Origin of the sequence: Polynucleobacter sphagniphilus, from assembly GCF_001953355.1 — a bacterium.
GTDB lineage: Bacteria > Pseudomonadota > Gammaproteobacteria > Burkholderiales > Burkholderiaceae > Polynucleobacter > Polynucleobacter sphagniphilus.
On record NZ_MPIY01000001.1, the window covers coordinates 114533 to 341934 of the forward strand.

At 46.3% G+C, this 227402-nt stretch carries 234 protein-coding genes and 3 tRNA genes (2 of these 237 running past the window's edge); 147 read left to right on the top strand and 90 right to left on the bottom strand.

Annotation, left to right across the window (positions count from 1 at the left end; translation table 11 throughout):
* The 17 genes from BOQ04_RS00575 to nagZ form a co-directional block, all read left to right on the top strand.
* Positions 1-20, top strand: partial view of a YceD family protein gene (locus BOQ04_RS00575; protein ID WP_076022837.1) — the 3' portion only. 562 nt of this gene lie to the left of the window's left edge; 20 of the gene's 582 nt are visible here — the last part of the coding sequence; its start codon lies off the left edge, out of view; the stop codon is at positions 18-20.
* 102 nt (positions 21-122) lie between these two features.
* Positions 123-302 (top strand): 50S ribosomal protein L32, encoded by a 180-nt coding sequence (rpmF, locus tag BOQ04_RS00580; protein ID WP_076022838.1) that lies wholly within the window; start codon positions 123-125, stop codon positions 300-302.
* An 83-nt stretch (positions 303-385) separates the two neighbouring features.
* Positions 386-1399, top strand: a complete 1014-nt coding sequence (plsX, locus tag BOQ04_RS00585) for a phosphate acyltransferase PlsX (RefSeq protein ID WP_076023149.1) — start codon at positions 386-388, stop codon at positions 1397-1399.
* Entirely contained in the window at positions 1396-2382 is a 987-nt protein-coding gene (locus BOQ04_RS00590) for a beta-ketoacyl-ACP synthase III (protein ID WP_076022839.1), read from the top strand. Before plsX ends, BOQ04_RS00590 begins: the two co-directional genes overlap by 4 nt.
* A gap of 52 nt (positions 2383-2434) precedes the next feature.
* The gene (gene fabD, locus BOQ04_RS00595) at positions 2435-3370 is read left to right on the top strand and encodes an ACP S-malonyltransferase (RefSeq protein ID WP_076022840.1); all 936 of its coding nucleotides are present in this window, start codon (positions 2435-2437) and stop codon (positions 3368-3370) included.
* 10 nt (positions 3371-3380) lie between these two features.
* The gene (gene fabG, locus BOQ04_RS00600) at positions 3381-4124 is read left to right on the top strand and encodes a 3-oxoacyl-ACP reductase FabG (protein ID WP_076022841.1); all 744 of its coding nucleotides are present in this window, start codon (positions 3381-3383) and stop codon (positions 4122-4124) included.
* A gap of 101 nt (positions 4125-4225) precedes the next feature.
* Positions 4226-4465, top strand: a complete 240-nt coding sequence (gene acpP / locus BOQ04_RS00605) for an acyl carrier protein (protein ID WP_011902246.1) — start codon at positions 4226-4228, stop codon at positions 4463-4465.
* Positions 4466-4499: 34 nt separating this feature from the next.
* Positions 4500-5747 carry a beta-ketoacyl-ACP synthase II gene (gene fabF / locus BOQ04_RS00610; protein WP_076022842.1) on the top strand — a complete coding sequence of 416 codons (1248 nt, stop codon included), beginning with the start codon at positions 4500-4502 and terminating at the stop codon, positions 5745-5747.
* A gap of 50 nt (positions 5748-5797) precedes the next feature.
* Entirely contained in the window at positions 5798-7252 is a 1455-nt protein-coding gene (locus tag BOQ04_RS00615) for a DegQ family serine endoprotease (protein ID WP_076022843.1), read from the top strand.
* 145 nt (positions 7253-7397) lie between these two features.
* Positions 7398-9203 (top strand): translation elongation factor 4, encoded by a 1806-nt coding sequence (lepA, locus tag BOQ04_RS00620; protein ID WP_076022844.1) that lies wholly within the window; start codon positions 7398-7400, stop codon positions 9201-9203.
* Complete coding sequence (gene lepB / locus BOQ04_RS00625) at positions 9203-10009, top strand: signal peptidase I (protein WP_076022845.1); 807 nt, start codon at positions 9203-9205, stop codon at positions 10007-10009. Before lepA ends, lepB begins: the two co-directional genes overlap by 1 nt.
* A gap of 4 nt (positions 10010-10013) precedes the next feature.
* Positions 10014-10805 carry a ribonuclease III gene (rnc, locus tag BOQ04_RS00630; protein WP_076022846.1) on the top strand — a complete coding sequence of 264 codons (792 nt, stop codon included), beginning with the start codon at positions 10014-10016 and terminating at the stop codon, positions 10803-10805.
* 44 nt (positions 10806-10849) lie between these two features.
* A complete protein-coding gene (gene era / locus BOQ04_RS00635) occupies positions 10850-11746 on the top strand; it encodes a GTPase Era (RefSeq protein WP_233126606.1) in 897 nt (298 codons plus the stop codon).
* 3 nt (positions 11747-11749) lie between these two features.
* Complete coding sequence (recO, locus tag BOQ04_RS00640) at positions 11750-12484, top strand: DNA repair protein RecO (RefSeq protein WP_076022848.1); 735 nt, start codon at positions 11750-11752, stop codon at positions 12482-12484.
* Positions 12485-12496: 12 nt separating this feature from the next.
* Positions 12497-13237 carry a pyridoxine 5'-phosphate synthase gene (pdxJ, locus tag BOQ04_RS00645; protein WP_076022849.1) on the top strand — a complete coding sequence of 247 codons (741 nt, stop codon included), beginning with the start codon at positions 12497-12499 and terminating at the stop codon, positions 13235-13237.
* Between the two features lie 4 nt (positions 13238-13241).
* Positions 13242-13634 (top strand): holo-ACP synthase, encoded by a 393-nt coding sequence (gene acpS, locus BOQ04_RS00650; protein WP_076022850.1) that lies wholly within the window; start codon positions 13242-13244, stop codon positions 13632-13634.
* Positions 13635-13674: 40 nt separating this feature from the next.
* Positions 13675-14751, top strand: a complete 1077-nt coding sequence (gene nagZ, locus BOQ04_RS00655) for a beta-N-acetylhexosaminidase (RefSeq protein WP_076022851.1) — start codon at positions 13675-13677, stop codon at positions 14749-14751.
* A gap of 76 nt (positions 14752-14827) precedes the next feature.
* Here nagZ and efp read toward each other — a convergent pair whose 3' ends face one another.
* Positions 14828-15388: an elongation factor P gene (gene efp, locus BOQ04_RS00660; RefSeq protein WP_076022852.1), complete on the bottom strand. Its 561-nt coding sequence runs from the start codon at positions 15386-15388 to the stop codon at positions 14828-14830.
* A gap of 87 nt (positions 15389-15475) precedes the next feature.
* Positions 15476-16546: an elongation factor P maturation arginine rhamnosyltransferase EarP gene (gene earP, locus BOQ04_RS00665; protein WP_076022853.1), complete on the bottom strand. Its 1071-nt coding sequence runs from the start codon at positions 16544-16546 to the stop codon at positions 15476-15478.
* Between earP and uvrC the strand changes: the two genes are divergently transcribed.
* From uvrC to BOQ04_RS00690, 5 genes are all read left to right on the top strand, one after another.
* Complete coding sequence (gene uvrC, locus BOQ04_RS00670) at positions 16545-18461, top strand: excinuclease ABC subunit UvrC (protein ID WP_076022854.1); 1917 nt, start codon at positions 16545-16547, stop codon at positions 18459-18461. The genes earP and uvrC overlap by 2 nt on opposite strands.
* A gap of 47 nt (positions 18462-18508) precedes the next feature.
* Positions 18509-19084, top strand: coding sequence for a CDP-diacylglycerol--glycerol-3-phosphate 3-phosphatidyltransferase (gene pgsA, locus BOQ04_RS00675; RefSeq protein ID WP_076022855.1), 576 nt, complete (start codon positions 18509-18511; stop codon positions 19082-19084).
* A gap of 92 nt (positions 19085-19176) precedes the next feature.
* Positions 19177-19252: transfer RNA gene (locus BOQ04_RS00680), tRNA-Gly, on the top strand.
* 51 nt (positions 19253-19303) lie between these two features.
* Positions 19304-19377: transfer RNA gene (locus tag BOQ04_RS00685), tRNA-Cys, on the top strand.
* A gap of 80 nt (positions 19378-19457) precedes the next feature.
* The gene (locus tag BOQ04_RS00690; protein WP_076022856.1) at positions 19458-19919 is read left to right on the top strand and encodes a hypothetical protein; all 462 of its coding nucleotides are present in this window, start codon (positions 19458-19460) and stop codon (positions 19917-19919) included.
* Positions 19920-19987: 68 nt separating this feature from the next.
* Here BOQ04_RS00690 and lexA read toward each other — a convergent pair whose 3' ends face one another.
* Positions 19988-20707 (bottom strand): transcriptional repressor LexA, encoded by a 720-nt coding sequence (gene lexA / locus BOQ04_RS00695; protein WP_076022857.1) that lies wholly within the window; start codon positions 20705-20707, stop codon positions 19988-19990.
* Between the two features lie 60 nt (positions 20708-20767).
* Between lexA and BOQ04_RS00700 the strand changes: the two genes are divergently transcribed.
* The 6 genes from BOQ04_RS00700 to dnaB all read left to right on the top strand — a co-directional run bounded on the left by BOQ04_RS00700 (position 20768) and on the right by dnaB (position 24918).
* A complete protein-coding gene (locus BOQ04_RS00700; RefSeq protein ID WP_076022858.1) occupies positions 20768-21850 on the top strand; it encodes an asparaginase in 1083 nt (360 codons plus the stop codon).
* A 124-nt stretch (positions 21851-21974) separates the two neighbouring features.
* Entirely contained in the window at positions 21975-22349 is a 375-nt protein-coding gene (rpsF, locus tag BOQ04_RS00705) for a 30S ribosomal protein S6 (RefSeq protein WP_076022859.1), read from the top strand.
* Positions 22350-22408: 59 nt separating this feature from the next.
* Positions 22409-22702, top strand: a complete 294-nt coding sequence (gene priB / locus BOQ04_RS00710; RefSeq protein ID WP_076022860.1) for a primosomal replication protein N — start codon at positions 22409-22411, stop codon at positions 22700-22702.
* Positions 22703-22715: 13 nt separating this feature from the next.
* Positions 22716-22988, top strand: coding sequence for a 30S ribosomal protein S18 (gene rpsR / locus BOQ04_RS00715; protein ID WP_076022861.1), 273 nt, complete (start codon positions 22716-22718; stop codon positions 22986-22988).
* Positions 22989-23001: 13 nt separating this feature from the next.
* On the top strand, positions 23002-23454 hold the full coding sequence (gene rplI / locus BOQ04_RS00720) for a 50S ribosomal protein L9 (protein WP_076022862.1): 453 nt from the start codon (positions 23002-23004) through the stop codon (positions 23452-23454).
* 24 nt (positions 23455-23478) lie between these two features.
* Entirely contained in the window at positions 23479-24918 is a 1440-nt protein-coding gene (gene dnaB / locus BOQ04_RS00725) for a replicative DNA helicase (protein WP_233126593.1), read from the top strand.
* Positions 24919-24983: 65 nt separating this feature from the next.
* Here dnaB and BOQ04_RS00730 read toward each other — a convergent pair whose 3' ends face one another.
* From BOQ04_RS00730 to BOQ04_RS00780, 11 genes are all read right to left on the bottom strand, one after another.
* Positions 24984-25814 carry a mechanosensitive ion channel family protein gene (locus tag BOQ04_RS00730; RefSeq protein WP_076022863.1) on the bottom strand — a complete coding sequence of 277 codons (831 nt, stop codon included), beginning with the start codon at positions 25812-25814 and terminating at the stop codon, positions 24984-24986.
* 21 nt (positions 25815-25835) lie between these two features.
* Positions 25836-26366 carry a C40 family peptidase gene (locus BOQ04_RS00735; protein ID WP_076022864.1) on the bottom strand — a complete coding sequence of 177 codons (531 nt, stop codon included), beginning with the start codon at positions 26364-26366 and terminating at the stop codon, positions 25836-25838.
* Positions 26347-28014, bottom strand: a complete 1668-nt coding sequence (locus BOQ04_RS00740; RefSeq protein WP_076022865.1) for a PhoH family protein — start codon at positions 28012-28014, stop codon at positions 26347-26349. The genes BOQ04_RS00735 and BOQ04_RS00740 overlap by 20 nt, the downstream gene beginning before the upstream one ends.
* A 235-nt stretch (positions 28015-28249) precedes the next feature.
* Positions 28250-28717 (bottom strand): peroxiredoxin, encoded by a 468-nt coding sequence (locus tag BOQ04_RS00745; RefSeq protein WP_076023151.1) that lies wholly within the window; start codon positions 28715-28717, stop codon positions 28250-28252.
* A 59-nt stretch (positions 28718-28776) separates the two neighbouring features.
* Positions 28777-29694 carry a polysaccharide deacetylase family protein gene (locus BOQ04_RS00750; protein ID WP_076022866.1) on the bottom strand — a complete coding sequence of 306 codons (918 nt, stop codon included), beginning with the start codon at positions 29692-29694 and terminating at the stop codon, positions 28777-28779.
* Between the two features lie 12 nt (positions 29695-29706).
* Positions 29707-30753, bottom strand: coding sequence for a bifunctional UDP-4-keto-pentose/UDP-xylose synthase (locus BOQ04_RS00755; protein ID WP_076022867.1), 1047 nt, complete (start codon positions 30751-30753; stop codon positions 29707-29709).
* Positions 30754-30792: 39 nt separating this feature from the next.
* A complete protein-coding gene (locus tag BOQ04_RS00760; protein WP_076022868.1) occupies positions 30793-31668 on the bottom strand; it encodes a formyltransferase in 876 nt (291 codons plus the stop codon).
* Positions 31669-32640, bottom strand: a complete 972-nt coding sequence (locus BOQ04_RS00765; protein ID WP_076022869.1) for a glycosyltransferase — start codon at positions 32638-32640, stop codon at positions 31669-31671.
* Between the two features lie 72 nt (positions 32641-32712).
* A complete protein-coding gene (locus tag BOQ04_RS00770; protein ID WP_076022870.1) occupies positions 32713-33873 on the bottom strand; it encodes a DegT/DnrJ/EryC1/StrS family aminotransferase in 1161 nt (386 codons plus the stop codon).
* A gap of 26 nt (positions 33874-33899) precedes the next feature.
* On the bottom strand, positions 33900-35591 hold the full coding sequence (locus tag BOQ04_RS00775) for an ArnT family glycosyltransferase (protein ID WP_076022871.1): 1692 nt from the start codon (positions 35589-35591) through the stop codon (positions 33900-33902).
* Positions 35591-35968: an Mth938-like domain-containing protein gene (locus BOQ04_RS00780; protein ID WP_076022872.1), complete on the bottom strand. Its 378-nt coding sequence runs from the start codon at positions 35966-35968 to the stop codon at positions 35591-35593. Before BOQ04_RS00780 ends, BOQ04_RS00775 begins: the two co-directional genes overlap by 1 nt.
* 79 nt (positions 35969-36047) lie before the next feature.
* Here BOQ04_RS00780 and BOQ04_RS00785 point away from each other — a divergent pair, with 79 nt between their 5' ends.
* From BOQ04_RS00785 to BOQ04_RS00825, 9 genes are all read left to right on the top strand, one after another.
* Complete coding sequence (locus BOQ04_RS00785; RefSeq protein WP_076022873.1) at positions 36048-37304, top strand: pyridoxal phosphate-dependent aminotransferase; 1257 nt, start codon at positions 36048-36050, stop codon at positions 37302-37304.
* Complete coding sequence (locus tag BOQ04_RS00790) at positions 37301-38611, top strand: homoserine dehydrogenase (protein WP_076022874.1); 1311 nt, start codon at positions 37301-37303, stop codon at positions 38609-38611. The genes BOQ04_RS00785 and BOQ04_RS00790 overlap by 4 nt, the downstream gene beginning before the upstream one ends.
* A 32-nt stretch (positions 38612-38643) precedes the next feature.
* Positions 38644-40086, top strand: a complete 1443-nt coding sequence (gene thrC, locus BOQ04_RS00795) for a threonine synthase (RefSeq protein ID WP_076022875.1) — start codon at positions 38644-38646, stop codon at positions 40084-40086.
* A 31-nt stretch (positions 40087-40117) separates the two neighbouring features.
* Entirely contained in the window at positions 40118-41359 is a 1242-nt protein-coding gene (locus tag BOQ04_RS00800; RefSeq protein WP_076022876.1) for a molybdopterin molybdotransferase MoeA, read from the top strand.
* Between the two features lie 35 nt (positions 41360-41394).
* Positions 41395-41652, top strand: a complete 258-nt coding sequence (gene moaD / locus BOQ04_RS00805; protein ID WP_076022877.1) for a molybdopterin converting factor subunit 1 — start codon at positions 41395-41397, stop codon at positions 41650-41652.
* A gap of 1 nt (position 41653) precedes the next feature.
* Positions 41654-42121, top strand: a complete 468-nt coding sequence (moaE, locus tag BOQ04_RS00810) for a molybdopterin synthase catalytic subunit MoaE (RefSeq protein ID WP_076022878.1) — start codon at positions 41654-41656, stop codon at positions 42119-42121.
* A 46-nt stretch (positions 42122-42167) separates the two neighbouring features.
* Positions 42168-42527 (top strand): hypothetical protein, encoded by a 360-nt coding sequence (locus BOQ04_RS00815; RefSeq protein WP_076022879.1) that lies wholly within the window; start codon positions 42168-42170, stop codon positions 42525-42527.
* Positions 42528-42601: 74 nt separating this feature from the next.
* A complete protein-coding gene (gene pal, locus BOQ04_RS00820) occupies positions 42602-43096 on the top strand; it encodes a peptidoglycan-associated lipoprotein Pal (protein WP_076023152.1) in 495 nt (164 codons plus the stop codon).
* 41 nt (positions 43097-43137) lie between these two features.
* Entirely contained in the window at positions 43138-43653 is a 516-nt protein-coding gene (locus tag BOQ04_RS00825; RefSeq protein WP_076022880.1) for a hypothetical protein, read from the top strand.
* Positions 43654-43729: 76 nt separating this feature from the next.
* Here BOQ04_RS00825 and mgtA read toward each other — a convergent pair whose 3' ends face one another.
* Positions 43730-46495: a magnesium-translocating P-type ATPase gene (gene mgtA / locus BOQ04_RS00830; protein WP_076022881.1), complete on the bottom strand. Its 2766-nt coding sequence runs from the start codon at positions 46493-46495 to the stop codon at positions 43730-43732.
* A gap of 87 nt (positions 46496-46582) precedes the next feature.
* Positions 46583-46825, bottom strand: coding sequence for a GIY-YIG nuclease family protein (locus tag BOQ04_RS00835; RefSeq protein WP_076022882.1), 243 nt, complete (start codon positions 46823-46825; stop codon positions 46583-46585).
* Between the two features lie 137 nt (positions 46826-46962).
* Here BOQ04_RS00835 and clpB point away from each other — a divergent pair, with 137 nt between their 5' ends.
* The 5 genes from clpB (at position 46963) to BOQ04_RS00860 (ending at position 52800) form a co-directional block, all read left to right on the top strand.
* Positions 46963-49566, top strand: coding sequence for an ATP-dependent chaperone ClpB (gene clpB / locus BOQ04_RS00840; protein ID WP_076022883.1), 2604 nt, complete (start codon positions 46963-46965; stop codon positions 49564-49566).
* Positions 49567-49906: 340 nt separating this feature from the next.
* Positions 49907-51205 carry an isocitrate lyase gene (gene aceA, locus BOQ04_RS00845; RefSeq protein ID WP_076022884.1) on the top strand — a complete coding sequence of 433 codons (1299 nt, stop codon included), beginning with the start codon at positions 49907-49909 and terminating at the stop codon, positions 51203-51205.
* 88 nt (positions 51206-51293) lie between these two features.
* Complete coding sequence (locus BOQ04_RS00850; RefSeq protein WP_076022885.1) at positions 51294-51734, top strand: HIT family protein; 441 nt, start codon at positions 51294-51296, stop codon at positions 51732-51734.
* A 76-nt stretch (positions 51735-51810) separates the two neighbouring features.
* Positions 51811-52392 (top strand): hypothetical protein, encoded by a 582-nt coding sequence (locus BOQ04_RS00855; protein ID WP_076022886.1) that lies wholly within the window; start codon positions 51811-51813, stop codon positions 52390-52392.
* A 57-nt stretch (positions 52393-52449) separates the two neighbouring features.
* Positions 52450-52800: a hypothetical protein gene (locus tag BOQ04_RS00860; RefSeq protein WP_076022887.1), complete on the top strand. Its 351-nt coding sequence runs from the start codon at positions 52450-52452 to the stop codon at positions 52798-52800.
* A gap of 4 nt (positions 52801-52804) precedes the next feature.
* Here the strand turns inward: BOQ04_RS00860 and BOQ04_RS00865 are convergent, their stop codons facing one another.
* Genes BOQ04_RS00865 through BOQ04_RS00885 form a run of 5 tightly spaced genes read right to left on the bottom strand, consistent with a single transcriptional unit; the run spans position 52805 to position 57147 of the window.
* Complete coding sequence (locus tag BOQ04_RS00865; protein WP_076023153.1) at positions 52805-53230, bottom strand: DUF1841 family protein; 426 nt, start codon at positions 53228-53230, stop codon at positions 52805-52807.
* Positions 53223-53879, bottom strand: coding sequence for an endonuclease III (gene nth, locus BOQ04_RS00870; RefSeq protein ID WP_076022888.1), 657 nt, complete (start codon positions 53877-53879; stop codon positions 53223-53225). Before nth ends, BOQ04_RS00865 begins: the two co-directional genes overlap by 8 nt.
* The gene (gene rsxB, locus BOQ04_RS00875; RefSeq protein ID WP_076022889.1) at positions 53879-54571 is read right to left on the bottom strand and encodes an electron transport complex subunit RsxB; all 693 of its coding nucleotides are present in this window, start codon (positions 54569-54571) and stop codon (positions 53879-53881) included. Before rsxB ends, nth begins: the two co-directional genes overlap by 1 nt.
* Before the next feature lie 56 nt (positions 54572-54627).
* Positions 54628-55917 carry a polyhydroxyalkanoate depolymerase gene (locus BOQ04_RS00880; protein WP_076022890.1) on the bottom strand — a complete coding sequence of 430 codons (1290 nt, stop codon included), beginning with the start codon at positions 55915-55917 and terminating at the stop codon, positions 54628-54630.
* Between the two features lie 30 nt (positions 55918-55947).
* A complete protein-coding gene (locus tag BOQ04_RS00885; RefSeq protein ID WP_076022891.1) occupies positions 55948-57147 on the bottom strand; it encodes an amino acid aminotransferase in 1200 nt (399 codons plus the stop codon).
* 247 nt (positions 57148-57394) lie between these two features.
* Here BOQ04_RS00885 and uvrB point away from each other — a divergent pair, with 247 nt between their 5' ends.
* The 8 genes from uvrB to fdx all read left to right on the top strand — a co-directional run bounded on the left by uvrB (position 57395) and on the right by fdx (position 64965).
* Positions 57395-59461 (top strand): excinuclease ABC subunit UvrB, encoded by a 2067-nt coding sequence (gene uvrB / locus BOQ04_RS00890; RefSeq protein WP_076022892.1) that lies wholly within the window; start codon positions 57395-57397, stop codon positions 59459-59461.
* Positions 59462-59602: 141 nt separating this feature from the next.
* Positions 59603-60172, top strand: coding sequence for a Fe-S cluster assembly transcription factor (locus BOQ04_RS00895; RefSeq protein ID WP_076022893.1), 570 nt, complete (start codon positions 59603-59605; stop codon positions 60170-60172).
* Between the two features lie 15 nt (positions 60173-60187).
* Positions 60188-61447: an IscS subfamily cysteine desulfurase gene (locus tag BOQ04_RS00900; protein WP_076022894.1), complete on the top strand. Its 1260-nt coding sequence runs from the start codon at positions 60188-60190 to the stop codon at positions 61445-61447.
* 29 nt (positions 61448-61476) lie between these two features.
* Positions 61477-61863: a Fe-S cluster assembly scaffold IscU gene (iscU, locus tag BOQ04_RS00905; protein WP_076022895.1), complete on the top strand. Its 387-nt coding sequence runs from the start codon at positions 61477-61479 to the stop codon at positions 61861-61863.
* A gap of 21 nt (positions 61864-61884) precedes the next feature.
* Positions 61885-62208 (top strand): iron-sulfur cluster assembly protein IscA, encoded by a 324-nt coding sequence (gene iscA / locus BOQ04_RS00910; RefSeq protein WP_076022896.1) that lies wholly within the window; start codon positions 61885-61887, stop codon positions 62206-62208.
* Positions 62174-62713: a Fe-S protein assembly co-chaperone HscB gene (gene hscB / locus BOQ04_RS00915; protein ID WP_076022897.1), complete on the top strand. Its 540-nt coding sequence runs from the start codon at positions 62174-62176 to the stop codon at positions 62711-62713. The genes iscA and hscB overlap by 35 nt, the downstream gene beginning before the upstream one ends.
* 17 nt (positions 62714-62730) lie before the next feature.
* Positions 62731-64596 (top strand): Fe-S protein assembly chaperone HscA, encoded by a 1866-nt coding sequence (hscA, locus tag BOQ04_RS00920; RefSeq protein ID WP_076022898.1) that lies wholly within the window; start codon positions 62731-62733, stop codon positions 64594-64596.
* Between the two features lie 30 nt (positions 64597-64626).
* On the top strand, positions 64627-64965 hold the full coding sequence (fdx, locus tag BOQ04_RS00925; protein WP_076022899.1) for an ISC system 2Fe-2S type ferredoxin: 339 nt from the start codon (positions 64627-64629) through the stop codon (positions 64963-64965).
* Between the two features lies 1 nt (position 64966).
* Here the strand turns inward: fdx and BOQ04_RS00930 are convergent, their stop codons facing one another.
* From BOQ04_RS00930 to BOQ04_RS00950, 6 genes are all read right to left on the bottom strand, one after another.
* Positions 64967-66322, bottom strand: a complete 1356-nt coding sequence (locus BOQ04_RS00930) for a sulfate adenylyltransferase subunit 1 (RefSeq protein ID WP_076022900.1) — start codon at positions 66320-66322, stop codon at positions 64967-64969.
* Positions 66322-67245, bottom strand: a complete 924-nt coding sequence (gene cysD, locus BOQ04_RS00935) for a sulfate adenylyltransferase subunit CysD (protein WP_076022901.1) — start codon at positions 67243-67245, stop codon at positions 66322-66324. Before cysD ends, BOQ04_RS00930 begins: the two co-directional genes overlap by 1 nt.
* 46 nt (positions 67246-67291) lie before the next feature.
* On the bottom strand, positions 67292-68020 hold the full coding sequence (locus BOQ04_RS00940; RefSeq protein ID WP_076022902.1) for a phosphoadenylyl-sulfate reductase: 729 nt from the start codon (positions 68018-68020) through the stop codon (positions 67292-67294).
* Positions 68017-68811 (bottom strand): sulfite exporter TauE/SafE family protein, encoded by a 795-nt coding sequence (locus tag BOQ04_RS00945; RefSeq protein WP_076022903.1) that lies wholly within the window; start codon positions 68809-68811, stop codon positions 68017-68019. Before BOQ04_RS00945 ends, BOQ04_RS00940 begins: the two co-directional genes overlap by 4 nt.
* A 17-nt stretch (positions 68812-68828) precedes the next feature.
* Positions 68829-68993, bottom strand: a complete 165-nt coding sequence (locus tag BOQ04_RS10770; RefSeq protein ID WP_198929275.1) for a hypothetical protein — start codon at positions 68991-68993, stop codon at positions 68829-68831.
* Between the two features lie 102 nt (positions 68994-69095).
* The gene (locus BOQ04_RS00950) at positions 69096-69872 is read right to left on the bottom strand and encodes a ferredoxin--NADP reductase (RefSeq protein ID WP_076022904.1); all 777 of its coding nucleotides are present in this window, start codon (positions 69870-69872) and stop codon (positions 69096-69098) included.
* Between the two features lie 142 nt (positions 69873-70014).
* Here BOQ04_RS00950 and BOQ04_RS00955 point away from each other — a divergent pair, with 142 nt between their 5' ends.
* Positions 70015-70512 carry a disulfide bond formation protein B gene (locus BOQ04_RS00955; RefSeq protein ID WP_076022905.1) on the top strand — a complete coding sequence of 166 codons (498 nt, stop codon included), beginning with the start codon at positions 70015-70017 and terminating at the stop codon, positions 70510-70512.
* Between the two features lie 91 nt (positions 70513-70603).
* Positions 70604-71578: a cysteine synthase A gene (gene cysK, locus BOQ04_RS00960; protein ID WP_076022906.1), complete on the top strand. Its 975-nt coding sequence runs from the start codon at positions 70604-70606 to the stop codon at positions 71576-71578.
* A gap of 86 nt (positions 71579-71664) precedes the next feature.
* On the opposite strand, the gene lysS is transcribed toward cysK, so the two are convergent.
* The 4 genes from lysS to BOQ04_RS00980 form a co-directional block, all read right to left on the bottom strand.
* On the bottom strand, positions 71665-73209 hold the full coding sequence (gene lysS, locus BOQ04_RS00965; protein WP_076022907.1) for a lysine--tRNA ligase: 1545 nt from the start codon (positions 73207-73209) through the stop codon (positions 71665-71667).
* A gap of 33 nt (positions 73210-73242) precedes the next feature.
* Positions 73243-74347, bottom strand: a protein-coding gene (gene prfB / locus BOQ04_RS00970; RefSeq protein WP_198929260.1) for a peptide chain release factor 2 whose coding sequence is annotated in 2 segments (ribosomal slippage) — positions 73243-74274 and positions 74276-74347 — 1104 coding nt in all. Because the reading frame shifts where the segments join, the coding sequence is not laid out codon by codon here.
* Between the two features lie 46 nt (positions 74348-74393).
* Positions 74394-76145 carry a single-stranded-DNA-specific exonuclease RecJ gene (gene recJ / locus BOQ04_RS00975; protein ID WP_076022908.1) on the bottom strand — a complete coding sequence of 584 codons (1752 nt, stop codon included), beginning with the start codon at positions 76143-76145 and terminating at the stop codon, positions 74394-74396.
* Between the two features lie 10 nt (positions 76146-76155).
* Complete coding sequence (locus BOQ04_RS00980) at positions 76156-77127, bottom strand: hypothetical protein (protein ID WP_076022909.1); 972 nt, start codon at positions 77125-77127, stop codon at positions 76156-76158.
* A gap of 45 nt (positions 77128-77172) precedes the next feature.
* Here BOQ04_RS00980 and BOQ04_RS00985 point away from each other — a divergent pair, with 45 nt between their 5' ends.
* From BOQ04_RS00985 to BOQ04_RS01000, 4 genes are read left to right on the top strand one after another with little or no spacing between them, the layout of a single operon-like run.
* Entirely contained in the window at positions 77173-78435 is a 1263-nt protein-coding gene (locus BOQ04_RS00985) for a lipoprotein-releasing ABC transporter permease subunit (RefSeq protein ID WP_076022910.1), read from the top strand.
* Entirely contained in the window at positions 78428-79123 is a 696-nt protein-coding gene (locus BOQ04_RS00990; RefSeq protein WP_076022911.1) for an ABC transporter ATP-binding protein, read from the top strand. Before BOQ04_RS00985 ends, BOQ04_RS00990 begins: the two co-directional genes overlap by 8 nt.
* Positions 79120-79968 (top strand): TatD family hydrolase, encoded by an 849-nt coding sequence (locus tag BOQ04_RS00995; protein ID WP_076022912.1) that lies wholly within the window; start codon positions 79120-79122, stop codon positions 79966-79968. The genes BOQ04_RS00990 and BOQ04_RS00995 overlap by 4 nt, the downstream gene beginning before the upstream one ends.
* 55 nt (positions 79969-80023) lie before the next feature.
* On the top strand, positions 80024-82468 hold the full coding sequence (locus tag BOQ04_RS01000) for a DNA internalization-related competence protein ComEC/Rec2 (protein ID WP_483414143.1): 2445 nt from the start codon (positions 80024-80026) through the stop codon (positions 82466-82468).
* 2 nt (positions 82469-82470) lie between these two features.
* On the opposite strand, the gene BOQ04_RS01005 is transcribed toward BOQ04_RS01000, so the two are convergent.
* From BOQ04_RS01005 to BOQ04_RS01025, 5 genes are all read right to left on the bottom strand, one after another.
* Positions 82471-83982 carry an efflux transporter outer membrane subunit gene (locus BOQ04_RS01005; RefSeq protein WP_198929261.1) on the bottom strand — a complete coding sequence of 504 codons (1512 nt, stop codon included), beginning with the start codon at positions 83980-83982 and terminating at the stop codon, positions 82471-82473.
* Positions 83979-87137 (bottom strand): efflux RND transporter permease subunit, encoded by a 3159-nt coding sequence (locus BOQ04_RS01010; RefSeq protein ID WP_076022914.1) that lies wholly within the window; start codon positions 87135-87137, stop codon positions 83979-83981. Before BOQ04_RS01010 ends, BOQ04_RS01005 begins: the two co-directional genes overlap by 4 nt.
* A gap of 23 nt (positions 87138-87160) precedes the next feature.
* The gene (locus BOQ04_RS01015) at positions 87161-90247 is read right to left on the bottom strand and encodes an MdtB/MuxB family multidrug efflux RND transporter permease subunit (protein ID WP_076022915.1); all 3087 of its coding nucleotides are present in this window, start codon (positions 90245-90247) and stop codon (positions 87161-87163) included.
* A gap of 39 nt (positions 90248-90286) precedes the next feature.
* Positions 90287-91819 (bottom strand): efflux RND transporter periplasmic adaptor subunit, encoded by a 1533-nt coding sequence (locus tag BOQ04_RS01020; protein WP_076022916.1) that lies wholly within the window; start codon positions 91817-91819, stop codon positions 90287-90289.
* Between the two features lie 129 nt (positions 91820-91948).
* Complete coding sequence (locus BOQ04_RS01025) at positions 91949-92578, bottom strand: Spy/CpxP family protein refolding chaperone (protein WP_083657457.1); 630 nt, start codon at positions 92576-92578, stop codon at positions 91949-91951.
* A 147-nt stretch (positions 92579-92725) separates the two neighbouring features.
* On the opposite strand from BOQ04_RS01025, the gene BOQ04_RS01030 reads away from it, so the two are divergent.
* Genes BOQ04_RS01030 through BOQ04_RS01040 form a run of 3 tightly spaced genes read left to right on the top strand, consistent with a single transcriptional unit; the run spans position 92726 to position 94039 of the window.
* Positions 92726-93166 carry a DUF3106 domain-containing protein gene (locus BOQ04_RS01030; RefSeq protein WP_076022918.1) on the top strand — a complete coding sequence of 147 codons (441 nt, stop codon included), beginning with the start codon at positions 92726-92728 and terminating at the stop codon, positions 93164-93166.
* Positions 93167-93174: 8 nt separating this feature from the next.
* Positions 93175-93747, top strand: coding sequence for an RNA polymerase sigma factor (locus tag BOQ04_RS01035; protein ID WP_158025466.1), 573 nt, complete (start codon positions 93175-93177; stop codon positions 93745-93747).
* Positions 93734-94039, top strand: a complete 306-nt coding sequence (locus BOQ04_RS01040) for a hypothetical protein (RefSeq protein WP_076022920.1) — start codon at positions 93734-93736, stop codon at positions 94037-94039. The genes BOQ04_RS01035 and BOQ04_RS01040 overlap by 14 nt, the downstream gene beginning before the upstream one ends.
* Positions 94040-94078: 39 nt before the next feature.
* Here BOQ04_RS01040 and BOQ04_RS01045 read toward each other — a convergent pair whose 3' ends face one another.
* A complete protein-coding gene (locus BOQ04_RS01045) occupies positions 94079-95311 on the bottom strand; it encodes a voltage-gated chloride channel family protein (RefSeq protein ID WP_076022921.1) in 1233 nt (410 codons plus the stop codon).
* Between the two features lie 181 nt (positions 95312-95492).
* Between BOQ04_RS01045 and BOQ04_RS01050 the strand changes: the two genes are divergently transcribed.
* A complete protein-coding gene (locus BOQ04_RS01050) occupies positions 95493-96032 on the top strand; it encodes a hypothetical protein (RefSeq protein ID WP_076022922.1) in 540 nt (179 codons plus the stop codon).
* 153 nt (positions 96033-96185) lie between these two features.
* Positions 96186-96488: a hypothetical protein gene (locus tag BOQ04_RS01055; protein ID WP_233126594.1), complete on the top strand. Its 303-nt coding sequence runs from the start codon at positions 96186-96188 to the stop codon at positions 96486-96488.
* A gap of 55 nt (positions 96489-96543) precedes the next feature.
* Here the strand turns inward: BOQ04_RS01055 and BOQ04_RS01060 are convergent.
* Positions 96544-96620: transfer RNA gene (locus BOQ04_RS01060), tRNA-Met, on the bottom strand.
* A gap of 258 nt (positions 96621-96878) precedes the next feature.
* On the opposite strand from BOQ04_RS01060, the gene BOQ04_RS01065 reads away from it, so the two are divergent.
* From BOQ04_RS01065 to radA, 3 genes are read left to right on the top strand one after another with little or no spacing between them, the layout of a single operon-like run.
* Positions 96879-98720 carry a potassium transporter Kup gene (locus BOQ04_RS01065; protein WP_076023156.1) on the top strand — a complete coding sequence of 614 codons (1842 nt, stop codon included), beginning with the start codon at positions 96879-96881 and terminating at the stop codon, positions 98718-98720.
* On the top strand, positions 98717-99226 hold the full coding sequence (locus tag BOQ04_RS01070) for a hypothetical protein (RefSeq protein WP_076022923.1): 510 nt from the start codon (positions 98717-98719) through the stop codon (positions 99224-99226). Before BOQ04_RS01065 ends, BOQ04_RS01070 begins: the two co-directional genes overlap by 4 nt.
* A gap of 37 nt (positions 99227-99263) precedes the next feature.
* The gene (radA, locus tag BOQ04_RS01075; protein WP_076022924.1) at positions 99264-100628 is read left to right on the top strand and encodes a DNA repair protein RadA; all 1365 of its coding nucleotides are present in this window, start codon (positions 99264-99266) and stop codon (positions 100626-100628) included.
* A 3-nt stretch (positions 100629-100631) separates the two neighbouring features.
* On the opposite strand, the gene prmB is transcribed toward radA, so the two are convergent.
* Genes prmB through dapD form a run of 3 tightly spaced genes read right to left on the bottom strand, consistent with a single transcriptional unit; the run spans position 100632 to position 103541 of the window.
* Positions 100632-101528, bottom strand: coding sequence for a 50S ribosomal protein L3 N(5)-glutamine methyltransferase (gene prmB, locus BOQ04_RS01080; RefSeq protein WP_076022925.1), 897 nt, complete (start codon positions 101526-101528; stop codon positions 100632-100634).
* Positions 101529-101553: 25 nt separating this feature from the next.
* Complete coding sequence (gene dapE, locus BOQ04_RS01085) at positions 101554-102705, bottom strand: succinyl-diaminopimelate desuccinylase (protein ID WP_076022926.1); 1152 nt, start codon at positions 102703-102705, stop codon at positions 101554-101556.
* A gap of 8 nt (positions 102706-102713) precedes the next feature.
* Positions 102714-103541, bottom strand: coding sequence for a 2,3,4,5-tetrahydropyridine-2,6-dicarboxylate N-succinyltransferase (gene dapD, locus BOQ04_RS01090; RefSeq protein WP_076022927.1), 828 nt, complete (start codon positions 103539-103541; stop codon positions 102714-102716).
* A 172-nt stretch (positions 103542-103713) separates the two neighbouring features.
* Between dapD and smc the strand changes: the two genes are divergently transcribed.
* From smc to ligA, 3 genes are read left to right on the top strand one after another with little or no spacing between them, the layout of a single operon-like run.
* Positions 103714-107235 (top strand): chromosome segregation protein SMC, encoded by a 3522-nt coding sequence (gene smc, locus BOQ04_RS01095; RefSeq protein ID WP_076022928.1) that lies wholly within the window; start codon positions 103714-103716, stop codon positions 107233-107235.
* An 18-nt stretch (positions 107236-107253) separates the two neighbouring features.
* Positions 107254-108312 (top strand): cell division protein ZipA C-terminal FtsZ-binding domain-containing protein, encoded by a 1059-nt coding sequence (locus BOQ04_RS01100; protein WP_076023157.1) that lies wholly within the window; start codon positions 107254-107256, stop codon positions 108310-108312.
* Between the two features lie 11 nt (positions 108313-108323).
* Positions 108324-110336, top strand: coding sequence for an NAD-dependent DNA ligase LigA (ligA, locus tag BOQ04_RS01105; protein WP_076022929.1), 2013 nt, complete (start codon positions 108324-108326; stop codon positions 110334-110336).
* Between the two features lie 16 nt (positions 110337-110352).
* Here ligA and BOQ04_RS01110 read toward each other — a convergent pair whose 3' ends face one another.
* Both BOQ04_RS01110 and map read right to left on the bottom strand, forming a co-directional pair.
* Entirely contained in the window at positions 110353-112953 is a 2601-nt protein-coding gene (locus tag BOQ04_RS01110; RefSeq protein ID WP_076022930.1) for a [protein-PII] uridylyltransferase, read from the bottom strand.
* Positions 112954-112956: 3 nt separating this feature from the next.
* Entirely contained in the window at positions 112957-113793 is an 837-nt protein-coding gene (gene map, locus BOQ04_RS01115) for a type I methionyl aminopeptidase (protein WP_076022931.1), read from the bottom strand.
* A gap of 258 nt (positions 113794-114051) precedes the next feature.
* On the opposite strand from map, the gene rpsB reads away from it, so the two are divergent.
* The 16 genes from rpsB to BOQ04_RS01195 all read left to right on the top strand — a co-directional run bounded on the left by rpsB (position 114052) and on the right by BOQ04_RS01195 (position 129037).
* Positions 114052-114801 (top strand): 30S ribosomal protein S2, encoded by a 750-nt coding sequence (gene rpsB / locus BOQ04_RS01120; protein ID WP_076022932.1) that lies wholly within the window; start codon positions 114052-114054, stop codon positions 114799-114801.
* Positions 114801-115685, top strand: coding sequence for a translation elongation factor Ts (tsf, locus tag BOQ04_RS01125; RefSeq protein WP_076022933.1), 885 nt, complete (start codon positions 114801-114803; stop codon positions 115683-115685). Before rpsB ends, tsf begins: the two co-directional genes overlap by 1 nt.
* 175 nt (positions 115686-115860) lie before the next feature.
* The gene (pyrH, locus tag BOQ04_RS01130; protein ID WP_076022934.1) at positions 115861-116571 is read left to right on the top strand and encodes a UMP kinase; all 711 of its coding nucleotides are present in this window, start codon (positions 115861-115863) and stop codon (positions 116569-116571) included.
* A gap of 11 nt (positions 116572-116582) precedes the next feature.
* The gene (gene frr, locus BOQ04_RS01135; protein ID WP_076022935.1) at positions 116583-117143 is read left to right on the top strand and encodes a ribosome recycling factor; all 561 of its coding nucleotides are present in this window, start codon (positions 116583-116585) and stop codon (positions 117141-117143) included.
* A 31-nt stretch (positions 117144-117174) separates the two neighbouring features.
* On the top strand, positions 117175-117948 hold the full coding sequence (gene uppS / locus BOQ04_RS01140; protein ID WP_076022936.1) for a polyprenyl diphosphate synthase: 774 nt from the start codon (positions 117175-117177) through the stop codon (positions 117946-117948).
* Positions 117949-117971: 23 nt separating this feature from the next.
* Positions 117972-118799, top strand: a complete 828-nt coding sequence (locus BOQ04_RS01145) for a phosphatidate cytidylyltransferase (protein WP_076022937.1) — start codon at positions 117972-117974, stop codon at positions 118797-118799.
* A 5-nt stretch (positions 118800-118804) separates the two neighbouring features.
* Positions 118805-119992: a 1-deoxy-D-xylulose-5-phosphate reductoisomerase gene (gene ispC / locus BOQ04_RS01150; protein ID WP_198929269.1), complete on the top strand. Its 1188-nt coding sequence runs from the start codon at positions 118805-118807 to the stop codon at positions 119990-119992.
* A gap of 25 nt (positions 119993-120017) precedes the next feature.
* Positions 120018-121160, top strand: a complete 1143-nt coding sequence (locus BOQ04_RS01155; RefSeq protein ID WP_076022939.1) for a M50 family metallopeptidase — start codon at positions 120018-120020, stop codon at positions 121158-121160.
* Positions 121157-123505, top strand: coding sequence for an outer membrane protein assembly factor BamA (bamA, locus tag BOQ04_RS01160; RefSeq protein WP_076022940.1), 2349 nt, complete (start codon positions 121157-121159; stop codon positions 123503-123505). The genes BOQ04_RS01155 and bamA overlap by 4 nt, the downstream gene beginning before the upstream one ends.
* Positions 123506-123523: 18 nt before the next feature.
* On the top strand, positions 123524-124051 hold the full coding sequence (locus BOQ04_RS01165; protein ID WP_076022941.1) for an OmpH/Skp family outer membrane protein: 528 nt from the start codon (positions 123524-123526) through the stop codon (positions 124049-124051).
* Between the two features lie 5 nt (positions 124052-124056).
* Complete coding sequence (gene lpxD, locus BOQ04_RS01170; protein WP_076022942.1) at positions 124057-125124, top strand: UDP-3-O-(3-hydroxymyristoyl)glucosamine N-acyltransferase; 1068 nt, start codon at positions 124057-124059, stop codon at positions 125122-125124.
* Positions 125125-125171: 47 nt separating this feature from the next.
* Complete coding sequence (gene fabZ, locus BOQ04_RS01175; RefSeq protein WP_076022943.1) at positions 125172-125621, top strand: 3-hydroxyacyl-ACP dehydratase FabZ; 450 nt, start codon at positions 125172-125174, stop codon at positions 125619-125621.
* Entirely contained in the window at positions 125621-126418 is a 798-nt protein-coding gene (gene lpxA / locus BOQ04_RS01180; RefSeq protein WP_076022944.1) for an acyl-ACP--UDP-N-acetylglucosamine O-acyltransferase, read from the top strand. Before fabZ ends, lpxA begins: the two co-directional genes overlap by 1 nt.
* Positions 126419-126432: 14 nt before the next feature.
* Positions 126433-127626 carry a lipid-A-disaccharide synthase gene (gene lpxB / locus BOQ04_RS01185; RefSeq protein WP_083657459.1) on the top strand — a complete coding sequence of 398 codons (1194 nt, stop codon included), beginning with the start codon at positions 126433-126435 and terminating at the stop codon, positions 127624-127626.
* Complete coding sequence (gene rnhB / locus BOQ04_RS01190; RefSeq protein ID WP_083657460.1) at positions 127623-128213, top strand: ribonuclease HII; 591 nt, start codon at positions 127623-127625, stop codon at positions 128211-128213. The genes lpxB and rnhB overlap by 4 nt, the downstream gene beginning before the upstream one ends.
* Entirely contained in the window at positions 128213-129037 is an 825-nt protein-coding gene (locus BOQ04_RS01195; protein WP_076022946.1) for a TrmH family RNA methyltransferase, read from the top strand. The genes rnhB and BOQ04_RS01195 overlap by 1 nt, the downstream gene beginning before the upstream one ends.
* 7 nt (positions 129038-129044) lie before the next feature.
* Here the strand turns inward: BOQ04_RS01195 and ppsR are convergent, their stop codons facing one another.
* Positions 129045-129872 (bottom strand): posphoenolpyruvate synthetase regulatory kinase/phosphorylase PpsR, encoded by an 828-nt coding sequence (gene ppsR / locus BOQ04_RS01200; RefSeq protein WP_076022947.1) that lies wholly within the window; start codon positions 129870-129872, stop codon positions 129045-129047.
* A 107-nt stretch (positions 129873-129979) separates the two neighbouring features.
* On the opposite strand from ppsR, the gene ppsA reads away from it, so the two are divergent.
* Positions 129980-132376 (top strand): phosphoenolpyruvate synthase, encoded by a 2397-nt coding sequence (gene ppsA / locus BOQ04_RS01205; protein ID WP_076022948.1) that lies wholly within the window; start codon positions 129980-129982, stop codon positions 132374-132376.
* A gap of 59 nt (positions 132377-132435) precedes the next feature.
* On the opposite strand, the gene BOQ04_RS01210 is transcribed toward ppsA, so the two are convergent.
* From BOQ04_RS01210 to smpB, 5 genes are all read right to left on the bottom strand, one after another.
* Positions 132436-133311, bottom strand: a complete 876-nt coding sequence (locus tag BOQ04_RS01210) for a proteasome-type protease (protein ID WP_076022949.1) — start codon at positions 133309-133311, stop codon at positions 132436-132438.
* A gap of 52 nt (positions 133312-133363) precedes the next feature.
* Entirely contained in the window at positions 133364-134161 is a 798-nt protein-coding gene (locus tag BOQ04_RS01215; RefSeq protein ID WP_076022950.1) for a transglutaminase family protein, read from the bottom strand.
* A gap of 6 nt (positions 134162-134167) precedes the next feature.
* Positions 134168-135145: an alpha-E domain-containing protein gene (locus tag BOQ04_RS01220; RefSeq protein ID WP_076022951.1), complete on the bottom strand. Its 978-nt coding sequence runs from the start codon at positions 135143-135145 to the stop codon at positions 134168-134170.
* 20 nt (positions 135146-135165) lie between these two features.
* A complete protein-coding gene (locus tag BOQ04_RS01225) occupies positions 135166-136578 on the bottom strand; it encodes a circularly permuted type 2 ATP-grasp protein (RefSeq protein WP_076022952.1) in 1413 nt (470 codons plus the stop codon).
* A gap of 122 nt (positions 136579-136700) precedes the next feature.
* Positions 136701-137153 carry an SsrA-binding protein SmpB gene (gene smpB / locus BOQ04_RS01230; protein ID WP_076022953.1) on the bottom strand — a complete coding sequence of 151 codons (453 nt, stop codon included), beginning with the start codon at positions 137151-137153 and terminating at the stop codon, positions 136701-136703.
* Between the two features lie 26 nt (positions 137154-137179).
* On the opposite strand from smpB, the gene BOQ04_RS01235 reads away from it, so the two are divergent.
* From BOQ04_RS01235 to BOQ04_RS01290, 12 genes are read left to right on the top strand one after another with little or no spacing between them, the layout of a single operon-like run.
* Entirely contained in the window at positions 137180-137611 is a 432-nt protein-coding gene (locus BOQ04_RS01235) for a type II toxin-antitoxin system RatA family toxin (RefSeq protein WP_076022954.1), read from the top strand.
* A complete protein-coding gene (locus tag BOQ04_RS01240) occupies positions 137604-137954 on the top strand; it encodes an RnfH family protein (RefSeq protein WP_083657461.1) in 351 nt (116 codons plus the stop codon). Before BOQ04_RS01235 ends, BOQ04_RS01240 begins: the two co-directional genes overlap by 8 nt.
* 26 nt (positions 137955-137980) lie before the next feature.
* Positions 137981-139444, top strand: coding sequence for an IMP dehydrogenase (gene guaB, locus BOQ04_RS01245; protein WP_076022955.1), 1464 nt, complete (start codon positions 137981-137983; stop codon positions 139442-139444).
* A 25-nt stretch (positions 139445-139469) separates the two neighbouring features.
* Positions 139470-141077 (top strand): glutamine-hydrolyzing GMP synthase, encoded by a 1608-nt coding sequence (gene guaA, locus BOQ04_RS01250; protein WP_076022956.1) that lies wholly within the window; start codon positions 139470-139472, stop codon positions 141075-141077.
* A gap of 23 nt (positions 141078-141100) precedes the next feature.
* A complete protein-coding gene (locus tag BOQ04_RS01255; RefSeq protein ID WP_076022957.1) occupies positions 141101-141901 on the top strand; it encodes a ferritin-like domain-containing protein in 801 nt (266 codons plus the stop codon).
* Positions 141898-143784 (top strand): B12-binding domain-containing radical SAM protein, encoded by a 1887-nt coding sequence (locus tag BOQ04_RS01260; protein ID WP_076022958.1) that lies wholly within the window; start codon positions 141898-141900, stop codon positions 143782-143784. Before BOQ04_RS01255 ends, BOQ04_RS01260 begins: the two co-directional genes overlap by 4 nt.
* A 47-nt stretch (positions 143785-143831) precedes the next feature.
* Entirely contained in the window at positions 143832-144533 is a 702-nt protein-coding gene (locus BOQ04_RS01265; protein ID WP_076022959.1) for a hypothetical protein, read from the top strand.
* A 5-nt stretch (positions 144534-144538) separates the two neighbouring features.
* Entirely contained in the window at positions 144539-145246 is a 708-nt protein-coding gene (locus BOQ04_RS01270; RefSeq protein WP_233126595.1) for a hypothetical protein, read from the top strand.
* Between the two features lie 48 nt (positions 145247-145294).
* Complete coding sequence (gene queE, locus BOQ04_RS01275; protein ID WP_076022961.1) at positions 145295-145948, top strand: 7-carboxy-7-deazaguanine synthase; 654 nt, start codon at positions 145295-145297, stop codon at positions 145946-145948.
* Positions 145949-145983: 35 nt separating this feature from the next.
* Complete coding sequence (queD, locus tag BOQ04_RS01280; protein ID WP_076023160.1) at positions 145984-146442, top strand: 6-carboxytetrahydropterin synthase QueD; 459 nt, start codon at positions 145984-145986, stop codon at positions 146440-146442.
* A 3-nt stretch (positions 146443-146445) separates the two neighbouring features.
* Positions 146446-146901, top strand: a complete 456-nt coding sequence (gene tadA / locus BOQ04_RS01285) for a tRNA adenosine(34) deaminase TadA (protein ID WP_076022962.1) — start codon at positions 146446-146448, stop codon at positions 146899-146901.
* Positions 146898-147842: an LD-carboxypeptidase gene (locus BOQ04_RS01290; protein ID WP_076022963.1), complete on the top strand. Its 945-nt coding sequence runs from the start codon at positions 146898-146900 to the stop codon at positions 147840-147842. Before tadA ends, BOQ04_RS01290 begins: the two co-directional genes overlap by 4 nt.
* Before the next feature lie 12 nt (positions 147843-147854).
* On the opposite strand, the gene BOQ04_RS01295 is transcribed toward BOQ04_RS01290, so the two are convergent.
* Genes BOQ04_RS01295 through BOQ04_RS01315 form a run of 5 tightly spaced genes read right to left on the bottom strand, consistent with a single transcriptional unit; the run spans position 147855 to position 153389 of the window.
* Positions 147855-148739, bottom strand: a complete 885-nt coding sequence (locus BOQ04_RS01295) for a 23S rRNA (adenine(2030)-N(6))-methyltransferase RlmJ (protein WP_076022964.1) — start codon at positions 148737-148739, stop codon at positions 147855-147857.
* Entirely contained in the window at positions 148732-149520 is a 789-nt protein-coding gene (locus tag BOQ04_RS01300) for a phosphatase PAP2 family protein (protein ID WP_076022965.1), read from the bottom strand. The genes BOQ04_RS01295 and BOQ04_RS01300 overlap by 8 nt, the downstream gene beginning before the upstream one ends.
* Before the next feature lie 5 nt (positions 149521-149525).
* Positions 149526-150785, bottom strand: coding sequence for a glycosyltransferase family 9 protein (locus BOQ04_RS01305; protein WP_083657462.1), 1260 nt, complete (start codon positions 150783-150785; stop codon positions 149526-149528).
* 18 nt (positions 150786-150803) lie between these two features.
* Positions 150804-151847 (bottom strand): lysylphosphatidylglycerol synthase transmembrane domain-containing protein, encoded by a 1044-nt coding sequence (locus BOQ04_RS01310; RefSeq protein WP_076022966.1) that lies wholly within the window; start codon positions 151845-151847, stop codon positions 150804-150806.
* Positions 151848-151895: 48 nt separating this feature from the next.
* Positions 151896-153389 (bottom strand): glycosyltransferase family 39 protein, encoded by a 1494-nt coding sequence (locus BOQ04_RS01315; protein WP_076022967.1) that lies wholly within the window; start codon positions 153387-153389, stop codon positions 151896-151898.
* A 36-nt stretch (positions 153390-153425) separates the two neighbouring features.
* On the opposite strand from BOQ04_RS01315, the gene BOQ04_RS01320 reads away from it, so the two are divergent.
* Positions 153426-154265, top strand: a complete 840-nt coding sequence (locus BOQ04_RS01320) for a DUF3047 domain-containing protein (RefSeq protein WP_233126596.1) — start codon at positions 153426-153428, stop codon at positions 154263-154265.
* A gap of 9 nt (positions 154266-154274) precedes the next feature.
* On the opposite strand, the gene BOQ04_RS01325 is transcribed toward BOQ04_RS01320, so the two are convergent.
* On the bottom strand, positions 154275-156548 hold the full coding sequence (locus tag BOQ04_RS01325; protein ID WP_076022968.1) for a heavy metal translocating P-type ATPase: 2274 nt from the start codon (positions 156546-156548) through the stop codon (positions 154275-154277).
* 70 nt (positions 156549-156618) lie between these two features.
* Between BOQ04_RS01325 and BOQ04_RS01330 the strand changes: the two genes are divergently transcribed.
* From BOQ04_RS01330 to BOQ04_RS01385, 12 genes are all read left to right on the top strand, one after another.
* The gene (locus tag BOQ04_RS01330; RefSeq protein WP_076022969.1) at positions 156619-156813 is read left to right on the top strand and encodes a heavy-metal-associated domain-containing protein; all 195 of its coding nucleotides are present in this window, start codon (positions 156619-156621) and stop codon (positions 156811-156813) included.
* A 95-nt stretch (positions 156814-156908) separates the two neighbouring features.
* Complete coding sequence (gene apbC, locus BOQ04_RS01335) at positions 156909-157997, top strand: iron-sulfur cluster carrier protein ApbC (RefSeq protein WP_076022970.1); 1089 nt, start codon at positions 156909-156911, stop codon at positions 157995-157997.
* Between the two features lie 6 nt (positions 157998-158003).
* Positions 158004-158543, top strand: coding sequence for a DUF3305 domain-containing protein (locus tag BOQ04_RS01340; RefSeq protein ID WP_076022971.1), 540 nt, complete (start codon positions 158004-158006; stop codon positions 158541-158543).
* Complete coding sequence (locus tag BOQ04_RS01345) at positions 158543-159061, top strand: DUF3306 domain-containing protein (protein ID WP_076022972.1); 519 nt, start codon at positions 158543-158545, stop codon at positions 159059-159061. Before BOQ04_RS01340 ends, BOQ04_RS01345 begins: the two co-directional genes overlap by 1 nt.
* A complete protein-coding gene (locus tag BOQ04_RS01350) occupies positions 159061-161151 on the top strand; it encodes a 4Fe-4S binding protein (RefSeq protein ID WP_076022973.1) in 2091 nt (696 codons plus the stop codon). The genes BOQ04_RS01345 and BOQ04_RS01350 overlap by 1 nt, the downstream gene beginning before the upstream one ends.
* The gene (locus BOQ04_RS01355) at positions 161148-161795 is read left to right on the top strand and encodes a TorD/DmsD family molecular chaperone (protein WP_076022974.1); all 648 of its coding nucleotides are present in this window, start codon (positions 161148-161150) and stop codon (positions 161793-161795) included. The genes BOQ04_RS01350 and BOQ04_RS01355 overlap by 4 nt, the downstream gene beginning before the upstream one ends.
* A gap of 107 nt (positions 161796-161902) precedes the next feature.
* The gene (locus BOQ04_RS01360) at positions 161903-162124 is read left to right on the top strand and encodes a hypothetical protein (RefSeq protein ID WP_076022975.1); all 222 of its coding nucleotides are present in this window, start codon (positions 161903-161905) and stop codon (positions 162122-162124) included.
* A gap of 57 nt (positions 162125-162181) precedes the next feature.
* Positions 162182-165169, top strand: a complete 2988-nt coding sequence (locus tag BOQ04_RS01365; protein ID WP_076022976.1) for a formate dehydrogenase subunit alpha — start codon at positions 162182-162184, stop codon at positions 165167-165169.
* Between the two features lie 26 nt (positions 165170-165195).
* Positions 165196-165852 carry a formate dehydrogenase FDH3 subunit beta gene (gene fdh3B, locus BOQ04_RS01370; protein WP_076022977.1) on the top strand — a complete coding sequence of 219 codons (657 nt, stop codon included), beginning with the start codon at positions 165196-165198 and terminating at the stop codon, positions 165850-165852.
* Complete coding sequence (locus tag BOQ04_RS01375) at positions 165852-166088, top strand: hypothetical protein (protein WP_076022978.1); 237 nt, start codon at positions 165852-165854, stop codon at positions 166086-166088. Before fdh3B ends, BOQ04_RS01375 begins: the two co-directional genes overlap by 1 nt.
* Before the next feature lie 47 nt (positions 166089-166135).
* Complete coding sequence (locus BOQ04_RS01380) at positions 166136-167188, top strand: formate dehydrogenase subunit gamma (RefSeq protein WP_076022979.1); 1053 nt, start codon at positions 166136-166138, stop codon at positions 167186-167188.
* Complete coding sequence (locus tag BOQ04_RS01385) at positions 167160-167477, top strand: hypothetical protein (RefSeq protein ID WP_233126597.1); 318 nt, start codon at positions 167160-167162, stop codon at positions 167475-167477. Before BOQ04_RS01380 ends, BOQ04_RS01385 begins: the two co-directional genes overlap by 29 nt.
* On the opposite strand, the gene BOQ04_RS01390 is transcribed toward BOQ04_RS01385, so the two are convergent.
* Positions 167478-168167 (bottom strand): ATP-binding cassette domain-containing protein, encoded by a 690-nt coding sequence (locus BOQ04_RS01390; RefSeq protein ID WP_076022981.1) that lies wholly within the window; start codon positions 168165-168167, stop codon positions 167478-167480.
* A complete protein-coding gene (locus tag BOQ04_RS01395; RefSeq protein WP_076023163.1) occupies positions 168160-168855 on the bottom strand; it encodes an ABC transporter permease in 696 nt (231 codons plus the stop codon). The genes BOQ04_RS01390 and BOQ04_RS01395 overlap by 8 nt, the downstream gene beginning before the upstream one ends.
* Before the next feature lie 66 nt (positions 168856-168921).
* Between BOQ04_RS01395 and BOQ04_RS01400 the strand changes: the two genes are divergently transcribed.
* From BOQ04_RS01400 to BOQ04_RS01415, 4 genes are read left to right on the top strand one after another with little or no spacing between them, the layout of a single operon-like run.
* Positions 168922-169116, top strand: a complete 195-nt coding sequence (locus tag BOQ04_RS01400; protein WP_076022982.1) for a (2Fe-2S)-binding protein — start codon at positions 168922-168924, stop codon at positions 169114-169116.
* Positions 169117-169160: 44 nt separating this feature from the next.
* Complete coding sequence (locus BOQ04_RS01405) at positions 169161-169874, top strand: endonuclease/exonuclease/phosphatase family protein (RefSeq protein WP_233126598.1); 714 nt, start codon at positions 169161-169163, stop codon at positions 169872-169874.
* Complete coding sequence (cls, locus tag BOQ04_RS01410) at positions 169871-171349, top strand: cardiolipin synthase (protein ID WP_076022984.1); 1479 nt, start codon at positions 169871-169873, stop codon at positions 171347-171349. Before BOQ04_RS01405 ends, cls begins: the two co-directional genes overlap by 4 nt.
* Positions 171350-171361: 12 nt before the next feature.
* On the top strand, positions 171362-171853 hold the full coding sequence (locus tag BOQ04_RS01415) for a YqaA family protein (protein WP_076022985.1): 492 nt from the start codon (positions 171362-171364) through the stop codon (positions 171851-171853).
* Positions 171854-171859: 6 nt separating this feature from the next.
* Here the strand turns inward: BOQ04_RS01415 and BOQ04_RS01420 are convergent, their stop codons facing one another.
* The 8 genes from BOQ04_RS01420 to BOQ04_RS01455 form a co-directional block, all read right to left on the bottom strand.
* A complete protein-coding gene (locus BOQ04_RS01420; RefSeq protein WP_076022986.1) occupies positions 171860-172564 on the bottom strand; it encodes an ABC transporter ATP-binding protein in 705 nt (234 codons plus the stop codon).
* Positions 172565-172568: 4 nt separating this feature from the next.
* Positions 172569-173324, bottom strand: coding sequence for an ABC transporter ATP-binding protein (locus tag BOQ04_RS01425; RefSeq protein WP_076022987.1), 756 nt, complete (start codon positions 173322-173324; stop codon positions 172569-172571).
* Positions 173321-174283, bottom strand: a complete 963-nt coding sequence (locus tag BOQ04_RS01430) for a branched-chain amino acid ABC transporter permease (protein ID WP_076023164.1) — start codon at positions 174281-174283, stop codon at positions 173321-173323. The genes BOQ04_RS01425 and BOQ04_RS01430 overlap by 4 nt, the downstream gene beginning before the upstream one ends.
* A 14-nt stretch (positions 174284-174297) precedes the next feature.
* A complete protein-coding gene (locus BOQ04_RS01435) occupies positions 174298-175152 on the bottom strand; it encodes a branched-chain amino acid ABC transporter permease (RefSeq protein WP_233126599.1) in 855 nt (284 codons plus the stop codon).
* A 113-nt stretch (positions 175153-175265) separates the two neighbouring features.
* Complete coding sequence (locus tag BOQ04_RS01440) at positions 175266-176501, bottom strand: ABC transporter substrate-binding protein (protein ID WP_076022989.1); 1236 nt, start codon at positions 176499-176501, stop codon at positions 175266-175268.
* Positions 176502-176581: 80 nt separating this feature from the next.
* Positions 176582-177829, bottom strand: a complete 1248-nt coding sequence (locus BOQ04_RS01445; protein WP_076022990.1) for an FAD binding domain-containing protein — start codon at positions 177827-177829, stop codon at positions 176582-176584.
* A gap of 3 nt (positions 177830-177832) precedes the next feature.
* Entirely contained in the window at positions 177833-178297 is a 465-nt protein-coding gene (locus BOQ04_RS01450; RefSeq protein WP_076022991.1) for a VOC family protein, read from the bottom strand.
* A gap of 7 nt (positions 178298-178304) precedes the next feature.
* A complete protein-coding gene (locus tag BOQ04_RS01455; RefSeq protein WP_083657463.1) occupies positions 178305-179003 on the bottom strand; it encodes a TetR/AcrR family transcriptional regulator in 699 nt (232 codons plus the stop codon).
* 112 nt (positions 179004-179115) lie between these two features.
* Here BOQ04_RS01455 and BOQ04_RS01460 point away from each other — a divergent pair, with 112 nt between their 5' ends.
* The 7 genes from BOQ04_RS01460 to BOQ04_RS01490 all read left to right on the top strand — a co-directional run bounded on the left by BOQ04_RS01460 (position 179116) and on the right by BOQ04_RS01490 (position 185696).
* Positions 179116-179589, top strand: coding sequence for an SRPBCC family protein (locus BOQ04_RS01460; protein WP_076022992.1), 474 nt, complete (start codon positions 179116-179118; stop codon positions 179587-179589).
* A gap of 72 nt (positions 179590-179661) precedes the next feature.
* Entirely contained in the window at positions 179662-180522 is an 861-nt protein-coding gene (locus tag BOQ04_RS01465; RefSeq protein WP_076022993.1) for an FAD binding domain-containing protein, read from the top strand.
* A gap of 20 nt (positions 180523-180542) precedes the next feature.
* Complete coding sequence (locus tag BOQ04_RS01470; RefSeq protein WP_076022994.1) at positions 180543-181022, top strand: (2Fe-2S)-binding protein; 480 nt, start codon at positions 180543-180545, stop codon at positions 181020-181022.
* 11 nt (positions 181023-181033) lie between these two features.
* Entirely contained in the window at positions 181034-183433 is a 2400-nt protein-coding gene (locus BOQ04_RS01475) for a xanthine dehydrogenase family protein molybdopterin-binding subunit (protein WP_143742130.1), read from the top strand.
* A 118-nt stretch (positions 183434-183551) separates the two neighbouring features.
* Complete coding sequence (locus tag BOQ04_RS01480; RefSeq protein WP_076022995.1) at positions 183552-184328, top strand: 3-hydroxybutyrate dehydrogenase; 777 nt, start codon at positions 183552-183554, stop codon at positions 184326-184328.
* 143 nt (positions 184329-184471) lie between these two features.
* Positions 184472-185050 carry a superoxide dismutase gene (locus BOQ04_RS01485; protein WP_076022996.1) on the top strand — a complete coding sequence of 193 codons (579 nt, stop codon included), beginning with the start codon at positions 184472-184474 and terminating at the stop codon, positions 185048-185050.
* Positions 185051-185084: 34 nt separating this feature from the next.
* The gene (locus BOQ04_RS01490) at positions 185085-185696 is read left to right on the top strand and encodes a urate hydroxylase PuuD (RefSeq protein ID WP_076022997.1); all 612 of its coding nucleotides are present in this window, start codon (positions 185085-185087) and stop codon (positions 185694-185696) included.
* Between the two features lie 74 nt (positions 185697-185770).
* Here BOQ04_RS01490 and BOQ04_RS01495 read toward each other — a convergent pair whose 3' ends face one another.
* The 3 genes from BOQ04_RS01495 to BOQ04_RS01505 are packed head-to-tail and all read right to left on the bottom strand — an operon-like array spanning position 185771 to position 187645.
* Positions 185771-186940 (bottom strand): NAD(P)/FAD-dependent oxidoreductase, encoded by a 1170-nt coding sequence (locus BOQ04_RS01495; RefSeq protein ID WP_076022998.1) that lies wholly within the window; start codon positions 186938-186940, stop codon positions 185771-185773.
* Positions 186937-187101: a rubredoxin gene (locus BOQ04_RS01500; RefSeq protein ID WP_076022999.1), complete on the bottom strand. Its 165-nt coding sequence runs from the start codon at positions 187099-187101 to the stop codon at positions 186937-186939. Before BOQ04_RS01500 ends, BOQ04_RS01495 begins: the two co-directional genes overlap by 4 nt.
* Before the next feature lie 58 nt (positions 187102-187159).
* On the bottom strand, positions 187160-187645 hold the full coding sequence (locus BOQ04_RS01505; protein WP_076023000.1) for a rubrerythrin family protein: 486 nt from the start codon (positions 187643-187645) through the stop codon (positions 187160-187162).
* Between the two features lie 129 nt (positions 187646-187774).
* On the opposite strand from BOQ04_RS01505, the gene BOQ04_RS01510 reads away from it, so the two are divergent.
* Both BOQ04_RS01510 and BOQ04_RS01515 read left to right on the top strand, forming a co-directional pair.
* On the top strand, positions 187775-188680 hold the full coding sequence (locus tag BOQ04_RS01510; protein WP_076023001.1) for a hydrogen peroxide-inducible genes activator: 906 nt from the start codon (positions 187775-187777) through the stop codon (positions 188678-188680).
* A gap of 76 nt (positions 188681-188756) precedes the next feature.
* Positions 188757-189857, top strand: coding sequence for an alkene reductase (locus BOQ04_RS01515; protein ID WP_076023002.1), 1101 nt, complete (start codon positions 188757-188759; stop codon positions 189855-189857).
* Between the two features lie 43 nt (positions 189858-189900).
* Here BOQ04_RS01515 and BOQ04_RS01520 read toward each other — a convergent pair whose 3' ends face one another.
* From BOQ04_RS01520 to BOQ04_RS01535, 4 genes are all read right to left on the bottom strand, one after another.
* Positions 189901-190464, bottom strand: a complete 564-nt coding sequence (locus tag BOQ04_RS01520; protein ID WP_076023167.1) for a cytochrome b — start codon at positions 190462-190464, stop codon at positions 189901-189903.
* A 63-nt stretch (positions 190465-190527) separates the two neighbouring features.
* On the bottom strand, positions 190528-190716 hold the full coding sequence (locus BOQ04_RS01525) for a hypothetical protein (protein ID WP_076023003.1): 189 nt from the start codon (positions 190714-190716) through the stop codon (positions 190528-190530).
* 9 nt (positions 190717-190725) lie between these two features.
* Positions 190726-191406, bottom strand: coding sequence for a bestrophin-like domain (locus tag BOQ04_RS01530; protein WP_143742131.1), 681 nt, complete (start codon positions 191404-191406; stop codon positions 190726-190728).
* A gap of 131 nt (positions 191407-191537) precedes the next feature.
* Positions 191538-192683, bottom strand: coding sequence for an alpha-hydroxy acid oxidase (locus tag BOQ04_RS01535; protein WP_076023168.1), 1146 nt, complete (start codon positions 192681-192683; stop codon positions 191538-191540).
* Positions 192684-192809: 126 nt separating this feature from the next.
* Between BOQ04_RS01535 and BOQ04_RS01540 the strand changes: the two genes are divergently transcribed.
* Positions 192810-193733: a DMT family transporter gene (locus BOQ04_RS01540; protein ID WP_076023005.1), complete on the top strand. Its 924-nt coding sequence runs from the start codon at positions 192810-192812 to the stop codon at positions 193731-193733.
* A 104-nt stretch (positions 193734-193837) separates the two neighbouring features.
* Complete coding sequence (locus tag BOQ04_RS01545) at positions 193838-194986, top strand: aminotransferase class V-fold PLP-dependent enzyme (protein ID WP_076023006.1); 1149 nt, start codon at positions 193838-193840, stop codon at positions 194984-194986.
* Between the two features lie 32 nt (positions 194987-195018).
* Here BOQ04_RS01545 and BOQ04_RS01550 read toward each other — a convergent pair whose 3' ends face one another.
* The gene (locus BOQ04_RS01550) at positions 195019-195669 is read right to left on the bottom strand and encodes an FABP family protein (protein WP_076023007.1); all 651 of its coding nucleotides are present in this window, start codon (positions 195667-195669) and stop codon (positions 195019-195021) included.
* Between the two features lie 90 nt (positions 195670-195759).
* Here BOQ04_RS01550 and BOQ04_RS01555 point away from each other — a divergent pair, with 90 nt between their 5' ends.
* On the top strand, positions 195760-196038 hold the full coding sequence (locus BOQ04_RS01555; RefSeq protein ID WP_076023008.1) for a protein tyrosine phosphatase: 279 nt from the start codon (positions 195760-195762) through the stop codon (positions 196036-196038).
* Positions 196039-196077: 39 nt separating this feature from the next.
* Here the strand turns inward: BOQ04_RS01555 and BOQ04_RS01560 are convergent, their stop codons facing one another.
* The 3 genes from BOQ04_RS01560 to BOQ04_RS01570 are packed head-to-tail and all read right to left on the bottom strand — an operon-like array spanning position 196078 to position 198721.
* Positions 196078-197061 carry a DMT family transporter gene (locus BOQ04_RS01560; RefSeq protein ID WP_076023009.1) on the bottom strand — a complete coding sequence of 328 codons (984 nt, stop codon included), beginning with the start codon at positions 197059-197061 and terminating at the stop codon, positions 196078-196080.
* Positions 197062-197066: 5 nt separating this feature from the next.
* Positions 197067-197948, bottom strand: a complete 882-nt coding sequence (locus BOQ04_RS01565; protein WP_076023010.1) for an NAD(P)H-hydrate dehydratase — start codon at positions 197946-197948, stop codon at positions 197067-197069.
* A complete protein-coding gene (locus BOQ04_RS01570; protein ID WP_233126600.1) occupies positions 197945-198721 on the bottom strand; it encodes an ABC transporter substrate-binding protein in 777 nt (258 codons plus the stop codon). The genes BOQ04_RS01565 and BOQ04_RS01570 overlap by 4 nt, the downstream gene beginning before the upstream one ends.
* A 177-nt stretch (positions 198722-198898) precedes the next feature.
* On the opposite strand from BOQ04_RS01570, the gene BOQ04_RS01575 reads away from it, so the two are divergent.
* Genes BOQ04_RS01575 through BOQ04_RS01585 form a run of 3 tightly spaced genes read left to right on the top strand, consistent with a single transcriptional unit; the run spans position 198899 to position 201535 of the window.
* Positions 198899-199756 (top strand): LOG family protein, encoded by an 858-nt coding sequence (locus BOQ04_RS01575; protein ID WP_076023012.1) that lies wholly within the window; start codon positions 198899-198901, stop codon positions 199754-199756.
* Between the two features lie 45 nt (positions 199757-199801).
* Entirely contained in the window at positions 199802-200314 is a 513-nt protein-coding gene (locus tag BOQ04_RS01580; RefSeq protein WP_076023013.1) for a hypothetical protein, read from the top strand.
* A 3-nt stretch (positions 200315-200317) separates the two neighbouring features.
* Positions 200318-201535, top strand: a complete 1218-nt coding sequence (locus BOQ04_RS01585; RefSeq protein WP_076023014.1) for a BaiN/RdsA family NAD(P)/FAD-dependent oxidoreductase — start codon at positions 200318-200320, stop codon at positions 201533-201535.
* Between the two features lie 14 nt (positions 201536-201549).
* On the opposite strand, the gene BOQ04_RS01590 is transcribed toward BOQ04_RS01585, so the two are convergent.
* Together BOQ04_RS01590 and BOQ04_RS01595 are read right to left on the bottom strand one after the other, a co-directional pair.
* A complete protein-coding gene (locus BOQ04_RS01590; protein WP_076023015.1) occupies positions 201550-202308 on the bottom strand; it encodes a TerC family protein in 759 nt (252 codons plus the stop codon).
* Between the two features lie 79 nt (positions 202309-202387).
* Positions 202388-202777 (bottom strand): group II truncated hemoglobin, encoded by a 390-nt coding sequence (locus tag BOQ04_RS01595; RefSeq protein ID WP_076023016.1) that lies wholly within the window; start codon positions 202775-202777, stop codon positions 202388-202390.
* 103 nt (positions 202778-202880) lie between these two features.
* Between BOQ04_RS01595 and BOQ04_RS01600 the strand changes: the two genes are divergently transcribed.
* Complete coding sequence (locus BOQ04_RS01600) at positions 202881-203417, top strand: hypothetical protein (RefSeq protein WP_076023017.1); 537 nt, start codon at positions 202881-202883, stop codon at positions 203415-203417.
* A gap of 43 nt (positions 203418-203460) precedes the next feature.
* Here the strand turns inward: BOQ04_RS01600 and BOQ04_RS01605 are convergent, their stop codons facing one another.
* Both BOQ04_RS01605 and BOQ04_RS10660 read right to left on the bottom strand, forming a co-directional pair.
* Positions 203461-203700 carry a TIGR02450 family Trp-rich protein gene (locus tag BOQ04_RS01605; RefSeq protein WP_076023018.1) on the bottom strand — a complete coding sequence of 80 codons (240 nt, stop codon included), beginning with the start codon at positions 203698-203700 and terminating at the stop codon, positions 203461-203463.
* A complete protein-coding gene (locus tag BOQ04_RS10660) occupies positions 203687-203998 on the bottom strand; it encodes a hypothetical protein (protein WP_143742132.1) in 312 nt (103 codons plus the stop codon). Before BOQ04_RS10660 ends, BOQ04_RS01605 begins: the two co-directional genes overlap by 14 nt.
* A 113-nt stretch (positions 203999-204111) precedes the next feature.
* On the opposite strand from BOQ04_RS10660, the gene BOQ04_RS01615 reads away from it, so the two are divergent.
* Together BOQ04_RS01615 and BOQ04_RS01620 are read left to right on the top strand one after the other, a co-directional pair.
* Positions 204112-205185, top strand: coding sequence for a fumarylacetoacetate hydrolase family protein (locus BOQ04_RS01615; RefSeq protein WP_076023020.1), 1074 nt, complete (start codon positions 204112-204114; stop codon positions 205183-205185).
* 135 nt (positions 205186-205320) lie between these two features.
* On the top strand, positions 205321-205509 hold the full coding sequence (locus BOQ04_RS01620) for a hypothetical protein (RefSeq protein WP_011903187.1): 189 nt from the start codon (positions 205321-205323) through the stop codon (positions 205507-205509).
* Between the two features lie 67 nt (positions 205510-205576).
* Here BOQ04_RS01620 and BOQ04_RS01625 read toward each other — a convergent pair whose 3' ends face one another.
* From BOQ04_RS01625 to BOQ04_RS01640, 4 genes are all read right to left on the bottom strand, one after another.
* Positions 205577-205867, bottom strand: coding sequence for an AIR synthase-related protein (locus tag BOQ04_RS01625; protein ID WP_076023021.1), 291 nt, complete (start codon positions 205865-205867; stop codon positions 205577-205579).
* A 152-nt stretch (positions 205868-206019) separates the two neighbouring features.
* The gene (locus tag BOQ04_RS01630; RefSeq protein ID WP_076023022.1) at positions 206020-207309 is read right to left on the bottom strand and encodes a DEAD/DEAH box helicase; all 1290 of its coding nucleotides are present in this window, start codon (positions 207307-207309) and stop codon (positions 206020-206022) included.
* A 103-nt stretch (positions 207310-207412) separates the two neighbouring features.
* Entirely contained in the window at positions 207413-207850 is a 438-nt protein-coding gene (locus BOQ04_RS01635) for a hotdog domain-containing protein (RefSeq protein WP_076023023.1), read from the bottom strand.
* A gap of 25 nt (positions 207851-207875) precedes the next feature.
* Positions 207876-208292, bottom strand: a complete 417-nt coding sequence (locus BOQ04_RS01640; RefSeq protein ID WP_076023024.1) for a GNAT family N-acetyltransferase — start codon at positions 208290-208292, stop codon at positions 207876-207878.
* A 196-nt stretch (positions 208293-208488) separates the two neighbouring features.
* Here BOQ04_RS01640 and BOQ04_RS01645 point away from each other — a divergent pair, with 196 nt between their 5' ends.
* Positions 208489-209073, top strand: a complete 585-nt coding sequence (locus BOQ04_RS01645; RefSeq protein ID WP_076023025.1) for a hypothetical protein — start codon at positions 208489-208491, stop codon at positions 209071-209073.
* Positions 209074-209181: 108 nt separating this feature from the next.
* Here BOQ04_RS01645 and BOQ04_RS01650 read toward each other — a convergent pair whose 3' ends face one another.
* Positions 209182-209994 (bottom strand): ABC transporter substrate-binding protein, encoded by an 813-nt coding sequence (locus BOQ04_RS01650; protein ID WP_076023026.1) that lies wholly within the window; start codon positions 209992-209994, stop codon positions 209182-209184.
* A 187-nt stretch (positions 209995-210181) separates the two neighbouring features.
* Here BOQ04_RS01650 and BOQ04_RS01660 point away from each other — a divergent pair, with 187 nt between their 5' ends.
* Together BOQ04_RS01660 and modA are read left to right on the top strand one after the other, a co-directional pair.
* Positions 210182-211819, top strand: a complete 1638-nt coding sequence (locus BOQ04_RS01660; protein ID WP_076023027.1) for an OFA family MFS transporter — start codon at positions 210182-210184, stop codon at positions 211817-211819.
* A gap of 67 nt (positions 211820-211886) precedes the next feature.
* On the top strand, positions 211887-212642 hold the full coding sequence (gene modA / locus BOQ04_RS01665) for a molybdate ABC transporter substrate-binding protein (protein WP_198929263.1): 756 nt from the start codon (positions 211887-211889) through the stop codon (positions 212640-212642).
* Position 212643: 1 nt separating this feature from the next.
* Here the strand turns inward: modA and BOQ04_RS01670 are convergent, their stop codons facing one another.
* Positions 212644-213270, bottom strand: a complete 627-nt coding sequence (locus BOQ04_RS01670; RefSeq protein ID WP_076023029.1) for an FMN-binding negative transcriptional regulator — start codon at positions 213268-213270, stop codon at positions 212644-212646.
* 146 nt (positions 213271-213416) lie between these two features.
* On the opposite strand from BOQ04_RS01670, the gene BOQ04_RS01675 reads away from it, so the two are divergent.
* The 8 genes from BOQ04_RS01675 (at position 213417) to BOQ04_RS01710 (ending at position 220484) form a co-directional block, all read left to right on the top strand.
* A complete protein-coding gene (locus tag BOQ04_RS01675; RefSeq protein ID WP_076023030.1) occupies positions 213417-213662 on the top strand; it encodes a FeoA family protein in 246 nt (81 codons plus the stop codon).
* Positions 213655-215568 carry a ferrous iron transporter B gene (feoB, locus tag BOQ04_RS01680; RefSeq protein ID WP_076023031.1) on the top strand — a complete coding sequence of 638 codons (1914 nt, stop codon included), beginning with the start codon at positions 213655-213657 and terminating at the stop codon, positions 215566-215568. Before BOQ04_RS01675 ends, feoB begins: the two co-directional genes overlap by 8 nt.
* Before the next feature lie 111 nt (positions 215569-215679).
* Positions 215680-216723: a fumarylacetoacetate hydrolase family protein gene (locus BOQ04_RS01685; protein WP_076023032.1), complete on the top strand. Its 1044-nt coding sequence runs from the start codon at positions 215680-215682 to the stop codon at positions 216721-216723.
* Between the two features lie 67 nt (positions 216724-216790).
* Positions 216791-217603 carry a class II aldolase/adducin family protein gene (locus BOQ04_RS01690; protein WP_158025467.1) on the top strand — a complete coding sequence of 271 codons (813 nt, stop codon included), beginning with the start codon at positions 216791-216793 and terminating at the stop codon, positions 217601-217603.
* Positions 217604-217617: 14 nt separating this feature from the next.
* The gene (locus BOQ04_RS01695; RefSeq protein ID WP_143742133.1) at positions 217618-218406 is read left to right on the top strand and encodes a hypothetical protein; all 789 of its coding nucleotides are present in this window, start codon (positions 217618-217620) and stop codon (positions 218404-218406) included.
* Positions 218407-218411: 5 nt separating this feature from the next.
* Positions 218412-218690 (top strand): SemiSWEET transporter, encoded by a 279-nt coding sequence (locus BOQ04_RS01700; RefSeq protein WP_076023034.1) that lies wholly within the window; start codon positions 218412-218414, stop codon positions 218688-218690.
* A 19-nt stretch (positions 218691-218709) separates the two neighbouring features.
* The gene (locus BOQ04_RS01705; RefSeq protein ID WP_076023035.1) at positions 218710-219402 is read left to right on the top strand and encodes a fumarylacetoacetate hydrolase family protein; all 693 of its coding nucleotides are present in this window, start codon (positions 218710-218712) and stop codon (positions 219400-219402) included.
* 26 nt (positions 219403-219428) lie between these two features.
* Positions 219429-220484 carry an alpha/beta fold hydrolase gene (locus tag BOQ04_RS01710; protein ID WP_076023036.1) on the top strand — a complete coding sequence of 352 codons (1056 nt, stop codon included), beginning with the start codon at positions 219429-219431 and terminating at the stop codon, positions 220482-220484.
* Position 220485: 1 nt separating this feature from the next.
* Here BOQ04_RS01710 and BOQ04_RS01715 read toward each other — a convergent pair whose 3' ends face one another.
* Positions 220486-221277 (bottom strand): enoyl-CoA hydratase/isomerase family protein, encoded by a 792-nt coding sequence (locus tag BOQ04_RS01715; RefSeq protein WP_076023037.1) that lies wholly within the window; start codon positions 221275-221277, stop codon positions 220486-220488.
* Between the two features lie 81 nt (positions 221278-221358).
* Between BOQ04_RS01715 and BOQ04_RS10690 the strand changes: the two genes are divergently transcribed.
* From BOQ04_RS10690 to BOQ04_RS01735, 5 genes are all read left to right on the top strand, one after another.
* A complete protein-coding gene (locus BOQ04_RS10690; RefSeq protein ID WP_158025468.1) occupies positions 221359-221511 on the top strand; it encodes a DUF5993 family protein in 153 nt (50 codons plus the stop codon).
* The gene (locus tag BOQ04_RS01720) at positions 221508-222071 is read left to right on the top strand and encodes a disulfide bond formation protein B (RefSeq protein WP_076023038.1); all 564 of its coding nucleotides are present in this window, start codon (positions 221508-221510) and stop codon (positions 222069-222071) included. Before BOQ04_RS10690 ends, BOQ04_RS01720 begins: the two co-directional genes overlap by 4 nt.
* Positions 222072-222226: 155 nt before the next feature.
* Positions 222227-223102 carry a Bug family tripartite tricarboxylate transporter substrate binding protein gene (locus BOQ04_RS01725; RefSeq protein WP_233126601.1) on the top strand — a complete coding sequence of 292 codons (876 nt, stop codon included), beginning with the start codon at positions 222227-222229 and terminating at the stop codon, positions 223100-223102.
* A gap of 70 nt (positions 223103-223172) precedes the next feature.
* The gene (locus BOQ04_RS01730) at positions 223173-223574 is read left to right on the top strand and encodes a hypothetical protein (protein ID WP_076023171.1); all 402 of its coding nucleotides are present in this window, start codon (positions 223173-223175) and stop codon (positions 223572-223574) included.
* 27 nt (positions 223575-223601) lie between these two features.
* Positions 223602-224030, top strand: coding sequence for a hypothetical protein (locus BOQ04_RS01735; protein ID WP_076023039.1), 429 nt, complete (start codon positions 223602-223604; stop codon positions 224028-224030).
* A gap of 14 nt (positions 224031-224044) precedes the next feature.
* On the opposite strand, the gene BOQ04_RS01740 is transcribed toward BOQ04_RS01735, so the two are convergent.
* The 3 genes from BOQ04_RS01740 to BOQ04_RS01750 form a co-directional block, all read right to left on the bottom strand.
* Positions 224045-225436: an MATE family efflux transporter gene (locus BOQ04_RS01740; protein ID WP_076023040.1), complete on the bottom strand. Its 1392-nt coding sequence runs from the start codon at positions 225434-225436 to the stop codon at positions 224045-224047.
* A 3-nt stretch (positions 225437-225439) separates the two neighbouring features.
* On the bottom strand, positions 225440-227158 hold the full coding sequence (locus BOQ04_RS01745) for an ArnT family glycosyltransferase (RefSeq protein ID WP_076023041.1): 1719 nt from the start codon (positions 227156-227158) through the stop codon (positions 225440-225442).
* Positions 227159-227250: 92 nt separating this feature from the next.
* Positions 227251-227402, bottom strand: the 3' end of a protein-coding gene (locus BOQ04_RS01750; protein ID WP_076023042.1) for a type B 50S ribosomal protein L31. 196 nt of this gene lie beyond the right edge of the window; 152 of the gene's 348 nt are visible here — the last part of the coding sequence; the start codon falls outside the window, past its right edge; its stop codon occupies positions 227251-227253.

The following is a 227402-nucleotide window of genomic DNA, read 5'->3' on the forward strand; positions in this document are numbered from 1 at the left end:
ATATAAAGAAAAACAAATAAACCGCCTTTTCCGCCTGGCGGGGTGTCAAATCTATTTCAACAGTAAATCAAGCGCTTAGCGAGTTTTTCATGCTAGAATATTGCCTTGCTTAGGAGTTCAATATGGCCGTCCAACAGAATAAAAAATCACCTTCAAAACGTGGCATGCACCGTGCACACGACTTTTTAAATGCACCTGCTACGGCTGTTGAAGCCACAACTGGTGAGGCTCATTTGCGCCACCACATTTCACCTAACGGTTACTATCGTGGCCGTAAAGTTGTTAAAACTAAAAACGACTAATCCCTTAGTCTAAAAAGATCGAAGCGGCTCCCGAAAAGGCCGCTTTTTTCTTGGATAAATCACTTGCAGCAGCCAAAGATTTTATGAGTGTCACTCTAGCTATTGACGCCATGGGCGGTGATCATGGGCTCGTGATTACGGTCCCTGCTTGCTGCGATTTTCTAGAAAAACACAGCGATGTCAAAGTCACGCTGGTTGGAGATGCTGATTTACTCAAGCAAGCATTGAGTCAATTTCCAAAAGCACCTTTAGATCGCATTCAAATTATTCCGGCTAGTGAAGTTGTTCTAATGGATGATCCCATTGAAATTGCATTGCGTCGGAAAAAAGATTCTTCTATGCGAGTGGCAATCACTCAAGTGAAAGAAGGTCTTGCGGACGCTGTCATTTCCTCTGGGAATACAGGTGCCTTAATGGCAATTTCCCGCTATATCTTGAAAACCCTTGACGGCGTTGATCGTCCCGCTATTGCCACAGCCATTCCAAATGAATTGGGGAGTGGCACCACCATGCTTGATCTTGGTGCGAATGCTGATTGTGAGCCCATGCATCTGCTGCAGTTTGCGCAAATGGCCAATGTCATGGTGCAAGTAGTGGATGGAAAAGAGAATCCTACTATTGGCCTTTTAAATATTGGCGAAGAGGTGATTAAAGGCAATGAGGTGGTGAAGCAGGCCAGCGAGCTTTTACGTGCCAGCGGTTTAAATTTTTACGGTAATGTAGAAGGAAATGATATTTTTAAAGGCACCACTGACATTGTTGTCTGTGATGGTTTTGTGGGTAATGTAGTCTTAAAGGCGAGCGAAGGCTTAGCTAAGATGATGAGTGGTTTAATTCGCCAGGAATTCAATCGCTCATTGATAACCAAGTTGATGGCCTTTTGTGCAATGGTTCCGCTCTTGCGGGTTCGCAAGCGCGTAGATCATCGTCGCTATAACGGCGCTGTTTTATTGGGCTTACGTGGTTGCGTAATTAAGAGTCATGGCTCAGCAGATCGCTTTGCATTTGGCTTTGCATTAGAGCGTGCTTATGAAGCCGCTAAAAATCACATGGTTGAGCGGATTGCTACAGCCTTTGTTGTGGAGACAAAAGAATGACCGTGTACTCAAGAGTGCTAGGGACCGGCAGTTATCTTCCGGCTGAACGATTAACGAATCATGATTTAGTTGAGCGCCTTGCCAAGATTGGTCTGGAGACAAGTGATGAGTGGATTAAAACCCGTAGTGGAATTTCAGCGCGTCACTTTGCCGCTGCAAATGAGCTAACCAGCGATTTGGCAGTGAAAGCGGCCCAGGCAGCTTTAAAGAGTGCCGGTATTGAATCTAGCGATCTTGATTTGATTATTTTGGCTACCTCAACACCTGATCATTTGGGTGGTTTTCCCAGTACTGCTTGTGTAGTGCAGGATAAATTAGGTGCACACAATCATTGCGCTGCATTTGATGTCCAGGCAGTCTGCGCAGGCTTTACTTATGCCTTAGCAATAGCCGACGCATTTATTCGTGTTGGGACCTATAAAAAAGTAATGGTTTTAGGCGCCGAAACTTTTTCACGCATATTAAACTTTCAAGATCGCACTACATCCGTTTTATTTGGGGATGGCGCTGGCGCTGTGATTTTAGAGGCATCTGCCGAGCCCGGCATTCTGTCCGCAGCCTTGCATGCCGATGGAAGTCAACGCGACATTCTGTGTGTGCCTGGCCGAGCTACTAATGGCGGGGTTGAGGGTGCTGCATTTTTAACCATGGATGGTCCTGCTGTCTTCAAGCTAGCGGTCAAAGTATTGGAGCAAGTGGCGCATGAGGCATTGGAAAAAGCGAATCTCAAGTCCGAGCAAATTGATTGGTTAGTACCACATCAGGCGAATATTCGAATTATGGAGGGCACTGCCCGCAAGATGGGCATGTCCATGGATAAGGTAATTGTGACGGTGCATGAACATGGCAATACCTCTGCCGCATCGATTCCTCTTGCTTTGGATGCCGGTATTCGCTCGGGTCAAATAAAGCGTGGCCAGCACTTGCTTTTAGAGGGCGTTGGCGGTGGCTTTGCGTGGGGCGCTGTCACCATTAAATACTAAGTGCAGTCTCTAGAATTTATTCATTACTACATCCTTTAACCGATCTATTTATATGATATTTGCTTTTGTATTTCCTGGCCAGGGCTCCCAATCAGTTGGCATGCTCAATTCCATCGCAAGTCGCCCAGAAGTAAAAGCTACTTTGCAGGAGGCCTCCGATGCTCTTGGTGAAGATGTTGCAAAGTTAATTGCTGAAGGGCCAGCAGAGGCGCTCTCACTAACTACGAATACACAGCCAGTGATGTTGACTGCTGGTGTAGCTTTTTTTCGGGCCTGGGTTGCGGCTGGTGGTGCATTGCCTAAGGTGATGGCGGGTCATAGCCTAGGTGAGTATTCAGCCTTGGTTGCAGCCGGTGTTATTTCATTTAAAGATGCGGTACCGTTAGTGCGATTTCGTGCTGAGGCTATGCAAAATGCAGTTCCCGTTGGAACTGGTGGCATGGCTGCCATATTGGGCTTGGATGATGCCGCGGTTATTCAAGTATGTGCGCAGGCAAGTGACCAGTCAGGTAGTGTGGTCGAGGCGGTGAACTTCAATGCTCCCGGCCAGGTTGTGATTGCTGGTGCAAGTAGTGCAGTGACTAAAGCATGTGAGTTGCTCAAAGCTGCTGGTGCTAAACGTGCACTGCCATTGCCAGTATCCGCACCATTTCACTCTTCCTTGTTAAAACCTGCCTCTGAGAAATTAGATGCTTATTTGGCTGGGATTGAGTTTAAAGTGCCCGCCATTGCTGTAATTAATAACGTGGATGTGGAGGTGCTTAATGACCCTGCAGCAATTAAAGAAGCCCTAGTGCGTCAAGCCGCCAAACCCGTTCGTTGGCATGAAACGATTCAAGCGATGGCTAAGCAGGGCGTCACGCAGGTAGTCGAATGCGGACCAGGCAAGGTGTTGGCTGGTCTTACAAAGCGTATTAATGATCAACTTACTGGCGTGCCAGTATTTGATGAAGCCAGCCTGAATGAGGCCTTGGCTCATTTGAAATAGGAACAGAAAAATGAATATCGACTTAAGCGGACAAATTGCTCTAGTTACCGGAGCTTCACGTGGTATTGGTCAGGCCATTGCCGAAGAATTGGTCAAGTGCGGAGCTAAGGTAATTGGAACGGCAACCTCGCCGGATGGTGCAAAAGCAATCAATGCGCGTCTAGAGTCCAGTGGCGGTCGTGGCGAGGTTCTCAACGTGACTGACCCCCAAGCCTGCGAGCAAATCATTGATTCAATCGTCAAAGATTTTGGTGGTATCTCTATTTTGGTCAATAACGCTGGTATTACACGTGATCAATTGGCCATGCGTATGAAGGCCGACGAGTGGACGGACGTGATTGATACCAATTTAAGTGCGGTTTTTCGATTGTCTCAGGCGGTGATGCGCCCCATGATGAAGGCGCGCGCCGGCAGAATTATTAATATCACCTCTATTGTTGGCCATATGGGTAATCCAGGGCAGGCGAATTATGCTGCTGCAAAAGCGGGTGTCTCAGGCATGACCCGTGCCTTGGCGCGTGAAATCGGTAGCCGCAATATCACCGTAAACTGTGTTGCCCCTGGTTTTATTGATACCGACATGACCCGTGCTCTGAGTGAAGAGCAGCAAAATGCCCTAAAGGCGAATATTCCGCTAGCCCGCCTGGGTAGCCCGGAAGATGTCGCTCAGGCGGTGGCCTTTTTGGCCTCTCCTGCCGCAGGATATATCACTGGTAACACACTACACGTCAATGGCGGACTCTATTTAGCCTAACGGCAAAGCAAGGATTTATTCAATTTTTGGCGGATTTTTCTGATTTCTTCTGCCAAGCTGATAAAATCCTTCCATCGTTTTTACAACCCCTGGGGAAATTAATGGACAACATCGAACAACGCGTTAAGAAAATCGTCGCTGAGCAATTGGGCGTCGCAGAAGGAGACATCAAGAATGAATCTTCCTTCGTGAACGACTTGGGCGCTGACTCTCTTGACACTGTTGAGCTTGTAATGGCTTTGGAAGATGAATTCGGAATCGAAATTCCTGATGAAGAAGCTGAAAAAATCACTACTGTTCAGCTCGCTATCGACTTTGCTACTTCTAAAGCTCAGGGTTAATTCCCTTTGCTATAGCTAATTTTTAGTTATTACTGTGTCAGCATCAAATGGCCGACGCCGGGTAGTAGTCACCGGCTTAGGCCTTATCTCACCAGTTGGAAATTCGGTTGACGCCGCTTGGTCTAATTTGCTTGCGGGCAAATCAGGTATTGCGACGATCACTAAATTCGACCATGCTCCGCTAAGCGTTCATTTCGCTGGAGAGGTGAAGGATTTCAATGTTGAGGAATATGTTTCCGCCAAAGAAGCGCGCCACATGGATACTTTTATCCATTACGGTATTGCCGCTGGTACGCAGGCTATTCGCGATAGCGGTCTTCAAGTAACAGAAGAAAATGCTGAGCGAATTGGCGTGATGGTTGGCTCTGGTATTGGCGGTTTGCCAATGATCGAAGAGACCAGTGCTGAATTGTTGGCCCGCGGCCCGCGTCGTATCTCCCCCTTCTTTGTGCCTGGCTCAATCATTAATATGATTTCTGGGCACTTGAGCATCTTGTTTGGATTGAAGGGTCCCAATGTAGCTGCTGTGACCGCTTGCACAACAGGCTTGCACAGTATTGGCTTAGCTGCCCGCTTGATTCAATATGGTGATGCAGATGTGATGGTGGCTGGCGGCGCAGAATCCACTATCTCTGCTTTGGGTGTAGGTGGTTTTGCTTCGGCCCGCGCTCTATCCACTCGCAATGATGATCCGGCAACGGCATCACGCCCTTGGGATAAAGATCGTGATGGTTTTGTTCTTGGTGAGGGTGCTGGCGTAGTGGTTCTTGAGGAATATGAGCATGCAAAAGCACGTGGTGCAAAGATTTATTGCGAGCTTTTGGGTTTTGGCATGAGTGGTGATGCATATCATATGACAGCACCAAATATGGATGGCCCACGCCGTTGTATGGTTAATGCTATGCGCGACGCCGGTTTAAATCCAGATCAAATTCAGTACATTAATGCGCACGGCACTTCTACCCCTTTGGGCGATAAGAATGAGACCGCTGCAATCAAGGCTGCCTTAGGCGATCATGCCAAAAATACCTTGATTAATTCGACCAAATCGATGACTGGTCACCTTTTGGGCGGCGCTGGTGGTTTGGAATCTGTTTTTACAATTCTGGCTTTACATCACCAGAAATCCCCGCCAACCATCAATATCTTTAATCAAGATCCTGAGTGCGATTTAGACTACTGCGCTAATACAGCACGGGACGTAAAGATAGATCATGCCGTTAAAAATAACTTTGGTTTTGGTGGAACAAACGGCACCTTGATTTTTGGTAAGCTCACCTAATATTCTTTACATTGTTTATTAATTGGTTTTTACCAAGTGGGTTAATTAGCATGATAAAAAAGTACTTCATTGCACTCTTGGCGGCCTTAAGCCTAGGGAATTTCTCATTTATTTCCAGTGTATATGCGCAAAGTCCACGCGTTTCTATTCCTGATTTTGCTGATTTAGTTGAAAAAGCCAGTCCTGCAGTAGTGAATATTCGTACCACTGAAAAGGTGGTAGTGCAGCAAGCGCAAGGTGGTTTCCCTGGGATGCCTGATGATCAGGCAGAGTTCTTTAGGCGTTTTTTTGGGGTACCTATCCCTGGAATCCCAAGCGCTCCTAAGCAGCCACCCGCAAATCAAGGTCAGCCGCAGGAAGCTGATCGGGGTGTGGGCTCCGGTTTCATTTTTGATGCCAATGGTTTGATTCTGACAAACGCCCATGTGGTTGAAGGTGCTAGCACTATTTATGTGACCCTCACAGATAAACGTGAGTTCAAAGCCAAGCTCTTGGGGTTGGATAAGCGGACTGATGTTGCTGTGGTGAAAATTGAGGCACACGACCTCCCAAAATTGCCTTTAGGGGATTCATCTAAGGTTAGGGTGGGTGAGTGGGTGTTGGCGATTGGATCGCCATTTGGACTTGAAAACTCAGTTACCGCAGGTATTGTTTCGGCTAAGAGTCGCGATACCGGGGACTATTTGCCCTTTATTCAAACGGACGTCGCAGTCAATCCTGGGAACTCTGGCGGCCCCCTTCTAAATACCGCTGGTCAAGTAATAGGAATCAATTCGCAAATCTTTAGCCGCTCGGGCGGTTATATGGGAATTTCTTTTGCTATTCCAATTGATGAGGCAATGCGAGTGGCCGATCAGTTGCGCACTAACGGTAAGTTGGTCCGCGGCAAGATTGGGGTTGCATTGGGCGATATGACTAAGGAGGTGGCTGAGAGCTTGGGCCTTGGTAAGCCACGCGGCGCCTATGTACGCAATGTAGAGCCTGGCGGCCCTGCTGCATTAGGTGGGATTGAGTCTGGGGATGTCATTCTGAGCTTTCATGGCAAGGAGATTGCTAAGTCGACTGATTTGCCACGGCTAGTTGGGGAAATCAAGCCTGGCACAGCGGTGAATGTTCAAGTTTGGCGCAAGGGATCTACGCGCGATCTGACGGTCACTGTTGGAGGTGATTCTGAAGTGGCTGCTACAGCGAGCAAGAAGCCTGAAGCTGGAAGTGCTGCCGGTGGCAGCGCCAACGCTCTCGGCGTGAGCGTTGGCGAGCTCTCAGATGCCCGTAAGAAGGAATTAAATATCCATGGAGGTGTCGAGGTTATCGGCATTAATGATGGTGCTTTAGCTCGCTCTGGAGTGCGTCCGGGCGATGTCATAGTCCGCATTGCTGACGTAGATATTTCGGGAGTGAAGCAGTTTGAGTCCCTTGTGAAGGGGCTGGATTCCAATAAAGCGGTGCCAGTGTTTGTCCGACGTGCCGATAGCACTCTGATTATTCCAGTCCGGCCAAAGTAAGCTTAAATGCCCTAATTTAGGGCAAATAATTGGGTTCGGCGCCTGCAGGGCGCCACCCATTACAATCCTACCAAGACGACTTTTTGCAGCGCATCATTGTGGTGCGTTCTGACAAGGCGTTTTTTGAATGACCTAATAAGACGCCATGGATTTAATCCGCAATTTTTCTATCATCGCCCATATCGATCACGGTAAATCTACTCTTGCTGATCGCATTATTCAGTTGTGTGGCGGTCTTTCTGACCGTGAAATGGAAGCCCAGGTACTCGACTCGATGGATATCGAACGCGAGCGTGGCATCACCATCAAAGCGCAAACAGCCGCTCTGGCTTACAAGGCAAAAGATGGCAAAACCTACAACCTCAATCTAATTGATACCCCGGGGCACGTCGACTTCTCATATGAAGTGAGTCGCTCCTTATCGGCCTGTGAAGGCGCTCTCTTGGTGGTGGATGCGAGTCAAGGTGTAGAAGCGCAAACAGTTGCTAACTGCTATACGGCGATTGAGTTGGGTGTTGAGGTCGTGCCTGTATTAAACAAGATTGATCTGCCACAAGCAGATCCAGAGCGAGCAAAACAAGAAATTGAAGATGTAATTGGCATTGATGCATCAGATGCCATGACCTGCTCTGCTAAAACAGGTGTAGGTGTGATTGACGTGATTGAAGAGATGATTCGTCGCGTACCGCCTCCTAAGGGGAGTGCGACAGATCCCCTACAGGCCCTGATTATTGATTCTTGGTTTGATAACTACGTTGGCGTAGTGATGTTGATACGCGTAGTCAATGGCACCCTAAAGCCCAAAGACAAAATTACATTGATGGCCAATGGCTCGAGTCATCTTGTTGAACATGTTGGCGTCTTTAGTCCAAAGTCGGTAGATCGCCCGCAGTTATCTGCTGGACAGGTAGGCTTTGTGATTGCCGGTATCAAGGAGTTAAAAGCGGCCAAAGTAGGCGATACAGTGACCCATTCTCCAGGTCAACAAGGCCGCGTTCCAGCGAGCGAGCCATTACCTGGTTTTAAAGAGGTGAAGTCGCAAGTTTTTGCTGGCCTGTACCCAGTCGAGGCAAGTGAATACGATCAACTGCGCGAGTCGCTTGAGAAGCTACAGTTAAATGATGCCTCTCTTTTATATGAGCCAGAGGTATCGCAGGCTCTAGGCTTTGGCTTCCGTTGTGGTTTCCTGGGCTTGCTGCACATGGAGATCGTGCAAGAACGCTTAGAGCGTCAATACGGCATGAACTTGATCACCACGGCGCCAACCGTGGTGTATCAAGTTGAGCAATCGGATGGCACGATTTTGATGGTAGATAACCCATCCAAGATGCCTGAGACCAGCAAGATCAATACCATTCTTGAGCCAATTGTTACCGTCAATCTCTACATGCCGCAAGAGTATGTGGGCGCGATTATTACCTTGTGTGTTGGGAAGCGCGGCATTCAGACGGACATGAACTATTTAGGTCGCCAGGTCAAGCTTACTTATGAATTACCGATGGCTGAAATCGTGCTCGATTTCTTTGACAGGATGAAATCCATCTCACGTGGCTATGCCTCAATGGATTATGAATTTAAAGAGTACCGCCCTGCGGATGTCGTCAAAGTCGATATCTTGATTAACGGCGAACGTGTGGATGCACTGTCAGTGATTGTCCATCGAAGTAACAGTCAGCATCGTGGTCGCGAAGTCGTGGCTAAGATGCGCGGCATCATTCCAAGACAAATGTTTGATGTAGCGATTCAGGCGGCTATTGGTAGCAATATCGTGGCACGTGAAAACGTGAAGGCTTTGCGTAAGAACGTATTGGCCAAATGTTATGGCGGGGATATCTCTCGTAAACGCAAGCTTTTAGAGAAGCAAAAAGAAGGTAAGAAACGGATGAAGCAGGTCGGAAATGTGGAAATTCCACAGGAAGCCTTCTTGGCTATTTTGCAGGTAGATGATTAATGAATTTTGCGCTAGTTCTTTTTATTTTGGTCCTTGTGTCTGGTGTTGCCTGGCTTGCAGACCGATTTTATTTCGCACCACAAAGGCGTGTTGCAGGCATCAATCAAATGCCCTTATGGCTGGAATACACCGCTGGTTTTTTCCCAGTCATTTGTGCGGTGTTCTTGTTGCGTTCGTTTATAGCTGAGCCATTCAAGATTCCGTCTGGATCAATGATTCCGACTTTGCAGATTGGCGATTTTATTTTGGTTAATAAATTTACTTATGGCATTCGTTTGCCGGTAATTAATCAAAAAGTGATTGAATTAGGATCTCCTAAACGAGGCGATGTAGTGGTATTTCGTTACCCACGCGATGAGTCAGTTGATTACATTAAGAGAATCATTGCTTTGCCTGGCGACACAATTGAATACCAAGACAAGCGTTTAAAAATTAATGGCCAGCCATTGCAATATACCGGAGGCGAGTCTTATCTTGATCCGGAAAATATGCGCTATGCAAAGCGCTATACCGAAACTTTTCCAGCTGACTTGGGTGGCAACAGTCACTCCATTCTGAATGACCCAGAGCGTCCTGCGGGCAATTTTCCGAGCGAGCGTTTTCCTGGCTTTGAGAACTGCCAGTACCAAGCCTCTGGAGTGATATGCAAAGTACCTGAGGGTAACTATTTTGCAATGGGTGATAACAGAGATAACAGCGCTGATTCTCGTTACTGGGGATTTGTGCCGGATAAAAATATTGTTGGAAAAGCCTTCTTTGTATGGCTCAACTTAGGTTCTTTAAGTCGCATTGGCAGCTTCGATTAGGCATATGAACGCGCGCGCTGTTATCGAAACCGCACCATTGCAAGAGCGCCTCGGCTATAGCTTTAAGAAGGCTGAGTTGCTCAATCAGGCTCTCACGCATCGCAGTCATAGCAAAAAGAATAATGAGCGTCTAGAGTTTTTGGGCGACTCAATTTTAAATTGCGTGGTTGCTGAAATGCTCTACGAACGCTATGCAGATTTGGATGAGGGCGATCTCTCGCGCGTCAGGGCCAATTTAGTAAAACAACAAGCTTTATACGAAATTGCCCAGACACTTTCTTTATCTGACTACCTTCGCTTGGGTGAGGGCGAATTAAAGAGTGGTGGATTCCGCCGCCCATCTATTTTGGCTGATACGCTTGAGGCAGTTACAGGCGCAATATTTTTAGATGGTGGGTTTGATGCTGCTAAGACATGCTTGCGCAAACTGTATTCTGTCATTCTGGCTAATGTAGATCCAAAGACTCTAGGTAAGGATGACAAAACCTTGCTTCAGGAGTATTTGCAGGGTTATCAGTTGCCGCTGCCAACCTATAACGTGACTGGTACTACTGGTGCGGCACATAACCAGCAATTTGAAGTGGAGTGCCTTATTCCCAGTCTGAAAGTCAGCGTAAAGGGTGAGGGTGCTTCTAGGCGTGCAGCTGAGCAGGCGGCTGCCAAACTTGCTTTAATGGCAGTACTCAAGGCATTGCCTCAAGAGTCACGTAAACCAAGGAAAACTCGGTCGGCCAAGAAAAAGGCTGCAAAAAAAGAAGCGACCGAAGAGCAGTTAAATCTTAAGCTGAAGGGCTAATCGTGTTTAGATGCGGCACTATCGCCATTGTTGGGCGCCCCAATATGGGTAAATCGACCTTGCTCAATGCACTGGTGGGTCAGAAGATCAGCATTACTTCCCGTAAGGCTCAAACTACGCGCCATCGAATTCTCGGAATCCAGAATCGCGATGATGCTCAATTTATATTTATTGATACGCCTGGGTTTCAAACACGTTTGATGAATACCTTGAACAAGGCCTTAAATCGTACAGTGACTACTGCGCTGCAAGATGTCAATGTGGCCTGCTTTGTAGTTGAGGCTGGGTATTTTGGTGAAGATGACAAAAAGGTCTTAAAGTTATTACCTGCGGATTTGCCAATCGTGTTGGTGCTTAACAAGCTCGATTTATTTAACAGTCGCTTTCAGACCCCTTCTGAGCGAGATCAGGCTTTATTGAATTTCATGAAAGAAATGAGTCGCCCCTGGAGTGAATTGGGTGGTCATGAAGATCAGAATCAATGTGAGTTTGCTGAGATTGTCCCAATGAGTGCCAAGAGTCCACCCGATATTGCGCGCCTGCTCGATGTCTTGGAGGGATATTTGCCTGAAGGTGAGCCGGTTTACGATGGCGATACGATCACTGATCGTAGTGAACGATTTTTGGCGGCAGAGATTCTGCGTGAGAAGGTGTTTCGCTTTACTGGTGAGGAGTTGCCCTACACGAGTACTGTAGTGATTGATCAGTTCAAGATGGATGGCAAAATGCGCCGCATTGCTGCAACTATTTTGGTAGATCGTGATAGCCATAAAGCAATGATCATTGGTCAAAAAGGCGAGCGTCTCAAAAAGATTTCGACTGATGCGCGCATTGATATGGAAAAGTTATTTGACGGGAAAGTCTTTTTGGAGACTTGGGTCAAAGTAAAACGCGGCTGGGCTGATGATCGTGCAGAATTGCGGGCGCAAGGCCTAGAGTAAAAAATGGCCTCCATTCGTGTAACTGACGAACCCGCTTTTGTATTACACAGCATTCCTTATAAGGAAACTAGCTTAATTCTGGATGTTTTTACTCGCCAGCATGGCCGTATGGCTTTGATCGCTAAAGGTGCAAAGCGTCCACACTCAAGCTTACGTCCAGTCCTGCAGCGCTTCCAGCCGCTGCTCGTTTCTTGGAGTGGTAAATCAGAATTACGCACCCTCACAAAATCAGAGTGGGTTGGTGGTACACCTTCATTGGTAGGCGATGCTCTTCTCTGTGGTTTTTATCTAAATGAGCTCTTAGTCAAGTTTTTAGCACGTGAAGATGAGTACGACAGACTCTACGATCACTACACTAATACAATTCTAGCGCTCTCTAACTTAGAATTTGAATCAAAGGGCTTAGAAGAAATTTTGCGCCCATTTGAGCTGACTCTTTTGCAGGAAACTGGTTATGCCGCTGCCTTGGATCGTTGTGTTGAAACCAATGCTGCGCCGGTCGCACAAGAGAGGTATGTCTATCAGCCTGAGCGCGGCGTCAGGCCTGCGCAAAGCGATGACCCTGGTCATTGGCCTGTATTAATGGGCAAATCCTTGCTGGCAATCGCAGTTGGAGATTTTTCTGATCCAGAGACACTCTCAGAGAGCAAGCAGCTGATGCGATTTTTGTTGGGACTGCATTTACAAGATCAGGTTTTAACCACCCGCCAAATTCTGATTGATTTGAAAAAAATCTAGTAATCTAGCTAAATGAGTAAGAACTACCCCCTTGAACTTGGTATCAATATTGACCATGTGGCGACACTGCGTAACGCGCGTGGGACGATTTATCCAGACCCTTTAAAGGCTGCTTGCCTAGCAGAAGAATCGGGCGCGGATTTGATTACGCTGCATTTACGTGAAGATCGACGTCATATTAAGGATGCTGACTTAATTGCATTGCGTCCCTTGATAAAAACCCGGATGAACTTGGAGTGCGCGGTTACACCGGAGATGGTTGATATTGCCTGTCAAGTCAAGCCGCATGACGTTTGTCTTGTCCCAGAAAAGCGTGAGGAAGTCACCACGGAGGGTGGCTTGGATGTTGTGCGTTACTTTGATGCCATCAAGGAAGCTACTACAAAACTTGTGAATGCAGGTATTCGGGTATCTTTATTTATTGACCCAGAAGAGCGGCAAATCCAGGCCGCCAAAGATGTTGGCGCCACAGTGATTGAATTGCATACTGGCCGTTACGCAGATCTTTCTGGGGTTGAACAAGAGAAAGAGTTGGAGCGTATTCGTAAAGCTGCCCAGTTTGGTAAAAATATTGGTCTGCGGGTAAATGCAGGCCACGGTTTGAATGAGGGTAACGTATTGCCTATCGCCGGCATTGTTGAGCTATCAGAACTCAATATTGGCCATGCGATTGTTGCTGAGGCTTTGTTTAAGGGTTGGCAGCGGGCGATTACCGACATGAAGTTTCTTATGGCTCAGGGTCGAGACAAGTAAGCGCATGATCATTGGTATTGGTACAGACATTTTGCAGATTGAGCGGCTGCAGGCTGCTTATGATCGCACTCATGGTCGATTGGCTGAAAAAATTCTTGGACCTGATGAAATGATAGTTTTTAAGCATCGTCTTGCCAGAAATCACAAACGCGGCATCGCATTTTTAGCAACTCGCTTTGCAGCCAAGGAAGCTTTTTCTAAAGCAATTGGTTTGGGTATGCGCATGCCAATGACTTGGCGATCCCTGCAAACCTTAAATGAGCCAAGCGGTAAGCCGGTAACAAGTTATTTAGGCGCATTGGCAGGTTTTATGGCTGAGCGCAATTGGGAAGCGCAGGTCACGGTCAGTGATGAGCAGGATATGGCGATTGCCCATGTGATTGTAGTGCAGAAATAAGTTCAACAACAGATACAGCAGAAGGAATTCTGAGGAAAAAATGAGTAAGCTAAATATGAAGCCAGGCCCAGTTACTTTGGATGTTGTTGGTCTTGAATTAAATGCCCAAGATCGTCGACGTATTCAAGATCCTCTGACTGGTGGCGTCATTTTATTTGGTCGTAATTTTGCTAGTCGCAAGCAGCTTACTAAGTTAACCGGAGATATTAAAAAGTTACGCCCTGATGTATTGATCTCAATTGATCATGAAGGTGGAAGAGTCCAACGCGCTAAGCAAGATGGCTTTACACACTTGCCGGCGATGCGTAAATTAGGCGAACTTTGGTCGGTAAAAAATACCTCTAAGCATGCCGCTCAATCTGCTGCTTTAGCAATGGCAGCTGCTACTGCCTGTGGTTATGTGCTTGGTGCTGAGCTGCGTGCCTGCGGAGTTGATTTCAGCTTTACGCCTGTACTTGATCTGGATTTTGGACGCAGCGGTGTCATTGGCGATCGTTCTTTTAGCCGTGATCCCCAAATTGTCTTTGCTCTAGCAAAGAGTTTGAATGATGGCTTGCGCATGGCGGGTATGGCCAATTGCGGCAAGCATTTTCCGGGGCATGGATGGGCTGAAGCTGATTCGCATGTAGCCATTCCAGTTGATGAGCGTTCATTACAAGACATTCTCAATGATGATGCGAAACCATATGAGTGGCTCGATTTGAGTTTGGCAGCCGTAATGCCAGCCCATGTGATTTATCCGCAGGTGGATAGCTTACCGGCTGGATTTTCTAAGATCTGGCTGCATTCGGTATTGCGCCAAGAACTCGGTTTTGAAGGCGTGATCTTTAGTGATGATCTTTCGATGGAGGGCGCTAGTGTTGCGGGCTCAGTTGTGAAGGGTGCAGAGCTGGCATTAGAGGCTGGTTGTGATGCTGTATTGATTTGTAATCGCCCAGATTTGGCTGACCAGTTATTAAAAGACTTAAGGGTCTCAAAAGCGAAGCAGTCTGAGTCGATGAGTCGCTTAAACCGTTTAATGCCGCAGCCCCCCGCACTGGATTGGAATGCCCTGCAGAAAGAGGCTCAGTATCAGCATGCTAAAGGCTTGTTACAGCAATTTCAATTGATTGCTTGAGTCCTATTTTGATAGGGCTTCGGAAATAATAAAAAAGCCCGGCATGCCGGGCTTTTGCTTTAATGACAGACGCTGATTAGTTCGCGCGGCTGCGATACTCGCCTGTGCGTGTATCAATTTCAATCTTGTCGCCGGTATTGCAGAAAAGAGGAACTTGCAATTCATAGCCGGTGGCTAATTTTGCGTTCTTCAAGACCTTGCCAGAGCTGGTGTCACCTTTTACTGCTGGCTCGGTATAAATAATTTCACGAACCAAAGAATTTGGCATTGCTACTGAAAGCGCTTTACCTTCATAGAACACAACTTCACATGGCATACTTTCTTCTAGGTAGTTCAATGCATCACCCATGAATTCGGCTTCAACTTCGTATTGGTTGTAGTCGCCGTCCATGAAAACATACATTGGATCAGCGAAATAAGAGTAAGTACATTCTTTCTTATCAAGGATCACGACATCGAATTTGTCATCGGCCTTGTATACGCCTTCGTTTGGAGCGCCTGTTAACAAGTTCTTAAATTTCATTTTCACAACGGAAGAGTTGCGGCCTGAGCGGCTGTATTCGGCTTTCAAAACGACCATGGCATCGGTGCCGATCATTACTACGTTACCAACGCGGAGTTCTTGTGCTGTTTTCATCTTGCTATTCCTGGGTGCAGAGCTGATTTTCTGCGGGTTTTGTCAAAAACAAGATTGTAACCGCCCGCCCGCCTTTATTGCTTGGGATTAACCGACAAATGCCAATAAACGAGCTGCTAAACCACCACCCCCTTGTTTTTTGAGTAAATGGGCACGCCAAGCCTCGCCATGGGCGCTCCAAGCGTCGATAGCCCCAAACCACTGGCTCGGCATTGCCCAAGTCATAGCTGCAATTGTCGATAGCCTCAAATCTTGATTAGCCCCCTCTAGATAGAGGTCTAGGAATGCAGCTAATTTCACCTCATGGGCACGGTCTTCTTGGGGATAAATGTGCCAAATAAATGGTTTGCCTGCCAATTGCGCTCGCACAAAAGAGTCCTCACCTCGAACGATATTGAAATCACACTGACTTAAGAGCCAGTCGTATTCATCTTGTGACACAAAGGGAAGGGGGTGCAATTGGATGTGCTCGGGCAATTGAATTGCTTGGCCGGTATTGATGCCTAGCAGTTCGGCATGACCGTGCGTGAGCAGAATGTCAAAGTCCTGATCAAGACTAGCAAGATCTTCTAGCCATTTACGCAAAGGAGCTCCAGGATAGCAAAAGATACTAATGCGTTTGGCATGAGGGCGAAGCTGCGACCACACTTTCTCAAGACTTGCGGGAATGCTTGAAATGCTAGGAGGACTGCTTGGCGGTACTGGGTCTATTAAGATTCCGCCAGCCTGATCTTGAAAACCGGGAAAGAAAAAATACTTCGGTATGCCGTGAGATTGCGGCGAAGATTTGCCATGGAAATCCACAATCCATGGTTCAGCACTCAAGTACTCAAGATTAATAATGATCGGTTTTTTGGGGGCCACCAACAGGCCTGCTAGGTAGCGCTCGGGGAGTTGGCAGCCAAATGCCTCAATCACTACATCAGGCGCTTGCGCTTGGTGCCGATGGTTTTCAAAGCTACTCTCCCATGGCAATAGTTGGATTTTGTCTTTAATGTCTACATGAACCCCAGATGCGAGTAAATTGAGGGTTGGCAGGTTATCGCAAAAAATACGTACTGTTTGGCCATGAATGCTTGATAAGCTTCGGGCTAGGCGCCAGCAAACACCGGCATCACCATAGTTGTCCACGATTTGGCAGAAAATATCCCAACGCATGAGTAATTCGCTTTTTGAAAATCTACAGCAAGACGTTAAACGGCTGCCCGGATTGCCGGGGGTGTATCGCTTCTTTGATGAAGCTGGACAGATTCTATATGTAGGCAAAGCACGCAACCTAAAAAAGCGTGTTTCGAGCTATTTCCAGCGTACCCAGCTTTCACCTCGAATTGCTCTCATGGTGAGCAAAATCGCTCGTTATGAAACCACGGTCACGCGCACAGAGACTGAGGCCTTAATTCTGGAAAACAATCTGATTAAGGAGTTAGCGCCGCCATTTAATATCCTCTTCAGAGATGATAAGTCTTACCCCTACGTGATGCTGACTGGTCACGAATTTCCAAGGCTTGCCTCTTATCGTGGCAAGGTGGATAAGCGCAATCATTATTTTGGCCCGTTTCCAAACTCATGGGCGGTGCGCAATAGTGTGCAAATTTTGCAAAAAGTGTTTCGTTTACGCACCTGTGAGGATTCCGTTTTTAAGAATCGTAGTCGGCCTTGTTTGCTTCATCAAATACACCGCTGTAGTGCACCCTGCGTTGGTCGTTTGAGTGCGCAGCAATATGGACAAGATGTTGCGCAAGCTACTCGCTTTTTAGAGGGAAACCACAGTAGCGTGCTTTCTGAGCTTGAGAGAGAGATGCAAGCGCATAGCGATGCGATGGAATTTGAAATGGCTGCGGTCTTGCGTGATCGTATAGCCGATCTCTCCAGCGTCTTACAACAGCAGTCAATGGATGCGGTTGCTGAAGGCGAGGGTGACGTTGACATCATTGCGGTAGCGCAAATGGAAGGTATGGTTTGTGTTAACTTGGCGATGGTTCGCGGTGGCCGTCATTTGGGTGACCGCGCTTATTTCCCTAAGGGCTTGCGGACACACTCTGGGCAATTACCATTGCCAACCGAGATCTTAGAAGCATTCATTGGCCAGCATTATTTAGATGATCAAAATGAAGGTGAGGCAGCTACGGCCCAGGCAATTCCGCCAGTCATCATTCTCAACCACTCTTTGCAGTCAATAAGCGAAGCTGAATCTGATGCAGGGGATGAGCTACCCGAGAATTTGCAAGATTTGCTGAGCAATCAAGCGGGTAAGAAAATTACCTTCTTGCATCAGCCTCAAGGTCAGCGGCGTCATTGGTTGGCGATGGCAGAAGGTAACGCCAAGATCGCTTTGGCTAAACGTCTAGTAGAAACTGGTGGACAGTTGGCTAGGGCCCGCTCTTTAACTGACATCTTAGGCCTTGAACTTGAATCCCTGGAGCAACTTCGGATCGAGGGTTTTGATATTAGCCATACTTCTGGAGAGGCAACCCAAGCTTCTTGTGTTGTTTATGCAAAAAATGCAATGCAATCGAGTGAGTACCGTCGTTTTAATATCAACGATATCACCCCTGGTGATGACTACGCAGCAATGCGTCAAGTGTTGCAACGGCGCTATGCGAATTTCCAAGAGCTTCCAGTTGAGAAAATGCCGCAAGTGATTTTGATTGACGGGGGTAAAGGCCAGGTAGAAATGGCTCGACAAGTGCTTGCAGAATTTGGCATGGATGTGAGCTTGATTGTGGGGGTTGCCAAAGGAGAGGGTCGTAAAGTTGGCTTAGAAACATTAATCTTTGCTGATGGTCGAAAGCCTTTGGAATTGGGTATAGATAGCGCGGCTTTACTATTAGTCGCTCAAATACGAGATGAGGCTCATCGGTTTGCAATTACTGGAATGCGCGCTAAGCGTGCAAAAGCGAGAACAGTTTCCCGCCTCGAGGAAATTGAAGGTATCGGTGCTAAGCGCCGTCAAAAATTACTGGCTCGATTTGGTGGTTTGCGCGGGGTGGCCAATGCCAGTATTGAGGAGATTGCTAGCGTAGATGGAATTTCTACTGCGTTGGCAGAGCAAATTTATAAACAACTCCATTAATTTTTTTGGACATATCCAGAGTCATCAGATTCGTTTATGCTTACCAAATGCCATTTAACTTGCCCATCGCCTTAACCTGGTTGCGTGTAGCAGCAATTCCATTGCTCGTGGCAGTCTTTTATTTACCCACGAATTGGCTTAGTCCTGCAGAGCAAAATCTCATAGCGACTCTTATTTTTATTTCTGCTGCTGTGACTGATTGGCTCGATGGCTTTTTAGCTCGACGCATGAAGCAGGAATCTGCTTTTGGTCAATTCTTAGACCCGGTGGCGGATAAGTTAATTGTGGCTGCATCATTATTGGTTCTTCTTAACCTCGATCGTGTTCAGGTCTGGGTGGCGCTTGTCATTATTGGACGTGAAATAACGATCTCTGCATTAAGGGAGTGGATGGCATTACTGGGTGCAGGCAAAAGTGTTGCAGTACATATGGTTGGCAAGCTCAAAACAACTGCTCAACTCATTGCCATTCCTTTTTTACTGTTTAACGACACCTTATTTGGTTGGCTTGATTGCGCTAGGGTAGGCACTTGGTTGATCTGGGTGGCTTCTTTTTTAACGCTTTGGTCGATGTTTTATTACCTAAAGAAGGCATTGCCCCAGCTGGCTGAAAAGACGGAATAAGCCTAGAGGCCAATTGGCATCAGGCTTTGTGGGTCTAAGTAAAACAAATAATGCCTTCTTTGAAATTGTTTGTTAAACTATCGCCCTGTTATGCGGGAATAGCTCAGCTGGTAGAGCGATACCTTGCCAAGGTATAGGTCGGGAGTTCGAACCTCCTTTCCCGCTCCAAGTTCGATGGGAAGCCCTAAAAAGCTTCCCATTTTTGATTTAGGTATCTTTGGCGCGTTGGCCGAGTGGTTAGGCAGGAGCCTGCAAAGCTTCGTACGGGGGTTCGATTCCCTCACGCGCCTCCAAAATTTCTTGACGATTTTGGGGTCTCACCTAAAATACTTATAGCTAACATAAGTAGCATTGACTCTGAAAGATCGCTCTCATGATTCAAATCAAACGCATCCCATCTTTAGCAGCCATTTTGTTGATCTCTGGTTTGTTATTTGCTTGCGCCTCATCGGGTGATTCGCCAACCGGTACCCCTGCAGAAATTCAAGAAGTGCAGGCTCAATTACTTGGGGATATGCCGCTTCCACAGGGCGCTCGTATTTCCGGTGGTGAATCCATCATCATTGGCGGTGGATCCTCATGGGTTGGGCGTGCCGTGATTAATGCCCTGCAAGGCGCAACTGATGTCTACGCATTCTTCCAATCTGAATACCCTAAAGCAGGTTGGACCACTGTGAGTGCCGTGAAAGCAAAAACCAGTATTTTGGTTTTTACCAAGGGTGATAGAACGGCAACGGTTGAGATTACTGAGGGCTCTCTTGGCGGCCCTAAATCGGTTATTACAATTACCTCATCACCAAAAAATGCCAGCGTGACTGCGCCAGTTAAACGTTAATCCTTTAGTAAGACTGGGAATAAAAAAGGACTCACTAGGAGACCTGTTTTATTTGCAATAAACCTTGTTCAAAGACCTTCTGCTCTGATCAGCCCTACTGCTTGACCTTCAACGGCAAAGTTTGCTTGACGCGCATCTACTAGGATATTTTTGAAGTCGGGGTTCTCTGCTTGCAATTCAATTACGAGACCATTGGCGGTTTTCTTTTGATTCCAGCGCTTGACTGTGACTTCGTCATCCAGACGTGCCACCACAATATCGCCATTACGAACCTCGGTAGTTTTTCTCACGGCCAAATAATCTCCATCCAGGATGCCGGCATCACGCATGCTCATACCCTTCACTTTTAACAAGTAATCAGCACCCTTGCTAAATAAACTGGGATCAATCGGCACTTGTTTTTCAATATGCTCGACGGCCATGATGGGTGAGCCTGCCGCCACTCTACCAATGAGTGGAAGAGTGAGTTGTTGAAGTGCGCCAGACGGTAATGACATCTGGCGATATTGGTTCGGGTTGTGTGTTTGGTTAAACCGCTGGGCAATTCGAATTCCACGTGAAGTCCCTGGCGTGAGTTCGATATACCCTTTTTTAGCTAGTGCACGAAGATGTTCTTCTGCAGCATTTGCTGATGCAAAGCCGAGTTGAGTTGCAATTTCTGCTCGAGTTGGTGGTAGTCCGCTATCCTCGATTGCCTTGCTAATTAAGTCCAAAATCTCCCGTTGACGTGGGGTGAGCTTGGGGAGGGCAGTCAGCTCCTCCAAGAAATCAACTGTATTTATGTCCATACTGGGATTGTATACAGCACTTTTTGATAATTCAAGGGATTTTGAAGGAGATAATGGGGTATGAGCTCAACTTCTATAAGCGGTAATGAAAATATCCCCCATATATTGGTGCTTGGTATGGGGGGAACCATTGCTGGCGTCGCTGCCAACCCTGAATCTAAGCCGATGGAGTATGCGGCTGGCCAACTCGAGATTGGCTCATTATTGACTCATATTCAGTCCGCCATTCCTCAAGGTGTGCATTTGGTTTCCAAGCAGCTTGCCAACATGAATAGTCGCAATCTCACCGAGTCTTTGTTGACCCTGTTGGGGACGAGCGTGAGGGGGGCCCTTGAAAATACAATGGTGAGAGGGGTAGTGATTACTCACGGAACTGACACTATAGAAGAAACGGGGGTGTTTTTACAGCTGACTTGTGGCAAATTTGCCGAAAATTTAGGCAAGAGAGTCATCTTAACTGGTGCAATGCTGCCGGCAAATGCACCTGGAGCTGATGGACCATCAAACTTATTGGATGCAGTCCGTTGGGCCTGCCTCCCTATTGATAATTGCCCAGGCGGCATTTATGCAGTGATGGATGGAAGGGTCTGCATGGCCATGGATCTAGCAAAGCGCCATGCAACTGCCTTAAATGCCCCCATTCAAAGTGCACCTAGTGGTTCGGTGGGCTTGGTCAATCCCTCATGGTTATCCGGTGCGAAGGCGGTGCAGGCAGCTTGGAATGAGGATTTACCTATACCCGAGGAGGGTGAATGGCCTTGGGTGGAGATTTTGACAAGTCATGCTGGCGCACGTGCCAAGACTATCGATCTGTGGCTAACAAGCAATGTTCGCGGTTTGGTGCTTGCCGGCTCAGGCATGGGCGGCTTTCATGATGAGTGGCTTGCCCCACTCAAACAGGCGATCACTCAGGGAATTGCTTTGGTTCGCACTACCAGAACTGGCGCTGGCAGGACTTTACTGAACATTCCAGAAAAAGACCCGCCTGGTGGGTGCATGGCATCAGGCACTTTAACTGCCCCCAGGGCTCGAATTGCTCTCCAATTGGCATTAAATGCCGCAGATTTGGCTCAATCTGAAGGTAAACCACTGACTTGGCAGGATTTTTTTGCTAGAATAGCCAACTTGCCTGAAATCAGGTGAGTGTTTTAAAAGTCTTGTATGTTGTACCTACAATTTGTTACTACCTTGTCACACTGGCGCTAACTTTAACAACCATCGGAAGTTAGCAAGACGCCCAGGTGACTTTATCCTTAAGGAGTGTTTGATGCGTCATTATGAAATCGTCTTTATCGTCCATCCGGACCAAAGCGAGCAAGTGCCTGCGATGATTGATCGCTACAAAGCGACATTAGCAGCAGCTGGTGGAAAAGTTCACCGTATTGAAGATTGGGGCCGTCGTCAAATGGCTTACATGATCGACAAGCTTGCTAAAGCCCACTATGTTTGCATGAACATTGAGTGCGACCAGAAAACTCTGGAAGAGCTCGAGCATGCGTTCAAATTTAACGATGCTGTTTTGCGTCACCTCATCATCAAGACTAAGAAAGCGGAAACAGAGCCTTCCATCATGATGAAAGAAGTGCAACGTGAAGAAGCGCGCAAATCAGCTCAAGCCGACGCTCCTGTAGCGGCAGCCTAAGTTAGAAATTTGAAGAGGAATACACAGACTAGAGAACGTATCTGAGTGGCGGAACGGCGTTGAATCATTTCACCCTAACTGCATTCTTGGTAGCTAAAGACGCGATTCGATTTACACCAGCAGGAATACCGGTGATGCATTGCCAGCTAGAACATAGCGGCGTAGCAAACGAGGTAGGAGTGGCAAGGAAAATTCAGATGAGTGTTGAAGCCATAGCAATTGGTCCGATACAAAAGGATCTTGAGCAAATGGACTTAGGAGCCGAGGCAGTGTTTGAAGGATTCATGGCACCCAAGACCCTGCGTAATCAAAGACTTGTTTTCCATATTACCCATATTCAATTGAAAAATTAAAGAGGAAATCATCATGGCGTTTGGAAAGAAACCCGATTTCAAAAAGAAACCAGCTCAGAACCCATTGTTCAAGCGTAAGCGTTATTGCCGTTTCACTGTTGCTGGTGTTGAACAGATCGACTACAAAGATGTAGACACATTGAAGGACTTCATTGGCGAAAACGCCAAGATCACTCCTGCTCGTTTGACAGGCACAAAAGCAAAGTATCAGCGTCAGTTAGACACTGCTATCAAGCGTGCTCGTTTCTTGGCCTTGTTGCCATTCTCCGATCAACATAAGAAATAATTGGGAGCCCTCAATGCAAATCATTCTCTTAGAAAAAGTAACAAATTTGGGCAACCTCGGCGATGTAGTTCGCGTGAAAGATGGTTACGCTCGCAATTTCTTAATTCCACAACGCAAAGCGCGTCGTGCAACTGAAGCAGCAATTGCTGATTTTGCAGTGCGCCGTGCCGAGTTAGAAAAATTGGCCGCTGAGAAGTTGGCTGCTGCGCAAGCGGTTGGCGAAAAGCTCAAGGACTTGGTTCTTGAAATCAGTCAAAAAGCGGGCGTTGACGGTCGTTTGTTTGGTTCTGTAACCAATCATGACATCGCTGATGCTTTGAAAGCAAAAGGTTATGCAATTGAAAAATCTTCTGTTCGTTTACCTACTGGCCCATTGAAGATGGTTGGTGATCACCCTGTAGCAGTAGCTGTTCATACTGATGTAGTGACTGATATCACTGTCCGCGTAGCTGGCGAGCAAGCTTAAGTATTAAATCGGTACACTAGCCTGATGGCTGAATCCCGTTCACGTTCCGTTGCGTCGAATCCTGGCATGATGGGCTCTGGGGATCCAGTCGTGCAGGCTCTCAAAGTACCGCCGCATTCTGTAGAAGCCGAGCAATCTTTGCTCGGCGGTCTACTGATTGACAACACTGCCTGGGATCGCCTAGGTGGCATCCTCAACGAAAAAGATTTTTATCGCCCTGAACATGCTTTGATCTACAAGGTCATTGCTCGTTTGGTTGGCGACAATCATCCTGCTGACGTGATTACCGTGCATGAAGCGGTTAAATCAGAGCAGGGTGGTGATTTGGTGGGTATTGATTACCTCAATTCATTAGCGCAAAGCACCCCCAGTGCCGCCAACATTAAAGGCTATGCCGATATTGTTCGTGATCGCAGCATTCTGCGTCGCTTAATTGAAGTTTCAGACAATATTGTTAACTCCGCATTTGTGCCGGAGGGCCGTTCCGTCAGAACACTTTTGGATGAAGCAGAGTCCCGCATTTTGCAAATTGGTGAAGAGGGTAGTCGTAAAGCCGATTACCTTGAAATCGAGCCTTTATTGCGCACAGTGGTTGCCCGCATTGATGAGCTCTATAACCGCCAAGGTGGCAGTGATATCACTGGAATTGCAACTGGATTTATTGATCTCGATAAACAAACTAGTGGTTTGCAAAAAGGCGACTTAGTGATTGTTGCCGGAAGACCCTCAATGGGCAAAACGGCGTTCGCACTCAATATTGCTGAGAACGTGGCATTGGCCGAAGGTTTGCCGGTCGTGGTCTTCTCAATGGAGATGTCGGGCGAACAATTGGCGGCACGTTTATTGGGATCGGTAGGGCGTGTTGATCAAGGTCGCATGCGTACTGGTAAGTTGCAGGATGATGAGTGGCCACGTGTGACTGACGCGATTGCTCGCTTGAGTAATACCCAAATTTTGATTGATGAGACAGGTGCCTTATCTAGTCTAGAATTACGCGCTCGCGCACGTCGTATCGCTAGAAACTTTGGTGGCACATTAGGTTTGGTGGTGATTGACTACTTGCAACTGATGAGCGGCTCTGGCTCTGAAAACCGTGCAACTGAAATTTCTGAAATCTCTCGCTCACTCAAGTCTCTTGCAAAAGAGTTGCAGTGCCCAGTAGTTGCCCTCTCGCAGTTAAATCGTGGCTTGGAGCAGCGCCCCAATAAACGCCCAATCATGTCTGACTTACGTGAGTCTGGCGCTATTGAGCAGGATGCTGACTTAATTATGTTCATCTATCGTGATGAGGTATATCACCCTGATACTACTACTGACAAAGGTGTGGCGGAGATCATCATTGGTAAGCAACGTAATGGTCCAATCGGAACTATTCGTCTAAGCTGGCAAGGCCCATATACCAAGTTCGACAATCTCGCTGCTGGATCAATTGCTTATTCATCGGGTGGATATGAGCCCTTCTAATTGGCTCATTTAGATGCCTAGTAAAAAAGCCTCGCACTGCGAGGCTTTTTGCATCTAGGGTACATCTATGCTTCTGGACTTTGCTTTACGATCATATGCTGAGATGCTACTGGCGCTGGGAAACCTGCCGCATTTAAAGATTCACTCATCACTCGGTTAGTATCAAAATACACTTGCCAATAGTTTTCATTCTTACAGTAAGGCCGAACGGCTAATACAGGGCCTACTAAATTAAACTCAAGAATATTGACCTCAACTGCTGGTTGATCTAATACGTTTTCTATTCCAGAAACTTTTTCACGGAGCAAGGCCATGGCTGTAATCGGATCTGCTGCGCTGGAAATTTGGTATTTCATATCAACGCGACGATAGGGGGTGTTGGTGTAATTTTGAATGTTATCGCCTAATATTTTGGTGTTACCAATAATGGTGGCGATATTGTCAGAAGTGTAGAGGGTTGAAGAGAAGAGTCCAATCTCTTTGACGGTTCCGGTGATGCCGACCGCTGTAATGGTATCGCCGACCTTAAAAGGCCGTAGCACAATAATGAATATCCCTGCAGCAAAATTAGATAGTAGGCCAGCCCAGGCAGCTCCTATCGCAACGCCGGCAGTAGCAATCAGGGCGGCAAAACTCGTCGTTTGAATACCAAAGTTTCCAAGGATGCCAATGACTAGCAGAATATTTAATGTGACTGAAACTACTGAGTGCGCATAGCGCAAAATCGTTGCATCGATATGCTGGCGCTGTAATCCAAGCTTGATTACGCGTAGGGTTATGCCAATTAACCAACGGCCAATAATCCATATCGCAATCGCTGCCAGAATCTTAAGGCCAACATCGGTAGCGGCATTAATTAATACATCTTGAATATGGCCTAAATCGATTTCTTTCATTGCGCTCCTCAATGGATTGACTTAATTAGCAATTCGGCGAGCCTCAGTAAATTTAGCTGCCCAATAAGGGCTTGTAATATATTCAAGTCTTACTGTGCCACCTGTGCTGGGCGCATGGACAAATCGGCCTTGCCCAACATAAATTCCTGCATGGGAGTACTTCTCGCCTGTTGTATTGAAAAAGACTAGATCGCCAGGAGCGGGCGGCTGATTATCAACGCTCCTGCCCACAGCACTCATAGCTTGAATGGTGCGTGGTAGTTTAATGCCCGCGGCCTTGTTATAGACATACGCAATCAGCCCGCTGCAATCAAAGCCACCCCTGGGAGTATTGCCACCATAGCGATAGGGTATGTCGACTAAGCCAACTGCGGCAATAGAGATGTCTTCCATGCCAACGCTGGTGTCCTGTTTAAATTGAGAGACTTTGCTCGTATTGGGTTTAGAGCTGAAGCTACTACAGCCTGACAATGCCGATAGGATGCAAATAAAAATACCGCACCCTAACAGAGTGCGGCATGAGGGGGGCGACTTAGAGTGCGTCAGCAGCATGATCCGCAAGACGTGAGCGCTCCCCACGTGCCAAGGTCACATGTCCACCATGGCGCCAGCCTTTAAAGCGATCAACAACATAAGTTAAACCAGATGAACCTTCGGTCAAGTAAGGCGTGTCGATTTGGGCAATATTGCCCAAGCAAACAATTTTGGTTCCTGGACCCGCGCGAGTAACTAAGGTCTTCATTTGTTTAGGAGTTAAGTTTTGCGCTTCATCAATGATTACAAACTTGCTCACAAAGGTTCTGCCCCGCATGAAGTTCATGCTCTTGACTTTAATGCGCGAACGAATCAGTTCCTGAGTGGCAGCACGCCCCCATTCACCAGCATTATCTTCATTGCGGTGAAGGACCTCAAGGTTATCGTCAAAAGCGCCCATCCAAGGCTGCATTTTTTCTTCTTCGGTTCCGGGAAGGAAACCAATGTCCTCGCCCACTGGCACAGTTGCACGGGTAATAATGATCTCGTTATAACGCTTGCTATCTAATACTTGCTCAAGTCCGGCAGCTAAGGCTAGCAAGGTTTTACCAGTACCCGCTTGTCCCAATAAGGTTACAAAATCAACTTCTGGGTTCATGAGTAAATTCATGGCAAAGTTCTGCTCACGATTGCGAGCAGTCACACTCCATACATTATTTTTCTGGTGCGAAAAATCACGCAAAGTTTGTAGAAGTGCAGTTTTGCCATTGATTTCTTTTACCTGAGCATAGAACGGAGTAGATCCATCTGGATTCTCTTGGTAAACAAACTGGTTGACCAGCATACTAGGGACCGCAGGACCAGTGACTCGATAGAACATGGTTCCTGATCTTGAGTCAGCCCAGCTCTCCATCGCTTTGCCATGCTTGGGCCAGAAATCCGCTGCCAAGGCCATGACGCCTGCATACATTAAGTCACGATCTTCGAGCACTTGATCATTGAAATAATCTTCTGCGGGAAGGCCAAGGGCGCGTGCCTTAATGCGCATATTGATATCTTTCGATACCAAGACCACCTCTTGACCTTTGCGGGTTTTTTGAAGTTCACTCACTACTGCCAAAATGAGGTTATCCCCCTTGCCTTCAGGAAGGCCTTCTGGAAGTGCTTGAGTGGTTAGTTTTGTTTGAAAAAATAAACGGCCAGATACATCCTGGTTGCCGAGTTTATTGAGTGGAATACCTTCGTCTAAAGTACCGCTAGTACCAGCAACCAATTGATCAAGCGAGCGACTCACTGTACGGGCATTGCGCGCTACTTCAGTCATGCCTTTCTTATGGTTATCCAACTCTTCAAGCGTGGTCATCGGCAAGAAAAGATCGTGCTCCGAAAAACGGAAGAGGGAGCTGGGATCGTGCATCAACACGTTAGTGTCCAAAACAAATAAGCTTGGAGGGCCTGTACGAATCATGCGTTTAGGCTTTTCCGGAGCGGACGAGGCTTTGATTTCTGTTTTATTTGGGCGTGAAGCGGGGCGGTCCGCTTTGATTCGATCTAAAGCTACTTCAGCTGCTGAGAGGTCTTCAGGCGCTTCTTCAGTCCAGGAGGCAGAATGACTCTCCATTACAACCGGTTTTGCTGGTGCGGGACGCTTTTTTAAATTGGGGGTGTCCTTCGAGCTCAACTTCACTTGATCAGCAATTTGAGTTGGAATGGGGGGCAATGGCATGCAGACTCTCCTAAAAGAAAAAACCGCCAAGCAAGTTGCGTTGACGGTTTGTTGCGCTACTAATTAAAAAACAATCTAAAAAATTCAGGGGGTTGCTCATCAAGCCTGTCCTTGTGTACTCAGGCTCCTGATTGAAACGGATGAACTGTATTTCCCGTCGTTTACGGTGCATGTAAACCACTTTACCCCAATTTTTAGAGTTTGCAAGCACCCGCTTACAAAATAATTAAAAAATTTATTTTGCTTCTTGAGCGGCCTGTAATACCTCTGTCACATGGCCCGGAACCTTGAGGCCGCGCCACTCTTTTACTAGCTTGCCGGAGGAGTCAAACAGGAAGGTGCTGCGCTCAACACCGCGGACTTGCTTGCCATACATATTTTTCATCTTCATGACTCCAAATAGCTGGCAAAGCACTTCTTCAGTATCGGCCACCAACTCAAAAGGCAACTCTAATTTGCTGCGGAAATTGTCATGTGATTTAAGGCTATCGCGTGATACCCCCACGACCAGGGTATTCGCTTTTGTGAATGCCTCAATATTGTCGCGGAACTCTCCTGATTCGGCAGTGCAACCTGGCGTCATATCCTTGGGATAGAAATAGAGAACCAACTTCTTGCCTTGAACTGAAGTTGGAGAAAAGGTGAGTCCAGAGGTTGCAGGTACTTCGCACTGGGGAATGGGTTGTCCAATTGCTACTGTCATGATCATCCTTTGATTGATTAATGTTGCCTCAGATCCCTAATAATTCTGATGTTAATTATTTAGGGTGATTCAATAATTAACTCGCCACTTCTATTTGGTATTTCGCCCCAGGCGAGGGGTAATACAGCTATTTTATCGAGTTGTTTCGTAGCCGCCCATGATTGGTGTAACTCCCCCATGGTAACTAGTTCGTGACCTTGATTTAACCAGCCTATCAGCAACTTCTCAAACGCAGGGAGTAGTTTCTGGCCCTCTAGTTCTGCGTGGAGGGTGAAAACCTGGTCATTTGGATTGCTACCAGTGATTTCTAGTAACTTGGTCACCGCGCCAAATTCATCAGCCCCATCAATACCAATTAATTCATCAAATGTCGGTAAGGTAGTGGGATATTGCACATGCTTTGCTTTCCCGGAGGGTAGCTGGAGGCGATATGGCATTAAGTTGGGTTCTGCCCTGCCATCCGAGGAATAGGTAATGCCCCATTGATCGAGTTGCTCAAAAGCGGCTTCATTCATTTGCCAACCTGCAGCACCATAGGTGGCGGGAGGGCGACCAAATATCTCTAGAAAACGATCCCAACTTTTTTGCATCTGAGCCTTAGTCCAGACTGCATCTTGCTTGCGCACATTATCTTGCCAGTCCACGTGGTCCCACGTATGGATTCCAGTTTCATGACCAGCCGCATCAATTGCTTGCATTTCCTTGGCAGCTTTTTTGCCAATATCAGGCCCTGGTAGCAGTACACCATACAGCAGGGTTTTGATGCCGTAATGCTCAAGCACAGAGGTACGGCTGACCTTCTTAAGAAAGCCAGGCCGAAAGACGCGTTTCAGGGCCCACCCGGTATGGTCAGGGCCAAGACTAAATAGAAAGGTTGCCTTAAGACCAAAACGCGCTAGGGCGCGCGCTAAGTTTGGAACACCTTCCTGAGTACCGCGTAAGGTATCTACATCTACCTTGAGTGCTATTTTGGCCATGAACCTCGGTGCTTACTCTTTATCGACCAGGTGACGGGCTTTTTCAACATCTTGACGGTATGCTTCAAAAATATTCTTGAGCGCTTCAGCCATGGTTGTCGTTGGCTTCCAGCCTAATTCACTCATGGTGTTGTCAATTGCAGGAACGCGATTTTGTACATCCTGATAACCTTCACCGTAATAAGCGCCTGAAGTCGTTTCCACGATCTTGACTGCGTTGGCTGTCTTTGCGTACTCAGGAATGCTTCTAGCAATTTCCAGCATTTGGTTGGCGAGTTCACGCACGGAGTGATTATTTTTGGGGTTGCCGATGTTGTAAATCTTGCCATTGGCTACGCCATCTTTATTGGCAATGATGTGCATCAACGCATCGATACCATCATCAATATAGGTGAAAGCACGTTTTTGAGCGCCACCATCTACTAAATTGATTGGTTCACCACGTACGATGTGACCGAGGAACTGAGTAACTACGCGGGAAGAGCCTTCTTTTGGAGTGTAGATACTATCAAGGCCAGGTCCAATCCAGTTAAACGGACGGAAGAGGGTAAAGCGTAAGCCTTCCATGCCGTAACCCCAAATGACGCGATCCATCAGTTGCTTAGAGCAGGCGTAGATCCAGCGCGGTTTATTAATTGGGCCATAAACCATATTCGATTTCGCAGGATCAAATTCGCCATCTTCACACATGCCATACACCTCAGAGGTGGATGGAAAGACCAAGTGCTTTTTATATTTGACGGCTGAACGAACGATTGGAAGGTTGGCTTCAAAATCGAGCTCAAATACTTTAAGTGGTTGCTGTACATAAGTTGCTGGGGTAGCAATCGCAACTAAAGGCAGTATGACATCGCATTTACGGATGTGATACTCAACCCATTCTTTATTGATAGTAATATCGCCCTCGAAGAAATGCATGCGAGGATGATTTATCAAATCACCCAAGCGGTCATTTTGCATATCCATGCCGTAGACGTCCCAATCGGTTGTCTCCAGAATGCGTTTCGAAAGGTGATGGCCAATAAAACCGTTTACGCCAAGAATGAGTACTTTTTTCATCTTTACTGCCTCGTATTAATCGAATCTGTTTGTGCCGCGCTAATTATTTTGTTTTGCTGGGAACCAATGGAGTATCTCTACTGCCTGTTGGTTGCCGCAAATCCCGAATACCCGATTATCAACCACTTGGATACCAGGCGCCCCAAGATTGAGCTGACTCGGAAATGGCCCTTTCAGGGTGGTTTTTGCAACGATTTGATCTTGCCCTTGCCACTGCGTGAACGCGCCCGGATACGGCGGGGCAACTGCTCTCACTAGATCATGGACCTGCTGGGCTGTTTTGCCCCAATCTATCCGCCCATCCGCTGGTTTACGGCCGCCAAAATAACTTCCTTTGGCCAGTTCATTGGGCTTTCTGGGAACCTTTCCCTGGATCAAGGCTGGCAAAACTTGCTTCATGACTTCAACGGCAGCTTTGCTCACTTTTCCAAACACATCTGTCGCCGTTTCATCTGGGCCAATACTGACTGCAATTTGACCAACAATATCACCCGCATCTGGCTTTGTTTCCATAACATGCAAGCTAGCGCCTGTTTGTATTTCTCCATGCAAGATCGCCCAATTGACTGGAGCGCGGCCGCGGTATTTTGGCAATAGCGAGCCATGCATGTTTAAGGCTGCAATCTTGGCGCAACTTAAGATCTCGCCAGAAATTATGTGTCTGTAATAAAAAGAGAAAATATAGTCGGGGGAAATTGCCTGAATTTTTGGGGTGAGAGTCTGTAATTCAGTGGCGCTCGGTGTGAGATAAGGGATTCCTTTTTCTTCACACAGCTTAGCAACACTTCCAAACCAAACATTTTCCTTGGGGTCGTCTTGATGGGTGAGAACGAGATCTATTGTGACGCCCGCTTCCAATAGTGCATTGAGGCAATTGACGCCCACATCATGGTAGGCAAAGACGACCGCGTGCAATTATTTTTTCTCTAAAACGGTTTGAACTACGTAGCGTGGTCGTTGCCTTACTTGTTGGTAGATGCGACCCACATATTCACCTAGTAAACCTAGGCCAAATAACATGACCCCAATTAGGAAAAAGGTGAGTGCGAAGAGGGTAAATACACCCTCTACTTCAGCCCCTAAAACAAAGCGACGAATCAGAAGGTAAATAAATAAACTGCCAGCAGCCAAAGATAAAAGCATGCCTAGACCAGAAAAAATCTGCAACGGCATTACCGAGAAGCCGGTGACCAAATCAAAGTTCAGGCGAATCAATTGATATAAGCTGTATTTAGATTCACCAGCAAAGCGTTCTTCATGCTTCACAGTAATCTCGGTGGGATTGGCTGCAAAGGTATAAGCAAGGGCCGGAATAAAAGTATTGCTTTCATCACACTGACGCACAAGATCAACAATACGGCGGCTATAGCCACGTAACATGCAACCTTGATCAGTCATAGTGATGCGCGTAATGTTTTCGCGTAAGCGATTCATTGCACGTGAAGCAAATTTTCTAAAAAAGCTATCGCGACGATCTGCGCGAATTGTTCCTACATAGTCGTGACCATGAATTAGTTGTTGAACCAGGGCATCAATTTCTTCGGGTGGATTTTGCAGGTCTGCATCAAGGGTAATGATGTATTGGCCTCGAGCATATTCAAAGCCAGCCATGATGGCCATATGCTGGCCAAAATTGCTGTGAAAGAGTACGGCCCGTGTGACATCAGGGCGCAACTCTACTTGTTTGGCCAGAATGCCTGCAGAACGGTCTTTGCTGCCATCGTTTACAAAAACGATTTCATAGGCAAGATTGCGCTTGCTGGCAAGGGAGTCCAAAGCAGGATAAAGGCGATCAAAAAGGGCTTGGAGGCCATCCTCCTCGTTGTAAACAGGTATTACAACGCTCAGCTTGGGTGTGCCGGTTTGGCTCTCTAAATTGGCAGTCATAGTGCAATTTTGCCTGATCTTCGATTTTCCCTTCATTTCTGCGGAAAAACAGGTTTTTGACGCTTATTGGACTTATTTTTTAGCGTGTTGCTGCAGAATGTTGACTAAGGCTTCAACTACTCGACCGATATCCTCATCTGCCATTCCCGGAAAGAGGGGGAGCGTCAAAATGGATCGGCCGATCCGCTTCGCAACGGGGGTATCACTCGCTTGGTAGCCAAGATTTTTGTATAGACTAAAACCAGTGATGGCCGGGTAATGAACGCCAGTACCAATCCCAAGCTCTTTGAGCTCGGTCATGACTTGGGCGCGATCGACATTTAATTGCTCAAGAGGTAAAACGACTTGAAACATATGCCAATTAGTATCAGTGAAATTCTCCACTGGCAACTCTAACTGGAGATGCTCGAGGCCAGCACTTTTTAATTTTGCACGAAATGCATCAAAGTATTGACGCGCCAGATTGGTTCTGCGAATTTGATAGCTCGGTAATTGTTTGAGCTGATGCAAACCAATGGCTGCATTGAGGTCAGTCAGATTATCTTTCCCGCCCAAGACCTCTACATCCATGCCGTCCATGCCTTGACGAGTAAGACCTTGCAGTCGCAGCTTTTCCGCTAGCAGCGCTTCCTTCTCATTATTTAATACCAGGCAACCGCCCTCTACGGTGGATAAGTTTTTGTTTGCCTGAAAACTAAAGCTCACTAAATCACCAAAGGCACCAATTTTTTTATCATTCCATTGGGAGCCAAATGCTTGGGCAGCATCTTCAATAACACGTAAATTAAATTGCTTTGCTATTGCGTAAAGCTCGTCCATGTTGACCGGCAATCCAGCTAGATATACCGGCATGATTGCTTTTGTTTGTGGTGTCACTGCTGCGGCGATCTTGGATAAATCCAGATTGCGCGTTCTTGGATCAATGTCTACAAAAATGGGCTTTGCACCCACGCCTAGAATGACATTGGACGTGGCCACCCAAGAAATAGGTGTTGTGATCACCTCATCACCTGGACCAATTCCGGCAACTTGCAGGGCAATTTTCATGGTAGCTGTGCCATTGGCAAAACAGCGGACGGGACGGCCACCAAAATAGTCGCTTAATGTTGCTTCAAATTCAGCTAACTTAGGGCCTGAAGTAACCCAGCCAGAGCGCAATACCTCGCCCACCGCATCAATCGTTTCTTGGTTAAAGCTGGGTCGAGTGAAGGGGATAAAGGGTAGTGCTGACATGGGCAACCTTCTGATTGACTGATTGATTATTGAGAGAAGCTTACCGCATCTGGATGCTTCACAATCACCCTTCGAGAATCGCGCCCAAGCTCCTGCATAGGTAGTCCGGTTTTTTGCAGTTCTAGATATTGTTCTGGAACCATGAGGGCATAAGCACTTTGATCCTCATTCCAGCGGACTTTAAAAGCATCTAAGGAGGGGATCCACAAATCGGGCTCTTGATTTACGCCGAACTCAAGTTCATCTGGAAACTCCACCATCACCATAGTTCTACCTAGGTAAAAAGGAACTGTGTGATCCAAGATACGGACAGAATAAATATTGGCGTTCTTGGGAATACTTGCTTTGACTTGATTAGCCAGATCGATGCCCGAAACTGCCCGACCCAGCACTTCATGGCCGGTGCCAGCAATAATCGCGCACAGAAAAAAACCACTCGCAAAACTGGTAATACTGGCCAAACCCTTGCGTTTACTTTGTACGAATGCGAAGAGATTAAAGCCAATGAGCGCAATCAGAGCGGCAATGACCCAGTGGGTGTATTGCGTATATGCCTCAATCTCATCGGGTCGAGCTTGTTGGCCAATTGCAGACAAAAAGAAGAATCCCACAAAACCCAACATTGCAAAACCAAGAGTCTGCAATTGCCAAGATTTAGAGAGTGAATTAATGAGACCTAAATTTCGATCTAGGCAATTGCCAACCAGCATTGCTAGTGCTGGAAAAATGGGAATGATGTACCCGGGCAATTTGGAGTGAGAGATACTGAAGAAACCGAGTATCACCAAAAACCAGCAGACCAAGAGCCAGCTAGGGGAGAAGTAACCACGTCGCTCGCGCCAGGCCTGTGCAATCGAGCTTGGGATTTGTGCTATCCATGGCAAGAAACCAATCAATAGCAATGGTATGAAATAGTAGATGGGGCCGGTACGACTATGGTCATCTTGGGTAAAGCGCTGCAAGTGTTCGTGAATAAAGAAAAATTCAAGGAATTCGGGATTGCGCCTCGCCACTAGCGCAAACCAGGGTGCAGTAATTGCTAAATAGAGTGCGATCCCACTGATGAGATACAGACGCTTCCAAATTTTCCAATCCCAAGCGGATATCGAGTACACCACAAAGACCATCGCCGGAATTGCTATGCCAATGACGCCTTTAGAAAGGGTGGCTAATGCCATACAAGCCCAACAAGCCCACATCCAATTTCGAGAAAGCGTTTTATTTTCCGATGATTGTGCAAATAGCAAACTACAGAGTGCAGCAACTAAAAAAGCGGAAAGACCCATATCGAGGGAGTTGAAGTGTCCCGCAATCACCCACATGGGGCTTGAGGCAAGTACTAATGCGCCTAACCAGCCGGCCCGCGCGTTGTAAATTCGCGCCCCAGTAAAACCAATACAAAGAATAGTCAGAAAGCCAGTGAGCGCAGTCCATAACCTTGCCTGCCAATCGCCAATGCCGAAAGCTTGAAATGCAGCAGCGGTCGCCCAAATTTGTAGGGGTGGTTTTTCAAAATACTTATAGCCGTTATAACGTGGGGTGATCCAGTCACCGGTGACCAGCATTTCACGAGCCATTTCTGCATAACGCCCCTCATCAGATGGAATAAGGTGACGATAGTTGAGTGTGCCAAACCAGAGTAAGCTATAGAGCAATACTAATAAAAGGATCTTGCCTGGATTTAAAGCGCTTGACTGCCGGATTTGCCCAAATTGCATTAAGCAGCGTCCACGAGTAAGGCCAGCATCACCTTGCGACCCTCGCCTACAAGGATGTTGTAAGTTCTGCAGGCAGCCTGTGAATTCATGATCTCAAAGCCAATTTTTGCGTTAATGAGGTCTTTCAAAAGCTCCGGTTTTGGGAATTGCTGACGTTTGCCGGTGCCAATCAGAATTAATTCTGGTTTCAAATCAATCATTTGTGTGAAATGACTTGGATTTAACTCCTCAAAAGCAGCAACTGGCCAACGCGATATAGCGCCATCTGAACTCAATAAAACCGCATGTTCATAAGGGATCTTATTAATCTCTACATAGCCAGCGCCGTATCCGGTAATGGCATTGGCTCCGAAGTGGGGGTCAGATTGAAGCTTCACGTGGACTCTCTGTCATAATTATGTCGATTATAGCTAGCTGTTTTTTCCTAGATTTCAAGAACTTACCCTTTAATTTATTGTGAAACCCATCCTAAAGTCCGAAAAACTCAATAACGTTTGTTATGACATACGTGGACCCGTGCTGGAGCTTGCTCAGCGCATGGAGGAAGAGGGTCAAAAAATCATCAAATTAAACATCGGAAATGTGGGGGTATTCGGTTTTGATCCCCCTGAGGAGATACAGCTCGACATTATTCGCAATTTGGCTAATGCCTCTGCCTACTCAGATTCCAAGGGTATTTTTGCTGCTCGCAAAGCCATCATGCAGTATTGCCAAGAAAAGGGTATCCAGGGCGTTACTCTGGAGGACATCTATACCGGCAATGGGGTGTCTGAGCTCATCGTATTAGCAATGAATGCCTTGCTCAATACGGGTGATGAAGTCTTGGTGCCTGCGCCAGATTATCCCTTGTGGACGGCGGCAGTGAGTCTGTCTGGCGGTACTCCAGTGCATTACTTGTGCGATGAATCCAAAGAGTGGGCTCCGGATTTAGACGATCTTCGTAAAAAAATTACGCCTCGTACTAAAGCGATTGTGGCAATCAATCCCAATAATCCCACGGGCGCGATTTACTCTAAAGAAATCTTACTTGAGTTGACGCAGATTGCGCGTGAGCATGGTTTGATTTTGTTTGCCGATGAAATCTACGACAAGATGTTGTATGACCAAGAGAAGCATATTTCGCTTGCATCTTTATCAACAGACGTAGTGGTGATCACCTTTAATGGCCTTTCTAAAAATTATCGTTCTTGCGGCTATCGTGCTGGCTGGATGGTGGTTTCAGGTGATAAGGAAATGGTGCGCGACTATATTGAGGGTCTCAATATGTTGTCATCTATGCGTCTGTGTGCCAACGTGCCAGGACAATACGCTATTCAAACAGCATTAGGCGGCTATCAAAGTATTAACGATTTAGTTGCTGAGGGTGGTCGCCTAGCAAAACAGCGCGATTTAGCCTGGAAATTGTTAACGGATATTCCAGGCGTTACCTGCGTGAAGCCAAAATCTGCCCTGTATTTGTTCCCGAAATTGGATCGCGATATGTATCCAATTGAGGATGATCAGCAATTTGTTGCCGATTTATTAAAAGAGGAAAAGGTGTTGTTGGTGCAGGGCTCGGGTTTTAACTGGGTCCAGCCAGACCATTTCCGTGTAGTGTTCTTGCCCCATGAGGATGTGTTGAAAGAGGCTATTAGCCGCTTAGCGCGATTCTTGGAGCGTTATCGTCAAAAACATGGCCGCAAAGCGGCTTCAACAGCAGCAAAGGCATCATGAAACCGATTCAAGTTGGACTGTTAGGTATTGGTACTGTAGGCGGCGGTGTTTTCACCGTACTTGAACGTAATCAAGATGAAATTTTGCGTCGTGCTGGTCGTGGTATTCATATTCATACTGTTGCTGATCTCAATGTTGAGCGTGCCAAGGAGTTGGTAAAAGATCATGCACAAGTAGTAAGTGATGCGCGTGCTGTGATTAACAATCCTGAAATTGATATTGTGGTCGAGTTAATTGGTGGTTATGGGATTGCCAAGGATTTGGTGCTTGAGGCCATTGCTGCTGGTAAGCATGTGGTCACCGCCAATAAGGCCTTGATTGCGGTTCATGGCAATGAAATTTTTAAAGCTGCTCATGAAAAAGGTGTCATGGTTGCCTTTGAAGCTGCTGTTGCTGGCGGTATTCCAATTATTAAGGCTTTGCGTGAGGGTTTAACGGCCAATCGGATTGAGTGGATTGCTGGAATTATTAATGGCACAACCAACTTTATCCTTTCTGAAATGCGTGACAAGGGCTTGGATTTTGCTACCGTCTTAAAAGAAGCGCAGCGCTTAGGTTATGCAGAGGCTGATCCAACATTTGATATTGAAGGTGTGGATGCAGCCCACAAAGCAACCATCATGAGTGCGATTGCATTTGGTATTCCGATGCAATTTGAGAAGGCGCACGTTGAGGGCATTACCAAGCTCGATGCAATTGATATTCGCTATGCTGAACAATTGGGTTACCGTATTAAGTTACTGGGTATTGCCAAGAAGACTGCTAGTGGGGTTGAGTTGCGCGTGCACCCAACCTTAATCCCTACCAAGCGTTTGATTGCAAACGTAGAGGGCGCTATGAATGCTGTTCAGGTATTCGGTGATGCAGTTGGAACCACTTTGTACTACGGCAAAGGCGCTGGATCAGAGCCAACTGCTTCAGCAGTGATTGCCGATTTAGTCGATATCACACGCTTATTAGGCGCAAGCCCCGAGAATCGCGTTCCTTATTTAGCATTTCAGGCTGATGCAGTGCGCGATACACCTGTTTTACCGATGGGTGAAATCACCACTAGTTACTACTTGCGTTTGCGTGTTGCTGATCAGGCTGGCGTGTTAGCAGACATCACAAGAATTCTGGCTGCGCATGGCGTTTCGATTGATGCCCTCTTGCAAAAAGAGGCTGATGAGGGTGAGAGTCAAACTGACTTAGTGGCATTGACCCATGAAACAAAAGAAAAGAATATGCTTGCCGCAATCAGTGAGATTCAAGATCTCAAAACAGTCGCTGGTGAAGTAGTGAAAATTCGTTTAGAAAATTTGTCTTAAATTACGAGTAGGCATCGAGCAAGTACCCATATATGCGTTACCAATCCACTCGTGGCAATAGCCCGCAACAATCCTTTCTTGAGATCTTACTTGGTGGTTTAGCGCCAGATGGCGGCTTGTATTTGCCAACGGAATACCCGCAGATTACGCCGGCGCAGTTAGATGCATGGCGTAGCTTGTTATACGCTGATCTTGCTTATGAAATTCTCAGTTTATATTGCGATGACATTCCTGAAGATGATTTGCGATCTTTGCTCCGTAAAACATACACTGAGCAGGTTTACTGCAATGGACGTCCTCAAGATAATGCAAAAGACATTACGCCTTTGCATTGGTTGGGTGAGGAGCAGGGAACTCGTATTGGCTTACTGAGTCTTTCAAACGGGCCTACCTTAGCATTTAAGGATATGGCGATGCAATTGCTTGGCAATTTATTTGAATACGCCTTAAAGCGCGCAGGTCAGAATCTCAATATTTTGGGTGCAACTTCTGGTGATACTGGTAGTGCTGCCGAGTACGCTATGCGCGGTAAAGAGGGTGTCAAAGTATTTATGCTTTCACCGCGCGGCAAGATGAGTGCATTTCAGTCTGCACAAATGTATTCCTTGCAGGATCCCAATATTTTTAATTTGGCAGTTGCTGGCGTGTTTGATGATTGCCAAGATATTGTCAAAGCAGTTAGTAATGATCACGCTTTTAAGGCTAACAATCAAATCGGCACAGTTAACTCAATTAATTGGGGGCGGGTAGTCGCTCAAGTCGTTTACTACTTCCAGGGTTATCTCCTAGCGACTAAGTCTAGTAGTGAGAAGGTATCGTTTACCGTACCTTCAGGAAACTTTGGAAATATTTGTGCTGGGCATATTGCTCGCATGATGGGTTTACCAATCGAACATTTAGTTGTTGCCACCAATGAGAATGACGTGCTTGATGAATTCTTCCGCACTGGCGTTTATCGTGCGCGAAAATCAGCGGAAACTTTGCACACCTCAAGTCCCTCGATGGATATTTCTAAGGCGAGTAACTTTGAGCGCTTTGTATTTGATCTGATGGGTCAAGATGGCAAGCTTACTGCTGATATGTTCAAGCAGGTGGACCAGTTTGGTGGCTTTGATTTATCCAAAGACTCTGTTTTTAAAGAGATCGGGAAGTACGGTTTCCAGTCTGGACGCAGTACTCATGAAAACCGCTTGGCAACCATTCGTAATGTAGATGAGCAATATGGCATCATGATTGATACCCATACCGCTGATGGTGTGAAGGTTGCTCGTGAGCATTTACAAACAGGTATTCCGATGCTGGTATTGGAAACGGCCTTGCCTATTAAATTTGAAGAGACAATTGAGTTGGCTCTAGGACGCCCTGCAGAATGTCCTCCAGCATTTAAAGATATCAAATCAAAACCACAACGCGTTGAAAATATCGATGCTGATGTGAATCAGGTCAAAGCCTTCATCACTCAGCATTTGAATTAAATCAATTAGCGCTTCCATTATTTAAGGTCAGATGAATAAGCCGCCGATGTTGACTGCGCAAGAGGCCTTGGACCATCTATTGGCTCATGCAAAACCAGTTCACGAAAGTGAGCTCGTTACAACCCAAGCTGCACTCGGACGTGTTTTGGCTGGCGATATTGCTAGTCAAGTTGACGTGCCTCCCTTGGACAATACGTCTATGGATGGCTATGCAGTGCGCTGCACCGATATCCTCTCGTCTGGCACTACATTGAAAGTGACTCAGCGCATTCCTGCTGGATCTATGGGTCTTCAATTACAGCCTGGAACTGCTGCACGTATTTTTACAGGAGCCCCTATTCCAGCTGGGGCTGATGCCGTAGTCATGCAAGAAGACTGCAGTGCGGTAGAGGTTCAAGCTGATCATATTCAAATTAATAGTGTTCCTAAATTGGGGCAATGGATTCGCCGACGTGGTGAAGATTTAAGTGCCAGCAAAACAGCTTTGCACGCCGGAATGATTTTGCGCCCACAAGAATTGGGAGTGGCCGCTTCAGCCGGTCTCACCCACCTCAATGTCAAACGGCGCATCAAGGTCGCCGCATTCTTTACGGGTGATGAGTTGGCTTTGCCCGGTGAGCCGCTAAAACCTGGTGGAATCTACAATTCGAATCGCGATACCCTGTTGGCCTGTTTGCGCTCCTTGGGTTGTGATGCCACGGACTTAGGAATCGTGCCTGACCGTTTGGATGCAACCCGTGAAGCTTTACGTAAAGCCAGTAAAGAGCATGATTTGATCATTACCTCTGGTGGGGTATCGGTGGGCGAAGAAGATCATATTAAGCCTGCTGTGACTGCTGAGGGGCGTTTAGATTTATGGCAAATCGCTATTAAGCCTGGTAAGCCCCTGGCATTTGGTGCTGTTCGTAAGTCAGATTCATCTGCGGATGGAGAGGCCTGGTTTATTGGTTTACCTGGTAATCCAGTCTCAAGTTTTGTCACCTTTTTATTATTCGTGCGACCTTTTATTTTGAAGTTAGCTGGACGCAATGACTTATTTCCACCAAGCTATCAAATGCGGGCTGATTTTGATTGGCTTAAAGCAGATCGCCGCAATGAATTTTTAAGGGCCAAAGTCAATTCCAATGGCGGCCTTGATGTGTTTCCCAACCAGAGTTCGGGTGTGCTCACTAGTGCTTCATGGGGAGATGGTCTGATTGACTGTCCTGCCGGACAAACATTTAAGGCTGGTGCATTGGTTAAATACATACCCTTTAGTGCATTACTATCTTAAAAGATGTTTTGAGCTTAAGTGATTACGAAAGTCATATGAACCTTCAATTACGTTTTTTTGCCTCATTACGTGAAGCCTTGGCTTGCTCCGAGGAGGCTATTGATATCCCAAGTCAGATTAAAACAATTTCGCATTTGCGTTCATATTTACGTGAGCGTGGGGGCCAGTGGGCTCAAGTGTTGGCGGAAGGAAAGCCGATTCGATGTGCGCTTAACCATGAGATGGTGCCTGAAGATACTGCATTACAAGAGGGTGCTGAAATTGCCTTCTTTCCACCAGTGACCGGGGGTTAAATTGACTGTTCGTATTCAAGAAGAAGACTTTAATCTCGGCACTGAAATTGCCGCCCTTCGCAAGGGTGATGCTCAAGTAGGTGCGGTAGTTAGCATCTTGGGTACGGTTCGCGATATGAATGAGGGTTGCCGGGTCAAGGGAATGACGCTTGAGCATTACCCACAAATGACTGAGAAATCACTAGAGAATATTGCCGCTCAAGCCAAAGCGCGCTGGGATATTCGGCAGGCCTTAATTATTCATCGGGTTGGTCCATTGCTTCCAGAAGATCAAATTGTCCTGGTTGCTGTGACTAGTAGCCATCGCGGGGAAGCCTTTGCTGCATGTGAATTCATTATGGATTACCTCAAGACTGCAGCCCCTTTTTGGAAAAAAGAAGAAACTCCTGGGGGTGGTCGGTGGGTGGATGCGCGCGTTACTGATGATGTGGCTATGGCACGCTGGGTAGAAAATAAGCCCAAGAGCTAAACGGTTATCAGATTAAAAATCATCAGAAAGGTATAGAATCTGAGTGATGCTACCGCGTTCTTCTAAAACAATCGTTTTAGGTATTTGCCTCTTTTTATTCGCCTTTAAGGTTGCAGCTTCAAGTATATTTATTGAGGCAGCCTTGGAGCGCGCCTATCAAACAACGCACTTCAATTTAAGTGCGGCAAGTCAAGGTGCTCATGCCAGTAAAGAGTCGGCCGATGATAAGCATCATCAAGTGAGTTCATTGAATATCATGAGTCATATCACAGCGCATCTTAGTGAGATGAACAATACGCTGACATTACCTGAATTTACACAGCGTAAGTACATTTTCGAGAACGACGATTTGAGAACGCAAAACTTTCCAGACTCTGCATTTAAACCCCCCAAAATAAACGCCTAATTTTTGGCGGGGTGATATATATCGCCCCTAATTTTTATAAGACTCATGTTGAGTCTCTTTTGGGAAAAATGATTATGTTGAAATTATTGAAAATTGTGCCTTTGGCATGTCTCATCTTATTTGTTGCCGCTTGTAGTACTGGTGTGAAATTGGATGACACCAACGGTGTGCCATCGGTCAATGCCGGGGGTGGAAGTGGTTACGATCCCATTAGCGATCCTAAATCAAGCGTCTATGGAAAGCGCTCTATTTATTTTGAGTTTGATAGCTACACCATCGATCCAAAATATGCTCCGGTGATTTCTGCCCATGCTGCCTATTTAAAGGCATTTGAAAAACAAAAAGCTTCGATCATTATTCAGGGTAATACAGATGATCGTGGGACAGCAGAATATAACTTAGCACTGGGTGAAAAGCGTTCTGAGGCTGTCAAAAAAGCCTTGATGGCTCTTGGAGTGAATGAATCCCAGCTTGAGGCGGTGAGCTTTGGTAAAGAGAAGCCTGTCAATCCTGCGCAAACCGAGGCCGCTTTTAAAGAAAATCGTCGCGCTGATATTGTTTATCGTTAAGCAACAGACTTTGTTAAAAAACAAATTAATTAGGAAAATGGATGAAAAATACTTACAAGGTCATGTGCTTGTTGCTAGTTGCTTTGACTGGTTGTGCTGGAACACAAACATCCGTATCTCAGCCCGCAAGTAATAATAGTGGTGAACAATTGCAAAAGCAGGTGAATGTCATTCAGAAAAAATTAAATGACTGTATTGCTAAGGTCAATCAATCGGATGATGCGAAATTTGTAGATGCTCACGTTATCTCGTTAACTGCAAATAATCCGAATGCGCAAGAGTTATTTAATTCAAGCGAGAAGATCACACCTGAACAAGCAATTGTTTTGAGCCGTTTTAAAGATTCCACTGTAGTCTGCAGGGCCATCTCGGATGAGTTTCCTAAGCCGGCTTTAGTAGCCGTTTATAGTGATTTTTATAAGAACATTGATGCTGTGTATGCAGATCTTTTGTCTAAACGGGTCACCATAGGCGTTGCCAATCAGGAGCGGGCAATGCGTATTCAGTATGCTAAGTCTCAGTGGGTAGAGACAATGCAGAAGTTACGGGGCAATTAAGAGCTTCGAATTTTTGTACTGTAATGAATAGTAAAAAAGCTGCGCTCGCGTGGCTTTTTTACTATCTAAAAAATAATTATTGCCAACCAAAGCGTTTTGAATAAAAGTTTTTCATTAGTTGAGTCAGTACGATATATCCAATTAAGATGGCTCCCAAGATTGGAAAATAAGTCAACGGTAGCGGCACCATTTTGAAGTAGGACGCTAGTGGGCCCATAGGCAGAAATATACCTGCCGCCATGATAGCTATTGTCATTGCTAATAAGGCGTTTCCCGGACGGCTTTGGATGAATGGAATTTTTCTAGTGCGAATCATGTGCACTACCAATGTTTGGGTCATTAGCCCCTCAACAAACCAACCCGATTGAAATAGTGATTGGTGTTCGGCTGAGTTCGCTGAAAAAACAAACCACATGACGCAATAAATTGTGATGTCAAAGATCGAGCTGACCGGTCCAAAAAAGACCATAAAGCGGCCTATATCACCAGGATTCCAGCGTTGAGGGAGTTTGACGGATTCTGGGTCGACATTATCAAAAGGAATGGCAATCTGAGAGATGTCATATAACAAATTCTGTACCAATAACTGCATTGGGAGCATGGGCAAGAAGGGAATAAATGCACTTGCAATCAATACGGAAAAAACGTTTCCGAAGTTTGAGCTGGCAGTCATCTTAATATACTTGAGCATATTGCCGAAGGTTTTGCGACCCTCAATTACACCCTCCTCTAGAACCATCAAACTCTTTTCTAGCAAGATGATATCGGCCGCTTCCTTAGCGATATCAACTGCAGTATCGACGGAGATTCCAACATCTGCTGAGCGTAAGGCTGGCGCATCGTTGATGCCATCGCCCATAAATCCAACTACATGACCTGCAGCCTTGAGTGAGCGAACAATTCGGTCTTTATGTGCTGGAGTCAGTTTGGCAAAAATATGATGTGACTCAACTATCGCGGATAGCGCCTCGTTATCCATGATCTCAATCTGGGATCCAAGGATAATTTCGCTGGCATCTAATCCAACCTCTTTGCATACTTTAGTGGTTACCAGCTCATTGTCGCCCGTTAATACTTTGACGGTGACTCCATGGTCGGCCAGCGCTTTTAAAGCTGGGGCTGTTGATTCCTTTGGGGGGTCTAAGAATGCTACATAGCCAATCAGCATAAGACCCGATTCATCTGCAACGCTAAATGTTTCTTTGCAGACATCAAAGGACTTGGTGGCTACCGCAACAACTCGTAAGCCATCCTCATTGAGGTCGGCGGTAACCTCCTTCACACTGGCTAACACTTCAGGGGTTAGTTTGCTCTTATGACCCCCTTGTTGCACTGTAGTGCAAATGCTGAGGATCTCTTCAACAGCGCCCTTACAAATGAGGATGTTTTTACCTTCGTGATTGGAGACGATAACCGACATGCGCCTTCTTTGAAAATCAAAAGGAATTTCATCGATCTTATGAAAGTTTACCGTGGGATTGAGCTCCTTATATACATGCTTGTATTCCAGCACGGCTACGTCGAGTAGATTTTTCAAGCCAGTTTGATAAAAACTATTGAGATAGGCAAACTCAAGCACATCATCTGAATCTTTGCCCCATGCATCTGTATGATTTGCTAAGAAAATTTTGTCTTGTGTGAGGGTGCCGGTTTTATCTGTGCAAAGCACATCCATTGCACCAAAGTTCTGGATGGCATCCAAGCGCTTCACAATCACTTTTTGCTTCGAGAGCACCACCGCACCTTTGGCTAGCGTCGATGTCACAATCATCGGCAGCATTTCTGGGGTTAGGCCCACCGCTACGGACATTGCAAACAGAAATGCTTCTGCCCAATCGCCTTTGGTAAAGCCGTTTATGAAAAATACGAGTGGCGTCATGACCATCATGAAGCGAATTAGCAGCCAGGCCACCTTATTAACACCCATCTGAAACTGTGTAGGCTCTTGATTAGAAGTCGTTAGATCCTTAGCCAATACTCCAAAATAGGTGCTATCCCCTGTGCTGATCGCAATTGCGGTTGCCGTTCCCGAGACCACGTTAGTACCCATAAAGGCGAGGTTCTCAAACTCCAGAGGGTTATTTGTTTGGGCTGATTTTGGAGATGCGAATTTTTCAACAGGTAGAGATTCGCCGGTCATCGCGGCTTGGCTGACGAATAAATCTTTAGCGCTCAATATGCGGCAATCAGCTGGAATCATATCGCCCGCAGAGAGCGCAATAATATCGCCCGGTACCAACTGATTTATAGGGATTTCCGTTCTTTCGCTCATCTCAGGGTGCGATTGAATTCCAAAATGAACCTGCGCTTCTTCCAAAATAGATTCACTCGGATCCCGCCTGATGACGGTAGCGGTATTGCTTACCATTGCCTTAAGTGCATCAGCAGCTTTATTGGATTTTCTTTCTTGCCAAAAGCGAATCAGAACGGATAGGAAGACCATGCTACCAATCACAACGGTGGCCTTCATATCTTCAGTAATATAAGAAATGATGGCTAGGACGGTCAGTAGAATGTCAAAGGGGGTCTTGTAGCAACGCCACAAATGCATCCACCAGGGAGGTGGTTTTTCCTGCTGAATTTCATTTAGGCCAACGAGCTCACGCACTGCAAATGCTTGCGTTTCTGTCAACCCATGTTCATGAGAGCCAAGTGTTTGAATGACTTCGTCAATAGTGCTGGTAGCTGCTAAGCTTAATTTATGAGAAATACTTGCTGGTATGTCTTTACTGGCACCAGACCCATGAAATGAGTCAAACATCGCTAGGCGACGAAAGTGTCTCCGCATACCTCGATTGCTAATGAACCGATTAAAGAATTCGCTGAGAAATGAGAGCTTCATATGCAATGCCCGATGCGATGAGGAGTATTACAAGTCTATGACATGAATAAGGCCGTTGCATGTAGCCAGTTGATGAATTTTATTGCCTTAGCTCTCAAAAAAGGCTATTTTTTTCTTTCGGGGTAGGCGTTTTAGCTTGGCCTCTGCCTTGGAGGCCTCTGAGCGGTCTTGATGGGCTTGGGTTGCCAGGAGAATCACTGGTCTACGTGAGCGGGTATAGCGCGCACCCTCCCCCGAATTATGGGCTTCCAGGCGATGCTCCAGGCGATTGGTAATGCCAGCATAAAAACTGCCATCAGCGCATTGGAGTAGGTATACGAGCCAGGACAAAATAAGTGGGTTCTTGAAGGAGTATTGTGAGAAGCCGGGCTAGGGGTTTTGCCTAAAGCGGGGCAAAAACCTTGAAATTGGTCATATTGTCCTTATATTCTATAGATAAGAATACATGGAATATGTGAGATAGAAAAATGAGAATAGATAAATTAACAACTAAATTTCAAGAGGCCTTGAGTGAGGCACAAAGTCTGGCTCTGGCCAAAGACAACCAATATATCGAGCCTGCCCATTTGCTATTGGCTATGTTGCGTGATTCGGATGGTGGAGCTAAGAGCTTGCTAACAAGAGCTGGTGTCAACGTACCTGGCTTGGAAAAAGCCACTGAAAAATTAATTGGCAATCTTCCTGAGGTACAGGGTACCAGTGGGGAAGTGCAGGTGGGTCGGGATTTAAGTAATTGGCTCAACTTGACTGAAAAAGAGGCCAATAAGCGTGGCGACCAATTTATTGCAGGTGAGCTGTTTTTATTGGTAGTCTCCGAAGATAAGGGTGAGCTCGGAAAAATTGCTCGTGAAAATGGTTTAAATCGGAAGTCATTAGAGGCGGCCATTGAATTAGTACGCGGAGGAGAATCAGTGAATAGTGCAGATGCCGAAGGCCAGCGTGAAGCCTTAAAAAAATACACTGTGGATTTAACAGAGCGTGCACGGATGGGTAAATTAGATCCGGTGATTGGGCGCGATGATGAAATTCGTCGCACTATTCAGATTTTGCAACGTCGCGGTAAAAATAATCCGGTGCTGATAGGCGAGCCTGGGGTTGGTAAAACAGCCATCGTCGAGGGTTTGGCCCAACGTATTGTCAATGGCGAGGTTCCAGAAACCCTCAAAGATAAGCGCGTCTTGGTCTTGGATATGGCTTTGCTATTGGCTGGCGCCAAATATCGAGGTGAATTCGAGGAGCGATTGAAGGCTGTCTTAAGTGATGTGGCTAAGGATGAAGGTCGCACTATCATTTTTATCGATGAAATTCATACAATGGTAGGCGCTGGTAAAGGCGATGGCGCAATGGATGCAGGCAATATGCTCAAGCCCGCATTAGCTCGTGGTGAGTTGCATTGTATTGGGGCTACTACGCTAGATGAATATCGTAAATACATTGAAAAAGATCCTGCCTTGGAGCGCCGCTTCCAAAAGGTGATGGTTGAGGAGCCTAGTGTCGAAGCAACCATTGCGATCTTGCGCGGCTTACAAGAGCGTTACGAATTGCACCACGGTATTGAAATCACTGATCCAGCAATTGTTGCGGCTGCTGAGTTATCGCATCGCTATATTACGGATCGCTTTTTGCCAGATAAGGCAATTGATCTGATCGATGAGGCCGGCTCACGTATTCGGATGGAGATTGACTCCAAGCCAGAGGTAATGGATAAATTAGAGCGTCGCTTGATTCAATTAAAGATTGAACGTGAGGCCGTGAAAAAAGAGAAAGATGAGGCATCCCAAAAACGCTTAGGTCTGATTGAGGATGAAATCAAGCGCCTTGGTGCTGAGTATGCCGATCTGGAGGAAATCTGGAAAGCTGAAAAAGGTGCCGTTTTGGGCGCTGCCAACATCAAAGAGGAAATTGAGAAGATCAAGGCAGATATCGCTAAATTACAGCGCGAAGGTAAGTTAGAGAAAGTCGCAGAGCTTCAATATGGAAAATTACCAGAGTTGGAGGCTAAGCTCAAATCCGCCGCCGCTGCAGAAGCTAAGGGCGATAAAGATGGTGTTGTGAAACATAAGCTCTTGCGCACCCAAGTTGGCGCTGAAGAGATTGCTGAAGTTGTTTCTCGTGCAACCGGTATTCCAGTATCCAAGATGATGCAAGGTGAGCGAGACAAGTTGCTGAAGATGGAGGAGTTGTTGCATCAGCGCGTTGTTGGCCAGGAAGAGGCTATTCGGGCAGTATCTGATGCTATCCGCCGCTCGCGTGCCGGACTGGCAGAAGAGAATCGTCCTTATGGCTCGTTCTTATTCCTTGGACCTACTGGCGTTGGTAAGACCGAGCTTTGCAAGGCATTAGCTGGCTTCTTGTTTGATAGCGAAGATCATCTTATTCGTATTGATATGAGTGAGTTCATGGAGAAGCATAGTGTTGCACGCTTAATTGGCGCGCCTCCCGGCTATGTTGGTTACGAAGAGGGTGGTTATTTAACTGAACAAGTTCGTCGTCACCCATACAGTGTGATCTTGTTTGATGAGATTGAAAAAGCGCACCCAGATGTATTCAACGTACTCTTACAGGTACTAGATGATGGTCGCTTGACTGATGGTCAAGGTCGTACCGTGGACTTTAAGAACACTGTGATCGTCATGACCAGCAACATTGGTTCGCATTTGATTCAGTCAATGACCGATAAGAAGCAATCTGAAATCAAAGATGCCGTATTTGAGGAGTTAAAGAATCACTTCCGTCCTGAGTTTTTGAATCGTATTGATGAGATCGTGGTATTCCATGGACTCGACAAAGGCAATATTGCAAATATCGCCAAGATCTTATTGAAGAACTTGTCAGATCGATTGGCTAAGGTAGATATGCAACTTGATGTGAGTGATGCCGCCTTAGGCAAGATAGCTGAAGTTGGTTTTGATCCCGTGTTTGGAGCTCGCCCACTAAAGCGTGCAATTCAGCAGCATATTGAAAACCCAGTTTCTAAGATGATCTTAGAAGGCAAGTTTGGCCCTAAGGATGTGGTGCCAGTGGATGTGGACTCTAAAGGTGACTTTAGTTTTACGCGCCAAGTGCATTAACAATTTTTGGGTAACAAAATGTCCTGATGGATATGGCGCTCTTTGAGCGCCTTTATTTTGGTTTCTCCAATAACATTTCATAATATGAAATGTTATTGCGCTGCGTAAAAAGCAATACAGCATTAGGGGGTGATTTGTATTTCATCGGTTGATTTTTATTTTCATAATGTAAAAAAATAATATAAGTAACTGATTTAAAAGGATTAAATATTTATTTAAATCCCATCAATTTAGCTTGCATCGTTTTGCAATATATCTAAACTCTTATATAAGACATAAGAGTTAATTGTCTAAATATTTCGATATATCAGAGGTACTTGTTTAACTTAGGGAGAAAAACATGGCAGATCGCAAAGCAGAAATCGCAGCAATTCAAAAAGATTGGGATACAAATCCACGCTGGAAAGGTATTACCCGAGGCTATACGGCCGAAGACGTTGTTCGTTTGCGTGGTTCATTAAAGATTGAACATACTTTAGCTAAGCATGGCGCTGAAAGATTGTGGGATTTAGTCAATAACGAAGCTTATGTAAATTGTTTGGGTGCATTGACTGGTGGCCAAGCAATGCAACAAGTTAAAGCCGGAATTCAGGCGATTTATCTTTCTGGTTGGCAGGTTGCGGCTGACGGTAACTCATATGCTGCTATGTACCCAGATCAATCTTTGTATCCAGTGGATTCAGTTCCAAAAATGGTTGAGCGCATCAACAACTCATTTCAACGCGCTGATGAGATTCAGACTGCAAAGGGCATCAATCCCGGTGATGCTGGTTATATTGAGTACTTTGCACCAATTGTTGCCGATGCTGAGGCTGGTTTCGGTGGCGTATTAAATGCATTTGAATTAAGTAAGGCGCTCATTAAGCAGGGTGCTGCTGGCGTTCACTTCGAAGACCAACTCTCTTCAGTTAAGAAGTGCGGGCACTTGGGTGGGAAGGTATTGCTGCCAACGACCGAATCTGTACAAAAATTAATTTCTGCGCGTTTAGCTGCAGACGTAATGGGTGTACCGACTATCATCTTGGCGCGTACTGATGCTGAAGCAGCTGATTTATTGACATCAGACTACGATGAAAACGATAAGCCATTCTTGACTGGCGAACGAACTCCAGAAGGCTTCTACAAAACTCGCAAGGGTTTGGATCAAGCCATCTCACGTGGTTTGGCTTATGCTGCATACGCTGATATGGTTTGGTGTGAAACTGGTACGCCCGACCTTGACTTTGCTCGCAAGTTTGCTGAAGCGATTCGTGCGAAGTTCCCTGGAAAAATGTTGGCTTACAACTGCTCGCCATCATTTAACTGGAAGAAAAATCTGGACGATGCAACGATTGCTAAATTCCAACGCGAACTAGGGGCAATGGGCTATAAGTATCAATTTATTACCCTCGCTGGTATTCACTCTATGTGGTACAACATGTATGACTTGGCACAAGATTACTCTAAGCGCGGCATGACAGCTTACGTAGAAAAAGTTCAAGAGCCAGAATTTGCAGCGCGTGATCGTGGTTACACTTTCGTTTCGCATCAGCAAGAAGTTGGTACCGGTTACTTTGATGATGTCACCACAGTCATTCAGGGTGGCAAGTCTTCCGTGACTGCGTTGACAGGCTCCACTGAAGAAGAGCAATTCCACTAAATCGAATCCCTAAGTAGTTTGTATTACCTGGGCATCTAAATTACCTCACAAGGGTGACTTAGATGCCTTTTTCATATACATTTCTATTATGACCAATTGCATACTTTGTAAAGAAGCATCTTCTACAGATGGGGAAACTCTGATTTGGCGCGGAGATGATTGCAGGGTGATCTTGATAAATGACCCTAATTTGCCGGGGTTTTGTCGTGTGATTTGGGCTGATCATGTGGCTGAGATGACTGATCTCACTTCTGCTGAACGTGGCCATTTGATGGATTTGGTTTTTGTGGTTGAGGCGGCGGTTCGTCATGTCATGAACCCTGACAAGATCAACGTAGCCTCGCTGGGCAATATGGTTCCCCACATCCATTGGCATATTATTCCCCGATTTAATGATGATCCATTCTTTCCTGGATCTGCCTGGTCTGAAAAAACCCAAGACACACCAAAATCAACTCTTGATGCCCGCAAGGCAAAGGTCTTAGAGTTACCGGCAGCCATTAAATCAGGTATTGCCGCGTTATTCTGATTGCATCTCCTTTGGACAAGTGCATCTGCTATCCAAGAGTTTATAAAAGGTATAATCAATTGAAAGATTAACCATTGTGACTATCAGCAAAATCCTTCAAAATAATTTATCAGAGATAGGCATCTCTTTCTTGCTGTATTGGGTTTTTTTTGGCTTTACTTTTTTGATTCCAGGCTTGCAGAGCAGTCCGATCACTTATTTCGTCTTTATGCCGGCAGGCATGAAGTTGTTTGCAATCTTAATATTTAACTGGCGTGGCGCACTCGGTTCTGGCATTGCCATTTTCAGTCGTTTAATGTTGATGAACTCAGTACAATTTTGGAGTGATTGGCTATTGCTAGCAATAGCTGTCAGTCTGGCCCTGTATCTATTAGTGGAATTGATGCTGTGGTGTTTTAGGATTGATCCTAGTCTTGATGGCCTCAGCTACTATCAAATAGTGATACTTGCCACCCTAGCTAGCATTTGCAATGGTTTTGTTTATGCATACACTTATAGCCAATTGGATATTGGGTATTTGGGTGGCGGGAACATTATCCACGCAGGCTATTTAACTATCATGGGTAACCTAGCCGGTAATGCCATTTTTGTCTGTGCAGCCGTGTTTATATTGCGCAATAAAGAATTGATCAAAGTCATTCTTCGCTTAAAAAAATAAGCTTACAATCATCTCTAAATAAGAGATTTATTAGAAAACATAGAACGAAATATAGCCATGAGTAAGATTAATCATTCTTCATACTTGCGTTTCCTGAATTGCTTAAGTGCAATGGATGCAAAAAAGCCAGAGAAAAAGTTGGATGCAATTGAGACGCAATTGCTCGATCAAGTTATGCTGGGGTATACACAGAATCGCGAAATTCTGGTGGGTGATTTATTGGTCTTGAGTCAGATTGGCTCTCAGGCAACTTTGCATGGCCGTATTAAAAAGCTTGATCGTTTGGGCTATATTAAGCTGGTAACTGATAGCGTTGATCAAAGGCGGAAGTGGGTGCAGCCATCAAAGAAAGCACTGCGTCATTATGAAAAACTTTCTCAGCTTTTGGAGATGGCTGTAGCAAGCTGAGATATTAACAAAGCCGTTTTAGGGCCTCGAGGTATTTCTCGGGGCTCAGTTGCCCCCCTTCTCGCTGCGCTTCCCACATTACTTGACCCAAGCATTCCATCATCTGGTGTTGCGCTTCGTGTTTTGATCCCAATTTTTTTGTTAAATCTTCAGCTATCTTGCGAATGCCAGGTGGCTGATCGATTGATATCTGCTCACTAATAGAGAGATGCATTGAAAGGTGCAAAAAGGGGTTGGTTTCGCCACGCTCTGGTGTGTAATCTTGCTCTAAGGCGCCCTCAGGATCGGCGAGTACTGCATGGTATTCCGGATGTTCGGTCATCCAATCTGCGGCCAATGTTTCCATCGGCGTCAGGATGTGATTCTCTATTTTCTTTTTCCAGGTATTGCAGAAAAAACGTCTAACTTCTTCACGGGTTGGGTTAAATATCGCCACGAACTTTTCCTTTGCCTGTTTTTTGCTTATAGCTGCATAAAGGTTCGACAATGCATTGTTCGCACTCGGGATTGCGAGCCTTGCATATATACCTGCCATGCAGAATAAGCCAATGGTGGGCATCTTGCAAAAATTCTCGAGGAACACGTTTCAGTAGCTGCTCCTCCACTTTGACTACATCCTTTCCAGGTGCTAGGCCGGTACGATTTGATACTCGAAAGATATGGGTATCAACCGCCATGGTAGGTTGACCAAAGGCAGTATTCAAAATGACGTTAGCAGTCTTTCTACCAACGCCTGGTAGCGCTTCTAACTCCTCCCTTGTTTGTGGAACGATGCCTTGATGTTTTTCTAATAAGAGGCGGCAGGTTTCTTGTATATGCTTGCCCTTGGAGTTGAACAAGCCAATATGTTGAATGTACGGCTTTACACCTTCCTCCCCAAGCTCTAGAAGGGCTTGGGGAGTATTGGCAATCTTAAAAAGCTGACGAGTGCCCTTATTGACAGAGACATCCGTTGCTTGGGCAGAAAGTAGTACGGCAATCAGTAACTCAAAAGGTGAGCTGTACTCCAACTCCGTCTCCGGATGGGGGTTGTTGGCTTTGAGTAATTCAAAGAAAGCGTGCCGTTTTTCTAGGTTCATCATTTTTGTTGTGCTGCTCTTGCTATGGCGGCTGCAATGATTGCCCGTTTGCGATCCTGCTCTTTTTTTGCTTCCTCGGAGTCAGGTCTTTCGGCGTTAACTACAGTTAATTTTGCCGCAGCTTTTTTAGCCAGACGCTCTTCGTTATCTCGAATTTCCCGATCTAAGCGCAATGATCTTGAATGATATCTAGAGCGAGCCTCATCAGCCAGTTCTGCAGACCATGCGTCCCATCCTGTTTGATGATTTGAAACTTCAATCATCGTGATGCAGTCTACCGGGCAAGGTGGTAGACACAAGTCGCAGCCGGTGCACCATTGATCTAGCACCACATGCATCTGCTTGGAGGCGCCAACAATGGCATCAACAGGGCATGCTTGGATACATAAGGTGCAACCAATACATTGCTTAGGATCGATAAAGGCAATTGCTCTAGTGCGTTCTTCGCCACACTCTGGATCGATTACAGGGTTTTGTGCAAATGCATCCTGAGGGAAAATTGGTTCCAATGCGGCAGATAGGCGTCGAATACCTTCTACACCCCCAGGTGGGCAACGATTGGGGCGCACCTCACCTGTCGCTAGGGCCTGAGCATAAGCTCTGCAGTCGGGGTAGCCGCATTTAGTGCATTGAGTTTGCGGAAGAATATCTTCCAGGCGATCGATAAGTGCGTTCGCTTGCTTGATCTTCATGGAATACCTGAGACACTAATTAAATAAGAGGCCAATTGGCCTCTTATTGTCTTGGCTTACTTTGCGTTTAGTTTTGGTAAGCGGGCTTTGGTTTTTCGCTGCGCAGGTTGATGCTCGCGAATGAATGATTTGATCTTTGGATAGACCTTTTCACGCCAACGACGACCTGCGAAGATGCCATAGTGACCTGCGCCAGCAACTTCGTAATGATCCTTACTTGTTTTTGGAATGCCGTCACACAATGCATGTGCAGAACGCGTTTGGCCACTTCCAGAAATATCATCTAATTCGCCCTCTACCGTCAGAAGAGCAGTTTTTTTGATATCTTGCGGCTTCACCAATTGACCAGCTACTTCCCAAGTGCCGTTTGGTAAAGAGTAATCCTGGAATACTGTTTTGATGGTATCCAAATAGAATTTGGCATCCATATCCAATACAGCGTTGTATTCATCATAAAAACGAATATGGGCTTCAGCATCTTGCTCGTCACCGCGCACTAGGTTTTGGAAATAATCCCAGTGAGACTGCAAATGGTTTTGCGGATTCATGGCGATAAAGCCAGTGTGCTGCAAGAAGCCTGGATATACCTTACGTCCAGCGCCTGGATATGAAGGCGGAACTTTATAAATCACATGACTTTCAAACCACTCATATGACTTTTGGTCCGCCAAGTTATTCACAGCGGTAGGCGACTTACGGGCATCGATTGGTCCACCCATCATGATCATGGATGCTGGAGTTACTTCACCAGCCGAAGCCATCAAGGAGATTGCCGCTAAAGTCGGAACTGTAGGTTGGCATACGGAAATCACATGCAAATCTTTTGCGCCAATCGTGCGAATAAAATCCTGTACATAATGAACATAATCATCTAGGCCAAAGTCACCCTCTGAAGTTGGTACGAGGCGGGCATCTACCCAGTCGGTGATGTAAACCTTATGATCCTGCAAGAGGGTGCGCACAGTGTCACGCAATAAAGTGGAGTGGTGACCAGAAAGTGGGGCAACCACCAAAACAGATGGATCTTCTTTTAATTTTTTAATGACTTCGACATCGTCAGAAAAACGTTTAAAGCGAATTAATTTACAAAAAGGTTTGGTAATCGTAGCAATTTCATGAATGGCGACTTCACGTCCATGAGCTTGCACAGAGCGAATGCCGAACTCCGGTTTTTTGTAGTCTTTGCCTAGGCGATAGAGTAGCTCGTAGCTTGCGGCTAAACGTTCTGATCCCGGAACCTTAGATGCTGGATTGGAGGCATTAATAAAAGCCTCTGAGGCCGCACGAGCCCACGAGCTCATTGGTTGAAGTAGCGCTTTTTGAAACTCATGTAACTGATAAAGCATATTACCTCCTGTAAAACAGTGATCCGCTTGTTACGCTATGACGCGGGCAATCGCTGTAGCTACTTTATCAATATTTTTGGTATTGAGGGCAGCTACGCAAATACGACCTGTTGAGAGGGCATAAATGCCGTCTTCTTTTTGTAAACGCTCCACTTGCTCTGGAGTTAAGCCGGAGTAAGAGAACATACCGCGCTGGGCATTAATAAATTCAAAATCTTGTTTGGCGCCGGCGGCCGCTAATTTGCTGACAAGCGCTTCACGCATCGATTTAATACGCTCGCGCATCTGCGCTAATTCATCTTCCCAAAGCTGGCGTAGTTCTGGTGAGGTCAGGACAGCAGTAGCAATTGCTCCGCCATGTGTGGGCGGATTTGAGTAATTGGTGCGAATCACACGTTTGAGTTGAGACATGACGCGCGCTGATTCATCCTTAGATTCTGTGACGATGGAGAGTGCGCCAACACGCTCACCATAGAGTGAGAATGATTTAGAGAATGAGCTTGATACAAAGAATGAGAGACCAGATTGGGCAAATAAACGCACGGCAACCCCATCTTGCTCAATGCCATCAGCAAAGCCTTGATAAGCCATGTCCAAAAATGGAATCAGCTCTTTGGATTTGCAAATATCAATTACTTGGCGCCATTGCGCTTCGGTCATATCTGCGCCGGTAGGGTTATGGCAGCAGGCGTGAAGCACTACAGTCGTATTTTTTGGGAAAGACTCCAGGGATTTCACCATGCCATCGAAATCAACACCACGAGTTTTATTATCGAAGTAGCTGTACTCAACAACATCAAAACCCGCTGCTTCGAAAATACCGCGGTGGTTTTCCCAAGTTGGATTGCTAATTGCGGCAGGGGCATTTAAGTTGAGACGCTTAATAAAATCTGCGCCTACGCGTAATGCACCGGTGCCACCGATACATTCAGCAGTAACAACGCGACCATCTTTAATTAAAGACGAGTCGTTACCAAAAAGTAGTGTTTGAACGGCCAGGTTGTATTGACTTGGGCCCTCCATTGGGATGTAGCCACGAGGCGCGTGTTTTGCAACTAGCGCTTCTTCTGCCTTAATTACCGCTTGCAAGAGTGGAATCTTGCCTTCATCTGTGTAATAAACACCCACACCTAAATTCACCTTATCAGCGCGTTGATCGGCAACATAGGCTTCGGTAAGGCCAAAAATAGGGTCTTTAGGGGCTAATTGAACAGAGTGGAAGAGAGTCATTTGGAGTCAGAAGGGGTAATTTATAGGTTATTTCAGGATTAATCGACGTTAAATTTGGCTAAATTGTTTAGTTTTGAGAACGTATTCAACTTTTTCCAAAGAAAAACGGCAAAATCAACGTTTATACAAAATTCGCTGTGAATAAAGCTCACAGATGAAATGATAGCTGAGATGCCCCCTAAGTCCCCTAAAAAAATCCCCCGTTGACCCAGTTGCTGAGATAAAAAAAGTTCCAGCGGTTGACCCTTTGGGCGAGGTCGGACATGATTTGGATCCAGCGAAATTCGTTACTTTTCCAGATTCGCCATATCAGCTCTACCAGCCCTTCCCACCTGCTGGAGACCAGCCAGGCGCCATTGATGCCCTCGTAGCGGGCGTTGAGGATGGATTGACGTTTCAGACGCTCTTAGGGGTAACCGGCTCAGGCAAAACCTTCACAATGGCCAATGTGATCGCCCGTACTGGACGTCCGGCCATCATTTTTGCTCCAAATAAGACCCTGGCCGCTCAGCTTTACAGCGAGTTTCGGGAGTTTTTTCCCCGCAATGCAGTCGAGTATTTTGTTAGTTATTACGACTACTACCAGCCGGAGGCGTACGTTCCCCAGCGGGATTTGTTCATTGAAAAAGATTCATCCATCAATGAGCATATTGAGCAGATGCGTTTATCCGCTACCAAGAGTTTGTTAGAGCGGCGTGATGTCATTATTGTTGCGACTGTTTCAGCAATCTACGGTATTGGTAATCCTGGCGACTATCACAGTATGGTGATGACATTACGCCCTGGCGACAAGATGAGTCAGCGCGATATCTTGATGCGCCTGATTGCGATGCAATACGACCGCAATGAAACAGATTTCAAGCGTGGTGTATTTAGGGTGCGTGGCGACACGATTGATATCTTTCCAGCAGAGCACAACGAGCTAGCAGTGCGCGTGGAACTATTTGATGATGAGATTGAAAGTCTGCAGTTTTTTGATCCACTAACAGGACGTATTCGTCAAAAGATTCCACGCTTTACTGTGTACCCAAGTTCTCACTATGTAACTCCACGTGAAACTGTTCTAAAAGCCATTGAAACGATTAAGACTGAATTACGCACGCGCCTAGATGAGTTTGTGAAAGACGGGAAGTTAGTAGAGGCGCAGCGACTGGAGCAGCGCACGCGCTTTGATTTGGAGATGCTCAATGAATTGGGTTTTTGTAAAGGGATTGAAAATTACTCCCGCCATCTTTCTGGTGCCGCTCCAGGGGATGCCCCGCCTACCTTGGTGGACTATTTACCTAACGATGCGCTCATGTTCTTGGATGAGAGTCATGTATTAATCGGTCAACTCAATGCAATGTATAACGGTGATAAGTCGCGAAAACATACCTTGGTTGAATTCGGCTTTCGCTTGCCATCGGCAATGGATAATCGACCGCTCAAGTTCACCGAGTTTGAAACCAAAATGCGTCAAACCATTTTTGTTTCTGCTACCCCGGCTGACTATGAGAAGACGCATCAAGGGCAAGTAGTGGAGCAAGTTGCAAGGCCAACTGGTTTGGTAGATCCAGAAATTGAAGTTCTGCCGGCAACTACTCAGGTTGACGACCTATTGCAGCAGATTCATGAGCGCGTCAATCTACATGAACGCGTATTAGTGACTGTACTGACAAAGCGCATGGCAGAGCAGTTAACGGATTATTTATCGGATAACGGCGTCAAAGTGCGTTACGTGCATTCGGATATCGATACAGTCGAGCGTGTCGAAATTTTGCGTGATTTACGCTTAGGCATTTTTGATGTGTTGGTTGGTATCAATTTATTACGCGAAGGTTTGGATATTCCAGAGGTTTCCTTGGTGGCCATTTTGGATGCTGACAAGGAGGGCTTCTTGCGCTCAGAGCGTAGTCTGATTCAGACGATTGGCCGTGCCGCAAGAAACGTTCGCGGCAAGGCCATCTTGTATGCAGACCGTATTACGGATTCGATGCGCCGCGCTATGGGTGAGACCGAAAGAAGGCGAACCAAGCAAATTGCTTTTAATAAGGAGCATGGAATTGAGCCCAGAGGGGTACAAAAGCGCATCAAAGATATCATTGATGGGGTTTACGACGTCAAAGAGAAGCGTTCTGAGATGCAATCTGAGCAAGAGCGCGCTCGTTATGAGGATATGAGTGAAAAAGACCTAGCGGCCGAAATAAAGCGTCTGGAGAAGCAAATGAACGCCGAAGCTAAGAACCTGGAGTTCGAAAAGGCGGGGGCAACCAGGGATCGCCTCGCTAAGGTAAAAGAAATGGCTTTTGGAGCGATTTCTCATGACTCTGTCTAGCGTTTTGGGATGAATGCCCCTTGGTTTTTTGGGATAATTCCCGAGCAAATTAGTGGGGAATGTGGTAAAGTTGAGTGGAATAGTCGGGTATTACCCATCCGACTGTTAGCTGTCCATAACAATCCATTACCAAGGTGACATATGAGACTTACAACTAAAGGCCGTTTTGCAGTAACCGCAATGATCGATTTAGCCCTGCGTGAAACGCATGGACCTGTAACATTGGCTGGAATTAGCCAAAGACAAAAAATTTCCCTCTCTTACTTAGAGCAGTTGTTCGGCAAATTACGCCGTTTCAACATTGTTGAAAGTACCAGAGGACCCGGTGGTGGATACACCCTAGCGCGTAAATCCGACGAGATTAGCGTGGCTGACATTATTGTTGCTGTTGATGAGCCTTTAGATGCAACTCAATGTGGTGGCAAAGGAAATTGCCATAGCGATGAAGACAATCAGGGTCGTTGCATGACTCATGATCTTTGGTCTAACCTCAATTCGAAGATGGTTGAGTATCTGAGCTCTGTTTCATTGCGTGATTTAGTACAACAGCAAGAAGGGCGGGGCATCGTTATACATGACATGCGCCAAAAGAAAATGAGAGGTGATGGTTTTAAAACGGATAAGCCAGCACCTATCATTGCAGTCAAAAAAGAGATCACGCCAAAGCGACCACTTATTAATTCTGTTTTTAATCTAGCGCAGCAAAGTTAAAGAAATCAATCAATCATGAACGCACCACAAGAAACCTCACTACAGCCGGTTCCAATGTTTAGTCCTAAGCATTTCCCGGTCTACATGGATTACTCGGCAACTACGCCAATTGATCCGCGTGTGGTTGACAAAATGTTGCCTTATTTGCGTGAGCAGTTTGGTAACGCCGCCTCTCGTAGCCATGCCTACGGCTGGGCAGCAGAAGAAGCGGTTGAGTGGGCGCGTTCAGAGGTTGCTCAGTTAGTACATGCTGATCCACGTGAAATTGTGTTCACTAGTGGCGCTACTGAAAGTATTAACTTGGCCCTCAAAGGTGCAGCGCACTTTTATAAAGAGCGCGGTAATCACATTATTACTGTGAAAACCGAGCACAAGGCTACGTTAGATACTTGCCGCGAATTAGAGCGCGAAGGTTTTGAAGTGACCTACTTGGATGTGCTGCCTAACGGCCTGATTGACTTTGCTCAGCTAGAGGCGGCTATGAAGCCTGGCACGATTCTTGCTTCTGTCATGTTTGTCAATAATGAAATTGGTGTTGTCCAAGATATCCCTGCAATAGGTGAACTTTGTCGTGCTCGTGGAGTGATTTTCCATGTAGATGCGGCCCAGGCTACAGGCAAGGTTGAAATTGATTTAGAAAAAATCAAAGTGGATTTGATGAGTTTTTCTGCCCACAAAACATACGGACCAAAAGGTATTGGCGCATTGTTCGTGCGTCGTAAACCGCGTATTCGTATTGAGGCGCAAATTCATGGTGGTGGTCATGAGCGCGGTATGCGTTCTGGCACGCTGGCTGTGCACCAGATTGTTGGCATGGGCGAAGCATTCCGTATTGCCCGAGTTGAGATGGTTGAGGAAAATAAACGTATTCGTGCCTTGCGCGATCGTTTGTTAGCGGGCTTGAAAGATATCGAGGAAGTATATGTAAACGGCGACATGGATGATCGCGTTCCCCATAACCTGAATATCAGCTTTAACTATGTTGAAGGTGAGTCGATGTTGATGGCGCTGAAAGACTTAGCAATCTCATCTGGTTCAGCATGCACTTCTGCTTCCTTGGAACCTTCTTATGTATTGCGCGCTTTAGGTCGCAATGATGAATTAGCGCATAGCTCAATTCGTTTTACCTTGGGGCGCTTTACAACGGAAGAAGAGGTAGATTTCACTATCAATTTGGTGAAAGAGAAGATTGCAAAATTACGTGAACTTTCGCCTTTATGGGAAATGTTTAAAGATGGTGTGGATCTGAGCACTATCCAATGGGCGGCGCACTAAGTAAATAAAAGAATTCGAGAGGAAATATCATGGCATATAGCGACAAAGTAATTGACCACTATGAAAACCCACGTAACGTTGGATCGTTTGCAAAAACAGACGAAAACGTTGGTACTGGGATGGTTGGCGCACCAGCTTGCGGTGACGTCATGAAATTGCAAATTCGCGTGAATGAAGCGGGCGTGATCGAAGATGCAAAGTTCAAGACCTACGGTTGCGGCTCTGCCATTGCCTCATCTTCTTTGGTTACCGAGTGGGTAAAAGGCAAGACTTTAGATCAAGCCTTGGAGATCAAGAACTCCTTAATTGCTGAAGAGTTAGCTCTGCCGCCTGTGAAAATTCATTGCTCAATTTTGGCCGAAGATGCAATCAAGGCTGCAGTTCAAGATTACAAAGAAAAACACCCAGGCAAGTAGAGAAGAGGGTAGGGTACTTATATGGCTATTACCTTAACTGATAAAGCTGCGAAACATGTGCAGCGTAATTTGGATAAGCGCGGCAAGGGCTGCGGTTTGCGCCTAGGTGTTCGCACTACAGGCTGCTCTGGTTTGGCCTATCAACTTGAATACGTTGATGAAGCCGCCCCTGAAGATACGATGTTTGAATCGAATGGCATTAAGGTATTTGTTGATCCAAAAAGCTTGGCCTATTTAGATGGCACCGAGTTGGATTTTGTGCGCGAGGGTTTGAACGAAGGATTTAAATTTCAAAATCCAAACGTCAAGGATGAGTGTGGTTGTGGCGAATCTTTCCGCGTCTGACAACTACTTCCAGTTTTTTGGATTAAATCAGCAATTCAAGATCGATTTGTCTGCACTGGATCAGGCTTATTTGGCAATCCAAAAAGAGGTGCATCCAGATCGTCATGCCCGTGGTAGTGATACGGACCAACGCTTAGCGATGCAGATGGCAACATTTGCCAATACTGCACTGCAGACGCTTAAAAACCCGATTCAGCGCGGACTGTATTTGTGTGGACTCCATGGGGTGGATGCCAAACTCGAAACGAATACTGCCATGCCAGCTGCTTTTTTGATGCAGCAAATGGAGTGGCGCGAAAGTCTGGATGATTATGCAAACGACTTGGCGGCTCTCGAGACATTGATGACCGAAGTAGAGCAATCTAAGCAAATTATCTTAAGTGAAATTGCTCAAGCAATTGATGTGGATAGTAGTTACGAGAAAGCAGCGGAGTTACTAAGGGGGCTACTCTTTATTGATAAATTTGCTGCTGAGCTCGACGATGCAATATCTGCATTGGTATAGCTTTAAACTAAGAAACTATGGCCCTATTACAAATTTCTGAACCCGGTAAATCCCTTGCCCCTCACCAGCGGCGCATTGCAGTTGGGATTGATTTGGGGACTACGAATTCTTTGGTTGCCATTGTGCGCGATGCCTTGCCTAAAGTCCTGCCAGATGAACAGGGGCGTGAGCTACTGCCCTCAGTGATACGTTATTTGCCCGATGGCAGAACGCAAGCTGGTTTTGAGGCTCTTGATAGCGTGGTGATTGATCCTAAAAACACGATTGTTTCAGTAAAGCGTTTTATGGGCCGTGGCTTAGTCGATGTCGAGCATCTTGAAAGTGCGCCATATGACTTTGTGGATGAGCCCGGCATGCTCAAATTGAGAACTGTTGCTGGTGATAAGAGTCCAATTGAGGTATCTGCAGAGATCTTGGCGCGTTTGCGTCAGTTGGCAGAAGATTCTGTTTCTGATGAAATTGTGGGTGCGGTGATTACGGTGCCTGCTTATTTTGACGATGCTCAACGCCAGGCAACCAAGGATGCCGCCAAATTGGCTGGTATTGCAGTATTGCGATTATTGAATGAACCAACTGCAGCAGCGATTGCCTATGGCTTAGATAATGGCTCCGAGGGTGTGTATGCCGTCTATGACCTAGGTGGTGGCACCTTTGATATTTCTATCTTGCGCATGAGTCGCGGAGTATTTGAAGTACTCTCTACTGGTGGTGATACTGCGCTTGGGGGCGATGACTTTGATCATCGTTTGTATTGCTGGGTGATTGAGCAAGCCAATTTACCGCCTTTGTCGATCCAGGATCATCGTGCTTTATTGCAGTGCTGCAAGAATGCAAAAGAGCACCTGAGTCATAGCCCATTGGCGCGTGTTCATCAAACTTTGAGTGATGGCACCTTAGTCAATGTTGGCATTAGCCAGGCGCAATTCTTTGAGATGACGCAAACCTTGGTCGCCAAGACTTTGGTTTCTTGCCGCAAAGCTCTCCGCGATGCGGGTCTGAAGGCTGAGGATGTGAAGGGTGTGGTGATGGTTGGTGGTTCAACCCGTATGCCTAATGTGCAGCGTGCTGTTGGTGAACTGTTTGGTACGCAGCCATTAAATAACCTCAACCCGGATCAGGTGGTTGCCCTGGGCGCCGCGATGCAGGCTGATTTATTGGCTGGCAATCAAAGCAAAGATGACGAGTGGTTGCTATTGGATGTGATTCCATTGTCTTTGGGTATTGAGACTATGGGCGGCTTGGTAGAAAAGATCATTCCTCGTAACACCCCTATTCCAGTTGCGAGAGCACAAGATTTCACGACTTTCAAGGATGGTCAAACTGCCCTTGCGATCACGGTAGTGCAGGGTGAGCGTGAGTTGGTTCATGATTGCCGTTCCTTGGGTAAATTTGAGTTACGCGGAATTCCTCCAATGGCAGCTGGTGCGGCCCGGATTCGCGTTACCTTCCAAGTGGACGCTGATGGTTTGTTGTCTGTCAGCGCTATGGAGCAAGGTTCTGGTGTACAAGCCTCAATCAATATTAAGCCGTCTTATGGCTTAACGGATGCTGAGATCACTCGGATGTTGCAAGATGGCTTTGCTTCAGCCAAAGAGGATCTTTTGTCTCGTTCTTTGCGTGAAGAACAGGTTAATGCGCAGCGTTTACTCGATGCCGTTCAGACTGCCTTAAATAGTGATCGTGCTCTGCTCAGTGAGCAAGAGCAGGCCGCAGTGGATCAAGAGATGGCTACTCTGGAGCGAATTCTCAAGGAAGAAACTGACAGCGCCGTGTTACGTAAAGCGGTAGACCACGCTGCTAAAGCCACTGATGAATTTGCACAAAAGCGCATGAATGCCAGCATCCAGAAGGCCTTAGCGGGCAAGAATGTGGCAGAAATTTAATCTATAAAAACAATACTTAATTAAAACACCATGACCCAAATTGTTGTTCTACCCCATAGTGAATATTGCCCTGAAGGTGCGGTTGTTGAAGTGGCACCTGGAACGTCAATTTGTGAAGCTTTGTTAGAAAACGATATTCCAATCGAACATGCTTGCGATATGGTGTGCGCTTGCACCACTTGTCATGTGATTGTGAAAGAGGGCTTTGCTAGCTTGAATGCCCCAGATGAAAACGAAGAAGATTTGCTTGATCGTGCCTGGGGCCTAAACCCTCAGTCGCGCCTGTCTTGCCAAGCCATTGTGGCAAGAGAAAATTTGGTAATTGAGATACCAAAATACTCAATCAACCACGCCAAAGAAAATCACTAATTTACTGCGCAGTCACTTCTCGAATCATGCCGGCTGCAACGGTGTGATTACTTGTTTCGTCAATCAAAATGAATGCGCCAGTATGTTGGGATTGTTCAAACAAGTCAGCAACAATTGGCTTTTGCAAAATAAAGTCGACCCGTCCAATTTCATTGGTATTGAGTGCGTGAATATCACTGGCGTGCGATAGCGTTTCAACATCCAGCACCCTTTGAATACCTTTTACTTTGGCACCTACCGTATTGGTAGTATGGCGCAGCGCATACTTACGACTCAAAGAGAGTGGCTCACTATCTAACCAGCATAAATCAGCAGAGAGTTGTTTGCTCAGCGTTGGTGGTGTTACGTCATCAGCGCTTACAAAGAGGCAGCCACGTGACACATCAATATCTTCAGATAGGCAAATTGCCACAGCTTCGCCAGTCTGAGCTGATTCAACAGCATTATTGCTATGGGCTTGATTGCGATCGGAACGATTACCGAGGTAAATTTCCGAGACGGTTGCCTCTAGGTTTCCTGGTAATACTTTAATTTTTTGCCCTTTGAGAATGCTGCCCGATTCAATTTGCCCTAGATAACCGCGGAAGTCATCAGAAGCACTGCCATCTTGACGTGCAACATACTGTACCGGAAAGCGTAGGGCAGTTTTTTCAGACTGAGGGCTGGTATCTAAAACCTCTAACCATTCGAGCAAGGTAGGACCTTTATACCAAGGGGTGTCTTTGCTAGCAGTCACCACATTGGCACCTAAGAGGGCTGAAACTGGAATGAGGGTTGGTTGAGGCAGACCAATTTTTTCGGTCAAATCCTCAATAGCCTCTTTGATGGAATTAAACACAGTTTCATCAAACTGAAAGAGATCCATCTTATTTACGGCAAACACCACATGACGCAAGCCCAATAAATGGACGATAGCGGCATGGCGTTTGGTTTGGGCAAGCAAGGTAGCGGGTTTGGTATTTAAATCTACGCGGGTTGCATCGACTAGTATCACTGCAACATCCGATTGTGATGCTCCAGTCACTAGGTTACGGGTGTACTGCACATGCCCGGGGGCATCGGCAACAATGAACTTACGTTTGGGTGTCGAGAAGTAGCGATAAGCTACATCAATGGTGATACCTTGTTCACGCTCCGCCTCAAGTCCATCGGTGAGCAATGCTAAATCAACGCCTGCATCGGATGAGGTCACGCGGGCATGTTTGGTTTTGGATAAGGACTCCAGTTGATCAACAAGAATAGACTTAGTGTCATACAGTAAGCGCCCAATTAAGGTGCTTTTGCCATCGTCAACGCTTCCAGCAGTAATAAAGCGCACTACATTTTGCTGTGCAGTTGGGTTGATATTTTGAGTCATCAGAAATAGCCTTCTTTTTTGCGGCGCTCCATTGAGGCCTCATTTGTTTGATCATCCATACGGGTTGCGCCACGCTCAGTGATTTCAGTAATGGCGGTTTCGGCAATGATGTCTAGTGGATTGGCTGCAGTACTCAGTACTGGGCAGGTGCAGCTAATATCGCCCACGGTACGGAAGCGCACGTCTAAAATTTCACTGACATCACCAGCAGCTTTGGGGGTGATATCGGTGACGGGCACAAATAAATTATTCTTACGTACAACCTCGCGCTTGTGCGTGTAGTAAATGCTTGGTAACTCTAATTTTTCGCGGGCAATATATTGCCAAATATCGAGCTCTGTCCAGTTAGAAATTGGGAACACGCGCATATTCTCACCTTGGGCGATACGAGCGTTATAGAGATTCCATAACTCAGGACGCTGTGCCTTTGGATCCCATTGACCGAATTCATCGCGGAAGGAGAATATGCGCTCTTTAGCGCGGGCTTTTTCCTCATCGCGACGGGCTCCACCCATCAAGGCATCGAATTGATATTCAGCAATTGCTTCTAGTAGTGTTACAGCTTGAGCAGCGTTGCGTGAATCAGTTGCCTTGCGTAGACGCACTGTACCTTTTTTAATTGAGTCTTCTACATGGCCAACGATTAATTTGACGCCCGTATTTTTAACCACCGCATCGCGGTAGGCAATGACTTCAGGATAATTATGTCCCGTATCAATATGCAAAATAGGGAAAGGCAGCCTCACTGGGCGATCGCCAAACTGGAAGGCCTTGCGTGCCAAGTGAAACATGACGATAGAGTCTTTACCACCTGAAAACAGCATCGCTGGATTGGAGCATTGAGCCACCACTTCACGAATGATGTAAATAGATTCAGCCTCAAGCCAATCTAAGTGATCATCTAATAATTTTTGTTCTTGCATTCTGTAAATCGATCTTTGCTAATGGGTAATTCGGTAACGATGTATTTTATCGATTGATGTGTAAGCCACATTCTTTGCTATCACTTTGTAGCCACCACCAGCGACCCGCGCGGATATCTTCACCTTGTTTTACTTGACGGGTGCAGGGCTCGCAACCAATGCTAGGGTAGCCCTTCAGGTGCAGTGGATGAATAGGCACGCTCTCTTGTTTGATGTAGGCCCAGATGTCTGCCTCCGTCCAGTCAAATAAAGGATTGAATTTGGCGATCCCTCTGGCTTCATCCATCTCCTCAAAATGCAATTCTGTGCGGGTGGTTGACTGTTCACGACGTTGACCAGTCAACCAGGCATCTGCGCCAATTAAGGCAGCATTGAGAGGTTTGATTTTGCGGGCGCCACAGCAGGCCTTTTTGGCTTCTTCACCATCGTAAAAACCATTCATGCCATATTGATCTACGAAAGCATCAATATCAACTTCATGAGGATAGATTTTGTCAATCCGCAATCCATACTGATCTTCAGTAGTCTTGACCATATCAACCGTCTCTTGATGTAAGCGACCGGTAGCTAATGTGAATAAAGCAATTGAAGTTTTGGTTTTAGAGATGGCGTCCGTTATCACCATGTCTTCAGCGGCTAAGCTTGTAGCAAAACGCACCTTAGAGAAGCGTGCACCAATGTCCTGCAATCGTTTGTAGAGCGTAGCTGACTTTTCAGCTAATTGTTCTGGTGTGAGGGTGCTTACTGGTATTGACCAAAGTTGCGGAGTCATCATGAACAAACTAATTTAATCCCGACTAAGAAGAGGGTGCTGGCGAGAGTCATTCTAGTGACTTTCTCTGAAAGGGTGCTCGAGAGTTTAGCGCCCAACCAAATTGCTGGTACTGAGCCAATTAAAAGGCCAAAAAGCAGGTCAAAATGGACATTGCCCAGCCACCAATGACCTATGCCAGCCAAAGCTGTAAGCGGAACGGCATAGGCTATATCCGTACCAGCAACTTCTGCGGCTCTGAGATGTGGATAGAGAATCAGAATGAGGGTAGCACCAATAGCGCCTGCGCCAATTGATGAAATGGTGACAAGAACCCCAATCACTGCGCCTACAGCAATAGTTGCAAGCTTTAATGCAAATCCACTAGGTAGGTAGTTCGGATTAGCTTGTACCCATTTGAGTATTTTTGCTCTGAATAAAAGTGAGGCCGCAGTTAGCAAAACCGAGACGCCGATTGAAAGGCTAATGAGGTGCGTGAAATCTTTTGAAACTGGACCCACATACTTTAAGGTCAAAATGGACAAGACAGCAGTGGTGATGCTGCCGATGCATAGTAAAGCAACTATATTCCAGCGTACATTTCCGTGGAGCCGATGTGCTGCAGTGCCAAACCCTTTAGTAAGGGCTGCGAATGCAAGGTCAGTGCCCACAGCAGTAGTTGGAGCAACACCAAAGATGATGGTGAGCAAAGGCGTCATCAATGAACCGCCACCTACGCCTGTCATTCCAACCAATAAACCGACGAGAGCTCCTGAGAGAATAAATTGTGAAGAATCAATAAAAAATTGGATCATGAGGGGCCACTGTTTAATTATGCAAATGATTGCTCAAACTCTTCGAGTTTGATGGCATTCATGAGAAAGAGAATTTGGCGCTGAAAAGACTTCCGCTCATTGACCATGTCATGCGGTAAGCAATCATGCTCGCGCAATAGTTGGGTGATAACTGGGTTGTAATGTTCTCTTACGGGTGACATTTCAAATCCTTGGTAAATAGCGTATGAAACACAATTTACCAAGGCTTCTATATATCTACAAGAAATATATAGCGATACTTATATGACTTTTAGATATATAGATTATTTCTCTACGAAGGCGCGTTCAAATACGTAGTCGCCGAGTTGGCCGAGGCTTGGCGAAACCTTGAAGCCTCTGGAGTCAAGCATTTCACAGGTTTCTTTGAGCATGGAGGGGCTGCCACATATCATGGCGCGATCTACTGCTGGATCTAAGGGGGGCAAGCCAATATCTTTGAAGAGCTGACCAGACTCGATTGCAGTAGTTAAGCGTCCGGTGTGCTTAAAGGCTTCACGGGTTACTGTTGGGTAGTAGATGAGTTTGTCGCGAATTAATTCGCCTAGGAACTCGTCTTGGGAGAGCTCATTCTTGATGTAGTCACCATAGGCTAATTCGCTTACAAGTCGAACGCCATGAATTAACACAACCTTCTCAAACTTATCGTAGGTCTCAGGATCCCGAATGATGCTCATAAATGGAGCAAGGCCAGTGCCAGTGCTAAAGAGATAGAGGTGCTTTCCAGGATTGAGATCGTCAATCACCAAAGTACCAACAGATTTCTCGCTAACCAAAATCGGGTCACCCACTTGAATTTTTTGCAGGCGCGAGGTGAGGGGGCCGTCTTGCACCTTAATGCTTAAAAACTCGAGATGTTCTTCGTAATTAGGGCTGGCTACGCTATAAGCTCGCACCAAGGGCTTGCCCTCAACCTCCAGGCCAATCATCAGGAAATGGCCGCTACGAAAGCGTAAACCCTTATTGCGAGTGGTGGTGAAGCTAAAGAGGGTATCGTTCCAGTGGTGAACGGTAAGGACTGTTTCGGTGTTGTATGCGGCCATGAGGAAAGCTTAGTAAATTAAGGTAAAACGGTGATTATCCTCATAATTTGCCTTGTTAGCCCGTGAAAGCCGGATTAACTTCTCATATCAAATCAATTTTTAGTTATAAGGACACCTCCCTTAACGGAGCTATCATTTACCCATGCGTCAGAGCCAATACCTTTATATCTCCCTTTTATCTCTTGGCTTAGTTGCTTTTGCCGTGATTCTTCAGCAAGTGGGCTATCAGGGGGTGAGCTTTATGCCCTGCCCACTGTGTATATTGCAGCGCGTTGCTTATTTGGGGGTAGCCCTTACTTGCCTCTTAGCTGCGAGATTTTCCTCGGCTAGAAAGTTGTTTCATGGGTTGGCTATTATTTCGGCGGGCTATGGAATATCGGTGGCTGGACATCAAGTCTGGTTGCTTTCTCATCCTGAAACCTCTTGCGGCATTGACCCACTGGAGACTTGGATTAATCAATTCCAGTTGGCAAATCTTTTGCCTTGGCTCTTTAAGGCGGATGGACTTTGCTCTGCAAAGCTTCCTGCCATCTTGGGCTTGCAAGTTCCAGAATGGTCCTTATTCTGGTTTGCGATTCTCTTTGTCCTGTTATTAATGAGCTTTTTAAGAAATCTCAAGCATAGATCAATTAGTGCTTAACTTATAACCAGAGCTTCTTTTACAAGAACCGACTCCTAGCCTAGTATCACTTATTCATGTTGTATACCTATTTTGCTTTAAGGAAAGCCTGATGACTTACTTTACCGATAATTCTCAAACCATTGGCCGCACACCTCTAGTGCGTTTAAATCGAGTGACTGATGGTGCTAATGCCACCGTTCTAGCAAAGATCGAAGGCCGTAATCCTGCCTTTTCAATTAAGTGCCGTATTGGTGTATCAATGATCAATGATGCACGGGAAAAAGGCCTGCTTGGGCCCGGCAAGGAATTGGTTGAGCCAACCAGTGGTAACACTGGAATTGCCTTGGCATTTGTAGCGGCAGCGCGAGGTATTCCGCTAACACTAACGATGCCAGAAACGATGAGCATTGAACGACGCAAGTTATTAACTGCTTTAGGTGCCAAGATTGTCTTGACAGAGGGTCCTAAGGGCATGAATGGCGCCGTTGCGAAAGCGAAAGAGATCGCCGACTCCGATCCAGCCAAATATGTGTTGCTACAGCAATTTAGTAATCCTTCTAACCCAGCAATTCATGAAAAAACAACTGGCCCAGAAATTTGGGAAGATACCGATGGCAATATCGATGTATTTGTTGCTGGTGTCGGTACTGGCGGAACCATTACTGGTGTGGGTCGTTACCTCAAGAACACAAAGAAGAAAAATGTAGAAATAGTGGCGGTAGAACCCACTACTAGCCCTGTGATTACTCAAAAACTTAATGGCGAAGAAATCAAACCAGCTCCGCATAAGATTCAGGGCATTGGCGCAGGCTTTATTCCGGATAACTTGGATTTATCAATCGTAGATAAGGTCGAGCAGGTGAGCAATGAAGAGGCGATTGAATTTGCACGCCGTATCGCTAGGGAAGAGGGTATCTTGGTTGGTATTTCTTGTGGGGCTGCAGCAGCAGTAGCGGTGCGTCTAGCGAAGAAGCCTGAGTACGCTGGTAAAACTATTGTTGTGGTACTGCCAGATGCGGCAGAACGTTACTTGAGTTCTGCTTTATTTGAAGGCGTCTTTGATGAAAAGGGTTTGCCTGCCTAAGTGCATGCATGAGAGCTAGGAATAAAAAAAGCACCCTCGGGTGCTTTTTTATTGCTACTGAGAATTCGCTTGCCCAATATTTAAAATTACTCTTCCTCGCGACGTAAATGCGGAAACAAAATCACATCCCGAATGTTGGGTGCATCGGTAAGCAACATGACTAAGCGGTCAATACCAATACCGCAGCCGCCAGTTGGAGGCATGCCGTATTCAAGAGCGCGGATGAAATCATGGTCAAAATACATAGCCTCTTCGTCGCCCGCCTCTTTTTGCTCCACTTGCTTGCGGAAACGATTGGCTTGATCTTCAGCATCATTTAATTCGGAGAAGCCATTGGCAATTTCACGACCGGTGATGAATAGCTCAAAGCGTTCGGTAATACCTGGGCGTGTGTCAGACTCGCGTGCTAATGGGCTCACTTCAATCGGATAATCGATGATGTAAGTTGGCTCCCAGAGGTGCTCTTCAGCTACCAATTCAAAGAGGGCTAATTGCAAGGCACCAATACCGGCATTTTTAAGAGTGGGGCTATCTGGGTTCTCGCCACCTTTTTTCAGTTCAGTGCGAATGAAATCAGCGTCGTCTAATTGAGATACCTCATAGCTTTTGCCAGATTGACCGCAGTATTTTAGGATGGCTTCATTGATCGTTAAGCGTTGAAAAGGCTTACTTAAATCTAGTTCACGACCTTGATGCGTTAAGACGGCTGTACCTTGTGCATCGACTGCTGCTGCACGAATCAAGCCCTCAGTAAAGTCCATGAGCCAACGGTAATCCGTATAGGCTGCATAGAATTCCATCATCGTAAATTCGGGATTGTGACGTGGGCTGACGCCTTCGTTGCGGAAGTTGCGATTAATTTCAAAAACGCGCTCAAAGCCACCAACTACCAAGCGCTTTAAATAGAGCTCTGGCGCAATACGCAAGAACATCTGCATATCCAAGGCATTGTGGTGGGTGATAAATGGCTTAGCGGTTGCGCCACCTGGAATCGGGTGAAGCATTGGGGTCTCGACTTCCATGAAGTCAGCCTCAAGCATATGGCGGCGCAATGAAGCAATGGCATTGCTGCGTGCTTTAAATGTATTGCGACTCTCTGGATTCACAATCAGGTCAACATATCGTTGACGATATTTTGTTTCCAAATCAGATAAGCCATGAAACTTGTCTGGTAGGGGGCGTAGGGATTTGCTGAGAAGGCGTAAATTACTTGACTCTACTGAGAGCTCGCCTTTGTTGGTCTTGAAGAGCTTCCCTTCGGCTGAAATAAAGTCGCCCATATCCCAATGCTTAAATGCGCCATGGGTGTCAGCACCACTGATTTCATCATTGATATAAAACTGAATTTGTCCACTACGATCTTGAATCGTTGCAAAGCTGGCTTTACCCATTACGCGCTTTAACACCATCCGGCCCGCAACTTTGACGTGAATGTTTTTCTCAGCCAATTCTTCTTTTGAAAAGCCATCGTAATGGGCGTGCAAGTCTGCGGCTAAATGGGTGGGTACGAAATCATTTGGAAAAGCTACCCCGCCTGCGCGTAGTTTGGCTAACTTCTCGCGACGCTCTGCAATGATGTGATTTTCATCAACGGGTTCGTTTGCGGGGGATGGATGGGTTTTATCGTTCATGTCTTTAGCGCGATACGGGTAAGAGAATTCGGTTTAAACGCCTTGCTTCAGGCTGGCTTCAATAAAGGCATCAAGATCACCATCTAACACCTTCTGGGTATTGGAGATCTCAACGTTAGTGCGTAAGTCTTTAATGCGACTTTGATCAAGTACATACGAGCGGATTTGATGACCCCAACCAACGTCGGTTTTGCTAGCTTCCAACTTATCTTGTTCGGCACGACGCTTTTGCATCTCATGTTCGTATAGTCTTGACTTGAGCATGCTCATGGCTTCTGCGCGATTGCGGTGTTGGCTGCGATCGTTTTGACACTGCACCACAATACCTGTTGGTATATGAGTTAAACGAACTGCAGAGTCAGTTTTATTAATGTGTTGCCCACCCGCACCCGAGGCACGATAGGTATCAGTACGGATGTCAGCAGGATTGACGTCAATCTCAATCGAATCATCAATTTCAGGATAGACGTAAATACTGGCGAAGGAAGTATGACGTCCATTGGACGAATCAAATGGAGACTTACGTACTAAGCGATGGACACCTGTCTCTGAGCGTAGGTGTCCGTAGGCATACTCACCATCGACTTTAATCGTGGCGCTTTTGATGCCAGCAACGTCGCCATCAGACTCTTCCAAAATTTCAGTCTTGTAGCCTTTTCGTTCGCAATACTTGAGGTATTGACGATAGAGCATGCTCGCCCAGTCGCATGCCTCGGTACCACCAGCGCCCGCCTGAATATCAATAAAGCAATTGCAGGAATCCATTTCGTTATGGAACATGCGACGGAACTCGAGGTCACCAATGATTTTGCTATAGGCTTCTGAGTCCTGCTCAATAGCAGCGATGGTCTCAAAATCACCTTCTTCTTTGGCCATATCAAATAATTCAATGGCACCAGTGATATTGGTATTTAAATCAGTAAGAGTGGTAACAACACCATCAAGCAATTTTTTCTCTTTGCCGAGGGCTTGCGCTTTCTTCTGGTCATCCCAAATGGTGGGATCTTCCAGAATGAAATTAACTTCGGTAAGGCGGCGTGACTTTACTTCGAAGTCAAAGATACCCCCGAAGTGCTTGCTCGCGCACGAGCAGATCGGAGAGGGTGTTTGAAATACTGTTTAATTGTTCGGCTTCCATCCCCTAATTATAAGGTGGTTATTGATCCTTGCCCTGAAGTAGGGGGTTAGGCAATATCTTCGTCATGCGCTTCAATCATCAGCTGTACACGGGCTTGCCCCTGATAGCGGTCCGTGGCAATCCGATAGGCCAGCTTTGCTTTGGCTGGTAAGGTTTGTGTGCGATTGAACCAGACTCCCGTGAGGGGTTTCGAATCTAGAGCCCCATTTCCTAAGGGGCGAAGTTGTAGGCGCAGATGTTTTTCTTTCATGAGGCTTTGCTGTCCAATCTCAAACTCCCCATAAAAAATAGGCTGTGGAAAGCCTTGCCCCCAAATTTCCTCTGCTAATAGATCACCAATTTCTGGGGTAAAGTCTGCAGCAGATAAGGTGCCATCATGAATATGTTTACGCTCAAGCAGTTCATCGTTGAGCAATTCCTTTGATACCGTCTGAAAAAGGGTATCAAATTTTTCAAAATCAGCCTGACGAATCGATAAGCCTGCTGCCATGGCATGACCGCCAAATTTCAAGATTAAGCCTGGCTCACGCTTCGAAACAATATCCAAGGCATCTCTTAAGTGAAAGCCAGTGATAGATCTACCTGAGCCACGTAATTCTTCACCAGTAGCGCCATCGGCTGGAGCAAATACGATCGCGGGGCGATTAAAGCGCTCTTTGAGGCGAGAGGCAACAATCCCGACCACCCCTTGATGCCATTCTGAGTGCCATAAGCAAATACTGTTGCGTCCCTCAATACTCCCGGCAATCTGATCTTCTTGCAAATGGGCAAGAGCGGTCTCTTGCATACCCGTTTCAATGACGCGGCGTTCACGATTAATGCGATCCAACTCATGCGCTAGCTCATAGGCCTCTTCTTGTGTATCACTCAGTAATAAGCGGATGCCTAAAGTCATATCCGCAAGGCGCCCTGCAGCATTGAGCCTAGGCCCTACTGCAAACCCAAGATCAAATGTATTGGCTTTACGAGGATCTCGATTGGCTACTTGAAATAAGGCTTGCATACCGGCTTGCGAGATGCCGGCACGAATTCGTTTTAAGCCATTGGCAACTAGGATGCGATTATTACGATCTAGTTGCGCAACATCTGCCACAGTACCCAGTGCGACTAGATCTAACAGATTTTCAATTTTCGGCTGGTTCTCGCTGGTAAATTTACCGCGCTTTCGTAGCTCTGCGCGCAGGGCAACTAAAAGATAAAAAATAACACCTACACCAGCTAAAGCTTTGCTGGGGAAGCTGCAGCCGGGTTGGTTGGGATTGACTAGCGCACTGGCTTTGGGGAGCGTATCTCCGGGCAGGTGGTGGTCCGTAACGATAACTTCCATACCGAGTTCGCGCGCGCGATCTACACCAGCCACACTGGCAATCCCGTTATCAACGGTAATTAAGTAACGCGGTTTTGGTATTTGTTGCGCTGCCAATTCCACCACTTCAGGGGTCAGTCCATAACCCATCGTAAAGCGATTTGGCACCAGAAATTGCACGGGTATTTCAGGACCACCCAGCATTTTCAGCCCACGAAGCGCTACGGCGCAGGCGGTCGCTCCATCGCAATCATAATCAGCCACCACCAGTATGGGCTCATTCTTCTCAAAGATGTCCGCTAAAAGTGCGGCAGTGCTAATGCAATTTTTTAATTCTGTGGGTGAGAGCAATCGCTTCAGATCTAAAGGGAGGTCTTCCGGAGAATCAACGCCCCTTGCGGCAAATAGCCTTGCAAGTAGGGGATGTAAGCCGCTTTGCTGCAGCCAAAGTGCAGTGCGTTCGGAGAAGGGACGTGCTGAAAATTGACTCATGATGTGATGTTTATTCAGCAATTTCTTGCCAAGAGCGCATTGTTGGTTTATTCCAAATCTTCCAAGATCTCTTGTAGAGATCACCTATTTTGAAGATGCGTTGACGCAATTTACCTTTTGGAAAATCAATCAATTCAATTTCATCCAACTGCTTATCGATCAGTGCTTGAGTGAGTATTGGCCAAATACTCTCGGCCTGATTCAACCAGGCAAAAGTATTTATCAATTGCGAAGGGTCTAATTGCTCTTGATGAGTAATTCCCAGATATTTTGCTAAACCAGGCAAAAGTGGATGAGATCCACAAAGCATTTTCACTTCTTGCAATGGCATGGGTGTCTGCACATCTTGGAGTTTGCCAATGCCGCTAATCCACAGGGAATTGATGCTGGGAAGGCCGCGTGCGGTACGTTCCTCATTTGTGGGGTCTACATGCCAAAGCATCTGGATTTCATTTTGAAGTTTGCGCCAACGCTTGGCTACCCCTTCCTGATCAGTATCTCTGGGCATCCACCAATCTATATTGCGGCCATGAGCTTGATCAACGCTATGCGTGGCTAGGCTTGTAAATGGCCCAGCCTGAATAAACCAATCATTTCCGCCATTAAAAAGGAGGGGTGATTCAAAGTCTTCCTCAATAAATGGAAGTGCTGCTTGCAGTAATTGGGCGGATTCTGAAGCTGTCAGATTCACCTGAGATTGGCCTAAGAGAACCAAGTGGTCTCGGGTGGCATGAAAATGAACTGGCTGTAGGCAGGCAATCGATAGGTTTGGATCGAATGCCTGGTCAGACTGACCAAGCAGAAGAACTGGGGCGATTGGTAGCTTAGCGCCAAGCAGAAAGCGCTCATGCGGTAAGCCATTGGCTGGGGCGCCATCTAAGGATTCTTGGACGTCGTTATCCAAAAAGTCTTCTCCAGACAGCATGAGGGTAAAGCGTTTTAGGGTTGAATTTGCACTCATTCCCCTGATTTTAGGTGGCATTTAAGTATTCCATCAGATTGATGCGCAATTGTCTAAACTGTAGGGATGTACAAACTACCTCTTGAACTGGAAATCGGCCTACGCTATACACGCTCTAAGCGTCGTAAAACGGTCGGTAAACGGGATGGCTTCTTATCCTTTATCTCCGGAATATCCACTGCTGGCATTGCTTTAGGGGTTGCCTCATTGATTGTGGTCCTATCAGTCATGAATGGGTTTCAGAAGGATGTGCGTGATCGGATGCTCTCGGTGCTATCCCATATTGAGATCACCACCCCTGATGGCCTAGCTAATTGGGAGGCGCTAGCAACAAAAGTGGCTCATCAGCCCCACGTCATTGGTGTTGCTCCGATGGTCAATTCACAAGGTTTGCTGACCCGAGAAAATGTCATGCGTGGCGTTTCCATTCGCGGAATTTTGCCAAGCGAAGAAGCTAGGGTTTCAGATTTGCCTAGGCAGTTTGTTGCAGGCAGTGTTGATGATCTGAAACCGGGAAGCTTTGGCGTTGCCTTAGGTGCCCAGTTGGCCTCTATGGTTGGGGCTCATGTTGGTGATCGCATTAATTTAATTGTGCCGGAGAGCGATTTAACTCCTGCGGGCTCGATGCCTAGAATGCGTACCCTACAAGTAGTAGGCATCATCGATAGCGGTCATTACGAGTATGACAGCTCGCTTGCGGTAATGCATTGGAAGGATGCTGCTGCCTTACTGCGTCTGCATGATCCATCTGGGCTACGTGTGAAGGTCGACGATATGCAACATGCTCCAGAGATCGCAGCTCAATTGTCTGAAGTGGTTCCTCCGGAACTCTGGATCAGTGATTGGTCACGTTCTAATCGTAATTGGTTTGCTGCGGTTCAAACCGAGAAAAAGATGATGTTCATTATCTTGACTTTAATTATTGCAGTAGCGGCATTCAACTTGGTATCCACTCTAGTAATGACGGTCAATGAAAAACAGGCTGACATTGCGATTCTAAGAACGATGGGCGCGAGTCCTGGACTCATCCAGCGCATCTTTTTGGTTCAAGGTTTGGCTATTGGTTTGTTGGGTTCTTTGGCTGGTGTTGCTCTGGGGCTTCTGATCGCTTTGAATATTGATGTCATCGTGCCAGCGATTGAAGCTATCTTCAGGGTACGCTTCTTGCCTCGCGATGTTTATTTTATTAGCGAGTTACCTTCCGATGTCAGGTTTCATGATGTCTTAACCGTAGGCTTCATGGCTTTTGGTTTATCCGTTTTGGCAACGCTGTATCCGAGTTACCGCGCAGCAAAAGTACAACCTGCGGAGGCACTACGCTATGAGTAATTCTGTTGAGTTGGTGCTTAGTGCCAAAAACCTCGCCAAGCAATACGGCGAAGGAGATACAGTAGTTGAAGTTCTTAAATCGGTCGATCTTGAGGTTGCGCCTTCTGAGAAGGTGGCAATCGTGGGTTCGTCTGGATCCGGAAAGAGTACGCTCTTACATATCTTGGGTGGCTTGGATACAGCCAGTTCCGGTACGGTCATCTTGGCGGGATCGAATCTCGCTAACATGTCGGTTGCCAAGTTAGATCGATTGCGTAATCAAAGTTTAGGTTTTATTTATCAGTTTCATCATCTTTTAGATGAGTTCAGCGCACTGGAGAATGTAGCCCTTCCTTTGCGGATTCGGGGCTTAAGCGCTGATGAGTCAATGGACAGGGCAAGCAAAATGCTCAGTTTGGTTGGCTTGCAGGCGCGAGAACTTCATACTCCCGGAGAACTCTCGGGTGGTGAGCGTCAGCGGGTAGCAGTGGCTAGAGCTTTAGTTGGGAATCCAGCTTGCGTATTGGCAGATGAGCCTACCGGAAATTTGGATGCCGAAACCGCTGATGGTGTCTTTGATTTAATGTTAGATGTGGCGCGCGAACAAGGCACTGCATTTGTTATCGTGACACATGATCCCATCCGTGCAAGACGATGCGATCGCATTTTGCATTTAGAGCGCGGAGTATTAAAGACGTTTTCTCAATGAGCGTAAACCATCCATGGATTGATACCCATTGTCATTTAGACGCCTCTGAATTTTCCGAGGATCTAGATCGGGTGATTGCTGATGCCGCGCAAGCTGGCGTCAAGGCAATATTGCTGCCTACTGTCAAAGCGGCAGATTGTGAAAACGTTCGCAATGTAGTTAAAAAATACAGCAATGCGATTCCTGGCTTGGTTTATACCTTGGGTATACATCCCATATTGATTCATCAGGCTCAAGAACATGACCTTCAAACCCTTCGTCATGAAATTGAAACATCTCTAGCTGATCCTCGTTTTGTAGGAATTGGGGAAATTGGCTTGGATTACTTTTTACCGAATCTAGATCCCCAAAGGCAAGAATTCTTTTTCCACGAACAACTCGATATTGCCGCACAATTTCAACTGCCAGTGATATTGCATGTTCGTCGCTCGCAGGATGCCATTCTGAAAGCCTTACGTCGTCGCAATATCAATGGCGGTATTGCCCATGCTTTTAATGGCAGTCTTCAGCAGGCAGAGCAATTTATTGATCTGGGCTTTAAGCTTGGCTTTGGCGGGGCTGCTACCTATGAGCGTGCACTGCAAATTCGTCGGCTATTAACGAGCTTGCCTCTTAGTGCAATCGTTACAGAAACGGATGCCCCTGACATTCCCCCGGCATGGTTGAGTGCAGAGGGTTTGAGATACAACGAACCCGCATTTTTACCTCGTATTGCAAAACAATTGGCTCAAATCGGCGCTATAGATGATGGACAATTTGCAACTGCAGTATGGCGTAATGCGATGGACGCAATACCTCGCTGGTCAACCTTATTGACCTCACTCAATCTTCCTGTAGTTTCTTAAGAACTTGCGTTTCGCTATTGCGGCATTTATTGCCGGGGGTTCGCTTCTTCTATTTTTGCCGGTTTTACCCGGTTTATGGCTGGAGGGATCTCTCTGCGCAACTGTGATCAGCCTCTTTGGATGCACATTCAGTGGGAGGGTATTAAAACATAATCGGGCCCCTTACCAGTATTTCTGTTTTTGCCTCATATTTTTCTCGCTAGGATTTGCCTGGAACGCATATTACGCACAAGGCCGCCTCAATAATTTATTGCCAACAGAGCTTGAAGGTAAAGATTTGCAGATTGAGGGTAGGGTAAATTCACTCCCCCAAGGCAATGCCTCTGGCGCTAAGTTTTCCTTTTCCGTGGAACGAATGCTGCTTGCTCGTGAAGTAGTAGTTGATTTTCCAGAGCGCATCTATTTAAGTTGGCAGCCTGCTTGGCGCAATCCTGAGGATATTCCAGAAATCGTTCCTGGACAGCGCTGGAAATTACGGGTGAAGTTAAAGCAACCTTACGGCTCATTAAATCCATACACTTTTGATTTCGAGCGCTGGTCTTTTCATCAAAACTATGGCGCAAATGGTTCAGTTAGATCTGGAGAATTAATTTCCAAAAAAGATATTGGGGTAACTGAATTCCCTTTAGCTATCGAGCTCCAGAGATGGAAGTTAAGGAAGAAGATACAGCGTTTACTACCCAAGGGCGCCCCTTATGCAGGTGTGATTATTGCTTTAGTCATGGGCGACCAAAATGCGATTGATCAATCTGATTGGCGTGTATTTAATGCAACGGGTATCGGTCATTTGATTTCGATTTCCGGACTCCACGTCACGATGCTTGCTGGTTTAGGAGCCTCATTCGCTTCTTTTTTATGGCGGCGTCAATCCCTTCCTTTGATTATTCCGGTTAGCAAAGTAGCAGCGGCCTGTGGGTTTTTAACTGCTTTTGTTTATGCCTGGTTGGCTGGATTTCAAATCCCAGCGCAACGAACCATGTATATGGTTGGCGTGGTCGCTTTTGCTTTATGGTCTGGCAGAAATCCTAGATCTTTTGATATTTGGTGGTGGGCTTTAGCTTTAGTTCTGATCTTTGATCCTATGGCGCCCTACACCCCGGGGTTTTGGTTGTCATTTGGGGCGGTCGCGGCAATTCTATATGGGATGGGTAATTCGGATGGTTTATTGGGAATACCCACAGGCAGGGAATTGGAGCTAGGTAAACGAGAGCGTTTTTTGCAGGCGCTGCGAGAGGCATGTCGTGTGCAGGCAATAGTTACCTTTACTTTGTTGCCCGCCACGCTCTATTGGTTCTATCAGTTTTCAGTTATTTCACCAGTGGCAAATGCATTAGCAATTCCGATAGTGAGTTATATCGTTACTCCCTTAGCCATTGGGGGTGCACTTTTACCGGATTTTATTGGTCAATACTTATTGTTACCAGCTCATGCCGCAATGGAATACTTGGCCATGTTCTTGAAATGGCTTGCCGACTTTGATTGGGCGGTAGTGTGGTCTTCACAACCAAGATGGTGGGCTCTCATCATTGCTTTGCTTGGCATTGTTGTTGCTATTCGACCGGGAGAGTTGAAAACATCCTATTGCTCTAGATTGATAGGCCTTTCCTTGTCGACCTGTTTATTTTTCAATCCTGTGGGTTCTGTTCCCTTGGCCTCTGGTGATTTTCGCGCTCATGTGCTCGATATCGGGCAAGGCACATCGGTTTTAATTGAGACGGCGTCACATCAGTTGCTTTATGACACCGGACCCATACAAGGAAAAAAGGATGATGCTGGGCAAAAGGTAATCTTGCCATTCCTGAGAGGAAAGGGGGTAAATCAAATCGATCGCATGGTCATTAGCCATAGCGATAGCGACCATATCGGTGGTGCTACAACGCTTTTAAGAGAAATTAAGTTTAATTTAATGATGGGGTCATTGCCGAGCGGCAATCCCTTATTGCTTGATTTAAAAGGCAGGGGGATTGCCAGCATCCCTTGCCGATACGGCCAGCAGTGGAATTGGGATGGTGTAGATTTTTTAATCTGGCATCCGCAAGAATATACTTTATTTGAGGATCAATATCCCTATAAGCCAAATGAAATGAGTTGCGTGCTTGAAGTGCGCAATCAAAATCATTCGTTGTGGTTGACTGGAGATATAGAGAGACAGGGAGAGGCGGAGTTAGTTGATCGTTTAACGAGTAAACAGATAAAGCATTTGGACGATAAGCAGTTGGTTTTTATGGCGCCACACCATGGAAGTAAGACCTCTTCTTCTATCGAGTTACTGAGCAAATTAAATCCCAATAGGGCCTTTGCTCAAAACGGCTACCGTAATCGATATGGCCATCCTCATCCTTTAGTTACTGCGCGTTATGCCGATCTAGATATTCCCTTTTATCACACCCCCTTAACCGGTATGCAAGAGTGGACTTTTTCTAATCATGCGTATTCAAGGGTCTTATTTTGGAGAGATGAGAATGTCCGTTTATGGCATCGTTTCAGTGGCGAACAATGACTCTATTTGTCGGCAATTTGTTTGACATCCCAACCTCCCCCGAGCGCTGTAATCAAGCCTACATGGGCCGCAATCTGTCGATTTAGAAGGGACATCAATGTTCGTTCATTTGCGAGCTCAGACGCTTGCGATGTTGCCACATCTAAATAAGTGATGACTCCCTCTTTGTATTGGTTCATGCTAATACGTACTGCATCTTGAGCATGCTTGACTGCGCTGGCTTGAGACTTGCTTTCCTTTTGCAACAGCCGCAGAGCAACCAAATTGTCTTCGACGTTCTGAAAGGCTGCCAAAACAGTCTGACGATATTGCGCTACATTTTGGTCGTAGGCTGCCCCAGCTTGTTGATAGGCGCCGATACGAAGACCACCATCAAATAAAGGCTGTGCAAGAGCAGGACCAATCGACCAGTAGCGTAAAGGCATACTTAAGAGACCAGGTAAATCAACACCTTGATATCCACCACTTGCTGAAATCGTTAGGGTGGGGAAGAAGGCGGCGGTGGCTACACCAATTTTGGCATTTGCGGCAGCCATTTGGCGTTCTGCAGCGGCAATGTCAGGACGTCGCTCTAAGAGTGTTGAGGGGACACCTACGGGGACATCTGGTAATTCAGCGACTAATCTTGAGACCGGGCTTACTACCAGGCCAGTAACCGGATCAATTGTGCGCTCTTGAGCTTGCAAAGAGAAAGTTGATGGCGTTTGGCCAACGAGTACTGCAATAGCATGCTCGAGTTGTGCGCGTGCGAGTTGCACATCAATTGCAAGAGCAATTGTTGATTCGAGTAGTGTGCTGGCTTGGGCAACATCTAGCTGCGTTACTATGCCAGCGTTATATTGGTTTGTAGAAATCTGTAGAGATCTTTCGTAAGCTTTGATCGTATCTTCATACATCTTGATTTGCATATCAGCGATACGAAGCTGAAAATACGTTTGGGCTAATGTTGCTTGGGTTGAAAGTCGCACAGCATCTAATTGGGCGGCGCTAGCTTGAGCATTATCCCCACTAGCCTCTACATTGCGCCTCACTTGACCCCAAATATCGGGCACCCAACTGGCACCGATATTGGCATTGAAGGTTTGATCAATAGTTGAAAATCCACCATTAGAGTTTCCGTTAAGTGTTCCTCTATTGCCACTACCATTTGCGGTTAATGTGGGGAAGAGTGCCGCCCGTGCTTGGGTTAGAAGGGCAGTTGCTTGACGGTATTGGGCATCAGCAGCAATGATATTTTGGTTGTCAACATTGACCTTCTCCATCAACTGATTAAGTACGGGGTCTTTATAGATCAGCCACCATTTTGTATTCAAACCCGCTTCATTGGGCTGCGCAAGTTTCCAGCCATCACCGCTTTGCATGCCATCCAGCTCTTTATAGCTGGGTGCAGTTGCGCTGTCTGGTTTTTTGTAGTCAGGGCCAACCATACAGCCTGTCATTAGTGAAAAAAGACTAATCGCACATAGCGCCTTGAGTGCCGTATTGGGATGCATGATTTTGCTTGCGTTACTCATTTTCTTTTCCACTTCCAGGTACGAAAACGTTCCATGTAAAGATAAACCACTGGTGTTGTATAAAGCGTTAGTAGTTGACTCATGATGAGTCCGCCTACGATCGAAATTCCTAAGGGTCTATGAAATTCTGCACCATCACCCGATCCAATGGCCAGTGGGATAGCCCCTAGAATCGCTGCCATTGTGGTCATTAAGATAGGGCGAAAGCGCAATAAACATGCCTTGTAGATTGCATCTTGCGCCGATAAGCCATCGGTTCTTTGTGCGTGAATAGCATAGTCAATCATCATGATGGCATTCTTTTTAACAATGCCAATGAGCAAAATCACGCCAATTAAAGCAATGATACTAAATTCAGTATTGCAAATCATCAGCGCAAGAAGGGCTCCAACACCGGCTGATGGAAGAGTTGAGAGAATCGTAATGGGGTGAATCAAGCTTTCATACAAGATGCCCAAGACAATATACACAGTAATGAAGGCTGCCAATATCAACCAAGGTTGACTGGAGAGGGAATCTTGAAATGCCTTTGCGGTGCCCTGAAAGCTACCCCTGACGGTATTGGGAACATTAAGTCTATCCATCATGGCATAAATAGCATCGGATGCTTGTCCAAGTGATACACCTTGTGGAAGGTTAAAAGAAATAGTATTGGCAGTAAATTGACTCTGGTGATTGACTACCAAAGGCGTATTAGTTGAGGCGTATGTAGAGAAGGCTGCCAGGGGAACTTGACCTCCTACCACCTTTGTACCCGGGGCATGCACAGCATTAATGGGTATAGTTGCCGCAGTTATTGACTGAGCAGCCCCAACGGAGAACGAGTTCGGGGTTGGTGCTGAAGTGCTGACATAAATCTGCTTTAGCGTTTCTGGGTTCTGCCAATATTTGGGAGCCACCTCCATCACCACATGATATTGATTGAGTGGATTAAAGATGGTGGAGACTTGGCGCTGACCAAAAGCATCATTCAGAGTGGTATCAATGAGATTGGTAGTAAGACCAAGCTTAGCTGCCGTGTCGTGATCGATGGTGAGGGTTGTTTGAATGCCTTTATCTTGAGCATCGGTATTAACATCAACCAGTTCAGGCAAATCAGTCATAGCAAAACGAATCTTAGGCCCCCAGGTTCTTAGGTCCTCAAGGTTATCTCCCAGTAGCGTAAATTGATACAGGGCATTACTTGCTCTCCCGCCAATCCGAATATCTTGCACTGGCTGCAAGAAGAGTGTTGCACCTGCCACTACATTGAGTTTGCGGCGTAATCTACCAAGCACTTCATCCATACTGCTTTGACGAAGATCGAGTGGCTTAAGAACAATAAATAAACTTCCTGTATTGGTTTGACCGCCACCATTAAAACTGACTACTTTGCCTACATCCGGATCTTGCATGGCAATTTTCATAAATTGCGCCATCTTTAATTGCATTGCCTGAAAAGAGATAGCTTGATCTGCCTGGACGCTGCCAATCATTCTGCCGGTATCTTGTTGTGGAAAAAAACCTTTGGGTATGTTGATGTAAAGATAGATATTAAGTCCAATGACCGTAAATAAAATCATCATCATCATGCGTCGATGTTGCAGAGCGTATTCAAGTGAGCTCGCATAATGCTTATTTACACTGGCGAAGAACTTTTCAATTGCCAACATAAAACGGTTATGCGTTCCCTTATCGTGGGCTTTGAGTAATTTGGCACATAGCATTGGGGTTGCGGTGAGAGAAATTACCAGAGACACTGTAATAGCCACCGATAGAGTGATGGCAAATTCTCGGAAAAGCCGCCCAACAATTCCGCCCATCAATAGAATTGGAATAAATACAGCTACCAGCGAGATGGTGATCGATATCACTGTAAAACCAACTTCTTTTGCGCCTGCAATCGCCGCGGCTAGTGGCGTCTCGCCCTGTTCAATCCTGCGTGCAATCACTTCAAGAACCACAATGGCATCATCAACGACAAATCCAGTGGCAATCGTTAGGGCCATTAAGGAAAGATTGTTGAGAGAGAAGCCGCATAAGTACATCGCGGCAAAGGTTCCAACCAGCGAGACTGGTACGGCAATGCTTGGAATAATGGTTGCACGCGCATTACCTAAAAATAGGAACACCACCATCACCACCAGAATGACTGAGATGATTAGGGTGCGCTCGACCTCGCGCAAAGAGGCGCGAATGGTTGGCGTCCGATCTAATGCAATATCCATATCAATAGCCGCTGGTATGGAGGCCTTCAGTTGCGGTAGTAGGGCTTTAACACCCTCTACGGTATCGATGATGTTCGCGCCCGGCTGACGCCAGATGACCAGTAGTACAGCTGGCTTACCATTGGCTAGACCGCCATTGCGCAAATCCTCAACAGAGTCAACAACCTCTGCAAAATCCTGAATGCGCACCGGTGCACCATTGTGATAACCAACAATCACCGGCATATAGTCTTTTGCAGTACTGGAAGTGTCGTTTGCCACTAGTTGCCAGGCGCGATCGCCGCTTTCAATAACACCTTTGGGTCGAACCGTATTGGATGCCGCAATGGCGGTGCGGACATTCTCAAAACCAATCCCTAGTGCAGACATGAGGGTGGGGTTGATTTCCACTCGAACTGCTGGAAGAGAGCTGCCCCCCACCGTAACTTGTCCTACCCCTTTGGACTGCGAGAGCTTTTGTGCCAAGATAGTGGAGGCGGCATCGTACAGCTGCGCTCTGGGCATAGTGTCAGAGGTCAAGCTGATAATCAGAATCGGCGCATCGGCTGGATTGACTTTGCGATAAGTGGGATTACTTGGTAGTCCGGTTGGCAAAAGTGCGTGAGCCGCATTAATGGCGGCTTGGACATCATTTGCGGCACCATCAATATTGCGACTCAGATCAAACTGCAGGGTGATGCGGGTTGAGCCTAATGAGCTCGATGAAGTCATTTCGGTAACGCCAGCAATGCGGCCCAGTGAGCGCTCAAGAGGGGTTGCTACAGTTGCCGCCATCGTTTCTGGGCTAGCTCCAGGCAGACTGGCCGATACGGAGATCGTCGGAAAATCGACCTGTGGCAATGGCGAGACTGGCAGCAATCGAAATGCTGTAATACCTGCCAGCATGATTGCTAGCATCAATAGCGTGGTGGCAATTGGCCGATGAATAAATGGTACGGAGATATTCATCAACGAATTCGTTTATTCATGGATTAATTGTTACGACTGGCTTGGTAAGTTTTAATGCGCCTAGAGAGTCGATCAAAGGCTAGATAAATTACCGGAGTAGTAAATAAGGTCAGCACTTGACTTAACAGCAATCCACCGACCATAGTGATACCTAGGGGGTGGCGCAGTTCAGAGCCGGTACCCGTACCAAGCATGAGCGGTAAGGCGCCTAATAGAGCGGCCATTGTTGTCATCAGAATCGGGCGCAAACGTAAGAGGCAAGCCTCATAAATCGCCTCCCTCGGTGTTTTACCTTCAACCCGCTCGGCCTCAAGAGCAAAGTCAATCATCATGATGGCGTTCTTCTTCACAATGCCAATCAACAAGATAATGCCGATAACACCAATGATGCCTAAGTCATTACCAGAAATGATGAGTGCAAGTAATGCGCCTACACCAGCAGATGGTAGGGTCGACAAAATCGTAATCGGGTGGATATAGCTTTCATATAAAACACCCAAGACGATGTACATGCAAATAATTGCTGCAAAAATAAGGGTGACGGTATTGCCTAGGGAGGCATTAAATGCTTTGGACGCACCTTGAAAGCGTGTAATTAAGCTGGCAGGAACCTGCATGTCATTTTGCGCATCTGTAATTGCTTGCACAGCATCACCTAAAGAGGCAGTGCGACTAAGATTAAATGAAATGGTTGCAGCAGGAAATTGGCCTTGATGGTTAATATTCAGCGAACCATAGCGCTCCTCAATATCAGCCAGCACGCTCAATGGGATTTGTTTGCCGCCTGCACCTGGAACATAAATTTGATCTAGGGCATTGAGTCCTGGTTCCGGGCTTGGCATAGCTTCGAGAACAACACGATATTGATTGGTCTGAGTAAAGATAGTTGAGATCAGTCGCTGACCATAAGCGTTATAAAGCGCATTATCGATTGAGGCAATGGTTACTCCGAGGCGTCCAGCAATATCACGATCAATATTGATATAGGACTGCAAGCCCTTGTTCTGTAAATCGCTGGCAACATCACTTAATTGGGAAAGCGTCTTGAGTTTCTCGACAATCTTCGGGGTCCACTCATTTAATTCGGCAGCATTAGCGTCCTCAAGGGTAAATTGATATTGAGTGCGACTCACTCGATCTTCGATAGTGAGATCTTGTACCGGCTGAAGAAATAGTTTGATATCGGATAGTTGATCTACTTTGCTTTGCAGACGACGCAATACGGTTTTGACATCATCACGCGAATTATGTGCCTTGAGATTGATGAGCATTCGGCCATTATTCAAAGTGGCATTAGTGCCATCGACCCCAATAAATGAAGATAGACTTTCAACATCTGGATCTTTGAGGATGATGTCTGCCAAAGCTTGTTGGCGACTGGCCATTGCTTGATAAGAGATTGACTGGGGTGCCTCTGAAATGCCCTGGATCATGCCCGTATCTTGAATTGGGAAGAAGCCTTTCGGTATAAAGATATAGAGCAGAACAGTTAAAACCAAGGTCAGGACTGCTACTACTAGAGTTGATTTTTGACGATCAAGTACCCAGTTCAATCCGCGGCTATATTGATGAATGAGTCGATCAAACTGAGCGCCACTCCAGTGATAGAACTTCGATTGTTTGGATTCAGGGATATGGTGCAGCAGCAGAGCGCACATCATCGGCGTGAGGGTTAGTGACACTACTGCCGAAATAATGATGGCAACTGCTAAGGTCACAGCAAATTCTCTAAATAGTCTACCAACTACATCACCCATGAATAGCAGTGGAATCAGCACGGCAATCAGCGAAATAGTAAGTGAGATGATCGTAAAGCCAATTTGTTTCGATCCTTTGAGCGCAGCCTCTAAAGGCTTGTCACCCTCCTCGATATAGCGAGAGATATTTTCAATCATCACAATCGCATCATCAACCACAAAGCCGGTGGCAATTGTTAAAGCCATCAGTGAGAGGTTATTGAGCGAGAAGCCTGCCCAACTCATGATTCCAAACGTACCAATTAATGATAGGGGAACTGCAACGCTTGGAATGATGGTGGCTGGAACGCTTCGCAGAAATACGTAAATGACTAAAACAACGAGCAAGATGGAGAAAAGGAGCTCTATCTGGACATCATCAACAGAGGCGCGGATCGTGCTTGTTCTATCGGTCAGAATATTAACTTCTAGTGACTGGGGCAGCGTGGCTGATAGTTGTGGCAATAGCTTTTTAATTTGATCAACTACTTGAATCACGTTCGCGCCAGGTTGGCGCTGAATGTTCAGAATGATCGCCGGCTGCTTATTGGCCCATGCTCCTAGGCGAACGTTTTCAGGACCGCTCACCACCTTAGCAACATCCGATACCCTGACAGGGGCACCATTGTTGTAGGTGATGATCAGGTTCTCATAACCCTCAGCCGATTTAATTTGATCGTTTGCATCAATCGTTGAAGATTGGAATGGACCATCAAAACTGCCTTTTGCTGAATTGACATTGGCATTGCCAATCGCTACCCGGACATCATCCAAGCTCAAGCCTTTGCTCGCGAGCGCTCGAGGGTTAGCAATAATGCGTACCGCTGGTCTTTGGCCACCAGAAACGCTGACTAAACCAACGCCTGGAATTTGTGAGATCTTTTGTGCAAGGCGGGTATCGACTAAATCCTCGACGCGAGTTAATGGGAGCGTAGCTGAAGTGATCGCTAAAGTCAGAATTGGGGTATCGGCGGGATTTACTTTGTTGTAGATCGGGGGCGCAGGTAGATCGCCTGGCAATAAAGAGTTGGCGGCGTTAATGGCTGCCTGAACTTCTTGTTCTGCTACATCAAGACTGAGATCGAGTCCAAATTGCAGAACAATCACTGAGGCCCCACCGGAGCTCACAGAAGACATTTGATTTAAACCCGGCATCTGACCAAACTGGCGCTCAAGCGGGGCTGTCACTAATGAGGCCATGACATCAGGACTACCGCCTGGGTAAAGGGTGACTACTTGAATGGTCGGGTAGTCAACTTGAGGCAGGGAAGAGATTGGCAAACTGCGATAGGCCAGAATACCGCCCAATAAAATTGCCACCATCAATAATGAGGTGGCAATCGGGCGGAGGATGAATATCCTGGATGGATTCATGGGGACCTTAGAAGCTCTCTATGTAATGAGGTGGGGTAACTAAGGCTTACTGGCTTGACCGGAACCCTTAGCTCCTTTACCACCAGCATTTGCAGCCCCAGATGCTTGCCCAACCATGACTTTTGCGCCATTGCGCAACTTATCTGTGCCATCGACTACTACGATGTTTCCAGGCTCAAGACCTTCAAGTACCTGCACGTTATAGCCATCGACAGGGCCGAGCTTGACAGGCACAACTGAGACGGTATTGTTTGAGTTGAGTCGGTATACAAAGGTGCCTGGTGTACCACGCTGAACCGCGGGCACTGGAACGACCACAACATCGGATAGAACGTCCAGTATCACCCGAACATTAACAAATTGATTCGGGAAAAGATTCATCTCATCGTTAGAGAAAATGCCCCGTAACTTTACCGTTCCTGTGGTGATATCAATTTGGTTATCAATGCTTTCAAGATAACCTGTGGATAATTTTTTAGTACTATCACTGTTCCAGGATTCCACTGGAATAATTATTTTTTCAGGGGCATTGCTTGTGCTATCGGTTTTGGCGCTGCGGTTTTGCTTACTATGATCTGTATATGAGGCATTAGCTGGAGGCACGGTTTTAATGGTGTCAACGATCGCTATGACTTCAGGAGGCGGTGGCTCTTGTAAGAATTTTCTAAACGAAGGAATGACTTCCTGGGGAACTGAGAAAAGAACCGTAGTGGGTTGTAGTTGGGTAATAACAAATAAACCAGTGGCATTATTTGGTTGCACCAAATTACCTGGGTCAACTAGTCGCATACCAATTCGACCATTGATGGGGGATGTAATGTGCGCAAATTCGAGTTGCAATTTTGCGTTGCTGACCAAGCCTTCATCAGTGAGGACATTGCCTTTGTACTGCTCTACTAAGGACTTTTGAGTTGCGTAGACTTGCTTGGATATCGAATCTTGCTTGAGCAATGTGTCGTAACGCTTCAAGTCGAGCTCAGCATTGGCTAACAGGGCTTTGTCTTTACTTAAAGTACCTTCAGCTTGCTTGAGACTTGCCTCAAAAGGGCGGGGGTCAATCAGGGCTAGTAATTGACCGGCTTGAACCAGGTCACCCTCTTTAAAAAATACTTTACTCAAGATGCCACTTACTTGTGGAAAAACGGTCACAGTATTTCTTGGGGTAACGGTACCTAGCGCAGTCTGGACCACCGTAATTTTGCCAAGCTTTACCGGGGATGTGACTACTGAAACAGGGCGCATCCGGGCATCACGTGCTTTAGTGTCCTCTACAAATCCACCAATGAAATGCCAAAGGGTACTGAGCACAATATAAATGGCGATATAGAGAATAATTTGAGTAGCTTTAAAGCTGAGTGCGAACTCTTGATTTTTACTGACGCGACGAACGAGTGTTTCCAGCCTTGGTTGGGTGTAAGCAACCATCTTGAAGTTCGCCACCTTTAGTTTTTGGATGCCCAATAAGATCTTCACCTTGCAGTAATTGAAAGTCCTTAACCAAACAGGATTACTTTTCAGACGTCCCCATAAATTTTGACTGGCTGAAAGCAGTTTTTCTAATAATTTTTTCATTACATTCGCATTGTGAGCTACATCAAGTCATGCCTCAGGAGGACCGCTCCAGGCTTGACTTAGTTTAACAAGACTACAGGTACTGCCGGTGGCGCATCAAGGTATGTTTAGTAGCTCCGCCAAAAGTATCTAGTTGGGCGCCCATTTGCCATTATCGGCTGGAGGGTTGCCACCCATATCCGGCAGGTTGTAGCTCGACTGATTGGGGAGTTTTTGGGGGCTTGCGGCAATAAAGCTGCTTATTTTGCTGTCAAAAATACCTTTTTGTTCATTGCTTAGGAGTTTGTAGAGGGGTTTGGCGGTTTCCTCAACTTCTTTTAGGCTGGTATAGCGGCTTTTTGCATTTTCCTCAGCAGTATTGAGATACTTGAGGGCATCGCCTTGGGGTGCTGTACCACTATTGAGCCTAGCCCTTTCTTTGGCAACATCGCTGGCATAGATACGCACCTTGCTTGCAAAGTTATCCCAAGCTTTTGTTTGATCTTGCGTGAGCTTTAGGCTGGTTTCCAGCTGAGAAAGGCCTGCCTCCATTTGTTCATAAGTCAATAGATTGGCCCCTGGGCTTGGGGTATTGGCATGGTTATTCTGGGAGCCGGCATTGCTATTTGAGTTCTGGCTATTGGAATTGCCGCCACGTCTCATGCTGGACATGCCTGAATTGATCAGGCCGCCCCATTGCGCATTGGCCTCCTGTATGGGTGACAAGACAGTCAGTAGGGTTAGTATGAAAAGAGTGGATCGAAGTGAAAAAGCGGTCATGGCAGTTATGAAGTGATTAATCGGATGCAGCTCATTAGACTAATTGGACGCTTAAATACTTACGATCATGATGAAATATATTTTTGTACAAGCCATAAGTATTTCATAGGCTATCCAGTCTAAATGCCAACAAATAAGGAGAAATAGATGAAAAGAGCAATACAGGGTTTCATGATGGCAAATATTTTATTGGTTAGCACTATTGGGCTAGCTTCAGCGGCTTTGCCTGAGCCTCAAGACCCTCAGGTTGTGGCGAATATGACTTTTGAGCAAAGAATGCAAATGTCAAAGGATTTGCGTGAGCAGTTTAAGCAGGCGACCCCAGAGGAGCGTCGTGAGTACCGCCAAAAACTGCATGCCAAATTTAAGGCTTTAAGCCCCCAGGAGCGTAAAGCATTGCGTGACAAGATGCATGCGCAGTGGGAGGCCTTAACACCCGCCCAAAAGAAGGAGTTGCGTGATAATCGCAAAGCAATGATTGCCTCTATGACTCCTGAGGAACGCGCGGAAATGAAAAAAGAGCGGTCCGAGTGGATGCAGGCTCATCCAAATGCGCAAGATCATTGGAATAAGCCAATGAATAACTAGGAATCGGTTTGAGTTTATTTACCGGTAAACAATATCGGGCTGAGCAGGATTTACTGAAAAAAGCAGTAGCTGGTGATTCTGGTGCGTCGCAGGAGATTATCCGATCCCTTAGCCAGTCAGCCTACTCGCTTGCCTGGAAAATGCTAGGGCGCCGTGAAGATGCTGAGGACGTTGTGCAAGAGGCCTTCATCAGGCTTTGGCGCTCAGCAGCTAACTTTAATGGCAAGTCAGCTTTATCCACTTACTTTTATGCAATTGTGAGCAATCTGAGTTTGGATCGCTTAAAAGCAATGAATAAAACGGCTTTTGAGGTGTTTGACGAGTTAGAGAATCTGCCTGCCGAGTTGGTTCATGTCGATTTTTCGGACACGTTTGATTCTGGGCGAATTTCAGAAGCAGTGCGTTCTTTGAGTGTGAAGCAGAGGATGGCAATCTTAATGTGGGCATATCAAGATTTAACTGCGGCAGAAATTGCCAAGGTCATGGGGATGAATAAGAACAGCGTCGATCAGCTATTGTTTCGCGCTAAATTGAAATTGAAGTCTGAATTAGAAAAAGGTGGTGCATATGCGGACAACTGAAAACAAAAATCTACAAAAACTGTTGGACCAAATATCTGTCCCCTGCTCTTCTGTTCATTTTGAGAAAACTCTGCATCAGGATTGGCGCAGAGTGGTGCATCAGGAGGTTTACCCCAGTCATCGCATGTCTCATGTGCTGACCTTGGCAAAGTCGCATCGCCGCCTTACTGCTTTTATAGTGGCCGCTGCATTTTTGGCTTCAGCCCTGATGGGCCAACATTTACTGAGCTCTCAAGAAGAGGATTTACGTCAAATGGATACGCTTTCAGAATTGAGTCTATCGACTCTTTAGGCGGCTTAAAGAAGTCTCTTCCCTTTGCCCCTCTCCCGATTAAGGTTGAGGGGTTTTTTCTTGATGGGATCGTTGCGCGCTATAAATGCTCGAATGACCAGAGAATAGATAGCTCACCACGCAAGTAATGGCAGCATAGATGCCTACTTCCCCGCCAAACAATTCCATGGCCATGACCATGGATGCAAGAGGTGTGTTTGCGGCGCCTGCAAATACCGCAACAAAACCCACACCCGCTAATAATGAGAAGGGCATATCCAAGAGGGGGGCCAAGGCGTTCCCTAAGGTCGCCCCTATATAAAACAGGGGAGTGACTTCGCCCCCTTTAAATCCGCTGCCAAGAGAGGTGATCGTGAAAATCATCTTTCCTAAAAAATCGTACGGAGCGACTGGTTGATTAAAGGCCTCATAGATAGTGGGGATGCCCAACCCAATATAGCGATCTGACCCCATTAGATAAGTGGCAGCTATGATCGCTATCCCGCCAATGAATGGCCTCAGAGGAGCATAAGCAACGATCTTCTTAAAGTAGGCCGTAAGGTGATGGGTAGTCTCTGCAAAAGCTTTTCCAGTCAGGCCAAACGCTACGCCGGCAATCACCATGGCAAATAGTCCCCATGACGTTATTGCAGGGATTACTTGAATGCTGTATTGGGTGTGGTGAACACCCCAAAGTAAAGAAATCTGATCTGCAATGATGGCGGCAGTCATGCAAGGAAAAATCGCATCGTAGCGCATGCTGCCAACAATCAGGACCTCAAGGCCGAAGATGGCGCCAGCCAAGGGCGTTCCAAACACGGAGGCAAAGCCAGCGCTAATACCGGCCATGAGAATAATTTTGCGATCTTCGGAATTAAATTGAAAGAGATGGGTGAGTTGGTCTGCTAACGCGCCACCCATTTGAACTGCCGTTCCTTCTCTGCCAACCGATGCACCAAATAGGATGGAGATGATATTGCCAAAAAAGACGAAGGGGGCCATCCGAAAAGGGATGATTCTTTTAGGATCATGAATTTCATCGATCAGCAGGTTATTGCCTCTTTCGACATGTTCCCCAAACCGTAAATAGATCCAACCTACAGCAAAGCCAGCCACTGGCAGTAAAAAGATGAGCCAGTGATTTGCGGTGCGGGTATCGGATGCCCATTCCAAGGCAATCAAAAGAAATGCGGATGCTGTTCCTGAAAGAATTGCAATTGCCGTTGTGATTACCAGCCATTTACCCAAATAGGGAATCAGCTTCATTTGCTCGAAAAATGGTGGTTTTGGCATATGTGTGAATATTCTAAGTGAATAGGCCCTCAGTTAAGCTAAAAACTTCGTTTTCGGCCCAAAAGTCAGCGACATCACCCAGATTGACTTATTTTGTTTCTTGGAAATATGAAACAATGGGTTTTGACTGATTTGGCGCTATTGCCACATCCAATCTTTTATTCAAATTAAAGGCTTCAAAATGTACCGTATCGCTCTTTTCCTCCTGCTGACTATGAGTCTGGTTGCTTGTCATAACAACGAGAAGATAATTGAGGCGCAAGAAGCAAATGATGTTTACAAGGCAACCATGGCTTCGCCAAGCCCCCTTAATGGTGAGAAGGTGTATGTTGGGCCATCAATCAATACTATGGATGATGCCAACACATTTGAGATGTATAGCTTGGTAAGTGAGGCCTCTCCAAAGGGATCGAAGTCTTATCAGTTGATGGTATTGCTGACCTACTTTAAAGAGTGGCGTTACTACGATTCAGCTACCTTGGAGAATAATCCAGCCACTACCTTCAAATCCGTCTCCAGGGAGGCAGGGGTTTGTGATGATAGGGGTTGTATTTTCAAAGAGTTGATGTCCATTCAGCTGACGGATGCTTTTTTACGCGACCATCTTAAAAAAGGTTTTCAGATCAGCGTTTCATCAAAAGTTGGCATTAAGAGTGACCTCTTCGTGCCGCCCGAATACATAAAGGGCTACCTCAAAGCTGTAGATGGGCCTAGTAAGTAAGACCTCGAAGGCCCTTGCAAATGAGTGATGATTTAAAAAACACAAACAGAGTCAAATTCGAAAAAAGAGTGCAAATTGCCATATTTACACTCATTGTCTTGGTATTCGTGCTGGCCTACGTACCATGGTGATGTCCTTTACTAAAGAGATCAATTGAACAAACAAAGCACCCATTTCACTCTATTGATGGTATCGCTCCTACTTACCATTCCTATGGGCGCACATGCTCAAAATACTACCTACTCTCCTTATACAAAGGAGCAGTTAAAGGAATTCAATTCTCAACCGCTGGCACCCGCAGTTGCTGTAGATGAAGTAGATGGAGAATCAAACCCCAGAGTGCCAAAGATTGATAGTAAGTACTTTCGTCAGCCTGAGGGCGAGGAGGAAGCCGAAGTACTAGAAACTGGATCCTCAGATCCCTACACCCCAATACAACCGATGTTTACCTTCTAAGGTCAGAAAAGCAAAAAGGCTTCTGAGTCAATTGACCTAGAAGCCTTCTACTGTTTGGTTGCGGGGGCAGGATTTGAACCTACGACCTTCGGGTTATGAGCCCGACGAGCTGCCAGACTGCTCCACCCCGCGTCTGAAGCTAATATTCTACCATTTTTTCAACCCCTGTGTCGAGGCTTTCCTTCAATAAAGTAATAAATAAGGGGGTTTTGAGGGGTAAACTCACCCCTCAATCAGCTGGCATAAGGAGTAATATATTGCCACGCAACAACAGGGCGGAACATATTCATGTCAGTCAGTAATCCAGAGTTTTCAGAGTCATCCTTGCTAAGGCCAGTAGAGATCTCCCGCGAAGACCATCTACCTAAAAAAGGTGCCTCTCTTGCGCTAATGATGGCAGCCATTGGCGTTGTGTTCGGAGATATTGGCACTAGTCCTCTCTATGCCCTTAAGGAATGCTTCAGTCCTGAGCACGGTATTCCATTCTCGGCGGATGCGGTTTATGGCGTTATTTCAATGGTCTTTTGGGCCTTTGCAATCGTTGTGTCTCTAAAGTACGTCTTGTTTGTGATGCGTGCGAACAATAATGGAGAAGGCGGCATCTTAGCCTTAATGGCTTTGGCCTTGCGTACTGCACCAGCCGGATCCAAAAGAGCGTTTTTGATCATCATGTCAGGTGTCTTTGGTGCCTGTATGTTTTATGGCGATGCAATTATCACTCCAGCAATTTCAGTTTTATCTGCGGTTGAAGGTATGGAAGTGATTTCACCTGATTTCACACGCTATGTTCTGCCGACCACCATTCTCATTCTAATTCTTTTATTTTTTATTCAAAAAACGGGTACCGCGGTTGTAGGAAACCTTTTTGGGCCAGTCATGTTGGTATGGTTTGCGGTGATTGGCCTGATGGGTCTCAATCAGGTGGTTCAGAACCCGGCCATCTTCGCCGCTGTTAATCCCTTATATGCGGTGCGTTTCATGCAGGAGAACGCTCTGCAAGGTTTCATTGTGCTTGGCGCTGTTTTCTTGGTGCTGACAGGTGCTGAAGCGCTCTATGCAGACATGGGTCATTTTGGGGCTAAACCAATTCGTATGGGCTGGTTCTTCGTGGTCATGCCATGCTTAATATTGAATTACTTTGGCCAAGGCGCAATGTTTTTAAATAATCCTGAAGCCATTCAAAATCCATTCTTTTTGATGGTTCCAGAAGCCTTTGTTTTCCCTCTCGTAATCCTGGCAACTGTTGCCACGGTGATTGCTTCGCAAGCCGTCATTTCTGGCGCGTTCTCGATGACTAGTCAAGCTATCTTGTTGGGATTTGTACCGCGCATGAAAGTGCAGCATACCTCTGATAAAGAGATTGGCCAAATTTATATGCCATTGATCAATTGGACCTTATTGGTTTTGGTAGTAGCTGTTGTATTGGCTTTCAAGAAGTCTGAAAACTTGGCGGCTGCCTATGGCATTGCTGTGACGACCACTATGATCGTGACAACATTTTTAGCGGCCATTGTGATGCGTGTGGTGTGGCGCTGGAACACGATTTTAGTATCTTTGGTTATTGGCGCCTTCTTGGTAGTGGACTTTGCTTTCTTGCTGGCAAACTTATTAAAAATCATGGAGGGTGGTTGGTTCCCATTGCTATTGGGTGCCGCCTGCTTCTTACTCCTAATGACTTGGTATCAAGGGCGTCAATTACTGCGCCAACATGCGACTGATAACGGTATCGAATTAAAAGGCTTCATTGACAGCCTGATGAAACATCCGCCCCATCGGGTGGAGGGTACTGCCATCTTCTTAACTGCTCACGTTGATTATTTGCCAGTGTCTTTCTTGCACAATCTCAAGCACAATCATGTCTTGCATGAGCGGGTCTTCTTCTTAAAAGTGAGTATTTGGGATGTACCTTATGTGAAAGACGATGAGCGAATTACTTTGCGAGATCTAGGTAATGGTATTTACGTCGTCCGTGCCGTATATGGCTTTAATGAAACGCCAGATATGTTGAAGATTTTGGAGTTGATTGAGCATAATTCTGATCTGAAATTTGACTTAATGAATACCTCCTTCTTCTTATCTAGGGACACGATTGTTTCTACGGAAATTCCAGGAATGGCCATGTGGCGTGAACGTTTATTCTGCTGGATGTATCAGAATGCTGGTCGCCAATCCGATTTCTTTAAGATTCCCACCAATCGTTTGGTTGAACTGGGCGCGAAGGTAGAAATTTGAGAGTCTGTTTTTCATTACGTGCCAAAGTATTTTTATCAATACTGCTTTTGGTTTGCTCTTTTAGTAGGGTGGCATTCGCTACCCCCGAAGAGGACGCCGAGTTAGTGCGCTTGGATAAAATTGACCAAGAGCTTGAATTGCAGCGAGATTGGGCTAAGTACCGCTGGGGTGCTGCCCAGCATGATTGCTATAGCCTTTATTTGGTGAACCGCTGTTTGCGTAATGCACGTGCTCAATATCGCAAAGAAATTGATCCCATTCAGGAGCAGCAGGTAGCACTCCATGCAGTGCAGAGAAAGCTAAAGGCGAGTGTCAAAGATCAGAATGATGCTAAGCGTGCAGCAGATCTGGCATCTCCAGAAAAGGCTGCAGAGCGGGCGGATAATCAACGTGAATTCGAGCAAAAACAAAAAGATGCGGCAGCACGTGCAGCAGATTTAGAGCAGCGTCGTAAGGATGCGCCAAAACGCTCGCAAGAAAATAAAGCGGGCACCCAGCTCGATTGATCTGTTTCCACCGACCCTCATTTAATTAGGTAAAGCTTTGGCCAAGGTAAAAACGATTTATATCTGCCAGTCCTGCGGTGGCACCTCTGCTAAGTGGCAGGGACAATGTCCCTCTTGCCAGGCCTGGAACACGATGGAAGAGGGTTTGCCGGAGGTAAGTGCCAATTCGCGTTTTCAGGGATTGGCCCAAGCACTACCAAGACAAAAACTATCTGCCATTACGGCAGAAGACTTGCCTCGCTTTTCTACAGGCGTTGAGGAGTTTGACCGCGTATTGGGCGGTGGTCTCGTTCCCGGTGGAGTAGTCTTGTTGGGCGGGGATCCTGGTATCGGCAAATCAACTTTGCTATTGCAAGCTCTGGCTGAGATGAGTTCTGCAGGTATGAATGTGCTTTATAGCAGCGGCGAAGAATCAGCAGCCCAAATTGCGCTGCGAGCAAAGCGGATTGCACTCGACGCACCTCAGCTAGAGGTGCTTGCAGAAATTCAGCTCGAAAAGTTGCTCTCCATTATGGATACCGTTAAGCCTCAGGTATTGGTGGTGGATTCGATTCAGACCTTGTATTCAGAGGTGCTGAGCTCAGCGCCAGGATCGGTTGCTCAGGTTCGTGAGTGTGCCGCACAACTTACCCGAGCAGCTAAGTCGAGTGGTATTTGCGTATTAATGGTTGGCCACGTCACAAAAGACGGTCATTTAGCTGGGCCGCGTGTGCTTGAGCACATTGTTGATACTGTTTTGTATTTTGAGGGTGACACCCATTCTTCATTCCGTTTAGTTCGCTCCATTAAGAATCGCTTTGGAGCCGTCAATGAACTTGGCGTTTTTGCAATGACAGAGAAGGGTTTGCGCGGTGTTGCCAATCCTTCAGCAATCTTTTTATCCCAGCATGCTGAAATGGTCCCTGGCGCTTGCGTTCTTGTGACCCAAGAGGGTAGTCGCCCCTTGTTGGTGGAGATTCAGGCTTTAGTGGATACTGCCCACATTCCCAATCCAAGAAGGTTGGCGGTTGGACTTGAGCAGCATCGTTTAGCCATGTTGCTGGCGGTATTGCATCGTCATGCTGGCGTTGCGTGTTTTGATCAAGATGTCTTTTTAAACGCCGTAGGTGGTGTGAAGATTTCTGAGCCAGCAGCTGACTTAGCAGTGTTGCTGGCGATTCAATCGTCGATACGTAATCGCGCACTGCCAAAAGAACTCATTGTGTTTGGTGAGGTTGGCCTAGCTGGAGAAATTCGTCCATGCCCTCGTGGTCAAGAGCGCCTTAAAGAAGCGGCAAAACTTGGGTTTACGGTGGCGATTATTCCGAAGGCGAATATGCCGAAATCTAAAATTCCTGGTTTGCGTGTGATTCCAGTTGAGCGGATTGATCAAGCCATTGCCGCTGCTGCCGAGCTAAGTTAACTTCTAATGCAGATCTTCCGCCTGAATTAAGAGAACTTGCTCTTCGCCGGCAGAAACCTCCATCCAGATGACTGGGATTTGTGGAAAGGCATTTTTGAAGTTCTCATATTCATTGCCAATTTCAAGAAGGAGTGCGCCGCGTTCAGTGAGGTAGTCAGGTGCGGCGGCAATGATGCGTCTAATCAAATCCATGCCATCTTCACCACCGGCTAGTGCAAGCTCAGGCTCTGCGTGATATTCAGCAGGCAAAGTATTCATCGAGCTGGCATTCACATAAGGAGGATTGCAAATAATTAAATCAAAGCGATTGTCATCATTCGCTTCAGGCAAGGCATCCCACAGATCGCCATCTAATAAATCAATCTGGGAGCTAAGACCATGGCGATCTAGATTGCGTGATGCAACCGCCAGCGCAGGAAGACTAATATCACATGCGGTTACCTGAATATCTGGGCAGCTTAACGCTAGCAAAATCGCTAGTGAGCCATTACCAGTGCAAAGATCAAGCGCCTTGCCATCGGCGGGTAACCAGGGTTCTAAGGAGCCATCGGTAATCAGTTCGGCAATCCAAGAGCGCGGCACAATGCTTTGCTCACTGCAGAAAAAGGGAACGCCCATTAACCAGGCTTCACCCAGAATGTAGGCAAGTGGTTTGCGCGTTTGAATCCGCTCCTGGGTGATTTCCAATGCTTTAGCTTGATCTGTTTCGCTGATCAAGTCATTCAAGTGATCAAGTGCCTCTGCAGGGCTCATATCCAGTTGCTTGCTAACTAGCCACAAGGCTTCGCTGCGAGCATCGATAGCGCCATGACCGTAGTGCAAATCAGCAGCTTCTAACTGCTGTGTAATATGATCAATAAATTGGTTAATGCTGATTACTTGGGCAGGCTCAGGGTCCATGATGGATTAGTTAGATTTGAGGAAATTAAGCAACAAGTTGCTCAAGGGTCTTGCGATAAATATTTTTCAAGGGTTCGATGTCATCAACAATGACGCTCTCATCAATCTTGTGACTAGTGGCATTGAGTGGGCCGAATTCAACTACTTCTTTGCAGATCTTGGCAATAAAGCGACCATCACTGGTGCCGCCAGTAGTTGATAGCTCAGTATCAATTTCTGTTTCAGTTTTGATGGCATAGCGCAGAGCATTAGCCAGGGCACCATCCCCAGTAATAAATGGGTTACCACTTAAAGACCATTCGATTTCAAACTCAACCCCCGCAGCCTTCAGTATTTGCTCTAAGCGTTCGCGTAATTGCTCAGGCTTACTCTCGGTAGAAAATCGAAAGTTGAAATCAATGGCAAGTTCGCCTGGAATCACGTTGTTGGCACCAGTACCAGCGTGAATGTTGGAGATCTGAAAACTAGTCGGCTGAAAATATTCATTACCTTTATCCCACTCGGTCTCTACCAGATTCTGAATAGCAGGCGCTGCTAGGTGAATTGGGTTTTTTCCAAGATGTGGGTAGGCAATATGCGCCTGAATTCCTTTGATCTTGAGCTTGCCAGATAGGGAGCCGCGACGACCATTCTTAATCATATCGCCCAAGTAATTTACAGAGGTTGGCTCACCAACGACACAGTAGTCAAGCCGCTGACCGTGTTTTGCAAGACGTTCACACATGATGACAGTGCCGTCGTGTGCAGGCCCTTCTTCATCGCTGGTAATTAAAAAGGCGATGGAACCTTGGTGGTCGGGGTGTTTGACAACGAATTCCTCTGCGGCAACTACAAAGGCTGCGAGAGAGGTTTTCATATCAGCGGCACCACGACCATATAAGTAGCCATCACGAATACTTGGCTCGAAAGGATCGCTGGTCCATTTTTCCAGTGGGCCAGTTGGAACAACATCAGTGTGTCCTGCGAAGAGAAGAACCTTCCCCTGATCGCCAGACTTACCTTTTTTGATTGCCCACAAATTAGTTACTTGGAATGATTCTGGTCCACTGACCACGCTCTCAGTATGAAAGCCGATCGCTTTGAGGCGATCGGCAATCAATTCTTGGCAGCCGCCATCTACTGGCGTAACAGAACGACAGGAGATGAGGGCTTGAGTTAGCTCAAGAGTGGCGCTCATAAAAAGTCTTAGTCGCGGAGTAATTCATTGATGGCAGTTTTTGCTCTGGTTTGAGCATCCACTTTCTTCACAATGATTGCGGCATAAAGACTGTACTTGCCGCAAGCAGATGGCAGTGAGCCAGGAACCACTACGGAGCCAGCAGGAACGCGGCCGTAATGAACCTCGCCAGTTTCGCGATCGTAAATTTTGGTACTTTGACCAATGTAGACACCCATTGAAAGCACAGCGTTTTCTTCGATAACAACCCCTTCAACAACCTCGGAACGAGCCCCGATAAAGCAGTTATCTTCAATAATGACTGGACCAGCTTGGATCGGCTCTAAAACGCCGCCAATGCCTACGCCACCAGAAAGGTGTACGTTTTTACCAATTTGAGCGCAAGAACCCACGGTCGCCCAGGTATCAACCATCGTACCTTCGCCTACATAAGCACCAATATTGACATAGGAGGGCATTAAAACAGCATTTTTGCCAATAAAGGAGCCGCGACGGGCTACTGCAGGAGGTACTACGCGAAATCCACCTTTGGCGAAGTCCTCAGCAGTGTAGTTTTCAAACTTGCTTGGAACCTTGTCATAGAACTGGGTAAATCCACCCGCGGACATTGGTTTGTTGTCTTCAAGGCGGAATGAAAGCAAAACAGCTTTCTTGACCCACTGATTGACTTCCCATTTGCCAACGCTTTGGCGTTCAGCCACGCGAATCGTGCCTGAATTAAGGCCTTCAAGTACCGCATTGACTGCATTGCGGATTTCCGCTGGGGCAGCCTCTGGAGAGAGGTTTGCGCGGTTTTCCCAGGCTTGTTCGATGATGCTTTGTGGTGATTGGCTCATGCTTTTTAGTTAACTATCAGATTGTTAAGGGATTTTGACCCTGAAGGTAGATTTATCATTATATCGGTGGGGCAAAATCCCGTCCGAGAAGCCCTAAGCTTGCTATCATCTTCCAACTTAAGTTTTAAATAAATTACCTCCTTTCTGACCCTTTTTCCCTACAAAGTCCGCCGTGCAACTGAAATCCATCAAACTTTCCGGCTTTAAGTCTTTCGTTGACCCAACCCATTTTGAGATGCCAGGCCAATTAATTGGCGTAGTTGGTCCAAATGGTTGTGGAAAATCAAACATCATTGACGCTGTTCGTTGGGTCTTGGGTGAATCCCGCGCCAGCGAACTGCGCGGCGAATCCATGCAAGATGTCATCTTTAATGGTTCTGGATTGCGTAAACCTTCAGGGCGTGCCAGTGTTGAATTGATTTTTGATAATTCAGACGGTCGGGCACAAGGGCAGTGGGGTGCATTTACCGAATTAGGGGTCAAGCGCGTTTTGACTCGTGATGGCAACTCTAGTTACTACGTTAACAACCAAGTAGTGCGTCGTAAAGATATTCAAGATATTTTTCTGGGCACTGGTATGGGCCCGAGAGGTTATGCCATTATTGGTCAAGGCACCATTAATCGTATCTTGGAATCTAAGCCTGAAGAATTGCGCGTCTTCTTGGAAGAGGCCGCTGGTGTTTCAAAATACAAAGAGCGTCGCAAAGAAACTGCTTCACGATTGGAAGATACCAAAGAGAATTTAGTTCGTGTAGAAGATATTTTGCGCGAGCTTGAGCAGCAACTCAATCGCTTAGAAAAACAAGCTACCGTAGCAGAGCGTCATGCCGAACTTTCAGCGCAGATGAAGTCGCAACAACAGCTCTTGTGGTTCGTGCGTCAAACTGAGGCAGGTAAGGAGCAAGAGCGTCATGCCAATGGTATACGTGATACTCAGGTGAGCCTTGAAGAGCAAACCGCCAAGCTACGTCATGCCGAGGCTGAATTAGAAACCATGCGTACTCATCAGTACGCGTTGCAGGACAAAGTATCACAGGCCCAGGGCGATCTCTACCAAACCAATTCTGATGTAAGTCAAGTCGAGTCTCAGATTCATTATGTGCAAGAGGCGCGTCAGCGCTTACAACAGCAAACCCAGGATTTACAGGCGCAGCTCCAACGTTGGACAGTGCAAGAGCAGGATGCAGCGCAAGCACAGCGTTCTGCTGAACACGAGTTAAGTCTGGCTGTAGAAAAGGAAGAGTCTTTGCTTGCTGATTTGGCCGGCTTGCAAGAGCAAATGCCTGGAAGCGAAGAGATGTATCAAGTCAATATGCGTGAGTTAAATGAAGCACGCAATCATTTGGCTTCGATTGATCAAAGATTGGCTAGCTTAGGCGAGCGCACTCGCTCTTTGAGTGCGCAGCTGGATGAATTAAAGGGTCGCGAAACCCGTCTGAATGGTGAGTTAGGCGGTATGCGTAAGCCCGATGCGGAAGCCTTGCAAATGGCGCTTGATCGTCATGCAATGGCTCAACGTAAAGTCGAAGAGACGCGTAACCGTGCGATTGAAACCCAACAGCGCGTTCCAGCGGCTGATGAGGCGCGCAGTACTGCCCAGCAACAAATTCAATCTGCTAATCAAGATTTGGCTCAAACAGAAGCCAAATTGACAGCCTTAACCGCTTTGCAGGCCAGCGTGCAAGCACAAGGCAAGATTGGTCCTTGGTTAGAAAGTAAAGGTCTTAAAGAAAGTAAGCGCCTTTGGCAAGAGTTAAAGGTAGAGAGTGGCTGGGAAGCCGCTCTGGAGTCAGTTCTGCGTGAACGCTTGGCAGCCATTACTGCTAAGAGCGTTCAGGAAACGTTAGCACTTGCACAAGAGGCGCCACCAAGTCGCTTGGCTATTTTGCTCACCGATGAAATTATCCCCGCACATACCGCGATACCCGCTAACTTCATAGCGTTGCTTACTCGCGTACAAAGTGCAGGTGCGCCTGGAGTGGCTGCTGTATTAGAAGAGTGGCTTGACAATGTTTATATTGCTGACAGCATAGAAGATGCTTTAAACCGTCGTGAAAAATTACCAGCCGGCGGTGCCTTGGTAACTCAGCAAGGTCACTTAATCAGTCGGGTTGGTGTTCAGCTCTATGCAGCTGATTCTGAGCAAGCTGGCATGTTGGCGCGCGCTCAAGAAATGGAAAGTCTTGAGAAGCAATTACGGGCACAACGATTAATGCAAAGTGAATTGCAAGGTGAGCTGGATCAATGCGTCGCCAATTATCAAGCTGCCCATCAAGCGGCGGAACAAGCTCGTATCGCCGCTGAACAAGCTGTGCAAGAAGCGCATGGCTTTGAAGTTGAAAGAATGCAGTTAACTCAGGCTGAAGAGCAATATAGTCAGCGCGCCACGCAAATTCAAGGTGAGTTGGGTGAGCTACGTGAGCAAATGGAACAGCTTGGCGTAAACCAAGAGCAGTCTGCTGCTGAATTGATTCAAACCGAAGAGACTAAGCAAGCTTGTGGAGAAGGTCTGGCGATTGCTCAAGAAAAATTAGAGCAGGCCAGCCAAGAGCGTGATCATTTACGCGAATCTCTGCGTATTGCTGAGATGGCAGCACAAGAAGCAGCCTTTACGACTCGCTCCCTGCAGCAACGCATCGCTGATTTGCAGCGCGATCAAAGTACTGCACGTACTCAGATCATGGAGATTCAGGATAAGCATGCTTTGGCCGAGCAAGAGCTTGAAACTTTGAGCGATGTTGAGGCGCAAGAAAAATTACAGGGTTTATTGGTTACCCGCAGTGAGCGTGAAGGTTTGCTTGCGAATGCCCGTACGGAACAAGATGCTTTATTGCATCAACTGCGTGAAGCTGATGAAGTGCGTATGCAAATAGAGCGTAGCTTGCAGCCCATGCGCGATAAGGTGGTTGATTTGCAATTGCGCGAACAGGCTGCTCGTTTGAACTTTGAACAGTTCGCAACCTTGCTGGCAGATGCAGAGGCCGATTTAATTGCGCTTGAGGCCAGCTTCAGTGCTGACCTCAAGGTGGGTGCATTGCAGACTGAAGTAAATCGCTTAACGAGTGAAATTCAATCGCTCGGACCAGTCAATATGGCAGCCTTGGATGAATTGGCTAGCTCACGTGAGCGCAAGCAATTCCTCGATGCGCAATCAGCTGACTTAAATGAGGCCATGCAAACCTTGACGGATGCCATTGCTAAGATTGATGCTGAGACACGTGACTTATTGCAAGGCACATTTGATCAAGTAAATGGTCATTTTGGACGGCTATTTCCTGAGTTATTCGGTGGCGGTCATGCTGAATTGGTAATGACCGGGGAAGAGATCTTGGATGCGGGTGTTCAGGTAATGGCTCAGCCGCCTGGCAAGAAAAACAGCTCTATCTACCTGCTTTCCGGTGGAGAAAAAGCCTTGACTGCCATTGCCTTAGTTTTCTCATTATTCCTTTTGAATCCAGCCCCATTCTGCTTGCTTGACGAGGTTGATGCACCATTAGATGATGCGAATACCTTGCGTTACGCGCAAATGGTTGCCAAAATGTCAGATAAGACCCAGTTTGTATTTATCTCGCACAACAAGATCACTATGGAAATTGCTCATCAATTAATCGGTGTGACCATGCAGGAACAGGGCGTATCTCGAATTGTGGCTGTCGACATTTCCTCTGCGGTGTCGATGGTGGAGGCTGCCTAAGTGAATTTAGAGCAAATCATGACAAGCCTTGGATTGTCTGAATTGCAATTTGCTTTGGCGGTCATTGGCCTCCTGATATTGCTGTTCGTGCTCATATTAAATATTTACTATGCTCACGCCCGTCGTAAAGCGGGCTCTCAAAGGGATCTTGCACTCGATGAGCTTTTTGTAGCAAGAGAGCCCAGTTTGAATGCGGGTTTTGCACAGGCAGCAAATCAAGAGCGTGTAGAACCTTCATTGGGTGAGTCAACAAGCAATACGCCACCCGCAACGATTTTTACAATTGATCCTCGTATTGATTGTGTGATTACCTTGCGCTTTGATGAGCCTATTAGTGGCGTAGAGCTTTTATCTGAAATAGAGGCTTTGTCAGATGAAGGGGGTGCGCCACACTTACCTTGGATCTGCGAAGGTTTAAATGCGGATGATGGTGCACCTGAGGATTGGGAGCAATTAAAAGCAGATGCAAGCTACGCCGAATTACAGCTTGCGATGCAGCTAGCTAATCGACGTGGTCCGATTGGAGTGCTCGAGTTATCCGATTTTTGCTCCCGCGCGCAAGCACTTGCAGAAACTCTAGGGTCACAAATTGATATGCCTAGCGTGAGCGCTATGCTGGAGAGTGCCAAGGAGTTAGATGTATTGGCTGCTGAAAGTGATATTCAATTAAGTATCAATGTGGTGTTTGATCAGCCACTTCGATGGGCGAACTTTGATGCTCTTATGCGTCAACGTAGTTTCCAATTGGCGCGAAATGGAAGGCAATACGATTTTTTCAGCAATGGTAGTCTTATTTTTAATAGTGCTGATGTGGATCCTAATAAACCCGTTGCTCAAGTAACCCTCTTATTGGAGGTGCCCTTGGTAAGTCATGAAGAACGTGCCTTTGAGAGAATGTTAAGTGAGGGCGTAGAGATTGCGCAGGCTGTTCATGGCCGGCTAGTGGATGACAACGGCATCAATTTAACTGAAAACACTGTCATCACTATTCGTCAGCATTTAGACATCCTCTATGCCAATCTTGAGAAGGGTGGCATTGCTGCTGGCTCTTCTACTGCCAATAGACTTTTTAGTTAAGGACCACCCTGTTGTCCTCAAGTTCGCCAAATTTAGCGGAGCGCTACGCTTTTTTACAAGGTGAGTTAGCCCGTCTAGAGCATGCTTACTACGTGCTCGATAACCCCCTATTGCCTGATAGTGAATATGATCGCTTGTATCGTGAGATGCTCGAGATTGAAGCAGTTCACCCAGAGTGGGTAAGTCCCCAATCCTTATCCCAGCGTGTTGGTGGAGTCGCCTTAAAAGAATTCGATACCGTTGTGCATGTAGTGCCCATGTTGTCGCTCAATAATGCCTTTGAGGATGCAGAGTTAATTGCCTTTGATCGCCGTTGTCGTGAAGGATTGCATGTAGATCACGTGACGTTTGCTGGAGAATTGAAGTTTGATGGCTTGGCGATTTCATTGCGTTATGAGGATGGAGTCTTGGTCCGCGCTGCAACTCGTGGTGATGGGGCAAGTGGTGAAGATGTAACGGCTAATATCAAAACGATCCGTGCAATTCCGCTTCAGTTGCTTGGCAAAAATATTCCGAAAGTCCTTGAGGTGCGCGGTGAGGTCTTCATGTATCTCAAAGATTTTGAGAAGATGAATCAACAAGCAGCAGCTCTGGGGGAAAAGGAGTTTGCCAATCCTCGTAATGCTGCAGCAGGCAGCTTGCGCCAGTTGGATTCTAAAATCACCGCTAAGAGACCCCTGTCTTTTTTCGCCTATGGCCTGGGTGCATTAGAACCCCAGTCTTGGCTACCAAGTACGCATGAGCAGTTATTAAATGCATATGTCCGGCTTGGTTTACCTGTATGTCCAGAGCGGCGGCTATTGCATTCGGTGGCAGAAATTCTGGATTTTTATAACGAGATTGGCGCTAAGCGCGATTCACTCCCCTATGACATTGACGGCGTTGTCTATAAGGTGAATTCTTTTGCAGAGCAAGCTAAGTTGGGCTTTGTTTCAAGGGCACCTCGTTTTGCTTTGGCTCACAAATATCCAGCCCAAGAAGCCTTGACAACTGTTTTGGGAATTGATGTTCAGGTTGGTCGCACCGGTGCAATTACCCCAGTAGCGCGTTTAGCCCCCGTTGAGGTTGGCGGCGTCACTGTTACTAATGCCACCTTGCATAATGAAGATGAGGTGAAGCGCAAAGATGTCCGTATTGGTGATACGGTTTCGGTTAGGCGTGCAGGGGATGTCATTCCTGAGGTTGTTTCGGTAGTTAAAGAGCGTAGACCGGTAAATGCCCAGCAATTTGTCATGCCAGTTCGTTGTCCGGTATGTGATTCTCATATCGAACGTTTGAGTGATGAGGCAGTGGCTCGTTGCAGTGGCGGCCTCTTTTGTGCAGCCCAGCGCAAGCAAGCCTTAATTCATTTTGCACATCGTAGGGCGATGGACATTGAAGGTCTCGGCGAAAAAATAGTGGATCAATTAGTTGACCTCAATTTAGTCAGAACTCCAGCAGACTTATATCGACTTGGCTTTACCGCCTTAGCTAATCTTGAGCGTATGGGTGATAAGTCTGCAGACAATCTCATGCAAGCAATAAATCAATCCAGAAACACGACCTTAGCTAGATTTATCTTTGCCTTGGGCATTCGCCATGTGGGTGAGACGACTGCTAAAGACTTGGCCAATCATTATGGCTCTATGCACTCCTTAATGGATGCTTCTCTGGAAGACCTTCTCACAGTCAAGGATGTCGGTCCTGTAGTAGCTGATTCCATTACCAGTTTTATGCAAGAAGCCCATAACCGTGAGGTAATTGAGCAGTTGCTTTTCTCGGGTATGCAACTTTCAGTGGAAGAAAAAATCTTCAGCGCAGCTGTTTCTGGAAAAACCTTTGTACTGACAGGCACATTCCCAACTATGACGCGCGATGAGGCAAAGGATCTCTTAGAAAAGGCTGGCGCCAAGGTAGCGGGATCTGTCTCTAAAAAGACCGATTTTGTTGTAGCGGGCTCTGATGCTGGTAGCAAGTTAATTAAAGCAGAAGAGCTTGGTGTGCCCATCATTGATGAAGCTGCCATGCTTGAGTTGTTAAGCTAGAGCCGCTCTAGGAGTCTTAAGCTACCAAAGCCTCTAAGAGTTCAGTCTCAAGCTGTATTTGTAATTTCGGATTTTTACTCAGATTCACAGCGTCTAATAGCAATACGTCCTCTACGCGCTCACCTAGGGTATTAATGCGCGCAGTGTGAAGTGAAATGTGGTGTTTCGCCAGCACTCTGGAAATTGCATATAACAAACCAGTGCGATCACTAGCAGAAATCGACAATGAGTAATAGCGACCCCGATCATCAGGAGTCATGTGGACTCGAGGCTGAATTGGGAAGGTGCGAGATTGCCTGGAGAGACGACCCATACTTGCATTGGCGAGCGGTTCAGCGTTCGTAAGAGCTTCGGTAAGCTCGTACTCAACTAACTGAATGAGGTCACGATATCCACCACCTTCGCTTACTAAATTACCGCCTGATATCTGGAAAGTATCCAGTGCATAACCACTATTGGTTGTGTGAACTCGGGCATCCCAAATGGAGAAGCCGTGACGCTCAAAGTAGGCGCAAATGCGTGAGAATAAATCCTCTTGGTCTTTGACATAGACGGCAACTTGTAGGCCTTCGCCTATGGGTGAGAGGCGCGCACGTACGACTGGTTTATCACTATCGACTTTATTAAACAGATGGCGTGTCAGCCAGGCGATGTCTGCTGAATCCTGGCGCAAGAAAAATCCAACATCCAATTGCTTCCAAAAATTTTCATAAGCAGAATCTTCGATGCCATAGAGGCGCAATTTGGTTCTGGATTCTTCTTGGCGCTGAGCAAACTCAGAGGAGGCATCTGGTTTAGCACCGCCAAGCACTCTGAGTGTCGCTCGATATAAATCTTCGAGTAATTTGCCTTTCCAGGCATTCCATACTTTTGGACTGGTTCCCCTGACATCAGCAACAGTGAGTAGGTAGAGTGCGGTTAAATGACGCTCATCCCCAACCTTCTTGGCAAATGCCCTAACAACATCTGGGTCAGTAATGTCTTGCTTTTGAGCAACCTGACTCATTTGTAGATGTTCAGCAACCAACCAGATTAACAATTCTGTATCGGCCTTGTCTAGGCCATGCTCTTTAGCAAACTTACGGGTATCGGCTTTTCCGAGAAGGGAGTGATCACCACCGCGTCCTTTTGCGATATCGTGAAAAAGAGCGGCAATCACTAGCAGCCATGGTTTCTCAAAGTGCGCAATCAGGCGACTGCAAAAAGGAAATTCATGTGCATGTTCAACCACCATAAAGCGCCGTACGTTGCGTAACACCATCAGTATGTGTTGATCAACGGTATACACATGGAACAAGTCATGTTGCATCTGACCGACAATTTTTCTGAAGGCTGGTAAGTAACGCCCCAGCACACTAGTGCGATTCATTAGCTGAAAAGCTCGGCTCACACCCTCTGGTTGCTTTAAGAGCTCAATGAAGAGTTTCCGATTGCTAGGATTATTACGCCACTGCGCATTCATTCTGTGGCGTGCGTTATACAGGGCTCTGAAAATTGTGGCTGACAAGCCCTTGACGCTGGAAGTTTGTGAAAAGACTAAAAAGGTGCGCAGGATTTGATCGGGATCTTTTTCATAGAGCTGCGGATCTTTAATATCAAGTACGCCTTGGCGTTCAATGAAATGTTCATTTCCTTCGCCTGGTATGGGGTAAGTGGTTTTGGATTCTTTAGGAAAAAGCAGTGCCTCAATATTTTGTAAGAGCACATCATTGAGCTGGGTTACCGCTTTTGCAGCCCAGTAGTAGCGCCGCATAATGGCTTCACTAGCAAGGCGTGAAGAGTTCTCTTTGATACCCATAGCTGCCGCTAAGCCTGCTTGCAAATCAAATACAAGTACATCCTGTCTACGGCCCGCTAACAGATGCAGGTTAGCGCGCAAGGTTTCCAGGAAGCGTTGATTGCGCGTGAGCTCTTTAAGTTCATGCTCAGTAATCAAGCCTTCTAGATTTAAGTCTTTAAATGTATTCCCTAAATGTGCAGCTTTACTTACCCAGGAGATCACCTGAAGATCACGCAGGCCGCCGGGGCTTTCTTTGCAGTTGGGCTCCAGTGAGTAGGGGGTGCTTTGATATTTGTAATGACGTTGTATTTGCTCTGCTAACTTTGCCTGAAAGAATGCTTTCGGGTCGAGTGTTTTTGCAAACGCAGATTCAAATTCTTTAAATAAGATTTTTTTGCCACAAATTAGGCGTGACTCCAGCATGGCAGTGCGCACAGTAATATCTTGTTCTGATTCAGAAATGCACTCCGATACAGATCGAACGGATGAGCCAATTTCAAGGCCGGTATCCCAGCATTTAGCTATAAAGGATTCGATCTTGGTGGCTAAAATTTCTTCAAAGAGTTTTTTATCACTAGGAACCAAAATCAGAATATCGATATCGGAGTAGGGGAATAGGCTGCCTCTACCAAACCCACCTACAGCAATCAGTGCGGCCTGATTATTCAAGCCACATGTATCCCACAGGCTAATCAGTAATTGATCGCTTAATTTTGTTAAGGTCTTTGCTAGCCTACCAACAGATTGTGTTTTACGAAATTGGGCATACGCTTGCTCGCGTGCAGCTCGTAGCTGGGCAATATCCGTAATGTGATTGGCTTGTGTTGCGGCTTGCATTGCCTAAGCGATGACAGGCGTAGGTCGGAAGGATAAGCCTTTGACGCAATCGGGTGGGGGATTGCTGCCCTCTGACCAAGTAAGCACCTCAACGCCAGTTGCCGTAACTAAAAGTGTGTGTTCCCATTGCGCCGAGAGGCTACGATCCTTAGTTTTCACGGTCCATTGATCTGGCATCGTGCGAATTTCGCGGCGACCAGCATTAATCATTGGCTCAATCGTGAAAGTCATACCTTCAACCAATTTCTCGCCCGTGCCGGCGCGACCATAGTGAAGAATTTGTGGATCTTGGTGAAACACCTTGCCAATGCCATGACCACAATATTCTCTGACGATGGAGTAGCCCGCATTTTCAGCATGTCTTTGAATCACATAACCAATGTCACCCAATGTAGCCCCAGGTTTCACTTGGGCGATGCCAAGCCAGAGGCATTCGAATGTAATTTGAGTCAGGCGCTTGGCTAAAACTGAAACATCGCCAACCATAAACATGCGGCTGGTATCGCCGTAATAGCCATCTTGGGTAATTACGGTGATATCTAGGTTTACGACATCACCCGATTTGAGGACTTTTCCCCCGGGAATGCCATGACAGATGACATCGTTTACGGATGTGCAAATGGATGCTGGAAATGGGGGGTATCCAGGGGGTTGGTAATTTAATGGGGCAGGGATGGTTTTTTGGACGTCACGCATATATTCGTGGCAAATCCGATCAAGCTCACCGGTGCTCACCCCAGGCTTTACATGGGGGGTCACATGGTCCAAGACCTCGCTGGCTAAGCGGCCAGCCTCACGCATCCCTAAGATGTCTTTTTCGGCAGTAAATACACTATTCATGTCTTGATTATCAACGACTTGACGAATTTTAGTTACCCATAATTGCCTAAATATTAGGCAAAAAACCTCAATTTACCCTCTCCAGCCCCTATACCTCCAGTGACAGCGACTAGATAAACGTCGCTAGAGTACTGATATTTAAGCTATAATTCGGTTCTCAAGACTTTTTTGACTTGAAATCGCGGGTTAAGCCTTCCAGGGTGGCGTTTTTTAGCGCAGCTAGGACTTAACCTTAGAACACAACCCTTAGGAGAAGTTATGTCAGTAACTATGCGTCAAATGCTGGAAGCCGGTTGCCATTTTGGTCACCAAACCCGTTTCTGGTCCCCAAAGATGGCCCCTTATATTTTCGGCCATCGCAATAAAATCCACATCATCAACTTGGAAAAAACATTGCCAATGTTTCAGGACGCCCTGAAGTTTGCAAAACAAGTTGCTGCCAATCGTGGCACTATTTTGTTTGTTGGTACAAAGCGCCAGTCCCGTGAAATCATTGCTGAAGAAGCTGCACGTGCTGGTATGCCTTACATCGACAGCCGTTGGTTGGGCGGTACGCTCACCAACTTCAAAACCGTCAAGGGTTCGCTCAAGCGTTTGAAAGATATGGCAGTTGCTAAAGAAGCGGGCGACTGGGAAAAGCTTTCCAAGAAAGAAGCTTTGACAAACGACCGTGATCTCGACAAGTTGCAAAAAGCACTTGGCGGTATTCAAGATTTGAATGGCGTTCCTGATGCTATTTTTGTAGTGGACGTTGGGTATCACAAGATTGCTATTACTGAAGCCAACAAGCTTGGTATTCCTGTGATTGCTGTAGTGGATACTAACCATTCACCAGAAGGTGTTGATTACATCATTCCTGGTAACGATGACTCCAGTAAAGCTGTTCTTCTGTACGCTCGTGGAATTGCTGATGCAATCCTTGAAGGTAAAGCAAGTTCAACTCAAGAGATCTTGACTGCTGTTAAAGAGGGTGAAGAGGAGTTTGTTGAAGAAGGGAACGCAGAATAATGGCCGCTATTACCGCTGCAATGGTTGGCGAGTTACGCGCCAAGACGGATGCTCCAATGATGGAGTGCAAAAAAGCTTTGACCGAAGCCGATGGGGATATGGCGAGAGCGGAAGAAATTCTGCGCGTCAAATTAGGTAGCAAAGCTGGTAAAGCAGCTTCACGCGTTACTGCTGAAGGTGTTGTAGCTTCGTTTATCAATGGCACTACTGGCGCTCTGCTTGAAGTAAATTGCGAAACTGACTTCGTATCTAAGAACGATGACTTTTTGGCTTTTACTGCTGACTGTGCAAAGTTGGTTGCTGAAAATAATCCTGCTGATGTCGCTGCTTTGTTGGCCTTACCTTTGAATGGCTCTACTGTGGATACGATTCGCAGCGCCTTGATTGGTAAGATCGGTGAAAACATCATGCCACGCCGCTTCAAGCGTTTTGCTGGTAGCAATAAGCTGGTTTCCTACCTGCACGGCACACGTATCGGTGTAATGGTTGAGTTTGAAGGCGATGAAATTGCCGCTAAAGATGTGGCTATGCACATTGCTGCGATGAAGCCAGTGGCTTTGTCGATGGCTGATGTACCTGCTGAGTCAATCGCTATTGAGCGCAGCGTTGCTGTGCAAAAGGCGGCTGAATCTGGCAAGCCACCAGAGATCGTTGAAAAAATGGTTGAAGGTTCTATCCAGAAGTACCTCAAAGAAGTATCTTTGTTGAACCAAACTTTTGTGAAGAACGACAAGCAAACCGTTGAACAGATGCTCAAGGCTGCCAATACAACTATCAAAGGATTTACGATGTTTGTTGTTGGTGAAGGTATTGAAAAGCGTCAAGACGACTTTGCAGCTGAAGTAGCCGCACAGGTTGCTGCTGCGACTAAAGCTACAGCGTAATCGTTGCAGGCTCTGGCCGGACTGAAATGCTCAAAAGGGCATAGAAACCTTGGTTTCTATGCCCTTTTGTTTTATTGAGCCCAAGCCCTTTATAATTCAGCTGAGATATTAAAAGTACTTAAAGATCAATAAGCTAAGAGAGTAAATTGCTTAGCAAATTACGGAAAAGATAATCATGCCAACCTACAAACGCGTCCTACTAAAACTATCAGGTGAAGCCCTTATGGGGGATGATGCTTTCGGTATCAATCCAGTAACCATTGACTTAATGGTGAAAGAAATTGCCGAGGTGGTGAATAGTGGGGTCGAGTTGGCAATTGTGATTGGCGGTGGAAATATTTTCCGCGGAGTGGCTGGTGGGGCAGCAGGCATGGATCGCGCTACAGCTGACTATATGGGTATGTTGGCAACCATGATGAACTCCCTTGCCTTGCAAGATGCCTTGCGTCAAAAGGGTGTCGAGGCACGCGTTCAATCTGCTTTGCGTATGGATCAGGTAGTTGAGCCCTATATTCGCCCGCGCGCCATTCGCGCCTTAGGTGAGGGTAAGGTGGTTATATTCGCAGCCGGTACGGGCAATCCTTTCTTTACAACAGATACTGCCGCCGCTTTGCGTGGCGCTGAAATGGGTGTCGAAATTGTTCTGAAAGCAACTAAGGTAGATGGCATTTATACCGCTGATCCAGTGAAGGATCCGAGCGCCACTTTGTACAAGACCATTACTTTTGATGAGGCCATCATTAAGAACTTGCAGGTTATGGACGCGACGGCCTTTGCTTTATGTCGCGATCGCAAACTACCAATCAAAGTGTTTTCGATTCTTAAACCAGGCGCTCTCATGCGCGTGGTCCAAGGAGAGTCTGAGGGCACGTTAGTACACGTTTAATAGGAGGCTTGATGTCTGCAGCAGAAATTAAAACCAATACCGATCAAAAGATGCAAAAGTCTCTTGATGCATTGAAAACCAACTTAGCCAAAATTCGTTCGGGTCGTGCAAATCCAGGAATTTTGGAACACATTCAGGTGGACTACTACGGTAATCCAACGCCCTTGAGTCAGGTAGCTAGCTTAGGCTTGGCCGATGCCCGCACCATCAATGTTCAACCCTTTGAAAAAACAATGGTTGCAGTCATTGAAAAGGCTATTCGTGATTCTGATTTGGGTTTGAATCCAGCTTCTCAAGGCACGGTTATTCGTGTTCCAATGCCAGCCTTAACTGAAGAGCGCCGTCGTGACTTAACAAAGGTAGTAAAAAACGAAGGTGAAGAGGCCAAAATTGCGATACGTAATTTACGTCGTGACGCTAATGAGCATCTTAAACGCCTAACCAAGGATAAGGAAATCTCTGAGGATGAAGAGCGCCGTGCAACTGACGAAATCCAAAAGATGACTGATAAGGCGGTTTCGGATGTGGACAAGATTGTTTCTGAAAAAGAAAAAGAGATCATGACGGTTTAGCCGTCGCCGATTTGATTTTTACTTTTACCCCATGACGAGCCACGCTAGTTCCACGCAAACTATTCCAGAGGTCAGTGCGATTCCACGTCACGTGGCAATCGTCATGGATGGTAATGGTCGCTGGGCAAGCAAACGCCTTATGCCTAGGGTAGCGGGTCACTCAGAAGGTCTTGGTGCTGTCCGCAAGATTGTTGAAGAATGTCGCAAACTCGGCGTTCAATACCTCACTGTGTTTGCATTTAGTTCCGAGAATTGGCGCCGCCCACCCGAAGAGGTGGGCTTTTTAATGAAGCTGTTTCTGAAATCGTTGAAGGGTGAAGTATCGCGCCTTGCAGAAAATGATATTTCATTGCGGCTTATTGGAGACTTAAGTCGTTTTGATTCTGCCATCCAAGAGATGGCGCAATTTTCTGAAGAAAAAACAGCTGGCTGCAAAGGTTTGACTTTCACGATTGCTGCTAACTATGGCGGACGCTGGGATATTTTGCAGGCGATGCGTCAATGCCTGGCAAATAATCCAGGCTTACAGCCTGAGCAAGTGACAGAAGATTTGCTCACCTCTTATTTGTCGATGGCTTATGCCCCTGAACCGGATCTATTTATTCGTACCGGTGGCGAGCAGAGGGTCAGCAATTTCTTGTTGTGGCAACTCGCTTATACCGAGTTATATTTCACTGATGTCTTATGGCCTGACTTTGATGTAGCCCATTTACATCGCGCTTTCGACTGGTTTTCTCAGCGAGAGCGTCGTTTTGGCCGCACCAGTGCGCAGCTTGCATCGGCGGGCGCTGACAATCCAGTCTGACCTTCATTTACTAAACTCCCCTCATGCTAAAAACCAGAGTGCTTACTGCCATTGTTCTTTTGGCGGTTCTTTTGCCGATCTTATTTTTCCTGCCGCCCATTTACTTGAGTATATTTTTGTTGATTGCTGTTGTTGCTGCAGCCTGGGAGTGGAGTCGTATGATTGCACCCAATGCTAAGTACTCCGCTTGGATTTATGCCGCCTTATGTTTATGTATTATTTTTGCTTTGTTTGGCTTGAATGATCCGACTTGGCAGTTTGGCTTGCTGTTTATTGCTGTTTTGTTTTGGTTTTTTAATGCACCTTTTTTGCTTGCCAGGGGGATGAGGCTATCTTTAGAGAAGTGGCGTTATTACTATGGAGTCTTGGGTTTAATTCTTTTGCCAGCCACATGGTTTGCCCTGATTTTCTTACGAGAAATCGGCCTTATTTTTATGCTTTCCACTATGGCTTTGGTGTGGATCGCCGATATTGGTGCTTACTTTGTCGGCAAGGCTTTTGGAAAGCGCCGCTTAGCAGCTCAAATTAGCCCTGGTAAGTCAGTGGAAGGGGCCTTGGGTGGCATGGTGCTCTGTTATGTATATGCACTTGCCTGCGTATTTTTTCTCCCTTTGGACGCCACGTTATTTGGCGCCTGGGCATTTCGTTTTGGTTGGATTCCGCTTTGGTTGATGGTCACTGTACTGGTAGCCTTTAGTATTTTTGGTGACTTGTTTGAGTCCCAGTTAAAGCGCTTGGCAGGAGTTAAAGATAGTAGTCAGCTTCTGCCTGGTCATGGCGGCGTCTTAGATAGGGTAGATGCCTTATTGCCGGTCATGCCTATTGCTGCCTTGTTAGCTGGATTTATTTGATGGCTATTCAGCGTGTAGCAATTCTGGGCTCTACGGGCTCTATTGGGGTAAGCACTTTAGATGTGATTCGAGCTCACCCCGATCGCTTTCAAGTAGTTGCCTTAACAGCAGGTCGGCAGGTCGAACGCTTGGCTGAGCAATGTCTTGAATTCAAACCCCTGATTGCGGTTGTGACTGATGCGGTAGGGGCGAGCCGGTTGTCAGACTTGCTGCGCGAGCAACATTGCACAACAGGGGTTTTATACGGCCCAGAGGCATTAGTGAGTGCAGTGCTAAATTCTGACTGCGATACGGTAATGGCAGCCATTGTCGGTGCTGCCGGTTTGGCCCCTACATTAGCGGCAGCCAAAGCGGGGAAGCGGGTATTGTTGGCAAATAAAGAATCATTGGTAATGGCTGGCGATTTATTTATGCAAGCTATGAAGTTGGGTGGTGGCGAGTTATTGCCAATCGATAGTGAGCACAATGCCATTTTTCAATGCTTGCCAGCAGACTTTACGAGTGCCCCGCAGGCAAGTTTCGGTGTTGAAGAGCTATGGTTAACTGCTTCTGGTGGCCCATTTAGAAACACCCCCCTTGCAGATTTGGCCATGATTACTCCCGATCAAGCTTGCGCCCATCCCAATTGGGTGATGGGTAGGAAGATTTCGGTGGACTCTGCCACCATGATGAATAAAGGCCTGGAAGTGATTGAAGCTTTATGGTTATTTGGCCTACCTTTGGAAAAAATTAAGGTGGTAATTCATCCACAAAGCGTAGTGCATTCTATGGTTCGGTATCGAGATGGTTCTGTCATTGCTCAAATGGGCCAACCTGATATGCGAACACCGATTGCATACGGACTTGCATGGCCAGAAAGAATCGACGCAGGAGTCGCGCAGTTAAATTTGACGCAGCTTTCTGCTTTAAATTTTGCCGAACCTGATCTTGAGCGTTTCCCGTGCTTGAATATGGCATTTACTGCAGCCCGGGCTGGAGGTACAGCTCCCACGGTATTAAATGCGGCCAATGAAATTGCTGTCGCTGCATTTTTGGATCAAGGCTTGCCTTATTTGCAGATACCCGCAATCGTAGAGCAGACTCTTGACCAAATTCAAGTCAGTCCCGCCACTTCCATAGAGCATCTCTTGGAGATGGACGCTCAAGCTAGACAGTTGGCGGGTAAATTGGTTACGCAAGTCAGCTCCCGTTGATGGGTTCTTTAAGGAGTCCCTTTTCTTGCATCCCTTGATCACGCTACTAGCATTTATTGCAACCCTCGGTATCCTGGTAACTTTTCATGAGTTCGGGCATTACTTGGCTGCTCGCTGTTGCGGTGTGCGGGTTTTGCGCTTCTCATTGGGCTTTGGCAAGGCAATTTTTACCTATCGTTTTGGAGGTAATCAAAATGCAACCGAGTGGGTGATTGCTTCGATTCCCTTGGGTGGCTATGTCAAGTTATTGGATGGTCGAGATCGGCAGCAGCTTATTTCAGAGATCGATCGAACTAAAGCATTTGATCTTAAGCCCTTATGGCAACGCTCAATCATTGTGGCTGCTGGCCCCCTAGCTAATTTTGTATTGGCCATTCTTCTCTTTGCGGCAATTTACCTTAGAGGTGCTCCCCAGGTGCCATCCTTTTTACAAGCTCCTCCCGAGAATTCGGTAGCAGCCAGGTTGGATATACAGGCGGGGGATCGGGTAATTGGATGGAAAGAGTTGGGTGCAACCCCTGGTGCCAATGAAGAAGAGGGTGGCTTTGACCCGATTTTGAGTTGGAATGCCCTGCGCTGGAATCTCCAGGATGCCATCACTGCTCGACAGGGCTTTGTGCTGGAGGTGCTAGCGCCATCTAAAGACATTTATATCAAGGTCATTCAGAAGGCTGATTTACCCAGGCTGGACCCCGATTCAGACCCATTTTTGACTCTTGGGCTCCTGCCAGCCCCGATCTCCGCAGATGGGATGCAAGTGCTCAAACTGGGCCCTGTTGACGCTTTGGTTTATGCGGGCAAAAGGGTTTGGCAAATCACCAAGGTTTCTACTCGGATGATGCTTGGATTTTTGACTGGAAATACCTCATTTAAGCAGCTTGGAGGCCCCTTGAGCATTGCTGATATGGCTGGGAAGTCAGTCCAGGTTGGCTGGCAGCCTTTTTTAGGGTTTTTAGCGCTTCTTAGCATCAGTATTGGCCTATTAAATTTGGTGCCTTTACCAATGCTGGATGGGGGTCAGCTACTGTATGATGCATGGGAGTTGGTTTCCGGTAAGCGGATTTCGATATCCATGCAAGAGCATTTTCAAAAAATTGGCTTTTTCTTGTTGATTTCGATGTCTCTTCTGGCTTTGTTTAACGATTTGCAACGCTACTTTTTATCTTGAATTTTTTAACCTCTTCATTCCGCGCTGTTACCCATTTTGCTGTGCAGGCTGCTTTTATATTTTTGGCTACCCTCAGTGTTAATGCACATGCAGCTGATACCTTTGTCATTAAGGATATCCGCATCGAAGGTTTGCAGCGCGTTGAGCCTGGAACCGTATTTAGTTACTTACCAGTTCAGGTTGGTGATACATTCAACGAAGAGAAAAGTGCTGAAGCAATTAAAGCTTTGTACACCACCGGCTTTTTTAAAGACGTTCAAATTCAAGCTCAGGGCGATGTATTGATTGTCATCGTCGACGAGCGCCCAACGATTTCCCGAATTGAATTTACCGGCATGAAAGAGTTCGACCAGGAAACGGTACGCAAATCTTTGAAGGCGGTAGGGGTTGCAGAAGCCCGCTTCTATGATAAGGCTCTGATTGATAAAGCCGAGCAAGAATTAAAGCGTCAATATGTCGGTAAGGGAATGTATGCCGCAGAAGTCGTGGCGACGGTTACTCCTGTTGAGCGTAATCAAGTGGCTATCTACTTCAATATTGATGAAGGCCCTACAGCAAAAATTCAAGAAATTAAATTTATTGGCAATCAAGAGTTTAGCGAAAGTACCTTGACTGGCATGATGCAGTTAAAAACGGGCGGCTGGCTGTCTTGGTACAGCAAAGATAATTTGTATTCCAAGCAAAAGCTGACTGCTGACTTGGAAACAATCCGTTCGTATTACCTCAATCGTGGCTATTTAGAGTTTGCCATTACCTCCACTCAGGTTTCTATTACGCCCGATAAAAAAGGGATTTACCTGACCATTAGTGTTAAAGAGGGGCAGAAGTTCACCGTGAAGGATGTTCGTCTGGCTGGTGATCTATTGGGCAAGGAAGATGAGCTCATGCAGTTAATTACCCTAAAGCAGGGTGATACTTATTCTTCAGCCAAGTTAACTGAGAGCACTAAAGCAATCGCAGAAATTCTGGGTTCATATGGTTATGCGTTTGCAGTTGTTAATCCCCAGCCCGATATTCGCCGTGAATTAAGCGAGGTAGATCTCACTTTGGTGGTTGATCCTGGTCGACGTGTATATGTCCGTCAAGTGGTCATTACTGGCAATGCAAAAACACGCGATGTGGTTATTCGTCGCGAGATGCGCCAATATGAGAGCTCTTGGTTTGATAGCTCCAAAATTGACTTGTCGAAAAAGCGTGTAAATCGCCTTGGTTACTTTACCGAGGCTGAAATTACCACTGAAGATGTCCCCGGAGTGTCTGATCAAGTGGACGTTAAAGTAAATGTGAAGGAAAAGCCCACAGGATCGGTATCTGTTGGCGCGGGCTATTCTTCTACAGAAAAAATCATGCTTACCGCCGGTATTAATCAGGACAATGCATTCGGTACTGGAACGGCTATTGGCTTGAACGCTGGCCTGGGTAAGATTAATCAAAGCTTAACCCTGTCGCAGTATGACCCATATTTCACGGATGATGGTATCAGTCGTTACTCTGATGTCTACTACCGCTCATCTAAACCGCTTTATTACGTAGGCGATCCCGACTATCAAATTAAGTCCGTTGGTACGAGTCTGAAGTTTGGTGTTCCGTATACCGAAGTAGATCGTGTGTTCTACGGTACAGCGTTTGAGGCGTTCCAAATTAGTTCCACAGTAAATACGCCTCAACCCTATCTCAACTACATGCAGAGTTACGGGGTGGCTGCTCCTGGTTATCCAGCTACTTTGAATACCTATAACGTTCCAGTGACCGTTGGTTGGACAAGGGATGGCAGGGATAGCGCTTTAATTCCTTCTACAGGTTCTCTCGAGACATTATCTGCAGAAGTGGGTACTCCAGTTGCTAATATGGAATATTGGCGTCTTTATGGCAAGTATCAGCAATATCATTCCTTTGATAAAGGCAATATCTTGTCTTTCAATGGAGAGGTCGGTTATAGCCAGGCTTATGGTAGCAACCCCTTCCCGATTACTAAAAACTACTATGTTGGAGGTATCGGTTCCGTTCGTGGCTATGCGCCAGGCTCATTGGGCCCCACCTACTACAACACACTTGCAGGAATTTGGATGCCAACAGGTGGCCAATCAAAGATTGTTGGTAATGTGGAATACACTGTTCCAGTGCCGGGGACTGGTGTTGACAAGACTCTGAGAACCTTTGTCTTTACCGATGGCGGTAATGCTTTTGGAAGCAATCTTAATCTGGTCTTGCGCTACTCTTACGGTATAGGTTTAGAATGGATATCACCGTTGGGACCGCTAAAATTCAGTTATGGTATTCCGATCAGCCCACAGCCTACGGATAATATTCAGCGGTTACAGTTCCAGATCGGTACAGCGTTTTAATTGTTTAAGGAAAGTTTTATGAAGCTGCGTCAATCCTCTAAGTGGATTCAATTGAGTTTGGTAGCCTTTGCCTCTGCCCTTTTGGCATCACATGCATTTGCTCAGGATGCTGGTACGCGTGTTGCAGTGGTTAACTCAGAAAAAGTGTTTAATGAGTCAAACTTGGCAAAGGCGATGCAAACGCGTTTGCAGAACGAATTTACCAAACGTCAAAATGACTTACGTGATAGTGCTCAAAAAATTAAGAGTGCCGCTGAGAAATTGGATCGTGATGCGGCTGTCATGACCGAGGCAGAGCGTATCCGTCGTCAACGTGAATTGGCAGATCAAGATCGCGAGCTGCAACGTAAACAACGTGAGTTCACTGAAGATTTGAATCAGCGTACTTTTGAGGAGCGCGCCAAAATTGCTGAAAAGGCTAATGCGGTTCTCAAGCAAATCGCTGAGCAGCGCAAAATTGATCTCATCGTGCAAGAGGCAGCATATGCCAATCCAAAAGCTGACGTAACCGATGACGTCATCAAGGCTTTGAACAGCCAGAAGTAAGTCTTATGCCCACTGCCATCCAGCTGGCCGAACAGTTTCACATCAGCTTGGTGGGAGAGGGCTCTGCGGTGTTCCGTGGGTTAGCCCCCTTGGAGCAGGCTCAAGCAGATCAAATCTCTTTTCTTTCAAATCCACTTTACCGTACTCAAGCTCTAGACAGTGCGGCTGGTGGTTTAATTCTTAGTCAATCAGACTATGAGTTTCTTAATGCGAACTCAACTAGCGCTAGTTCTAAGCGGGTTTATTTTGTTGCAAAAAATCCCTATGCAACTTTTGCTAGAATGGCGCAGTATTTTGCTAAAGCCTCTGCTAGAGAGCATATGCCAGGCATTCATGCCAATGCAGTAATTGACCCTTCAGCAGTCATTCCTGACTCTTGTCATATTGGCCCCTTTGTCCAAATTGGATCGGGAGTGCATTTGGGTGAGCGGGTAGTCATTTTAGGAAATGTCTCGATTGCCAATGGGGTAGTTATTGGAGGTGACACAACCATTCATCCAGCGGTATCCATTTACGCTCAAACACAAATTGGTGAGCGTTGCATTATTCATAGTGGAGCTATTCTAGGCGCGGATGGTTTTGGTTTTGCCCCTGATTTTTCAGCAAGCGGCGGTGAGTGGGTCAAGATTCCTCAAACTGGTAGGGTTGTCATTGGTAATGATGTGGAGATTGGCGCCTCTACTACGATTGACCGTGGCGCAATGACTGACACTACCATTGGCTCCGGAACCAAGATTGATAATCAAGTTCAGATTGCACACAACGTGATTATTGGTAATTGCTGCGTGATTGCTGGATGTGCTGCAATTTCAGGGAGCACCAAGATCGGTAATTTTTGCATCATAGGTGGGGCAGCCAATTTTGCTGGTCACCTGACGATTGCTGATAGAACAACAGTTTCTGGAAATACATCTATTATTCGCTCCATTACAGAGCCTGGACAGCACTTCACAGGTGTTTATCCCTCCATGCTGCATGCGGCCTGGGAGAAAAATGCCGCAATTTTGCGTGGGCTCGATAAAATACGTCAACGCTTACGTTTGCTAGACAAGAATAAAGCGACAGAGTCATAGGCTGTTAGCAGTCATTTCATCATTCATCTTTTTATGTAGGTAAGCTCATGAGTAAAGCAATCGCAATCGACATCAATCAAATTTTGAAGTTATTGCCACATCGCTACCCTTTTTTATTGGTTGACCGCGTACTGGAGTTAACTCCACGCGAAAGCATTACAGCCTTAAAAAATGTCACAATGAATGAACCTTTTTTTCAAGGACATTTCCCTGATTTTCCGGTGATGCCTGGCGTCTTAATTATTGAAGCCCTTGCTCAAACTGCTGCTTTACTGACCTTCTCTGAAGAGCGTCAAGAGGATGCAATTTATTACTTTGCTGGGATCGATGGCGCACGCTTTAAAAAGCCTGTTTTACCTGGGGATCAGTTGATCATGACCGCTAAATTAGAGCGTGAACGCGCTGGAATCTATAAGTTTCAAGTCCAAGCAACTGTAGATGGTGAATTAGCGGCAGAGGCTAATATTACTTGTGCGGTACGTACGAAAGGCGCGTAATGACTCGGATTCATGCATCCGCTCTTGTAGATAGTAAAGCTGAGTTAGCTGACGATGTCGAGATCGGCCCCTATTCCGTAATTGGTCCTAATGTCAAAATTGACTCTGGCACTAAGGTTGGCTCTCATACAGTCATTGAGGGTTACACCACAATCGGCCGGGAGAATAATTTTGCTCACTTCGCTGCTATTGGTGGCGCGCCGCAGGATATGAAATATCGTGGTGAACCAACCCAATTAATTATTGGCGATCGTAATACGATCCGTGAATTCACCACCATTCATACTGGTACCTCACAAGATGAGGGGATCACGCGTATTGGTGATGATAATTGGATCATGGCTTATGTGCATATTGCCCATGATTGTCAAATTGGTAATCACACTATATTTTCAAGTAATGCGCAGATTGCGGGTCACGTGCAAGTCTGTGATTGGGCGATCATGGGTGGTATGTCAGGCGTACATCAATTTGTGCGCGTTGGCCAACATGCCATGCTAGGTGGGGCATCTGCTTTGGTACAAGATATCCCGCCATTTGTCATTGCTGCTGGCGATAAAGCATCACCACATGGCATTAACGTTGAGGGTTTAAAGCGTCGGGGATTTTCTAGCGAAACCATTTCTGCATTACGCCAAGCCTATAAGGTGCTTTACAAAGATGGTCTCAGTTTTGAAGAGGCAAAAGTAGAAATTCAAAAAATAGCCCTTGCTCATTCAGCCGATGCTGCTACTGCAGAAAAGCTTACCCAGTTCCATGATTTTATTGCCGCCTCAACGCGCGGCATTATTCGTTAACGATAGGTAAGGCTTTGCCAAAATTAGCCTGCGTAGCTGGTGAGCCATCGGGTGATTTACTGGCTGCCCCTGTTTTAAATGCGCTTCAGCAAATTCCAGATATGTCTGGAATAGAAATGTATGGCATCGGCGGCCCTCGGATGCAGGCGGAAGGCTTTCGTTCCGATTGGTCAATGGAAACACTCAGTGTGCGCGGCTATGTTGAGGCTATTAAACAATTACCTGCAATTCTGAAATTACGTCGACAACTCATTGACAATTTAATGGGGGAAGGGCGCCCTGATGTTTTTTTAGGAATTGATGCGCCTGACTTTAATTTGGGTGTGGAGTTAAAGTTGCGTGAAGCAGGTATTCCTACTCTGCATTTGGTATCCCCTTCGATTTGGGCATGGCGTGCTAGCCGCATCAATAAGATTGCACGCGCTGTAGACCGAATGTTGTGCATCTTCCCGTTTGAAACGGAAATATATGCACGTGCTGGTGTCCCGGCAACTTATGTCGGTCATCCGCTAGCCAGTGATATTCCACTTCTCCCGGATACAAGTAGCGCCAGAAATAAAATTGCCTCACTAATGCATATTGACCGTCCTAACTTAGATGGGACTGTCATCGCTGTGTTGCCTGGTAGCCGGGGCTCGGAGATAGAGCATATCGCGCCAATATTCTTTGAAACCATGAGTCTGATAGCCCATAGAATGGCTGGGCAAAAACTACACTTTTTCATTCCAGTTGCTACACCACGCCTTCGAGAGCCGTTGGAGGCTTTACTTGTTCAAGTTAAAAAAAGAAATCCTGACATTCGGATTCACTTGATAGACGGTCATGCGGACCCTATCTTGGAGGCAGCGGATGCTGTTCTGATTGCTAGTGGCACAGCCACCTTACAAGCTGCTTTATGGAAAAAGCCAATGGTAATTTCTTATAAGGTGCCTTGGTTAACGGCGCAAATCATGAAGCGTCAAGGCTACCTGCCATATGTTGGGTTGCCTAATATTCTTTGTGGTGAGTTTGTTGTTCCAGAGTTACTGCAAGATGATGCTACGCCAGAAAATTTAGCCAATGCGGTAATGAACTGGTTAGATCATCCCGAGAAGGTATTGCAGTTGAAGGAGCGCTTTATGCAGATGCATGAAACCTTGCGCCGACCCACTGGCTTGCTGGTTGCGCAGGCTATCACTCAAGTCATTCAAGCTGGTCATAGCACATGAGTGCTATATGGATATGTGGGGTAGATGAGGCAGGTCGTGGCCCCTTAGTGGGGTCGGTAGTTGCTGGCGCCGTAGTATTGGATTCGAATCACCCGATTGAGGGTTTGAGGGACTCCAAAAAATTGTCCCCTGCAAAGCGAGAGTTTCTCTTTGAGCAAATTGTTAGCAATGCCAAAGCCTGGGGAATTGGTGAGGCTAGCGCGCAAGAGATTGATCAAATCAATATATTGCAAGCTACTATGCTGGCTATGCGTCGTGCAATAGAGGACCTGACTACCCGTTTAGGTGCTTGGCCGGATAAAGCCTTAATTGATGGTAATCGCTGCCCTGAGTTGACGATTCCAGCAGAGGCAATTGTGAAGGGTGATTCAAAAGAGCCTGCTATTTCAGCGGCATCTATTTTGGCTAAGGTAACGCGTGATCGGCAGATGATGGTTTTACATGAGCAGTATCCACATTATGGCTTTGCGCAACATATGGGTTACCCCACAGAATTTCATTTTGCTGCTTTAAAACAGTTTGGTGCATGTGACCAACATCGCCGCAGTTTCTCGCCCGTAAGAAATGTTTTAGAGGTGAATGCGTGATGGCGTTTGATTTAATTTCATCAAAAGAAAATTCTTTATTTAAAGAGCTGCGTCTCTTGCAGGCTACGGGTTCAAAAGGTCAGAAGGTACGCTTGGCAAGTGGCCATGCTTTGCTTGAGGGCATTCATTTAATTCAGACTTGGGTAGGCGATCCTGCCCTTAAAACACTCTTCACTTCAGAGTTTGGATTGCAAAATCCCGAAATCTCAGAGGCAGTTTATTCTCACCTTGAGATTTGCCCAGAAACCCGAATATTTCAATTGGACTCGAGTCTGTGGGATCAATTAAGCGAACTGGCAAATGCACCGCACATCGCCGGCTTACTCAATCTTCCGGCTTCACGCCTTAAAGCGCCGCAATCGATTTCAAACTTAGAGGGTGATCTAGTCATCTTGGATCGGATTCAGGATGCAGGCAATGTAGGTTCTATTCTACGCACAGCCGCAGCGGCAGGTTTTACACAGGTTATAGCCCTATCGGGATGTGCGCACTTATGGTCTAGCAAGGTATTAAGAGCCGGTATGGGCGCTCATCGTCTTTTGGATTTATATGAGGGCTGGTCCAATCAGCAACTCTTGAGTGCCGTGACAGCACCTTTGCTTGCAGCTGCTGCCGATGCTCCGCAGGATTTATTTGATCTTCGAGAAGAGCTCATGCATCCAGTGGCGTGGGTAATGGGGAGCGAGGGGCAAGGTGTTTCAAGTGATTTGATGGCGCAGGCCAAACCCGTCTCCATCCCAATTGACCCACGGGTTGAATCACTCAATGTTTCTACAGCAGCTGCTATTTGTCTTTTTGAAACAGTTCGAGTTCGACGCTCTTAAGTGACTCTCATCCCAAAATCGTTTTATCGGATTTAATGGCCTGAAGAACGGTTGTCGCGATTTCTTCGATTGATTTGCTAGTGGTTGCCACCCAGGGAATAGATTCCTTTTTCATCATTGCGGTAGCCTCATTGATTTCATAGCGACAATTCTCTAATTTGGCATAGTTACTGCCTGGACGTCGTTCATTGCGAATTTCAGATAAGCGCTCAGCATCGATCATCAACCCAAAAATTTTATGGCGGTAAGGTGCTAAATCTTTAGGCAATTGACCGCGTTCAAAATCCTCTGGGATGAGGGGGTAATTAGCCGCCTTCATGCCGTACTGCATTGCCAAATAGAGGCTGGTAGGGGTCTTACCAACACGGGAAATGCCCACAAGAATGACATCTGCATCAGCTAGATTTTTATTCGACTGCCCATCATCGTGAGCCAGGGAGTAGTTAATCGCTTCAATACGGTTTTTATAGGCCGCAGTGTCAGCATTGTGATGCAAGCGGTTCATTGCATGGGTCGATTTCAGGCCAAGCGCTTGTTCGAGGGGCGCAACAAAGGTTTGGAACATATCCAAAATTAAGCCATTAGCCCGAGCAACAATGGCATTTAATTCAGGGGTAATAAGAGTAGTAAAAACAATGGGTTGGACACCATACTTAGAGGCAGCCTGATTAATCGCTGCAACGGCATCATGGGCTTTATCGACGCTATCTACAAAAGGCACCCGAATATGCTTAAAAGTGGCCTCAAATTGCGCCAAAATTGACTGGCTGAAGTTCTCGGCAGTAATGCCAGTGCCATCGGAAACAATAAAAACAATGCGGGGGTCGTTGGACATAGGATTTGGGCTAAAAGTCATGGTCAGCACTACAATATGAGGTTATTGAAGTATGCCGTATTTTGTTCGGCCGCTCGACCAGTTTCCTTATCCTTAGAGAGTTTTATATGTCCAACCAACAGCAGCAAAATAGCAATGTAGCAAACGCCTATGTTCTCCCTTTTGAGCAACTCCGCATGACCGATGTTGAATCGGTTGGCGGTAAGAATGCTTCTTTAGGAGAGATGATTTCTCAATTGGCTACTACCGGTGTGCGTGTGCCAACCGGTTTTGCAACCACAGCCTTAGCCTTCCGTGACTTCTTAGAGCACAATAATTTGACTGAGCGCATTCAAAAGCGCTTGGAAAATCTCAATATTGATGATGTGCGTGCATTGGCTGAAGCCGGTAAAGAAATCCGTCATTGGATCGAAACTGCACCATTTCAGGAGCGCTTGGATCAAGAAATCCGTGAGGCATTCGCTAAATTAGACGATTCTGGTAAAGGCTCATTTGCAGTGCGCTCCTCTGCAACAGCGGAAGACTTGCCAGATGCTTCTTTTGCTGGTCAGCAAGAGACCTTCCTGAACGTGGAAGGTATTGATGATGTTCTAAAGAAGATTCGTGAAGTATTTGCATCCCTTTATAACGACCGCGCTATTTCTTATCGCGTTCATAAGGGTTTTGCTCATGCCGAAGTTGCCTTGTCTGCAGGCATTCAGCGCATGGTACGTTCTGACTTAGGTGCAGCCGGTGTGATGTTTACTCTGGATACTGAATCTGGTTTTGAAGATGTCGTGTTTATTACTTCTAGCTATGGCTTGGGTGAAACAGTGGTGCAGGGCGCGGTTAATCCGGATGAGTTTTATGTATTCAAAACCACTTTAGCTAAAGACAAAAAAGCGATCATTCGCCGTTCTTTAGGTTCTAAGTTAATTCAGATGCAATTTGCTCCAGCAGGCTCGACTGAAAAAGTGATCACCGTTGATGTTAGCCCAGAGAAACGCAACCGGTTTTCTTTAGAAGACGCAGATATTACTGAGTTAGCTAAATACGCAGTCATTATTGAAAAGCACTATGGTCGTCCAATGGACATCGAGTGGGGTAAGGATGGTCAAGATGGCCGTATCTACATCTTGCAAGCTCGCCCAGAGACCGTAAAGAGTCAGGCAGCTGGTCAGGTAGAGATGCGCTATAAATTGAAGGGCAGCTCTAAGGTTTTGGCTAAAGGACGTGCAATTGGTCAAAAAATTGGTGCGGGCCCCGTTCGCGTGATTCGCGATCCAAGCGAAATGGATCGTGTACAACCTGGCGATGTATTGGTTGCCGATATGACCGACCCGAACTGGGAGCCGGTGATGAAGCGTGCTTCAGCGATCATTACTAATCGCGGCGGCCGTACTTGCCATGCTGCAATTATTGCCCGTGAGTTGGGTGTGCCAGCGGTTGTAGGTTGCGGTGACGCTACTGAACATTTGCAAGATGGCATGATGGTGACCGTTTCTTGTGCAGAGGGTGATGAGGGTCACATTTACGATGGCTTGATTGAGACTGAAGTCACTGAGGTTTCTCGCGGAGCTCTCCCAGAGATTCCTGTGAAAATCACCATGAACATTGGCAATCCTCAGTTGGCATTTGATTTCTGTCAGATCCCCAATGCTGGGGTTGGCTTAGCCCGTCTTGAGTTCATTATCAATAACTACATTGGTGTTCATCCGCGTGCTGTTTTGGAGTATCCAAATATTGATGCTGACCTGAAGCGTGCCGTTGAAAGTGTTGCGCGTGGTTATGCAAGTCCACGTCAGTTTTATGAGGATAAATTAGTTGAGGGTGTTGCTACCATTGCGGCTGCTTTCTATCCAAAGCCAGTGATTGTGCGTTTGTCTGACTTTAAGTCAAACGAGTACAAAAAGCTGATTGGTGGTTCACGTTATGAGCCGGATGAAGAAAATCCAATGCTTGGTTTCCGCGGCGCATCCCGTTATGTGTCTGCTGATTTTGGCGAGGCTTTTGCTTTGGAGTGCGCTGCAATGAAGCGTGTTCGTGAAGATATGGGCCTGGACAACGTTGAAATCATGGTTCCATTTGTGCGTACGATCAAGCAGGCTGAGCGTGTCATTGACATGATGGCTAAGTTAGGCCTCAAGCGTGGTGAAAATGGCTTACGTCTCATCATGATGTGCGAAATTCCTTCAAATGCTATTTTGGCCGATCAGTTCTTAGAGCATTTTGATGGTTTCTCCATTGGCTCTAACGATATGACTCAGTTAACTCTGGGTCTTGACCGTGACTCTGGTATGGAGCTGTTGGCGATCGACTTTGATGAGCGTGATCCTGCGGTTGAGTTCATGATTGCGCGCTCTATCGAAGCTTGCCGTAAGCAAAATAAATATGTTGGAATCTGTGGTCAAGGACCTTCTGATCACCCTGACTTTGCTCGTTGGTTGGTGGAGAAGGGCATTACTTCCATCTCATTAAATCCTGATAGCGTAGTTGCTACATGGGAAATGCTTGGTAAGCAGTAAGCAGCAAAAGAAGTTTGATCAAGACCTCTCAATAAGGTCTTGATCCCAAGGCGGTTTGTTTAGGCTTTTGCCTTTACAGCCGCCTTTTTCTTTTTAGCCGGCGCAATGGCCTTAACTGACTTTTTTCCTTTGGTCATACTTAGACTCGGTTTATTGATTGGCACCAAGCCCATTTTCTTTGCAGGTGCCGAGATAGAGCCACCCGGCGTGCTAGTTGACCAAGTGGGTTCTGCAATGGAGTTAAATGCAGACCGCAATTTTTCTCCCCAAAGCTGATGAATCATCTGGAAGTAGGGGTTGGATTCATCCAGGGTGACGAGCTTATTGGGTTTTAAGGAGTTCTTCTCATACACCAATAAATCAAGTGGTAGGCCTACGGAAATATTACTGTTGAGCGTTGAGTCCATTGAAATCAGGGCACACTTAGTTGCTAGGTCTAGTGAGGTATCAAAGCCCAGGACGCGATCTAGGATGGGTTTGCCATACTTAGATTCACCAATTTGGAAATAACAAGTCTCAGGGGTAGCTTCAATAAAATTACCAGCTGAGTAGATGTTAAAAAGTCTTGGTCTTTCGCCTTTAATTTGACCGCCAAAAATTAAATTGCAATTAAAGTCAATGCCGGCTTTTTCTAGGGCCGCATGATCTCTCTCGTAGACCTGCTTTACTGCATCTCCAACCACTACGGCTGCATCATGCGCATTTTTGATATTCCACAAGTTTTTGCCATTGAGCAATTGACCCTGAAGCAAGATTTCTTTTATGGCCTGAGTAATAGCTAAATTTCCAGCACTCATCAGCGCAAAAAATCGATCGCTGCTTTGAAACAATGACATCTTTCGAAAGGTGCCGATCTGGTCAACGCCAGCATTGGTGCGTGTATCAGATAAAAAAACTAAACCATCCTTTAGGCAAAGCCCAACACAATATGTCATACAACAACCCCTTCAATTAATTTCCTAGAATTATCTCTTAATTGTGGGGTACTTAGTCCAACTTCTGAATAGAGATATTGGCGGTTAATTCTTCACCGCCGCCGCCTGATCGAACGCCCTTCACAGGGGCGGCAGAGTAGTAGTCGCGGCCAATTGCTAGGCGAATATGGCGTGCGTCTACTAAGCAGGCATGAGTGATGTCTACGCTGTGCCAGATACCTTTGGCGATGTCACTACAGAAATCAATCCAAGCATGGCTGGCAAGATTAGGTGATTCTTCTGCAAAGAAATAGCCGCTGACATAGCGTGCTGGAATATTGGAGGCGCGACAAATGCTAAGCATGACGTGGGCGTGATCTTGGCAAACTCCTGAGCGCATTGCAAATGATTGAGCTGCTGTGGTTGCGAAATTAGTTTGTCCTGGATTGTATGTAATGGCTCCTTGTACTGCTCCAGCAAGCTTTAATACTGCATCCACCGAGTTTGTCTTTGGAAGGTGTGGGGCAAAATATTCGAGCATGGCTTCAGAGGGCTCAGTCAAATTAGTTTGCTGTAAAAGATAAAAGGGCGACACAGCCTTAGCATCATCGATAAACTCAGATGCCCCTTCTGTTTGTACTTCACCCTCGGCTTCAATCATCATTGAGGTGTATGGCGACTCCTGAACAAATACGCTATAGGTGTTACCAAAAGCGTCTATTGAGTTGCTGGCCTTGATGGGCGTGCTAATTTTCCACTTATCAATTTTTTGACCTGCCACATTGGCAGGCGTTAGGCGCAACTCTTGAATCGAGTAGTGAACCGGTGTTTCATAGCGGTACTCGGTGCGATGGCGAATTTTTAGGTGCATATGTTCTTAGGCTACCGCTAAAGGTATGAGATAAGCATTACTAAATTCATCAGCAATGTGGTTGATGCGAGCCAAAAATTCCTCAATATATTCTTCAAGACCCTGGGCAAATACTTCATCGATATCGGAATAATCTAAATTGGCCTTGAGCTTTCCTAGCAGACGTTCAATTTCTTTGGATTGAGCATTTTTGATTTCCGCTACCAATGGAATGAGTTCATTTACGCAGCAAACCAAGGAGCGCGGCATTTGTTTATTGAATATCAATAATTGAGCGACTTGTTTGGGTGTTACTTGATCAGAATAGATTTGGCGGTAGATTTCAAAAGCGGAGACGGAGCGTAGTAAGGCAGCCCAGTGATAAAAATCAAAGAACTCACCATCAGTGCCATCATCCGCGCGCTTCTCATTTGCGCCTAAAACCTTTGCGCTCTGACCTTCATATTTAGTTTGCAAGATGCGGGCGGTATTGTCTGCGCGCTCTAAAAGAGTTCCCACATTCATGAAGTAGAAAGATTGATTCTTAAGCATGGTGCCATGCATTACCCCTCTAAAGAGGTGGCAGCGATGTTTTACCCATTCGAGCAATCTACTAGGGTCGGCTGAGTTACGCGCCTCCACAATCCTCTGCCATTCGAGCCAAGTGGTATTTTGAGTTTCCCATACTTCCGAGGTAATTTTTCCACGTATAACGCGTGCATTCTCACGGGCGGCAAATAGGCACGAAGCAATGCTAGAGCTATTACTGGTTTCATAAATCATAAAATCCAATACATTCTCACGATTGATCACTTCATATTTTGCTAAAAAACTATCTTCGAGTTTGGAGATGGTCAGCAATTTTTTCCAGCTTTGCTCTAAAAATTCTTCGGGCTGGGGAAGCAATGACGTCTGGTGATTGACATCAAGCATGCGCGCGGTATTCTCAGCGCGTTCTGTGTAACGGGCCATCCAGTAAAGGCAATCAGCGGTGCGACTCAGCATATTTTTTCTTCGCTCTTCTTTTATTCTTCTAGAACCCAGGTGTCCTTCGTGCCGCCACCTTGTGAGGAATTCACCACCAAGGAGCCTTCTTTTAAGGCAACTCGTGTTAATCCGCCTGGAACCATTTTGATGGTTTTTCCTGAGAGGACAAATGGACGTAAATCAATATGACGAGGTGCTACACCAGACTCAACAAAGGTTGGGCAAGTCGATAGCGCTAAGGTAGGCTGAGCAATGTATTTATCTGGATTGGCTAGCAAGTGAACTCTAAATTCCTCAATCTCTGCTTTGGTAGATGCTGGGCCAACCAACATGCCGTATCCGCCGGCACCATGCGTTAATTTAACGACTAGCTTATCGAGGTTGGCTAGGGTGTATGCCAAGTCATCTGACTTACGACACTGAAAGGTGGGAACATTATTGAGGATGGGCTTCTCGCCCAAATAGAACTCAATCATATCTGGTACGTAAGGGTAGATTGATTTGTCATCTGCAACACCGGTACCAATTGCATTGGCTAGGGTGACATTGCCTGCGCGATGTGCTGACAACAAACCAGCAACGCCTAAAGTAGAGTCTGAGCGAAATGCCAGGGGATCTAGGAAGTCATCATCCACGCGGCGGTAGATCACATCAACGCGCTCTGGGCCTTGGGTGGTGCGCATAAAGACTTGCTCATTCTTGACAAATAAGTCTTTACCTTCGACCAACTCAACTCCCATTTGCTGGGCAAGATAGCTATGTTCAAAATAAGCTGAGTTGTACATCCCCGGGGTGAGCACAACTACATTGGGTTTTTTAACATCATCCGGCTTGACTGACTTCAAGCATTCGAGCAGTAGATCGGGGTAATGCTCAACCGGTGCAACCCGATATTTTTGAAACAAATCTGGAAAGAGGCGCATCATCATCTTGCGATCTTCAACCATATAAGAAACGCCGGATGGTACGCGCAGATTATCTTCTAATACATAAAACTCACCTTCGCCTGCCCGCACAATATCAATACCCGCGATTTGCGCATAAATATCTCGAGGCACATTCACGTTGCGCATTTCTGGGCGATATTGCGCATTGTTATAAATTTGCTCGCCAGGAATAATCCCAGCTTTAATAATTTCTTCGTCGTGATAGACGTCGTAAATAAAACGATTGAGTGCTTTTACTCGCTGGCGCAATCCGGCCTCAAGTTGCTCCCATTCTTTGGCTGTAAAGATGCGAGGGACCTGATCAAAGGGAATGGTTCTTTCCGAGCCAAGGTCGTCGCCATAAACTGCAAAGGTGATTCCAACTCTGCGGAATATGAGATCAGCTTCAGCACGCTTCAGACCCATCAGGGTATCGCTCTGCTGTTTTAGCCAGTTATGGAATATTTGGTAATGTGGCCGCGCTTTACCGCTGGCATCGAGCATTTCGTCAAAGGGCAATTTCATAGTTACAAAATAACGCCTTTTGGATGGCTGCATTGAGGTCGAGGTAGCGGCTTGGTGCTTATATGCACTAAATTAGTGCATAAATGCCTACTTAAGCTTCCCTAGTGGGTGTTTAGCCCAGTTTAGGCGTTTAAGTCACCTCTGGCAATACGACCTTTTTGCACCTCCCACTCCCGCTCTTTAGTGGCTGCACGTTTGTCATGTTGCTTTTTGCCTCGAGCCAAGCCAATTTCGCACTTCACATTCCCCTTGGAGAAATGTAGGTTTAAGGGGACTAGGGTGTAGCCCTTTTGTTCCACTTTGCCAATCAACTTTCGGATCTCAATCGCATTCAAAAGTAGTTTTCGGGTGCGTGTGCTATCCGGAACAATATGGGTGGAAGCAGATAGCAGGGGGGTGATGTGGCAACCTATGAGGAATAGCTCCGCCTGGCGAATGACGACATACGCTTCTTTAATGTGCACGCGACCAGCCCGGATTGCCTTAACCTCCCAGCCTTCCAGAACCAGCCCTGCTTCAAAGCGTTCCTCGATAAAATAATCGAAGAAGGCTTTTTTGTTATCGACGATACTCATATTTATTTAGCTTCTCAAGATCGATTATGGCAGACGTCTATAAGACCGTTTTAATTGGCCAATCCGCTGACCGGATGTACGGCCTAGTAACTGATGTTGCGCGTTATCCAGAGTTCTTGCCTTGGTGTGGAGGAGTAGAGATTTTTGAGCAAACCGAGACGGTGTTAGATGCCAAAATCAATATCCAATTTAAGGGTATTTCTCAGTTTTTCCATACCCGCAATGTCAATCATCGTCCAGAAACCATTGATATGGTTTTTGTAGATGGCCCATTTAAGCAATTTTCAGGGCAATGGAATTTCATTCCATTGGGCGAGGATGCCTGTAAGGTTGAATTCAAGCTGCACTGGGAGTTCAAGAGTGTCATTCTGGACAAGATCATCGGCCCAGTTTTTAGCCACATAGCGGGTACGTTTGTGGACTGTTTTGTAAAGCGGGCTGAAACACTCTATGAGTGAGAGCGCTCTCGAGATTTTGCTGTGCGATGCGAGGGGGCGACAGCCCATCTTGAGGCCTTTCAGGCTTGAGTTGCGCCCAGGAGAGCTTGCCACGGTTGGCTTGGCACTGTGTAAAGCGGGGATTGCCAGTGGCCCAGAGGACCCTGTTTTAGAGCGAAAAGGTAGTTTTGGTGTCTTTGGGAAGCGCAAGGATTGGGATAGCCCACTGTATTCCGGGGATCGCTTGGAGCTGTACGCCCCACTGTTGATTGATCCTAAGGCGGTTCGTCGAAAGAAGGCCAATCAGAATCAGGATGCCAAATTTCAAGCTGCCGCAGCTAGAAGGAAGGCTAGGAGGCTATAATCTGTTTTTGCGACTAGGGGTTTTGCATGCGACTCATTCAAAAAGCACTCACTTTTGACGATGTGCTCCTCGTACCGGCTTATTCATCGGTACTTCCTCGAGATGCCAGTTTGGCAAGTAAGTTAACTCGAGACATTTCACTCAATACACCATTGGTTTCAGCTGCTATGGATACTGTGACCGAGGGTCGCTTAGCGATTGCTATGGCCAGCGAGGGCGGTATTGGGATTATTCATAAAAATTTAACGCCAACAGAGCAAGCTCGTGAAGTAGCTAAAGTAAAGCGTTATGAATCTGGTGTTCTGCGTGATCCGATCACCATAGGGCCAGATGTCACACTGCGTCAGGTTATTCAATTGTCGCGCGAACATGGATTCTCGGGATTTCCAGTGTTGATTGGTAAAGAAGTTGTCGGAATCATTACCAACCGAGATTTGCGCTTTGAAGAAGATCTTGATACTCCCGTCAAAACTAAAATGACACCCCGTGAGCGCTTGATTACTGTAAAAGAAGGTTGCTCTCTTGATGAAGCCAAGCGCCTCATGAGTCAGCATCGCTTAGAGCGCGTATTGGTTGTCAACGACAAGTTCGAGCTGCGTGGCTTGATTACAGTTAAAGATATTTTGAAGGCGACTGAGCACCCAAATGCCTGTAAAGATAGCGAAGGAAAGTTACGCGTTGGAGCGGCAGTTGGCGTAGGCCCCGACAATGATGAGCGTATTGAGCTCCTGGTTCGTGCAGGTGTGGATGTCATCGTGGTTGATACTGCGCATGGTCACAGCCAAGGCGTATTGGATCGCGTGAAGTGGGTGAAAAAGAATTACCCACAAGTTCAGGTAATTGGTGGAAATATTGCCACTGGCGATGCTGCAAAAGCATTAGCTGATCATGGCGCTGATGGGGTCAAAGTAGGTATTGGCCCGGGATCTATTTGCACTACTCGTATCGTAGCTGGTGTTGGAGTTCCTCAAATTAGCGCCATTGTGAATGTGGCGGCAGCCCTAAAGGGTACAGGGATTCCTTTGATCGCTGATGGCGGCGTTCGTTACTCTGGTGACGTGGCTAAAGCATTGGCAGCAGGCGCAAGCTCTGTCATGATGGGTGGCATGTTTGCTGGTACAGAAGAAGCGCCTGGTGAGGTATTTTTGTATCAAGGGCGTTCATACAAGAGCTATCGTGGTATGGGTTCATTGGGCGCGATGGCCGATGGTTCTGCAGATCGCTACTTCCAAAGCGATATTGTTGCTAATGCTGAAAAACTGGTTCCTGAAGGTATTGAAGGTCAAGTGCCTTATAAAGGCAGCGTGCTTGCAATCTTGCATCAATTGACTGGCGGCATTCGCTCATCAATGGGTTATTTAGGATGCAGAACAATTGACGAATTGCATAAAAAAGCCAATTTTGTGGAAATCACTTCTGCTGGTGTGCGCGAGTCGCATGTCCATGATGTGAAGATCACTAAAGAAGCGCCAAATTACCATATTGATTAAGACTTAAATTAAGGCTGTTTCTTTCGTGCACGACAAAATACTTATTCTCGACTTTGGATCACAAGTAACCCAGTTAATTGCGAGACGCGTACGCGATGCAAAAGTGTATTCAGAGATTCACCCATACGATTGTGACCCTGAGTTCATTCGTCGCTTTGTAGGGGAGCAAGGTTGTAAGGGAATCATTTTGTCAGGAGGCCCAAGCTCAGTGACTGAGGATGGCAGCCCACGTGCACCCCAAATAGTGTTTGAATTAGGTGTTCCCGTTTTGGGGATTTGCTATGGCATGCAAACCATGGCAACTCAGTTGGGTGGCGCAGTTGCTTCGGCGGAGTCACTCGGTAAAGCCCGTGAGTTTGGTTACTCTGAAGTGCGTGCGCATGGACACACCGAGTTGCTCAAAGGAATTGAAGATTTCGCGACTAGTGAAGGTCACGGTATTCTGAAAGTATGGATGAGTCATGGTGATTCAGTCACCACACTGCCGCCCGCATTTAAATTAATGGCCTCTACGGAGTCATGTCCCATCGCTGGTATGGCTGACGAAGACCGCCGCTTTTATGCTTTTCAATTTCATCCAGAAGTAACGCACACCATACAAGGCACAGCCATCCTTGAGCGTTTTGTTCATCAGATTTGTGAATGCAAGGCCGATTGGGTGATGGGCGATTACATTGCTGAAGCGGTCGAACATATTCGTCAGCAAGTTGGTGATGACGAAGTCATTCTTGGGCTTTCTGGTGGCGTTGATTCTAGTGTTGCAGCAGCACTGATCCATCGGGCAATCGGTGACCAGCTGACCTGTGTGTTTGTCGATCATGGTTTGCTTCGCCTGAATGAAGGCGATATGGTGATGGAAATGTTTGCACGCAATTTGGGTGTCAAAGTGATCCGGGTAGATGCTGCCAATACTTTTATGTCCCAATTAGCTGGTGTGGCGGATCCAGAGGCCAAGCGCAAAATCATTGGCAAAGAATTTGTGGAGATTTTCCAAGCAGAATCTGGAAAAATTCAGAACGCTAAATGGTTGGCTCAAGGCACCATTTACCCTGATGTTATTGAATCGGCCGGCAAAGGGAAGAAGGGTGCGCACACCATTAAGAGTCATCATAATGTCGGCGGCCTCCCCGAAGATATGCATCTGAAGTTACTTGAACCATTGCGCGAACTCTTTAAAGATGAGGTGCGTGAGTTAGGTGTTGCCTTAGGGCTGCCACGAGAAATGGTTTATCGTCATCCATTCCCAGGTCCAGGCCTTGGTGTTCGTATTCTGGGTGAAGTGAAGGCTGAGTTTGCTAGTTTGTTGCAACGAGCTGATGCTATCTTTATTGATGAGCTGCGTAGTAACTTTGATGAAATTAGTGGCAAGTCTTGGTATGACTTAACGAGCCAAGCTTTTGCTGTCTTTTTGCCAGTTAAATCAGTTGGTGTGATGGGCGATGGACGCACTTATGAGTATGTAGTGGCTCTGCGTGCTGTGCAAACTCAAGACTTTATGACTGCGCATTGGGCTCATCTACCACATGAATTACTGGGTAAAGTATCCAATCGCATCATCAATGAGGTGCGCGGCATTAACCGAGTGGTATACGACATTAGCGGAAAACCGCCGGCCACAATAGAGTGGGAATAAGCAACTTAAGCTTGTGATGAACCATGCTTGAGTTACGAGAAACCGCCCTCGCAATACTGGCAAGCACTGACGCGCAATCAAAGGTAAAGCAGCTGCATCATTTATTTGATGAGTATCAGCTTGGGCGCGTTGGCTTGGTAATCTCTCGCACGCTTGAGGATCGAAGTCTGAATCTGCCGGGACGCCCTTCCAAACCTGAATTGGTTCCGCCCTTGGAGGTGCCAAAAAGAAGAATGGATACCCTTGAAGGAAGGGCTATCCTATTGCACTCACTTGCTCACATTGAATTTAATGCTATGAATCTGGCCTTAGATGCGATTTGGCGATTCTCTGATATGCCTCAAGCGTATTACGAGGATTGGTTGAAAGTAGCCAAAGAGGAGTCATATCATTTCAGCTTAGTGAACGAGCATATGCAGTCTTTAGGTTACTGCTACGGCGATTTTCCAGCGCACAATAGTTTGTGGGAAATGGTTGAGAGAACATCAGATGCAGTGATTGCCAGAATGGCCTTGGTTCCAAGAACTATGGAGGCCCGAGGCTTAGATGCGGTTCCAGGGATTCGTGATCGCTTCAAGCAAGTTAAAGAAAGCAGGGCAGTAGAAATACTAGAGATTATTCTTCATGATGAGATAGGCCATGTCTTAATTGGTAATCGCTGGTTTAATTTTTTATGTTCCAAGGCTGGCCTATCTCCAATCGCCACCTATCGAGATTTGGCGAGAAAATATTGTGCACCCACTCTGAGGGGGCCATTTAATGTGGAGGCTCGTAAGCAGGCTGGCTTTACCTCTGAAGAGTTAAGTATTCTGGGGGTGATATGAAGGTTCTGAGTCTCATTCCTCCGATGACTCAATTAAATACGCCGTACCCATCGACTGCCTATCTCACTGGTTTTTTACGTTCAAGAAAAATCAATGCCGTTCAAGAGGATTTGGCACTTGCCTTAGTTCTTGATTTTTTTACACCCGCTGGCCTTGCTCAAATAAGAGCGCAAGCCTTAAGCCTGCCTGAGCAAGAGCGTTCTGCAAGCGTTCATTTTTTCCTAGATTATTTTGAAGATTATCAAAGTACTATCGCGCCAGTCATCGCCTTTTTGCAAGGTCGTGATAGCACCTTAAGTCACCGAATCAATAGCCGAGACTTTTTGCCAGAAGGACCTAGATTTACAGTCATTGATGCTTTTGATGATGACTCGGGAGATTCTTTAGCTTGGGCTTTCGGCGCTTTGGGTTCACAAGATAGAGCGCGCCACTTTGCCACCCTCTATTTAAATGATTTGTCAGATGTGTTGCACGATGCGGTGGACGATCGCTTCGAGTTTGTACGTTATGCCGAATCTCTAGCCAGCAGTCAGCCAAGTTTTGAGCCATTAGCCCAAGCTCTGGCAGCTAAGCCAACATTAATGGATGAATATCTTCGGCGCTTGACAATCGAGGCGCTCGATAAACATCAACCATCTTTGGTATTGCTCTCAGTACCTTTTCCTGGTGCAATGTACGCAGCACTTCGCATCGCTCAAACGATTAAGGCCAGCTACCCAACAATCAAAATAGGTTTGGGCGGGGGCTATGTTAATACAGAGTTACGCGAGTTAGATGAGCCAAGAATATTTAATTTCGTTGATTTCATTACCCTCGATTCTGGGGAGAGGCCTTTACTCTCGTTGTTAGAGCATCTTGCCGGCAAACGAAGTGCCGATCGCTTGGTAAGAACATTTATTCGAAATGAGCAAAATCAGGTTGAATATAAAAACTGGCCCGAACCAGATATTCCTTTCGAGGATGTCGGAACGGCTACCTGGGATGGTTTGCCCTTAGACTCCTATTTATCCCTATTGGATATGCTTAACCCCATGCATCGACTTTGGAGTGATGGCCGGTGGAATAAGCTCACTGTAGCGCATGGATGTTATTGGAAAAAATGCAGTTTTTGTGATGTGAGTTTGGATTACATCTCCCGCTATGAAACGGCATCAGCCTCTTTGTTGGTTGATCGTATCGAGGCCATTATTGCTGAGACTGGGCAAACCGGTTTTCATTTTGTGGATGAGGCAGCACCACCCAAAATACTCAAAGCCTTGGCAGAGGAGTTGTTGCGCCGTAAGGTCCTGATTTCTTGGTGGGGAAATATTCGGTTTGAAAAAACCTTTACCCCTGAGCTTGCGCAACTCTTGGCCAAAAGTGGGTGTATAGCCATGTCCGGTGGGCTGGAAGTGGCCTCTGATCGATTATTAAAATTGATGAAAAAAGGGGTTTCAGTTAATCAAGTTGCACAAGTGACCAAAAGTTTTTCGGATGCAGGCATTTTGGTACATGCTTATTTGATGTACGGATTTCCAACGCAAACCGTTCAAGAGACGGTTGATTCACTTGAATATGTTCGTCAATTATTTGCAAATGGCTGCATTCAAAGCGGTTTCTTTCATCGCTTCAGTTGCACAGTACATTCACCTGTGGGTCTGAATCCCCAAGAGTACGGCATCAAATTAATTCCACTTCCCCCAGTCAGTTTTGCTAAGAATGATATTGGCTTCATAGACCCCAGCGGGGTTGACCATGTGGCGCTTGGTCTTGGATTGAAAAAGGCAATTTATAACTTTATGCATGGCATTGGTCTTGATGAAGATATTCGTGCTTGGTTTGATATCTTGGTGCCAAAGCCTTCTGTCTCGCGCCAGCAAATTGTAAAAGCCTTGCGCATGTAGTAATTTGGTGAAATGATTGTTTAAGATTTCGATTACAGGGTAACTTCATGAACTTATCTAGACGTGCATTTATCACTTCAGCCGCTCTGGCACCGGTTGCCTGCGGAATGCCACTTTCCTATGAAAACGGTACCCCAGTTCCCCAGCCGAGTCCTTTGCCATCCGTTCGATTACCCCAAGTGGGTCAAGAATGGACCTATGTCAAGCGCGACGTCTTTAATGGAAAAACACTTGGGGTGCTTACTGAGCGTGTTGCTAAGGTTGGATCTGCCATTGTGATTGAGCGTAGCTTGGCAGACGGAGCACAATTACCCAGTGAAATTCAGAGTGCATGGGGGATGGTGACGACTGATCCGCAATGGCCTCGTTTGCTTCACTTCAACCCCGCTTTACCCCTTTGGCCGCAAGAGTTATCTAGCAAGTGGAGCAAGCAATTTACTACGCATTACACCATCGGAGATTACTCTGATTCAAAGCTAGGCTGGCAAGAGTACATGAGTGCAGAAGGTTGGGAAAAAATTACGGTACCTGCAGGAGTATTTGTTGCTTTGCGTTACCAAACTCAAATTCATTATCAAAGTGATGATGACAATAAAGTGGATTGCATGCGCAAAGAAACAATGTGGTTTGCTCCAACAATTGGTCGCTGGGTTGCACGCGAAGCCTCTGGTTCTTATGAAATACAAGGCCAGCTAGGTGAAGTAATTAATGAGGGGAGCTATCGTTGGGAGCTGACAGCCTACAAGTAAGTTTAGTGAGTGTATTTTGGCGTGGCCTCGTTCTGGTAACACAGCTTTTGCTAGTGGGTTGTATTTCATCGCAACCTTTCCCAGCTGGCGCCCCATTACCGCAACCTCAACCACTTCCCCTGCTTAGGGCACCTCAAGTTGGTCAAGAGTGGGTGTATGAGGTGCGAAATGTATTTAACCAAGCTATTGTTGATACGGTAACTGAAAAAGTTGTATCGATTGGAGAGCAAGTTCGCATAGCAAGAGCCAGTGAAAAATCTGGTCCATTGCCAGATGAAATCCAAGAGCCTTGGGGATATGTTGTGCAGGATCCCCATTGGAATCCACCGCAAGTATTCAACAAGCCGTTACCTTTGTGGCCAGAGCAGCTCTCTATAGGACCATCTTCATTCATTCGCACCCGTTATCAAGTATTAGGCTTCCCAGATAACTCCTATTACTGGGGTTTCAGTATGCAGGCGATAGAGTGGGAAACAATCTCGGTCCCAGCAGGTCAATTTACTACTTTGAGATACCACAATGAAGCGCCAACATTCCAAAGTAATGATTTATTTAGATTGGCCAACATGCGCCAAGAGGATGTTTGGTTTTCTCCCGAAGTTGGGCGATGGGTTATCCGGAGGTCATATGGAAGATATCTTTTGGGTGGAATGGCCTGGAACAACGCCTTATGGGAGGATTACTTTGAATCGCGCTTGGTGTCGTGGAAGTAAGCAACTTGGCATTAAGCGCTTAAAATAGCGAATCTATTAAAAGCTGCTATGTATACCGTAAAAGAACTCTTTCCCACCCTTCAAGGCGAAGGCGCACATGCTGGTCGCGCTGCTGTATTTTGCCGTTTTGCTGGTTGTAACTTATGGAGCGGCCGCGAAGAGGATCGCCAAACTGCGATCTGCCAATTTTGTGACACTGATTTTGTGGGAAGCGATGGTTTTGGTGGCGGCAAGTTTCAGACTGCGCAAGCTTTAGCTGATGCGATTGAGCTCTCCTGGAAATCTACCTCAGCTGGCCCTCAACAGCGGTATGTTGTTTTTACAGGCGGCGAGCCGCTACTTCAAATCGATCAAGATCTGATTGAGGCAGTGCATGCTAAGGGTTTTAGTATTGCTATAGAAACCAACGGAACAATCAAGGTTCCCAAAGGAATTGATTGGGTTTGTGTCAGCCCTAAGGCGGGTGCTGATTTGATTGTTTTGCAGGCTGATGAAATTAAGCTGGTGATCCCTCAGGCAGGACACGATGCACTAGAGACTTTACTGGCGCGCTTTGAGAAGATGGATTATCGCAATCGTTTCTTGCAAGCTATGGATGGACCCAATCTAAAAGACAATATACAGTTGGCGGTGCGGTTATGTCAGAAACGTCCTTTGTGGCGTTTGAGTGTGCAAACCCACAAGGTTATTGGTATTCGCTAAACAAACCTGAATCCATTTTGATTGTTGATAAAACTATGAAGTCTTCCCCTATTTCAATTACACGTCGCCTCGAATTTGATTCTGGCCATCGCATACCAAATCATGATGGCCAATGCCGTCATTTGCATGGCCATCGCTATGCAATTGAAGTTACCTTAACGGGTGATGTGGCAAATCATCCGGGCAAAGCCGATGATGGGATGGTTCTCGATTTTGGCGATATTAAGCGCCTTACTAATCAATACTTGGTTGATTTATGGGATCACGCCTTTTTAGTGGCGCAAGAAGATCAGGGTTTGGTTAATTTTTTAGCCACTATGCCCAATCACAAGACAGTCATCATGGAGCATGTACCTACTGTTGAGAATCTTGCAGCAGCAGCATTTGCTATTTTGCAGCCTATATTTGAAAAAGCTTTCTCTGGATCTTTGCGCTTAACGAATATCCGTTTATTTGAAACTCCCAATTGCTGGGCTGATGTAAGTCACCCTTAAATCATGCAAGCGCAGCTTGACCGTCAATTTATGCAAGAGGCCCTAGAGCAGGCTAGATTGGCTGCACTTGCTGGAGAAGTGCCAGTGGGGGCGATTCTGGTGCGCGATGGACAAGTGATTGGAAGAGGCTTTAATCAGCCAATAGGAAATCATGATCCTAGCGCACATGCAGAAATGCTGGCCTTACGAACTGCCGCTCAAGGCGTTGCCAATTATCGTTTGCCGGGAGCAACCCTTTACGTTACCCTGGAGCCTTGCGTGATGTGTTCGGGTGCGATGCTCCATGCGAGAATTGATCGGGTTGTTTTTGGTGCCTCTGATCCTAAAACTGGCGCTGCAGGGAGCGTTTTAGATATTTTTGCAAGTAAGCAGATTAATCATCAGACGCAAGTCGAAGGTGGAATATTGGCTGAAGAATGTGGCCAGATATTGCGTGATTTTTTTAGGGGGCGACGTTGAAGTCTATTCATTTGATTGCCCCGTCTGGAGCTTGCTTGGATAGCCGTAGTCCTGCTAATGGGATTGACTGGCTAAAACGACAAGGATTTAGTATTTCAAATGAGGCTTGTGCGCAACGCATTCATCAGCGCTTTGCAGGCACTGATATCGAGCGTTTATCGGAACTGAACCAATTGAGTCAGCTAAGCCCCGACTCATTAGCAATGGCAACCCGCGGAGGATATGGGTTACAGCGCTTATTGCCAGGTATCAAATGGGATGCTATTACCAAAGCCATCCAAAATGGCGCGCAAGTGTGCGGACATAGCGATTTCACGGTATTTCATTTAGCTTTGTTAGCTAAAACAGGGGCGATCAGTTTGGCGGGCCCGATGCTGAACTTTGATTTTGGATGCCTTGATGAGCAGGGGGGCTTAATAGAGCCAAGTCCTTTTATGTGGCAGCATTTTCAAAATGCTATAGAAGATCGCAAGCTAGATATTGCTACCCAGCACCCACAGAATTTTCTTGGAGAAAGCCTACAAGGACTTACCTCGGGCATATTGTGGGGTGGTAATTTAACGGTACTTGCCGGTCTAGTTGGTACACCTTATTTTCCGAGTGACAAGCAAATAAGTGGCGGCATTTTATTTCTGGAGGATGTCAATGAGCATCCATATCGAATTGAGCGGATGCTGATGCAATTGCTTGACTCTGGAATTCTCTCTAGTCAGGCGGCGATTATGTTGGGTGGATTTTCAGCATACCGCTTGTATGAGAATGATCGTGGTTACAACTTGAATGCCGCCATTGAAATGATTCGGCAGCGTCTGCCCAAGGCTATTCCAATGATTACCGGGCTACCATTTGGTCATCAGGCAGACAAAATTACTTTGCCCGTGGGTGCTCGGGCTCAATTAAGTTATCAATCATCCGGGTTTGCTCTGACAGCAAGCTGGTAGCAGCCCCCCAGTTTATTTAGCCTCGAAGCTTTTCAGTAAAAAATTTGCGCCAGTATCTTGAGCTAGAGCCTTTGTTAGGATCGGTAACGCTTCTGCCAAGTCTTTCTCTAGCGTCCAAGGTGGATTAAAAATGAACATGCCGCTCGCCTGAAGTCGGCGCTCTCCAGGAGCGTTCTCCACTCTCAGTTCTGCTTGTAGCCATGATCGGTTGTGCGCTGCTGCAATTTTTTTCATCCTACCCGGTAAATCCGCTGCCTCTCTACGAGATAGCATGGGATACCAGATTGCATAACATCCCGTTGCAAATCGCTGCAGCGCTTCTTCCATCATGACTTCTAAATTTCGATAATCTTGTTTATCCTCATAAGAGGGATCAATTAAAACAAGCCCGCGTCTGCTGGGTGGTGGCATCAGACCCTTCAGTCGCGCAAAACCGTTTTCCGCATAAATATCAATTTGCTTTGATTGCTTTAACTCACCAATATTGTGGCGCAAGATATCAATTTCTTTTGGGTGTAGCTCGAAGAGTTTTAAGCGGTCCTGAGGTCTAAGTAAGCGTGCCAGAATAAAAGGGGATCCGGGATAGATGCGGGTGTGCTCGGTGGTATTTTCTGCATCAATGCAGGCCAGATAGTCGTTAATGCTTTGTGCAAGCTTATTCCCCTCGCTGCCACATTCATTTGCAAAGCGCTGTAGACGCATAATCCCGTTATCCGCCTCTTTGCTGACAGCAGCAAACCCATCTTCTAGGTTGTAGATGCCAGCGCCTGCATGGGTATCTACAATGGTTAGGGCGCCCGGCTTTTCTTGAAGATATTGAACCAGGTGAACGAGGGTGAGATGCTTCAAGATATCGGCATGACTACCGGCATGGAAGGCATGGCGATAACTAAACATGGTCGACTGACTTTGCGTTTTGCGCTTTTATAAAAAAGAAGAGGGTAATCGCAATGAAGGCAACACATACATACTGTAGTGGGGCATTCAACTTGATATCAATAGTTTGTGTGAGGAGTATGTAAGCGGCGATGAGGCCACTGCTTGCGATGAGTCGAGCCCAGATACTCTTGGGTATTAACCAAGACTCAGGTATAGCGCATGCTACTTTTGCACCCAGCATGCCACACCAAAGACCAATGCCCATGCCGGCTAGAACATCGGTCAACCAATGAGCACCAACAGCAATGCGCGATAAACCTATTAATAGAGCAAGCACAAAAAGAGTGGAGAGGTATTTACGATGTTGTGCATTGCATACAAAATAGATGGCACCCGCAATCGCAAATGCAGTCATTGTGTGACCTGATGGAAGTGAATTGTTAAAGAGGGGTTCACCTATCCTGTAAAAAGAGCCATCATTCAATACTCCCGCTGGTCTGGGAAGATCAAAAAAAGGCTTCAGTATTTGAGCGGCTACCCCTGAGATCAGGCCGCCAAAAATTCCTGCGCTTAATAAACGTGGCGCCAGCAAGAGTAGTGGCAGGGTCACTGCAAGGGCGCCCCAACCGTTGCCAAGAAAAGTGAGTCCCGCCCACAATCGATCAGGCAATAGCTGAGTAAAGTGATTAATGAATAGAAAGCTACTTACTTGCCAATCTGCTTGATAAATCAAAAAAGCCAATGCAAGTAGTAGGTATGGGAAAAACCAAGCAAATAGAGGGAATGGTTTTTCATGCATGGCGATTAACGTGCTTTAGCCTGGTCAACGCCCTGTAACTGGATTGCTACTTTCTCTAAGACTTGCTCAACGGTAATGGCTTGCATGCAAACATTGTCATGACAAGGTGTCTTGCGGTGGTTGGCTGCACTAACGCAAGGGGAGCAAGCCAGATTGGCAGTAATGGCGATTGAATTACCAACCGAGCCGTACAGCGCTGGTGTTTCAGGACCAAATAACACCACTGTTCTAAGAGGTGTTACAGCGGAGAAATGTCCAGGCCCAGAATCGTTAGTTACCATTACATCTGATAAGGTGTAAAGGGGAGGTAGCTCAGCAAAACTGACTTGCCCAGCAAAATTGATTGCTTGCTTCACATTGGCTACAGAGCGAACTTTTTCAACGTATACAAACTCTGCTGGAGAGCCGGTAATTAAAATCAGATCATTTGGATAGCGCTGATGAATTGCTTGGATTAATTCGGAAAAACGTTGTTGTGCCCAGCGACGTTGTGGAAGGAGATCGCTGGCATTAGGGTTAATTAGAATGATGCGGTCTTTTCCAAAGGCGTATGGAATATTCGCTTCCTTAGCTTTTTTCTCAATTCGCTCTTGCACTTTTCTTAATGAGATTGGGTCAATGACTGCTTGCTCCAAACGCACTTCTGAATCAGGAATGTGAATTTTGCTAAACGGTACCTCGATCTCTTTAGCAAAAGCAGCATGAATTAAGGATAAGAAATTCTTTGTGATGTGAATATGTGGGTTGTAGTGAACCTTGCGCGTCAACATAAAACCACGCCAGAGACCTTCCCCATGAAAAATGTGATATCCCACACGACGACGCGCACCACACAAGCCCGTTAAGAGGGCGGTAAAACGCGAAAAAAGCTCTAAGTCAATTGCAGTATCAATTTTGTGACGACGCGCTAAGATTAAAAAGCGTAAGGTGTCTTTAATTAAGCCGCCTAGGCTAGATGAATCAATCGTGAATATATTCTCAGGCTTAACAGTGTTGAGTAAAGTTAAGCTCGCACGATTGCTTTTAAATATCAGGAAAAATATTTCAGCGCCTCTGGCCTGTGCATTCCGCATGGCTGGATCAACCAAAATAGCACTACCCATTTCAGAGAGTTCTATGAAGAGCAGTTTTTTGGGTTGAGCAAGATCAGGGCTCACCAAGCTCTTGATGCGATCGACTAAAGCTACCAGTGGGCTTACTAGAGCGCATAGTGGCACACCGACCCAGTGATCGATGGCACGCATAGTGTTGACGCTAATACTCATAGTTTGTCTCTAAAAGAGTTATTTTCGTTTAAATAAAAAGTAGGCCCCTGGCAAAACAGAGATGACACTAATCGCGCCATAACTAATAGATGCTAATACGGTAAGCGAGGGGTTGACGCCCCAAAGCGCCAGAACAGAAGAAAGGGTTGCTTCACGAAGTCCCCAGCCTGAAATGCTAATGGGCAGCATGAGGAGGAGGCTTAACGCTGGCAGGCCAATCATGAGGCTTTGAATAGGGGCATTGACTCCATAGGCTTTTAAGCAGCAAAGGAGAGTCAAAATAGTGAGGAAGTGAATGCCGATACCGCATATGCCTTGAGCAATATTATTGGGCCATGAAAAAGCAAAGCGAATACCCAGAATCGCATTAGGCATTTGCAAGCGCTCTAATAATTTTTTAAGAAGGAGTTGGGTGCTACCCCACGCCAAGGCAAGGGCGGTGACGATTGCCGCAAAGACCATGATGGCAATGACTAGATAGCCTAAGCTCGGCCCCCAGGCCGCTAAAGTAGCGCCGCCGAATACCAGTCCAATGCCGCCTAAGAGATTGTTACCTGCCAAGCCAACCAGACGATCGACTAGAACCATGGCAAAACTCAGACGTAATTTTGGTGCCGAATGCTCTAGATTAATAGGGTGATGTAGTTCTGAATCTAATTCTTTGATATGGGTATAGCCACCGGCATGGCTGAGGTGGGTTGCTGCAATGGCGCGATAACTATCACCACCGAGCGTACTAGGTAGACCCTGATTGATCAGGCCGCCAGCAAAATACAGGCCAATATAGCTCAGCGGGCGTTTGGGGAAGCCTACGGATTGCATAAAAAGGGCCCAGCGGTAGCCACCAAACATAAATGCCAATGCCATGCATCCAAGGGCTGCCAAAAACCAGATCGGCTGCATCTGAATTTCAGAGCTCAAGAGGGATTGCCAATCGATTCCGCTAGTCGCTTTCCATAACAGCGCAATGGAAAGCAACACCCGAATGCTTGGCCATGCGCGCTTCAGAATGGACTTCCACCCTGCTGATGCTGTGGGGGTGGCTTGGGGTTGTGAACTCATAGGCGTAAGGATAATGCCTAGCGCTCCTAAGGTCTTGAATTTGGTGAATTACTGACCTTGCCAGTTGGAGCACAGACTGAAGTCAAACCGAGATAAAAATTGCCCAAATCGGACAATTTCAAGGGTATCTATGATTTTGCATTGCTCAAAGCCTGATTTAGTACCAATGGGGGCATTAAATGACATGCCAGACCAGTTAATGAGGAGGGTGCTAGCCCCTGGGCTTAATTGTCCAAACCAAATATCAAATTGATCTTGGCGTTGGTCTAGAACAAATACAGGCAGCGGTCTCGCATACCATGCTGCACGACTAGCCAAAGTCCAATTTTGGACGGCAATACTCTCAACGTGATTGGTTTGGGCTATTTGTGCCGCCTTTTCTCCTGCGATCTTCCAGCCATACAGATCAGCAATAGGATTGGATTTAACGGCGATCGAAGGGATGCCGCCAGCAAGAACAAAAGCAAAGCCAAGCAGGCAAAGCAGTACCTGTATTACTAGCAGAGCGCGAATGGCTCTCGAGAGGATCCGGTGGCGCATTGGCCATGCATTTGCAAGACCAATGCCTGCAAATGGTGCCAAACAAAACCAGGCTGGTGTTGTCCAGTGAGGCAGGCTGCCACCGCCAGAAAGGGCCGCAAAGATCATGAAGGGAATCAAAAAGAAGCCAAATAGGGCACCCAAAACCAGTTTTTTACTGTGGCAATATTGCTTGATAAAGAGCATGGCTCCCAAAGTGAGGGCGGGGCCAAAGCAGGCAATTTGGATGCCAATAAAAGCTGCGACCCTACGCCAGGCCCAAGCACTGCCACCGCCATGGGCTAATTGATATCTAAATGAGATCCAGTCATGTGTCGCATTCCAATAGAGCACCGGGCAGATGAGTAGTAATGCAATGCTTGCTGCTAGCCAAAATCCGCTGCTATTAATCCATGGCTTCTTTGGAGTGCTTAAAAAAACAAATAGTAGGGCTAGGGCTGTAAAAGCGGCGGTGTATTTGCTCAGACCTGCTAGTCCAAGCAAGATGCCAAGCAACGCCCATTCCGCTTGATTCAAGCGATCTTTGCGCAGCCAGCGCAAGGCCATCATCATCAGTCCCAGACTAATGGGGGTGAGGATGGTATCGGGTAATAAGCCAATTGCTAGGACATGTGGCAAAGGCGATGCAATGATGGTGAGTACTGCCATCAATCCACAGGTTTGAGGCAATGGGAGTGCTTGGGTCAAATAGTCGCTATTGCGCTGTTGTAATAAGTGGTGGATTTCCAAAGTGACTTGGTAAACCAGGTAGCTTGATAGAACCCAGAGCAACTCCGGAATGATACGGATCAGACCTTCAGATGAAGTGAGGTGAATGAGTGGCCACTGAATCCAGCCTACTAATGGAGGGTGGTCAAAATAGCTCCACGCCAAATGATAGGCATATAGAACGTAATGCGCTTCGTCTACCGAAAACTCAATGGAGAAGCCTAATGCGAAGTGCACCACTGCGGCAATGAAGACGCAAATCGCTGCCCAAGTAGAAGGTGAGTGGTGTCGCATCTTTGTCTTTAGGTAATAGGCTCAAGCTAGGCTGAAATGATTTTAGACTCACTTGTTGCTTACTTTGAGACAATTGTGCATATGTCTAGTAAATCTGGCTTCCTGCTCATCTTGACGCTCTGCTTATTGGCTGGCTGCGCGGGTTTTTCAAGAAACTCCATTCAGGATGAATCAGGCAAGACCCTGCAATTGGATCAAATACCGGCGCAAGAGGCGATTCCTAAGTTTTCAGCTGAAACAGCACGCGATGGTATTCCGCGGGGTTGGCAGTTTTATCGAATTGCACCATATAAGAACAATACGGTGTATCGCTTGGAAAATATTCAGGGGAAAACAGTCTTAAGCGCCAAGGCAAACACTTCGGCCTCTGGTTTAGCAGTCAATCTGCAACCACGTCCAGCAAAAAATCTATGGCTGAGCTGGAAGTGGATGGCGTTTAGCGCTATTCCCCAGGCAGATAATGCTGAGCAAGCACAAGACGACTCTCCGTTGCGAATTTTGGTGGCATTTGAAGGTGATAAATCAAAATTGTCTATGAAGGAAAAGTTAAATTTTGAGATGGCCAATCTCATTAGTGGGGAAGAGATGCCCTATGCCACGCTCATGTACATCTGGTCAGGCAAGACACCAGTCAATACAGTTTTAGATAATGCGCACACCTCGCGCGTCAAAATGATTGTGGTTGATTCTGGTTGGGACGATTTAAATGAGTGGCGTGCGCACGATCGCGATCTGGTTGCTGACTATCAAATGGCTTTTGGTGAAGTGCCCGGGAAGATTATTGGCGTAGCCATCCTTACTGATACGGATAACACTAAAACAAAAACAAGCGCCTTTTATGGTGATATCGAATTGATTAAGAAGTCACCAAAGTAGATGTTTTGCTTAATGTCGTGCCTGCCAACGGGTTAATAACAAGGCATTAGACAGTACGCAGAAGCTCGATAGTGCCATGGCGCTGCCAGCTAACATGGGTGATAGGTAGCCAAAAGCTGCAAGCGGAATGCCAGTAGCGTTAAAGATAAAGGCCCAAAATAAGTTTTGCCGAATCTTGTCCCATGTTTTTTTGGAGATATCGATCGCGTCTGCTACTAGACCGGGGTCGTCTCGCATTAAGGTAATTCCAGCAGCTTGCATTGCTACATCTGTACCGGTTGACATGGCCATGCCAACATCGGCAACAGCGAGTGCAGGTGCATCATTGATGCCATCACCCACCATGGCTACCCATTGTTTTTTCCCGGTTGACTCTGAGCTTTTGAGTTTCTCAATAATGAGTGCTTTATCACTGGGTAGGCTTTGGGCAAATACTTCGTCGATCCCAATGGAGTGGGCTACACGTTCTGCGGCGGACTTGTTATCTCCTGAAAGCATCACGGCACGAATACCCAACTCTTTTAAAGCTTGAATAGCTATTCCTGCATTGACCTTTAGTTCGTCACCAAAAGCAAAGGCGGCTATTGGGGTGGATGAAACTACATTGATCAAAATAGAAACGGTCTGACCCGCCTCAAAACAGGGTTGTACTTTTTTCATCACCATTGGAAGAGCAGGATTTTGCTTCAGTGACACAACGCCTTGTAAGCTCAACAACATTCCATTCCATGGTCCTAAACCTGGGCATCCTTCAATGCCAACGCCGGGTAATGCTTTGCTTTGTGAGGCTTTAATAGGAGTAAGTCCCTTTTCTGTGGCTGCCTCGATTAATGCTTTAGCTAGAGGGTGTTCACTACCGAGCTGGAGTCCTGCAGCTGTCATCAATGCAAAATCAGCATCTATGCTTGTCTCGAATGTAATCAGATCTAAGAGTCTAGGCTTACCAATTGTCAATGTGCCAGTTTTATCAAAAGCCACGATACTGAGGCGATGCGCTAACTCTAAAACCTGAGGGTCTTTAATCAGAATGCCAAATCGAGCAGCTACCCCAGTACCCGCCATAATGGCTGCAGGTGTGGCTAAGCCCAGAGCGCATGGGCAAGCAATGACCAAGACAGCAACCGATCGAAGAACAGCGATTGCTACCGAGTGGTAATAAAACCAATTACTCAGGCCCGTAATAAGCGCAATCACAATCACTGCGGGTACAAAAATGGCGCTCACATGATCTACTAATTTTTGAATAGGCGCTTTTTGTACTTGAGCATCTTCTACCAAGGAAATAATTTTTGATAGAACGCTTTCTATGCCAACTGCCTGAGCCTCTACGACTAAAACGCCTTCGCCATTTAATGCGCCACCAATTAGCTTTGCACCAAACTCTTTTTTGATGGGCTCACTTTCACCGGTGATAAGTGATTCGTCAACATGACTGCTTCCAGAAAGGATGACGCCATCAACAGGGATGCGCTCACCGGGTAATACCAAGACACGATCTCCTGGCAGCACCTGGTCAAGCGGGAGGTCCTGATAGTGGTCGCTTGTAGCTGCTTGATGATCGAGATTGAAGTTGGTATTGAGTACCTTGGCGTGCTCTGGCCATAGTTTTTGTAATGCACGGATTGCTTCGCTCGTTTGTTTTTTGGCGCGCGCTTCCAGCCATTTGCCAAGTAAGACCATGCAAATGATGACGGCTGAGCCTTCAAAATAAAGCTCATGATGTTGATGGGGAAAGGCCAGGATTTGATACACACTCAGGCCATAAGCAGCGCTGGTGCCTAATGCCACCAATAAATCCATATTGCCCACGCCGGCCCTGAGTGATTTAAAGCCTGCAAGATAGAAGCGCCAGCCTAGAATCAATTGTACTGGTGTGGCTAGGGCTAATTGCCAGTTGGGCGATAAAGACCAATCAATACCAAATGGCATGAGCAGCATTGGCAGAAACAGGGGCGCAGAGAGAGTAAAGCTGAGTAATACTCGGCCTAGACCATCCGCTTTCCAGAATGATTGCACTTGCTTGCTTGCCGGCGTTCCTTGCGGCGCACTGATTTTGGCTTCGTAACCAGTTTTTTGAACTACTTCAATCACGTCCGCAAGGCTTGGTCCCGAACCGGATTTAATGCGTATGCGGGCCTGTTCAGTCGCTAGGTTGACGGTTGCTGCCTGCACTCCAGGAATCTTGCTTAAAGCCTTTTCTACGCGCCCCACGCATGAGGCACAAGTCATTCCCCCAATATCCAGGGAATAAAACTCGGAATTTGTCTGTTTTGGGCTATTCATATCGACGATAATCTACTTTAAGCCCTAAAAAGGCTAGATAGTGCGATTTCAATAGAGGATAGGAAAGTTAATGTTAACTCTGACAGTTTCTGGGATGACCTGCGGCGGCTGTATTAAGGCCATTACCCGCGCTTTACAGGTGCAAGATCCTGCTGCAACTGTAAAGGCAGATTTGGCAAGCCAAACTGTCGAGGTTCAGTCCAGTCTGAGTCCAGAGTTAACCCGCCAAATTATTGGTGATGCTGGTTTTCCGGTAATTGATTAAATTTTTTGTATTTGGCAGGGAATTTATTCGCTTTGAGCAAATATTTCTTTATGGGGTTAATCTACGCCCCATTCATTCAATTGTAGGAGAGCGTTGTGGCGGTTACTGAAGAGCTTGTAAAGAATGTATTGAAGGATCTGATTGATCCCAATACGAAGATTGATTTTGTCACAGCCAAAACAATCAAAAACCTCAAAATTGAGAACGGCGATATTAGTTTGGATATCGTTTTAGCTTATCCAGCCAAAAGTCAATTTGATTCGATTCGTAAGTCGGTGATTAATACCTTACGCAGTATTGAAGGTGTTACCAATGTCAGCGTGAATGTTTCTAGCAACATCGTCTCTCATGCGGTTCAGCGCGGCGTTAAATTGCTACCAGGCGTTAAAAATATTATTGCAATTGCCAGTGGTAAGGGCGGCGTTGGAAAATCCACCACTGCAGTCAACCTGGCGTTGGCACTAGCTGCTGAAGGGGCTCAGGTTGGCATCTTGGATGCTGATATCTATGGCCCTAGTCAGCCGATGATGCTTGGCATTACCGGCAGACCAGAATCGGTTGAGGAAAATACGATTGAGCCAATGGAAGGTCATGGTCTTCAAGCAAGCTCGATTGGATTTTTGATTGAAGAGGATAGCCCGATGGTGTGGCGCGGACCGATGGTCACCTCTGCGTTGGAGCAACTTCTTCGTCAAACCCGCTGGCGTGATTTGGATTACCTCATCGTCGATATGCCACCTGGTACAGGTGATATCGCTCTGACTTTATCGCAGAAGGTGCCCGTTACTGGCGCAGTGATTGTCACTACTCCGCAAGACATCGCCCTATTAGATGCGCGCAAGGGCCTTAAGATGTTTGAGAAAGTGGGTGTGCCCATCATTGGCATTATTGAAAACATGAGTACCTACGTATGCCCGAATTGTGGCCATGAAGAACATGTCTTTGGTTCTGGCGGTGGTGAAAAAATGGGCAAAGACTTTGACGCACCGTTTTTAGGTGCGCTACCCCTCAATCTTTCTATTCGGGAGCAGGCCGATGCAGGTAGGCCAACCGTGGTGGCCGATCCAGATGGTGCGATTAGTGCAATCTATAAGGGTATCGCAAGGCAAGTCGCCATCCGGGTTGCAAGCTTGTCTAAAGATATGAGCAGCAAATTCCCAAATATCGTGATTCAAAATACCTAAGCAAATATGCGTTTTGCAGTCTTCATGCGCAAGCAGAACATCGACAATCCTTGGGTATCCTACAAATGGATTCCTCAGGAAGTTCTGCCAGACCATGGGCAATTTTCTGTGCTTGAAGCGGGCTCAAAAGCGATTGTTGGTGAGTATCTGGGTAGGGATACTGATGGTGAAAATTGGATTTTCACTGGCTATGAGCTCAATCTTTTTCCAGATGAAGCCGAGGGCTACTACTTAAACATCGCTGCCGATAATCCATGCTGGTTCGTGATGTGGCGCCTTGAAGAGGACTTTGTTCAATACATTGACAGCCAATCGCTTGCCATGGCGAAAGACTCGGAAACGATTGCAGTGCCACATCGGATTTGTCTGAGCTATAACGAGGCGGCTCGCTTAATGGATGGCGGTGAGTCAGTCGATGCGGTGCCCTTAAGTATTGAGTGCGCTTCATGGCTGCAAGATTATGTAAATACCCATTACAAACCTGAACCGAAAAAACGCCATCGACCCGCCTCTTTCAAGGGTGCCGAGCGTCCAGCGGAGGAATAATGTCAGAGGGATTTCTGAAGCGCTGGTCGCGTCGCAAGACTGAAATAGAAAGCTCAGAGGTAAAGCCGCTGGAAGATTCTGCGCAGCAATCTGATATCGCTAAGCCGTCTCAGAATGTGAATGAGTCAGCATATGGTGATCAAAAACCGCCAGTAACAATGGACGATGTCGAAAAGATCGATGCATTTGCCCCAGATTTTTCTGCTTTTATGAAGCCTGGAGTTGATCCTGCGATACAGCAGGCTGCCTTGAAGAAGATGTTTACAGACCCTCATTTCAATGTGATGGATCGCTTAGATATTTACATTGATGACTACTCCCAGCCCGATCCATTGCCTACTGAGACGCTCAAAAGAATGGTGCAGTCCGATATGCTTGAGCTGTTTCGTAAGGATGAAGTGAGTCAACCAGCAGAAATTGAAGAATCTATTCATGCAAAGCAAGCCTTACTATCAGATAGTGAGGGCGATAGCTCTATTGCTGATAGCACTATTAAGACAATCCACAAAGAAGAGTAATGAGTCAGAAATTAATTTGTAACTGCAACGAGACAATGCCTTTGGACTCGAAGGCCTTGGGCTTGCCTATACACACCTCCTTATGCAGACAAGAGGTGGGCTCCTTCTTAAAGGCTCTTGATGGTGATGATGCTGTGCTGGTTGCTTGCACGCAAGAGGGTGCATTGTTTGGTGAGCTAGCTGAGCAGTCTGGTAAACCATTGGTGGCGCCATTGCGCTTTGTCAATATTCGCGAATATGCTGGCTGGACTCAAGAGGCAAAACAATCGGGCCCTAAGATTACGGCATTGCTTGCTTTGGCAGATATGCCTCAAGCGGAACCAGTTCCTGTAGTCTCTTACGAAAGCGGCGGGAGCTTATTGATCATTGGCGCAGCAGAGCAGGCCTTACCTTGGGCCGACAAACTCAATACTGCCTTGGATGTTTCTGTCTTATGTACGAAGGCTGGTGATCTGCCCTTGTCACGTACTTTTCCAATTTACAGCGGCGAAGTATCTAAATTAGAGGGATTCTTGGGGTCTTTTTCAGTAGATTGGAATTTACAAAATCCCATTGACCCTGAGATGTGTACACGTTGCGGTGCTTGTGTTGAGGTTTGTCCAGAGCAAGCAATTAATGCCTCTTTTCAGATTGATCTAGATAAGTGCAAATCACATCGTGCTTGCGTAACAGCGTGTGCGGGTATTGGTGCTATTGCATTTGATCGTATAGATACTAAGCGCAGCGGTGAATTTGATCTGATTTTGGATCTTCGCTCTGATCCAAAGATGCCCATGAGCCAAACCCCCCAAGGTTACTTTGCCCCTGGCCCAGATCCATTTGATCAGGCTCTGGCTGCCAATGAATTGCTCGGCATGGTTGGAGAATTTGAGAAGCCTAAATATTTCGTCTACAACGAAAAGATTTGCGCTCATGGTAGAAACGGACAGGTTGGGTGTAGTGCCTGTATTGATGTTTGTTCAACTGGCGCAATTCGTTCTATTTTCAAAAGTGGCCAAGGCCATGTTGAGGTGAATCCTAATTTATGTATGGGTTGCGGTGCTTGTTCAACAGTTTGCCCATCCGGTGCCATGCGCTACAACTACCCGAGCGTTGCCCATCAAGGTAAAGAAATAAAAGCGCTCGCTACTGTATTTATCACTGAGACTACCAAACAAAATCGCACGGTAGCGCCTACTTTATTGCTCCATACCCTAGAGGCTGGCGCTCAATTACTCGATGGCTTAGGGCGCGCCGCCCATATTCAGTCAAAGCAATTTGAAGGCTTACCTTCCTATGTATTGCCATATGGTATTGAGCATATTGCGTCGACTGGAATGGAGTTCTGGTTGGGCGCCTTAAGTTATGGCTTTGGCGAAGTTGTATTGCTTCTGAGTGGTGAAGAGGATCCTGCATATCGTGCCGCACTTGAAATACAGGTGGATGTTGCCAATACGGTTCTGCAGGCCTATGGATTCACTCCTCGTATTCAGATGGCATGCGTCAGTTCATCAAAGGACTTAAGTGCAGTCTCAGTGGTGATGGGGCAATTGCGTCAACGCGGCCCATTGCCTTCCTTGGGGGCTCCAGCCAGTTTTGGTTTGAGTATCCAAAAGCGAGAGACTTTAGAGGTCATCCTGGAGTATTTGCAAAAACATGCCAAGACACCTCTGCCAGATCAGGGCAGCGCTCTACCAAAAGCATCCCCCTTGGGTGGCCTACAAATGAATTCCGAGGCATGCACTTTATGCATGTCTTGTGTGGGCAGCTGTCCAGAGGGCGCTTTATTGGACAACCCGGATGAACCTAAGCTCTCTTTTATTGAGAAGAATTGCGTACAGTGCGGTATTTGCGTGAAGACTTGCCCAGAAGAGGCTTTGTCCTTGCTTCCCCGTTTAGTGAATGTTGAGCAACGTAAGCAACGCATGGTTTTGAATGAAACCCAGGCATTTCACTGCATTAGCTGTGGCAAACCGATGGGCACTCTGAAAATGGTCAATTTGATGTTATCAAAGCTATCAACCCATGGAGCCTTTTCTGGCTCCGCCCTGGATAGACTCAAAATGTGTGGTGACTGTCGTGTAGTTGATATGGTGAAAAAAGAGCTATGAAAGAGTTAAGGAAAGAAGAAAATGCGATTGAGGTAGGTGAGATTGGCTTGCCCGAGGATCTTGCCCGTGCTGATCTCTATGGCTTGATTGCACGCTTCTTTTACCAACCGCCAGATCAGGAGTTGCTAGATCAAATTGCTGCTTCAGCTGCAGATGAGGCTTCTCAGTCCTCTGAGGGGAATGCCCCTCTTGCACAGGTATGGTTGAGTGTCGTTGAGGTGGCTAAAAATAATTCAGCAAAAGCTTGGCATGATGAGTTTGATTTGAATTTCATCAGCGTTGGTCGGCCCAATGTGATTTTGAATGGATCTTTTTATATGGCTGGTCATTTAAATGAAAAGCCTCTCATCGAAATTAGGCGAGCATTAGACGCTTTTGGGCTTGAATCTGCCCAGGAAATTACCGAGACTGAAGATCATATTTCTTCCCTTTGCGAAGTCATGCGTTATTTGATTGCTGGAGACGACGTCGAGGTTTCTAACCTGACCAATCAGCAAATATTCTTCAATGCCCATATACGGCCTTGGTACGAGCAATTATGTGAAGCTATTGAGGAAATTCCGGAAATGCATCTGTATCACCCAGTTGCTGCGCTCACCCGAGAATTTTTGGATATCGAGGGCCACAGTTTCGATATGTTGTAATGTTGCAGTGCACTAATAAATGCCCCGGATTTTGCTCAAAAACTGCAAAAAATACCAATAGCCTATAAAATTGATGCAAATCAATTATTAATAAAAACGGATACGCCATGAGCTCAAAAAAGCCCGCCTCAGCAGCAAAGGGTAATCAAGCTTCACGCCGCCAATTTTTCATTGGGGCGGGAGCAGCAGTCGGTGCTGCAGCCATTATTTCTCAAACTCCTGCAGGTAAAGCAGTGATCAAAGAGGTGACTTCTACTGTCACGGATAAAGTCGATGGTTATCAAGCATCTGCACACATTCGAAAATATTACGCAACAACCTTGATTTAATTCAAGGCTTGGTTTTTCAAAAAAATAAACATATAAAAAATTCCCTAGGTACGCCACATGAGTTTGACTCGTAAACCGAATACCCCTCAGAGCAGTCGTAGCAGCTCATCTTCTCGTTTAATAGGTAGCCTATCGCGAGGTCTCAAGGCTGCTGTCCCAACCATGGACCGCCGTACCTTCTTAAAACGTTCAGGCATTGGTGTTGGTGCGGGTATTGCTGCTGCTCAACTTAGTATGGTGCAAAAGACAAGCGCCGAGCCAAGCCAGGCGATGCTCGATGGCAAAGCAGGAAAGATTGAAGTAAAGCGTTCTGTATGTACCCACTGCTCAGTTGGTTGTGCGGTCGATGCTACTGTTGAGAATGGTGTTTGGGTCCGTCAGAACCCCGTCTTTGACTCTCCAATTAATATGGGTGCACATTGTGCCAAAGGTGCGGCTCTGCGTGAGCATGGTCATGGTGACTACCGCTTGCGCTATCCCATGAAACTGGTTGATGGTAAGTATCAGCGTATTTCTTGGGACCAGGCTTTAACCGAGATTACTGCGCAGATGAAAGATATTCGCAGTAAATACACGCCAGACTCAATGTTTTTTATTGGCTCCTCCAAGCATAACAATGAGCAGTCTTATTTATTGCGTAAATGGGTGTCTTTCTTCGGTACTAACAATACCGATCATCAAGCGCGTATTTGCCACTCAACGACTGTTGCTGGTGTAGCGAACACGTGGGGCTATGGTGCGATGACCAATAGCTTCAATGACATGATGAATTCCAAAGCAGCTCTCTATATTGGCTCGAACGCTGCTGAAGCCCATCCTGTTTCGATGTTAAGCATGTTGCATGCTAAAGAGAGCGGTTGCAAATTAATCGTTGTCGACCCGCGCTATACACGAACTGCTGCAAAGTCAGATCAGTATGTACGCATTCGCTCCGGAACTGACATCCCATTTTTATTTGGCGTTCTGTATCACATCTTTAATAACGGCTGGGAAGATAAAAAGTACATTGATGATCGTGTTTACGGTATGGATGAAATCCGTAAAGAGGTCATGGAGAAGTGGACTCCCGCTAATGTAGAAGCAGCTTGTGGTGTGCCTGAAGCGCAGGTTTATAAAGTGGCGCAGACAATGGCCATGAATCGTCCGAGCACCATTGTTTGGTGTATGGGTCAAACACAACATACAACGGGTAATGCGATCGTACGCGCCTCCTGTATCGTGCAATTAGCACTTGGTAATATTGGTGTATCTGGTGGCGGTACTAACATTTTCCGTGGGCACGATAACGTTCAAGGCGCAACTGACGTAGGCCCCAATCCAGATTCATTGCCAGGCTACTATGGCCTTGCAGCGGGCGCTTGGAAACACTTTGCTTCTATTTGGGGTGTGGACTACGAGTGGATCAAGGGTCGTTATGCACCCGACATGATGGAAAAGTCTGGGACGACAGTCTCTCGCTGGGTTGATGCAGTACTTGAGAAAACGGATCTCATTGATCAGCAAAATAATGTCAAGGGATTATTCTTCTGGGGTCATGCGCCAAACTCCCAAACACGTGGTCTTGATATGAAACGTGCTATGGATAAATTAGATCTATTGGTAGTAGTTGATCCATATCCAAGTGCGACTGCGGCCATGGCTGCGATGCCTCCTGCAGAGGGTGGGCAAGTAAATCCAAAGCGCAATGTGTATTTGTTGCCGGCAACCACTCAATTTGAGACGCATGGTTCAGTAACCTCTTCAAATCGCTCTATTCAGTGGCGTGAGAAAGTAATTGATCCGCTATTTGAATCGGTGCCTGACCATGTCATCATGCAGGCCTTTGCTGATCGTCTTGGTTTTGGTCAAGAGCTCTCGCAAAACTATCAGATGCTCGATTCAAAATATGCTGGTACGCAATGGAGAGAGCCAGAGATCGAATCGATCTTGCGCGAAATCAATCGTGGCATGTGGACCATTGGTTACACAGGCCAAACGCCAGAGCGCCTGAAAGCCCATATGCGCATGATGCATGTGTTTGATCCTAAAACTTTGAAGTCACGTGGTGGCGTAGATCTAGTGACTGGCTACGACACAGCGGGTGATTACTTTGGCTTGCCATGGCCTTGCTATGGAACAGCTGCAATCAAACATCCTGGCTCACCGAATTTGTATGACACTAGTAAGAGTGTGATGGAGGGTGGTGGTAACTTCCGCGCTAACTTTGGTGTGGAGCGTGATGGCAAGAGCTTGTTAGCTGCTGACGGTTCTTACTCAAAAGGGTCTGCAATCAAAACCGGTTATCCAGAATTTGATGCAACCCTAGTCAAGAAGTTGGGCTGGTGGGATCAGCTTACTGAGGATGAGAAAAAACTCGCAGAAGGCAAGAATTGGAAGACTGACTTGTCAGGTGGCATTCAGCGCGTAGTGATGAAAAACGGTTGCATGCCTTTTGGTAATGCAAGGGCTCGGGCAGTTGTTTGGAACTTCCCGGATCCGATTCCGACCCACCGTGAGGCTCTGTACAGTACGAACGAGCCAATGATGCGCAAATATCCAACGATTGCGGATAAGAAGAATTTCTGGCGCTTGCCAACGCTCTATAAGACTGTCCAGGATAAGAACTTGAATGACAAGCTGTATGAGAAGTTCCCAATCACTCTGACTTCTGGTCGCTTGGTTGAATACGAGGGCGGTGGTGATGAGACGCGTTCCAATCCATGGTTGGCTGAATTGCAGCAAGAGAACTTTGTTGAAATGAATCCAGCCGCTGCTGCCGCACGTGGAATTAAAAATTGGGATTATGTTTGGGTGAAGTCTCCAACCGGGGCTCAGATTAAGGTTCGCGCTTTAGTAACTGAGCGCGTGGATGCGAGTACGGCATTTGTGCCATTCCATTTTGCTGGATGGTGGCAGGGTGCGAACTTGCGCAAATACTATCCCGACGGTGCGAGTCCCGTGGTCTTGGGAGAGGCTGTGAATACAGCCACTACTTATGGTTACGACATGGTAACTATGATGCAAGAAACCAAAACCACAATGTGTCAAATCGAAAAATTTGCCTAAGTCAAAAATAAGATCAGGAAAATAAAATGGCAAGAATGAAATTTATCTGTGACACAGAGCGTTGCATTGAGTGCAATGGTTGCGTGACAGCTTGTAAAAATGAAAATGAAGTGCCTTGGGGCGTCAATCGTCGCCGGGTGGTTACGGTAAACGATGGCATCATCGGGCAAGAAAAGTCGGTATCAGTGGCTTGTATGCACTGTACTGATGCGCCGTGCATGGCCGTGTGTCCAGTCGATTGTTTCTACCGCACCGATGAAGGGGTGGTATTGCACGATAAAGATATTTGCATTGGTTGCGGCTATTGTTCATTAGCCTGTCCATTTGGCGCCCCTCAGTTTTTGAGCAAAGGTGCATTTGGTGTCCGCAGCAAGATGGATAAGTGCACATTCTGTAATGGTGGCCCTGAAGAAAATGGTAGCGTAGAAGAATTTGAGAAATACGGTCGTAACCGTCTGTCTGAAGGTAAGTTGCCATTGTGTGCAGAGATGTGTTCTACCAAGGCTTTAATTGCGGGCGATAGTGAAGTAATCACCAGTATTTTCACGAACCGTGTAACTACCCGTGAAAAAAATGGCCACTACCCTGGTAGTGAAGCATTTGGTTGGTCTACTGCCTATGGTGGACCGGGTACGCCAGGCCCAACGCCAACCCCTGGCGCTCAAGTTCCTGGAGCGAAATAATGAAATGTAATTTCAAACTGCTGGGCTTATGTCTTGCTGCACTGACCTTATTGTTAGCTTGTTCTGAGCCTCCTGAGATTGCTGCCAAAGCTTCGAAGCGTCCCGATATGGCTCCATATATGGGCGCGAACGATGGCTTCATGACTAAAGATTGGACGCCTGGCAATCGCGAGAGCTGGATTGATGCGCTCAATAAGCGTAATGAAAACCAGAATGAATATGCCCGCCTGAAGTGATTAGCGATACAACAATAAATAAAACAAAATCGTTCAAGGATATCTTTATGACCCAATCATTTATTCGAGTCGTGCGCCCGCTGATCTTGGCGCTAGGTTTAACGCTTACTCTAGCTAGCGGATTTAGTTTTGCAGAGCGCGCACCGATGGCGCCCCTTCCAAGCCCGAGTGGTGTGGATGTGCCGCGCAATCCCAATAGTTTGGCCAATGGCACGCAAGCTCAATCACAGCCGGCCAATAGCCCACCTGCCAGTGGCCCAATTTGGGAGACGGCCAATAGCGATCCCCTGAACTATGTCAGCATTCCGGATACGCAGGCTGGTGTTTTGATTCAGCGCTCTGGTCAGCAATGGCGACTGATTCGCAATGGTATTGTGACTGTCTATGGCGCATGGTTATTGGCGATCTCTGTATTTGGTATTGCAGCGCTCTATCTACTAAAAGGCCCGATTAAATTGCATGAACCGCTGTCAGGAGTAATGATTAAACGTTTTAGTAGGTTTGAGAGGTTTGCTCATTGGACAATGGCCTACAGCTTTGTGGCATTGGCATTCACTGGATTGATGATCCTGTATGGTAAATATTTTGCCATGCCTGTGATTGGTGGCTTGGCTTACGGCAAATTCTTATTTGTATGTAAGAACATCCACAACTTCACTGGACCTCTATTCACCCTCAGCATTATTGTTTTCTTCTGCCTCTTCGTGCGCAAGAATCTTCTGGATAAGGTTGATATTGAGTGGCTCATGGCATTTGGCGGCATTCTATCTGGCAAGCATGTACCATCAGGCTTTTTTAACTTGGGTGAAAAGATTTGGTTCTGGTGTGGCATGGTGATCTTAGGTTTAACAATTTCAGCATCGGGTTGGGTGCTAGATATGATCGTGCCATTTATTCATATTGAATATTGGCGTGGCACCATGCAGCTCGCTAACCTAGTACATGCTATTGGTGCCTTATTGATGACTGCGATGGCGATGGGTCATATCTATATTGGAACGATTGGCATGCAAGGCTCAATCGATGGCATGAAGACAGGCTATGTTGATGAAACTTGGGCTAAAGAGCATCATGAAATTTGGTACAACGAAATTAAGTAAAGGCGAAGTAATGAAAAACATCGGTATCTTCGCTATTTGTGCCTTGGTGTGTGTATCTTCGTACGCTGCATTGCCGCCATTGTCTGAAGAGGCGCAGCTTGCAGTTAATTTAGCGAAGGCAAAGGCTGCTTATGGCGATAAGGTAGCTGCTTACCAGCTATGTCAGGCGCAAAATCGCGTTGCTGATCACTATCGGGTCGCTGGCACTCCTTCGCCAGCTGCCTGCATAGCGCCACCACCATTTGAGGCGCCAGTGGTTCAGGCTGCAGAAGCGCCAAAAGTAAAATAATTAGCTTATTGCTAACTCGTGATTTAAGTAGTGCTGCGCTGCAAGGGTTTGGGGGTTGGAGAAGAAGGCGTCAACAGGCCCAATCTCTTTTATCTCCCCCTCATCCATAAAGATCACGTATTGCGCTACACGTTTCACTTGTGCCAGTTGATGCGAGGAGAACAAGACTTCTGCGCCCCGATTCTTAAGCTCCTGTATGAGCCTCTCAACTTGCGCGCTTGAATTTGGGTCAAGATTGGCTGTTGGCTCATCCAATAAAACAAGAGCCGGTTTTTGCAAAATAGCTCTTCCAATGCATAGCTTTTGGCGTTCACCCGCTGATAATTGAGTCGCTGGGCGATCGGCATGATCGCTTAATTCAATTTCTGCAAGCACTGCGTCAACATCTGCATCGGTAATGCGTGAATCAACATCTTTTACCATACTTAAATTGGTTTTACAGGAAGCTCGCACCATCGGAGTGTGATGAAGTACTAGGGCAGTTTTTTCATGACCATTTAAATATGTGATGGTTCCGCAGTCAGGTTTGATGAGTCCGGATAGCAGTTTTAAGAGCGTAGTTTTACCTGCTCCATTTGGACCAATGCAGGCTATGATTTGCTGATTTGGGATGATGGCGTGCTCAATGCTTAAGATGGTTTTGCCATTGCTGCGGACCTGAATATCTTTGAGCTCAATCAATTTATCCATAGCGCCGCTCCGATATTTGCCGTACAGCAAAGATAAACAGGTTAGCTAGTAAGACGATGCTTAAAAGGATGATTCCTAGGGCAAGAGCGAGTGGCAAGTCACCCTTACTGGTTTCCAATGCAATTGCAGTCGTCATCGTGCGGGTTGCATGATCAATATTTCCGCCTACGATCATGACTGCACCAACTTCTGAAATTGCCCTTGCCAGACCTGCCAAAACTGCAATTGTGAGGGAATAACGGCAGTCCCAAATCAGCCATTTGAGACGGGACAATTGAGGAAGGCGAAGAGCCAAAAAGGAGTCGCGATGAATTCTCCAGGAATCCTCTAGGATTTGCCTGCTCAATGCGGCGATCAAAGGGGTTGTGAGCAAGATTTGAGCCAAAATCATGCCCTTGACTGTGAATAGCATGCCCCAAATGCCTAACGGTCCAGAGCGTGAGAGAAGTAGGTAAACAATAACACCTACAATCACCGTTGGAACGCCCATGAGGGTATTGAGGGTCACAATGATGGCCTTTCTGCCGGCAAACTCTTCAGTAGCTAAAAATGCACCAATTGGCAGCCCCAGCACAATGCCAATGAATAGCGCGCTCAGGCTCACCTCTAGTGAAACCAGCACAATCCCCATCACACCTTGATCTAGATGTGCCAAAAGGAAAAGAGCAGCTTGAAATGCGGTAAACATGGGCTTGATTCTATCAAGGCGGTGGCAAAATAGGCCTAATGCTATTAAATACATCCATTTACCCAAATGTCTGAAATCATTTGCCTTTGTAATGAGGTCCATGAAGCGGATTTGCGTGCCTATTTAGATGCAAACCCCGTGAACTCAATTGATGAGTTACGTGAACAAGCATCTATTTGCAATAAATGCATGCAGTGCCAAGATTTGGTGGAGGGCGAGATCTACTTGGCTCGTCTAAGACGTCAACAGGCGGGCAGTTAATTTAAATGCATAAAAATAAGCCTGGGCAATTCAGCGTCATGACTATGAATGTGCATAAAGGTCTTTCCCCATTGCATCGGCGCACAACGATTTATGAGTTGCGTCAAAAAATGCGGCATCACCATCCCGATCTACTTTTTCTGCAGGAGTTGCAGCAAGAGCACCGGGGCAGAATACGTCGGTATGGGCAATGGCCCTTGACTGAGATGACCCATTTCTTGTCAGAGAACTTTTGGCAAGATTGGCATTACGGTAAAAATGCAGAATATGCTGATGGGCATCATGGCAATGCCATTTTGTCAAAGCAACCTTTGTTTAAAGGACAAAACTACGATATTTCTGCCTATCGTTTTGAAAAGCGTGGTCTGCTTCATAGTGTGATGCAGTTGGAGGGCCTCAGTGCATCTGTTCATTGTTTCTGTGTTCATCTAGCCCTTTTTGAGAGAGGCCGGGAGCGTCAGCTTGAAGAAATTATTCATTACATTGATACGCTTGCTGCAGATAGACCGGTGATTGTTGCTGGCGACTTTAATGATTGGCGCAATCGGATGAGTGTGCCGATGCAACAAGCTGGCTTTGCAGAAGTATTTGAAATCCTAACCGGCGCACCAGCTAAAACCTTTCCAAGTGTTAAGCCCATACTCCCCATGGATCGAATTTATGTCCGGGGTTTGCGTGTACGTTCGGCCAGTATTTTGCATGAATGGCTTAAGCTCTCAGATCATCTGGGTATCACCGCTCAATTGGAGCTAATATGAATTCTCTTCTCGCGCCTCTATTGGAATCAATGACCTCATTCCATCTACATTGGTTATTCTTGGCCCACATTACTTTTGTGATCCTTTTCATTGGGGTGATTATTTCCGTCAGAAGGCCAGTAGGAGTGGCATTCGCTTGGATTTTTATTGTGGTAGTCTTCCCTTTGATTGGAATAAGCCTATATATCTTGATAGGCGAAAGGCCGGTAGGGCGTAGTTTGAGACAAAAAATTACGCGTATGAATGTCCCTTACGCAAAGATTACTGAATTATTGCGTCAGGAGTACGCTGCCGATCGAGAAAAACTCCCGGCTGAAGGTAGAGCCTTGAGTATTTTGGCTGAAGCAAGCAATGGCACACCAGTAATGGCCGGCAATAAAATTGAATTGCATACGGACTCGTTAAAAATTCTGCAGCTCTTTGTCGATGAGATTAATCGGGCAAAAGTCAGCCTGCATTTGGAATTCTATATTTGGGCTTTGGGTGGAGATGCTGATCGTGTTTGTGAAGCACTCATTGCAGCTGCTAAACGCGGTGTGGCTTGCCGTGTTCTATTGGATTCCTTGGGAAGCAAGGATTGGTTCAAATCAAGTTGGCCAAAACGTTTTCGTGAGATTGGCATTCAAGTAACTGAGGCCTTACCAATTCAAGTGGGTCGCTTTCAATTTCGTAGAGCTGATCTGAGGCTGCATCGCAAAATCTTTGTAGTCGATGGATCTGTAGTGTGGTCTGGCAGTATGAACATGGTCGATCCAAGAACATTTAAGCAGGGCGCAGGGGTGGGTGAGTGGGTAGATGCCATGGTGCGCGTTGAAGGCCCGGTTGCATCCCAGTTTGAACTGACATTTGCATTTGACTGGAGTGTTGATAATCCTGACATTACTAGCTTTGATGATCGTATGCCACCAGCTTCGCCGGTTGAGGGTGGAGCGATTGCTCAGGAGTTTTCTTCTGGCCCGGTATATCGAGACGATATCTTGTATCAGGTCCTCCTATCTGCAATCATCGATGCCCGTCAAGAGTTGACAATTACCACCCCATATTTTGGCCCTGATGATGGTCTGTTACAGGCTCTAATGGCTGCTGCTCGGCGGGGCGTGAAGGTAACGCTTATCGTGCCTAAACTGAATGACTCTAAATTAGTGGCCTGGAGTAGCAGAAGCTACTATGAAGACCTCATGAATGCAGGTGTTCATATCGCTGAGTTTCATGGTGGCTTGCTGCATACTAAAAGCTTGTTGATTGATAAGCGGATTGCTATTTTTGGCTCAGTTAATTTTGATCAACGCAGCCTACGCCTGAATTTTGAGATTAGCTTAATTATTTATAACGAAGATTTCTGTGCAAAACTAGAGGGCCTCATTGGAACCTATTTAGCACAATCCGAATACGTTGATTCACAAACTTGGGCTAAGAGACCTAGATGGCAGAAATACTTATGTAATGCCGCCCACCTTACCTCACCATTACTTTAAAGGCGCAAACTGATGGAGCATTTTTTAGGATGGTTTGCATTACCTTCGATTGGTCTTCCTGCTGTATTTGTAAGTGCCTTTTTATCGGCTACCTTAATACCTGCTGGATCTGAGCCGATTCTATTTGGGTATACCTCGGTTAATCCTCAAATGTATTGGATTGCTATATTTTTGGCGACGATAGGTAATACTTTGGGTGGAATGGTCGATTGGTGGATGGGTTTGCTCGGCAGAAATGGCTTTGAAGCATTTAAAGGGCATACGGGGGGCAAACTGCAGGATTGGCTAAAGCATTGGGGGCCTAAGATTTTATTACTTGCATGGCTCCCAGGGGTTGGCGATCCCCTCTGCTTGGCGGCAGGCTGGCTTAAGCTCCCTTTATTGCCTTGTACGATCTATATGTTTTTTGGCAAGCTATTTCGTTACCTGGCCTTGACTTGGCTGCTAACCCTAGTTCCTGAGAGTGTTTGGCACCAACTAGGACATTGGCTGCATTTAATTTAAGCCACTCTATACGGCGCAATATTTTTGTTGAATTTCATCATTGGCCAATAAATTTTGGGCTGTGTCATGAAAAACAATTTCGCCTTGATCAAGAATGTAGGCTCGATCAGAAATCTTGAGGGCCTGTTGAACATTTTGTTCAACCAACAGTATGGTCAGACCTTGCTGTTTAAGCTTTGCAAATAATTCAAACATTTCTTCAACCAAAACAGGCATGATGCCTTCGGATGGCTCATCTAGCAAGATGACTTTGGGCTTACTAATCATAGCCCTTGCAATGGCCAGCATTTGCTGCTCACCACCTGACATAGAGGTGCCGTCTTGATGAAGACGCTCTTTTAGTCTTGGAAATATCTCGGCGATTTCATCAACCATGGCACTCATGTTGCCGCGATCCTTTTTAACAATGACCCCAAGTTCTAAGTTTTCTTTTACAGTCAATCCAGGAACAATTCTGCGATCCTCTGGAACATAAGCCAAGCCTAGGTGAAAGCGTTCATGTGCAGGTAAGTCTAAAAAAGAGGCTCCATCGATTGATGCTTTTCCTTCCCTTTTGCTTAATAAGCCCATTAAGGATCGGAGTGTGGTCGTTTTACCTGCGCCATTGCGACCCATTAAGGTGACAATTTCTCCTTTATGCACATTTAAGGAAATTCCCTGGAGGATATGACTACGGTCATACCATGCGTTTAAGTTTTCTACGAGCAACATATTTTTAACCCTGTCCTAAGTACACGCGGCGTACTTCTGCATTATTCTGAATGTCCGCTGGCGTACCCTCAGCCAAAAATTCTCCATGATGGAGGACGATAATTCTTTCGCATAGTCCCATAATGAGTTTCATCTTGTGCTCAACCAAGATCACTGTTCGCTCTGTAGCTAATGTACGAATCAACTCCATCATGACAAGCGTTTCTTCAGGCGACATACCAGCGGTTGGTTCATCTAAAAGCAAGAGGCTAGGATTACAAGCTAATGCCATTGCAATTTCGAGGGCGCGTTGTTGCCCATGAGCTAGATCACCAGTTTTTTTATTTCTTAGATGCTCTAGATTGACGCGCTTTAATAGCTGATCTGCAAGCTCAATTGGACGTGGATAGTGTTTTGCATTCGTTAAAAAGTTGTAGCGACTCGTTTCCATTTGTGCCGCTACCCGAACATTTTCATGAACTGTTAATTGCTTGAAGACATTGGTGATTTGAAAGCTTTTGGAAATTCCTATGCGGGCAAATTCATGCTGTGCAAGACCTGTAATATTTTTGCCATTAAATAAAATTTCTCCACTGGAAGGTGGAAAGGCACCGCTGAGGACGTTAAAGAAAGTACTTTTACCAGCACCATTAGGACCAATGATGGCAGTTAGTGTGCCAGGCATAAAGCGGGTGGATACATCTTTTAGTGCCTGAAATTTTCCGAAGATTTTGCTAATATTGCGAGCCTCAAGAATGGGCATCTCATGCTTACTGGTCATTGTGATGAGTCCTGCGAAATATGTAATTTACTTAAAATGCTGCCCCAAATTCCCTTAGGAAAAAAGAGGACGAAGAACATAAATACGATGCCAACGACTGCCATCCAATGCTTGGTATATCCGGTAACAATGTCCTCCAAAAATAGCATGACCGCAGCGCCAACAAAGGGGCCAAAAAAAGTCCCCATACCACCCAAAATACTCATCATGACCGCTTGACCAGACTGCAAGTAATTCAGGGAATCTATGGGAACAATGGATAAATGTAGAGCGCGCAGAGATCCTGCTAAGCCGCAAATTGCCGCAGACAAAATAAATACTAGTAACTTGGTGCGCGCAACATCATAGCCGCAGGCAGCCGCCCGCTTTTCATTCTCTCGAATGGCTTCCATTACAGCGCCAAGCGGAGAATTCAGGATACGAGAAATCAGCCAAATTGCAAGAACGACAAAAAATAAAATGACGTAGTACTTCGCTAGGGGATTGAGGAGGTCAACTGGAATCCCAAATATTTCAAAATTATCTACTCGCACCCCTCTCAAGCCATTTTCTCCGCCCGTAAGGCTCTCTGCTTTATAGAAGATGAAGTAAACGATTTGCCCAAGCGCTAAAGTGACCATCGAAAAATAAATGCCACGAGTCCTTGTAGCCAGGAAGCCCATCAAAAGACCCCCAATCGCAGCGCCAATGACTCCAATCAGAATCGCCAAGCCCCAAGGTAGAGAGTAATGAACAATGCTGATTCCTGTCAGATAGCCGCCAATGCCAAGAAATGCGGCATGCCCAAACGATAGGAGTCCCATATAGCCAAAGAGGAGATTAAAACCCATGGCGAATAAACCAAAAATCAAGATATTTACAGCCAATGCTTCGTATGGCATTAAAAATGGAAAGATCATCAAAAACAGGCTACTTGCCAATACGCGATGTCTTGCAATGAGTTGAAAGAATGAGTTCATATTGATCATTGGGCTTAACCCATTGCTCCCGCTTTACCAAATAATCCTTGCGGACGAATAATGAGAACCACTGCCATTAATACAAAAATAGAAAGTTCTGCAAAGTCTGGGAAGAACAGGGAGGTCATGCTGTATACAATCCCAACGAGAAGTCCGGCAACTACCGCTCCAACTGGTGAGCCCATTCCGCCTACCACCGTAACTACAAAAGATTCCGCCAAAATGGGAATGCCCATCTCAGGGTTTACAGAACGAGTGGGCGATGCCAAAATTCCAGACAACCCAGCAATCGCACAACCTAAAGCGAATACAAAAAGCCATACTTTCGCAATATCAATACCCAATACCTTGACGATTTCTTGATCAGCTGCACCTGCTTTAATGATCAGTCCATATTTAGTCTTTTGGATGAAAAACCAAACAGCAAAAAGAATTAGTGCAGTTGCGCCAATGAGGAATATTCGATATTTTGGAAAATAACCAAATCCAACATTCATTGCGCCACCCAAGCCTTCTGGCGTAATGGAGGGTAGGCCTTCAATACCAAAGGTCACGCGCATTGCTTCGATCAGCACATACGACAGCCCAAAAGTAAGGAGAAGAGGGTAGTCGATGCCGCGTCCATAAAGAGGGCGAACCAAAAACCGCTCTGTAACTAAGCCAATGCAGCCGGTTAAAAGGGGGGTAATAACGAGGCTTAACCAAAAGTTACCTGTAATGCCTAAGAAGTAGACCCCTAAAAAGGCGCCAACCATAAAAAAGGCGCCGTGCGCAAAATTAACGACATTGAGCATGCCGAATATGAGGCAAAGCCCAAGCGCCAAAAGTGCATAGATGCTACCCAGGGAAATTCCAGTGAGTAACTGCATGCAAAAAAGTTCGAATGAAAGTCCGGTCATAAGTATGTGTGATAGGCGTCTTGCTTAAACGCGATAGAAAAATGAATCGGGGTAAATAGATCATTTACCCCGAAATTCTAGATTTAAGCTTTGAAGCCCAACTCAGTGCACGAGCGCATATTCTTATCGGTGGTTGGTTCGATCGTCAAAATATTAAATATGTCGTACTTATCCTTCATATTCTTCGATTTTGATTCAATGATGATCACCGATTGCACCGCCTGGTGATCGCATTTGCGATAGTATTCAGGACCCTTATACCAGTCGTACTTCATGTTCTCCATTGCAGCAATTACTTTTGGAGTATCGATTGATTTAGCAATCTTGACAGCAGCCAATACGCTCTTGACGCCGGCATATCCGTAGGAGCCGTAATCCGATGGAACTGCCCCGTTATACATTTTTCGATAGGCGTCATTAAATACTTTGGCGCTAGGAATGCGATCTTCAAGGCCCCAGTAGTAAGAGGTTCCACCAATAATTCCTTCAAATGCTTCGGGACCACCAGCGAGGCGAGCGGTATAGAGTAGTACAGGCGTAACTATTTTCATACTAGACTTCAAGCCAAAGTCCGTACATTGTTTGGCAGCATTGACCAAGTCGCGACCAAAGTTGCATAACACCAAAATATCGGGATTGAGTGCTTTGATGCGTGGCAAAAATGCCGAGTAATCAGAGGCACCCAGTGGGTGGCGAATATCGGCAAGAGTCGTAGCACCCATTTCTTTACCGGCTCGCTCAAAAGCGCGCACCATTTCATGGCCATACGCATAATCCGCAGTTAAGAATACGATCTTTTTTCCATAGCGAGGGATGGCGTAGCGGGCGACAGCGCCAGCAGTCATGGTTGGGTTAAGGGCCTCATGAAAAGTGTAAGTGCTCCAATCTTTTGCTTCATTAATGGCATCGGATTGACTGATGGAGTTAAAAAGCACCTTACGCTCTTTACATACCGCATTAATGGAAAGCTGGGTGGCTGCGGATACAGAGCCAACAACGAAGTTAACCTTATCTTTTTCGATTAACTCAAGGGTTCGAGTAGCTGCTTCACCTGAGTTTAATTTGTCATCGCGAACTAGTAACTCTGCCTTGCGACCATTAAAGCCGCCGGCATCGTTAAATTCCTTAATGGCCAGCTCCGCTGCTTTTACTTGATCCTGCGCTTCTGCAGAAAAGGGCCCAGTCAGCGGTGTTGGAAATCCAATTTTGATAGTCTCTGCTTGCGCCTGCGCTAAATTAATCCATAGCGGTGTTGTTGCAGCAGTTGCCCCACCAATTAGTAACTTTCTTCTGGTTTGATTCGTTATCTTTTGTTTCATGGTTGTCTCCTCCATATAAAACAGTTGGTTAAATAAGTTTGTTGCTCAATACACCATTAATGCTTTTATTTATAGTTAACTTAAAGTGTTGCTGCTGCTACTGGTACTGCTTTTCCTGCTGCTAATAATGAACTAATATCTACAGCCGTTTCTGCCATTACCGTATCGGCATTTCGCTTAAGACTTTCTCCATCGCGATTACCTTTGGCGCCCTGAGCTTGCATATATCGCCCTAGATATTGGGCCCTGGCAACAACCTGCTGACCAAGATGCAGTCGCTCTACGCTGTAGGCATCTAAGGCTGCCGGGACTGCGCCTAATAGAGAGATGTGTTTGGCAATACACATGGCCTCATCACCTGCTTTAGTGACCCCCATTCCAACATGGGGTCTGCCTACAAAAGCCGCATCACCCATGAGCGCGATTCTGCCAAACACTATTTGCTCCGAGCGCACGTCATAGATAGCCTGCAGGAAAGGAGCGGGCGTCTTTTCTAAAATCTCTGCATATTGTGGGGCCAGTATTTCTCGGGCTGCAGATCGCATGGAGTGAATATGCTGCCAGGATACTTTTGCTGGCGGAATACCTGTGGGGTAATGGTGGCCATCAGCATCGCTCAGTAATTTAATGAGCTCATCCTCTTCTGAGGCAGGGCGATACCAGACAAAGTTGTAACGACGACTGCCTACACGGGTGTTATTTCCCGAGCCGGCGACAGGGTAGCCTAGCATTTGCTCGCCATTTGGTAAGCAAAAGCCAAAGTAATTAAAGAGGGTGTCTAATGTGTATTTGGATAAGCAGCCCTCATCACAAACTCCGCGCCACGCAATGTAACCCGCATACTCAGGACCTACGGCAGGAGCAACCTGCGCACGTACCGCAGATCGAATGCCATCCGAAGCAATTAATAGGTCAGCGCTGTAATTGCTGCCATCTTCACAGTCAACATATACTTTGTCGGCGTCTTGTGAAACAGTCTTGACAGTTTTCCCTTGTAGGTAACGCTCACTAGAAAAATTTTCTTTTAGCAACTGATACAGGCGGCTCCAAGAGGTGAGGGTTTGCGTCAAATCCATTTCGCCTAGGCTGGAGCCATCGGCACCGAGTGTGACGCGTTTGCTAACCTTTACCCCGAGGTTTTCATCTATCCTTATACCGGCTTCGCGTAAGGCGTCTGCTAGAGCATCATGGGTCACAATTCCAGCGCCACGACCATCTAGTGAGCCACTTGCCTTTTCTAGCAACAAGACATCTTGACCTTGACGTAGCAGGATATTGGCAGCAAATAAGCCTCCCAAAGACCCGCCGACGATTAATATCTTTGCCATGGCTTACTTTTGCGCTTCCTTGGCATCCAAGGCAGCTTTTTCTGAGGCTGGGTAATTTAATTCAATCACTATCCCATTGGGATCATCCAGAAAGATTTGGTGTAGTTTCAGAACGGGGACGGTACGCTCTCTATACTTGGCGCCAAGCCTTTTGAGTAATTGAATTTTCTCTTCCAGGCCGGTTGCAAAGAATGCAACGTGGTCAATAGCACCTGATCCCTTTAAGCTTTCAGGATCACGCTCTCCTAGATATTGTTTGAGCCCATTGGGATCATTTTTATCTATGGCAATCAGATGCAAGACTGCATTTGCCCAGTCGCTGTCATCCCCGTTGTACATCCATACACCTGGGAATGGAAATTCTGGTCTGGGTCCTACAGTTAGCCCAAGGTAATCGCTATAGAACTGGGTTGTTTTTTCAATTTCCAGACTACGAATTGAAAAATGATTGAGGCTTAAATTTGACATGGATACCTTATTGACTGGTAAAAATAGATTGGGCTGAAAGAAGATATGAGCGCACGCGGTCTTGAATAATTTCTTTATCAGTATTTTGGTTATCTGAAACATAAATAGATTGGCCATAAACCCATCTACGCATACCGATATAAAAAATTCCGCCATGCAAGCCCATTAATAGCTCAAGCTCCCTCTGGCTGGGCTTGGAGCGTGTACTACGCTTACAAAATTTACGGGTTTCTCGAATCAATCTGGGCAGAAGTCTTAGGCGCAATAGCTCAAAGAATCGATCGCTAATGGAATGCTCGCTAAGACCTGAAAAAAGCAAGATTCGAACAAAGTCATAAGTCAGAACAGTGTTTGAATAGTCAATATAAAAAGCGTTCAACTTTTCTTCTGGTGAGAGCTTCTTGTCATCGAGCAACTCTTCCCACTGTGGTTTCCAGCGTGACTCAAAGACCTCTCGGTACACTTCTTGGATGAGGGCCTCTTTGGTCGGGAAGTAGTGGTAGAGCAGAGTGTGTGTAACACCCAATTCCTTGGTGAGATTTCTTAACTGACCATCTATGCCATTTTTGGCGAAAAATTGGATGGCCCCATTCAGAATTTGGCGCTTGCGTTCAACCGTATTCATTCTGCGCCGAGTTGGCTGAGCGGATCCATCAATGCTATTGGGCATTTCTGTATTGAGATGGTTGTTTTGAGAAAAGCTCATGGATGCTCAGGGTTTATCCGAATTTAGGCTTATTGACCAAAAGTTAAATAATGGTACATTGTTGAGCAGTTGGTAGATAAGACTCTATTCGTATAAACCCCAAGGAGATGACATGGAATTAAATGGCGAGCAACTCATTGCCGCTCCCATACCGGACGTATGGAGGGGTTTGAACGATATTGATGTACTGGCTAAATCCATTCCGGGCTGTGAAGAAATTAGCAGAGTCTCTCCAGAGGAGATTCACGCTAAGGTCATGTTCAAGATCGGTCCTGTAAGAGCCCGTTTTTCCGGCAAGCTCCTATTGAGCGACGTGATTCCAGAGCAAGCCTGTTCAATGGCTTTTGAGGGTTCTGGTGGCGCTGCGGGATTCGCTAAGGGTCGCTCTCGCGTGGAATTGAAGTTGGTTGATGGCGGAACCTTGGTTTCTTACACGACTGAAGCCTCCATTGGTGGCAAATTAGGGCAAATTGGAGGGCGCTTAATTAGCGCTTCAGCAAAAAAAATTGCCGATGATTTTTTTCAAAAGTTTGCCAAGGAATTGGGTGGTGAAGTCATTCCGCTTCAATCCGCTCCCGAAGATTAAACCTACGCCACACGAAACTAAAGCAATCCAAGTCAGACGACTTGGTAAAAATAAAGCAGTGGAGGAGACCTTATGAAAGCAGCTCAATTTGATTATGTAAAGCCCAAAACCCTTTCGGAGGCGCTGGACTTGCTGGTCGAGACTGGTGATGATGCTCGCTTAATGGCGGGCGGACAAACATTGTTGGCAACCTTAAATATGCGACTTTCAGAGCCAAGTATCTTGATTGATATCACTGGCATTGCTGAGTTAAAAGGCATATCTGTGCAAGGTGAGAGCTTGCGTATTGGTGCTTTGGTTACCCATACAGAGATAGAGGATTCAGATCTGGTGGCCAAGCATGCTCCACTACTAAAGCTGGCTGTTCCACATATTGCTCACCGCGCTATCCGCAATCTTGGTACTTGGGGCGGCTCATTGGCGTATGGCGATCCAGCCGCAGAGTGGCCAGCGTGTAGCATTACTTTGCAGGCTACCATGATTATTCGCGGGCCATCTGGCGAGCGACGAATTGGCGCCGAAGATTTTTTTATTGATCTCTACACCACATCCTTGGAGCCTGATGAAATCTTGGTGGCTACTGAAATTCCAATTGCTAGCAAGGATCAAATCAGTTATTTCAATGAACTCGCCCGTCGCCATGGCGACTATGCCGTTGCTGGAATTGCAGCAGTTGCAAAAAAGAGTGGTGACGTGCTCAGGGACTGTGTTTTTACTTTCTTTTCGGTTGGCGCAACTCCGGTAGTAGCGACTAAAGCCCAAGCACTCATTGATGGACAAGAGCTCAACGATCAATTGATTAAAGAGGCCGTAGAGATTGCCAGGAGTGAGATTGAGGCAATCGCTGATTTAACCAATAGCGCAGAGGCGAAGCAGCATCTCATCGGTGTATTGCTCGAGCGTTGCCTTAAAGACATGCTAGCCCAGAGATAAAAGAGGGTTTGGAGAACAAAATGAGTTTGAAGAAAAAAATTTCAATGACTGTCAACGGTGAAGCAGTCTCAGCGGAGATAGATCCACGCAGACATTTGGTAGATTTTCTGCGAGAAGATCTTTTTCTTAAGGGCCCTCATTTGGGTTGTGAGCAAGGCGCTTGTGGCGCTTGTACTGTCAAAGTAAACGGTCAAATTATTCGCGGCTGTTTATTCTTGGCCGTTCAGGCTGATGGCAGCATTGTAGAAACTATTGAGGGCGCAACTAAAAGTGGTGCCCTAGAGGACCTTCAGAATGCATTCATGCGCCATAACGCAATGCAATGTGGATTCTGCTCCTCTGGCATGTTGCTTGCGGCCGCTGAGCTCATTGAAAAGCAACCTCACGCTACTCGCGCTCAAGTGCGTGAATGGATCTCAGGAAACTATTGCCGCTGTACTGGTTACCACTCGATTGTTAACGCTATTGTTGACGTCCTCAGCGCTCGCGCTAACGCTTAAGAGAGTACCTCATGAATAAGCCCTTTGAATCAACAGTTATGACAAGCAATCCCATCACTAATGATCAACGCTATATTGGTGTGAGCGAACCAAGACATAAAGCCCGTCGCCTTCTTGAGGGTCAAGGTACCTATGTGGACGACATCGTATTGCCGCGTATGGGGCATGTGGTCTACTGGCGCTCGCCTGTTGCACATATGAAAGTTGTCAATATTCATAGTGAAGTAGCCCGTAAGATGCCAGGGGTATTGGCCGTTATTGATGGCGTTCAAATGGCAGAAATTTGTAAACCCTGGGTTGCTACTTTGGGTCATATGGTGGGCATGAAATCAGCTCCTCAATATGCTCTGGCAATTGATCGGGCTTGCTGGCAAGGTGAGCCAGTCGTAGCAGTGGTTGCAAAAACCAGAGCGCAGGCTGAAGATGCCTTGCAATATATCGACGTGGAATGGGAGGAGCTGCCGCCAGTAGTTTCTATGGAAACTGCTTTAGATCCAAGCACTCCATTGATTCATCCAGAGTTGGGCGACAATCTGTGTTTCACGCGTAGTCTTGATGTTGGCCAAGTGGATGAGGTATTTGCCAATGCTGATGTAGTGGTTGAAAAAACCTTCGGGTTTGGGCGTCATACTGGAGTTACCTTAGAGCCTCGCTGTCAAATTGCTGACTACAATCCGGGCAATAAAAGCTTGACGGTATATCACTCGCAACAAGCGCCGCATATGATGCAGGATTTGTATTGTCGGCAATTTGGTCTATCGGAGTCCGATGTTCAAGTGATTTGTAAAGATGTCGGTGGATCTTTTGGAATCAAGGTACATGCTTACCCAGATGATTTTGCAACGGTGGGTCTTGCTGTTTTGTTAGGGCGTCCAGTCAAGTTTGTTGCTGATCGACTAGAGTCCTTTACCAGCGATATTCATGCGCGTGAGCATCGAGTCAAGGGTCGAATTGCAGCAAATCACGCTGGCGATATTCTTGCATTTGAAATCGATGACTTGACTGGCATTGGTCCCTACTCCATGTTTCCAAGAACGAGTGCGATTGAAGGCAATCAAGTTGTTAATCTAGTGGGTGGCCCCTACAAACATCAACACTACCGTGCAAAATTAAATGTGGTGTTTCAGAACAAAGCCCCAACCTGTCAGTATCGTGGCGTAGGTCATCCCATTGCATGTGCGGTAACCGAAGGTTTAGTTGATTTAGCTGCGCAAAAATTACAGATCGATCCTTTGGAGTTTCGCAAGCGTAATGTGATTCCAGATGATGCATATCCTTGCACTGGTGCATCTGGAATCAAGCTTGAAGTGCTCTCTCATGAGGAGTGCTTAAGAGTGATTGAAAAAATGATGGACTATCCCGCTTTACGCAAAGAGCAAGATGAGCTCCGTAAGCAAGGAATCTATCGAGGCATTGGTTTTGCAACCCTGATTGAATTAACTAATCCAAGCCCTGCTTTTTATGGCGTTGGTGGCGCCCGTATTGCATCACAAGATGGTGCTACCGCACGATTGGATCCCAGTGGGGTGGTTACAGTGCTGATTGGGGTTGGCGAGCAAGGTCAAGGCACTGAAGCAATCTACGCACAAATTGCCGCTGATGGGGTGGGCGTATCTATTGATGATGTTCGCATTGTCACTGGGGATACTTCGGTTACTCCATATGGTGGCGGCACTTGGGCATCGCGTGGTGCTGGTGTTGGTGGGGAAGCTGTTCTGTTGGCTTGCCAAGCATTGCAGGAAAATATCCTTAAGTTGGCTGGCGCTATTTTGAATCGCCCAGTCGACGATTTAATAGTGTATCGCGGCACTATCTTAGATAGGGCTACAAAAGCAGAGTTACTGCCTTTTACTGAAATAGGTCGTATTGGTTATTTCAGAACGGATACTTTGCCTACTGGATTTTCTGCTGATCTCATGGTGACTCGGCATTACACCCAAAAGGAATATCCATTCATTTTCACTAATGGCGTACAGGCTTCGTATGTTGAGGTTGATCCGGAAACCGGATTTGTAACCTTATTGAAACACTGGGCTGTAGAAGATTGTGGGCGCGTACTCAATCCGATGTTGGTTGATGAGCAGGTGCGTGGCGCTATTGTGCAGGGTATTGGCGGTGTGCTTTTTGAGGAATGTCTCTACGATGAAAGCGGTTTATTGCGTAACGGCAGTATGGCTGATTACTTGGTGCCTATGGCAAACGAGATGCCTGATATTGAGGTGGCTCATGTACAAACACCAACACAGTCATCAAAACTGGGTGCTAAGGGCGCAGGCGAAGCTGGAACCGCAGGTGCCCCAGCAGCCGTTCAAAATGCCATTAACGACGCGCTATCAGCTTTTAATGCCTCTGTATTTGATCAGCCAATTACACCAGAAAAGATACTGCGCGCGCTCGGGAAGCTTTCATAAAACTGACTTAATCAGATTGGTGCATCCCCCATATTGCCATTGGGGATGCATCCTGTAATATCTGGAAAACGGTCTAGCGCCTAACTGCCCCCCACTTTATTAAATGGTAAATCTACGTATGTCTACATTAAAAGGTAAAACAGCAATCGTGACTGGTTCGACCAGTGGTATTGGTTTAGCAATGGCTATTGGACTTGCTAAGCAGGGCGTCAACATCATGGCCAATGGTTTTGGTGAAAAAGACGCCGCTATTGCCCAAATAAAAGCATGTGGTGTTGAAGTGGATTATCACGGTGCTGATATGAGCAAACCCGCCGAAATTAAAGATTTAATAGAGCAGACTGAAAAGCGTTTTGGTTCCATCGATATCTTGGTCAATAATGCCGGCATTCAGTACACGGCAAACGTTGAAGATTTCCCGGAGGATAAATGGGAGTCGATTATTGCAATTAACTTGAGTTCGGCTTTTTACACCTCTCATTACGCGCTCCCTGGTATGAAAAAACGCAATTGGGGTCGCATTATCAATATTGCTTCAGTGCATGGCTTGGTGGGATCTGCACAAAAGGCTGCCTATGTAGCTGCGAAACACGGTATTGTTGGCTTAACAAAAGTGACCGCTTTGGAGAACGCAAAAACCGGCATTACTTGTAATGCAATCTGCCCAGGGTGGGTTTTGACTCCGCTCGTGCAGAAACAGGTTGATGCGCGTGCAGAGCGTGATCATGTCTCAAATGACGAAGCTAAAAACGCGCTGGTTTCTGAGAAGCAGCCTTCAGGTGAATTTGTTGCTCCGGAACAGTTGGCAGCTTTAGCGGTATTTTTGTGTGGCCCTGATGCTTCTGAAGTGCGGGGCGCAGCCTGGAATATGGATGGGGGCTGGACGGCTCAATGAAGTGCTGGGTAGATGATTGAAGATTTGGGGGTCTTTGGGCCCCCATTTTTGATGGTACCGCTGAAAATATCAGAATAGTCTATAGTTGCAGAAATCCTAATTAGTCACTCTTGACTCAACACTACTTCGAAAGGAAAAAAACAATGGAACATACATTGCCACCATTGCCATATGCTCTTGATGGCTTATCCCCCTATATCTCAAAAGAAACGCTTGAGTACCACTATGGTAAACATCACCAGACTTATGTAACCAACCTGAATAATCTCATCAAGGGTACTGAGTTTGAGTCTTTAGGTTTGGAAGATATTGTTAAAAAATCTACTGGAGGCATTTTTAATAATGCTGCTCAGGTCTGGAACCATACCTTTTATTGGAATAGCATGAAGCCAAATGGCGGCGGTGTACCAACTGGTGCTTTAGCTCAAGCTATTGATGCTAAGTGGGGATCTTTTGATCAGTTCAAGGAAGAATTTACTAAATGCGCGATTGGCACATTTGGCTCTGGTTGGGCATGGTTGGTCCAGAAATCGGACGGTAGCTTAGATCTCGTTTCCACCAGTAATGCAGCCACCCCATTAACGGGTGACGCAAAACCTTTGCTCACTTGCGATGTATGGGAGCATGCTTATTACATTGATACACGTAATGCACGTCCAAAATACCTAGAAAACTTTTGGAATTTGGTAAATTGGGAATTTGCAAGTCAAAATCTTGCATAAGTAGTAATTCAACATCAATTAGGAGACTTCTAATATGGCTTCAATTCTGTCCTCTTTAGGGCGCACCGTTTTAGCAGGTTTTGTGCTGCTCGTTTTGATCATTTTGGCTTTGGGTGGCAACTTTTCCGCTCCTGAATTGCCATTTGTATTCCGTTGGTTGCATGTCATGTGTGGCGTCATGTGGATTGGTTTGCTCTGGTACTTTAACTTTGTGCAAATTCCTTCCATGCCAAAAATCCCTGATGAGCAAAAGCCAGCAATTGGCAAGGTAATTGCTCCAACTGCTTTGTTTTGGTTCCGTTGGGCTGCTTTATTTACCGTGATTACCGGTTTGATTGTTGCAACCTTAAACGGATATGTGCATCAGGCAATGACTTTGCAGGCTCCATTCCGTCCAATTGGCTTGGGTATGTGGATTGCTTTAGTAATGGCGTTTAACGTTTGGTTCATCATTTGGCCAAATCAAAAACGTGCCCTTGGCATTGTTACCGTTGAGGCAGATGTCAAAGCGAAATCAGCTCGCGTAGCGATGTTGACATCCCGTTTGAATACATTGTTATCCATCCCAATGCTGTTCTTGATGGTGGCTCAGTCACACAATACAACTTGGTTCATCATTGATGTGATTGCTCCTGTGGTGCAATAAGAATCCAGTCGTAAGCAAAAGGCCCGCAATGCGGGCCTTTTTTTATTACGCCCCAATTGAGGCAATATCTTTACTCACTGCAGTACTGGCGGCAATTCTTTCGTTAGGGAAGCGCGTTGTGCGGTAGCTGCCCCTAATAGAACAAAGCCCAATAAGCTACCATCTGCAGACTCGAAACGCGCCTCCAAGCCATCGTCAATGGGGGTGATTTTCCAGTCTCCCTCGCTGCCTTGAGCTGGTGGCGAAACAATTGTTGGAAAGGCGGGCGTTTTGACCATCACTGGCATTGCTGGGTAAGTGAGTGTTGTCACTCTCCCGAGGAGTGTATTTGCTAAAGCCCGCGCCGCTTGCATGATCGGCATGACGTAGGGCAGCACAAGACCATCGACTTCGGCGCAGTCGCCTAGAGAATAGACATTAGTCGCACTAGTTTGTAGCTCGCGATTAACGGCAATGCCGATATTGGTAGAAATTCCCGCTGCCTTGGCAAGATCTAACCGAGGCTTTAAGCCAACGGCAGACAGCACAACATCACTCAATAATTTTTGGCCATTTGTCAGCTCAACTATCAAGCTGTCATCACCATTGCTAATTGATCCCACTGTGGTGCCAAAATGCCAGCGCACTCCCGCCTTAGTGAGTCTGTCTTGAAGTTCATGCGCAGCTGCTTCTGGGAGTAAGCGGCCCAATGCTTGGGGCGCAAGATCAATCACATCAACCTCATACCCGCCGAGTACCAGATCATTAGCAAACTCACAACCAATGAGGCCGGCCCCCAAGATAGATACCTTTTTCTTGCCGGAGATCGCCTTGCGAAATGCAGCATAGTCCTCTAGGTCATTAACTGTTAGTACTTGAGTTGCCGCGTCGCCTTGCAAGGGTATGCGAATTTGATCTGCACCCAAAGCCAATACCAATTTGCCATAAGATAAATTGCCCTTCGTGGTGACAATCATTTGCTGATTTGTATCTATTGCATTGACATCAGTTTGGCTGAGAATGTTGATGTTTAATTGGGTAGCCATGTTCTCACTGGAATTAGAAATGAGATTTTCTGGTTCTTTCTTGCTTGCTAGTGCAGTTGAGAGCATTGGCTTGGAGTAAAGGTATCCTGGTTCGCGTGTCACCAAGGTAATAGGAGCTTCTTTATCAAGCTTGCGAATTTCACGAATCAGGGTGTAGCCTGCCAATCCGCTACCAATAATGACGATAGCGGATGGCGTTGGATTGGCGTTTGGATTCAAAGTGCAACCATTTCAAAATCAGATTTTGCAACGCCACAATCAGGGCATTCCCAGTCCTCGGGAATATCAGCCCAAGCTGTACCTGGTGCAATACCATCTTCCGGTAAACCCTTTGCTTCGTCATAAATAAAGCCGCATACGATACATTGCCAAGATTTCATGTTTTTTCCTTAATGAGTAGATACTGATTTTAAATTTAAATGGTGATTCTTTCTTGCCTTACTGTGCTGCAAAGGCTTTTGCATGTTCGAGCGCCTTTTTGTAGTGATTCGCGTGACGCTCTTCTACATTGGCCAGGGCTGCAAACCGTTTTGCTGCTTTAGTTAATACCGCTTGGAATTGCTCAGCATGCTCTTTTGATTCAGCAATTTGCTCATCCATTTCTGCGATGGCAGCTGCATTACCTTCTTCTACAGCAGTTTTACGAAAGGAAGGGTACATTTCCGTATATTCATAAGTCTCACCTTCAATCGCGATTTCTAGAGCGCGAGTAGGGGTAATGGAATGAGCGGGGTAGAGTAAATCCAAGTGGCCAAAAGCATGCATGACCTCTTGATCGGCGGTTGCTTCGAAGATTTTTGCTGTTTCTTCATCACCGGCTGCACGCGCTAATTTTGCAAAATAGCGGTATTTGATATGAGCCATTGCTTCACCAGCAAAGGCGGACTCGAGATTTTGAATGGTTTTGATTTCAGGGCGTGTCATTTTTTTATTCCTTTGTAATTAATATTGAATTGCTTGCGTTGCCATGTATGCATACTGAACTTAAAATAATTATCAGTCCAATGAATAAAAATGATACTATTTATCTAATAAATCGATATATGGAAGAAAATGGCTCAATTACCCTCATTGAAGCAGTTGCGCTACTTTATGGCCCTAGCCAAGGAGCTCAATTTCACTCGTGCAGCTGAGGCCTGTTTCGTCGGTCAGTCAACCCTGAGTGCAGGCTTAAAAGAATTAGAGGATGGTTTAGGCGTTCGCTTGGTGGAGCGCGACCGTCAAAATGTATCGATTACCCCGATTGGTTTAGAAGTGCTTGAGCGAGTAAAGATTATCTTGGCTGCATCCGAAGACTTGGTTGAGTATGCAGATGCAACTTCTAAGCCGATGTCTGCAACCATTCGACTCGGGGTGATACCAACCATTACCCCTTTTATCTTGCCAAAGGTGTTGCCAGAGATCCGGGCGCGTTTTCCTAACTTGAAGATTGCCCTACGCGAGGATTTAAGCGCCAACTTGCTCACCAGGCTTGCAGATCATCAGCTTGACTTTGCTTTAATTGCCTTGCCTTACGACGTTGATGGTTTTTTGGTTGAGGAGTTATTTGATGATGAGTTTTGGTTGGTAGCGCCTGCAAATGATCCTGCGCTCAAGGGCAAAGAGGTTCATATGCCCACCAAATTAACAGAGAGACTCTTGTTGCTAGAGGAGGGCCATTGTTTGCGCGAACATACTCTTGCTGCCTGTAAAAAATCAGATGTGATGAAGGTGGATGGTATGGAAGCAACCAGCTTACTCACCTTATTGCAAATGGTGGAGTCGGGCATGGGTATCGCTTTGTTGCCAGCGATGGCAGTGAAGGGGGGATTGCTTAATGGCAGTGAGCTGGAGGCTAGGCCTTTGGCTGCGCCTGCGCCAAAGCGGGTGATCGCTTTAGTTGCAAGGCCGTCTAGCGCCCATCTTGAAGAATTTCATTTGCTGGCACAGTGCATTAAAGAACGTTTTAAAGATGGCTAAACAGCTTACGGCAAGAATTGCACATTCTTGTTAAAGTGAGTCCTCTCTATTTTTTATTACCTCAAGAAAGTGCCTTATGTCCGCAACAGAGATCTTATTTACCCCTGTCAAATTGGGTTCCATTGAGTTAAAAAATCGCCTCGTCATGGCTCCCCTCACTAGGATGAGAGCGGTTGCAGGCGACGTTCCCAATCCTTTGGCGGTTGAGTATTATGCGCAGCGCGCCAGTGCAGGCCTCATCATTACTGAGGCGACCCAAATCTCTCCATTAGGGATGGGTTACCCCGCAACCCCAGGAATTTATTCAGCAGACCAAACTGCGGCATGGAAAAAAATTGTTGAGGCTGTTCATGCAAAGGGTGGGACTATCGTTGCACAGCTCTGGCATGTGGGCCGTATCTCCCATTCATCTTTGCATCCAGAGCAAGGGGTGCCTGTGGCCCCGTCAGCTATTGCCCCTGCAGGCCAAACCTACGGAGCGGATTGGCAGCTGCATGACTACGAGACCCCGAAAGCCATGACCACTGAGGATATTGCGAGTCTTATCAAGGATTATGAATTGGCTGCAATCAACGCCAAGGCTGCTGGATTTGATGGTGTTGAGATTCATTCGGCCAATGGCTATCTCTTAGATCAATTCCTGCAAGACAAAACGAATCAGCGCGTTGATCAGTATGGCGGCTCGATTGAAAACCGTTTACGCCTATTGGGTGAAGTGATTGATGCTGTTGCTAAAGTATTTTCAACAGATCGTATTGGTGTGCGCTTATCTCCCTATGGCACCTTCAATGACATTGGCGATAGCGATCCAATCGCCTTATTCAGCGCGGCCATTGAAAAATTAAATGGCTATCAATTGGCATATGTACATATGATTGAGCCTCGCTCTACAAGCGCTGGTGGTAATGATCAAGTGTATGAAGATGCACCCCTGACTTCAGAGATTTTCCGCAATGCATATCAAGGTAAATTCATCACTGCTGGCGGCTATGACAAAGCCATGGGGGAGAAGGTATTAGAGGAAGGTCTGGCTGATGCAGTGGCTTATGGACGTTTGTATATCTCTAATCCGGACTTGGTAGAGCGCTTTAAAGAAAATGCACCACTAAATCCATATAATCGTGCCACTTTCTATGGCGGTGCTGAGGTGGGTTATACCGACTATCCAACGCTGTAAATTAACAGCAATCTTAGGGTTAAAGGGCCTGGGTTCAACAAACCTAGGCCTTATTTTTACCCAACATCCGCAGTAAGCATTGATTCTGAAGGATGTAATGTTGGCTCAATGCTGCTAGTGCGTGCAGCCCAATCAAAAAGTACAGGGCATTGCCAAGCCATTCATGAAGTGCTTTTAGCGGTTTGCGAGCGGAAGCTCCGGACTCAATCATTTGTGGTAGCGCCCAATTGAAGGGGGCAATTTCTTTGCCTCCAGCCTGTAGAAAAAGTGCCCCAAGTATTGGAAGGCCGAGTAATAGGATATAAAAAATCGAATGCATGCTTTGCGCTACTATCGCAGCCGCTTTGGAGCGGGCGAGAGGGGTGGGGACTCCATATATTAGGCGAATGATGAGGCGCATCACCATCGCTATAAATATTAATTGACCCACAAATCCATGGATGGTTTTACACAATTCTCTTGGCTCACTTCCTTTGATAAATTGCCCTTTTAATTCAATGCTGATAAAGGCAATTGCAAGTAACACTACAAGCAGCCAATGAAAGAAGATAGATGCGCGGTGATATTGAATGATCTGAATGAGTGAACGAGATAATCGATCACTCATCATAAATAAAGCAAGTAACTATTTTGAATTTAGGGGATCATGGATCCCCGGTAGAGCAAAGGGTTATAGGCTGAAGCGAACTCGAGCGCTGAGCTCATTTGCCGGGCCGCGTTTATCCAGTTGTGAGAGTCTAAGAGCTTCAACCTCAAAATCAACTTGCGCAGGATGAAATTCCACATTACCGAGGTGGATTACATAGGTCCAAATCAGTTCACGCCCTCGGTTTTTATACACATCGACTACACGTTTCATCTTGCTCGCCTATTTAGACTGCGCTGCTTTTGCTTGGGGCGCTTGAACTTCGATCAGTTGACTCAAGCTCTTTTTTAGTTGTATCAAATTGCGCGGCTCCACTTTAATAATGCCGCCTCGTGGACTATCAATATCAGCAATAAGAAAGAAGGAGGTGGCAATCACAAAGGGCAGCAGCATAAAGAGCCCGACATTGCCTTTAAAGTTCTGCGCACCGTAGCCAACTACTAAATTGGCGCAGATCGCTATGGCTGCCATTAAGCCCCAGGCCATTAGAGGGATACGATTCCACCAGGCTGCTTGGGTATACCCTTCAGAGTTAATGACCTCATTCATGCCGCTGGCAATCAACACATGCATGGCATTTGTTTGGTTTTTCATTACCGGAAGTAGATCATTCCATAAGGTACTTTGTAGTTCACTAGTGCGCTGCTTGATGATCTTGCCAACTTCCTGTTCTTGATAGGAGTAAAAATTGATGCGCTGATCCACATAGTCTAGTAATGATGCTTTAGTTGTTGCAGCTAGTTTGGGGGGTAGCAGGTCTGCTCTTAAGAACTCGGTACCGATTGCATTTGCCTCTGCCTCTTCCAGCACTTTTCGCTGGTCGTAACGTGCAATCGCCATTGAAAAACTAAAGCCAATGATCAGGCCAAGAAGCGTTAATGTTGCTGTCTGAATGATTCCCAAGTCAGCGGTTTTTTCGGCATTCTTTGGGCGGAATCGTCCAATGATGGCACTGCCGAACCAAACAGAAAAAGCACAAGCAAAAAACGTCAGTGCGAAAATAAAAAGAGGGTGGTTTAGTAGGTGCTTAATTTTTAATATGTCCCTGGGTACAAAATGTCTTTGCTTACATTCTGGATATCACGATGCCCTGTAAACGCCATCGTGATATCCAATTCATTATGAATAATCTCCAGGCACTTTGTGACACCGGCTTCACCCATGGCGCCTAAGCCATACAAGAAAGGGCGGCCAATCATCGTGCCGCGCGCACCCAAAGCCCAGGCCTTCAGAACATCTTGACCAGAGCGAATGCCGCCATCCATCCATACTTCAATATCTTTGCCAACGGCATCGACAATCCCCGGCAGGGCTTTAATGCTAGAAATTGCGCCATCCAGTTGACGACCGCCATGATTGGAAACAATTAAGGCATCAGCACCTGAGTCAGCTGCTAAGCGTGCATCGCCTTCATCCAAGATGCCTTTGATAATCAGCTTGCCACCCCACAGTTTTTTAATCCACTCCACATCACCCCAATTGAGGCCTGGATCAAACTGTTCTGCAGTCCATGAGGAAAGGGATGACATGTTGCCTACGCCAGTAGCATGCCCTACGATATTGCGGAAGGTTCTGCGTGGTGTCATCGCCATGCCGATACACCAGCGAGGTTTAGTGGCCATATTGATCATATTGGCAATGGTCAATTTTGGAGGGGCAGACAAACCATTTTTTAAGTCTTTATGGCGTTGGCCCAAAATCTGCAAATCCAGAGTAAGAACCAAGGCGGAACATTTGGCTGCTTTAGCGCGCTCAATGAGACGCTCGATAAAGCCTCGGTCTTTCATCACATAAAGCTGAAACCAAAATGGTTTGGTGGTGTGCTGCGCCACATCCTCAATAGAGCAAATACTCATGGTGGAGAGGCAGAAGGGCACACCAAACTTTTCAGCGGCCTTGGCTGCAAGGATCTCGCCATCGGCATGTTGCATGCCGGTCAGGCCCGTTGGCGCTAGTGCAACGGGCATCGTCACTTTTTGGCCAATCATAGTGGTTTTGGTGGTGCGGTTGGTCATATTGACTGCCACCCGTTGGCGTAACTTAATTTTCTGAAAATCAGATTCATTGGCGCGATAGGTTGACTCAGTCCAGGATCCCGAATCGGCGTAGTCATAAAACATCTTGGGGGTACGTTTTTGATGTAGTACCCGGAGGTCTTCAATATTGGTAATAATTGGCACGCTAGTCATCCTTCGTTTTGAGGCAAGTAAGCTCTATCTTAGCAATACCGGGCATTTGTTTCTACAATAAGCGAACGGGCCTTGTTTGGGCCCACTTCAGTTACCCCTTCTTCCTATCCCCATTGCATGCCGCAACTTAATTTTCTTACTGCGTTGTATTTGGTCATTACCACCGCTCTTTGGGCTGGGAATGCGGTTGCTGGGCGCTTATTGGTTGGCAGCGTCTCCCCAATTACCCTAAGCGCTGTCCGTTGGGGCTTAGCTGGAGTGCTGCTGCTGCCTTGGAGTTGGCGGATCCTCAGAAAAGATAGCCCCCTATGGCAGAACAAGGCCCGCTTTTTGGTATTGGGGCTCTTTGGGATAGGCAGCTATAACGCTTTGCTTTATTTGGCCTTGCAAACCTCTTCACCCATTAATGTCACTCTGATTGGGGCAAGCATGCCTATATGGATGCTATTAATCGGGGCGGTCTTCTATCAAGTTCGACCGAACCTCCTTCAAGTGATTGGCGCAGTGGTTTCCTTGTTAGGGGTAAGCATTGTCTTGACGCGCGGCGATGTGACCGCCTTGGTATCAATGCAGTTGGTCAAGGGTGATCTCCTGATTATGTTGGCCACCATTTTATGGGCCGCCTATAGCTGGATGCTCACCAAGCCGGGTAAAAGTCCCGAGAAACAGTGGACCTGGTCTGATTTTTTGATGGCTCAAATATTCGTTGGTTTTTTGTGGACCCTTTTGTTTGATGGCTTCGAAATCGCATCGGGCAATGCTTACGTACATCTAAGTCTTAAAACCGGGGCGCTGATATTGTTTATGGCAATTGGCCCATCCCTAATTTCTTATCGCCTTTGGGGGGTTGGGGTAAGTAGAGCAGGCCCAACGGTGGCAGCTTTCTTTGCCAATCTCATTCCTTTGTTTACAGCCCTCCTATCGGCACTTCTGTTGGGTGAGCCACCTAGGCTCTTTCATGCGCTGGCATTTGCTTTGATTGTTGTTGGGATTGTTGCCTCATCGACCAAACGCGAGCCCCAAAACCGTAAAAGCCCCTAAAAAAGCCTGATTGACTGATTTCAGGGGTGATTTAGCGCTAGCTTCACTCGAAAGTCTTTAAATCAGTATCATTTAGGTCTATTTAAGTTTTCTAGGAAATTACTATGCCAGGCCTGCTTCCCAATGTTGATCCCGATGGATTGTTAGAGTTCTCGGTTGTTTATACCGATCGCTCTTTGAATCACATGTCTGAGGATTTCAAAAAAGTGATGGTGGACATCTCTAGTGTTCTTAAAGATGCCTACAACGCTACCTCAGCTGTGATTGTTCCTGGTAGCGGCACATTTGGCATGGAGGCGGTTGCTCGTCAATTTGCCAATAAGGAAAAATGCCTGGTATTACGCAATGGCTGGTTCAGTTATCGCTGGACGCAAATTTTTGACTTAGCCAATATTACTGATGACGTGACCGTGATTAAGGGTCGTCAGCTAGATGATTCTGCGCAAGGCGTATTTGCTCCCGCCCCAATCGAAGAAGTGCTTGCTTATATTAAAAATGAGAAGCCAGCAGTGGTATTTGCGCCGCACGTAGAAACTTCGGCTGGTATTTTGTTGCCCGACGACTACTTGAAAGCAATTGGCGAGGCTGTTCGCTCTTACAACGGCTTATTTATTTTGGACTGCATCGCTTCCGGTGCCACTTGGGTGGACATGAAGGCTTGCAATGTGGATGTGCTGATCACTGCACCACAAAAAGGTTGGAGTAGTTCACCATGTTGCGCACTAATTGCAATGGGTGAAAGAGCCCGTGAACGCATTGAAAGTACGCAAAGCAGTAGCTTCTCCATGGACCTAAAGAAATGGCTCCAAATCATGGAGGCTTATGAAAAGGGTGGTCATGTGTATCACACCACGATGCCGACAGATGCACTAAAGATTTTGCGTAAAACGATGAAAGAAACCCAATCATTAGGCTTTGCGCATTTGAAAGAGAAGCAAGCTGAGTTGGGTGCTAAGGTGCGCGCACTCTTGGTTTCGAAGGGCTACCCTTCAGTAGCGGCTCCTGGATTTCAGTCTCCAGGTGTTGTTGTCAGCTACACCAAGGACCCAGAAATTCAATCGGGCAAGAAATTTATGGCCCTAGGTCTTCAAACTGCGGCCGGCGTGCCTTTGCAATGCGATGAGCGCCCAGATTTCCGTACTTTCCGCTTGGGCTTATTTGGTCTAGAGAAATTGCAACATGTGGATCGTACTGTAGAGCATCTTGCTGCTGCATTGGAAAAAATGGTGGAGACTGAGGCGCAACCCGCTTAATCTTCCATAAAGCAAAAAATAAAAGGGCCATCTCAGGATGGCTTTTTTATTGCTTCTAAAGCGAGTGGATTGGGGGTTGCCTCACCGACCTTTGTAAGGGTATTGGTATCAACATGATGAAACGGGTCGGCTTGTCCGGCAATGGCCATCACAGTATCTTGTTCATATGACCAACTACCATCATCAAGGAACGTCACTAAGATCCGATATTCAATCGTTTTAAATGCGTAGTCTAGAAATGGATTAGATGAGATACCAGCAGTGGGGTCTCCTATTTTCGCAATGCACTCAAATTGATCAGCTTGGGCTGTTGCCTTACCGCTTGCCATTGCAATCATGCCCCGCGGAATGGTGAGGGTATGCAAGATGGTCTCGGTAGCGGGCTCCCAAAGCCAATAGCCCACTTGATCATGATATGTTTTATTCTGATCGGGCTTGGTGATATGGGTGTGGTATCGGAGGCCATAAAATAGTTGGGGGCCATTGGTTTGCGGGTCAATGGGCTGTAACTCGATACGCTCAGTAAAAACTTGTTTTTTAGGCCCCGCTGCTTTGGGCTTCACATCCAAACCTTTTTGACCCTCCCAGATTCCAGCCATGCGGCGCAAGGGGCCAAGCATATCAAGGGTATTTACTGAATACCCAACTGGCTCGGTATAGATGTCTTTAGGAAATGCCTGCATGATGAATCCTATTAATTAAGATGGAAAAAGGCATATTTATTAATTTTTTCGGTATTATTAAATTATCCACCCATCTTATTGGAGAATTAAATGAATTCAAGTATTGCGCGTCTTAGCTTAGCTACCCTGGTTGCTGCTGCTATTGGTTTATCTTCGGTTGCAGTAATGGCTCAACCAGCGCCTGCTCCAGCAACAGCCCCAGCTGCAGCACCTATTGCCGCAGCTCCTGCTGCAGCGCCAATGGAACAAACTAAAGCAGAGAAAGCCGCCCAGAAGAAAGCTGCTAAAAAAGCGAAGAAGGCTGAAAAGAAAGCGGCTAAAAAAGCCAAGAAGGCTAAAAAGAAAGCTGCACAAGCCGCCGCTCAGTAATTTAAAAAGCGCTTATTGAAAGGAGTGTTGAGTTCATTCCTATATTTCAGTAGGGCTTTCAGTACGAATAAGGCCATCGGATTTTTCCAAGTCCGATGGTTTTTTTATCGGCGCATCATTACGAACTAATAACCACATGGCACCGATTACCAATCCCATGCCTGCAATTTGCATCATCGTGACGGGCTCATTGAGAAAAGCGTAACCCATAAAGATCGTTGATACGGGACCTAAGATGCTCGCTTGAGAAACTAGCGGAGAGCCGATACGGTTAATTGCAACCATAATCATCAACATGGGGATGACGGTGCAAAAGCTGGCGTTTAAAAGACTTAGTCCATAAATAGGCGGGCTTTGTTCAAAAACTGAATGGGGATTTTGAATCAAAATTTGTACCGTGCTTAATATTGCAGACGCACTGCTGGCGAGTACGACTAGACGAACACTTCCTACGCGCTTCACCATCTCCCCAGAGCCAATCAGGTATGCAGCATAGGCACAGGCTGCTCCAAATACAAGAAACATGCCCAACCAGGCATTGGCACCAGTTGAGCTAGCATCTTGAATAAAAACAACCATGACGCCTAAATATCCGAGAACTAATGCATACCATTGCAGTTTGGTAATTTGTTTGGACAAAACAAAATAAGAGATCAGCAATACAACGGTGGGTGTTAAGTAAAGGACAATTCTCTCTAGGCCAACTGAAATATATTGCAGCCCCAAAAAATCCAGATAGCTTGAAAGGAAGTAGCCTAAAAAGCCTAAGACAACAATTTTACCCAAGTCCATGCGAGATAAAGGGTTCATTACTTGTTTGCGTGCTTGCCACCAGTAAATTGCCCAAAACATCGGCAAGGCCATGAGCATTCGCAATGCTAGAAGTGTGGCTGCATCAGTGCCATAGCCAAAAGCGAGCTTGACCAGAATGGCTTTGCCAGAAAATAGAATGGATCCCATTCCGGCCATCAAAATGCCAAGCAGATAGCGACGGTGATGGATTGCTAGACTAGGAGATTGCATGCGATTTATATCAGTCTATTTAATAAATTTCTCATCTCTAGGATGACTTCGGTAGGGGTTAGACCAATGGGTCCAATATGTCTTGCGACTAGGGAGTCAGCCGCGCTAGCGTGAAGCTGAACGGCAATACCCGTTGCCTCCCATAGGTCAAGGTGATGCTCAATGCCTTGTGCAGCTATCGCTGCGATCGCGCCAGTTAGCACATCGCCCATTCCGCCGGTACCCATCCCGGGATTCCCTTGCTGACAGACTAATGGCGGATGATTGCTTGAGCCAACCAAGGTATGATGACCCTTTAGCACAACGATGGAATTGGTGAGTTTAATTAATTCGTTTATAGCATGGATACGATCAGCCTGAATAGCTTGAGTTGAAAGTTGCAAAATCCGCGCAGCTTCACCAGGGTGGGGGGTGATAACAGAGCTGTTGTGGAAGGTTCGATTGCGCGCTTGGAGTAGCTCAAGAAGATTCTTATCTTGGGCAATTAAATTCAGTGCATCTGCATCAATAACAAGCGGTATTCTTGGGTAGAGCAGACACGCCCTCAAGTAATCTTTTGCAAGCTCAGAAGATCCTAGCCCTGGGCCAATCGCAATTAAATCTGGCTGAGTGTTTGCAATCAATTGCCCCGCATCTTTGCTGGCTAAATGAATCATTAACTCAGCTTGTTCAGCGTTGGCATGCGCGGATGCTGGGTCAAGCATCTCGAGAATTGTCCAACCAGCACCAAGGTGAAGACAGGCGTTGGCTGCTAGCAAAAGAGCGCCAGCCATCCCGGGCGCACCGCCAATGAGTAGTGCTTTGCCAGCGTTTCCCTTGTGCTCTGTTGCTTGTCGCCTTAATCGACTGACTAATTCAAGCGTATTTAAGGGTGGGAGCTGAATCATTGTGCTACCTTGGCGCCCTGAATGCTATGCCTTTGCATGGCCGCCAAAATAAATCCAGAGGATTTAAGGTCATCGATGATGTGCGTTAAATAAGAAGTTGTATTTTCAAATTCTGGGCGCGCCTTCGGAATCCCAATCGCTTGATTAATTACCATAAATCGACCTGGCAACATCCGTAAATCGCTATACCGTTTTGCATCAACCTCTAATTGCTGCTTGACTCCTGCAGCGATATTTCCTTGACCACTCATGAAGTCATCGATGACTGCTTGTGAGCTAGCAGCGCGAATAAGGCTAGCTTGTTTGATCTCACGACTCAGATATAGGTCATAGGCGCTGCCTTTACCAACTACGATTTCATTCCCGGGTGAATCGACCTGTTCATTGCTCATGAGGGGGGAGTTTGCCTTCACCATATAAGCACCTTCAATTTGAATATAAGCGGGGGTATAACTAATATCTGCGCCGCGTATGGGATCAATGGCAACAAATATGAGGTCGATGTTTCCTTCCTTAATAGCATCAACTGTTGCGCCGGCGGTTTGAAAGGTCTTGAGTTCAATGGGCAGGCCAGTACGTTTACCAATTTCATTGGCGATATCAACCGTGATGCCTTTGGGGAGTTTTGTTTGAGCATCCGTTCCCGCTAAAACGGGGTTGCCTAGATTAATGCCAACGCGCAGAGTGCCGGTTGGTGCAAAAGAATGGATGCTGGCCTGATCAAGTGAGCGCATAGGAGGTATAGGTGTATTAATTGGGTTGGTTTGACTCAAAGCGAATTGGGAAGCGCAGCACAGCAAGGCGCCGATAAGGAATCTCATTTTTGTGTACCGAAAGGTAGGTCAATCCTTATATTAACTGTAGATCTTTATGGCATACAAGCAATTGCATCATTTCAGGGGCTCCAAGGGTTAAGATAGAGTCACTCTTTTGTTTGTAAAGGCTTGGTCATGAGTCCCAAACTTCCGCAGAATAACTCCCAAACCATCACGGAATACTTTAATCTTCATAAAAATCAATTACAGGGCGAAAGCGCCGAAGATTCCTATAAATTCGCTTTTAATGATCGAGCTTTTTTGGCTCGCAAAGAAACTTTGGGTATTCGTTTTGAGTTGGAACTACTAAAGCCCGATATCTTGCTGCGAGAGAATGATATCGAGCATACGATTACGGTATTTGGGTCTACTCGTTTTGTTAGTAGCGACAGGGCCTATGAGATGGAGCGTGAGGCCAAAACAACAGAGGAAAAAGAAGAGGCGCAAAGAGCCCTGCTGCATTCTAAGTACTATGACTCGGCTCGAGAGTTGGGCAAGCTAGTTGCTGGCTATAACGCAACTCAAGCAGATAAGCATAATAAATTGCACATTACGACAGGAGGTGGTCCTGGCATCATGGAGGCTGCTAATCGCGGTGCATTTGAGGCGGGAGATAAAACCATCGGCTTTAATATTAGTTTGCCTAGGGAGCAGAGTCCGAATCCTTACATCACCCCCGGATTGAACTTTCGCTTTCATTATTTTGCGCTGCGTAAAATGCACTTTATGTTCAAGGCTCGCGCAATTGTTGCCTTCCCTGGGGGTTTTGGTTCTTTTGATGAGTTATTTGAAACGCTCACGTTGATGCAAACCAAAAAAGTAGAGCGCTTCCCAATCATCCTGGTGGGGAAAGACTTTTGGTGCGACGTGATTGACTTTCAGAAAATGATTAAACATGGAGTGATAGAGCAAGCCGATGTGGATCTCATGCATTTTGTAGAAACCGCTAAAGAAGCCTGGACGGTTATTAAAGATTGGTATGACTTGGCTTGATGCCCTTGTAGAATAGTCAACAAACTACCCATCATCTATCTTTATATGAGCAATTCAACCACAGCACTTCTCACCGATTTGGATTTGCCTGGTTATCTCCTAGGTATTTTCATGTTGATGCTGGTGATGTTGATTCATGGCATTTCCTTGTTGCAGATCGCTAAGCGCTATGAGGTTAAATCTTTCTTATATTTATCTGAACATGCGTATTCATCCGTTGCCCTGATTTTTTACATCAGTGTTTTGTGTTTATTTCTCACCCATATTTTTGAGATCATTATTTGGGGCGCTTCACTCTATGTATTCAAGTTGCTCCCAGATTTAGGTCAAAGTATTTTATTTAGTGGAAGCACTTATACTGCTATGGGCTTTATGGATGATCTATTGCCAGCAGGCTGGAAAATGTTGGCGATCATTATTGCCTTCTCTGGTATGTTTTCTTTTGCTTGGACTGCTTCAGTGATGATTTCGATGACAAAAAATTTCCGCCAAGCCTACACTCGTCTTCACATGCAAAAACTGAATTTGCCTGCTGATGTCATAGAACGGTTTAAGTAACTCATGAGTAAATATTGGGACGCCATCATCATTGGTGGTGGTGCAGCCGGTTTATTCTGCGCCGGAATTGCTGGACAGCTCGGCAAGAAGGTCTTGGTGCTAGATCACGCAGATGTCTTATGTGAAAAAATTCGGATTAGTGGTGGTGGACGCTGTAATTTCACCAATCTGCACAGCAGTCCCGCCAACTTTCTTTCACTCAATCCTAATTTTGTAAAAAGCGCCTTAGCGCGCTATCCAGCTAAAGAATTCATTAAGCTAGTGCAGTCCTATCGGATTGATTATCACGAGAAGCATCAAGGACAACTCTTTTGCGATGAGTCTGCCCATCAGATTATTCAAATGCTCCTTTCTGAATGCAAGAAGGGTGGGGTTATTGTCAAGCATCCTGTCACCGTACAAGAAATCAAGCAAGAAACTGGCGGATGGTCAGTAAGCACTAGTGCGAGTATTGAAAAATCCAAGTCGGTAGTAATGGCTACGGGTGGCTTGCCCGTGCCAGCAATTGGTGCTACCGCTTATGCATTAGATATTGCTAAGCAGTTTGAATTAAAGGTAGTTGATCCACGCCCAGCATTGGTGCCGTTGTCATTTACAGCTGATGCCTTTGCAAACCTCAATGAGCTGGCCGGCCTGAGTTTGCCAATCCGCATTAGCTCTGGCTCCAAAGGCGCTCGATATGGCGCCTGTCGCTTTAACGAAGATGTATTGCTGACACACAAAGGTCTATCAGGTCCAGCAGTCTTGCAGGCCAGTAGTTACTGGATTGAAGGCGAAGCAGTTCACATTGATTGGTTGGGGGCTGTAGAAGTCGGGAGTCATTTTAATTGTGATGAGCTATTTAACAATAAGGACAATCGCCTGAAATTAACCGAGACCATTCTGGCATCGGTATTGCCACAACGTCTGGCACGTTCTTTCGCGCAGCAGAAAAATCTACTCGGACGTAAGTGGGCCGAGGTATCCAAAAAAGATCGTCAAGCCTTAAAAGAATTAATTACCAATTGGTCAGTAAAGCCTGCGGGAACCTTGGGTTGGAAAAAGGCTGAAGTCATGCTAGGGGGCGTTGATACCAAAGAGCTTGATGGCCAATCTATGATGTCCAAAAAACATCCGGGCTTATTTTTTATTGGAGAGTGCGTTGATGTCACCGGTCATCTTGGCGGGCATAACTTCCAATGGGCATGGGCTAGTGGTCATGCCTGTGCTCAGGCTCTCTAAAAGTAATTTGATAATTAGTGTTTTTGCTTCTTCTTCTCGCGCGCACGAATATTCAGTAGCTCAACGAAGAGTGAGAAAGCCATGGCAACATATATGTAGCCTTTTGGGATATGTATCCCCATGCCTTCTGCAGTTAACACAACACCCACCACCGTCAGAAATGAAAGCGCTAGTACTTTGATAGAGGGATGGCGATGCACAAAATCTCCAAGCGATTTTGCTGCTAAGAGCATGACGAGGACGGAAGCCATGACTGCAGCAATCATAATGCCAATATGATCAACCATCCCCACGGCTGTAATCACGCTGTCTAGCGAGAAAATAATATCAAGCAAGCCGATCTGTATTACGGATGTCAAAAAAAGTCTCTGCAGTGATTTGGCTTGCTTGATTAGCGTATCACTGGGTTTTGCCAGGTCTTCGCCTTCCTCAACTTCTAGATAGATTTCTTTAGAGGCTTTCCAAATCAAGAAGAAGCCACCGAGTAGCAAAATCAGATCTCTACCGCTGATGGCATGCTCCCCGATGACGAGCAAGGGGTGAGTGAGACCCATTACCCAGGAGAGGCTAATCAACAGGAGAATACGTGTAGCAAGTGCGAGTAGTAAGCCAATGCGTCGAACATTTTCTCGAATCTCGGTGGGGAGTCGGTTGGCAATGACGCTGATAAAAATAATGTTATCAACGCCTAAAACGACTTCTAAGGCAGAAAGTGTTAGAAAGGCAATCCACGTATTTGGATCGCCTAATAGCATTAGCGTAGATTCAAGCATGGTTATTCTGAATGAAAAATATAAATATCACTATACCTAGTAAAGCTGCTTTTAAGCCCAATCAAAGAATCCCCACACTTTAATTAGGTTGATTACGCATCCAGTCAGCCGTCTTGAGAAAGGCTTCCTCCAGTTGTGTGGCCACTTCCCCTGTAATGCCACAATCTTCCATGGCTTTGTACATGCACACTAGCCACTGATTGCGCTCTTTTATGCCAATCTTGAAAGGTAGGTGCCTTGCTCTGAGCATAGGGTGGCCATATTTGGGGGAGTAGACATCAGGACCGCCCATCCAGCCGGTGAGGAAAAATTTCAGTTTTTCACGTGAATCTGATAAATCGGGTGGATGCATGGCCCTCAATTCTACTAGGCCGGACTCCAAGGCCATTAAATCATAGAAGCGATCCACGAGTTCATCAACCTTGTCGATACCGCCAATAGCTTCATAAGGGCTTTTTCTCTCACTCATGGCTACATTCTAATAGTCATTGAATTGACAATTGGCAAGTGCATGATTTCGGTATAGAGTGATCTATGCGTTACCCAATATCAACCCAAATAAGGAAGAGATGATGGATAAGAATGATTTTCAAGCATGGCAACGTGAAAAAGCAAAAGAGCTTTTTGCCTACTCGCATAAATTATTAGAAAGCGCTAAAGAACTAAGTGATCACCATATGGCGGAGATTGAGTGGGGCATGAAAAATGCACTCGATAGTGCTAAGTCAGCCGCAAAAAACGATCTTGCTAAGTTAAAAGATTTGCAAGAGGAGGCTGGTAAGCAAGCTAGCAAGCGCGCTGCTGTGTACCATAAAAAAGTGAAGTCACTACTAAAAGATTTAGGCGAAAGCGCTGCAGACGAAACGGAGAAGCATCTTGAAAAAGTACGTAGCTCGCTAGTTGGTTGGCTTGAAGATGCCGAAAGCAAGCTGCCTGCTCATGCCGATAAACTTTCGAAGGTGGTTCATGAAATGTCCACTACCGGACAAAAGATGTTTAAAGAAGGTCGCAAGATAGTCAATCAAGTTGCCGATGCCGCTGAAAAGAATTTAGAAGCGCATACAAGCAAAGCTACTGCAGCCAAAAAAACACCTGCAACCAAGCAATAGACAGTGCCTTTGCAATAAACCAGCCGCCTTGATGGGCGGCTTTTTATTTCCAGCCTTGTATCCACAGGCTAGGATCGCTTAATTCTCGCCAGGCAATCTGAAAAATATTTTTGCTGTAAACCGCCTCTAGTTCAATGTATTCAATCTTTTCCGAAGGGGGTTCGGGCAGAATGACTTTTGATACCAAAAAATGCTTCTCTTTTTTCAGCGGCTGAACGGCGGTCCACTTGGTTAGCAATAATTTTTTTGGACTGATGGGGTTCTTTTGTTTAGAGTGCGTCACAGCGATATTCTTGATGGTTCATTTGAAGGGCTCCGCTTACTGGGACAAAGAGGATGGAGCTATTTTGGATGTCTGTGGGGCAGCTCTCATCAAAATAGCTTTTTTCACCCAAGCTGCCGCAGTAACTAAAATTCTTTTCTTGGAGCAGCATTTGCGCCTTTTTGAGCACCATGGCAGTTTTGATGCCTTCCGGACTTTTGCAGGACCAGCTTGTATAGCTATCCCGCTCGCAGCCCACCATCAAGATGGAAGAGCATGCTAGTGCAATGAATCCATAACAGGAGGAAGTTGATCTCATGTCTACAAGCATATCGGCAATCCGCTTTTTCTGCCAACTGATGCGTTTGTATTAAGATTTGACTTACAAATACTTGCCAGTAATAGGCGAATCTAAAAATAAAAGGAGATGTTGTGGATACAAATCGCAGGGATGTGCTGAAAATGGGTTCAACCGCCGCTTTAGGAGGTATGTTTTTATCGCAGGCGGCAATGGCTGGTCAAGAGCGCCAACCAATTATTGTGGAGCCTTTGACTGGCAAGGCGGGTTTTCGGGTTGCGAATTACTTGCCGAAAATGGGTGCATCCTCCAGGCTCGGCTTAGTGACAAATGATGGTTTGGTAGTGGATATTCCCGCTGAGGCTGCCCGTCAGAAATTGACATTGTCATTTGACCCCACATCGATGATTTCCTTGGCTGGATCTGGTAACTCAGGCTTACTTGAGTTGGCGGCTATCTTCAAGAACCGTGGTGCAAATTTACAAAATGTAAATCAGGTAATTTTGTTATCACCCATTCCAAAACCGCAGAGCAACATCTATTGCGTTGGCTGGAATTACCTTGACCACTTTGAAGAGGGTAAGCTGCATCGCGCTGATAAAGGCGTTACTGAATATCCAAAGGTCCCAGTATTTTTTAGTAAGGGCACTCAAACCATGAATGGCCCCTTTGATACCATTCCATACGACGCTAGCAATTCAACCATGATTGACTGGGAGGCTGAGCTTGCCGTTGTCATTGGCAAGAAGGGCACTAATATCTCCGAAGAAAATGCCATGAATTATGTTTTTGGCTACTCTGCCTTCAATGACACTACTGCGCGTGATATTCAGCAAAAGCGTCACTCAGGTCAGTGGTTCAAAGGCAAGAGCTTGGATGGCCATGGACCAATGGGTCCTTGGGTGGTTACTGCAGGTGGCGTGAACTTGGATGATGTGCGTGTGATCTGCCGCGTCAATGGCGTTGAAAAACAAAATGCCAGCTACAAGCAAATGTATTTTAAGATCCCGACCATTATTGCCGAGCTCTCACGTGGCTTAACCTTATTGCCAGGCGACATCATTGCTACTGGTACTCCCTCTGGCGTTGGTAATGGCCGTACACCTCCAGAGTTTTTAAAACCAGGCGATGTCATGGAGACTCAAATTACTGGGGTTGGGATTATTCGCAATACGATTGCCCCGAGCGCTTTTACTAAAGATCTCTAAAAATACCCCCTTAAAGGGGTATTTCTAAGAGTTTTCCCTGATTTAGAGGGTGAACCCTTCTAGTTTTTATGGATATATACTGGCTCCGAGCTGCGCGCTTAAGCAAATAAATTAAATCCATTCATAGGAGACAAGATGTCACAACACGATACATTGCTAGCTGCTTTTGAGGCATACAAAGCGGAAAATGAGAAGTTCATTGAGAAGGGCATTAAAGCTTCTGCTGCTCGTGCACGTAAAGCCTTGCAAGAAATTGCTGGTGCATGCAAAGAGCGTCGTAAAGAAATCACTGCTACTAAAGAGGCGATGGAAGCCAAGAAATAATTCTTGCGATCCAATAAAAACAAAAGCCTGGTTTTTAAAAAGAACCAGGCTTTTTTCTTGTACATCTTTAATTTGAGATGGTGAGCAAGTGAGCTGCTTGGGCGGTTATATGGCCAATAACACTTGCATTCATGAATTGGTGCTTTTTAAAGATTTCTAAAACAGCATCAACACTAGCGGGGTTGCATGAAACTAATAGGCCACCACTAGTTTGAGGGTCGCTCAATAAAGCCTGTTGAGCTTGCGTAAAACCTGCTGGAAGTTTTACATCGTTGCCATAACTTAACCAATTGCGTCCAGATGCACCGGTGATAACCCCTAGATCAGCAAATGCCTGCACATCTGAAAGTAGAGGCACTGCTTGCCATGAGATCTGAGCTGAGCATTGAGAGCCTCTTGCAAGCTTTAGGCATGCACTCCAGGTAAATTGGCTAAGTCTAGTCCAGCAGTGTTGAGTTTGGTGGTGGTGAGCGTTATGAAGGTATTAAGCCATTTTAAACGGGCGACTTATTACCGACTAAAGCTTTTCTTGGGCGGGTTAGAGCGATGAGTGGGCGCCTTTCCCTGACTGGATTTGGGGGCGCTACCACTGGCCGGTCTAGTTTTACGAGATTGCTGATGTTGCTGACTACGCAATTGAATGGGTTGCGCAACGGCATTTGGATCAGGCTCAAATCCAGCAATGATCTCTTGCGGTAGCTTTTGCTTAATCAGCTTTTCAATATCTCTGAGCATTTGGTGTTCATCAACGCACACGAGCGAGACTGCTACTCCGTTTGAGCCAGCTCTACCCGTTCTGCCGATACGGTGAACATAATCTTCAGACACGTTGGGTAGATCGTAATTCACAACATGGGGGAGTTGATCGATATCAATCCCTCGGGCAGCAATATCAGTAGCAACTAAAACGGTGATCTTGCCATCTTTAAATTCAGCTAAGGCTTTGGTGCGAGCGCTTTGGCTTTTATTACCATGAATTGCCATGCTGGTAATGCCATCTTTTTCTAGTTGGGTAACTAATTTATTGGCACCATGTTTAGTGCGGGTAAAGACCAATACTTGTTTCCATTGCTTGGTTTGAATGAGGTGTGCTAACAAAGGATGCTTTTGGCCTCTATCGACCGGATGAATTAATTGAGCAATTGCCTCATTGGTGCTATTGCTTCTCGCCACCTCAATTAAAGCGGGTGAATTGAGTAAACCATCGGCTAATGCTTTAATCTCAGTAGAAAAGGTGGCGGAGAATAAAAGATTCTGGCGTTGCTTAGGCAGTGCCGCCAAAATCTTTTTGATGTCACGTAAGAAGCCCATATCGAGCATGCGATCGGCTTCATCCAGAACAAGAATTTCAATGGCATCAAGGGATACACATTTTTGCGACATCAGATCTAGTAAGCGTCCGGGAGTGGCGACCAAAATATCTAAGCCAGCAGCAATGGCTTTGATTTGTGGATTGGCACCAACGCCACCAAAGATGACTGTCGACTTCAGACCAGTGTATTTTCCGTAGGTCACAACCGATTCTTGAACTTGTGCCGCTAATTCACGAGTAGGCGTCAGAATGAGTACACGCAGCTGGCGCTTGCCAGAACTCGCTTTTGTATTGCTTGTAAGGCGTTGCAGAATGGGGAGGGTAAAGCCTGCAGTTTTACCAGTGCCGGTTTGTGCGGCAGCCAAAAGGTCGCCCCCTTTGAGTACTGCCGGAATAGATTTTTCCTGGATAGGGGTGGGACTAGTGTAGCCCTCTTCCTCTATTGCACGGAGAATGGACGGAGATAAACCTAAATCTGTGAATAACATATGAGCCAATGAAAAATTGGCCCGTATTCAATTAAACGACTATCCCGGCCAATGGGGTGAGCTGCCGCACTAGTGTGTTTGCAGTAAGAGTCTCTATTTTAAGTCATTGGCCTGTGGGCTCTAGAGGAAAGAGCCAATCCGGCAATGCTTTGGGCTTCAAGGTAGTGGCATCGACCCCCACAATATGGATGACAACAGTCGCAATGAGCTCTGGCTCTATGTTTGGATCCTCTGGGTGAGTGCGTTTGGCGGTTTGACGTACTTTAATTTGGGTTCTACTACGGTGTTCGATGAGCTGATCAATGGCCAATACATCATCTAGGCGCCCTGGTTTATGAAAGCTCATGGTGAGTTCGCGCACGGGCAACAACAGGTTGTAATCTCTCACTAATAGGGAAGGGCTTAGATTGCGCTGATAAAGCCACTCTGCTCGACTGCGTTCAAACATCTCCAGATAGCGGGCATGGTAAACAACACCAGCAGCATCCGTATCAGAGTAGCAAACACGAAACAAAAAAGGAGCATCGGCAGCAGTAGTCATCTTTTTCTTAATATGTGTGATTGAGTTACAAAGTCATATTTTGATGCAAGATGCCTGCCTCTTCATAAAGCAGACCTTCTGCTATAAAACCATGATGTTGATAAAAAGAGCGCGCGCTTACCTGAGCATGCAAATGAAATTGTTCAATACCATTAGCGCGTCCAGTATTTATTAATTGGGTAAGGATTGCGCTTCCAATCCCTTGCCCTCGAAACTCGGACATCACTGCCATTCGACCAATTTGTCCCTGAGTACCATTTTTGATCAACCGGCCTGTGCCCACACATTGCTTATTGTCAAAGGCTAAGGCATGGCAGGCAATAGGGTCAAATTCATCAAGCTCTAAATGCTCTGGCACCCCTTGCTCTTGAATGAAAACCAGGGCGCGAATTGGATAAGCAGCTTTTTGAGCTTGCTCCCAGGATTGAATCAAAATATTCAAGCAATTCTTTGTATAAGTTGGGCGTAATTTAATGGAATAGGGTTTAATTTACCAAATAGGCGCAAGCTAAAACCTAGTAAAACCCCTAGCTTGTAAAAATAGCTAGCAAAAAGGTCTTATTTGATGGTTACAATGAAATGACGGTATTTAATATAAACCCCGCTTTTACCAACCCCCTCTTTATTTAGGAGTTATCTTGAAGAAATCCTTACTTGCTGCATTAGTTGCTTCAATTGGTATTTTTGCTGCATCCTCTGTTTTTGCTCAGGCTCCTGCCAAGATGCTTCCTTTGGCTGCTGAAGCTGCCATTATTACCGCAACGGTTCAATCCGTTGATGTAAGTAAGCGCATCGTTGTTTTGCAAGATGCTAATGGCAATATGTTGCAAATGAATGTATCCAAAAAAGTAAACGATTTGGATCGGATTAAAAAAGGCGATATTTTTGCTGTAGAGCATGCACAAGCGATTGCAGTTGGCTTGATTAAAGTTTCTAAAGATCAAAAACCAGGCGTATCTGGTGTGCGTTCAGTAGTTATTTCTGGAAAAGGAACATCGAAGCCTTTCGAAGAAACTACCGACACAATCTATGCAACAGTCAAAATTGGTACTATTGATTACAAGACACGCGTAGTGACATTCACAATGCCAAGTGGCGAGAAGCAAAAAGTGAAGGTTGACCAAAGCGTATTAGGCCTTGAAAAATTCAAGACTGGTGACGACGTCATGGTTGAGTTCGTAGATGACACCATCATCGGCTTTATGGCTCCTCCAAAGAAGTAATTGCATCAACCTCAATAAATAGCGGCCTCAGGCTGTTATGAAAAAATGCCTATCAGACTGATCTGATAGGCATTTTTATTTATGCCAATTTAATCTTCGTAAGCAAGCTTATTTTTTGGCATTAGGAAAGAAGAGTTGCTGACCATCAATTTTGTAGCCTGCAATGGCATCCTGTCCCTCTTTAGAGACGAGCCAATCAATAAACAGCTGGCCCTCCACTTTTTTGACTTGAGGAAATTTGATTGGATTTACCAACATGACGCCATATTGATTAAAGAGTTTTGGATCGCCTTGAACCAAAATAACCAAGTCGCCTCGGTTTTTAAAGCTCAGCCAAGTACCTCGATCAGCCAAGATATAGGCATTCATGGCTGATGCAGAGTTTAGTGCGGGCCCCATGCCTGATCCAGTCTCTTTATACCAAGGGCTTGAGGATGAGACTGCAATGCCCGCATCTTTCCAATAGCGCAACTCCGCAGCATTGGTGCCACTCTTATCGCCTCGGGAAATGAAGGGCGCTTGGCTGGTAGCAATTTTTTGGAAGGCAATTTGAATATCTTTGCCACCTCCGATTTTGGCTGGATCTGATTTAGGTCCAATGAGGATGAAATCGTTGTACATGACCTCACTACGTTTGGTGGAGTAGCCTTCTGCAACAAATATTTCTTCGGCAGGTTTGTCGTGCACAAAGACAACATCAGCGTCTCCACGGCGGCCAATATCCAATGCTTGACCGGTACCTACTGCAACCACTTTGACCTTAATGCCAGATTTCTTTTCAAAGATAGGGAGGAGGTAACCAAATAAGCCAGATTGCTCTGTGGAGGTGGTTGAGGAAACAATGATGCTTTTTTCTTCCGCTGCATGTGCGCTGCCCCAGAGGATGCCAAGCGCAAGAAAGAAGGGTGCTAGTTTTTTCATGATTGATTCCATTTAAAAATTTGATGGACATCATCTCATAAACTAGCTCAACATGTTGCGATGCACCAATTTTCGTGGGGATTACCCCGACTTACAAATAAGCTATTTTCATTTATACAGTAATGAGCTTTGAGCATATAAATATAAAAAGTAATTAGTCAAAAGATACGCCAATAAAGGAGATGGAATGTTTGCATTCTTAGATAAAGAGAGAACGATTGCGGGGCCAGGATTTAATCGCTGGCTAGTACCACCGGCGGCACTAGCAATTCATTTATGTATTGGTATGGCTTATGGCTTTTCTGTATTTTGGCTTCCCCTATCCAAGGCATTGGGTGTATCTCAGGGTGGCACAGAGGCAATTAAATGTGCTGCTGACGTTGGATTCTTTGCTCAACTGTTCACCACAACTTGTGATTGGCAAATATCCACATTGGGTTGGATGTACACCCTGTTCTTTGTATTCTTGGGCATTTCCGCTGCAATTTGGGGTGGCTGGTTAGAGCGTGCAGGCCCTCGTAAAGCTGGAGTGGTTGCAGCTTGCTGTTGGGGTGGTGGAATGATCTTTTCTGCCTGGGGTATTTACCTTCACCAGTTTTGGATGATGATTTTGGGTTCAGGCGTGATTGGTGGCATTGGTCTAGGTCTTGGCTACATCTCACCTGTGTCCACCTTGATTAAATGGTTTCCGGATCGCCGCGGTATGGCAACTGGTATGGCGATTATGGGCTTTGGTGGTGGCGCTATGATTGGTTCGCCACTAGCAGCAATGCTCATGAAAAGCTTTGCAACCTCCACATCAGTTGGCGTGGCGCAAACCTTTGTGGTGATGGGCGTTATATATTTTATTTATATGATCGTCGGTGCAATGAGTTACCGTGTCCCTGCTAGTGACTGGAGGCCAGTGGACTGGAGCCAACCAGCTGCTGATGCATCTAAGGCGATGATTACCACCCGAAGTGTGAGCGTTAAAAAAATCTGGGGCATCCCTCAATTTTGGTTGGTTTGGCTGGTGCTCACCATGAACGTCTCGGCAGGTATTGGCGTGATTGGTATGTCATCCCCAATGCTCCAAGAAATTTTCGCCGGTAGCTTGATTGGTAATGCGCTCAAATTTAGTGAGTTAGATAAAGGTCAACTTGCTGCGATCGCTGGGATTGCTGCAGGCTTTACCGCCTTACTGAGTCTATTTAATATTGTTGGCCGCTTCTTTTGGGCAAGCATCTCTGACAAATTGGGTCGCAAGCTAACTTATAGTGTGTTTTTCATCTTAGGTGGTGCGCTATATTTTAGTATTCCTTCTAGTGCAGCTGCAGGTAGCTTGATGCTCTTTGTTGGGGCTTTTTGCATCATCTTAAGTATGTATGGCGGTGCTTTTGCGACAGTGCCTGCTTACCTTGCCGACCTATTCGGCACACAAAACGTTGGTGCGATTCATGGGCGCTTGTTAACGGCATGGTCTACAGCCGGCATCTTGGGTCCAGTGGTGGTCAACTATATGCGTGACTATCAGCTGAGCTTAGGTATTCCCAAGAGTCAGGTATACAACCAAACTATGTATATTTTGGTTGGTATGCTGGTGATTGGTTTGATTGCAAACCTATTGATTCGCCCGGTTGCCGATAAATGGTTTATGACTGATGCTGAGTTGGCAGAAGAAAAGCGTTTGGCTCATGAAAAGGCATCAGGCGCATTGGTGGGGGGTCAAGCCGGCCATGAGCACACATCCACTTTTACAGTGATATTGGCATGGGCTTTTGTTGGTGTCCCATTAGCTTGGGGTATTTATAAAACATTCCTAAGTGCCTTGAAATTATTTGCGTAATTGATTTGTGGTTTACTTGAAGTCGGCTCCTATCCATGGGCCGACTTTTTTATTGCCCCAACAACAAATGATGCCATTGTTTAAATTACTCCTGATGCTCATTGCTTTGGCATTTAGTCAAATGACATTTGCGCAAAATATAACTATTGCGGTTGCTAGCAATATGAAGCCAGCATTTGAAGAGATGTATGCTGATTTTTCGCAGGCGCATCCGAATAAGATGCGTATTGTTTATGGATCTTCTGGAAACCTGAGCGCTCAAATACGCCAGGGCGCACCATTTTCTTTATTCATTGCTGCTGATGAATCCTTTCCCCAGCGTTTATCGCAAGAGGGTCTTACTCGGGATGGTGGTGTGGTCTATGCAATAGGCCAGTTGGCATTAATTGTGAGCAGAGTAAGCGGTACTCACTTAGAAAAAGGTGTCACCTTTGAGTTTGTATTGGCAAAGGCAAACAAAGTGGCGATTGCTAATCCAGATTTAGCGCCTTACGGCAAAGCAGCAGTTCAGTACCTAAAGGCTGCCAAGCTTTGGGATGGCGTCAAGGATAAATTGGTTTTTGGGGAGAATATTTCTATTCCCACAGTCTATGTCAGTACTGGGGTTGCAAGTGCGGGCTTTACGGCGCTTTCATTAGCGCAGGCGCCTGAGTTGGCACAAACGATTCAATTCATTGCCTTGCCGCCAGACATGTACCAACCAATTAAACAGCGTATGGTTCTGCTAAAAAACCCGCCAGCACCAGCACTTGAACTTTATGATTACATGCAAAGTGCAGCTGCAAAAAATATCTTAATTAAGCACGGATATCTAGCGCCCTAGATTATTTTTGATTACTCATGTAGCTGAGCATCTCCTGCAGTATTTGATCGGGTGATTGCTCTAGATGGGCTACGACGCCTGCATAGTCTTCTGCAGGTCTGTTCTGACTGAGTTTGAACTTGCCGGTAAGTCTTGTAACGTTAATTTCAATGCCCACAATTGAATTGAGCATCATCTGAATATATTCTTCAGGGGCATCACTTACTTTCCAGCTTGATTGATAGGTAGGTTCATGTAGATTGGTTAATGTAGAAACGTGATCAAGTAACCAGGCAGAATCGTTTATTAACTTCAATTGACCGTGAGCATGGGCCACTGCATAGTTCCATGTCGGTACTACCTTGCCAGTCTCTTTTTTAGAGGGGTACCAAGAGGGCGTGATGTAGCCGTGTGGACCATGAAAGATGGCGGTTAATTCAGGTTGACCTTGCGATGCAATTTGGGCAATTGGATTTGTTTTGGCTATATGCCCATGCAAACGTGTTCCATCCTCGCTGAGCATTAAGGGGAGGTGATTAATTTCACTTTGACCATTCAAAATACCAACCACGGTTGCAAATGGATATTTACGGATAAATGCCCCCAGTAGCGCGGCATCTTCAATTTGAAAAAGTTTTGGTAGGTACATATCTCACATCGCAAATAGGTGTTGTTATTGACAGCACCATATCAGAAAGCTATGGGCGAGTCGACATAGCCATACCCAATTTTTCCCTTAAATAGGGGGTATATAATGAGAATCGTTCTTATTAAATTAAAAAGTGACCGCTTTCCATGAACTTGGATCAAGTCCAATTAGGCAATTTATACCGTGTTAGCGGGATTCATGCCCCTAAGGGTGCCCCTCAATTAAAGGGGCAGCTTGAAGATATTGGTTTTTTGCCAGGAGAACAGGTCACATTACTACGCAAAGGTTTTTTGGGTAAAGGCCCTTACATGGTTCGTGTTGGTGCGTCTACTTTTGCATTGCGTCAGTCTGAAGCAAGTATGATCGCAGTGGAATCTATTCCAAATGCCTGAATCAACTATCCACTTTTTTCCAAGCGAGCCTTTGGTTGCCCTGCTGGGTAATCCAAACTGTGGGAAAACAGCCTTATTTAATTTACTCACCGGCAGTCGGCAGAAGGTTGCCAATTACTCTGGTGTCACCGTTGAGCGTAAAGAAGGCCGCCTGACGCTTGCCTCAGGAAAAGTGCTGCGCGTTTTGGACTTGCCCGGAGCCTACAGTCTGTATCCCCGGTCCTTAGATGAGCGCGTGACCTGCAATGTCCTTATGGGTAGAGCGGAGGGCGAGAAAAAACCGAACTTAGTGATTTGCGTTTTGAGTGCAATGAACTTGCGCAGAAACTTACGACTTGTTTTGGCTGCTAAACGTCTGGGGATTCCTTGTGTCGTCGTTCTGAATATGCTTGATATTGCTAAACGACAGGGCTTGGAAATTGATACTACTGCATTGTCAAGAGAGCTTGGTTTGCCGGTCTTGACTAGTATCGGTATTCAAGCAAATGGCGCGGATGATATTAAGCGCTATCTCAATGAATTGGATTGGCGCAATTTGCATAGCCTTCATTCAGGCGTGACTGATTTGGATCAAGAAAAGATCGGGGAGCACATTGCGCATGCGGAGACGGATAATGTCTCGGTTCAAAAAATTCTGCGTAATTTGAATTTGGATCAGGTAATTCCCGATCGTTTTAGTGACCGCTTGGACTCTGTTCTATTGCATCCAATCATCGGCCCCATTATTTTGGCCGTACTCTTATTTTTCATATTCCAGGCGGTTTTTAGTTGGGCCAACTTACCAATGGAGCTGATTAAATCATCCGTTGAGTATCTTGGGGGAGAGTTAAGTGCTTTATTGCCGAATAATTGGTTTCGGAGCTTGTTGATCAACGGTATTTTGGCAGGCTTAGGCGGGGTAGTCATATTCTTGCCGCAAATTTTGATTCTATTTTTCTTTATCTTGTTGCTTGAAGAATCGGGTTACTTGCCACGCGCCGCATATTTGCTTGATCGAGTGATGGGCTCAGTAGGTCTCTCGGGTCGATCATTTATCCCACTCTTATCGAGCTTTGCCTGTGCCATTCCTGGAATTATGGCTACCAGAAGTATTTCTAATGCACGCCATCGTTTGGTGACCATTTTAATTGCACCCATGATGACCTGTTCAGCGCGTTTGCCCGTTTACGCTTTATTGATTTCGGCATTCATCCCCGATAGAAAGCTTTGGGCTGGCATTGATTTGCAGGGCCTAGTGTTGTTCATGCTTTATCTTGCTGGCATTTTTGGAGCCATGGCAGTTGCATGGATTCTCAAGCGTTTTACAAGTGAGCAATTTAGGATGAATGCCTTGATGATGGAGTTGCCTAGCTACCATCTGCCGCGCCTAGGCAATTTAGCGATCAGCTTGTGGCAGCGTGCAGAAATATTTTTGCGTCGGGTGGGTGGAATCATTCTGGTCATGACCATTTCTTTATGGGCTTTATCGAGCTTTCCTTTGCCGCCTGAGGGTGCTACGGGTTCTCCGATTCAATATAGTATTGCGGGCATGATGGGTGCCGGCTTGGCTCATATCTTTGCGCCTATTGGCTTTAATTGGCAGATCAGTATTGCCTTGGTGCCCGGAATGGCAGCGCGTGAAGTGGTTGTGAGCTCGCTTGCAACTGTTTATGCCTTATCAAGCTCGAGTGCGGATGCGGCCGATGCTTTGATTCCTCTCATTTCTAGCGGATGGTCCTTAGCAACCGCACTTTCCTTGCTGGCTTGGTTTGTGTTTGCACCACAATGCTTGTCTACTATTGCAGCCGTTAAGCGGGAAACAGGAGGCTGGAAAATACCTGTGATTATGCTCGGCTACCTATTCTTTTTGGCTTATTTGGCATCCTTTATCACCTATCATGTGGCGCTAGCATTTGGTTTGGGCTAACCCCCCCCTGGGTGATTCTCTGGATCTGTTTTTTCTAGCGCAACATTTTCAAGTGCAGTACTATCTCAAAAGTAGTCTAAAAATATAAAACAATATTAGGAGATAGTAATAATGGGTTCACGTCGTCAATTTATTAAAACCGTTTCTGCATCCGGTGCTGGTCTCGTAGCAGCTTCTGCAATGGGTGTGATGCAAGAGGCATCCGCACATCCAACTTCAGTGTGGGGCGGGGATATTTACAGTGGTCCACATGAGATGGTTAAAAACAGCAAAATTCTTTCCATTAAAAATCCCGACGGCACTGAGACCCTCGGAGTTGTGACTCCTAAGGGCGTCATTGATGTTCGTGCCGTGGCAAAGAAAATGAAAATTTCAGCGCCTTTGACGCTCGATCAATTGCTTCAAGAAGGTAATGCAGCCGGATTTAATAAGGTGGTGGCGAGCGCTGATAAATCTGGCGTACCTTATTTGGATGAGTCCAAGATTACGTATGGCCGTCTCTTTAAGAATCCAGGAAAAATTATTTGCGTAGGCTTGAACTATCGCCAGCATGCTGATGAAGTTGGTATGGCGCGTCCAGCAGTGCCGCCACTCTTTAATAAGTACAACAATAGTTTGGCTGCCCATAACTGTGTCTTAGAAATCCCGCCACCGGAGATTTCTTATAAGCTTGATTATGAAACTGAGCTATTAATTGTGGTTGGTAAGCGCATGCGTAATGTTCCAGAGGCGGAAGCCTTGAACTATGTAGCGGGGTATTGCACTTCAAATGATTTTTCATCACGCGATCTGCAGCTAGAGCTTCCAAGCGGTCAGTGGATGATTGGTAAAACTTTAGACCAGTACGCACCCATTGGACCTTATTTTGTTACTAGCGATTTGGTGGGTGACCCCAATAACCTGAAGATTCAGACTTGGGTCAATGGCGAGATGCGTCAAAACTCGAATACATCTGACTTTATCCACAATACCCAACATATGCTTTCTTACATCAGTAAGTATTGGGCCTTAGAGCCAGGGGACATTGTCTTTACAGGCACTCCACAAGGTGTGATTTTGGGCATGCCAAAAGACAAGCAAGTTTGGCTGAAAAAGGGCGATAAGGTAGTCAGTTATGTTGAGAAACTGGGTGAGCTTAAATTCACCTTGGGCTAAGTCTTCATTTCACTTTTGGGTCAGCCACCTTTGGGTGGCTTATTTATTTAAAACCGAGGAATATCGAGTGAGTAGAAATACCTTATTAAGAAATCTTTTCTTTGGTTTTGCATGTTTGGTGGCGACCATCAGCAATGCGGCTACAGTGCAAGAGCAGATGGATCAGTTTCCAGCGGTGAAGCTCGCAGTTGAAGAACTTGTGTTAGCCAATCATATTTTGTATCAGCAAAATGCGGTCGACGGCTATGGGCACATCAGCGTTCGCAATCCAAGCAACCCAAATACTTTTTTCTTATCTCGTAGCATTGCACCTTCGGTTGTCCAGGTCGAAGACATTATGGAATTTGATATGAATGGACGCCCCCTTAATGGAGATGCTCGCACTGCATACGGTGAACGATTTATTCATAGTGGCATTTTGCGCAATCGGCCTGATATTAATTCAGTGGTGCATGGCCATGCTTCTGCACTGCTACCTTTTGGCCTAACCGGTACAACTCTGAAGCCGGTCTACCACATGAGTGCTTTTTTGGGTGAGGGCGCCCCATTGTTTGAGATCCGTCATTTTGCAAAGCCGACCCCAGACTCAGATATGTTTGTTGGGAACCCCGACCTAGGCGATGCTTTGGCTAGCACATTAGGATTACAGTATTTTGTCTTAATGCGAGGTCATGGTTATGCAGCAGGAGCAGATTCAATCAAGAAGGTTGTCTTCCGTAGTATTTATGCCATCCAGAATGCGAGCATCCAGTCCGAAGCGATGAAGATGGGTACAGTTCAGTACCTCAGCCCTGGCGAGGCTCTAGCGGCACAAGAGACCATTGAGAAAACCATAGGGCGCCCTTGGCAACTTTGGAGTGAGCAAGTCAAAAAACCCTAATCATTGTTAAACTCTTGCCGATGCAAGCCCGCCTACTCCTTAGATTATTTCTGATTGCCTTTTTGGTGGTAATACCATCAATCAGTCAGGCAGTTCTGCAAGATGAAATTCAGGTCTATGACGATGAAATCAATGCCAAGGGAGAGCAGAGCCTCGAGTTGCATTTGAATAACACCCCAAGAGGTGTTAAGACTCCCAGCTACCCTGGCGAGGTCATGAACAATAACAATACCCGCATTACCCCGGAATATGCCTATGGTCTTGGTCATGATCTTGAAGCGGGCTTGTATATCAACTCGGTGGTGAACAATAGCACTTGGAATTATGCTGGCGCTAAGGTGCGGATGAAGTGGTTGCCTTATCACGAAGAGAAGGGCGACCCCGTGTTTGCTGGTGTCAATATTGAGCTTTCTAATACGCTGCCTCAGTATGAGCAATCTCGTTATAACTCAGAGGCGCGCTTTATTTTGGGCAAGCATATTGATGAGTGGTTGTTTGTGATCAATCCGATTTTTGACCAACAGTTATCTCAGCCATATGTTCATCAAGGCCCGGACTTCAATACAGCAATTAGGATCTCTAGGGAAGTTGCTCCAGATTGGTCTGTGGGAACTGAGTTCTATTCGAACTACAACCAAATTGGCTCGGGCCCGATTTCCTATCCAAATACCCAGCAATTGGTTTTTCTCAAAGTCTATTGCGATGGTGGTCCATTACCATTCCAAGCGGGTATAGGCAAAGGATTTACCAATAGCAGCGATACCTTAACGGTTATGGCTATTCTCTCTATTCCATTGCCATAACCATCATGGTCTTAGAGGCACATCATGTAGAGCTGATTGGTTACTGCGCCGCTTTTTTAACTACCATTGCATTTGTGCCACAAGCGCTACAGTCTTGGTGCACCAGGGATCTCTCAGGCATTTCTCTTGGTATGTATAGTCTATTTACTGCCGGTGTAGGTTTATGGTTGGTATACGGCTTGATTATTGAAAAGTGGCCACTGATTCTGGCCAATGCCCTCACTTTTGCATTAGCATTAAGCATCTTATTTTTGAAATTGAGCAACATCTCTAAACCCAAGTAATCTCAGCAAAGGACTGTAAATGAATTCAACTTACGTGATTGATCCTCCAGCCATTGTTTCTTTACCCGTTGTGGGAGAGACTCGTCGATTTGCTGTTAATCGAATTTTTTGTGTTGGCAGAAATTACGCTGACCATGCCCGTGAGATGGGCCATGATCCGGATCGTGAGCCACCTTTCTTTTTCATGAAGCCAGCTAGTTCGATTGTTGCTGACGGCAACAATATGACTTATCCAGATCTGTCTAATGACGTGCATCATGAAATTGAGATGGTAGTTGCTATCTCTCAAGGTGGAGCAAATATTCCTGCCGATAAAGCCCTTGAGCATATCTATGGTTATGCGGTAGGACTAGATATGACGCGTCGTGATCTGCAAGGGGAGGCCAAAAAAATGGGTCGCCCTTGGGATACTGGTAAAGCCTTTGATCAATCTGCTCCTTGCGCTGCAATTACGCCAGCCGCAATCTATGGTCACCCCACGCATGGCTCTGTGCAGCTCATGGTGAACGGTGAAGTACGTCAGTCTGGTGATCTCAATCAATTGATCTGGAATGTACCTGATACGATTGCCTATCTTTCGACTTTATTTACATTGGAAGCTGGCGACCTCATTTTCTCTGGTACACCAGCAGGTGTTGGGCCAATTAAAAAAGGTGATGTTTTGGAAGGTTTGGTTGAGGACTTGACCCCTCTCAAATTGACGATTATTTAACTCGGTTATTTCACAAGAAAGTGCATATGCTTAAGCTGTTTATATTGTTTGCAATCAGTCTTGGAGGAGGCGTTCTTCTGTCCTCTTGTGCGAACAGTACTGCATCGAATTCTCAGGCGCAGCTTCAAAGCCCAAGCCACAATCTTTTTGAGCAGGCAGCCCCCTTGGATCTGGGCTTAAGCACTTGGCCCTATCCTTACCCAACGCATGAATTTAAGACGCAGCTCCAGGGTCAAGCGGTCAGCATGGTGTACATGGATCAAGCGGCCCAGGGAGAGCAGAAGGGTGTCGTGGTTTTATTTCATGGGAAAAATTTCTCGAGCGATTATTGGGCGCAAACTATTGCTGCTTTAACGCAAGCCGGTTACCGTGTGATTGCACCCGATCAAATTGGCTTTGGTAAATCATCTAAGCCCGATGTGGACTACCATTTTGATGAGTTAGCTGCCAACACTAAGGCATTGCTCACCTATTTAAAAATTAAACGCGTCAATGTGATCGCTAACTCAATGGGTGGAATGTTGGGCGTACGGTTTTCTATTCTCTATCCGAGTATGGTGGAAAAATTGGTTCTTGAAAATCCCCTGGGCTTGGAGGATTACAGTAAAGATATTCCTCCGCAAACCAATGCCAATCTTTTAAAACTAGAGATGGCTCAGACCGAGATGAGTTACCGACGCTTTTTGCAAAGCTACTTCCCAACATGGAAACCTGAGTACGAGCGCTTTATAGAAGTGTATGTGCGCGTACAAAAAGGGGCTGATTATCCTGCCTATGCCAAGGCATCCGTTTTAACGTATCAAATGATTGATCGCCAGCCAGTAGTCGGTGATTTACCTAATCTCAAGATGCCGGTTCTGCTGGTTATCGGTCAAAAAGATAAGACCGTATTTGGGCGCCGTTTTGCTCCACCCGAAGCAATTAAAGCGCTTGGTAATTTCCCAGAGCTTGGTCGCAAAGCGGCAGTAGCAATTCCAAATGCCAAACTAGTACCGATTGAGAATATCGGCCACGTTCCTCATATTGAGACCCCAGATTACTTTAACCAGATTGTTCTGCAGTTTTTAAACGGGCGCTCTTAACTTATTTTCCTTGCCATTGCGCAGGCCTTCCTTCTAGGAAGGACTTCACGCCTTCTTTAAAGTCTGAACTGTTATACGTCTCTCGCATGATGGCAGCACAGTCTGGCAAATTGCTTTCAATCAATTGGGCCAAAACAATTTTGGTAGATTTTTGCGTCAAAGGGGCGAGAGCGGTCATTGTGGCTGCTAGTGCATCTCCCGCCTGAGTGATTTCTTCAGCCGAAGCAATTTGATATAGGAAGCCTGAGGCTAGTAATTCAGGTGCCTTGATTAATTCGGCAGTGAGCAACATTCTCTTGATCATTGGAACACCCAGATGGGCACTGAGCCAAGAAAGATTGCTTGCTGATAGACAATTTCCTAAAGTCTTCGCGACTGGAATACCGAAGCGGGCTTCCGGCGTTGAAATTCTAAAATCACATGCCGTGGCAATTAAAAGTCCGCTACCCGTTGCAACCCCCTCGATGAGAGCAATCGTTGGAAAGGGGAGGTGTTGAAAAGCGCGAAAAATATGATCAACTGCTTCTTCGTAGGCAACATTCTTTTTCAGGTCGACAAATTGCTGTATGTCGCTACCGGATACAAAAGCGTGATTACCAGCGCCCCTCAAGATGGCAACGCGTATTTCCGGCATTTTTGTAAGCTGATCGCAAATGGCCTTCAATTGCTCGTACATTGGCCAGGTCAATGCATTGCGTGCCGAGGGATTATTAAAGGTAATGCGAGCCATCACCCCGGTTACCTCTAGTTGAAGACAGGGTGCATTATGAGTGCTATTAGGGGTGGTATTCATGGGCCCATTCTATACAAAAGCACCCTCAAAACTGTCTTTCTGGCTTATCCCCACATCCTGATATAGAATTCCCTTATGTATATGTTCCTCCCTTTCCTGACAGCCTTTATCGGACTGGTCTTTGTCTGGTTTGAGAAACGCCTGCCCGCTTTAACTGCAGTGGCCATTACCGTTGCAATTCTGATGTACTGGTTCCATTTCCACGCTACTGATCACTTGAATATTAGCCTGTGAGCAAACATTCCTTCCCCTCGCTTGCAGCCCTAGGCAACCAACTCTGCTTGCTGGCAATTATTGGTGTTCTTTCTTATGCATTCGTAGATCAGTTTTATTTTGGTGAACTACCTTGCCCGCTATGCCTTTTACAACGAGTTGGTTTTGTCGTGATAGGAAGCGCGATTGCTTTAAATATTCGTTGTGGCGCACACTCTGCTCACTATGGGTGGGGGATATTTGGTGGCTTGGTTGGCATGATGGTTTCCTTGCGCCAGATCCTCTTGCATATTGCTCCTGGCGACCCTGGCTATGGAAGTCCTTTTTTGGGCTTGCATTTCTATACCTGGGGATTCATTGGTGCCTTGGGTCTTCTAGGTGGCCAAGCGATTTTGTTAATGTTGCCTAATCGTGAAGTGCGTTCACGCTCTTGGTTTGCCAATGCGCTGATTTTGATTTTCATGCTGCTTGTTTTTGCCAATCTGCTTTCTACCCTCTTAGAGTGTGGCATGGGTCCTTGTGCAGATAATCCCATTGCTTATGATGGCTTGATTGCATTGCGAACTCGCTTCGGTTTTTAATACCACCTTTTTTGCTCATGCTGCAATATCCTAAGGCAGCGAGGATCTTCCTTGCAGCTGCATGCATCATCCTTATCAATCTCGCACATTGTCTTTGTGCCCAAGCCCAGAGCGCAAACAACCCCCTAAAAGCTTGGCCCAAACAGCCTATTAAAGTGATTGTCAGTTTTACCCCAGGTGGAGCACCAGATATCTTGGCTCGTGTCTTAGCTCAACATTGGCAGCAAGCACTGGGCGTTCCTGTCTTGGTTGAGAATCGACCTGGATTTGGTGGGAATATTGGGGCAGATCTAGTGGCCAAAAGTGAGCCTGATGGTTATACCTTGTTAATTGGTACCGTCGGTATACACGCGATTAATGGAGCTCTCTACGAAAAGATCTCTTTTGATCCAGTGAAGGATTTCACGCCAATTAGTTTTTTGGCAAGCACACCTAATGTATTGGTGGTCAATAAACAGCTCGGGGTAAGTAATCTACAAGAGCTCATTGAATTGGCTAAAGCTAAACCCAATCAACTGACATTTGGTTCTTCTGGTGTGGGCACCTCACTGCATATGTCAGGTGAGTTATTGAAGGAGATGATTGGAATCGAGATACGTCACATTCCTTATAAGGGACGCGCGCAATCACTGCCGGATTTACTGAGTGGTCGCATATCCATGCTGTTTGATAACCTATCTTCAGCCTTACCTTTAATTCGCTCTGGAGACATTAAGGCGCTGGGCGTAACGACCTTAAAACGTTCACGCTCTGCCCCAGAAATTCCTACGCTAGCAGAGCAAGGCCTGCCAGGGTTTGAGGCGGTCTCTTGGTTTTCCTTAATGGCTCCAGCGCATCTGGGATTACCGCTCCAAAAGCGCTTAAATGAGCTTACAAAGCAAGCCCTCAATGATCCAGAAGTTCGCAGTAAACTTTTAGCGAATGGTTTGGATCCAGCCCCAGGAAGCCCTGAGAGTTTGTCAAAATTGATTGAGTCTGAGGCGCTCAAGTGGGGTAAGGTAGTGCACAAGACAAGGATTAAAGCGGATTAAAATTACCACAAGCCGTAAGTATTTATGTGGCAAAAGGAGTCTAATGGATAAGGAACGGTCAATGAAGAATATGAAGAAAATTATCCCCTTATTTTGGATCTTATGTGGATCCTTAGCTAGCCTGCTGCCAAGTGCGGCATTTGCAGGGCCTTATGTAGGTTGGAATGTTTCGGTAGGTGGCGGCGGCTGGTACCCAGGCCCTTATGGCGGCCCTTGGCGACCAGCCGGTTACTATGGTGGCTACCCATATCCTGTAGTGGGATATGCCCCACCTGTAGTGTATGCAGCACCCCCTGTTTATATGGCGCCTCCTCAGCCAGTGGTATTGGCTTCACAACCACAACCATCTGTATGGTATTACTGCGCTGAAAGTGGGAAATACTATCCTTATGTAGAATCCTGTGCTGGTACCTGGAAAATTCAGCCGGCATTGCCGCCAGCGAACCAATCTGGGCCACCACCAAGTAATTAATTTTTTGTGTTTTTATAGGATTTAAAAATGAAGCGTGTCATCTTATCGGCAGGATTAATTAGTGTCTTGGCAGCGTGTGTATCTGCCCCAACTGGTCCAACGGTTGCCGTTATGCCTCGTCAAGGCAAGCCATTTGAGGTATTCCAGCAAGAAGATCAGCAATGCCGTGAGTTCGCTGCAAATGCGGTTAAGGACACCTCGAATGCCGCTTTAAAAGATGGTGCCACTAGTGCACTGGTTGGCGCTGCCTTAGGTGCGGCTGCTGGCGCTGTGATTGGTGGGGGTAGTCATACCAACGTCGGTACTGGTGCAGGTGTTGGACTCTTAGGGGGAGCTGGTTTAGGTGCGATCAATGCTTCCGGTAAGGAAAACCAGGCACAAGGACAGTACAACATTGCTTATCAGCAGTGTATGTATGCTAAGGGGAATCAAGTACCCAGTTACAAAGGTAATTAATTTTTTAGAAGAATTTAAACCTGAATGGGCGGATGCGTAGCTTCAAAGCGCGCAGCCGTTCTTCTAAAGAGATACAGCAAGAGGGTGGCTGCAAGACCGAGGCTAATACTGTTAGCAGCCCAAAAGCCGCTGGCACCTTGTAAAAATTGCGGCGTATTGCCAAACACATTAAAGCCCAATAAATAACCTCCCACGAGGCCAACACCCCACAGGGAGCCTGCATAAATGATCATCGGCCAAAAGGCAATTCGATAGGCTCGCAGAATAAAAGCTGCGGTGACCTGCAAAGCATCAAACACTTGATAAAAGGCGATGAAGAAAAAGAGCGGCACCGAAAATACCTTCACAGCCGCCGGGGGATCATACAAATCTAGCAGTGCAAACTTCGAGAACCACACTGCACAACCAATGAAGACACACAGGCAGGTGGTAAAGAAAACCGCAGACCAACCAATCTCCTCCGCACGCTCTTGCTGGTTGGCGCCAATCGATTGAGATACCAGCGTCATCGTTGCTATCGAAAGTGAGAGGGGCACCATGTAGATGACGGTTCCCATATTGGCAATGATCTGGTGTCCTGCTAAGGCAGTTGTCCCAAGCCTAGCGATAAATAAAGACATGAAGGTGAATGAAGTAACTTCGATCAAGTAACTAAAACCAATTGGCGTGCCTAGCTTAAGAAGGGTCCAAATGCGATGCCAATCAGGCATGCTAAAGCGGCTGAAGATTTGGAAGGGCTGATAGAAGCGATCAAGTAATACAAAGCTGAGGGTAATGATGAGCCAAAACCAATTGACGATGATGGTCGCGACAGCACAGCCTGGACCGCCCATTGCAGCAATTCCAAAGCCGCCATAGATAAATAATAAATTGAGGGGGAGCTTTAATCCCAGTCCAATCAGTTGTACAACAGTAATCACAGCTGGGCGAGATACGGCATTGTGAAGCGCCATCAGAATGCGCATGCCCATGCTGGCAGGTAAGCCGTATGCCAAGATGTTGAGGTAGAAGCGAGCCTTGCCTTCAATGTCGGCAGTCATATGTGAAATCTTCAGAATTTGCTCTGCATTAGTCAGAATGAGGCATCCGAGCAAAGTCAGTCCGATCGCTAGCCAGCCTGCCTGACGTACCTCTTCACCAATTTCATCAAAGCGCTTGGCTCCAAAAAGTTGCCCTGCTATGGGTGCTAATGCCGATATCACTCCAGTAAGCCCAACATAAATGCTAATAAAGATAGCGGATGCCATGGCAAGAGCGGCAAGATCATCTGCGGAATAGCGTGCGGTCATTGCGGTATCGAGTACACCGAATGCAATTACTGCTAATTGTCCGACTAATAAGGGGGCGGCTAATTTGAGAAGGGCGGGGATATCTTCGCGTAAACGCGAGAGCTTAAAGTGCAGCACGACTTATTCCGGACGCACTTGATATAGTCTGAGTCGCTCATCTCGGTCTGCTGCTCGACGATCTTCCCAAAGCAAAATGAGTTTCTTGTTGTTCAGGCTAGCGTAGGCTTTAGCATCCGATTGATTGTGTGTCAGTACCCATGGGCAACTCGGATCATCGCGCAAAGGTAAGTTGGTGAAGTAATCAAAGGATGCGAGTTGGGCTAGTCCAATATTGCTGCTATCAATACAACCAGCATGTTTGGAGCTCACATAAGCTAGTCGCTGCGCAACATAGCGATAGGTTTTTGCGTAGTTAATCGTTGGTAACCACAGCGTCATCAATAGAACCCACATCAAGGTTGTACCAGAGGCAGAGATGATCAGGCAGCGCCAAATTTCCTTAGGGGCGCGTGAGGTTCTCCAGCGCACGACTGCTAACCAAATTCCAGTAATGATGCTTGCCACCACAAAACTGCGCCAATGAAACTGCCCTTGGAAGCCTGGCAATAAACGCTCCATATTGGCAGCAGTCGATTCTGGAAAGCCCGTTACCTTAGCCAACCAAATCACCCAAATTGCAATTGCAATCAAGGTAAAACTGAACATCGCAAACCAGTCTATAAAGCTGATGAGGCTGCGCTTTAAGATCGGCAAGCTGAAGGCAGCAATAATCGATAAACTGGGAATCAAAATAATCAGATCATGTTCATTCGCCTCGAGACGGAAGAGTACATAAATCAAGCCGCCAATAAATAGACTCAATGGAATGCATAGATGGGGGGCGCGCCAACCACCCGCCTCCCTAGTCTGACCCCAGTGGGCTAGAGAGATCGCTGCTAAAGGCCAAACGGGCCAAGCATAGGCCCAAAAGTTCACGCTAAAGAAGGCAAGCGACTCAATCGATGGGCTTGCTTGCATCTCAGGCATGTTGCGCCAACCTGCTTGTGCAATGTGGCGCCATTCAGGAGTGAGATTGAAGTAATGCCAAAGCGCTGGCCAAACTGCAAAACCAATTAAGCCAAAGACAATGCTAGTCAATGTCCACCGAAAGCGTAGTTTGGCATTGCTGGCAATCACTGCCACGATAGTAGAGCTCACTACGATCAGCGATAGAGTGAGGTTGCTCGAGAGTGCAACAATCAGAATGCCAAGACCTGTCCACAAACCACCTTGCCAGGGCTTATCTAAGCCGCGTACGGTGCCATACAAGACAATGGAGAGCCCCATGAGTTGCGCCATCATTGGTGTTGTCTCATGAGCACGTTGCGCTAAGCCTACGCAAGCCAAAAAGATGAGTAGAGCGCCATCGGCCAAGGTCATGCCATAACTCTTGCGATCGGGTTGTCCGCCTACCGCTAAGGCCATGGGCTGGACTTCTTGGCGCCGACCTAAAAGATAGGTCGCATACCAAATAGCTAATGCAGATGCAAAAAAACAAATCGCAGAGTAGAGGCGTGCAGCATTGGCATCACCAATATAAGGACCAAAGAGGTCTATGAGGGTAGCGCCCATCCAATAAGGTAAAGGGGGGCCCAGCGATAAATCACGTCCCGCTAAGTGCGGCACGATCCAATCAATAGTATTGCCGTGATGCGCATTCCACATGGCGCCAAAACCAATGGCATCCTCATTTTTCCAGGGATCCCGAAGAAACAAACCGGCAAAGCCATAGACCAAGGTCAACGCAAAAATAATGATGCGTGGAATAGATTTTGTGGCGGCGGCGGTGAGTTTAACCATGTATGAATTAGTAATAAAAAAGGCAGCAAACGCTGCCTTGATTATCTCGTAGGGAAAGGAATTCCCAAAGCCCTACAAAGTGACTAAGTAAATTAAGCCTTTTTCTTGGCTGGCTTTTCAGCAGCTTTCGCTTCTGCAGCAGCTGCTTTTTTCTCAGCAGTTTTTGCAGCGCCATCACCAGTAGACTTGGCAACGGACTTGCTACCGAATTTCTGACGGAATTTCTCAACACGACCAGCTGTAT

Excerpts from the sequence above, each read along its gene's own strand:
- BOQ04_RS01010 (WP_076022914.1), bottom strand. The coding sequence starts at position 87,137 with ATGAATATCTCCGTACCATTTATTCATCGGCCAATTGCCACCACGCTA.
- BOQ04_RS00755 (WP_076022867.1), bottom strand. The coding sequence starts at position 30,753 with ATGAAAAAAGTACTCATTCTTGGCGTAAACGGTTTTATTGGCCATCAC.
- ppsA (WP_076022948.1), top strand. The coding sequence starts at position 129,980 with ATGTCCAACCAACAGCAGCAAAATAGCAATGTAGCAAACGCCTATGTT.
- BOQ04_RS01315 (WP_076022967.1), bottom strand. The coding sequence starts at position 153,389 with ATGCGACACCACTCACCTTCTACTTGGGCAGCGATTTGCGTCTTCATT.
- BOQ04_RS01365 (WP_076022976.1), top strand. The coding sequence starts at position 162,182 with ATGAGTTTGACTCGTAAACCGAATACCCCTCAGAGCAGTCGTAGCAGC.
- BOQ04_RS01555 (WP_076023008.1), top strand. The coding sequence starts at position 195,760 with ATGAATTCAAGTATTGCGCGTCTTAGCTTAGCTACCCTGGTTGCTGCT.
- efp (WP_076022852.1), bottom strand. The coding sequence starts at position 15,388 with ATGAAAACAGCACAAGAACTCCGCGTTGGTAACGTAGTAATGATCGGC.
- smpB (WP_076022953.1), bottom strand. The coding sequence starts at position 137,153 with ATGAGTATCGTCGATAACAAAAAAGCCTTCTTCGATTATTTTATCGAG.
- BOQ04_RS01540 (WP_076023005.1), top strand. The coding sequence starts at position 192,810 with ATGCCGCAACTTAATTTTCTTACTGCGTTGTATTTGGTCATTACCACC.
- modA (WP_198929263.1), top strand. The coding sequence starts at position 211,887 with ATGATGCCATTGTTTAAATTACTCCTGATGCTCATTGCTTTGGCATTT.
- rpsF (WP_076022859.1), top strand. The coding sequence starts at position 21,975 with ATGCGTCATTATGAAATCGTCTTTATCGTCCATCCGGACCAAAGCGAG.
- BOQ04_RS01600 (WP_076023017.1), top strand. The coding sequence starts at position 202,881 with ATGGATAAGAATGATTTTCAAGCATGGCAACGTGAAAAAGCAAAAGAG.
- BOQ04_RS01525 (WP_076023003.1), bottom strand. The coding sequence starts at position 190,716 with ATGAAACGTGTAGTCGATGTGTATAAAAACCGAGGGCGTGAACTGATT.
- rplI (WP_076022862.1), top strand. The coding sequence starts at position 23,002 with ATGCAAATCATTCTCTTAGAAAAAGTAACAAATTTGGGCAACCTCGGC.
- BOQ04_RS10770 (WP_198929275.1), bottom strand. The coding sequence starts at position 68,993 with ATGTCACCCGTAAGAGAACATTACAACCCAGTTATCACCCAACTATTG.
- BOQ04_RS01360 (WP_076022975.1), top strand. The coding sequence starts at position 161,903 with ATGAGCTCAAAAAAGCCCGCCTCAGCAGCAAAGGGTAATCAAGCTTCA.
- BOQ04_RS01620 (WP_011903187.1), top strand. The coding sequence starts at position 205,321 with ATGTCACAACACGATACATTGCTAGCTGCTTTTGAGGCATACAAAGCG.
- BOQ04_RS01685 (WP_076023032.1), top strand. The coding sequence starts at position 215,680 with ATGGGTTCACGTCGTCAATTTATTAAAACCGTTTCTGCATCCGGTGCT.
- BOQ04_RS00985 (WP_076022910.1), top strand. The coding sequence starts at position 77,173 with ATGTACAAACTACCTCTTGAACTGGAAATCGGCCTACGCTATACACGC.
- BOQ04_RS01195 (WP_076022946.1), top strand. The coding sequence starts at position 128,213 with ATGGCGTTTGATTTAATTTCATCAAAAGAAAATTCTTTATTTAAAGAG.
- BOQ04_RS01305 (WP_083657462.1), bottom strand. The coding sequence starts at position 150,785 with ATGAGTATTAGCGTCAACACTATGCGTGCCATCGATCACTGGGTCGGT.
- BOQ04_RS01030 (WP_076022918.1), top strand. The coding sequence starts at position 92,726 with ATGAAAAGAGCAATACAGGGTTTCATGATGGCAAATATTTTATTGGTT.
- BOQ04_RS01240 (WP_083657461.1), top strand. The coding sequence starts at position 137,604 with ATGAGTGAGAGCGCTCTCGAGATTTTGCTGTGCGATGCGAGGGGGCGA.
- BOQ04_RS01500 (WP_076022999.1), bottom strand. The coding sequence starts at position 187,101 with ATGAAATCTTGGCAATGTATCGTATGCGGCTTTATTTATGACGAAGCA.
- BOQ04_RS00765 (WP_076022869.1), bottom strand. The coding sequence starts at position 32,640 with ATGACTGCCAATTTAGAGAGCCAAACCGGCACACCCAAGCTGAGCGTT.
- ppsR (WP_076022947.1), bottom strand. The coding sequence starts at position 129,872 with ATGTCCAACGACCCCCGCATTGTTTTTATTGTTTCCGATGGCACTGGC.
- BOQ04_RS01635 (WP_076023023.1), bottom strand. The coding sequence starts at position 207,850 with ATGACTACTGCTGCCGATGCTCCTTTTTTGTTTCGTGTTTGCTACTCT.
- BOQ04_RS00590 (WP_076022839.1), top strand. The coding sequence starts at position 1,396 with ATGACCGTGTACTCAAGAGTGCTAGGGACCGGCAGTTATCTTCCGGCT.
- BOQ04_RS01225 (WP_076022952.1), bottom strand. The coding sequence starts at position 136,578 with ATGAAATTGCCCTTTGACGAAATGCTCGATGCCAGCGGTAAAGCGCGG.
- BOQ04_RS01575 (WP_076023012.1), top strand. The coding sequence starts at position 198,899 with ATGAGTCCCAAACTTCCGCAGAATAACTCCCAAACCATCACGGAATAC.
- BOQ04_RS01110 (WP_076022930.1), bottom strand. The coding sequence starts at position 112,953 with ATGCAAGCCGCAACACAAGCCAATCACATTACGGATATTGCCCAGCTA.
- BOQ04_RS01455 (WP_083657463.1), bottom strand. The coding sequence starts at position 179,003 with ATGAGCTTTTCTCAAAACAACCATCTCAATACAGAAATGCCCAATAGC.
- BOQ04_RS01255 (WP_076022957.1), top strand. The coding sequence starts at position 141,101 with ATGCTTGAGTTACGAGAAACCGCCCTCGCAATACTGGCAAGCACTGAC.
- BOQ04_RS01560 (WP_076023009.1), bottom strand. The coding sequence starts at position 197,061 with ATGCAATCTCCTAGTCTAGCAATCCATCACCGTCGCTATCTGCTTGGC.
- BOQ04_RS01670 (WP_076023029.1), bottom strand. The coding sequence starts at position 213,270 with ATGTACCTACCAAAACTTTTTCAAATTGAAGATGCCGCGCTACTGGGG.
- BOQ04_RS01260 (WP_076022958.1), top strand. The coding sequence starts at position 141,898 with ATGAAGGTTCTGAGTCTCATTCCTCCGATGACTCAATTAAATACGCCG.
- lpxA (WP_076022944.1), top strand. The coding sequence starts at position 125,621 with ATGACTCGGATTCATGCATCCGCTCTTGTAGATAGTAAAGCTGAGTTA.
- BOQ04_RS01590 (WP_076023015.1), bottom strand. The coding sequence starts at position 202,308 with ATGCTTGAATCTACGCTAATGCTATTAGGCGATCCAAATACGTGGATT.
- lysS (WP_076022907.1), bottom strand. The coding sequence starts at position 73,209 with ATGAACGATAAAACCCATCCATCCCCCGCAAACGAACCCGTTGATGAA.
- BOQ04_RS01485 (WP_076022996.1), top strand. The coding sequence starts at position 184,472 with ATGGAACATACATTGCCACCATTGCCATATGCTCTTGATGGCTTATCC.
- BOQ04_RS01630 (WP_076023022.1), bottom strand. The coding sequence starts at position 207,309 with ATGTTATTCACAGATTTAGGTTTATCTCCGTCCATTCTCCGTGCAATA.
- map (WP_076022931.1), bottom strand. The coding sequence starts at position 113,793 with ATGAATAGTGTATTTACTGCCGAAAAAGACATCTTAGGGATGCGTGAG.
- lepA (WP_076022844.1), top strand. The coding sequence starts at position 7,398 with ATGGATTTAATCCGCAATTTTTCTATCATCGCCCATATCGATCACGGT.
- BOQ04_RS00690 (WP_076022856.1), top strand. The coding sequence starts at position 19,458 with ATGATTCAAATCAAACGCATCCCATCTTTAGCAGCCATTTTGTTGATC.
- BOQ04_RS01025 (WP_083657457.1), bottom strand. The coding sequence starts at position 92,578 with ATGACCGCTTTTTCACTTCGATCCACTCTTTTCATACTAACCCTACTG.
- BOQ04_RS01330 (WP_076022969.1), top strand. The coding sequence starts at position 156,619 with ATGTTAACTCTGACAGTTTCTGGGATGACCTGCGGCGGCTGTATTAAG.
- lpxD (WP_076022942.1), top strand. The coding sequence starts at position 124,057 with ATGCCCACTGCCATCCAGCTGGCCGAACAGTTTCACATCAGCTTGGTG.
- BOQ04_RS01355 (WP_076022974.1), top strand. The coding sequence starts at position 161,148 with ATGAAAGAGTTAAGGAAAGAAGAAAATGCGATTGAGGTAGGTGAGATT.
- BOQ04_RS00615 (WP_076022843.1), top strand. The coding sequence starts at position 5,798 with ATGATAAAAAAGTACTTCATTGCACTCTTGGCGGCCTTAAGCCTAGGG.
- BOQ04_RS01145 (WP_076022937.1), top strand. The coding sequence starts at position 117,972 with ATGCTAAAAACCAGAGTGCTTACTGCCATTGTTCTTTTGGCGGTTCTT.
- lepB (WP_076022845.1), top strand. The coding sequence starts at position 9,203 with ATGAATTTTGCGCTAGTTCTTTTTATTTTGGTCCTTGTGTCTGGTGTT.
- BOQ04_RS00900 (WP_076022894.1), top strand. The coding sequence starts at position 60,188 with ATGAACGCACCACAAGAAACCTCACTACAGCCGGTTCCAATGTTTAGT.
- rsxB (WP_076022889.1), bottom strand. The coding sequence starts at position 54,571 with ATGAAGATCAAGCAAGCGAACGCACTTATCGATCGCCTGGAAGATATT.
- guaB (WP_076022955.1), top strand. The coding sequence starts at position 137,981 with ATGCGACTCATTCAAAAAGCACTCACTTTTGACGATGTGCTCCTCGTA.
- plsX (WP_076023149.1), top strand. The coding sequence starts at position 386 with ATGAGTGTCACTCTAGCTATTGACGCCATGGGCGGTGATCATGGGCTC.
- BOQ04_RS01310 (WP_076022966.1), bottom strand. The coding sequence starts at position 151,847 with ATGAGTTCACAACCCCAAGCCACCCCCACAGCATCAGCAGGGTGGAAG.
- BOQ04_RS01215 (WP_076022950.1), bottom strand. The coding sequence starts at position 134,161 with ATGCACCTAAAAATTCGCCATCGCACCGAGTACCGCTATGAAACACCG.
- BOQ04_RS01660 (WP_076023027.1), top strand. The coding sequence starts at position 210,182 with ATGTTTGCATTCTTAGATAAAGAGAGAACGATTGCGGGGCCAGGATTT.
- BOQ04_RS00775 (WP_076022871.1), bottom strand. The coding sequence starts at position 35,591 with ATGCAATTTGGGCAAATCCGGCAGTCAAGCGCTTTAAATCCAGGCAAG.
- BOQ04_RS00880 (WP_076022890.1), bottom strand. The coding sequence starts at position 55,917 with ATGCTTTATCAGTTACATGAGTTTCAAAAAGCGCTACTTCAACCAATG.
- BOQ04_RS01700 (WP_076023034.1), top strand. The coding sequence starts at position 218,412 with ATGGTCTTAGAGGCACATCATGTAGAGCTGATTGGTTACTGCGCCGCT.
- dapE (WP_076022926.1), bottom strand. The coding sequence starts at position 102,705 with ATGAGCGCCACTCTTGAGCTAACTCAAGCCCTCATCTCCTGTCGTTCT.
- BOQ04_RS00885 (WP_076022891.1), bottom strand. The coding sequence starts at position 57,147 with ATGACTCTCTTCCACTCTGTTCAATTAGCCCCTAAAGACCCTATTTTT.
- rnhB (WP_083657460.1), top strand. The coding sequence starts at position 127,623 with ATGAGTGCTATATGGATATGTGGGGTAGATGAGGCAGGTCGTGGCCCC.
- fabG (WP_076022841.1), top strand. The coding sequence starts at position 3,381 with ATGAATATCGACTTAAGCGGACAAATTGCTCTAGTTACCGGAGCTTCA.
- BOQ04_RS01375 (WP_076022978.1), top strand. The coding sequence starts at position 165,852 with ATGAAATGTAATTTCAAACTGCTGGGCTTATGTCTTGCTGCACTGACC.
- BOQ04_RS01420 (WP_076022986.1), bottom strand. The coding sequence starts at position 172,564 with ATGTTGCTCGTAGAAAACTTAAACGCATGGTATGACCGTAGTCATATC.
- BOQ04_RS01735 (WP_076023039.1), top strand. The coding sequence starts at position 223,602 with ATGAAGCGTGTCATCTTATCGGCAGGATTAATTAGTGTCTTGGCAGCG.
- rpsR (WP_076022861.1), top strand. The coding sequence starts at position 22,716 with ATGGCGTTTGGAAAGAAACCCGATTTCAAAAAGAAACCAGCTCAGAAC.
- BOQ04_RS01565 (WP_076023010.1), bottom strand. The coding sequence starts at position 197,948 with ATGATTCAGCTCCCACCCTTAAATACGCTTGAATTAGTCAGTCGATTA.
- BOQ04_RS00790 (WP_076022874.1), top strand. The coding sequence starts at position 37,301 with ATGAAACCGATTCAAGTTGGACTGTTAGGTATTGGTACTGTAGGCGGC.
- BOQ04_RS01465 (WP_076022993.1), top strand. The coding sequence starts at position 179,662 with ATGAAAGCAGCTCAATTTGATTATGTAAAGCCCAAAACCCTTTCGGAG.
- uvrC (WP_076022854.1), top strand. The coding sequence starts at position 16,545 with ATGAGTAATTCGCTTTTTGAAAATCTACAGCAAGACGTTAAACGGCTG.
- BOQ04_RS01545 (WP_076023006.1), top strand. The coding sequence starts at position 193,838 with ATGCCAGGCCTGCTTCCCAATGTTGATCCCGATGGATTGTTAGAGTTC.
- hscA (WP_076022898.1), top strand. The coding sequence starts at position 62,731 with ATGGCCCTATTACAAATTTCTGAACCCGGTAAATCCCTTGCCCCTCAC.
- iscU (WP_076022895.1), top strand. The coding sequence starts at position 61,477 with ATGGCATATAGCGACAAAGTAATTGACCACTATGAAAACCCACGTAAC.
- BOQ04_RS00850 (WP_076022885.1), top strand. The coding sequence starts at position 51,294 with ATGACCAATTGCATACTTTGTAAAGAAGCATCTTCTACAGATGGGGAA.
- queE (WP_076022961.1), top strand. The coding sequence starts at position 145,295 with ATGTATACCGTAAAAGAACTCTTTCCCACCCTTCAAGGCGAAGGCGCA.
- BOQ04_RS01165 (WP_076022941.1), top strand. The coding sequence starts at position 123,524 with ATGAAGCTGCGTCAATCCTCTAAGTGGATTCAATTGAGTTTGGTAGCC.
- BOQ04_RS01490 (WP_076022997.1), top strand. The coding sequence starts at position 185,085 with ATGGCTTCAATTCTGTCCTCTTTAGGGCGCACCGTTTTAGCAGGTTTT.
- BOQ04_RS01345 (WP_076022972.1), top strand. The coding sequence starts at position 158,543 with ATGTCAGAGGGATTTCTGAAGCGCTGGTCGCGTCGCAAGACTGAAATA.
- BOQ04_RS01745 (WP_076023041.1), bottom strand. The coding sequence starts at position 227,158 with ATGGTTAAACTCACCGCCGCCGCCACAAAATCTATTCCACGCATCATT.
- pal (WP_076023152.1), top strand. The coding sequence starts at position 42,602 with ATGTTGAAATTATTGAAAATTGTGCCTTTGGCATGTCTCATCTTATTT.
- BOQ04_RS01040 (WP_076022920.1), top strand. The coding sequence starts at position 93,734 with ATGCGGACAACTGAAAACAAAAATCTACAAAAACTGTTGGACCAAATA.
- BOQ04_RS01385 (WP_233126597.1), top strand. The coding sequence starts at position 167,160 with ATGAAATTTGGTACAACGAAATTAAGTAAAGGCGAAGTAATGAAAAAC.
- iscA (WP_076022896.1), top strand. The coding sequence starts at position 61,885 with ATGGCTATTACCTTAACTGATAAAGCTGCGAAACATGTGCAGCGTAAT.
- BOQ04_RS01450 (WP_076022991.1), bottom strand. The coding sequence starts at position 178,297 with ATGTCAAATTTAAGCCTCAATCATTTTTCAATTCGTAGTCTGGAAATT.
- BOQ04_RS01015 (WP_076022915.1), bottom strand. The coding sequence starts at position 90,247 with ATGAATCCATCCAGGATATTCATCCTCCGCCCGATTGCCACCTCATTA.
- pdxJ (WP_076022849.1), top strand. The coding sequence starts at position 12,497 with ATGAGTAAGAACTACCCCCTTGAACTTGGTATCAATATTGACCATGTG.
- BOQ04_RS01510 (WP_076023001.1), top strand. The coding sequence starts at position 187,775 with ATGGCTCAATTACCCTCATTGAAGCAGTTGCGCTACTTTATGGCCCTA.
- moaD (WP_076022877.1), top strand. The coding sequence starts at position 41,395 with ATGAACCTTCAATTACGTTTTTTTGCCTCATTACGTGAAGCCTTGGCT.
- uppS (WP_076022936.1), top strand. The coding sequence starts at position 117,175 with ATGACGAGCCACGCTAGTTCCACGCAAACTATTCCAGAGGTCAGTGCG.
- hscB (WP_076022897.1), top strand. The coding sequence starts at position 62,174 with ATGAGTGTGGTTGTGGCGAATCTTTCCGCGTCTGACAACTACTTCCAG.
- BOQ04_RS01350 (WP_076022973.1), top strand. The coding sequence starts at position 159,061 with ATGAGTCAGAAATTAATTTGTAACTGCAACGAGACAATGCCTTTGGAC.
- BOQ04_RS00995 (WP_076022912.1), top strand. The coding sequence starts at position 79,120 with ATGAGCGTAAACCATCCATGGATTGATACCCATTGTCATTTAGACGCC.
- thrC (WP_076022875.1), top strand. The coding sequence starts at position 38,644 with ATGCGTTACCAATCCACTCGTGGCAATAGCCCGCAACAATCCTTTCTT.
- BOQ04_RS01325 (WP_076022968.1), bottom strand. The coding sequence starts at position 156,548 with ATGAATAGCCCAAAACAGACAAATTCCGAGTTTTATTCCCTGGATATT.
- BOQ04_RS00950 (WP_076022904.1), bottom strand. The coding sequence starts at position 69,872 with ATGGCCGCATACAACACCGAAACAGTCCTTACCGTTCACCACTGGAAC.
- cysD (WP_076022901.1), bottom strand. The coding sequence starts at position 67,245 with ATGCAAGAACAAAAATTATTAGATGATCACTTAGATTGGCTTGAGGCT.
- BOQ04_RS00825 (WP_076022880.1), top strand. The coding sequence starts at position 43,138 with ATGAAAAATACTTACAAGGTCATGTGCTTGTTGCTAGTTGCTTTGACT.
- queD (WP_076023160.1), top strand. The coding sequence starts at position 145,984 with ATGAAGTCTTCCCCTATTTCAATTACACGTCGCCTCGAATTTGATTCT.
- BOQ04_RS00955 (WP_076022905.1), top strand. The coding sequence starts at position 70,015 with ATGCGTCAGAGCCAATACCTTTATATCTCCCTTTTATCTCTTGGCTTA.
- recO (WP_076022848.1), top strand. The coding sequence starts at position 11,750 with ATGGCCTCCATTCGTGTAACTGACGAACCCGCTTTTGTATTACACAGC.
- BOQ04_RS00730 (WP_076022863.1), bottom strand. The coding sequence starts at position 25,814 with ATGAAAGAAATCGATTTAGGCCATATTCAAGATGTATTAATTAATGCC.
- BOQ04_RS01550 (WP_076023007.1), bottom strand. The coding sequence starts at position 195,669 with ATGCAGGCATTTCCTAAAGACATCTATACCGAGCCAGTTGGGTATTCA.
- BOQ04_RS01580 (WP_076023013.1), top strand. The coding sequence starts at position 199,802 with ATGAGCAATTCAACCACAGCACTTCTCACCGATTTGGATTTGCCTGGT.
- acpS (WP_076022850.1), top strand. The coding sequence starts at position 13,242 with ATGATCATTGGTATTGGTACAGACATTTTGCAGATTGAGCGGCTGCAG.
- acpP (WP_011902246.1), top strand. The coding sequence starts at position 4,226 with ATGGACAACATCGAACAACGCGTTAAGAAAATCGTCGCTGAGCAATTG.
- BOQ04_RS01440 (WP_076022989.1), bottom strand. The coding sequence starts at position 176,501 with ATGAAACAAAAGATAACGAATCAAACCAGAAGAAAGTTACTAATTGGT.
- BOQ04_RS01435 (WP_233126599.1), bottom strand. The coding sequence starts at position 175,152 with ATGCAGTTACTCACTGGAATTTCCCTGGGTAGCATCTATGCACTTTTG.
- BOQ04_RS01430 (WP_076023164.1), bottom strand. The coding sequence starts at position 174,283 with ATGAACTCATTCTTTCAACTCATTGCAAGACATCGCGTATTGGCAAGT.
- cysK (WP_076022906.1), top strand. The coding sequence starts at position 70,604 with ATGACTTACTTTACCGATAATTCTCAAACCATTGGCCGCACACCTCTA.
- BOQ04_RS00930 (WP_076022900.1), bottom strand. The coding sequence starts at position 66,322 with ATGACTCAAAATATCAACCCAACTGCACAGCAAAATGTAGTGCGCTTT.
- frr (WP_076022935.1), top strand. The coding sequence starts at position 116,583 with ATGTCTGCAGCAGAAATTAAAACCAATACCGATCAAAAGATGCAAAAG.
- BOQ04_RS01100 (WP_076023157.1), top strand. The coding sequence starts at position 107,254 with ATGACAAGCCTTGGATTGTCTGAATTGCAATTTGCTTTGGCGGTCATT.
- BOQ04_RS01065 (WP_076023156.1), top strand. The coding sequence starts at position 96,879 with ATGATGGCAGCCATTGGCGTTGTGTTCGGAGATATTGGCACTAGTCCT.
- BOQ04_RS00770 (WP_076022870.1), bottom strand. The coding sequence starts at position 33,873 with ATGTCAGCACTACCCTTTATCCCCTTCACTCGACCCAGCTTTAACCAA.
- recJ (WP_076022908.1), bottom strand. The coding sequence starts at position 76,145 with ATGAGTCAATTTTCAGCACGTCCCTTCTCCGAACGCACTGCACTTTGG.
- BOQ04_RS00895 (WP_076022893.1), top strand. The coding sequence starts at position 59,603 with ATGAGACTTACAACTAAAGGCCGTTTTGCAGTAACCGCAATGATCGAT.
- BOQ04_RS01515 (WP_076023002.1), top strand. The coding sequence starts at position 188,757 with ATGTCCGCAACAGAGATCTTATTTACCCCTGTCAAATTGGGTTCCATT.
- prmB (WP_076022925.1), bottom strand. The coding sequence starts at position 101,528 with ATGGACCCTGAGCCTGCCCAAGTAATCAGCATTAACCAATTTATTGAT.
- BOQ04_RS01265 (WP_076022959.1), top strand. The coding sequence starts at position 143,832 with ATGAACTTATCTAGACGTGCATTTATCACTTCAGCCGCTCTGGCACCG.
- lexA (WP_076022857.1), bottom strand. The coding sequence starts at position 20,707 with ATGGACATAAATACAGTTGATTTCTTGGAGGAGCTGACTGCCCTCCCC.
- tadA (WP_076022962.1), top strand. The coding sequence starts at position 146,446 with ATGCAAGCGCAGCTTGACCGTCAATTTATGCAAGAGGCCCTAGAGCAG.
- BOQ04_RS00740 (WP_076022865.1), bottom strand. The coding sequence starts at position 28,014 with ATGCCATTGCCCCCCATTCCAACTCAAATTGCTGATCAAGTGAAGTTG.
- earP (WP_076022853.1), bottom strand. The coding sequence starts at position 16,546 with ATGCGTTGGGATATTTTCTGCCAAATCGTGGACAACTATGGTGATGCC.
- BOQ04_RS01390 (WP_076022981.1), bottom strand. The coding sequence starts at position 168,167 with ATGGATAAATTGATTGAGCTCAAAGATATTCAGGTCCGCAGCAATGGC.
- BOQ04_RS01475 (WP_143742130.1), top strand. The coding sequence starts at position 181,034 with ATGAATAAGCCCTTTGAATCAACAGTTATGACAAGCAATCCCATCACT.
- cls (WP_076022984.1), top strand. The coding sequence starts at position 169,871 with ATGAATTCTCTTCTCGCGCCTCTATTGGAATCAATGACCTCATTCCAT.
- BOQ04_RS01295 (WP_076022964.1), bottom strand. The coding sequence starts at position 148,739 with ATGTTTAGTTATCGCCATGCCTTCCATGCCGGTAGTCATGCCGATATC.
- BOQ04_RS01300 (WP_076022965.1), bottom strand. The coding sequence starts at position 149,520 with ATGCATGAAAAACCATTCCCTCTATTTGCTTGGTTTTTCCCATACCTA.
- pgsA (WP_076022855.1), top strand. The coding sequence starts at position 18,509 with ATGCCATTTAACTTGCCCATCGCCTTAACCTGGTTGCGTGTAGCAGCA.
- BOQ04_RS01320 (WP_233126596.1), top strand. The coding sequence starts at position 153,426 with ATGATTTTAGACTCACTTGTTGCTTACTTTGAGACAATTGTGCATATG.
- BOQ04_RS01405 (WP_233126598.1), top strand. The coding sequence starts at position 169,161 with ATGAATGTGCATAAAGGTCTTTCCCCATTGCATCGGCGCACAACGATT.
- BOQ04_RS00945 (WP_076022903.1), bottom strand. The coding sequence starts at position 68,811 with ATGATCCAATTTTTTATTGATTCTTCACAATTTATTCTCTCAGGAGCT.
- BOQ04_RS01715 (WP_076023037.1), bottom strand. The coding sequence starts at position 221,277 with ATGAATACCACCCCTAATAGCACTCATAATGCACCCTGTCTTCAACTA.
- BOQ04_RS01415 (WP_076022985.1), top strand. The coding sequence starts at position 171,362 with ATGGAGCATTTTTTAGGATGGTTTGCATTACCTTCGATTGGTCTTCCT.
- BOQ04_RS01395 (WP_076023163.1), bottom strand. The coding sequence starts at position 168,855 with ATGTTTACCGCATTTCAAGCTGCTCTTTTCCTTTTGGCACATCTAGAT.
- tsf (WP_076022933.1), top strand. The coding sequence starts at position 114,801 with ATGGCCGCTATTACCGCTGCAATGGTTGGCGAGTTACGCGCCAAGACG.
- BOQ04_RS01480 (WP_076022995.1), top strand. The coding sequence starts at position 183,552 with ATGTCTACATTAAAAGGTAAAACAGCAATCGTGACTGGTTCGACCAGT.
- BOQ04_RS01020 (WP_076022916.1), bottom strand. The coding sequence starts at position 91,819 with ATGAAAAAATTATTAGAAAAACTGCTTTCAGCCAGTCAAAATTTATGG.
- BOQ04_RS01470 (WP_076022994.1), top strand. The coding sequence starts at position 180,543 with ATGAGTTTGAAGAAAAAAATTTCAATGACTGTCAACGGTGAAGCAGTC.
- BOQ04_RS01710 (WP_076023036.1), top strand. The coding sequence starts at position 219,429 with ATGCTTAAGCTGTTTATATTGTTTGCAATCAGTCTTGGAGGAGGCGTT.
- BOQ04_RS00815 (WP_076022879.1), top strand. The coding sequence starts at position 42,168 with ATGCTACCGCGTTCTTCTAAAACAATCGTTTTAGGTATTTGCCTCTTT.
- BOQ04_RS01730 (WP_076023171.1), top strand. The coding sequence starts at position 223,173 with ATGAAGAAAATTATCCCCTTATTTTGGATCTTATGTGGATCCTTAGCT.
- BOQ04_RS10660 (WP_143742132.1), bottom strand. The coding sequence starts at position 203,998 with ATGAGATCAACTTCCTCCTGTTATGGATTCATTGCACTAGCATGCTCT.
- fabD (WP_076022840.1), top strand. The coding sequence starts at position 2,435 with ATGATATTTGCTTTTGTATTTCCTGGCCAGGGCTCCCAATCAGTTGGC.
- rpsB (WP_076022932.1), top strand. The coding sequence starts at position 114,052 with ATGTCAGTAACTATGCGTCAAATGCTGGAAGCCGGTTGCCATTTTGGT.
- BOQ04_RS01705 (WP_076023035.1), top strand. The coding sequence starts at position 218,710 with ATGAATTCAACTTACGTGATTGATCCTCCAGCCATTGTTTCTTTACCC.
- BOQ04_RS00735 (WP_076022864.1), bottom strand. The coding sequence starts at position 26,366 with ATGCTGCTGACGCACTCTAAGTCGCCCCCCTCATGCCGCACTCTGTTA.
- rnc (WP_076022846.1), top strand. The coding sequence starts at position 10,014 with ATGAACGCGCGCGCTGTTATCGAAACCGCACCATTGCAAGAGCGCCTC.
- BOQ04_RS01050 (WP_076022922.1), top strand. The coding sequence starts at position 95,493 with ATGTACCGTATCGCTCTTTTCCTCCTGCTGACTATGAGTCTGGTTGCT.
- BOQ04_RS00700 (WP_076022858.1), top strand. The coding sequence starts at position 20,768 with ATGAGCTCAACTTCTATAAGCGGTAATGAAAATATCCCCCATATATTG.
- nth (WP_076022888.1), bottom strand. The coding sequence starts at position 53,879 with ATGAACCTAGAAAAACGGCACGCTTTCTTTGAATTACTCAAAGCCAAC.
- BOQ04_RS00745 (WP_076023151.1), bottom strand. The coding sequence starts at position 28,717 with ATGACAGTAGCAATTGGACAACCCATTCCCCAGTGCGAAGTACCTGCA.
- nagZ (WP_076022851.1), top strand. The coding sequence starts at position 13,675 with ATGAGTAAGCTAAATATGAAGCCAGGCCCAGTTACTTTGGATGTTGTT.
- BOQ04_RS01005 (WP_198929261.1), bottom strand. The coding sequence starts at position 83,982 with ATGAGTAACGCAAGCAAAATCATGCATCCCAATACGGCACTCAAGGCG.
- clpB (WP_076022883.1), top strand. The coding sequence starts at position 46,963 with ATGAGAATAGATAAATTAACAACTAAATTTCAAGAGGCCTTGAGTGAG.
- rpmF (WP_076022838.1), top strand. The coding sequence starts at position 123 with ATGGCCGTCCAACAGAATAAAAAATCACCTTCAAAACGTGGCATGCAC.
- BOQ04_RS01210 (WP_076022949.1), bottom strand. The coding sequence starts at position 133,311 with ATGACATATTGTGTTGGGCTTTGCCTAAAGGATGGTTTAGTTTTTTTA.
- BOQ04_RS00990 (WP_076022911.1), top strand. The coding sequence starts at position 78,428 with ATGAGTAATTCTGTTGAGTTGGTGCTTAGTGCCAAAAACCTCGCCAAG.
- BOQ04_RS01400 (WP_076022982.1), top strand. The coding sequence starts at position 168,922 with ATGTCTGAAATCATTTGCCTTTGTAATGAGGTCCATGAAGCGGATTTG.
- BOQ04_RS01235 (WP_076022954.1), top strand. The coding sequence starts at position 137,180 with ATGGCAGACGTCTATAAGACCGTTTTAATTGGCCAATCCGCTGACCGG.
- BOQ04_RS01340 (WP_076022971.1), top strand. The coding sequence starts at position 158,004 with ATGCGTTTTGCAGTCTTCATGCGCAAGCAGAACATCGACAATCCTTGG.
- BOQ04_RS01650 (WP_076023026.1), bottom strand. The coding sequence starts at position 209,994 with ATGAAAAAACTAGCACCCTTCTTTCTTGCGCTTGGCATCCTCTGGGGC.
- BOQ04_RS01220 (WP_076022951.1), bottom strand. The coding sequence starts at position 135,145 with ATGCTGAGTCGCACCGCTGATTGCCTTTACTGGATGGCCCGTTACACA.
- fabZ (WP_076022943.1), top strand. The coding sequence starts at position 125,172 with ATGAGTAAAGCAATCGCAATCGACATCAATCAAATTTTGAAGTTATTG.
- dnaB (WP_233126593.1), top strand. The coding sequence starts at position 23,479 with ATGGCTGAATCCCGTTCACGTTCCGTTGCGTCGAATCCTGGCATGATG.
- feoB (WP_076023031.1), top strand. The coding sequence starts at position 213,655 with ATGCCTGAATCAACTATCCACTTTTTTCCAAGCGAGCCTTTGGTTGCC.
- fdh3B (WP_076022977.1), top strand. The coding sequence starts at position 165,196 with ATGGCAAGAATGAAATTTATCTGTGACACAGAGCGTTGCATTGAGTGC.
- BOQ04_RS01445 (WP_076022990.1), bottom strand. The coding sequence starts at position 177,829 with ATGGCAAAGATATTAATCGTCGGCGGGTCTTTGGGAGGCTTATTTGCT.
- BOQ04_RS01595 (WP_076023016.1), bottom strand. The coding sequence starts at position 202,777 with ATGAGTGAGAGAAAAAGCCCTTATGAAGCTATTGGCGGTATCGACAAG.
- BOQ04_RS00800 (WP_076022876.1), top strand. The coding sequence starts at position 40,118 with ATGAATAAGCCGCCGATGTTGACTGCGCAAGAGGCCTTGGACCATCTA.
- BOQ04_RS01505 (WP_076023000.1), bottom strand. The coding sequence starts at position 187,645 with ATGACACGCCCTGAAATCAAAACCATTCAAAATCTCGAGTCCGCCTTT.
- BOQ04_RS01520 (WP_076023167.1), bottom strand. The coding sequence starts at position 190,464 with ATGAGTGATCGATTATCTCGTTCACTCATTCAGATCATTCAATATCAC.
- fdx (WP_076022899.1), top strand. The coding sequence starts at position 64,627 with ATGACCCAAATTGTTGTTCTACCCCATAGTGAATATTGCCCTGAAGGT.
- BOQ04_RS01425 (WP_076022987.1), bottom strand. The coding sequence starts at position 173,324 with ATGACCAGTAAGCATGAGATGCCCATTCTTGAGGCTCGCAATATTAGC.
- aceA (WP_076022884.1), top strand. The coding sequence starts at position 49,907 with ATGGCAGATCGCAAAGCAGAAATCGCAGCAATTCAAAAAGATTGGGAT.
- BOQ04_RS01045 (WP_076022921.1), bottom strand. The coding sequence starts at position 95,311 with ATGCCAAAACCACCATTTTTCGAGCAAATGAAGCTGATTCCCTATTTG.
- mgtA (WP_076022881.1), bottom strand. The coding sequence starts at position 46,495 with ATGAAGCTCTCATTTCTCAGCGAATTCTTTAATCGGTTCATTAGCAAT.
- BOQ04_RS10690 (WP_158025468.1), top strand. The coding sequence starts at position 221,359 with ATGTTCCTCCCTTTCCTGACAGCCTTTATCGGACTGGTCTTTGTCTGG.
- era (WP_233126606.1), top strand. The coding sequence starts at position 10,850 with ATGGGTAAATCGACCTTGCTCAATGCACTGGTGGGTCAGAAGATCAGC.
- BOQ04_RS01585 (WP_076023014.1), top strand. The coding sequence starts at position 200,318 with ATGAGTAAATATTGGGACGCCATCATCATTGGTGGTGGTGCAGCCGGT.
- BOQ04_RS00750 (WP_076022866.1), bottom strand. The coding sequence starts at position 29,694 with ATGGCCAAAATAGCACTCAAGGTAGATGTAGATACCTTACGCGGTACT.
- BOQ04_RS01460 (WP_076022992.1), top strand. The coding sequence starts at position 179,116 with ATGGAATTAAATGGCGAGCAACTCATTGCCGCTCCCATACCGGACGTA.
- BOQ04_RS01675 (WP_076023030.1), top strand. The coding sequence starts at position 213,417 with ATGAACTTGGATCAAGTCCAATTAGGCAATTTATACCGTGTTAGCGGG.
- BOQ04_RS00980 (WP_076022909.1), bottom strand. The coding sequence starts at position 77,127 with ATGCCACCTAAAATCAGGGGAATGAGTGCAAATTCAACCCTAAAACGC.
- BOQ04_RS00940 (WP_076022902.1), bottom strand. The coding sequence starts at position 68,020 with ATGATGACTCCGCAACTTTGGTCAATACCAGTAAGCACCCTCACACCA.
- pyrH (WP_076022934.1), top strand. The coding sequence starts at position 115,861 with ATGCCAACCTACAAACGCGTCCTACTAAAACTATCAGGTGAAGCCCTT.
- BOQ04_RS01380 (WP_076022979.1), top strand. The coding sequence starts at position 166,136 with ATGACCCAATCATTTATTCGAGTCGTGCGCCCGCTGATCTTGGCGCTA.
- dapD (WP_076022927.1), bottom strand. The coding sequence starts at position 103,541 with ATGAGCCAATCACCACAAAGCATCATCGAACAAGCCTGGGAAAACCGC.
- BOQ04_RS00860 (WP_076022887.1), top strand. The coding sequence starts at position 52,450 with ATGAGTAAGATTAATCATTCTTCATACTTGCGTTTCCTGAATTGCTTA.